Below are 230,686 nucleotides of genomic sequence, written 5' to 3' on the forward strand. Positions count from 1 at the left end.
CGGGGTGAGGAAGCCACCGACCGCGATGAGCGAGCCGAACAGGTACAGCCAGTAGGCGAACATGTTCAGCCGCGGGAACGCCACGTCCGGCGCGCCGATCTGCAGCGGCATGATCCAGTTCGCGAAGCCGGCGAACAGCGGCGTCGCGAACATCAGCAGCATGATCGTGCCGTGCATCGTGAACGCCTGGTTGAACTGCTCGTTCGACATGATCTGCAGACCGGGCCGGGCGAGCTCGGCGCGCATGAACAGCGCCATCACACCGCCGATGCAGAAGAACGCGAACGACGTGACCAGATAGAGCGTGCCGATCGTCTTGTGATCCGTGGTGGTCAGCCACTGGACCGCCTTGATGTCATTGATCCTCTTCACGCCCCGCCTGTGTCCGCGCGGCCTCCGGACGTCACACTCTGAGGAGGCGACAAGAATCACGGAAACGGGTGTGACGATCCGGCGAGTGCCGGACACGAACGGAACATGAGCAACGACGAGATCTTCGCCGCTGCCTATCGCGAGCACTACTGGGCGGTCAGCCGCTACGTCGCGCGGCGACTGGACGGGCGTACGAGTGAGGTCGAGGAAGTGGTGGCGGAGGTGTTCACCGTCGCCTGGCGGCGTCGGGACGACCTCCCGGCCACCCCGCTGCCCTGGCTGTACGGCGTGGCACGCAACTGCCTGGCGAACGCGGTGCGCGGCTTCGGACGCCGTCGGAGGCTGGTCGACCGCATGGGCAACGACGACGCCGCGCACGGCCGGCACATCGTGGAAAGCCCGGACGCGGAGGCGCCCGGATCCTGGGTGCACGAGGCACTGTCCCGGCTCTCCCCGGCCGACCAGGAGGTGCTGCGGCTGACGGCCTGGGAGGAACTCGGCGTCGAGGAACTGGCCATCGCACTCGGCTGCGGCACACGGGCCGCGTCGATGCGGCTGCACCGCGCCCGGCGCCGACTGAGAGCCGAGATCGACCGAGTGTGTCCCGCGACCGCACCCAAGGAACGAAACCATGGCTGACGAACTCGAACTGCTGCGCCGGGCCAACCCGGTACCGGTCGACGGCCCCCACTTCGGCGAGGGCCCGCTGGACCACAACGCCGAGCGCCACCTCGACCGGCTGATGCGGCAGCGGACGCCGCGCCGCCCGCGGCCGGCCTGGGGCCTGGCCGCCACGGCCGTCGTCGCCGCGCTCGTGTCGGCTCTGCTGTTCACCGGCCAGACGACCGCCCCGGCGGTGGCCGCGCCCCGCCCGCTGCTCGTGCAGGCCGACTCCACCCCCGTATCCCTGAAAACCCTGGCCGAACGGGCGCAGGCGGCCGCGGCCGACGGTTCGCCGAAGCTGCGCAAGGGCACGCACGTGCAGTCGTGGAGCATCGGCATGAGCGACAACAAGCCGCCGATCACGGTTCCCGAGGAGCGCATCGTGCGCTGGAACGCCGACGACAGTCACACGGAGATCGTCGTGGCGACCGACCCGCTCCACCCGGGCCGGCCGGTCCTCGGCGAGGAAGGGAAACTCGTGGAGGACGGCCATGTCCTCAGCGAGCAGACCTACCCGCCCAGTTGGAGTGACGCCCCGCCGCAGTCGCCGCCTCCGACCGACGTCGCGCGCCTGCGCGCCTACCTTCAGGAGGCCGCGTACAGCAAGACTCCGCTGAACACCCGCGAGCTCCTCGACGCCGTCGAGTCCCTGCTCGGCACCTGGACCCTCGGCGCCCGCGAGTCGGCGACGGTGGCGCGGCTCCTTGCGGAGACGGAGGGGCTTCGGCCGCTCGGGCAGGTCACGGACCGGCTCGGACGGCGTGGACTGGCGTACATGTACGACCGGCCCGGTGCCCGCAAGATGCTGATCATGGACCCGGCCACCGGCGCCGTACTCGGGCTGGAGACCACCTTCTCGAAGGCGGACCCGCAGTACGGCGTCAAGGCCGGCGACGTGATGTCGTACAGCGCCTGGATGCGCTGATCACGCCCCGAGCTGCCGGGCGGCGGTGCCCACGGTCTGCTCCAGCAGCGTGGCGATCGTCATCGGACCGACGCCGCCCGGCACCGGCGTGATGAGCGAGGCCCGCTCGACGGCCGAGCCGAAGTCGACGTCGCCGACGTTTCCGGGGTGGTACCCGGCGTCGATCACCACGGCGCCGGGCTTGAGGTCCTGCCCCTTGATCAGCCGAGGCCGCCCCACGGCCGCGACGACGATGCCCGCCTCCCGCACGGCCGCCGGCAGATCCGCTGTACGGGAGTGGCAGTACGTCACCGTCGCGTCCCGTGCGAGCAGCAGCATGCCGGCCGGCTTGCCGAGGATCGCGCTGCGGCCGGCGACCACGGCACGCCGGCCCGCCGGGTCGACGTCGTACTCGTCGAGCAGCCGCACGATCCCGCCGGGCGTGCAGGACACGAATCCCGGGAGCCCGAAGCTCATCGTGGCGTGGGATCGGCCGACAAGTCACCCAGGGTGCCGACCAGTTGCCCGGAGGTGGTGTCGGCGGGCAGCGGCACATGGCGGGACGTGATCCCGGCCTTGCGGCACCGGTTCTGCTTCATCCGGACGTACGTGACGGACGCGGGATCCTCGCCGACCAGTACGGTCGCGAGACAGGGTGCGGTCCGGTGCGTTCGGTGAGGTCGGCCGCGCGTTCGGCGGTCTCCTCGACGATGCGCCACCTCAGCGCCAGCCATCGCCCATGGCCACCCTGACCGAGGTTGTTCGAGTCGACGGAGACGGTTCGGGGCTCGGCCCCGGAGAAATCCGGGCGACGGTCCCGGGTGCCCCCTGTTACCGTCGCTTGCATGAAGGTCATCAGGCATACCCACGCCGCAGCCGCGCGAGCGACCAGCTCCCCGGCTGCCGACGCCTGATCCCACTCCTCCCGGCGGCCGGAAACGGACCGTCGGTGTGTGCCTTCCCTTCGTGGCTGAAGCTGTCCCGCGGTTCTTTCCGGTCCCCACGACCCGAAGGAACCCCGCGATGAACACCGAGCAGATCGTCCGCACCTTCACCGACTTCTTCCGTGAACGCGGACACGAGCAGGTCACCGGCAGCACCCTCCTGCCGCCGCCCTCCGACCCGGTGCTGTTCACCACCTCGGGCATGCACCCGCTCACCCCCTACCTGGAAGGCCGCCGCCCGCATCCACAGGGGCGGCGCCTGGTCAACGTCCAGCGCTGTCTGCGCACCAGTGACCTCGACGAGGTCGGCGATCCGACCCATCTGACGATGTTCGAGATGCTCGGCTCCTGGTCCTTGGGCGACTACGGCCATTCACAGAGCCTGCGTTGGGGCTACGAGCTGCTGCGCGACGGCTTCGGTGTCCCGCCGGAGCGGATGCACGTCACCGTCTTCGGGGGCGACGACGAGGTCGGCCCCGACACCGAATCGCTCGACACCTGGCGGGAGTTGGGGCTGCCCGTCGAGCCGACCCGGGACGAGAACTGGTGGTCCCACGGACCCGTCGGCCTCTGCGGCCCCGATTCGGAGATCTTCCTGTGGACCGGCGACCCGGGCACCCCACCGCAGGGCACCCCCACCACCGACCCCAGGTGGGTCGAGGTCTGGAACCACGTGAGCATGCGCTACCGGCGGCTCGACGACGGCGGCCTCCAGCCCCTCCAACAGCCCAGTGTCGACACGGGTATGGGACTGGAGCGACTCGTGACGGTTCTGCAGGGCCACGACTCCGTGTACGACAGCGACCTGTTCGAGCCCTGGACGAGGCTGCTTCCGCCGCTGTGGAATCTGGACGGACCGTCGACCCGCCTCGTCTGTGACCACCTGCGGTCCGGCATCGTCGTCATCGGCGACGGCGTACGGCCCTCCAACACCGGACGCGGCTACGTCCTGCGTCGGCTGATCCGCCGTGCCCTCACCACTCTGTGGCGCGACGACCCCTCGCGCACCCTCTCCGACCTGCCCGAGGAGGTCCTGAGCCACACGCTGGACCACTTCCGCCAGTCCTGCGGAACAGGTCCGGTGCGCGAGGTACTGCTGGACGAGGAACGGCGGTTCGGCAGGCTCCTGGAGCGAGGGCGTCGGGTGCTCGGCAGGCCGGAGTTCGAGGGCCCGTTGAGCGACGACGACTACCGCTACCTCCATGACACCCACGGACTGCCGCGCGACCTCGTCACGACGCTGAGGACTCCCTGACCATGGAGAAGGTCCAGGTCGGCCGACAGCTGATCTGGACCTTCGACCGGCTCCCTTCCCGCTCGTGCCGTACCTCGACTACTCGTCCCACGCCTCGATCAAGATCTGGCGGGAAATCTTGCCGTCGCGCAGCGTGATCATCGACTCGGACAGGACACGCACCCCGTCCGCGTACTCGCAGGACTCGCTGTAGGCGGCGCGGTCCCCCTGGATGACGCATCCCTCCAGCTTGTGCGTCATGTCGCGGCTGTAGACGTCGCCGAGCATCGCGGCGATCTCGTTACGGCCGTGCAGCACCTTGGGGTGGCTGGGCTGGGCGTTGCGGTTCACGACGCGCAGCTCCGCGTCGTCCGCGTACAGGGAAAGAAGAGTGTCCGGGGTCTGTCCTTCTATGCCCCGGCGCAGTGTTTCGGTATCGAACGTGGGGAATGCTGCGGTGCCCATGGTGACCTCCTCCGAGGCCCGCGGCATGACGAGGGACGGCTGCGAGGGCCTCTCCTCCGAGACTCCTCCGCCCCGCCGGACTCGGCAAGCGCGCCCGGAGCGCGCTGGGCCTGACGGGTGAGCCCCGGGGGGCGGCCGTGTCCGGCGGCGGGCCGCCCGCGTTGCTGAAAGCATGATCTCAACACGACGTATCGCAGCCGCCGTTGGTCTGGCCGTCGGCATCACCGGGCTCGCCGCTCCGCTCGCGAACGCGCACCCCGTGGACACCCGCAACGCCGGCACCCCGCTGAACCCGATCACCACGCTCGACTCGCTCGCCACGACCGGCATCCCCGCCCAGCACCAGAACCGCGTCCCGCGGGTCTCCCAGCAGCTGGGCCACCTCGACCGCATCAACGCCCTGAACCCCGCGCAACTGGGCCACCTCCGCTAGGTCGCCGACACACTGAAAGGGCCGCCCGGATCGTGCCGGGCGGCCCTTCGTGTGTGCCGAGAGTGAGGTGACCGCTACTCGGCGGTGTCGGCCGGTGCCGACAGGAAGTGGAAGCCCGGCCTGGGATGCATCAGGAAGTCGTGGTGGGAGATGTTCCACGCATAGGCACCCGCCATTGAGAACAGCACCCGGTCGCCGGCCCGGAGCCCGGCCGCGGGCACCCTGCGGGCCAGCACGTCCTTCGGTGTGCACAGCTGACCGGCCAGCGTGATCCGGTCGCCGTCCGCCGCGGGCCGTGGCCAGGGGTGGGGCCAGGCGTCGACCGGCAGCACGGAACAGGGCTGGTCGTGGCCCTTCGTCGCCGGGGTTCGCAGATGGTGTGTGCCGCCCCGCACGACGGCGAACTCCTCGCCGTGGCTGTGCTTCACGTCCAGTACCTCGGTGGCGTACCAGCCGCAGTACGCCGTGAGCGCCCGGCCCGGCTCGATGCGCAGGGTCAGCCCCGGGTGCGCCTCGGTCAGGCGGGCGAGCCCGCGGCCGTACGCGCCCCAGTCGAAGCGGCGCTGCGGTTCGCCGTAGTCGACGTGCATACCGCCGCCGACGTTCACCTCGGCGAGGGGGACACCCAGGCCATTGGCCCAGGACACGATCGACTCCGCCACCGCGACCTGCTCGGCCGCCTCCAACCCGCTGGCCAAGTGGGCGTGGATGCCGCGCAGTTCGAGCTGCGGATACGTCCCGTCCGTGAGGGCGCGCACGAGCTCTACGGCCTGTGCCGGATCCGTCCCGAACGGCGTCGGACGACCCCCCATCGCCAGCGAGCTGCCCGCCAACGACCCGTCGGCCACCGGCAGGTTGACCCGCGGCAGCACCGCCACCCGCCGACCGGGCGCGTGCGCACGCGCCAACTCGGCCAGCATGCGCAGCTCGTACGCGCTCTCCACGTGGAAGCGTTCGACCCCCGTCTCCAGCGCGGCCGTCACCTCGTCCGGCGTCTTGCCGGGACCGCCGAAGGCGAGCGGGCGGCCCGGCACCGCCTTGGCGACGTGGGCGAGTTCGCCGCCCGAGGAGACCTCGTACCCGTCGACGTACGGGCCCAGCGCCGCGAGGATCTCCGGCTCCGGGTTGGCCTTCGCGGCGTAGTACAACTCGACCCGCTCGGGCAACGCGTCCCGCACGGCGGCGGCGTGGCCCTGCAGGGCGGCCAAGTCGTAGAGGTACGCGGGGAGGTCGGTGGCCGGCAGGGACAGAGCCCGGTCGCGGACCACGGGTGTCGGCTCGGTCATCGGGTACCCCCGGTCGTGTCACGCGGGGCGGTGGCCCTCGTCGCGTCGCCCAGGACGTCCTCGGCGAGCGGGGACGGCAGCCGGACGTAGCCGGCCTCGCGGTCGGCCTTGCGCTCCCAGCGGGTGAGCAGGTTGGCCTTGGCGGGCAGCGGCACGCCGGCCAGCAGGGCCGCCATGCGCGGCGGGCAGCCGAACTTCTCGGCGTACGCGTCGAGCGTGGCCCGCACCCGTGCCCAGAGCGCGGCCTCCGCCCCCGGGTGCAGGTCGGCGAGGGCGGCGAGCAGCTCGGCGACATGGTTGACCAGCAGGCAGTAGATGACGCGGTCCCAGCCGCGCTGGGCGTCGTACGTCATCGGGGCGGCGACCTCGGGCGGCAGCGCGGCGAGCGTGTCCGCGTGGTGGTCGGGGACCAGCTTGGTGCCCTCCAGGTCGCGGAAGAGGACCTGGGCGGGCCGGCCGTCGCCGTCGACGCAGATCAGGACGTTCTGGAGATGGGGTTCGAGCACCAGGCCGTGGTCGAAGTACGCGGCGAGGACGGGTGGCAGGAGGAGGTCGAGATACGCCGACCACCAGTCGAGGGCCGCCCGCTCGTCGGCGCCGTCGAGGAGTCGTGAGATGTGCGCGGCGCCGGTGGGGTACTCGTCGGCTACTGAGGCAGCCAGCAGGGGAGTGGTGCCCGGCGCGAGTCGCTGCGGCAGGCCCTCGCGGACGATGACGCCGAAGCCCTCGAACAGTGCGCGGTCCGGCGTCCCGTCCGGGCCGGGGAGCGCGAGGGTGCGGTAGGCGGGCTCGCGGAGGACCGCGCTGCCGGGGAAGCGGTCGGCCAGGTCGGCGAGGGCCGGGGCCAGGACGCGGGTGAGGGCGACGGCTCCCGAGAGCTCGTAACTGCTGTTCTTGCGCAGGCAGTTGGTGATCCGCACATTCAGGCTGAACTTCAGGAAGCTCTCGCCGTCGTACAGGGTGCGTACCGACGCGGTCGCGGCGAAGGGCTGCCCGCCGGGGCCGAGGTCGACCACGTCGCCGCGGTCGAGGGCGGCGCGGAGCAATGGGTGCCCGCTCAGCGTCTCGTACTGCCAGGGGTGGGCGGGCAGCAGGCGGTAGCCCTCCGGGACGTCCGTGCGCTGCCGGTCCAGCGGGGCGACGGCCGAGGCGTCGGCGTACTCCTCGGCGATCAGGTCGGCGCGCACGGCGAGGTGCCGCAGCGGGAAGGAGGCCCCGACCTCCGGGGCGTAGGCGGACCAGGCGCGCGGATCGCCGGTGCGGGCCTTGGGCGTGGGGTGGAAGCGGTGGCCGAAGAGGAGGGACTGCTCGGAGGCGAGGTAGGCGGAGAGCCGGTTGTCAGAGGAGGAGTACGAGGCGGAGGCCGAGGGACCTCGCGTGGTGGCCAGCGTGGTCGCCACGGCCTCGTGGCTGGAAGCGATCTGCTCCAGGAACTCCTCGTTGCGCACGCCCGTACGCAGCGCCAGCTCGTCGTGCGTGTACTCCGCGAGGCGCCGCCAGTCCACCTCGGTCCAGTCGCCGTCGCGCTGTTCGCTCACCGGGCCGGTGAACCGGTGCGCGCCGAGCAGTGAGGTACGGCGCAGGGCGACCCGCAGCAGCACCCCGCGGCGGGGCAGGCGCAGCAGCAGACGGCCGTCGGTGACCACGGTCTGGTGCTCGGGGCCGGACACCTCGCGCAGCAGACAGTTGAGGAGGGTGTGGGCCACTGCCTCGTCGGCGGTGGGCAGGTGGGTGCGGGCGACAGGGTTACCGCCCTGCTCAAGCGGAGTCGAGAGCTTGGGGGCGCTGCCGAGCGAGTCGGTCAGGGAGGGCATCAGCTGCTCCGGCGGGTGCGGTGGTTCGGTGAGGGGAGGAGACGGGGGAGAAGCGTGGCGAGGACGGTGAGGGCGGCAGCGGCGCCGCCGATCAGCACGGGTGCGGCCGGTCCGAAGCGGGCAGTGCCCGCCGCGGCGGCCAGACCGGCGGCGACCGCGCCGGCCTTGGAGAAGAACTCGAGCGCTCCGAACATGCCGCCCGGCGCACGGCCCTTGGCGCAGTCGGCCGCCAGCACCGACAGACTCACCAGACCGAGGGTGAGCCCCGCGCCCAGCAGCAGTCGTACGGCGATCAGCGAGGTCAGCGAACCGGCGACCCCGTGCCCGGCGAGCCCGAGCGCGATACAGGCGAAGCCGAGCGCGATCCCGGCCAGCGGACGGTCCCGGAACACGGCGTGCACCGCCAGCGCCGACACCAGATAGACCAGGTGGGGCAGGGCGAAGAGCACACCGGACAGCCCCGGTGAGGTCCCCGGTATTCGGTCCTCGACGAGCGCGATCAGGTAGGGGAAGGAGATGACCGTGGAGAAGACGAAGGCGAACTCCAGGGCGTACAGCGCCTTCAGCGAGACCAGCGGAGCCGCCTCGTCCACCGTCTCCGGCCTGCTCTGCGTCTGCTCGACGGGCTCCGGCTCGGGCAGCGCGGCGAGCAGCAGGGCGGCCGTCAACGGCAGTACGGCGAGCAGCGCGTACTGCCGGTGCGGGGACAGCCAGCCCGACAGCGAACCGACCACGATCGGGGCGACGACCAGGGCCGCCCGCGCGCTCCCCTGCATCAGGGTGAGCGCCTTGGAGAGCGCGGGGCCCTCCAGCGCGGCGCCCAGGTAGCCGTTGGACGCGGCGAACGTGCCGCCCAGGATGCCCTGCAGCACCAGAGCCACCGTGAAGGTCGCCATCGAGTCCGCCCAGCCCGCGAGCAGGAAGGACACCGCGAGCCCCAACTGGGCGCGCAGCAGCAGCCGTTTACGGCCGAACCGGTCCGCGAGCCGCCCCCACAGCGGGGCGCCGAGCGCGCCGAACACGGTCGGCACGATGTAGAGCACGCCCGCCCAGCGGGCCTGGTGGTCGCCCAGCTCCGGCAGGATCTGGGTGAGATACGGCGGCAGCCCGAGCGCCGCGAACGACGCCACGAAGTAGCAGCCGGCCACCGCCTGCACATGTCCGCGCCCGAAGCCGGATCGCGGCAGGCGCAGAGCCTGCGCGCTCATGCCGGACCACCGCCGGGCAGCAGATAGTTGGGGCCGGTCGTGTAGTGCTTGTTGATGTCGGCGGCGCCCGAGCGCTCCTTGGACAGCAGCGTCCCGGCCGTCACCATCGCCTTCACCGGCAGCGACGGCGCGTCCAGTACGCGGGCGCGCAGGACGGCACCGGCGTCGCCGCCGAGCCGGTCCACGGCCTCCGTCAGCCGGGTGCGTACGAGATCCAGCAGCGCCTCGCGATGCTGGGGCAGCCCGAACGCGTAGGACCCCGCACACAGATGGACGGTGATGGTCGCGAACACGTCGGCCACGGGCGCGTCGTCCGTACCGAAGATCCGCGCGTCGTCGAAGTCCCAGGGCCCGGGGAGTACGGCGTTCAGCCGCTCGGAGTTGATGCGCGGCCCGTCGTTGTCCTTGAACAGCAGCCGCAACCCGCCGCCCGGCCGCAGCACCACCGAGACGTTCTGCTGGTGCGACTCCAGCGCGATGCCGTACCCGAACAGCGTGGTCTGCCAGTCGAACAGCAGCGTCAGGAGGGCGTCCAGCAGGGCGAGCGGATCGCCGCCGTAGAAGCGGTCGGCGAGGTGATCGACGACCGGCCGTCCGTCGGGTGCCTCCGCGAGGAGGGCCGCCAGCGGAACCACCGTCGAGTCGTCGAGCCCGGCAGGGTAGCGGCGGCACAGGACCGCCAGCAGCTCATGACCGGCATGTGCGTACGTCGTCTCGTCCGCGTGCAGGATCGTGTCCCGGAAACGGGGCTCACGGGCGATCACCGCCTCCAGCAGCCGCTGCCCCACCGCGCCGTCGACCAGCGTGCCGGGCTTGACGGTCCGCTTGTTGCGCAGGCCCAACGTGGCTGTCGCCAGCGGGAGTTTGAGGTGCAGCGACGGATCCGCGACCGTGGCGACGGTGCGCATCGACAGGGTCGGGACGACATCGAGGTGGGCACGGTCGGCGAGCACCGCGCCGTCCGGGAGGCGCGCGTCCGACAGGGCTTCGACGGTCAACGGGTGTACGGGCAGGGCGAAATGAGTCTCCTGCACCTCGGGCAGACCGAGCGTCGTCGGCGTGGGCCAGCTGCCGGGGAGCGCGCCGGTCTGGGTGACCGCCTCCCGGGGGAGGGCGATCCACCGCAGCGCGAAACGAGGGTGGAACTCCGGGGCATACGCGCGCAGTTGCTCCTCCGACAGCCCGGAGCGCCCGCGCGCGGTCGGGTAGACGGGATGGTCGAGGCGGGCGGCGAGCGTGTCGTACACCAGACTTCCGCCGACGCCGGCCCCGGGTTCGAGCCGCGCCAGCACCTCCGTCCGCGTCGCCGCGTGCAGCCGTGTCGTGGCCAGCGTCTGCCGGCACTCCTCGGCGAAGGCGTCGAAGCCGCCCCGGTCGACGGGCTCGGCGAGTTCACGCAGGGCGCCGAGCACGGCGTCGTACGACGTCAGCTCGGCGCCGTCCGCCTCGCGCATCAGGAGCGGCAGCCGGGCGGCGTACGCGCACTGGTAGCCGTCCTCCTCGACGGGCAGCAGCAGGGCGTCGCCCTCGGGTGTGGGAAGCCTCAGCCAGTCACCGTCCGCCCAGTGCAGGAGTGCGCCGCGCGTGCGCAGCCCGACCACGTCCTCGCGCAGCAGGGCGCTCAGCACGCGGGTGAGCAGTTCCGCCTCACAGGTGTCCGGCGTGGTCGGGGCGGTCGCGGCGGTCACGGCTGGATCTCCCAGTGCCGCTCGGCCAGGAAGTCCGCCACCGCCCGGTCGACCGTCGGCTGATCCGTGCCGGTGGCCCGCAGGACGCCGAGGTAGTCCCGGTTGGTCATGTACAGCTCGTGCCGCTCGCCGACCGAGCGCAGCGGACGGTACGTCAGACGCACACCGTCTACGTCGAGGTCTGTGGCCTCGGGGGCGCCCACCAGGACACCGGCCCGGTCGGCGCACGGGTACTCCAGGCGGGCCGCGCCGTCGCGGCGGGCGCCCAGGCCGGCCGGGAGCGGCTCGCCGAGGTGGGTGCGCAGGATGTGCTCGAAGAGCGGGATGCCGAGCAGCCGGGCCAGCAGCAGGTCGCACTGGTCCCCGATGGCCCGGTAGTTGACCTCGATGACACGCGCCCGCCCCTCGTGCACCACGAACTCGGTGTGACAGGCACCGAACCCGACACCCAGCGCGTCCAGTTGCGCCAGGACCTGCGCGACGACCGGCTCGGGGTGGGCGGGGACGAAGGTGAGGCGTTCCTCGATGAAGTACGGCGGTGGCGACAGCTCGGTGTGGAAGCCGCCCAGCACATGGCGGGTGTGCCCGTCGCCGAGGGTCTCCAGGGTGAACAGGTCGCCGGGGAGGTACTCCTCGACGACCAGGACGGTGCCCGGGCGGCGGTCGAGGATCGCCTTGGTGTGCGTCACCAACTCCTCCGGGCCGTGGACGAGGACGACGTCCTCGCTGGCCACGCCCTCGCGCGGCTTGACCACACAGGGGTACGGCGTGTCGTCGGGAGCGACCGGTTCGGTCAGCTCTGCCGACCGGACCGTGTCGAGGCCGGCCGAGGCGAGGCGGCGGCGCATCTCGGCCTTGTCCTTGCAGCGCAGGGTGGCCCGCCAGTCCTTGCCGGGGAGGTCGAAGTAGGCGGCGGCCAGGGCGGCCTGGGTCTGGAGGTGGTCGCTGTTGGTGAAGACGGCGTCGGGGCGGTGGTGCGTGGAGATCCGGGTGATCACGGCCCGGTGGTCACGGACGTCGCACTCCAGGACCTCGATCTCCGGGTAGGCGCGGCGGTGGGCGTCGGGCTGGTCGGTGAGGACGGTGACGTCCAGGCCGAGACGGGCGGCGGCGGGCAGAAAGCCCTCGGTGACGGAGTCGGTCGGGTTGAGGGCGAGCAGGTACAGGCGCATGGCAGAGCAACAACTTCCGCTAGCGGGTGGGGGGTTGGGGCGGGCCACGCGTCGAAGAGGCGTGGCCCGCCCCGGAACAGCGGTGGTTACTTCGCCGGGAGCCCGACGCCGGTTGCCTTCGCCACGTCCTTGAGCATCTCCTCGGCGGCCTGAACGCCGATGCCGGACATCCAGGTCTCGTCCGGGACCTCGAAGACCTTGCCGTCCTTGACGGCCGGGAGGCTCTTCCACACCGGGTTGGAGACGACCTGCGCCTTCTGCGTCTTGTCCTCGGCGTCGGCGGCGGTCACGAAGATCAGGTCGGCGTCGGCTTGGTCGATCTCCTCGGGGCTGACGTCCTTCATCGTGACCTCGGGGTCGCTGGAGACCTGCGACTTCGGGCGCTGGAATCCGATGTCGTCCAGGACGACACCGCTGTAGGAGTTGGACTGGTACAGACGGGTCGGACCGGCGATGAAGCGGACCACGGACGCGGTCGGCATGGTGCCGCCGTCCTTCTTCTTGATGGCCGCGCCGAGCGCCTTGGCCTGCGTCTCGTAATCCTTCAGCTTGGCCGCGGCCTCCTTCTCCAGGCCCAGCGCCTCGGCGTGGACCTTGAGGTTCTCCTTCCAGACACCGCCGGTGGTCTCGGTGAACACGGTCGGGGCGATCGCGCTGAGCTTGTCGTAGACCTTCTCGTGGCGGACCTTGGAGGACAGGATCAGGTCGGGCTTGAGAGAGGCGATCTTCTCCAGGTTCGGCTCCAGGAGCGGGCCGACGTCGACGGTGTCCTTCAACTCACCGTCCAGGTACGTCGGGAACCCGCCCGAAGTCTTGAAGTGCGGGGCGACCGCGCCGACCGGGTCGATGCCGAGCAGGGTGACGTCGTCCAGCTCACCGGTGTCGAGGACGACGACCCGCTTCGGCTGGGACGGGATCTTGACGTCGCCCATCACGGTCTTCAGGGTGCGGGGGAAGGCGGCCGACGAGGCGCCGGAGGCCTTCGCCGTGTCGGCCTCGTCGGAGGAGCTGTCGCTGCCGCAGGCGGCCAGCACGGCCGTACCGAGCAGGACGGAGAGCAGCACGGCGAGGAGCCGGCCGATTCCGCGCAGGGGAGAGCGCATGAGCATGGGGACTTTCTGTTAGTGGTTGATCAGCCGGACACGGCCGAGTGCCGTACCGCGCTGCTCTTGGGGACGACCAGCGGGGTGCCGGTCTCGGGGTCGGGAATCACCCGGCAGTCCACGTCGAACACGGACTTGACCAGCTCCGCGTCGAGGACGTCGGCCGGGGCGCCGGCGGCGGCGAGGCGGCCGTCCTTGAGGACCACCATGTGGTCCGCGTAGCGGGCGGCCTGTCCGAGGTCGTGCAGGACCATCACCACGGTGCGGCCCGCCTCGGCGTGCAGGGCGGCGACCAGGTCGAGGACGTCGAGCTGGTGCCGGAGGTCGAGGAAGGTGGTGGGCTCGTCGAGCAGCAGCAACTCGGTGTCCTGCGCCAACGCCAGCGCGATCCAGGCCCGTTGCCGCTGCCCGCCGGAGAGCCGGTCCACGGGTTGGTCGCGCAGGGCCGTCGTGCCGGTGCGCTCCAGGGCCTCCTCGACGGCCTTCTGGTCGGCGGCGGACCAGGGGCTCAGCAGCCGCTGATGCGGGTACCGCCCGAGACGGACGAGCGCTTCGACGGTGATCGCCTCCGGGGTGACCGGCTGCTGCGGCAGCAGGCCCATGCGCAGGGCCAGCGTCCGCGCGGACATCCGGTGGATGTCGGAGCCGTCGAGCGTGACGGTGCCGGCGGCCGGGGCGAGCAGTCGGCTCAGGCCTCGCAACAGGGTCGACTTCCCACAGGCGTTGGGGCCGACGATGGCGGTGACGGCACCGCCGGGCAGCGTCAGATCGAGGCCGCCGACCACCAGTCGGTCGCCGTAGCGCAGGTCGAGGCCCTGGGTGGAGAGCTGGTTGGCGGTGGCGGGCATCTGCGGCTCCTGGGGGCCGGTGGGGGACAGGTGCGAGGCCTGGGGGCCGGTGGTGGGGCGGTGGGGTTCCTGTAGGCCGGCGGTGCGCTCGTCCGGGGCGCCTGTCATGTGCGGCTCCTCTGGACGGGCGAGCTCTGGCGGAGCATCAGCACCAGCAGCCAGGGCGCTCCGAGCGTGGCGGTGACCGCGCCGACCGGCAGGCCCTCGATCGGCAGCAGGTGCTGTACGACCAGGTCGGAGGCGAGCAGTAGGACGGCACCGGTGAGTCCGGCGAGGGCCAGGGAGGCGGCGGTCGGCGGCCCGGTGACGAACCGCACGATGTGCGGCACGGCGAGCGCGACGAACGTCACCGGGCCGGCCAGCGCGGCGGCCAGCGACGCCAGCCCGACGGCGACGACGAGCAGTTGGAGGCGTGCGCGGGAGGTGCGCAGACCGAGCGCGCCCGCCGAGTCGTCCCCGAGGTCGAGGACGGCCAACTGACGGTTCATCACCAGTGCGGCGGCGAGCACCAGCACCATGGCGCCGCCCGCACCCCACACCTCCGCCCAGGTCCGCCCGTACACCGAGCCGGTGACCCACTGGAGCGCGGAGCCGGCGAGCTCGGCCGGGAAGCGCACGATCATCAGATTCACCGCGGCGGCGAGAGCGGCCTGCACGGCGAGCCCGGTGAGCACCAGCCGGGTGACCGCGAGGCCCGAGCCCCAGGCGAACACGCCCAGCAGCAGCGCCGCGAGCAGCCCGCCGCCGAGGGCACCGACCGGGATCAGCGACTGCGACGCCCCGGCGGCGATCAAGGCCACCGCGCCCAGCGAGGCGCCGCCCGTGATGCCCATGACGTCCGGGGAGGCCAGCGGATTGCGGAACAGCCGCTGCAGCACACAGCCGGCCGCGCCGAGCCCGGCACCGGCGACGATCGCCGCCACCGACCGCGGCGCCCGGAACTGCTGCACCACCAGCACGTCCCCGGGATCCCCGAAGCCGACCAGCGCGCGCAGGGCGTTGCCGGCGGGCATCGGGATCTCACCCGTCGTCAGGGAGACGGTGAGCAGGGCGAAGAGGGCGAGGAGACCGGCGACGGCGAACACCAGCACACGGCGCCGGACCCGGGCACGGGCCATGGACTTCGACCAGACGGGGACGGTCGTGACGCTCGTCGAACCACCCTTGGCGGTGCTCATCGAGCCACCTTTCGTGGTGCTGTTCATCGGGCCGCCCTTCGCGCCAGCAGCGCCAGCAGCGGCGCGCCGAGGAACGCGGTGACGATGCCGACCTCCAGCTCCGAGGGGCGGATGACCATCCGGCCGAGCACGTCGGCCGCGAGCAGCAGCAGCGGACCCGCGATCAGGCAGCCGGGCACCAGCAGCCGGTGGTCGCCGCCCAGCAGCGGCCGTACGAGATGGGGTGCGGCGAGCCCGATGAAGGCGACCGGACCGGCCACCGCCACCGCCGACCCGGCGAGCAGGACGACCGCGATGCCGCCGGCCAGCCGGATCCGGGCCACCGGAACACCGAGCGCCTGGGCCGAATCGTCGCCCAGGGCAAGGGCGTTGAGGGCGGGGGAGACGGCCAGCGCGACCACCAGGCCGAGCAGCAGGGTCGGCAGCACCGGCCACAGGACGTCGAGGGTGCGGCCGGAGAGCGACCCGGCCAGCCAGAAGCGGGCCTCGTCCAGGGTGCGCTGGTTCATCAGCATCACCGCCGACGTCCAGGACAGCAGCACCAGTTGGAGGACGGTGCCGCCCAACGCCAGTCGTACGGCGTCGATGTCCCCGGCGCGACGGGCCAGGGCCTGTGCGAACAGGGCGGCGCCGGCCGCCCCGGCGAACGCGAACCACACGTACTGGGCGGGGCTGTTGAGCTTCAGCGCGAAGATGGCGACGACGACCGCGAACCCCGCGCCCGCGTTGATGCCGAGCGTTGTCGGTGAGGCGAGCGGATTGCGGGTGATGCCCTGCGCGACGGCCCCGGCGACCCCGAGCGCGGCCCCGACCGCCAGGCCGATGACGGTACGCGGCAGCCGCAGCCCGGTCACCACGAGCGCGTCCCGTCCGTGGGCGTCGCCGAACAGGGCGTCGGCCACCGTGGACAGGGGCACCGAACGGGCGCCGAGGGCGAGGCTCAGGGCGGTGCAGAGGGCGAGGGCGGTGATGCCGGTGAGGAAGAGCGGAATGTGCCTCAGGGCACGGAAGGGCACACCTGTGGGGGGTGCGCCCTGTTGGGTCGCAGTCACAAGCCGTGAGATTAGGTTAGCCTTGCTTTAGATTTCAACTGCTGTGTGATCTCTGTGACGTTCGCAATAGAAGATCGCGTTCGGGGTGTGATCATGCAGTTGTGCAGCGGTGACGTGTGTAAGGTAAGCCTTACCTCACTGGTATTTGCAAATCCCGCACTGGAGCACCGATGTCCCTGGCCCTGACGCCCCCGCCGACCGGTGCCCTGCCGCAGCGCACGCTCGGTGACGGCTACCGCCGGCTGGCCGACCTCTGTGACGTCCTGTCCGTACGGGTCGCGGAGCCGGGATCGGACGCCGGGCGGACGGGCGTGACGGCGGCCGAGTTGGCGTCCGAACCGGCCGTCCTGGAGGCGTTCGTCGATGCCGAGGCGGCCCGCATCCAGGATCGCTACACGGTCGCCCCGCGCCGCGACGTGGCCGCCTCGCGCGCCCTGCACGACTACGCGTGGTCGGTCGCCCTGCTCATGAGTGGACCCTGGTACCTGGAGCAGCGGGTGCCGCGTATCCGGCCCGAGGATCTACGCCTGGACCTCGCCTCGGCCATGTTCACCCTCACCCCCGGGACCGACTTCGCCTGCCTCCCCGACGACTCGACGGCCGAACTTCCCGGCGCACTGACGGTCCCTCACGAAGAGGCGTTGCGCACAGAGTTGAGGAGGGCGGTCGCCGACCACATGGCGCCGCTCCTGGCAGCCATCGGCCCTCTCGTACGGCGTGGCCCCCGCGCCCTGTGGGGCATGGTCTCCGACGACCTCGTCTCCGGCATCTGGTACCTGGGCCGGATCCTCGGCCGCGAGGGCGACGCGGTAAGGGCGGCCACCGAACTGCTGCCGAGTGGCGTCGCCCCGTACCCCGGCGGCGCCGACTTCCGCTACCTGACAACCCGTGACGGACGACAGCACCCGACCCGCACCCGCGCGGGCTGCTGCATGTACTACACGATCCGCCCGGACGAGGCGTGCGCCACCTGCCCCCGTACCTGCGACGCGGAGCGGCTGCGCAGGCTGGAGGGCTGAGCCGCCTCCGGTACGGGAGTTGACGTCACCCGGCGGTCGCCAGGAACTGCGTCGCCGCCAGCTCCGCGTAGAGCGGGTCCTCCGCGACGAGTTCGCGATGCGTGCCCACCGCGCGCACCCGGCCGGCGTCCATCACCACGATCCGATCGGCCATCGTCACCGTCGACAGCCGGTGCGCGACGACCAGCACCGTGGTCGTACGTGCGACATCGGCGACGGTGTCGCGCAGCGCCGCCTCGTTCACCGCGTCCAACTGCGAGGTCGCCTCGTCGAGCAGCAGCAGCCGGGGTCGGCGCAGCAGGGCGCGGGCGATGGCGACGCGCTGCCGCTCCCCGCCGGACAGCTTGGTGCCGCGGTGTCCGACGAGCGTGTCGAGGCCGCCGGGCAGCCGGGAGACCAGGCCGTCGAGGCGGGTGGTCTTCAGTACGCGTGTGAGGGCGTCGTCGTCCGCGTCGGGATTGCCGAGCAGCAGGTTGTCCCGCAGCGAACCCGACAGGACCGGGGCGTCCTGCTCCACATAGCCGATGGCGGACCGCAGTTGGGGCAACTCCCAGTCCGCCAGATCCCGCCCGTCGACGGTGATGGTCCCGGCCTCGGGGTCGTAGAACCGCTCGATGAGCGAGAAGACGGTGGTCTTGCCCGCGCCGGACGGGCCGACGAACGCCGTCATGCCCTGCGCGGGCACCGCGAATGTCACCCCGTGGTGGACGTACGGCAGGTCGTCGGCGTAGCGGAAGCGGACGTCCTCGAAGGCCAGTGCCGCGGGTTCCGCCTCGGCGGCGGGCAACGGCGCGGGCGCTGCGGGCGGTTCGGCGGGCAGCCGCAGCGCCTCCTGGATCCGGGCGAGCGCCGCCGAACCCGTCTGGTACTGGGTGATCGCGCCGACGACCTGCTGGATCGGCGACATCAGATAGAAGACGTACAGCAGAAAGGCGACCAGGGTGCCGACGTCCGTCGCCCCGGTCGCCACCCGCGCCCCGCCCACGGCGAGCACCGTGATGAACGCGATCTGCATGGCGAGCCCGGCCGTGTTGCCCGCCGCGGCCGACCACTTGGCGGCCCGCACGCTCTGCCGCCACGACTCCTCGGCGGCCTCGTGCAGGGTCCGTTCCTCCCGGTGCTCGGCCCCGGACGCCTTCACCGTGCGCAGCGCGCCGAGTATCCGCTCCAGCGAGGCCCCCATCACACCGACCGCGTCCTGAGCCTGCCGGCTGGCCCGGTTGATGCGCGGCACGATCACGCCGAGGATCGTGCCGGCGCCCAGGATCACGGCGAGCGTGACCAGCAGCAGCACCGGGTCCACCAGACCCATCATCGCCACGGTCGCCACCAGCGTGAGCCCGCCCGTGCCGAGTCCGACGAGGGAGTCGGTGGTGACCTCGCGCAGCAACGTCGTGTCCGAGGTGATGCGGGCCATCAGATCGCCCGGCTCACTGCGGTCCACGGCGGTGATGCGCAGCCGCAGCAGATACGACGACAGGGCGCGCCGCGCGCCGAGCACCACCGACTCGGCGGTGCGCCGCAGCACGTACGAGCCCAGCGCGCCCAGCGCCGCGTTGGCCACGACCAGCCCGGACATGATCAGCAACGCCCCGGTGATGGCCCGGTCGTGGGACAGGTCGTCGATCAACTCCCGTGCCACCAGCGGAAGGAGAAGCCCCGTGGCCCCCGTGACCAGGGACAGTACGGCGCCCACCAGCAGGGCCCATCGGTGCGGCCGTACATAGCTGAGGAGCAGCCGCCACGTGGGCTGGTCGGTCGCTGTCCGGTCGGTGCTCACGGCGCTCCTTCGGAGTGGGACGGAGCGTTCAGGCTACGTCGGCACCACCCCGCGGGGCTCCTCGGTTTCCCTGCCTGCCAACCGGGCCGGTACCTCATCCGCCGACGCGCAGACGAGCAGCCGCTCCAGATCACCGGGACGCAGGAAGCCCTCGTCGCGCGCGTGCGTCAGGAAGGACAGCAGCGGACGGTAGAAACCGGAGGGGTCGAGGAGCAGACACGGCTTGCGGTGAAGGCCCAACTGCGCCCACGACAGCACCTCGAACAGTTCCTCGGCCGTGCCCAGACCGCCCGGCAGCGCCACGAAGGCGTTGCCCAGCTCGGCCATCCGCGCCTTCCGCTCGTGCATGTCCGCGACGACTTCCAGCTCGGTGAGCCCGGCGTGGGTGATCTCGTACGGCAGCAGCACCCGTGGTACGACCCCGGTCACCGCGCCCCCGGCCGCCAGCGCCGCGTCCGCGACCGCGCCCATGAGACCGGTGCGGGCACCGCCGTAGACGAGTCGAAGGCCCGCGCCGGCCAGGGCCCGCCCGAGTGCGGCGGCGGTGCGCAGATGGCCGGGGAGGCGGCCGGGCGAGGCGCCGCAGAAGACCGTCACGGCCGCCACGGTGGTGGCAGCAGTGCCCGTGGTCACGCCCACAGCCCGTACCCCCTGGTCAGGATGTGGTGCGGGTCGTACCGGTCCTTGGCGCGGACGAGTTCGGGCCAGTCCGAGCCGAAGTGGGAGCGCCAGTCGGAGGGCGTCATCGGCAGCGCGGCGACCGGGTGGAGGACCCCGCCGACGGTCCTGGCCCGCTCGTACAGCGCCCGGTTGGCCGCCACCAGGCGACGTACGACGTCCGGCCGGTCGGGTGGTGCCGTGCGCATCAGGGAGAGCAGGCACAGGAGTTCGCCGGCGGGCCTGCGCAGCAGCGGGGCGTGCAGGGTCCGGCCGGTCAAGGGGCGGAGTTGGACCGTGCCGCAGGTGCGCAGGCCGCGCTGGGCGTCCTCGCCCAGCAGGGCCGGGACGAAGGAGGCCACGGCCTCCTCGGGGAGCAGCAGCGTGAGCCACGGGTGCGGGCGGTCCCACTCGCCTGTGGCGCGCAGGAGACGCTCGTCGCGGTCGAGGCGGTGCAGGTACTCCGCGTACGACAGGTCGGCGATCTCCTCGGTGTCGCGGTCGTGGTCCAGGTCGCCGATCAACAGCTCGTCGTCGGCAGGCGGTTGACGGAAGCACGGTTGGTCGGCGTACGGCGCCACCGCCTCGATCATGTACTGCCAGCCGCCGCCGAGCGCCGGACGCGCCTGCCCCGTGACATGGCTGAAGCGGGCGTCGCGGGCCAGTCGCCGCTGGTCGGTGACGTAGGTGCCGGGGGAATCGTGGTAAAGGCGGTAACGGCGCACATGGGTCGGGGCGGGCACCAGGGCGAGGGTGGCGCCGACGATGAGCGCGCACTGGCCGAGCCCCGCCGGGACGGCACGGAACAGTTCCGGATGCCGGTCGGGCGAGCAGGTCAGATGCTCGCCGGAGCCCGTGACGACCTCCACCTCCCGCACCTGGTCGGCGACCAGACCGTGCCGGTGGCTGGAGCCGCCGAAGCCGCCGGTGCTCAGCACCCCGCCGACACTGCCGCCGAGGTGGTCGGGCAGCACCGGGGGCGTGAGTCCCTCGGCGAGCGCGGACCGTACGACATCGCGCCACGACGCGCCGGCCCCGGCGGTCAGCGTCCGCTCCCGCGGTGCGCAGCGCACCTCGTTCAGTGCGGCCGTGTCGACGACGTAGCCGCCGTGCGCCTGCCCCTGTCCGTACAGCGCCTGTCCGCCGCCGCGGGCGGCGACTGGCAACCCGTGCGGACCGGCGAAGCAGAGGAGTTCCTGTACGGCGGCGGCGGACGGCGCGGTGACGACGCCGAGCGGACGCGAGTCGACGATGTGGCCGAAATCGACGGCCGCCTCCTTCACATCCGGAGTTGCATTCATGCTGCACGCTCCAGCACGCCGAGGCCGAAATCCGATTCCGTCAGCAGGCCTTCGAAGATTTCTCCGAACACCCGATACTGGAGGGAACCGTGCTCCGCGTGCCGTTCGGCGATGAGCTCGGCGATACGGTTCAGGACACGCTCGGGGATGTCCTGTTCGCCGATGCTCTCCACGTCGAGTGAGTATTTCGCGCAGCATTCGAGGACGGCCTCGAATCCGTTCACGGAGGCCGCGAGCAACCGTCGGCGGGGATCGCACCAGAGCGTGGCCAGTTCCTGGAGGAGGCCGGGGCCGCAGGCGCCGGGCGTGAGCATCTCGTGGGCCCGGCGGGTCAGGTTGGCGAGGTACTCGTCGCGGGCCGGCAGGGGGAGGAGACGGACCGTCAGCCGCCAGGTCAGGTCCGCCCGGCGCTCGCACAGCTCCCGCAGCAGCGAGATCGAGCCACCCTCGACGATCACGAGCGGGTGCCCGGAGGCGAGCCGCTCCACCAGCGCGATCAGCGCGTCCGTCGCCTCGGCCGCGGGCAGGTCGCCGTCGGCGAAGGTCCGGTCGCCGAGCCAGTGCCGGGACACGCCCGGTACGTCGGCCCCGGCGCGGGCGCTGGTGGTCGCCAGGTCGGTGAAGCACTGCAGACGGTCCGCGACGACGATCGGGGCGCCGGTCGCCCGGGCCAGCCCGGTGGCCGCCGCGCTCTTGCCGACCCCGGTCGGCCCCGCGATCAGATGGACGGACGGCCGATCCACGGGAGGTGTTTCCTTTTCGGCCATGGCGGGACTCCCCTTCCGCTCGGTGTGCCGGAAAGAACGACTTTCAAGCTACGCACCCGAGCCGCACGTGCTCACCCAGAGGTGCGCCCGGATCAGGCAAAGAGACGACCATATTCCTGTGGTCCTGTTAAAGCTTCAATCATGTGGCGATGGAGCGGGTAACTCCGGGCAATCAATGCCCTTGTGAGGGAGCGTCAGAAGGTTTCTTGACGAATTCCTGACGTGCCGTAATGAACCCGCTCCCAGGAGGATCCCCGATGAACGCCGACATGCTGCTGGCCGCAGCCGAAGCCCTTCCCGACCCCCGTGGTCACGCGCCCGCGGCACCCGGCGCCGTCCTCGTCGGGTACGGCGCGGTCGAGGAGCTGGCCCGGTTCGCCACCGACCCCGGCTGGACCGTGCACGCCCCCGGCCACCCCGTCGAGGTGCGCCGCGCGATCGAGCACGCCGTACGCCGCGGCGAACGGGCGTATGTGCACCTGTCCGGCATGTCCAACGCCGAACCGCGCGGCGTGACCGAGGGCTTCGAGCTGGTCCGTGAAGGGCTCGACGGAGTCGTCGCCGCGGTCGGCGCCACCCTCGACCCCGTCCTGCGTGCCACGGCCGGGCTCGACCTGACCGTGCTCTACGCGGTCACCGTCCGGCCCTTCGACGAGGTCGGTCTGCGTACGGCCGTCCTGGCCGCCGACCATGCCGACGTGGTGCTCGTCGAGCCCGGGCAACCGGGTCTGTCGGCCCGGTACGTCGCCGAGACGCTCGTCCACGTACCGCACCGGCTGCTCGCCCTGGGCGGCGCGGACGGTCTGGACGAGGCCGCCCTCGCCCGGGCAATCCGGGGCTTCCTCAGGTGACCGCGGGCCGCCCCCGCTGAGCCAGGGCGGCGAGGGTCGCCTCCAGGTCGGCGGGGCGCGGGCGGTTGTACGGCAGTTTCGACAGCAGTGCGGCCATGCCGCAGGTGTCGGTGACGGCCGAGAACACCAGGCCGCCCGCGACCCCTGCGGAGAGCAACTGCCAGGCCGGGTGCAGGAGTCCGAGGGCGAGACCGGCCAGGACGACCGTGCCCGCGGTGAAGCGGACCTGGCGCTCCATGGCCCACGTGGCGCGGGTGCCCGACGCCGGCCGGCGCAGTTCGTGCCCGCGCCCGGCCCAGCCCTGGGTGCCGCCCGTCAGGGTCAGCGCCCGTATGCCGTGCCCGGCGAGGACGCGGCACGCGTTCTCCGAGCGGGCGCCGGACGCGCAGACGACCAGCAGCTCGCCGGGAAGGCGCCGGAGCGCGGGCAGGGCTGCGTCGAGCCGGTCCAAGGGGAGGTTGAGGGCCTCGGGCAGATGCCCGGCGGCGTACTCGCCCGGCGTGCGCACGTCGATGACGGTCAGGTCGGGCAGTCGGGTGCGGGCCTCGTCGGGCGTGATGGTGAGGGGGTTGAGCTGCGGGTTCACGGGAAGTGAGATCCTTTCGGGGGAGGAGGTAACATACCCCCAAGGGTATGTAGAGGAGTGATCGTGGAGCTGCAGTTCGAGGGCGATGACCTCAAGTCGGTGCTGAACCGGCTGCGCCGGGCACAGGGGCAGATCTCCGGAGTGATCAAGATGATCGAGGAGGGCCGCGACTGTGAGGACGTCGTCACTCAGCTCGCCGCCGCCTCCCGGGCCCTGGACCGGGCCGGCTTCGCGATCATCGCGACCGGGTTGCAGCAGTGCCTCACCGACGCCGCCAAGGGCGAGCAGGGCGGCGAGACGACGGAGCAGATGAAGGCGCGGCTGGAGAAACTGTTCCTGTCGCTGGCGTAGCCGTCACGGGCACAGGCGTCATACGACGGCGTCGGCCAGCATGAACAGGGCCACCGCCAGCAGCACGTAGGCGAAGATCCGCCGCAGTGTGCCTCCGGAGACCTTCCCGGCGAGCCGCTTGCCGTCCCAGGCGCCGAGCACCGCGGCCGCGGCGAACGGCGCGACGGCGGCCCAGTCGACGGGTTCGGCCGATCCCGCCCGGGCCGCCAGCGCGACCAGTGAGTTGACGGTGATCACCAGCAGGCTCGTGCCCACGGCGGCCCGCATGCGCAGCCCCACCACGTTCACCAGCGCCGGTACGGCGAGGAAGCCGCCGCCCACCCCGAGCACCCCGGTCACCGCACCGAGCCCCGCGCCGGCCTGAGCGACCCGGCCGGCACGCACCGGCACGTCGTCGTGCCGTACCGCGGTCGACGGCCGGAGCATGCGCAGCGCGGCGACAGCGGCGACCAGCGCGAACGCCCCGGTGAGCAGCCCGCCGGGCAGCCGCCCGGAGACCGCCCCGCCGACCGCCGCGGGCACCAGGCCCGCCGCAGCGAAGAGCGCCCCGGCACGCCAGCGCACGGTGCCGTCGCGGGCATGCGTGCCCAGCGCGGTGACGGAGGTGACGGCGACGACGACCAGACTCGCGGTGGCCGCCGCGGCCGGAGTGAAGCCCAGCAGATACATCAACGCGGGCACGGCCAGCACACTGCCCCCACCTCCCAACGCCCCGAGCGCGAGCCCGGTGACGGCACCGGCGAGCAGACCGAGAACCAGGACGCTCACCGGGTCCGGCCGCAGTTGCCCGTCCCCGGCTCGGCCACCACGGGAAGCCCTGCCTCGACCCAGGCCCCCATGCCACCGATGACGTCCACGGCATCGGTGCCGCGCGCCGCGAGCAGCGCCGTGGCCTCCCGGGAGCGCTTCCCCGAGCGGCAGATCGCGACGACCGGGCGGCCCTGCGCGGCGGGCGGAAGCAGCTCACCGGAGGTCAGGGCCGACAGCGGCGCGAGGACCGCGCCCGGCGCATGTCCCGTGGCCCATTCGTCGGGCTCGCGCACATCCACGAGGACGGCGTCCGCGCCCGCCCGCTCAAGAGCCTCGTCCGGGGTGATGCGGGCCATGGGGAGCCCGGCGCCGCGCGCCGCCGCGAACCCGTCGTCGACGGCGACGACGTCGCGTCCCGCCGCGTCGAGCAGCGAGGCGGCGATGGCGGCGCGCATACCGCCGGCGCAGTGCACCCACACCGTGCCGTCGGGTATCTCAGTGAAACGGTCGCGCAGCCGGTGCAGCGGAATGTGCACCGAGCCCCTGATGTGACCGGCCTCGCGCTCGGCATCGCGCCGTACGTCCAGGACCACCACGTCGTCCTGCGTGGCCAGGTCGGCGAAGGAGCCGCGAGCGAAGGAGCGCGGCCGCTCGCCCTGCCGGGTCCAGTCGGCGGGGGAGCCGGTCGCCGCGGAGGTCGGCCGGTCGATGCCGACCCGGACGAGTTCCCGCTGGGCATCGGCCAGTTGGGCCGGGCTCTCGGCGAGCAGCGTGACCGGCTTGCCCCACGGCAGCAGCCAGGCCAGATACGTGGCGAGCTGCCCCTCCGCCTCGAAGTTGAGCGACCCGGCGACATGCCCCTCGGCGAACGCGACCCGGTTGCGCAGATCCACCACCCACTCCCCGGCGGCCAGCCGCGCCGCGATCTCCTCGGCGTCGGCCGTGCGCGGCGGGGTCAGGTCCACCGGCGCCGGACCGGCCGCGTTCGCCGGACCCATGTGCGCGTAGTACGCCGGGACGTCGTCCAGCCCGGCGAGCAGGTCCGCGACGAACGCGTCCACGTCCTTCACCAGGGCGTCGTTGACGGCACGCTCCCGCCCGATGGTCGTCGCGGTCCCGTCGGCCCCCTGCGCGGCGGAGCAGAAGCTGCCGAAGCCGTGCGTCGGCAGCACCGCCGTCTCGTCCGGCAACTCGGCGGCCAGCCGGTGCGCGGAGTCGTACTGCGCCCGCGCCAGCCGCCCCGTCAGCCGCGGCTCGACGAGGTCGGGCCGTCCCACCGTGCCGATCAGCAGCGAACCGCCGGTGAAGACGGCCACCGCGCGCCCGGACTCCTCCAGCACGTACGAGGTGTGGTGCGGGGTGTGCCCGGGAGTGGCCAGGGCGCGCAGCACCAGGCCGTCCGCGATGTCCGTACGGTCCCCGTCGGCGACCGGCACCCGGTCGTACCCGACCCGCGCCGCGGCCGGCACCAGGTACGCGGCGCCGGTGATCCGGGCCAGCTCCAGTCCGCCGGTCACGTAGTCGTTGTGGACATGGGTCTCGGCGACATGGGTGATACGCACGCCCCGCCGAGCGGCGGCCGCGATCACCCGGTCGATGTCCCTGGGCGGATCGACCACCACGGCGCAGTGCGCACCGCCCGCCAGATAGCTGCGGTTGCCGAGTCCCGGCACCTCGATGGTGTCGACGAAGTACACGGCAGTACTCCTCTCCTCGCGAAACCCCGGATGGATTACCCCCGGGGGTATGCGACCACGATAGCAAAGGTACCCCCGGGGGTATTTTTCGACGTGGCTGGAAGCTGACCTGAAGGGCTTCCCCGCGTGCCTTTACCGATCAGTCACAACTAGGGTCGACAGTGGACGGAGAGCCGCTTAGGGAAGGTGAAGCACCATGGCGCAGGAAGTACGCGGCGTGATCGCGGCCGGCAAGGACGAGCCGGTGCGGGTGGAGGCGATCGTGGTGCCCGATCCGGGTCCGGGCGAGGCCGTCGTACGGATCCAGGCCTGCGGGGTCTGTCACACCGACCTGCACTACAAGCAGGGCGGCATCAGCGACGACTTCCCCTTCCTGCTGGGGCACGAGGCGGCCGGCGTGGTGGAGTCGGTCGGCGACGGCGTCACGGACGTCGAACCCGGTGACTTCGTGATCCTCAACTGGCGTGCGGTGTGCGGGAACTGTCGCGCCTGTCTGCGCGGTCGCCCCTGGTACTGCTTCAACACGCACAACGCCACACAGAAGATGACCCTCGCCGCCACCGGCCAGGAGCTCTCCCCGGCGCTCGGCATCGGCGCCTTCGCCGAGAAGACGCTCGTCGCGGCGGGACAGTGCACCAAGGTCGACCCCTCGGTCGCCCCGGCGGTGGCCGGACTGCTGGGCTGCGGGGTGATGGCCGGGATCGGCGCCGCCATCAACACCGGCAACGTGGGCCGCGGCGACTCGGTCGCCGTCATCGGCTGCGGCGGGGTCGGCGACGCGGCGATCGCCGGGTCGAACCTGGCCGGCGCCGCGAAGATCATCGCCGTGGACATCGACGACCGGAAGCTGGAGAAGGCTCGCTCGATGGGCGCCACCCACACGGTCAACTCCCGTGACGCCGACCCGGTCGAGGCCATCCGCGAGCTGACCGGCGGTTTCGGCGCCGACATCGTGATCGAGGCGGTCGGCCGCCCCGAGACGTACAAGCAGGCATTCTACGCCCGCGACCTGGCCGGCACGGTCGTCCTGGTCGGCGTACCGACCCCGGAGATGAAACTCGAACTGCCCCTGCTGGACGTCTTCGGCCGCGGCGGCGCGCTGAAGTCCTCCTGGTACGGCGACTGCCTGCCCTCCCGTGACTTCCCCATGCTGATCGATCTGCATCTGCAAGGCCGCCTGGACCTGGGGGCGTTCGTCACCGAGACGATCGAACTCACCGACGTGGAGAAGGCCTTCGAGCGCATGCACCACGGCGACGTCCTGCGCTCGGTGGTGATGCTCTGATGGCCGCCCGCATCGAACGCCTCGTCACCTCGGGCCAGTTCAGCCTCGACGGCGGCACCTGGGACGTCGACAACAACGTGTGGCTCGTCGGCGACGACGACGAGGTGATCGTCATCGACGCCGCCCACGACGCCGACGCCATCGCCGAGGCCGTCGGCGACCGGCGCCTCACCGCGATCGTGTGCACCCACGCCCACAATGACCACATCGGTGCCGCGCCCGCCCTGGCCGACCGCACCGGCGCCACGATCTGGCTCCACCCCGACGACCTGCCGCTGTGGAAGCAGACCCATCCGGACCGCGACCCCGACTCCCATCTCCTGGACGGGCAGATCATCGAGGCCGCCGGCGCCGACCTGACCGTCCTGCACACCCCGGGCCACGCGCCGGGCGCGGTGTGCCTGCACGACCCGGGCCTGGGCGTCGTCTTCACCGGAGACACCCTCTTCCAGGGCGGCCCCGGCGCCACCGGCCGCTCCTACTCCCACTTCCCGACGATCGTCGACTCGATCCGCACCCGCCTGCTCACGCTCCCGCCCGAGACCAAGGTGCTCACGGGCCATGGCGACGCGACCACGATTGGCGCGGAGGCGCCGCACCTCCAGGAGTGGCTTGACCGGGGCCACTGAGGCCCGAGAACGCATGGGTGGAGGCGGTACGCGACCCATGACGCCCTCGACGCGAAGCTGCGCCCGGCCGGGTGACCCTGCCGCAAAAGCCGACACCCGTCCGTAAAAGACGACAGAAGATGTCCGGCTTACCCGGCACCCTCAAGAGCGACAGCGCTCGCAGAGGGTCGGGAGGCCGGACATGTCACAGCCGTTGAAGGACAAGGTCGCACTGGTCGCCGGGGCGACACGGGGAGCCGGACGCGGCATCGCCGTGGAGCTCGGGGCCGCCGGCGCCATCGTCTACGTGACCGGACGCAGCACACGCGGCCGGCGCTCGGAGTACGACCGCCCCGAGACGATCGAGGACACCGCCGACCTGGTCACAGAAGCGGGCGGCACCGGCATCGCCGTACCCACCGACCACCTCGACCCGACGCAGGTCCGCGCCCTCGTGGACCGCATCGCGGACGAGCAGGGCCGCCTCGACGTCCTGGTCAACGACGTCTGGGGCGGCGAGAAGCTCTTCGCCTGGGACAGCCCGGTCTGGGAGCACGACCTCGACAAGGGGCTCAGGTTGCTCCGGCTCGCCGTCGAGACGCACGCGATCACCAGCCACCACGCCCTGCCCCTCCTCCTGCGCCACCCCGGCGGACTGGTCGTCGAGATGACCGACGGCACCGCGGAGTACAACCGCGACCACTACCGGAGCTCCTTCTTCTACGACCTGGCCAAGGCGTCCGTCCTGCGCATGGCCTTCTCCCTCGGCCATGAACTCGGACCACGCGGCGCCACCGCCGTCGCGCTGACCCCGGGCTGGCTGCGCTCGGAGATGATGCTCGACGCCTTCGGAGTGCGGGAGGACAACTGGCGCGACGCCCTCGACCGCGTCCCGCACTTCGCCATCTCCGAGACCCCGCGCTATGTCGGCCGTGCCGTCGCCGCCCTCGCCGCCGACCCCGACGTGGCCCGCTGGAACGGCGAGTCCCTCTCGGGCGGGCAGCTCGCCCAGGTCTACGGCTTCACCGACCTCGACGGCAGCCGCCCCGACGCCTGGCGGTACCTGGTCGAGGTCCAGGACGCGGGGAAGCCGGCGGACACGACCGGTTACCGCTGAGGCGACACCGGGTCCGCTTCGAGGATCGGCCAGCGCGCGGAGTGGCCCGGCGGGAGGCCGAGGTCCTCCCGCACCGCCGTGTAGTAGCCCTCCCGCCCGGCGCGCTGCCGCTCCAGCAGCGCCTGCCAGGCCTCCCGGTCCCGACCGCCGTCGCGGAGGAACCGTTCCATCTCCATCGCCGTCGTGACCCACGCCCGCGCCTTCTCCACCACGGCGACGCTACCCAGCATGATCAGCGCCTCACCTGACGGGTCCCGCTCGTCGTTCGCCTCGGCCAGCAACGGCTGGGCCGCATCGAGGGTGAGGGGATGAGGGTGCGTTCCGATGCGGCGTTCGGCGGCGACCCGGTAAGCGACCGTGACCGCCTTCTTCACCGACCGCGCGTAGTCGCCGTACACGGCGAGCCGCCGCTCCTCCCAACGCGCCGCCTGCTCCCGCCGGAACCTCGCCTGGTCGCCCCGCACGACCACGACATACGAACCGAGCGCGCCGATCACGACGCCTATGAGCGCGGGGAGTTGCTGAATGAACACGGACATGGGCGCACGCTACCTGCCCGGATGATCGTTCCGGCACTACGGTGCGGTCCATGACGGACACAACGACGGACACAACGCGCTTCGCCGGGTACGGAGTTCTGATCACCGGAGCGGCCCGCGGCATCGGCGCCGCCACCGCTCGCCGGTTCGCCCAGGAAGGGGCGCGCGTCCTGGTGACCGACCGGGACGGACCCGAGGCCGAGGCAACCGCGTCGAAGCTGCGGAACCCGGGCCTCACGGTGGAGGCGCTGGCCTGCGACGTCGCCGACCGAGCCTCCGTCGAGGCGGCCGTCGCCCACGCGGTCGAGGCCTTCGGCTCGCTCGACGTCCTCGTCAACAGCGCGGCCTCCTGCACGCCCGACACCCCGCTCTTCGAGGACGGCCCGGACGAGGCCTGGGCCCGCGACCTCGACATCACCCTGACCGGCCCCTACCGCTGCTGCCGCGCAGCCCTCCCCCACCTCGCCGCCACCGGCCGCGGGGCCGTCGTGAACATCGGCTCCGTCAACGGCCTCCAGGACTTCGGCAACCACGGCTACAGCGCCGCCAAGGCCGGCCTCGGCTCCCTCACCCGCACCCTCGCCGGCCACGCGGCCGCCCGCGGAGTCCGCGTCAACCTGGTCGTGCCGGGCACGGTGCGCACCTCCGCCTGGGAGGGACGGGACGCGGACCTCGACGCGGTCCGCGCGCTGTACCCCCTGGGCCGGGTCGGCGAACCCGAGGACATCGCCGCGGCGGTCGCCTTCCTGGCGTCCCGCGACGCGGCCTGGATCACCGGCACCACCCTCACCGTCGACGGCGGTCTCACCGCGGTCAACACCGGGTTCCAGGCAGCGGTCCGGCGCCGGGACGACACCTGAGGCGCTCGGATCACCCGGCCCGCTGAGTGAGCCACGCCACATCCCGTGCGCTCCCGCCTGGCGAGTTCCGCGTCCTTGCGCCTGGCCAAATTTCACCGTTTGGTCACAGCCCGGCCCGGACCACAACCGACACCCCCGCACGCGGGTCTACCAGGCAGAAGTCCACAGGAACACGCAAGGGAGAGGCCCGGCCATGGGGGACATACGCAGACGGCGCGCCATCGCACTCGGCATCACCGGCGGACTCGTCGCACCGCTCACGCTCACGCTCGCCGCCGCTCCGGCGCAGGCGGCCCCGAGCTGCACGACCCAGACCGGCCCGTATCAGAAGCAGGTCGAGAAGTTCCTCGGCCGGCCGGTCGACGGCAAGCAGTCCGCCACCGACTGCAAGGCCATCCAGGCCTTCCAGACCAAGCACGGCATCTCCCCGAACGCCGGCTACGCGGGTCCTGTCACCTGGGGCGTGATGGACCTCATGAACAAGCAGAAGGCCGTCGGCAACAAGCCCAACAAGGACGGCAAGTGCCCCGTCAACAAGGGCCGCATCGCCTGCGTGAACCTCACGCTCCAGCTGAGCTGGATCCAGGACGGTGACAAACTGGTCTACGGCCCCGTACCGGTCCGCACCGGCCGCAACGGCTACGAGACACGCACCGGTCTGAAGAAGATCTACTGGCGCAACATCGACCACGTGTCGAGCATCTACAACGTGCCCATGCCCTACGCCCAGTTCTTCGACGGCGGCCAGGCCTTCCACTCGGTCGGCGTCAGCATGTGGAACCCGCCCGGCTCGCACGGCTGCGTCAACATGACCAAGACCAACGCCAAGAAGTACTGGTCGCTGCTGAAGAACGGCGACGACGTCTATGTGTACGGCCGCAAGCCGGGCACCTGAGTCAGGACAGGCACCCGGCTCGCGAGTCGAGGTCGGGGAAACGTCACGCCTCGGGCGCGTCCCCGAAGTCCGGGATCTCCAGCCTGATCCCGCCCTGTCGCGCCGACTCGTGCGCGACGATGCCCGGCAGGGTGTAGCGGGCCGCCACCCACGCGTTCACGGACGGCAGGGTGCGGGTGTTGACCGCGGTCACGAAGTCGTCGACCAGGAAGTGGTGGCTGCCCTCGTGACCGTTGTGCAGGTTGTCGAACTCCCGCGGCAGCCGCGCCCGGTCGTGCACCGGCGCCGAACCCGAGGTGAAGGCGGCCCGCAGATCCGGCGCGATGTGCTGGAGTGACGGATCGTCAGGGGCCATGGTGGGCTTGGGCTCCAGCAGCTCGCTGATGTCCTTGACGCCCTTCTTGTCCTGCCACAGGGCCACGGTGGCGAGCTGCTCCATGCTCGCCTCGGTGCCGAAGAAACGGAAACGCGACTCCCGTATGTGGGACGGGTATCCGACCCGCCGGAACTCGTTCGTACGGAACGAGCCGCCGCCCGCGACCTCGAACAGCGCGGTCGCGTTGGACACGTCGTTGCCGAACTGGCTGACGTCCTTGTCGAAGACGCCGTCGCCCCGGTCGTCCACCACTCCGATCGCCGACACGCTCACCGCGTGCGTCTGCCAGGCCCCCAGCACGCCGCCCACGGCGTGCGTCGGGTAGAGCAGTGGGGGATAGCTGGCGGTGGCCTTCCAGTTCTCGCCGCCGCTGTACTGGTACGCCTCGTAGAACCCCAGGTCCATGTCGTGGACGTAGTCGCCCTCGGCGTAGAAGATCCGCCCGAAGGCGCCCTGGGCGATCTGGTTGCGGGCGTGCACCGTCGCCGGGTTGTACTGACTGGTCTCGCCCATCATGTACGTCAGGCCGGTCGCCTTGACCGCGTCGATGATCGCCGCGATCTCCTCCGCGGTGATCGCCATGGGCACCGCGGAGTAGACGTGCTTGCCGGCGTTCAGGCCCTGGAGCACCAGCGGGCCGTGCGTCCAGCGCTGGGTGAAGAGGGCGACCGCGTCGACGGCCTTTGACTCCAGCATGGCCTCGTACGAGGGGAAGGTGCCGGTCAGCCCTTCGGCGGCGGCGAGTTGCCCGGCTCGTTCGGGGAGGAGGTCGGTGACGTAGACGTCGGTGACGCCGGGATGGGCCAGGAACAGTTTCGCGAACTGGCCCGAGAACTGCCCGGCGCCGACGATGCCGAGGGAGAACGTCATGGAGTGGATGCCTTTCACTGGCCGAGGATGAGGTTGATCTGGTCGTTGGTGCTGGTCAGGCCGCTCACCGGGGCGTCGTTGGCGAAGACGTCCTGCATCGCGGGGCGCATCAGGGAGTACACGTCCGCCGCGTAGTCGGTGATCGGGAAGGAGAAGGTGGCGGAGTCTTTCTTGTCGGTGACGGGCTCGGTGAAGGCAGACACGTCGATGCCCTTCTTCTGGTACGCCGCCACCGCCGCCTGGGTGCCGTCCGGGGTGGCGGGGAAGACGATGCCGTAGCCGCCGACGGTCTTCTGGCACTCGTCGGAGGCCAGGTACCGCACCCATTTCTTCGCGCCCTCCTTGTTGCGGGCGTTCTTGGTGACGGAGTCGGCGAGGCCGTTCATCATGGTGGCCCGCTTGCCGGTCGGGCCGATCGGCGTGGGTGCGGTGCCGACATCGAGGCCCTTGGTGCCGTAGTACGTGGAGATCATCCAGGCGCCGTCGAAGGCGGTCGCCGCCTTGCCGGAGGCGAGCTGGGCGCTGGCCGGGTTGGCGCCGTCGGTGTAGTCGGTGAAGGGCGCGAGGTAGCCCTTCTTCGCCAGGCCGAAGTACCAGTCGACCACCGACTGGAAGGTCTCGCTGTCGTACTGGTACTCGGTGCCCCAGCGTGCCTTGTCCGTGTAGTGCCAGCCCGCCGAGCCGGTGAACGGGCTCCACGTGGTCTGGCCGTCGCCGTCACCGGCGCCGGCGGTGGCCAGCCCGTAGACCTTGACGTTGTTCCTGTCGAAGCCCTTCTCGTCGCCGCGCGTGCCGTTCTTGTCGACGGTCAGGTGCGCGATGGTCTTCTCGAAGGTGCCGCCGTCCTTCGGGTTCCAGGAGAGGCCGCCGAGTTCGTCGGCGGTGAGCCCGGCCTCCTTGACCAGCTTCTGGTTGTAGAAGAGGGCGACGGTGTCCCAGTCCTTGGGCGCTCCGTAGCGGTGGCCGTCCTGGCCCTTCCAGTTGGCGGCCAGCCCTGCCTGGTAGGCGGAGTCGTCGAGGCCCAGGTCGTCCAGCGGCTCCAGCACGTTCAGGTCGGCGAACTGCCCGAACCTCTGGATGTGGTCGGTGAAGACGTCCGGCTCGGTGCCCGCGATGAAGCTCGCGGTGAGCTTGGTCCAGTAGTCGGCCCAGCCCATCTGGCTGATCTTCACCTTCAAGCCCGGGTTCTCCTTCTCGAAGCCCTTCGCACAGGCCTGGTACGCGGGCAGCTGGTTGGCGTCCCACAGCCAGTACGTCACGGTGTTCTTGCCCGCTGACACGGAGTCGCCCTGAGCGCAGCCGGTCACCAGGGACAGCGCGAGGGCCCCGGCCAGTGCGGCGACCGTACGCATGTGAATTCGCATCCCTGTCCCCTTACTTGATCCCGGTGAAGCTGATGGAACTGACGATGCGGCGTGCGAAGACGGCGAAGAGCGCGAGCATCGGGAGAGCGGCGATGAGTGTGGCCGCCATCAGGCCGGACCAGTCGTAGCCGGACTGCGGGGTCTGTGCCCGGAACATGGCCAGCGCCACGGTGAGCACCCGCGAACTGTCGCTGTACGACACCATCAACGGCCAGAAGTAGTCGTTCCAGGAGGTGATGTACGTCAGCACGCCCAGGGTGATCACGGGAGTCGACGCCATCGGCAGCATCACCCGGAAGAAGACGCGGATCTTCCCGGCGCCGTCCAGCAGGGCCGCCTCCTCGACCTCCCGGGGCACGTTCATGAAGAACTGCCTCAGGAAGAACACCGCGAACGGCGTCATGAACATCGTGGGCAGGGCGATGCCCAACAGGTTGTCGATGAGGCCGAGTTGCTTGATGAGCACGAAGTTCGGCAGCAACGTGAAGATCGTGGGCACCATCAGACCGGCCAGGAACAGCCCGAACACCTTGTCCCGGCCGCGCCACCGCAGCCGGGCGAAGGCGTAGGCGGCCATGGCGGAGAAGAAGATCTGGCAGCCGGTGATCAGGGTCGACACGACGACCGAATTGATCAGGTAGCGCCAGAACTTGAGCCCGCCGCCCGCACCTCCCTGGGCGATCGCCTCCTCGGTGGACTGCAGGCCCAGCGCCCGCTCGAAGCCACCGCTGGTCAGGTCGACGGGCAGCGGGTCGCCGGGGTGGGCCGCCAGCGCGGTGTTGGTGGACAGCGCGGTGCGCAGGATCCAGTAGAACGGCAGCAGGGTGACGAGCACGATCGCGGCCATCACCGCCCAGGCCACGATCCGCCCCAGGGAAGGGCGGCGCCTGACGGGTCGTACGCGGGTCTGTGTCGTCGGAGCGGTCACAGTAGCCATGCCGGGGTCTCCCTTCTTCTCAGCCGAGGTCGGTCTGGCCGGCCCGGGTGATCCGGTACTGGATGACGGTGATGGCGCTGAGCACCACCAGCAGGGCGACGGACATGGCGGACGCGTAGCCGAACTGGAAGCGGCCGAAGGCGGCGCCGTAGATGTAGTACTGCAGGACGTTGGTGGCGTTCGCGGGACCGCCCGCGGTCGTCACGGCGACCGTGTCGAACACCTGGAACGAACCGATCACCGTCATGATCAGAACGACCGCCAGGACAGGCCGCAGCAACGGCATGGTGATCCGCCAGAACATCCGCCACTCGCTCGCGCCGTCCACCTTCGCGGCTTCGTACATGTCGTTCGGGATCGCCTGGAGGCCCGCGAACAGCAGCAACGCGGTGTATCCCACGTGGCGCCACACGTTGATCAGGGCGATCGTCGGGATCGCCCAGGTCTCGTCGGCCAGGAACGGTATGCGGTCGACCCCGACCGCCGCGATGATCTCGTTGCCGATGCCGAGCTGGGTGTCCAGGATCCAGAGCCAGACGATGCCGGCGACGACGTTCGACATCAGATACGGCGTGAGCACGATCCCGCGCAGCACCGCCGACTGTGTCAGCCGCTGCAGCAGCACCGCGATGGCGAGAGCCGCCGTCGTCTGCACCCCGATGTTGATGACCACGTACTCGACGGTGACCGTCAGCGAGTCCCAGAAGATCGGGTCGTTGACCATCCGCACGTAGTTGTCCAGGCCCACCCACTCCGCCGGTGTGAGCAGGTTGAAGCGGGTGAAGCTCAGGTAGACGCCCCGCAGCGTCGGCCAGAGCAGGAAGACGGCGAAGCCCAGCAGTGCCGGGGCGAGGAACACCGCGGCGAGCCGCCCGTCACCCTGGTTCTCGCGGGACCCTGCCCGCCGTGTCCTCGACTTGGTCCCCGCCCCCGCGGCGTCGGCCAGTGGCAGACGCGACGGTGGACTGCTTGAGGCGATGGTCATCGGGAGACTCCCTCGTCTACGGCGGCTCGTCCTCGGCCATTTACTTTTGTCGCGGAAGAATCCAGCCGTCAAGGTGTGCGCGAACATCTTTTCCCGGACGCGATGGCCGCCCTAGACTGGCCTGGTTGCTTTTGCTGAGAAAAAAATCATGAGGGAAAGAATCCTGTGGGAGCCTGACGACCATGACCGCAGTAGCCGCCAGCTGGCTTCCTCTCAGTCCCGGTGAGCGCTCGGTGGCCATCGAGGTGCTCCTGGGCGGCCCCGTGTCGCGCACCGAACTCGCCAGGCGGCTCAACCTGTCCGCGGGCAGCCTCACCCGGCTGACCAAACCGCTGATCGAGTCGGGCCTCCTCGTCGAAGTCCCCGAGGCGGGCGCCCCCGCGGAGGTGCGTCAGGGCCGCCCGTCCCAGCCGCTGGACGTCGTCGCCGAATCCCGCTCCTTCATCGGCTTCAAGATCACCGAGGACATGGTCTACGGCGTAGTGACCACCCTCCGGAGCGAGATCGTCGCCCGCTACGACCGCCCGCTCGCCACCCACGACCCCGCCGAAGTCGTGGACCTGCTGGGGGAGATGACCGAGGAACTCGCCGGCAGCCACCCCCGGCTCGCGGGTATCGGCATCGGCGTGGGCGGTCTCGTCGAGGACCGTGCCGTGGTCGGGGAGTCCCCCTTCCTGAACTGGAGCGACGTCCCGCTCGCCGAGCTGGTCGAGGAGCGTACGGGGCTGCCGGTCGTCGTGGAGAACGACGTGGCCGCCCTCGTCGAGGCCGAGACCTGGTTCGGGGCCGGGCGTGGCCTGGACCGCTTCGTCGTTCTGACCATCGGTGCCGGCATCGGCTACGGCCTGGTCCTGGGCGGCAAGCGGGTGCCGTACGCCGAGGAGGACCGCGGTTTCGGGCGGCACTGGATCGTGCACCCCAACGGCCCGCTCACGCCGGACGGCGCGCGGGGCAGCGCGGTCTCACTGCTGACCATCCCCAACATCCGCTACCAGGTACAGGCCGCCACCGGCCGTGACCGGACGTACGAGGAGATCCTGGAGCTCGCCGCGGCGGGTGAGGCGATGCCCGCCCGGGTCATCGAAGAGGCGGCCCGTGCGCTCGGCACGCTGGTCGCCCAGATCGGCAACTTCGTGCTGCCGCAGAAGATCCTGCTCGCCGGAGAGGGGGTGGGGCTCATGGATGTCGCAGGCAAGACTGTGACGGAGACCATTCGCGCCCAGCGGCATCCGCTCGCGGCACCGATCGACCTGGAGACGAAGGTGTCCGACTTTCACGACTGGGCGCGGGGCGCCGCCGTACTGGCGATCCAGGTGCTGGTGCTGGGGGCTGCGGACGCCTGAACTCGGCGATGTGCGTGGACAGATGCGCGTGATCAGTAACACGGTCCGTTATGTCCGCATTGTGCGAGCTTGCTCACAGCGCCTTCACCTCTCGAGCCGTATGCTTCACAGCATGTCCACCACTGTTGAAATCGCCTCCGATCGATCGGCTGACGAGGTCAACGAGGAGATCCGGGCGCTGTGGCGCCGGTCGGGCGGGACACTGAGCGTCGAGCAGCGCGAGGAGTATCAGCGCCTGGTCCTGGAGTGGGCCGCAGCGGCCCCGCCGTCGGAGAAGGCGGCCTGAGCACTCGCCTCAGCCCAGCCCGAGCACCCTCCTCGACACGCCTCGGCACTCATCGCGGCACCCTCACCGGGCACCCCTGACACCAGGGGTGCCTTTCTCGTGCCGCCGATGTCAGCCCCACGTCGCCGAGTAGTAGCGCCGGTACCTCTTGCGGTCCTGTTCCGCCCGGATGAACCGGGTCGCCACCAGCGCGACCAGGCTGCCCGCGACGACCAGCAGACCGGGACCGACGTTCTTCGGGTCCGCGAGGCGGGACAGCAGGGTCGAGGCGTCCGTCCCGTTCACCGAGGCCGAGGAGCCGGGCGACGCGTCACCGGGCGAGATCGCACTCTGCGTCGCCGAAGCGGACGGCGCCGGTGAGGCACCCTGCCCCGACCCGTTCTGCGCCGCCACAAGCAGCTTGACGTTGAGCGCGGCCAGCGCCTTGGTCACCGGCTGGAAGAACGTCGTCCCGCCCGCGTTGCAGTCGCCGCTGCCGCCCGACGTCACGCCCAGCGCGACCCCCTCGGAGAACATCGGCCCGCCGCTGTCCCCGGGTTCGGCGCACACGTTCGTCTCGATCAGCCCCGTGACCGTCCCCTCGGGGTAGTTGACCGTGGCGTTGAGCGCCGTCACCTCGCCGTCGCGCAACCCGCTCGTGCTGCCGCTGCGGAACACCCGCTGTCCGACGGCGGGATCGGCCGCGCCGGTGATCCGCACCCCCTTGCCGTCACCGATGGACACGACATCGGCCCCGGACCCCGCGTCCCCGCCGGTGTACTCCACCAGGGAGAAGTCACCACCGGGGAAGTTCTGCTGGACCGTCTCCCCGATCTGCTGACTGCCCCGGTTGTCCGCGAACCACACCGAACCGTTCGGCCCGCAGTGCCCGGCCGTGAGGATGAAGTCGCGCTGTCCGTCGGTGACATTGAAGCCGGCCGAGCAGCGCCCGGCGGTCGACAACAGCGGCAGCGCGCCGTTGAGCCGCGCCGTGAAGGTGCCCTCGGTGCGCTCCATGCGGACGAAGCCCCCGATGTCCTCGGCGACCTGAGTCATCCGGGACCAGTCGGTGGCGGAGACGGTGCTGTCGCCCCGTACGACCACCTGGTTGGAGCGGTAGTCCATGACCCACGCCGTGCCGGTCACGCGGGGAGCCGAACGCAACGTCGACGTCGCCGATTTCAGCTCGTCCATGCTGCGGTCGACCATCTTCGCCTCGGCACCGGCCTTGCGTACCTCGGCGGCCGCCTCCTCGTCGGTGACCGCGACGACCGGCTTCCCGTCGGCACCGAGCCAACTGCCCGCCGTACGGGACGTGCCCAGCCGTGAGACGAGATCGCTGCCGGTGCCGGCGGCCGAAGCCGCGTATGTGCGGGGGACGGCGGAGGCGTCCGGTGGTTCGCTCGCCACGGCGCGTGTGACCATCGTTCCTCCGAGGAGGAGTCCGCCGACCGCCGCCAGCCGTGTCACTCGCCGGACGAGACGTCGTCGTGCGTGCCTCATGCAGGGCTCCCGAACCAGTACAGCGCGGCGTCAACGCCGCGGGGCCCTCCCGTAGTTGAGCACCCTCTCTCCATACGTGGCCCGGCCCGCCCGTGTTCACCGCACGGGTGATCGTTCTTGTGCCCGCGTCCGCCCGAGCAGTTCCCAGCTGCGCTCATCGCCCCATATGGACGCCGGATCCACGTACGGGCGCAGCAGCGCGGTGAGCTCCGGATCGCCGTGTCCGTTCAGCTCGTCGGAGGCGATCTTGCGGGCGATCCCCGCGAGGAAGTCGGCGAGTTGCACCCGCGGATCGAGCACCGAGTGCACCAGCCGCAGCCCGCCGAACCCGACACCGGCCCGCCGGGCCGTTTCCTCGATCCAGGCGATGCGTTCGGGCGTCAGCATGTTCTGCCGGTCGTGGACGAGCCGCACCGACCGGCCACCGGCACTCCAGAGCGCGGCCGTATTCACGATGGCGGGCAGCAGGGGATTGAGGACGGGAATGAGGGTCGGTCCGTCGAGCAGCCGCGCCCGATAGGAATCGGCGCTTGGCCGGGACGCCGCGAGTCGGTCCAGTGTTTCGGCCATGTCCGTACGGCAGTCCGCGCGCCGCAGCGCCTGCACCGTGCGGAAGAAGACATCGACGGGCTCTTGGGGCTCACCGTCGTTCCTGACCCGCAGCAACTGATTGGCCGCCGTCAGGAATTCCCGCCAGAGCTCCTCGCCGAAATCCCGTCGGCCCGCCCGGTACAGGCCGAGCGCCTCGGTGCCGTCGCCGAGCAGCAGGTCGACGGCCCGGTCCACGACGAAGTACGCCTTCTCGATCAGGTGCACCTGGGCGTTCCCATGGATGGGCCCCGCGGGCGCGAGCAGCCATTCCAGTACCGCCCGGTGTTTCTCCCGCAGCAGATGGTTCGCCTTGTACTCCGACGCGGGCGAGCGAATCCGGTCCCGGACCTCCTGCACATATGCGGCGGCGGAATCCACGGGCAGCCGCACACTGCCGTGCGCGAACACATCGGTGTTCCCGCCGGTGAGATTCTCACCGTCCGACCCCGACTCGTCGCAGGCCACTTCGAGGAATCCGCGGGCCGTCACCGCCCACGCCCCGTTCTCGCCGTTCCCGGCCACCGCACAGCCCCCTATCTTGTGCCCCATGACCAGGATCCCGCACGAGACCTCCGGAGAACCAAATCCTTTTCGCGCCCTGACCCTCGATCGCCTCCGATGTCGTACGAGCATGAAGTGGCGGACCTACCCCGACGACGTGCTGCCGCTGTGGGTGGCCGAGATGGACGTGCCGCTCGCCGAACCGATCGTCCGCGCGGTCACCGACGCCCTCGCCCTCGGCGACACCGGGTATCCGGCGGGCACCGGCTACGCCGAGGCGCTCGCCGCCTTCGCGGACAAGCGGTGGGGCTGGGACGGGCTCGCCGTGGAGCGGACGGCGATCGTGCCCGACGTGATGCTCGGCGTGGTGGAAATGCTCAAGCTGGTCACCGGGCCGGGCGATCCGGTCGTGGTGAACTCACCCGTGTATCCGCCGTTCTACCAGTTCGTCGAGCACATGGACCGGCAGGTGGTGGAGGCCCCGCTGGGCGCGGACCTGCGCATCGATCTCGACACGCTGGACGAGACGTTCCGGCGGGCGGTCACGGGCACCCGGCGCGCCGCCTTCCTCCTCTGCAGCCCCCACAACCCGACCGGCACCGTGCACACCGCGGAGGAACTGTCCGCCGTGGCCGCCCTCGCCGACCGCCACGGCGTGCGTGTCGTCGCCGACGAGATCCACGCCCCGCTCACCGCCGAGGGCGTCGAGTTCGTGCCGTACCTCAGCGTCCCGGGCGGCGAGGACGGGCTGTCGCTGATGTCGGCGTCGAAGGCCTGGAACCTCGCCGGGCTCAAGGCGGCCCTGGCCATCGCCGGCCCCGCTGCCGCCGCCGACCTGGCCCGCCTCCCCGAGGAGGTCAGCCATGGCCCGAGCCACCTCGGCGTCATCGCCCACACCGCCGCCCTGCGCGACGGCACGGCCTGGCTCGACGCGCTCCTGACCGGCCTCGACGACAACCGACGCCTGCTCGCGAACCTCCTGGCCGAACACCTCCCGACGATCACCTACCGCCCCGGTGAGGCCACCTACCTCGCCTGGCTCGACTGCCACGCCCTCGACGAGGACCCGGCGGACGTCTTCCTGCGCCGCGGCCGGGTCGCCCTGAACTCCGGGCTCCCCTTCGGCACCGGCGGAGCCGGGCACGTACGGCTCAATCTGGCGACGTCGCCCGAGCTGATCGCGGAGGGGGTACGGCGGATGGCGGCGGCGCTCGGCTGACAGGGCGGGGATCGGGGAGGCGCGGGTGGGCGGCGATCGGCACGGCGTGCGTGGGCCCGTGACCGACACGGCCCGGGTGCCGCAGCGGCCGGCGTCGCCGCGGAGGGGCGACGGTCGGAGCGGCCCACCCGCTGCCTACACTTCCGGCCATGGACGACACGTCGCTGGAGCAGCTCGGAGCGGGCAAGTACCTGCTCATCACCAGCTACCGCAAGAACGGCACCGGTGTGCCCACGCCGGTCTGGGTGGTTCGGGACGGGGACGCGCTGGGCGTGTGGACGGTCGCCGACTCCTGGAAGGTCAAGCGCATCCGGGCCCGCGCCGATGTGCTCGTCGGTCCCTGTGACCTGCGCGGCAGGCCCACCGGTGAGTCGGTCCCGGCCACCGCCGAGATCTGCGACGAGGCGACCGTCGCCCGGTACCGCAAGCTCATCGCCCGCAAGTACGGGATCACCGGCCGCCTGACGCTCCTCGGCAGCCGACTGCGCCGTGGTGCGCACGGCACAGTCGGCGTGAGGATCACGCTGACGCCCTGACCGGGTAAGTCGTGGGCGTCAGGTGGCCGGTCAGGCGGCGTCCACGACCGTGCCCGTCAGCACCGGCGCGCCGGGCAGCGGTTCGCCGGAGTCGTCGGCCATCTGGAAGCGCACCGACTCGGCCTGCTCGGCCACTCCGTCCTTCAGTGTCGGCACCAACAGCTCCGTGGTCTTTTCCCCCGCGTCGACGGACGCCCACAGAGAGAGCCCCACCTTGGACAACGGGCGTTCCGGATCGGGGGACTCACCGGAGTTCTCCAGGAGCCAGCGCGGGTCGACGTCCTTCGTCGACAGCTCCTGACCGTCGGTGACCGGCAGCAGGGCGAACGACCCGCCGATCTCCACGTCGGCCACCGCGGACAGGGACACCCGCCACTTCAGCGCCTGCCCCTCGGCCACCCGGTCCGCGACCGGGGTCACGGAGATCGAGGGCATCGGGTCGTCGTTCTCCGCGGTCACCCCGCCCCGGTGGGCGCCCACCACGGAGGTGCGGACCGCCTTCACGAACACGTCGTGCGCCAGCTCGTAGCCGTAGCGGGTGTTGCCCTCGACCTTCACCGGTACGTCGATGTCGTGCGCACCGGGCCGGAGCGTCACCAGCCGGTCGGTGACCTTGCCCGTGACCGGGTCGGCGACGAACAGCCGTACCTGCCCGCTGCCCTGCCCCGAGACCCGCACCGGCACCCGATAGGTCCGGACGCCCGAGTCCCCTTCCTTGACGGTCAGTCGTCCGATGTCGACCCGGGGCAGCAGGGCCTCCCGCACGACCGGCGTGCCCGGCTGCCAGGCCCAGGCGTCCATCAGCCAGGCCCGTCCGGACCTCGTGCGCGGCGTCAGCTCCAAGGACTTGATGTGCTTGAGGTCGAGCGCCGCCGCGTCGTCGGCCCCGAGCGGCACGCGCACCTCACGCGCCCAGTACGAGGATGTCCGGTCCGACCCCGGCAGCCCGTCGACCTTGACCCGGCCGAGGGTCCGGTGCCGTCCGGCGGTGTCGGTGACGGATACGTCGAGCTGCGTGCCGGTGGTGTTGGGCGGCACGATCACGCGCAGCGCGAGCGCCTTGGCGCCCGCGAGGGACACCGGACGCTCGGGTCGGATCCGCGCGGCGGACCCCGCAGCCGACCAGTTCAGCGCGACCGCGCGGCGGCCGGGCTCACGGTCGGTCTCCCACCGCGCGAAGTGCGGTGAGCCCCCGGCCGTCTCCGACGAGAGGCAGGCCTTGGCCGCGGCGGGATCCACCGCCGAGCACAGCCGGGCACCGCTCACGGTGAGCTTGCCGTCCGGCAGGAAGCCGGCGCCGCGCTTCGCGCCCACCGCGTGGGTGAGGACGTGCGCGGGACCGGCCGAGGGGGCGCGTCGGCCCGAACCGTCGAGCAGCGGGCGTACCCGGTCGTCCCCGGCGACGAACAGCCGTGCCGCCGCCGCGATGTAGGTCGCGCCGGCCTTGTGCTGCTGGTCGGCGGTCAGCCGGGTGCGGGTGCCGGGGGAGCAGACCGGGTCGGGCTGCTCCTCGTCGTGCCAGAAGTCGTCGTCGGCGGGCGCCACGGCCTGCCCCGGCGTCCACTCGCTGTTGAAGTAGTTGTGGTTGGCGCCCACCATGTACACGGCACTGTGCAGCGCGCTGCCACGGCTCACCCCGCGGGTGCCGTCGACGTACACCTCGCCCTGCAGGTCGGACACATCGCCGTCACAGCCCGGCAGGATCGTCATCGACGGCACGTCCGGGACCGGGTTCTGGCCGAAGATCGTCGGGCCGATGAGCACGGTGCCGCGAATGCGCCAGCGCACCTGGCCGTGATAGCCGTCCTGGGCCGCCGGCGGCGGGTAAAGGCTGTCCATCGCGGCCCGGTTGACGCCCTCGCCGCCGCGCGAGTGCCCCACGAGCAGCACTCGGGACAGATCGGCCCTGGGCGTCTTGCGTACGGCCGCGGGTGCTGTGGTCGGGTGGGCGGACCAGTCGGCCCAGCGGGCGAGATGCTGCCGTACGAGCGAGGAGCGGGCCTGCGCGCCGCCGTCCTCGGCCTGCCAGTCCTGGCCGTTGATGCCGTTGGCGGAGATCGATACGGTCACGTAGCCCTGGGAGGCGAGGAGGCGCTGGTCGCGCAGATATCCCCGGTGGCTCGGCACCGGCTTGGAGCCGGCGGCGCAGGGCCAGTCGCCGGTGATGTCGCCCTGCGGTGTGTAGCAGGTGAAGTGGCGTCCGTGCAGGAACAGCGCGAGCGGACGGCGGCCGTCCGCGTTCTTCGGCGCCACGACCACGGCCCGCATCTCGACCGGCTCGGCGAATCCCGGCAGCCGTACCGGGGCGAGGTCGTACTCGCCCGTGACGGTCCGGTAGGCGCCCGGCTTGCCGGGATCGACCTGGTTCGCCGGCAGCTGCTTCGGGACGGTCACCGCCGAGCGTGCGCCGGAGGTGGTGTCGGGTGCGTCCAACCGGCGTCCGGCGGCGCGTACTTCAAGGTCCCGCACGGAGTCCAGGCGGACCCCGTCGAGGCCGAGCCGGAACGTGCGCCCGTCCTTCCCGGGGGCGGGACGGCCGAGCAGTCGGTCGCCGGCGTAGAACTCGACCCGGGCGTCCCCCATGGGTACGCGTTCGTCGGACCGCCACACCAGCTTCCGCGCGGTGCCCTCGCCGGTGATGCTCCAGTCGGCCGGCAAGCCGTCACCGTCGTCCGCCGAGTGCGCAGGCGGCCGTACGGCGGACGCCGGTTGAGCCTGAGCCCACCCTGGCGACGCCCCCACCACCGCGAGTAACGCCACCGCAGTGACCCCTATTCGCCGGGCACGGATCACGTGCCCCTCCTTCCGCTCGCCCCGGGACTGCCCCGGTGCCCTCACTCGGAGAGGACGGCGGAAGGTGCTTGTGCGTTGCCTGTGAAGGGAGTTGGCGGAGTGGGGAGTTGGCTCCAGGAGGTCGGCCGGCGGCCGGGGACCTCAGGCGGTCCGGAACGGGCGGCTCAGGTCCAGGCCCGGTACGGCTCGTCGACCAACTGGAACACCGGCTCGCCCCGGACCGGGTCCTTCGCCGTGGACAGCCGGACGCGGTCCCCGCTGTGGATGCCGATGGGCGGGCCCATGACCCGGCCGCGTACGACGAACCCCTCGGCCATCTCGACGAGCGACACATTGCGCGCGGCGGGGGTGTTGCGGTGCACCACGGTGGAGTGGCGGACCGTCCCCACCCCCTCGCTGCGCTCCGTACGCAGGTCACTGCCCTGACAGACCGGGCACAGCAGCCGGTGGTACATGGCGGTGCCGCACCAGGTGCAGCGCTGGAAGAGCACGGCCTCCGTGTCCGGGGCCGCGGGTTCGAGGAGGCCGGCTCCGAAGCCGACGGTCTGACGAGCAACGCTGCCTGAGTGGTGGTACACGCTGGTCAACTCCCTGCGCTCGGCCGGAATCCCACGTGCGCGGGTCATCCGTGCACGCACGTGCCCGGCTCACCGTGCCACCGTGCACAGCCGCAGCGTATGGCACTGAGTGCCAGACGTAAAGGCACTGCGTACCCTGAATCTGGGCCGGGACCTGGATCAGTCGCGTCCGAGCGTGGTCTCGATCTCCTGCACGACCCGCCACAGGGGGGCGCCGCGCCGGGACACCACGACCACCACGTCGTCGGGCTGCTCGTCGACGGCGGGGCCCGGGGCGGGGGTGACGCCGAACGCGGACTGCACATAACCCAGCGCGTGGTCCACTGCGGCGCTAGAGTCGCCCTGCCCGTCCGACCGCAGCCACGAGCGCAGCGCGTTGTTGTGTGCCGCGACGACGGCGGCGGCGATCACGTCGGCCTGCAGGGTCCCGTCGCGCCGGACGGCGAAGCGCTCGCGCAGATACTGGGCCAGAGCGCGCTCGTAGCGCCACACCACGGACAGCTCGTACGCGCGCAGCCCCGGCACCTTCTTGGTCAGCCGGTAGCGCTGCACCGAGAAGGCCGGGTTCTCCGCGTACATGCGCAGTACCAGCCGGGCCGCGTCGCACACCCGCCGCACCGGCTCGTGCTCCTCGCCGCTGGTGGCGAGGAAGGCGGTCATGTCGGCCAGGCACCGCTCGTGGTCGGGGAAGACCACGTCCTCCTTGGACGGGAAGTACCGGAAGAACGAGCGCCGCCCGACGCCGGCCAGCGCCACGATGTCGTCGACCGTCGTCTGCTCGTAGCCCCGCTCCGTGAACAGCTGGAACGCCGCCGCGACCAGGGCCTCCCGCATCGGGGGCTTCGTTGCCGCGGCCTCCGCCTTCTCGCCGCGGCCGGGCGCCGCGCTGCTGGAGCTCATGGACGGGAACGTAGCACCCGAGCAGCGCCGATGGCACTCAGTGCTGTGCAGGCAGGGAACTGAGTGCTCCCGCATGGCGGGCGCGGTCCGGAATCTTCCGACGTTTGTTCGGCGAGCGGCGGTCTGCCTACGATCGCCTGCCGCCGTCGCCGAGGAGTCCCGCATGCCGTCCGCCCGACCCCGTCTCCTGTACGTCACCGACCTGGCCTACCAGGCACGCGGGCGCCGCTACTGCGACGAGGACATCTTCCTCACCTCGCGTCTGCGGGAGGACTTCGACCTCGCCCTCTGCCACCCCCGGGACGCGCTCTCGCTCATGGATGCCTTCGACGGGGTCGTCGTCCGCAACAGTGGTCCGGTGCTGAGCTACCAGGACGCCTACGACGAGTTCCGCCGACGCGCGGTCGCCGACGGGACGCGGGTGTACAACCCGCTCTCCGGGCTTGCGGACATGGCGGGCAAGCAGTACCTGCTCGACCTGACCACCGCGGGATACCCGGTCATCCCCACCGTGGACCGCGCCGAGGACCTGCGCTCGCTGCCCGAGGCCGATCGGTACGTCGTCAAGCCCAAACTCGGCGCCGACTCCATAGGGTTGCGGATCGTGCCCGCCGAGGGGCTGCGCGATCTGCTCGCCGGCGACGTACGGGACGTCCTGGTCCAGCCGTGCGTCGACTTCGCCTACGAGGTCTCCTTCTACTTCGTCGACCACGACTTCCAGTACGCCCTGTACGCGCCGCACGCCGACCGGCGCTGGCAGCTGGAGCGCTACGAACCCACCGACGCGGACCTGGAGTTCGCCCGGCGCTTCATCGAGTGGAACGTCATCGACCACGGCATTCAGCGAGTCGACGCCTGTCGTGCGCCGGGCGGCGAGCTCCTGCTGGTCGAACTGGAGGACCTCAACCCCTATCTGTCCCTGGACGCCTTGGACGACAGGGGGCGGGACGCCTTCGTCGCCGCGGTGAAGGCCTCCCTGGACCGTTTCCTCGCCGCGCCCGCCTGACCGGGCCAGGGTGCTCACCGAGCGCGCTGAACCGGCGGGACGCCAACCCCGTATCACTCCCCGGGGATTGGCGTAGCCCCGTGCTGACGGGGACGGAAGGAGAGCGGCGTGCCCACACGGCCCGACCCCGAGGAGCCGGACGACGGTCCGGCCCTGGAACCGATCCACGTCCTGCGCCCACGCCGCACCGACGCCCTCGCGGAGTTGTTCAGGGAGTGGGAGGAGGACAACAGGCGCTACGAGTCCGTGGCCGTGCCCGGCTCCCTGCCCGGTACCGAGGACGCGACACAGGAGCTGCCGGCCGTCGCCGAGGACACGCGCATCGCACCGCGCGGTGGCGCCCACCCCGGCAATGCCTCCGGCCCCGGGTTTCGCCGCACCGCCGTCGCGGTCGCCGTCACCGCTGCCGCGGTCATCGGATTCGGCGGTGCTCTCCTGCTTCCCGGCGATGGTGACGGCGACGGCGACGACACGGCGGCCCGGAATCCGGCTCCGTCCGCGACAGCCTCCGCCTCCGCCTCCGCCGAGCCCACTGCGCCCGCGCTGGGCGGTCCCGGCGCGGGCGAGGCCGGTGACCCCGACTGCACCGCGTCCTTCCGGACCGTCAACAGCTGGCAGGGCGGCTTCCAGGGCGAGGTGACGGTGACCAACGCGCCCGCCTCCTCGGCCTCCGGCTGGACCGCGACGCTCGTACCGCCCGACGGCACCCGTCTGACCCAGGTCTGGGACGGCACGCTCGCCACGACCCAGGACGGCAGGGTGACGGTCACCAACGCGTCCTGGAACGGCGCCCTGGCGCCCGGCGCGAGCGTCACCTTCGGCTTCGTCGCCGCCGCCTCGGACACCACCGGCCAGCCGTCGGCGACGGTCACCTGCGCGGCGACGGCCGACGGCTCCTGACGCGGTGTCGGGTGTGCACGACGGCTCAGCGCCCGTGGTCGATCAGGGCCTGGGACACCGCGCGCACACTGCGGGCGATGTGCTGCAGCTGCATGACCTCCGCCGCGTACATCTTGATGGTGTGCTCGATGACCGACTCGGGCATGCCGAGCGCGGGGAGGTCGGCCCGTGCGGTCTGCAGGGCGGTGCGCGCGACCCGGATCTCGTTCTGGACCTGGATCTGCGCATGCCGGGCGAGCAGCACGGGATGGCGGATCAGCGCCGGATAGCTGGCGTAGCGGGCCGGCACCAGCTCGCGCAGCCACTTGGCCGCGGAGCGCTCCCAGTCGTAGGAACCGGGGGTCTTGACCTGGCACGGCCAGTCAGAGCTGATGCGCGTGGTCGTCAGGGGCATGGTCATCGCTTCCGGGTGTGCGGGCGTCGTATGGGGTGTCACCGACGGGGTCGGGGCGGCCCCGGCCTAGGGGATGACCGGGGCCGCCGCCACGGGCGCTCGCGCAGGCGATGCCCGACCGAACAGCCCGGGCGCCGACGCGGGTAGGAGACGGCGGCTTCGGCTGTTCGTGGAGGAGCCCGGAAGGCAGCCGGCATGCGCACGACGGATGGGGTGACGTGCGCATGAGCGGACCGGCTGCTTTCGGCGGGCGGATGGTGCGTGTGAAGTATTTATATATGCCGTCTGCTTTGCAAGGAGTATGAAAACATTCATGCGTGATTTGAAATGGATGAGCCCACTGTGTTCCGGTTTGCCCGGGGGGATCAGTCCCGCAGGAAGAACTGGTGCTCGTCCGAGATGTGCTCGTACTCCTCCAGCCGTGCCTGCGTCCGCTCCGGGTCGGCGTCGGTCATGGCCTGCAGCAGCGCGGCGGCCATCACGCCGGGCGCGGCGTAGGAGTCGAAGACCAGGCGGGAGCCGGTGCCGGTGGCGAAGACGATGTCGGCCGTGTCGGCCACCGGCCCGAGCGCCAGGTCGGTGACCAGGGCGACCTTGAGCCCGGCGCTGCGCGCGACCCGGACGGCGGTGAGCGTCTCCTGGGCGTGCCGCGGCATGGAGAACGCCAGCACCCAGGTGCCGCCGGCCTCGCGCGACTGGAGCAGCGCGTCGTAGGCGACGCTGCCGCCCCGCGTCACCAGTCGCACATCCGGGTGGATACGGCGCGCGGCGTAGGCGAAGTACTCGGCGAGAGACGCCGAGATGCGCAGCCCGAGGATGGTCAGCGGGGTCGACCGCGACAGCTTGCGGCCGATGTCGATCACCTCGTCGGGGTCGGCGAAGTCGCGCCGCAGGTTCTCCAGGTTCTCGATCTCGGCGTCCACCGCGGCCTGCAGTTCGTTGGCGCCGTTCTCCTCGGCCGCCGCCGGGCCCCCGGCGAGAGTGCCCAGCGCGATCGACTGGAGCTTCTCCCGTAGCGCGGGGTAACCGCTGAAGCCGACCGCCGCGGCGAACCGCGTCACCGAGGGCTGGCTCACGCCGACCCGCTCCGCCAGATCGGTGATCGAAAGGAACGCCGCCTCGGTGATGTGCTCGATCAGATACTGGGCGATGCGCCGCTGCCCGGGCGACAGCCTCGGCTGGTCGAAAAGCGTCCTGAGCTGGGAAGTCGGGGATGCCTCGACCTCCGGAGCCGTCCTTCCCGAGGTGATCGCGGATGCCTGCGCGCGTGCCTGCTGGGACGATGGCACCGGTGCGTGTCCTTTGTCTCCCACAGTGCCTCAACATAGCTCACACAATGTGGCGACCCTGGGCGCTGGAGAGGCGCGACGCTCACCGGCGATAGATCGTGATCGAATGGCCGACCGTGTCGATCGGGCGACTGCTGTCGATCAGTTCGGCCAGCCGCCCCGTCGCCTTGGCCACCGAGGAGTCCGACACGACCAGCAGCCCGCGCACTTCACCGGCCGGCACCTTGCGCGGATCGGCGGCGCGGATGCCGTAGGCGGACGGCACCCCACTGCCCTTGTACACGAGCCAGATCCGCTCGTCCCGGTACCGCTCGCGCAGCCGGTCGGCCAGCCGGCCGAGGTCCTGGCCCCAGTCCACGTTGGAGTCGTGCAACCGCAGATGGGTCTTCGCCGGACCGCCGAACGCCTCGTTGGAGTACGGCAGATAGTAGGGGTACGTCCGCAGCGAGCTGACCGCGACGAACAGCACCAGCACCCCCACCGCGACCGGCACCCACCGCCGTCGCACCGCGAGCACACAGCCTCCCGCCACCGCCAGGAACATCGGCACGAACACGGCGTACCGCGTGCCGAAGTCCCGCGACCCGAGCATCGCCGCGGCCAACAGCACGGCCGTGGGCGCCAGCAGATACGGAGCCACCGGCCGCAGCCGCCGTACCGCCACCGACGCGACCGCCCCGGCCGCCCACAGGGCGAGCAGGCCGAGCGGTGTCTTCACCAGGAGCGCGGCCGGCAGGTAGTACCAGAGGGAGCCCGTGTAGAGCCGGCCGAACAGAAAGCCCTGCCACGGGTAGTTCTCGAAGGCGAACTGGACCCGCATCCCGTCCCGGTACGCCTCCGGGAACGGCAGCAACTCGACCGCCGCCGACCGCAGTCCGTGCACGACGGGTATCGGCTGCTCCGGCGCCCAGCGCAGCCGCGGATCGACGACGAGATACGAGGCCCATACGACGGCGACGGCGGCCAGCGCCACGACACCGGCGCCCGCGACCGCGTGCACCAGCGCCCTGCGGCGGGGCTCGGCCGGCGGCCTCGCACACCACACGGACAGGGCCGTGAGGGCCAGCAGCACCGGGACCGCCGCCAGCATGCTCATCTTCGTCGCCAGCGCCGCCCCGAGCGCCACGCCGGCCAGCGGCACATGGAGCCGGGGCCGGCGACGGGCCCGCCACAGCAGCCAGACCGACGTCAGCACGAACCCGGCCGCCGGAACGTCCAGCGTGGCGAGCGAGCCGTGCGCGATGACGTCGGGGGAGAAGGCGTACAGCCCGAGGGCCGCCAAACCCCCCACCGAACCGGCGAGTTCACAGGTGAAGGCGAAGACGACCAACCCGAACAGAAGCGTCAGAACGATCACCGGGACGCGGGCGAACAGCATCAGCCGCCCCGGGTCGTTCCCGGACTCGTACAGCAGATGTCGCCCCAACTGGCCCTGATCGCCGGTGAAGGAGCGATCGACATGCGGATCGGCCAGTGCCACTCCGACGCCGATGACCAGCTTTCCCAGCGGCGGATGCTCGGGATTGTGGCGCAGCCGCTGCTCGTGCAGATACTCGGCCGCCGTGCCCACGTACACGGGCTCGTCGATCGTCGGTGTCTGCTGCACGGCCGTCGTCAGCATCGCGACGGCCATCTGGCCGAGCAGCACGACCACGAGGAGGGGCACGAGCCGGCGCTTGCCCCACTTCCGGCGAGGCCGGGCGTCGGGCGCGCCGGATGCGTCGGGCACGTCGTCGCGTGCCGGCTGTGCCGGGGCCGAGTGCTGTTCGAGCGCCATCATCCGCTCCGCGGCGCCGCCGACCCCGCGGCGGCGGGTGCTGAGGGAGAGCCGGCTCATGGGCCTACTCTGCATCAGCACCCGCCGGGGGAGGGCGTTACCGCTTGAGGAGTCGTACCGACAGACCTTCCGTCGTGTAGACGGGTACGGCCCGCAGCGTGTCGGAGTTCAGCTCCACACGGTCGAACTGGCCGCGCAGGCGCTGCGCCTCGATGACCGGGACAGTGGTCCCGGCGACCGGCGGGCGCTCCGCGTCGAGGCGCAGCGACAGCACGCTGCCCCGGCCCAGCACCACCCGGCCGGACACCTCCAGCGCCGGACCGTGGTTCTTGCGCAGCAGCAGCTCAAGGGTCGCGTCGCCCTCCTGGACGTACGCACCGCGCACCCGCAGCACCTTGTCCGCACGGAGCGTGCCGCCCACCACCCGCACATCGCCCTGCCCGAGAGCGTTGGCCGACCCGGCGACCAGCACGCCGCCCTCGACCACCGTGCCGCCGTGGTAGCGGTTGTGCCCCGTCAGCGTGAGCGTGCCGGTGCCGCGCTTGGTCAGACCGCCGTCGCCGTCGATGTCGTTGCGCCAGGCGTCCGCCGCGCCGAAGCCCCCGGCCGCCGCGTCCAGCGTGACCGTCACGTCGGAGTCGAAGGCGCCGTAACCGTCCGCCGCGGTGAACAGGTCGAGCCGCCCCCACTGCTCGAACCCGTCCAGCAGGACGTACCCGGCGGGCAGCGCGGTCGTGCGCAGCACCTCACGGCGCTGGGCCGCGGTCAGGTACGGCTGCCGCGTCTCCAGCAGCACCTCCGCGCCCTTCGGCACGGCCAGGGCCTCGTCGCGACCGCGCCGGGTGAGCACGTACGTCAGCTTGGGCTTGACCGTGCGGGCGTTGGCGTCCCGGTCGGCGTACGGGTCGGTGTCGGCGGAGGCCGAGTGGGCGTAGGCGTACAGCGTGTCGGCCGTCGTGCCGGTCCGCTCCTCGAAGTATGCAAGGGCCTGGGCGCGGGCAGCGGCCTTGAGTTCGGCGTTCGCCGGGTCGGTGAGGGCGGCGGCGGCCAGGGCCGTAGCCATGATGCGACCGCCGAGGACGTCGACGGTGGAGTGCATGCCCGCCACGATGCGGGTGTGGCTGAGCTCGAAGGCGCGGGTCACCAGCTCCTGGAACCGCTCGGGCACGGCGTAGGCGTACGCCAGTGCGGCCAGGTGCAGGGCGTTGGTGTGCCCGCTGGGGAAGCCGCCGTCCTCGGCCGGGGTCTCGCCGCGCTGGCGGAGCAGCTGCGGGGCGACGACCACCTCCGACTCGTAGACGGGGAAGCCGAACTCGTCCTTCTTGCCGGTGTCGACGACCTCGCTGTCCTCGTTCATCCGCCACGGACGCGGGTACTGGAAGGCGAACTTGGCCGGGTTGCCGGAGGCGAAGGGGCCGCGCACGGTGTCGACCAGCTTGGCCACCTTGCCCAGCTCCGAGTCGTACGAACCGGCGCCGATCGCGGAACCGGTCGGCGCGTCGGCGGGCAGGGCGTCGCTGATCTTCCCGGCGGGGGTGCCGTCCGGCGCGCTGGTGATCGAAGTGACCGCCTTGGCGCCCGACTTGTACAGGTCGGCCAGCGGACCCAGTCCGGCGATCACCGAGTAGCTCTGGTGCTGCCGGTCGATGATGAACGATTCCTTCGCCTGGGCGTCCGTGCGCGCGGCGGTGATCCGAACGCTGTAGCGCACGTTGGCGCGCAGCACCTCGGGCATGAGCGGCGTGCCGGTGTTCCAGGCGCCGCCGGTCTTCCACACCTTCGCGAAGCCGCCGAGGACGCGGATCACCGCGTTGGTCTCGGGCGTCAGGTTCGTCAGGACGTTGGTCTTGTAGTCGTCCACGAACGCGGCGGCGGCCGCGGCGGCCTTCGCGTCCGCCGCGGCCAGCCAGCTGACGAGGGTGGGCGCGGCCATGACGCCGGCGGTGGCTCCCAGGGAGGTCTTGAGGAACCCCCTTCGCCGCATGGTGCGTTCGGTGAGCGGTGCGGGGGAGTACTGCCCAGCGGATGACGGCATGGGTGTGGCCTCTCTTGAGTTCTGCGGCCGTGCGGCCGGGAGGTCGTACGAGCGAAGATCTACGGGCGAGTCATGGCGGAGCGGAGGAGAGTCGGCGACCGGAACGTGTCACAGAAGTGAACGGGCCATCGCCACCGCGCCCTCGACCGGCGGTGCCCGCAGGGGTCGCGGCCGGGCCGTCGGCACACTCTCCTCCAGCGCCGACACGAAGGCGTCGTACAGCGAGGACTGGGCGAGGACGGTACTGCCCGCGACCACGACGTCGTCGACCACCACCCCACGGGTGGCGAGGCGTTCGACGAGCGCGGCCAGGGCGCGGCCCGCGTCGGCGATCACGGTGCGGGCGAGCGGGGAGCCGGCCTCGGCGGCGGCGAACACGGCCGGGGCGTGCCGGCCCCACTCGGCGGAGGCCGCAGTGACAGACTCCAACGCGGCGCCGAGCGCGGGTACTTCGGGGACGTCGAAGGCGGCCAGCAGACCGAGCGCCAGCGCGTCGGGCTCCTCGCCGCGGTCGTGCGCGGCCCAGACGGCACGGACGGCCTCGCGGACGAGACCGGCGGCGCCGCCCTCGTCGCCGAGCAGCGCGCCCCAGCCGCCGACCTGGACCGGTGTGCCGTCGGGGAAGCGGCCCACGGCGACGGAGCCGGTGCCGGCGACCAGGCCGACACCCTTGTCCAGGCCCGCTGCGGGCACGAGCAGTTCGGCGTCGCCCACGACCAGCGCGGGCGCGTCGAAGTGCAGTTGGAGTGCGGTACGGATCTGTGCGCACTGACGCGCGGTCTCGCAGGCGTGCCCGCCGACGGCCAGCGCGGACGGGCGCGTGCCCTTGGGAAGGGCCTCAGCGAGCAGTGTGGCCAGCCAGCCCGCGGCGGCCACCGGATCGTACGGCCGCCAGCCGCTGCTGGGACGGACGTGATCGGCCATGACGGTGTCGCCGGTGAGCGCGCGGAGATGCGTCTTGGTGCCGCCCACGTCGATGCCGACCATCAGAGGGCCAGACAAAGGGGTGACCTGCACGGATCCTCTTTCGTCGGTGCGCTGTGTGCTGCGACGGCGGGCGAACCGTGCCGGAGGGCAAGACAGGTGAAGAGCCGGAGAAGCCCCGGGACGGGCCTCTGGACGGACCACGGCAGGCGAGTACCGTGACGTTCGTTAGGAAGTTAACTAACGAAGTACAGTGCGTGTCAATAGGCGTCGCGCAGCCGGCTTCCCGGGCCTTTCGCCCGGGGTGGGAACGCGTGCCGCCAGGGCAACCCATCGCCGCCTTCCGCCGAGTCGATCGGCCCGGGAGAGCAGCCTGTCACCTGGGGGAACTGTGGAACACGACGTGGTAAGAGCCCCCCGTCTGACCGAGAGCGCGAGCCATGTATTCGCCGTGCTGGCACAGGCCGGCACCGCGACCCGGCCGCAGCTCGCCAGCCTTGCGCGGCTGTCCAAACCGACGGTCTCCTCCGCCGTCGCCGAACTGGAGGGCGTCCAGCTGGCCGCCCACTCCGGCACCGCCTCCAGCGGCACGGGCCGCAACGCGGCCGTCTACCGCCTCGGCCCGGCCGCCGGTGCCGTGCTCGCCGTCGACCTCGGTCCCGCGCTCACCCGGGTCCGCGGCTGCGCCCTGGACGGCACCCTGCTCGCCGAGGCCACCGGACCCCGGGCCGAGGCGGCCGACGTGGTGCGCGACGCGCTCGGCGCGCTGCCCGCCGACGCCCCGCTGCGCACCATCGTCGTGGCCGTCGGTGACGTCACCGCCCGGGCCGAGGAGGGCTCCGGCATGCGCCCGGCGACCGCCAAGGCGGGGCCCGTCTTCGACGCGGTGGCCGTCGCGCTGCCGCCCGGAGTCCCCGTCCATCTGGAGAACAACGTCAACTGCGCCGCGCTCGCGGAACTGCACGAGGGCGCGGCGCGCGGCCGTCACACCTTCGGCTATCTGCGGATCGGCGTCGGTATCGGTCTCGGCATCGTCGTAGGAGGCCAGGTGCTGGCCGGTGCGAACGGAGCCGCCGGAGAGCTCGCCCGGCTGCCCTACCCCTGGGACGACGACCTGGAGCCCCGCCACGAGGCCCTGGAGGAGTACATCGGGGCCCGTTCCCTGCTGCGCCGGGCCGCCGAGGCATGGCCGGATGGCGACGGCGTCGGCCCCCGTACGGCAGAGCGGCTCTTCGCGCTGGCCGCACAGGGCAGTGCCCCGGCCCGTGCCGTCGTCGCCCGGCATGCCGTGGACGTGGGCCGGCTGGCCGCCGCCGTGACCGCCGTACTGGACCCCGGACTGCTCGTGCTGGGCGGCAGCACCGGGGCGTTTCCGCAGCTCCTGCCCGGTGTGCGGGCCGAGCTGGAGCGGCTCAGCTGGCCGACCGAGGTGGTCAGCAGCCAGGTCGGTGATCTCGGCACCGTGGTCGGCGCGGCCCGCCTCGCGGTCGCCAGAGGAGTCCAAACCGTGACCGAGGCGGCGCGGACGAAGGATTGACGGTTTCGGACTCGGTCTGCCAATGTCCGGACAAGCGCTTTCTAAGTCGGCCGGGACGCCGGCTTGGGGCGAACATCCCGCCCGTACTCGACGTACGGCAACCGCACGAGGGCGTGCCCGTGCGGTGACGGCCAGGACGGCCGGGGATCTCGCCCCGCGTGGACGACGCGGCCGGGCGAGGCCGCCCCTTCCGGAAAGCGAATTTTCCTGCAAAATGCACCCGTGCCGCGTCGGTCGGCGCCGTGCTCCGTCCCCTGCGACGAAAAAGGGATCGAAGATGACCAATGTAGGTGTGCGGCGCTCCCGCCGACTCGGCCGCGGCGCCATAGGCCGCCTGGTTCCCCTCGCTGCCGTGGCCACGGCAGGTGCCCTACTGCTCTCCGCCTGCGGAGGAGGGTCCGAATCGGGCGGGACCTCCAAGTCGCTGACGTTCTGGATCTCCACGGTGCCGGGGCAGGACGCGGGCTGGAAGAAGATGGTGGCGCAGTACGAGAAGGAAACCGGCGTCAAGGTCAAGCTCGTCAACATCCCCTACGACGGCTACACGACGAAGCTGCGCAACTCGGCGCAGGCGAACTCGCTGCCCGACGTGGCGGCCGTGCCGGCGCTGGACCCGATCTGGTCGAACAAGCTGATCGACCTCAGCGACATCGCCAACAACAAGACGAACAAGATCAACGCCAACTTCGTCGCCAAGGACTCGTCCGGGAAGGTGCTGTCCATCCCCTCGGACGTCACCGCGTCCGGCATGTTCATCAACAAGTCGCTCTTCGAGAAGGCCGGCGTCGACTACCCGACCTCGCCCGACAAGACCTGGACCTGGACCGAGTTCATCAAGGCGGCCGACAAGGTCCGGGAGAAGACCGACGCCAAGTACTCCCTGACCTTCGACCAGTCGCCGTCCCGGCTGCGCGCCATGGTGTACGAGATGGGCGGGAAGTACGTCCACGCCGACGACTCCGGCAAGTTCTCGGTGGACGCGGCGACCAAGAAGGCCGTGAAGTACTTCGTCGGACTGAACGACGACAAGACCATGCCGAAGTCGGTGTGGACCAGCGGCGCCGACCCGTCGGCCATGTTCCAGAGCGGTGACGTCGTCGCCTACTGGTCCGGCGTGTGGCAGGTTGCCGCCTACGCGGAGAGCATCACGAAGTTCGAGTGGGCGAGCGTCCCGACTCCCGCCCAGCCGGTGCAGGCCAGCGACGTCAACAGCGGCGGCATGACGGTGGGCTTCAACAACAACGCCGACGCGGCCACCGCAGCGAAGAAGTTCCTGTCCTGGCTGTACGAGCCGGCCCACTACCAGGCGCTGTGTGAGGCGTCCGGGTTCCTGCCGGTCGAGACCGGTCTGACCCCGAAGTATCCGTTCAAGTCCGAGGCGGCGCAGGCGGCGTTCAAGCTGTACAACGAGTCGATCCCGCTCTACGACCCGATCTCCGGCTACTTCAACAGCGCGCAGACGAACTGGGTGCTGAAGGGCAAGAGCCTCGCCGACGACCCGACCAAGGCGGAGCTCGGCAAGGCGATCAACGGCGAGCAGTCGGCCGACAAGGCCCTGCAGAACATTGTGGACGGCTACAACCAGCAGGTCGGCGGCTGAGCGTAGGCCGGGGCCAGGGCGGCGAGGTCGAGACACCGCCGCCCTGGCCCCGGACCCCACGTGATGCCGGGCTCATGGCCTGAGCCCACAGGAACCCAATCCACCAGCACGGAGTCAGGAAGATGACAAAACGAGCCTCGGACGTGTCCGTGAGCCCGCCCAGGAGACGAAGCAAGTACACCGTCGCGCCGCTCGTCCTCATCGCGGCCAATGTCGTGCTCTTCGCGCTGTTCTTCCTCTGGCCGGCGGTGATCGGGCTCGTCTACTCCTTCACGAACTACACGGGCGTGGGCGCGTTCCAGTTCGTCGGACTGGACAACTACAGCAACCTGTTCGGGGACTCCGCCTTCTACGACGCGATGACCCGCACGCTGCTGTACACCGTGCTCTTCGTACCGCTGAACTTCGTGCTCTCGCTGCTCATCGCCAACGTGCTGGTGAGCAAGCACGCCAAGGGCGTGTCGGTCGCCCGCATCTTCTTCTTCATCCCGTGGCTGCTGTCGCCCATCGTCGTGGGTGTCCTGTGGCGGTGGCTGTTCGGTGAGAACTTCGGGCTGGTCAACTACCTCATCGAGAAGTTCGGCGGAAGCGCCGTTCCCTGGCAGTCGAACGCGGACCTGTCGCTGATCGTGGTGGTGGTGGCGGCGTCCTGGGCCTGGACGGGCTTCTCGATGCTGCTGTTCATCGCGGCGATCAAGAACGTACCGACGTCGTACTACGAGGCGGCCGCGCTCGACGGCGCCGGTCCGTGGCGCCAGTTCATCAGCATCACCCTGCCGAGCATCGCGCCGACTTCCTTCATCGTCATCCTGCTCAACACGATCCACGGCATGAAGGAGTATCCGCTGTTCGCCTCCCTCAACAACGGCGGACCCGGAACGTCGAACAACCTGCTCGTCCAGTACATCTACCAGACCGGCTTCAAATCGGGCCAGATCGGCTACGCGAGCGCCGCGTCGTTCGTGCTCATGCTCATCCTGATGGTCGTCGCGATCATCCAGATGATGGTCAACCGGCGGGTGGAGAACCGATGACAACCACAGACATGCCACGCAAGGTCGACGCCGAGCCCGGACGGGCTGTTCCCAAGAAGAGGCGCAGCAGCGCGGCCAGTGGTGGGTTTCGGCGCGCGGTGCCCGCGACGACACTCCTGTGGGTCCTGGCGGCCCTCTACGGGGTGCCGGTGCTGTGGTTCGTCCTCAGCTCCTTCAAACCGGCGGGAGACCTGTTCTCCCTTCCGTTGACGCTGTTCCCGCACAACCCCACCGTGTCGGGTTACGAGGCGGCGTGGGACAGCGCCAACTTCTCCCAGTACTTCATCAACACGACCATCGTGTGTGTGATCGCGACGATCCTCACGGTGGGAGTCAGCTGCTGCACGGGGTACGCGCTGGCCAAGTACGACAACAAGTGGCTCAAGGTCTTCTTCGTCGGCATTCTGGCCACCACGATGCTGCCGTCCGAGGTCATGCTCGCCCCGCAGTTCCTGGTGGTCCGCGACCTCGGCCTCTACAACTCGCTCGCCGGCATCATCCTCCCGGCCGTGCTCACCGCGACCGGATGCTTCATGTTCCGCCAGTTCTTCCTGACGGTCCCCGACGAGCTCATCGAGGCCGCCCGCATCGACGGCGCGCGTGAGCTGTCGATCTTCCTGCGGATCATGGTGCCGATCTCCCGGCCCATCATGCTGACGCTCGCCATCCTGTCGTTCCAGTGGCGGTGGAACGACTACATCTGGCCGCTGCTGATGCTCAACGACCCCGAGAAGTTCACCGTGCAGATCGGCATCCAGAGCCTCGTCGGGGCGCAGAACATCAACTGGTCGGTGCTGCTCGGGGGATCGGTCATCTCCATGGTTCCACTGATCGTCGTCTTCCTGGTGTTCCAGCGTTACGTCATGAACGCCGACATCAATGCCGGACTGAAGGACTGACCTTGCCCCACCCGCTCGACCACGAGTTCGTCCGCTCGGCGGCGCGCGCCGCCGACCTGACGGCCGCCCCCCTGGCGGCCGACCCGGACGTGGAACCCGCCGGCGTGCCGCACCGTGGTCTGGCGCGGCGGGTGAAAACCCTGACAGCCGCATACCGTTCCCCGGACTCGGCACTGCACGGCAGCGGACAGGCGGTCGCCGCCGCGATGACCCACCTCCGCGCCCTGCGGGCCGTGCAGACGCCCTCCGGTCTCTTCGCGGGCGGAGACAACGTCCAGTCACCGCCCGACTCCGCGTTCACCGTCAACGACGTGTGCGACGCGTACGTCCTCGCCGCCGACGCGGGACCGGAACTGGGCGAGGTGACGGCCGTGCTCGCCGAGATCGCCGGCGCCGCCACCGCCAGTCTCCTGACCGGCGGGGTGCACACCCCGAACCACCGCTGGGAGCTGAGCGCGGCGCTCGCCCGTCTGCACCGGTCGTTCCCCGACGACCGGCTGCTCGACCGCGTCGAGGAGTGGCTCGCCGAGGGCGTCGACATCGACACGGAGGGCCTGTACTCGGAACGCAGTGCCGTCTACGCGTCCCTCGTGACCAACCCGTCGCTGCTGTTGCTGGCCGAGGTGCTCGGGCGTACCGACCTGCTGGACGCCGTCGAACGCAACCTCGCCACGACACTGGACCTGATCAGGCCGGACGGCACGGTGGAGACCCTCCACTCGCGCCGCCAGGACCAGAAGCTTTCGTTCCCGCTGTGGCCCTACCTGCCGCACTACCGGCTGCTCGCGATCCGCACCGGCCGGGGCGACTTCGCCCGCGCGGCCCGCCTGGCGGCCGCCGACGGCATCGACGACCCCGACCTGCTCGCCCAGACCCTCCTCACCCCGGATCTGTGCCGCGCCCTGCCGGCCCCGGACGCGGAGAAGCTCCCGCGCGACCGGTACCTCCCCACCGCACGCCTCGCCGCACACGTCTCGGCCACCGCGCACACCGTGGTGTACGGCGGCTCCGACGTGCCCGAGCACCGGCGCATCCGCTCGGGCCTCGCCTGCAACCCCACCTTCCTGCGCCTGTTCGCCGGTGCCGCCGTCCTCGACGCGGTCCGCCTCTCGCGGGTGTTCTTCGACCTGGGCCCGTTCCGTGCCGCCGGCATGGAACAGCTCGCCGACAACCGGTACCGGCTCACCCAAACCCTCACAACCGCCTACTACCAGCCGCTCCCGAAGGACCGGAGGCGCGACGACGGCGCCTACCGCCTGGTGGACGAGGGCCGCTTCTCCGCGGCGATGGCCTTCCCCGACCGCCCTCAGGACGAGGTCTCCCACACGACCCGGGTCGAGGTCGACCTGCGGGAGGACGGGGCCGACCTGCGGATCGACATCAGCGGCCCGTCGGTGCCCTGGGCCCTCGAACTGACCTTCCGGCCGGGCGGCGAGCCGCAGGGCGCCGTACCGCTCGGCGACGGACGCTGGTGCCTGACGACCGAGCCGATGACCTACCGCGCCGGCGACGACGAGATCCGCGTCGAGGCCGGCGTCGAGACGGGCGAACCGCTCGCCGGACCGGACCGGAGCGACGTACTGCGCTACGACCCGGGGCAGGACCACACCGTGGCCGGCGGCACCGACGCGACGACCGGGAACCGCGTCTACCTCGGTGGGCACGGACCGCAGACACTGACCCTCACACTGCGCGCCACATCTCAGGCATGAAGGGCTGATCTCCCTTGCACCTCCCACGCCAGCTCGGGCCGCTGCACGACCTGCCGGACACTCCGGAGGCGTACGACGCCGTGCTCGCCGACGTCACCGAGCAGGCCCTCGCGCGCCTCACGCCCGAGGGCAACCTAGAACACCCCGACTGCGTCGACGACATCGGCGACACCTCGCTCGGCATCACCTCCCTGCTCGCGCTCAACTGGCAGCGCGGCAAGGACCCGAGGCTGCCGGAGGCGGTGAACCGCAGCCTCGCCTTCCATCTGCGGGAGCGGGTCTACACCGAGGACAACCCCGGCTACCCGAACCTGAGGGTGCGCAACTCCGGCCTTCCGTACGCCCGTTACACCCTGGCGGCGGGCGCCCACCCCATTGGCGACTGGCCGAGCACGGTGTGGGCGCTGCTCCAGGCGGTCAACGTGCTGGACCTGGCTGACGGCCTCGTCGAGGACGGGGCGCGGGACCGGCTCCTCGACGTGGCACGCGGATACTGGCGCTGGCTGACCGAGGCGACCTTCTTCAATCCGCAGGAGGCGGGCAATCAGGCGATCGGCTGTGTGGTCGGCGGTCTGATGCTGGCGAACCATCTGCCCGCAGCCGAGCGGGAGTCGGTCCGCGAGCGGGCGCTGGAACTGTACGTCGACGAGATCCGCGCCCACCGGGTCCGTGACCGCGGCGCCCTGCTGCCCCCCGAGCACGGCGGCGCCTACGACAACAACTACGGCCCGATCTCCCTCTCCTTCCTCGCCCAGGCCCACCGGGTCAGCGGCGCGGAGATCTTCGCCGAGGACGGCGAGGCGCTCGCCCGCTACATCGACGCCCGGCTGACGAACGGCGGCTTCGACAACGGCGGCCCCCGCTACAGCGAGCAGCACTCCGCCTTCGAGTCCGTCCTGGGCCTGCGCTACTTCGGCGCCCGGATCGGCTCCGACCTGGGCCGCTACCGGGGCGACAGCCGCTGGGCCCGGCATGCGGTGAAGGTGGACGGCGAGGTCGACGGGCACTTCGCGTGGATGCTGGTCTGGCAGATCCAGGACACGACGCGCTGGCACCGCGAGCCGTCCACGGCCGCCGCCCGGCACCAACTGCGCTCCGGCACCGTCTCGGTGGCCTTCGACGGCCACCTGACCCCGGCGGTCATCGAGGCGGGCGGCACGTACTACCTGCCCGCCGCCGTCAACCGCCAGCACGGCCACGGCCCGGTCGTCGACGGCTTCCTGTTCTGCCGTCCCATGGGCGAGGTCCGGGTCCGGGACGTCCGCGCCGAGGGCCTGACCGCCAAGCTGGTCACCAAGCCGGTCGTCGGCCGCGACCACGTCCTGCGCCATGTGCGGTCCCTGTACGTCACCGACGGCACCCACCTCTGGACGACCGTCGCGGTGGAACGGCTCCCCGGAACGCCGTACCTGCTCGCGGGCCTGCCGTACGCCACCGACGACGGCGACCGGGTGCGCAGGACCGCTGAGGGCCAGGTCACGTCGGCGGGCGCGCTCCGCCTCACCCACCCGGAGTCGGACGGCGTGGACTACTTCGACGCCCGCGCCGAACGGACCCAGGAAGAGGCGGCCTTCGCCCTGGCTGCCGACCCCCGCGGCTACGGCAACCCTGACGAGGGCTGGCGGCACCTGGTCAGCTCGACGGCCCTGGAGGCCGGACCGGCCCCCGGCGCTCCGGAGGACCTGCACATCTTCGCCGTACGGTACGGACCGACGGGCCCGTTCGCGCCCACCTTCACCTACGACGACGGTTCAGGGCTGACGGTTCACACGGAAGCGTTCACCGCCGTGATCGGCGAGGCGGCGGGCGACGCGCACGGGGAGCCGGAGCTGACCCTGCGGGCTGAGTAGGCCGCCGGGTTCCGCCGATCGTCGCGCTCACCACGGCAGGCCGAGCAGCCCCCACCCCCGCTGCTCGGCCTCGCCCACCACGGTCGCCCACTCGCGGAGCAGTACGGCGAACGCGTCGAAGTCCTCGATCCACCCGCCGGGACGCGCGGCGTGGACGGCGTACGCCTCACGCAGGCCCTCCAGCAGAGGTTCGGCGGTGGCCCACAGCGCGGCCAGCTCCGCCACAGCCTGCGGCGGGCACGCGACGAGCAGGCCCGGCCGCCAGGGGTCGGGATCGCCGTGGAGGAGGCCGTCCAGTGGCGGTGGCACGGAATCGTCGTGCCAGAACAGGCCCCGCAGGAACCCGTCGAGGCTCTCCCGGAGCTCGGGATCGGCGAAGTCCCGTACGTCCTCCCAGGCCTCCCCGGCCCAGAAGTGCGGCTTGTACGAGCCGCTGGTGCAGTGGAAGTCGTACCGACCGCACCAGGGCGGATCCGGCACCGTCGGCCATACCCATCCCGCATCCGGCGCCGCGTCCCAGTCGAGGTCGACGTCGGGAAACGCGGCGTCCTCCAGCAGGGGAAGCCGCTCACGCACCGGCGTCGCCTTCAGCCGCTCCCAGTCCACGGCCAGAACCGTGATGTCCAGCCCCATGCGGTCAGGCCCTCGCGCGGGCCGCCGGCGACTCCCGCCGGACGGGCAGCGCCGTGCCCGGCACCACCAGGTCGGCCCTGTCGCGGGTCTCGGCGATCAGCTCGGCGTTGCGCTGGTCCGAGCCCAGCACCCAGGCCACCGCCTGTTCGTGCGGCTTGCCGAACTCCTCGTGGCGGGCGATCAGTCGCCGGATGCGCTCGGGTTCGTCGAGCTCGCAGAACCACACCTCGTCCAGCTGCGAGCGCACCCGCGTCCACGCGTCCGTGCCCAGCAGCAGGTAGTTGCCCTCGGTCACCACCAGCCGGGCCGTCGGTTCCACCGGAACGGCGCCCGCGATCGGCTGCTCCAGGACCCGCTCGAAGCCGGGCGCGTAGACGGTGTCACCGCCGACCTCCTCATGCAGCCGCCGCAGCAGCGCCGCGTACCCGGCCGCGTCGAAGGTGTCCGGCGCGCCTTTGCGGTCCCGGCGGCCGAGTCGGTCCAGTTCGACGTCGGCGAGGTGGAAGCCGTCCATGGGCACATGCGCGACCCAGGGATCCCCGGCGCCGTTGAGCTCCCGCACCAGGTGCTCGGCGAGCGTCGACTTGCCCGCGCCGGGGCTGCCGGAGATGCCGAGGACGGCGCGGCGGCCGTCCCGGGGGAGGGAACGGGCTCGGGCGAGGAGGTCGGCGAAGGTCAGGGTCACACCGCAGAGTGTGTCACCCGCACGCGTCATGCACCTGGCCGAACTCCGCACGGCATGGAGATCCCCTACGGGTTAGTTTGTCCCTGTTTCGGACCTGCAGGGATAGGGGTGGACGATGACCCACGGCACGAAGCCCATGCTCGTGAGCATGGAGCGGCGCTACGGGGCGACCGTGCCCGGCGGGTTCTGGCGAGCGCGCGGCGACGGCCTGCTCGCGGCGGTGGCCGGCGCGTTCACCCTCGCCCAACTGCTCCTCGCGCGGCCCTCGATGGGCCTCGGCTGGGACGAGGTGGTGTATGTCAGCCAGGTCGGCACCGAGGCTCCGGCCGCCTTCTTCAGCGCGCCACGCGCGCGTGGCGTATCACTGCTGGTGTGGCCCATCGCCTCCTGGTCGTCGTCCACCATCCTGCTGCGCGTCTATCTCGCTCTGCTGTCCGGACTCGTCCTGTACCTGGTCCTGCGCGCCTGGCGCGGACTGTTCCCGCCCCGCGTCCTGGCCGGTGCGGGCGCCCTGTTCGCCACCCTGTGGGTGACCCTCTTCTACGGCCCGCAGGCCATGCCCAACCTCTGGGTCGCGTTCGGCGCCCTGCTCTGCGTCGGCTGCTTCCTGCGCGCCCGCACGGACCGCTCCGACGGACGGGCCCTGTGGGGGGTACTGGTCGGTGCCGCCGTGATGGCGTGGATGCGGCCCACGGACGCCGTATGGGTCGTGCTCCCCCTGGTCGTCCTTTCGGTGGTGCTACGGCACCGGCGGCTCGGGTTCGCCCTGGTGGCCGGCCTCGTGGCCGGGGGCGTCGAGTGGGTGGTCGAGGCGTTCGTCAGCTACGGCGGTCTGCGGGAGCGGCTGAACGAGGCCTCCCGGATCCAGGGCGACCTGGGCTGGAACCTCGCCGTCGACGACCAGCTGCGCAGCCTCGTCGGCAGCACCCTGTGCCGGCCCTGCGACGGAGAGATGCCCGACCCGGTCGTGTACGCCTGGTGGTTCGCCCTGCCCCTGCTCGCCGCCTACGGTCTGACGATCGCGTTCCTCGCCGGACGCACCACCCGCACCCTGGTCCCGCTGCTCTGCGCGGCGACGGCCGCCTTCCCGTACCTGTTCATGATCGGATACGCGGCGCCCCGCTTCCTCCTGCCCGCCTACGCACTGCTCGCCATTCCGGTCGCGGACGCGCTGCTCCACCTGGCCACCAAGCCGAACGGCCGGTGGCGCCCGGCGGTAGGGGCCGTGCTCGCCGTCGGGCTGGCCGGGCATCTGGCCGTGCAGTACGCCGTGTTGGACCGCACCGTGGACCGCAGCACCGCGGGCCGCCGGGACTGGGCCCGCTCCGCCGCCGAACTCCACCGCCTCGGCGTACGCCCGCCCTGTCTGCTCACCGGGCACGATGCCATCCCCGTCGCCTACTACACGGGCTGCGCGTCCGGCGCGACCCGCGGCCACAACGCCACCACCACGACGGCCGGGATCCTGCGGGCCACCCGCCGGGTCCCCGTCGGCGCCCTCACCGCCCCCGGCGGCAAACCACCCCGGTACGCCCGCCACTGGGAGCGGTACCGCCTCGACGGCCTGGAAGTCCGCATCGCCCCGGCGCTGGGCCCGGGCGGACCGCCATGACGCCGGATCAGCTCCTCGTCAGGCACCGGCGTGGACGTGCCTACTGGCACACCGCCCTCACGCTGACCGTCCTCGCGGCCGTGTTCTGGCTGGCCGAACACCACTGGCCGGCCATCGAATCCGGCGCGATCCGACTCGCCGTCGCCGACACCGGCTGGCTGCTGGTGGCCGCCGCGGCGACCCTGGCGACCTGGCCCTGCTCGGCGCTCGCCCTGCAGGGCGCGGTACCCGGTCCGCTGCCCCCGGCGCGGCTCGTCGCGGCGCAGTTCGCCGCCTCCGCCGCCAACCAAGTGCTGCCCGCAGGCCTCGGCGCGGGCGCGGTGAACCTGCGCTTCCTGATGCGCTGCGGCATCCCGGTCGCCGGTGCGGCCACCGCCGTCGCGGTCAAGGGCACGGCCGGCGTGATCGTGCGCGGCGCCCTGATCGCCGTACTCTGCGCGGCCGGCCCCGGTGTGCTGCACCTCCCGCAGGTCAGCGGGGGATACCTGGTCGCCGTGTGTGCCGTGGCCGTCGGTGCGGCCACTGTGCTGGCCGGCCCGCTGCGGGCCCGGTGCCGGCGGGCCCTGACAGCGGTGCGGGCGTACATCGCGGCCGTGCACGCGCGGCCGGCGAGGGCGGCGGCCCTGTGGGGCGGTTCGCTGGCCTTCGTGACGCTGCACTGCGGTGTGCTCGTCGCCGTCACCCGGGCGGTCGCCCTGCCCCTCGCGCCCGCCCGAGTGGCGCTGCTCTACCTCGCCGCCAGTACCGCCGCCGCCCTGTTGCCCACGCCCGGCGGACTCGGCTCCCTCGACGCGGTGCTCGTCCTCGCCCTCACCGCCGTAGGCGCCCCGGCCGCGGTGGCCGCCTCCGCCGTGCTCGGCTATCGGCTGCTGACGGTATGCCTGCCGCTCCTGCCCGGGCTGGTGGTGCTCGCGGTGCTCGTCCGGCGCCGGGCCCTGTGAGCGCCAACGGCGTTTCCCGGTAGGCCGGTTCAGGTAGGAGTCCGATTGTCGGCCCATGCTGGAGGGGGAGTGCCATGGCGAGCAGTGAGCATGAAGGGCGCTTGGGGGAGGAGTTCTTCACTCCGGGGACCTCGTCGTTCACGGAGTTCCTGGCGGCCCACCGACCGGCCCTGTTACCCATGCGTCGCCCCTTGGCCGACGGCGTCCGCGCCGCACCCGACCGCGTCCCGCACGGCACCACGGTGCTGGCCCTCACCTACCGCGACGGCGTGCTGATCGCCGGCGACCGCAGGGCCACCATGGGCAACCTCATCGCCCAGCGCGACCTGGAGAAGGTCCACCCGGCGGACGACCACACCGCCGTCGCCTTCGCGGGCACCGTCGGGCTAGCCCTGGACATGGTGAAGCTCTACCAGGTCGAGCTGAAGCACTTCGAGAAGATCGAGGGCATTCCCATGTCCCTCCAGGCGAAGGCGTCCCGCCTGGCCGCCATGATCCGGCAGAACCTCGGCCAGGCCATGCAGGGCCTCGCCGTCGTGCCGCTCCTCGCCGGGTACGACGTCAAGGCGCCCGAGGGCGGGCGAGGACGCATCTTCGACTTCGAGGTGACCGGCGGACCGTACGAGAAGTACGACTTCCACGCCGAGGGCTCCGGATCGCCGTACGCCCGAGGGGCGTTGAAGAAGCTGTTCCGCGTGGGCATGTCCCGGCACGAGGCGGCCCTGGCCGCGCTGCACGCGCTGTACGACGCGGCCGACGACGACTCCGCGACCGGCGGCCCGGACATCAACCGGCGGATCTTCCCCAGCGTCTCGGTGATCACGGAGGGCGGCTTCGAGCGGCTTGCCGAGACGGAGACGGAGGAACTGAGCCGGGAGATGGTGGAGCAGCGCCGCAGCCGTCCGGACGGTCCGAACGCCGCTCCCTGACCGGGGGCGTCCGCGTCACCGGCGCAGGCCCACCTCCCCCCGCCACTTCACGAACTGCTTCTCCGGATCGCCGGTGTAGCTCCACGGAGCACGCGTGGCCCGTCGCCCCAGCATCCGGAACAGGGACGCGGCGATGTCGTGGACCCCGGCCTGACAGGCCGCGTGCGCCAGGTAGTTGAGGTCGCGCAGCTCGCCGGGGGCCACCTCGGCGGAGGCGCGGTGGGAGATCCAGCGCTCCCAGGTCCGGCGTACGTCGCTGACGGCGCCGTCGTGCCTCCAGTGCTGGCCGAGCCCCATGGCGGCATGCTGCCCCTTGGCCGCGTCCAGGGCGTAGCGGAACTCCTCGACCCGGGCGTACTGCACGAGCACCGGGAGCGGGCAGCCGGGCGGTGCGACTCCGGCGGCGTCGCGGGCGAAGTCGTACATCAGGCCATGGGTGCCGTGCCAGCGCGCGGAGTAGTAGTGCAGCACCTGAAGGTGCCCCTCCACGCTGTACGGGTCGCGTTGGTGCAACTCGTCCCACCAGCGCCCCAGTTCCTGCCGCCGTACGCCCGACGCGTACAGCCGGGCGACGGAGATCAGCGAGATCCACGGCGTCGGGTCGTCCGGGTAGGAGTCGGCGGCCTTGAGGCACGACAGCACCGCGGTGTCGATGCGCTGCTCGTCGATCGCCACGCCCCGCCCCGCGGTGATCGCCAGATTGAACGCCCGGGTCGTCTCCGTGGCCGCCCGCAGCACCAGCGCGTCGGAGCTGTGCGGTTCGGCGGCCAGCCACGACTCCACCGTCGAACTGCCCGCACAGGCCTGCGCGAGCAACCGGACCCGGTGGCCCCGCACCAGCCAGTCGGGACCGGTGGCACGCAGCAGCTCCCGCAGCCCCTGCCAGCGGCCGATGACGATGTCCTGGCGGGCGCAGGTGAGCGGCGCGTCCCCGCAGTCGGGATCGAAGTCGGGAGCGAAGCGGTCTCTCGCCATCGAGGGCTCCCTCAGAAGTCGGTGGAAAGACCCTCGTGGACAAGGGAGTCGGTGTCGCCGCGGCCGGCGGGAACATAGTCCGCCTCGACGGTCCGCGCGGCGTCCAGCTTGGCCGGCCGGTAGTAGTCGCTGCCCTGCCGCCAGTACCAGAACATCGGGATCAGCCCGGCCGCCAGGCCGCCGATGCCGATCGCGAGCGCGGAAGGGCTCAGCTCGCCCAGCGACTCGACGAAGATCCAGAACATGAACAGCGCCCCGAACAGCGGCCACAGACCGCCGAACACGAAGTTGCCCACCGACTTCAGCAGCATCCTGCGATAGGCGACGACCACCGCGAGCCCCGTCAGCCCGTAGTAGACGGCGATCTGCAGCCCGATCGCCGAGATGGCGTCGGAGAGGATGTCGCCCACCGTGCCCAGGGCGTTGGAGGCGATGAACATCGCCAGCGCCACCACGCCGACCACCGCGATGGCCACCCACGGCGTGTTCCACCGGCGGTGCACCTTGCCGAGCGCGGACGGCATCGTACGGTCCCGGCCCATCGCGAACAGCGAGCGCGTGACCTGGATGAGCGTGGTCTCCAGGGTGGCGATGGTGGACAGCATCACCGCCACGATCAGCAACTTGCCGCCCCAGCCCGGCCAGATCTCCTCACCGAGCACGGCCAGCACATTGGCGTCGTTCTCCTGGATCTGCGTCGAGGAGAGGATGACGTTCACCGCGATCGTGAACACCTCGAACAGCAGGAACACGATGCCCACCCCGATGAGCCCCGCGAGGCCCGTCGTACGGCGGCTGTTGCGCGTCTCCTCGCTGAGGTTGCTGGTGACGTCCCAGCCCCAGTAGTAGAACGCGGCGATCAGCGCCCCCGAGGCGAACCCCGTCACCCCGTCGAAGTGGCCGAAGCCGAGCCAGGACCAGTCGAACGCCCGGGCACTTCCCGAGTGGAAGAGGGCGAGGACGGCGAACAGGGCCAGTATGGCCAGCTCGACACCGGACATCACGAGCTGCGCCCGGACGGTGAGACGGGCGCCGCCCAGCACCACGAACAGCATGATCAGGAACCAGCCGGCGCCGACCAGCGTCGACAGCGCGGTGTTCTCCGCGAGTTCCTCGTCGAAGAGGGCCAGCGTCATCGACCCGGCGGGCAGGGAACCGGCCACCATGAAGATGGTCGCCGAGATCACCAGCGCCCAGCCGCTGATGAACCCGAGGAACGGGTGCAGCGTCCGCCCGACCCACGAGTAGCTGGCGCCCGCGTTCACGTCGATCCGGCTGAGATAGCTGAAGGCCAGGGCGATGCCCAGCATGGGTATCGCGCAGTACAGCAGTGCGGCCGGACTGGCCAGCCCCACCGCCGAGACGAGGACCGCCGTGGTCGCGGCGAGCGAGTAGGCCGGGGCGCTGCCCGCGACCGCCATCACCACCGTGTCGAACGTACCGAGGACATTGGCCTGCAGCCCTCTGCCCCTGTTGTTGCTCATGGATGCGCTGCTCTCCGTCTTGCACGGCGCGAGGGCGACCAGGCCCCGACGCGTTGGGGGGGTGGGGTGGTACAACGCCACGAACCGGAGAGGGTTGACCTCGGGCAGGGGCGGCAAAGAAGGGTGGCGGACACTGTACGCCGTTGCGTCGCCGTGCAGTCACGCCGTGTGTGCGAGTGATGATAGCCACATTCTTGAGGCTTCAAGAGCGCACGTCGGAGACTTCGCGAGCGTGCACCGGGTGGCGATGTGGGCCACCGGGGGAGCCCGGTCGGGGCTCAGTCCCCGATCCGGTCGATCTGCCGCAGCCGGTTGGTGGCGTCCAGGGCCGCGACCTTGTACGACTCCGCGAGCGTCGGGTAGTTGAACACCGCGTCGACCAGATAGTCGACCGTTCCGCCGCACCCCATCACCGACTGCCCGATGTGAATGAGCTCCGTCGCCCCCGTACCGAAGCAGTGCACTCCGAGCAGCGTGCGGTCCTCGGGCGAGACCAGCAGCTTCAGCATGCCGTGGGAGTCACCGATGATCTGCCCCCGGGCCAGTTCGCGGTAGCGCGAGATGCCCACCTCGAACGGCACCCGCTCCTCGGTGAGCTGGTCCTCGGTCCGCCCCACGAAGCTGATCTCGGGGATGGTGTAGATGCCGATCGGCTGCAGGTTGTGCATCCGGCCGACGGGCTCCCCGCAGGCGTGGTACGCCGCCGACCGGCCCTGCTCCATCGAGGTCGCGGCCAGTGCCGGGAAGCCGATGACGTCGCCGACGGCGTAGATGTGCGGCACCTCGGTGCGGTAGTGCTCGTCGACCGTGATCCGACCGCGCGGGTCCGCGGTCAGCCCGGCCTTGTCCAGGTCGAGTTCGTCGGTGAGGCCCTGCCGGCCCGCCGAGTACATCACCGCGTCGGCGGGGATCTTCTTGCCGCTCTCCAGGATGGTCAGCGTCCCGCGCGGATGCCGCTCGACCGCGGCGACGGTCTCCCCGAAGCGGAACGTCACGGCGAGGTCCCGCAGGTGGTACTTGAGCGACTCGATCACCTCGATGTCGCACATGTCGAGCATCCCGGCGCGCTTCTCCACCACGGTGATCTTGCTGCCGAGCGCGGCGAACATGCTGGCGTACTCCATGCCGATCACGCCGGCACCCACGATGACCATGGAACGCGGTACCCGCTCCAGCGCCAGGACGTTGTCCGAGTCCATGATCGTCCGCCCGTCGAACTCCACACTGCTCGGCCGCGCGGGCCGGGTGCCGGTGGCGATGACGATGTGCTCGGCGGTCAGCAGCCGCTCATGGCCGGTGACCTCGCGCAGGGCGACGGTGTGCGGGTCGACGAAGTGGCCCGTCCCGGCGTACAGGGAGACGTGGTTGCGGGACAGCTGGCTGCGAATGACGTCCACCTCACGGCCGACCACGTGCTGGGTGCGGGCGGTCAGGTCGGCGACGGTGATGTCCTCCTTGAGCCGGTAGCTCTGCCCGTACAGATCGCGCTGGGTGAGACCGGTCAGGTACAGCACCGCCTCGCGCAGCGTCTTGGAGGGGATGGTCCCGGTGTGGATGGAGACGCCGCCGACCATGTCGGGGCGATCGACGACGGCGACCCGGCGGCCCAGCTTGGCCGCGGCGATGGCGGCCTTCTGGCCACCCGGTCCGGATCCGATGACGAGCATGTCGAAGTCGGGCACCCTCCGGAGTCTGACAGCCGGAGGACCCCTTACGAAAGGGTGAGCCGGAAACCATTGCCGGTGTGAAATGTCCGGGGTGGAACGGAGTTTGCGTCAGCTCGCCGCCGAGACAGGCCCGTGCGGTTGCGGCGAACCGGCGCGATTGCGCGGGTCAGGGTCGATAATTGCGGGTATGGGTCATCGACTCGCCGACGCGAGCGCACCGGCCCGGCTGGCCGCCCCGGACGAGGGCATCGGCCGGGACGAACTCGCGCTCGCGACCCGCAACCACGGCCTGCCGCTCGAAGCACTGCGCTACGACGTCACCCCGCCGGGCCTGCACTACGTCCTGACCCACTACGACATCCCGTACGTCCCCGACGACACCCCCTGGCACCTGACCCTCGCCGGCCGGGTCCGCCGCCCGCTGCGTCTCGACCTGGCCGACCTGCGGACGTTCCCGCAGGTCACCACCCGGGTCACGCTGGAGTGCGCGGGCAACGGCCGCGCCCTGCTGACCCCGCGACCGGTGAGCCAGCCCTGGCTCGTCGAGGCGGTCGGCACCGCCGAGTGGACGGGCGTACCGCTGCGTCTGCTGCTGGCGGAGGCCGGAGTCGACCCCGACGCCGTCGAGGTGGTCTTCACCGGCGCCGACCACGGAGTCGAGCGCGGAGTCGAGCAGGACTACCAGCGCGCCCTCCCGCTGGACGTGGCCATCGGCAGCGAGCCCGAGGTGCTGGTCGCGTACGCGATGAACGGCGCCCCGCTGCCCCCGCAGCACGGCCGTCCGCTACGACTGGTCGTGCCCGGCTGGTACGGCATGGCGCACGTGAAGTGGCTGCGCGAGGTCACCGCCGTCGATGAGCCGTTCACGGGATTCCAGCAGGCCGTGGCCTACCGGCTGCGGCAGCACCGTGAGGACGAGGGCGAGCCGGTCACCCGCATCGCCCCTCGCGCCCTGCTCGTCCCACCCGGCTTCCCCGACTTCATGTCCCGGGCGCGGGTGGTCCGGCCCGGCCCGGTCGCTCTGGAGGGGCGTGCCTGGTCCGGGCGGGCGCCGGTGACGCGCGTCGAGGTCAGCACGGACGCGGGGCGTACCTGGCGGGAGGCCGAGCCGGCGCCGGACGCCGGTCACCGGTGGGCCTGGCGCCGCTGGCGGTACGAGTGGACGGCGGCCCCGGGCGACCATGTGCTGAGCGCACGGGCCACCGACGCCGACGGGCACACACAGCCACTGGAGCAGCCCTGGAACCGCGGGGGCTTCGCCAACAACCTCGTGCAGCGGGTGCCGGTGCTGTGTGCGGACGAGGAGTGAGTCCGCGGCCAGGGCGCGGCGAGCGCGAAGGGCCGCCCCGGGTGTCGGCTCGTACCCGGGGGCGGCCCGCGCGGATCGTGGCAGGCCCTAGGGCAGCAGCTTGTCGAGGGCGGACGGACCCTCGGCCTCCAGCTTCCGCTTGGCCCATTCCAGGTTGCGAGGGGTGATGTCCTTGCCTGAGGCAAGCACGATGTCCTCGGGTGACACTTCGGTGCCGGTGCGGGCGTGGAGCAGGGCGTCCGGGGTGGTGCGGTCCTCGGACGGCCCGGATGTTTCGGGCTGGGACGTCGGCATCATCTCTGCTCCTCAAAGGATCCGGATGACTTCTTCGGGCCCGGTGCGGTCATCGGGTCTGCTATCACCATTCAACGCCTGAGCGGACCCTGCATCCGGAGGCGCCGAAACCCCGCCCCGTCCCGCACCGCGTCAGCCCTCGAAGGACGTGAGCGTGAGCGTGATCCCCGTCGGCGCCGTGTCCTGGATGTACGACGCGAAGTCGGCCACGTCGTCGAAGGCGAAGCCGTACGCCTTGCCGTCCTCGGTGACCGTGTGCATCGCCTTGGCGTAGTGGTTGGTCAGGTCGGTCCGGTAGAAGGTGGCGGGGTCGGTCGTGGGCTGGGCGGGATGGCTGAGCAGCGTCGAGCGGTTGAATCCGGCGCCCAGCACGGCGGCGACGGGGCCGGTGGTGCCGTCGTTGGGGGCGGCGAGAGTGCCGTCACAGAACAGCACGTCCCGGGTCGACGGCTTGGCGAAGGACACCTGGGCGGGCCCGTCGAAGGTGAACCGGTCACCGCGCACCCGGCCCGTGAACGTACCCGCGTTGGTGGTGACCGTGAGGTCCCGCCCGGTGTACGTGCCCCACACCTCGTCGATGTACGGGGCGAGGTAGTCCTTGGCGAACAGACCGGCGTCCAGGCCGTGCCCCGGGGCGATGACACGCGTGTCGTCCACGACGAGCGGCGCGAACTCCTCCACCTGCCGGACCGCGGCGAACGCGGCCGCGCGCCCGCCCGCCCGCAGCGTGCCCGTCGTCTGGTCCTTGGCGCCGGTCAGCCGGATGCTCAGGGGCACGCTGAACATGTCGACCATGGTGGTGTTGCAGAACATGCCGGCGGCGTTGAAGGTGAACTCGGCACAGTCGTGCACCACCGGGTGGTTGGGGTCCGACGTCACCCAGCCCGCCGGGTACTGGAGCGCCGCGTTGCCGTTGCCGTCCGCGACGGCCTTGAACTTGAGCTTCTGGCCGAGCGCCACATAGATCCGGCCGGACATCTGGGGGAGGGACAGCCGGGTCTCGCCGCTGCCGGCCAGGCTGATGGCGTAGTCGGTGAAGCCGTCGGGGCCGTTGTCCGCCAGGGCGATCGGCGCGAGGGCGCCGTCGGGCGTGACGCGTACCTGCCTGCCGTCCTGGTTGCCGACGATGTAGACGTGGACGTTCGCGTTGCCGAAGGAGCCACTGTTGTTGACGATCGTCAGGGGCAGTGACGCCGCCGCGGCACGAGTGTCGCCGTCAGTGGGGGTGCCCGCGAGGGCGTACGGCGCCACGACGGCAGCGGTGGGAACGGCCACGGCCGCGCCGCCGAGAGCGAAGAGAAGCCTGCGTCGACCGAGTGGGCGCTGATGACGGGATGTCATGTGGGGGGTCTCCCGGAGTGCTTGTGCGGGTGCTTGGGCCTCGGTGGGGAGGCGAAGGGCGAGCGAGCCGCCTGGTGTGAGAGCGCTCTCACACCACCCGTCACCGCCACCGATGGGCCCCGATGCTACGCACAGTCCCCGTGGGGGCCAACGGTTGTCGCTACGCCTCAAATGCCCCTGAGCTGCGGGAACTTGAAAGCCCACAGAATGGGCACGACTGCTTAACCCTCGTCTAAGGCTCACTTAAGTCCGGAAGGCTCCTGAGAGCGCTCCCTGATGCCAAGGCGGGCTGTTCTTCAAGCGCCGAGAAAATCCGTGGACGTGTCCTGGAAAGATCACGTACGGTGTGGCTCCACGCCTTGAGACGGACGGAAGGAGGCGAGTGCCGTGCAGTTCACACCTTTCCAGCGCTCCCTCTCCCGTTGCCCCGGCGTGGTCCGTGAGATCTGACCGGGAGCGCTCCAAGCAGCCTGCTTCCCGGAGGAATCCGTGACCGATCTGGTCATTCGCGCGCTCTCTGCGAGCGACGCCCATCTCTTCGACGCACACCCCGACCCGCTCGGCGCCCGTGAGGGGCACCGGCGGACCCGGTTCCGCCCCGAGTGGCAGCGGGTGGCCCTGCGCGACGGCACGGTCGTCGCTCGCGGCGCCTGGTGGGGCGGCCCCGACGACGCGGAGCCCGTCAACATCAACTGGTTCGACGTGGCCGAGGGCGAGGAGGAGGCCGGCGCCGAACTCCTGCGCTCCGCCCCCTGGCAGGTCGAACTCGAGCTCAACCTGCCCAGCGGCTGGCGGGACGATCCCGATCTGAAGGCCGCCGCCGAGGCCCGCTTCGGCGCCGCGCGGGCCGCGGGCTACGAACTCCTCGTGGAACGCTTCCTGTACCGCTGGACCCCGGAGCTCGGCCTGCCCGAGCGCCCAGGACGCCTGCGCTTCCGCGCCGAACCGGACGACGCGGTCTTCTTCGACGCGCTGCGCCGTATCCACTCCGCCACCTTCGACGCCCACGCACTGCGGGCAGTCCAAGAGGGCGGCCTCGACCAAGCCGCCCAGGAGGAACTCGACTTCTTCCACTGGTGCCCGTCCCCACGGGAGTGGTGGCAGCTCGCGCACACCCCGGACGGCGAACTCGCCGGCATCCACATCCCGGCGCACAACCCCTCCGGTCCGACGATCGGCTTCATCGGCGTCGTCCCGGAACAGCGCGGGCACGGCTACGCCTACGACCTCCTCGCGGAGTGCGCCCACTTCCTCGTCCAGCAGGGTGCGGAGTTCATCAGCGGAAGCACGGACCGGGGCAACTTCCCCATGGCCGCGAACTTCGCCAAAGCGGGCTTCCCCGTTGTCAAGGAACGCATCAACTTCCATGTGGCGGGCCGGGTGTAGCGAGGCGTAGAGGCGGTCGAGCTCGGCCCTGAGGGGCGGTGGACGACAGACGGTCCGGTCCGAGAGCTGGTCCGGGCCGTTTGTCAGTGCCGGGTGGCATGCTGGCGGACGGTGTGATCGACAGCCTGCGAGGGAGGCGAGCATGGGGTCCGGCGGCGAGGTCTGGCAGGTGCGCGGCGGCGACGTGCCGGTCGGGGAGATCCTGATCGACGAGGCCGACTTCCCCTGGCTGTCGGGCCATTTCACGCCCGGCCCGGGGTACGCCGCGATCCGTGACCTGTTCACCCGTGAACTCGCCCTGCTGGAGCGGGACCTGGAGGAGCACCGGGAGGAATGGGAGGCGGCCTACGACGAGATCCGAAGACGCGTCTCCCTGTCCTCACCGGAGGGCCCTGTCGCCGAGTTCCTGCTGCACATCGAGGGTGACCGGGCCTGGTTCCGGTGGAGCGACGAGCCGTTCGAGGACTAGTCGTTCGAGGACTGGCTCAAGGGAGGACACCCGCGGGCGTGCGCACGGCATCGCGCAGGCGGACGGCGTCCTGGCTGGGCGCCGCGCCGAACTGGCGGCGGTACTCCCGGCTGAACTGGGACGGGTTGTCATAGCCGACGCGTCGGCCGACCCCGGTCACGTCGCCCGGGTGGGTGGCGAGCAGCAGCCGGGCCTCCTGGAGCCTGATCTGTTTCTGGAACTGGATGGGGCTCATCGCGGTCACCGCCTGGAAGTTGCGATAGAAGGCGGAGGCGCTCATGCCGGACATCCGTGCCACGTCTTCGACCCGGAAGGGCTGCGCGTAGTGCTCGCGGATCCAGCGCACGGCTCGGGAGACGTGGGTGAGGCCGCTGTCGGCGAGGCCGAGCTGGCGAACCGTCGCCCCCTGCTCACCGGAGATGACACGCCACAGGATCTCGCGTTTGACCAGCGGGGCGAGTACGGCCCGGTCGCGGGGCTCGTCGAGCAGGCGCAGCAGCCGCACCACCGCGTCGAGTAGCGCGTCGGGAGCGTCGCTGACGGCGATCCCGGACGGTGCGGCCCCACCGGTGCGCGGGGTGTCTCCGGGCCCGGCCCGGAGCAGCAACTCGGCGACGGCGGACGGGTCCAGGGTGAGGCCGAAGCCCAGTGCGGGGTGCTCGGAGTCGGCGTGGAGGAACTGACCGGTGACCGGGAGGTCGACCGAGGCCACCAGATACTGCCCGGGGCCGTACTCGAAGACCCGGTCGCCCAGAGCGAGCCGTTTGGCGCCCTGGGCGATGACGGCCAGCACCGTGCCGGACATCGAGGGCGCCGGGGGATCGGGCCGGTCGACCTTCGAGATGAGGACGCCGTCGATCGCGGTGGTCCAGTCGGGGCGGGCGTGCCGGGCCAGCAGCACACGGAGCTCTTCCAGTGGCATACGGCCATTGCAGCACGCTTTGTGCGGTGGCCCCCGGAGGCGGGAGGATCGTGCAAGTACCGGCGACCATCGTTCTAACGTTTCCGCAGGTCACGTGGGTTGAATGGAGTCACAACACCGCTTCCGTTCACTCATAGGAGAGACCATGAAGATCGCCGTTGTCACCGGCGCCAGCTCCGGCATCGGGCAGAGTGCCGCCGTCGAGATCGCCAAGCGCGGGGTCGGAGTGATCCTGACCTACGGGAACAACGCGCGTGGCGGGAAGGAGACGGTTGCCGCCATCGAGCGGGCGGGCGGCACCGCCGTGGCGCTGCCGCTGGACGTCGGTGCGAGCGACACGTTCGACGCCTTCCGCGACACCGTGGCCGGCGTGCTGCGGAACACCTGGGGGCGCGACACCTTCGACTACCTGGTCAACAACGCGGGAATCGCGCAGACGGCCTTGATCGAGGACATGACCGAGGAGATGTTCGACCGGCTGACCCGGGTCCTGCTCAAGGGGCCGTACTTCCTGACTCAGAAGCTGCTGCCGCTGATGGCGGACGGCGGCGCCGTCGTCAACACGAGCAGCAACTCGGCAGCGACCACCACCGGCCTGGAGCCCGGCTACTCGGCCTACGCGACCATGAAGGGCGGCCTGGACGTACTCACCCGCTACATGGCCAAGGAGTTCAGCGGCCGCGGCATCCGGGTCAACGCGGTCTCGCCCGGCGCGACCCGCACCCGCCTCGCCGACGACGCCTTCACCCGGTTCCCGGAGGTCGTCCCGGCCCTCGCCGCGAAGACCGCGTTCGGCCGGGTCGGGGAACCCGACGACATCGGGGCGATGATCGCCACGCTGGTCTCCGACGAGAGCCGCTGGGTCACCGCCCAGAACATCGAGGTGTCGGGCGGCTACAACCTCTAGGCCCCCGTCCGCCGTCGCCGGTCAGGCGTCTCCGTCCAGGAGCGCCTCGGCCTCGACCAGGATCTCGGTGACCCGCAGCCCGAACGCCGTGTCGCACAGGTGCGGTTGCCCCGTGCGGGACGCGTCCAGCAGGGCGTCCGCTGCGCGGTGCAGGGCGGACACGGCGCTCTCGGTGCTCTCCGGGAGGAGCGTCACGCCGGCCGCGCCCCGCAGCTCCACCGTGGCCCCGGCCGCCGCGGGCGGTGCCGTGAGGCTCAGGGCCAGCGTGCTCGACGCGCCGCCGACGTGCTCGACGACCAGATGGACCGTGTCGCCGGGGCCGTGCGCGGCGGCCGTCACGCGCCTCGCGTCACCCAGGACCGGCAGCAGCACGGACAGCGCATGGGGCCCCACGTCCCACAGCGCGCCCTTCTCCCGCCGCCACGGCGAGTCCGCGAACGGGCTGCCGTCACCGCTGAACACCGAGCCGAGCCACTCCGCCCGACCCGTGAACCAGCCCTCCACAGCGGCCTGTTCGGCGATCCACGCCTCGGTCTCCGGCTGGAAACGGGTGGTGAAGAAGACGACCGAGGCCACACCGGCCTCCTCGGCGGCCTCGACGACCGCCCGTCCCTCCGCCACCGTCAGTGCGAGCGGCTTGTCCAGCAGCAGATGCCGACCCGCCCGGGCCGCCCGCACCGCCAAGTCGGCCTGGACGGCCGGGGGCAGGGCCACGGCGACGGCGTCCACGTCGGCGAGCAGCGCGTCGACGTCGTCGTAGGCACGCACGCCGTAGCTGTCGGCCAGCTCCTTGGCGGCGGCCGTACGTCGGCCCCACACGCCCGCGAAGTCCAGTTCGCCGTGCCGGCTCAGGGCGGGAGCGTAGGCCATCTGGGCCCACGGGCCGGTGCCGAGCAGTCCGATGCGCATGCCGTCGCCTCTCACTGGGCCGAAACGTCCCCGACCGCGGTCGGTCGAGGGCGAGCGTGTCACACCGACCTGGAGGCCGCGCAAGCGGCTGGAGGACAGGCCCGTCACCTGGCATCACGGATTCAGCGCCGCCGTCGCTGAATGCATTCACTTTCTTCTATTGGACCTCTCGCGGCCGGACGGCGAGGCTGGTGTCGGTCCGGTACACCCCCCGCTCCACAACCGGTCGCCGGACGTCAACGCCCCTTGCGCGACAGTCGAAAGAGGTCACGAACCCATGCACACTCGCCGCATCGGTGACGTCGAGGTCAGCGCGATCGGTCTGGGCGCGATGCCCATGTCGATCGAGGGGCGCCCGGACGAGGCGCGTTCCCTCGCCACGATCCACGCGGCGCTCGACGCCGGCGTGACCCTGATCGACACCGCTGACGCCTATCACCGGGACGCGCACGAGGTCGGTCACAACGAGACCCTGATCGCCAAGGCCCTCGCCTCCCACGACCTCGGCAAGGACGTCCTCGTCGCCACCAAGGGCGGCCATCTGCGCCCCGGCGACGGCAGCTGGACGCTGGACGGCAGCCCCCGGTACCTCAAGGAGGCCTGCGAGGCGTCCCTGCGCCGGCTCGGTGTGGAGGCCATCGGGCTCTACCAGTTCCACCGGCCCGACCCGAGGGTGCCGTACGCCGAGTCGGTCGGTGCCGTACGCGACCTGCTCGACGAGGGCAAGATCCGCCTGGCCGGGATCTCCAACGCCAACCCCGAGCAGATCAAGCAGGCCAACGACATCCTCGGCGGCAGGCTGGTCTCCGTGCAGAACCAGTTTTCCCCGGCGTTCCGCTCCAGCGAGCCCGAGCTGCGCCTGTGCGACGAGCTCGGCATCGCCTTCCTGCCCTGGAGCCCGCTCGGCGGCATCTCCCGCGCCCGTGAACTGGGCTCCGCCTACGCCGCGTTCGCCCGGGTCGCCGAGGCCCACGGGGTGAGCCCGCAGCGGGTGTGTCTGGCCTGGATGCTCGCCAAGTCGGCGGTCGTCGTCCCGATCCCGGGCGCGAGCAGGCCGGAGACGATCCTGGACTCGCTCGCCGCGCGGGACCTCGTGCTCAGTGACGGGGAAATCGCGGAGCTGGATGCCGTCTGAGGTCCTCCCGTGATGGGATGGGAAAGCGCTTGCTATGCCAGCTGAGCCTGTGCTCGCTCTTCATCCAGCACCCTGGGAAGGACAACGCCGATGGCGTCGTCACACGAGAGACCGCTCGACCACCGCTACCGCGGCGAACACCCCGTACGCACCCTCGCCTATCTGTTCCGCGCCGACCGCCACCGCCTCGCGGCGGCGGTCGGCGTCTTCACGGTCAAGCACAGCCCCGTCTGGCTGCTGCCGCTGATCACCGCGTCCATCATCGACACCGTCGTCCAGCACCAGCCGATCAGCCGACTCTGGTTGAGCACCGGCGTCATCATGCTCATCCTGTTGGTCAACTACCCGTTGCACGTGCTGTACGTACGTCTGCTGTACGGCAGTGTCCGCCGGATGGGCACCGGCCTGCGCTCGGCGCTGTGCACACGTATGCAGCAGCTCTCCATCGGCTACCACTCGCGGGTCAGCGCCGGTGTGCTCCAGGCCAAGGTCGTGCGCGACGTGGAGACCGTCGAGCAGATGGTGCAGCAGACGGCGGAGACGGGCCTCGGCGCGGGCACCGTACTCATCGGCGGTCTCGTCATCATCGCCATCCGGACACCGGAGTTCGTGCCCGTCTTCCTCGTGATCGTGCCCGCCGCCGCAGTGGTCGTCGCGCGTCTGCGGGCCCGACTGCGCACCCACAACGAGCACTTCCGCCACGAGGTCGAGACCCTGTCCTCCCGCGTGACGGAGATGACCCGCCTCATCCCGGTCACCCGCGCCCACGGCCTGGAGGGCAAGGCACTGCGCCGCATGGACGGCACCCTGCACCGGCTGCTGACCTCCGGGATGCGCCTCGACCTCGTCAACGGCCGCTTCGGGTCGCTGGCCTGGGTGGTGCTGAACGTGGTGGGCGTGCTCGTTCTCGCGGGCGCCTCGCTGATCTCGTACTACGACGTCTGGGGCGTGACCGCCGGCGACGTCGTCATGTTGAGCGCCTTCCTGACCACCCTCACCAACTCCACGACAACGTTGGCAGGCCTGGCCCCGGTCATCACCAAGGGCCTGGAGTCCGTCCGTTCCGTCGGCGAGGTCCTCCAGGCCCCTGAACTGGAGGACAACGAGGGCAAGGCCGAACTCGCCTCGCTGCGCGGCGCCGTGACCTTCGACAACGTCGGATACGCCTACGAGGACAACGGCCGCCCCGCGGTACGGGACTTCACCCTCTCCGTCGTGCCGGGGGAGACCATCGCCCTCGTCGGCGCGTCCGGTGCGGGCAAGTCCACCGTGCTGAACCTGGTCATCGGCTTCATCCGCCCGACCTCAGGCCGGCTGTCGCTCGACGGCACGGACATGAACACCCTCGACCTGCGCACCTACCGCCGCTTCGTGTCGGTCGTGCCGCAGGAGTCGATCCTCTTCGACGGCACGATCCGGGAGAACGTGGCGTACGGCATGGACGACGCCGACGAGGAGACGGTGCGCGCGGCGCTGCGCGACGCCAACGCGCTGGAGTTCGTCGACCGGCTGCCGCAGGGTCTCGACACCCTGGTCGGGGAGCGCGGGGCACGGCTGTCCGGCGGGCAGCGGCAGCGGCTGGCCATCGCGCGGGCGCTGATCCGGGACCCGAGGGTGCTCGTCCTCGACGAGGCGACCTCGGCCCTGGACACCCGGTCGGAGGCACTCGTCCAGCAGGCACTCGCCTGGCTCCTGCACGGCCGCACCACCTTCGTCGTGGCACACCGGCTGTCCACGGTGCGGGGCGCCGACCGGATCGTGGTGATGGGAGACGGCCGGATCGAGGAGATCGGCACCCACGAGGAACTCCTGCGCCGGAACGGGGCGTACGCGGCCCTGCACAGCGGGCAGGTCGCCTGACACGCGGGTCGAAGCCGACCGGCGGCTCATCATGTGCCCATCGCGTTGGGCCGCCGCGGTGCCCTCACTCGATCTTGAGGAGAGTGACCTTCATGGACGGCCGGTAGATCGCCGCGTCGTCCATGCGCTCGTGAAGGACGGTTTGGACGCGGTGATCGTCGCTGAACTCCACGGTGGAACGCGTGGTGTCGCCTTGGTACGTCCACGTGTCGCCGCGCGCGGTCAGGCTGCTGACGGTCACGTTGCCCCGGCTGTCGAAGAAGTGCGACGTGTAGTGCCCCCTGCTCTCGTCCCACCCGATGACCTCCGTGCCACCGACGTCGAACTCCCCGATGCGCCCATATGCTGAGTGGACGATGAAGAACCCACCTGGCGCCCACGCGTACACGTCGGAGGTCGTGATCGTCGCCCCGGCGTTCCCGTCGTCGTCGATCATGTGGCCGGTGTTGATCCAACGCCCCACCCACGCCTCCAGGGCATCGTGCTGGGGCCGTCGTCCGGGTCCCTGACCGGCGGCTTGCTCGGTGCCTCGATTGACGGCCACCACGCGTGGTGTCGGCTCCTCCGTCATGGGTGCTCCTGTCAGCATCGTTGCGAAATCGCCAATTCCGGGCCGGAAGTCGTCTGGACCATATCCGGAGTCTTGAACCCGCCTGTCCGGTTCTGCTTGGGTGACGGACCAATGGCCGTCGTCCGGCGGCCCGTAGGGGGAATGGTTTCTGTGCTGGGCCGGCAGCGGGGGCATGAACACGCCGTGCGACAGCGGTGCGCACCGACGCGTCGAGAGCGGTCGGGGCCGGTCATCGGGCATCGCCGCATTCCGTCCCGCCGCTGAGCCGGCGGACCGGGCATCCCGGCCTCACACATCGCACACCCTTCCACACCCTTCATGCAGACCAGAGGAAGGTGCATGAGGTACTTCCGGCTGCTCGTCCTGGGCAACGGCATCTCGGCGTACGGCAGTTACCTGAACATGGTGGCGCTGAACGTCTTCATCTACGACGCCACCGGCAGCGCGCTGGCCGCCGGCCTCTTCATGGCCGTACGCCTCGCGACCAATGTCGTGTCGGGCTGGGTGAGCGGCCGACTCGTCTCGGCGTACGACCGCAAGCGCCTGATGGTCGGCGCCGACCTGTGCCAGGCGGTGGCGCTGCTGACCCTGCTGCTCGCCCCGGACGGCGTGCGTCCCGGACTGTTGTACGCCCTGGCCGTGGTCACGGGCGGCTGCTCGACGCTCTCCCAGGTGGCCCTGCGCAGCAGCGTCCCGGAGATCGTCGGCGCCGAACACCGCGTCAGGGCCAACGGGCTGCTGGTGACCGGGCGTTCGCTCGCCATGATCGCCGGGTTCGCCTCGTCGGGCGTGGTCGTGGCGGAACTCGGCTACTCCGCGGCGTTCGCGCTGGACGCCGCGACCTTCCTGGTCTCCGCGACGGTGCTGTTCCTGTTGCCCGTACGCACCAGGGCGGCCAAGGGGGAGGAGGGCGCGAGCGCCGACTCCTCCGACGCCGCGCGCTGGACGGCCCGGATGCTGCTGGGCACCGCCCCGGTACTGATGGCGATGATCGCCATCAGGGCGGTGGACGGGCTGGGCTCCTCGTCCCACAACGTTGCCCTGCCCCTCTACTCCAGTAGTCTGGATCCGGACCATCCGGCCACGTTCATCAGCCAGTTCTGGGCCACCTGGGCCATCGGCAACATCCTCGCCCAGCAGGTGATCGGCCGGGTCACCAAGAAGAGCGGGCGGACGCCTGGGGAGCGGGCGTTCGCGTTGGGCGCGTGTGTCATGTCGGCCGGGTTCATCCTGGTCTTCAGCGGGTTGCCGACCGTGCCCGCCGTCATCGCCGCGCTCGTCGCCGGAGCCGCCGACGGGTTCACCGAGATCGTCTACGTGTCGAGGCTGCAGAGCGCCCCCGACGACCGTCGTGGCCGTCTCTTCGGGCTCTCCGCCTCGGCCGAGAACACTGGCTTCGGACTCGGCATGCTGGTCAGCGGCGCGCTCCTGGAGACGTACTCACCGCTGCGGGTGGTGGCCGCCTTCCACGGCCTCGCCATCGCCCTGTGCCTGGCCCTGCTGCTGTTGTTGGTCATCCGGGGCAGAACCGTCGCCCCGTCTGCGGAGGAACCTGTGGCCGGTACTGAGAGACCGACGGTGTCGGAAGGACGGGGCCGATGACCAGGAGCACACCGGACCCGTGGACGGCCGTCGATCCCGACCCGCGCATGGCCGTCATCGGCATGGCCTTCCGGCTGCCCGGCGCCGACACCCCCGAGGAGTTCTGGCGCGTCATCCGGGACGGCACCGACTGCATCACCCGGTTCACCGACGAGGAGCTGGCCGCAGCGGGTGTCCCCGCCGAGGAGTACCGGGCGGCGGACTTCGTCGGCGCCTCCGGTGTGCTGGACGACATCGCCGGCTTCGACGCCCAGCACTTCGCGATGAGCGCCCGCGAGGCCCGGATCACCGACCCCCAGCACCGCATGCTGCTGGAATGCGCCCAGCACGCCCTGGAGAACGCCGGCTACCCGGACGAACGTGATGGCACCCGCATCGGCGTCTACGCCAGCACGGGCTACCACCTCTACGCCCTGCAGAACTACCTCCTGAACAACGTCCTGCCCAGCCAGGCCGCCACCGACTGGATGGCCGGTATGCAGATGACCTCCGGCAACTACGCCGACTTCACGGCCACCCGAGTCGCCTACAAGCTGGGCCTGACCGGACCCGCCGTCAACATCCAGACGGGCTGCTCCAGTTCCCTGGTCGGCGTGCAGTCGGCCGCGCAGTCGCTGCTCATGGGCGACTGCGACATCGCCCTCGTCGGGGCCACCGCCGTCCATGTTCCGCAGGTCCTGGGCTACCGCTACGTCAAGGGCTCCATCCTCTCCAAGTCCGGCCGTGTGCGGGCCTTCGACGCCTCGGCCGACGGCACCGTGGGAGGCACGGGCGTCCTGGCCGTCGTACTGAAACGGCTGGCCCGGGCCGTCACCGACGGCGACACGATCCACGGGGTCGTCCGCGGCTGGGGCATCAGCAACGACGGCGCCGGCAAGACGGCGTTCACCGCGCCGAGCGCACAGGGCCAGCGCGCCGCCATCCGCCAGGCCTTACGGCGGGCCGGCGTCGGCGCGGACACCATCGGCTACCTGGAGGCCCACGGCACCGGCACGCTCAAGGGCGACCCGATCGAGTTCGACGGCGCGGCCGGCGCCTACCGCGAGGACACCGACCGCGACGGCATGTGCGCCCTCGGCTCGACCAAGGCCAACATCGGCCACCTCGACGCGGCCTCCGGACTGGCCGGACTCGTCAAGACCCTGCTGGTCCTGCAGCACGGCGTGATCCCGCCGATGGCGAACTTCAGCGAGCCCAACCCCCTCCTCGACCTGGACCACAGCCCTTTCTACATCCCCCGGACCGCCCGGCCCTGGCCGGACAGTGACGTGCCGCGCCGGGCGGGCCTCACCTCACTCGGCGTCGGCGGCACCAACGTCCATCTGATCCTGGAACAGGCCCCGGAACCCGCGCCCCGGACCGACACCGCCTCCGCCGCCTCCCCTCCGGACGTGCTGCTGCTCTCCGGAAGCACCCCGGAGGCCCTCGCGGACAACGCCCGCGCCTTCCGCGACCGGCTGCGTCGGCCACCCGCACCGCACCCGGCGGACCTCGTCACCGCCGCCGCCCTCGGCCGCACCCACGGCCGCCACCGGCTCGCGGCACACGGCTCCACGCCGGAGGCCCTCACCGATGCCCTCGACGCGTGGCTCGCCGGAACCGCCGGAGCGGCCGTGACCACGGGGACGATTTCCGGGGAGGGCCCCGCGCGCGTGGCGTTCCAGTTCACCGGGCAGGGCAGCCAGTACGCAGGGATGGCCGACGCCCTCCACCAGCGCTTTCCCGCCGCCCGCGAGGTGCTCGACGCCTGTGAGCACCACTACCGGGACCTCACCGGCGACGTACCGGTGGAGGGCATGCTCGGCGACACGGACACCGCGCAACCCGAACTGTTCGCGTTGCAGTGTGCCCTCGTCCGGCTGTGGCAGGACGCCGGCATCGAACCGGCCGCCGTCACCGGGCACAGCGTCGGGGAGTACGCCGCCCTGTACGCGGCCGGAGCCCTCTCGCTCGACGACGGGCTGCGCCTCACCACCGCACGCGGTCGGTTGATGCAACAGCGCTGTGCGCCGGGCGCGATGGTCGCGGCACCGCTCGACCGGAAGGCCGCCCTCGCCCTGGCGGCCGAGATCCCCGGCCTGGAGCCGGCCGTGGCCAATGGAGAGCGTGCCCAGGTGCTCGCCGGGCCGGCGGCGGCCGTGGACCGGGCGTGCGCCCTGCTGGACGACCGCGGCACACCGGGTCACCGGCTGCCCGTGACCCGCGCCTTCCACACCGCCCTGATGGAACCGATGCTGGAGGAGTTCCGCAAGCTCCTCGTCGACGTGGACTTCCGGCCCGTACGCATCCCGTTCGTCAGCGCGGTGGACGGTGCGGCCCGCCCGCCCGGCTGGACCCCGGACGCCGACTACTTCGTACGGCACACCCGTGAGCCCGTCCGTTTCGACGAGGCGTTGCGCGGCATCGCCGCCCAGCGGCCCGACGTACTGCTCGAAATCGGGCCGCACACCACCCTCAGCGGCCTCGCCCGCCGGGCGCTGCCCGAGGTGCGGTCGCTGCCGTCCCTGCGGCGCGGTGCCGGGCTCGGCGCCCTGTGGAGCGCGGCTGCGGGACTGCACTGCACGGGGGCGGAGGTCCGCTGGCGGATTCTCCTGGCCGGCAGCGGGGGCAGGCGCGTGCCGCTGCCCGGCTACCGGTTCCAGCACAAGGACCACTGGACGGGGCCGGAGTTGACGGCCTTGAGCACGCGAACATCAGTGAGAGAGGAAGCCGAAGTGGCTCAGCAAGAGGCAGCGGTCGGGCCCGTACTCCACAGCATCGTCGAGGCGACCGCCCGGCACCTCGGCGAGGATCCGTCGGCGATCGTCGGCGACGCGTCCTTCTTCGACCTCGGCGCCGACTCGCTGCAGATGATCAGTGTGCTGCGGGAGCTGGAGCAGGAGCATCAGGTCAAGGTGACGATGCGGCAGCTGTTCGAGGAGACCGGTACGCCACGTAGGCTCGCGGAGTTCATCGTCGCCCGTATCCCGGCGCCGTCCCGGCAGGACGTCCCGCAGCCGCCCGCCCTGCCCCTGCCCGAGCCCACGGTCGCCGCACCCCCTCCCGCACCCATGGCCGTCGCCCCCGCATCCGTAGCTGCCCCCGCTCCGGAGTACGCGACCCGCGAAGAGCTGGAGGACCTCGCCCACAAGCTCCACCAGATGTCCCAGATACAGCTGCAGATGATGTCCCAGCTCTCCCAACTGCTCGCCCTCCAGACCGCCTCCACCGCGGACCGCCTCAACGGCAAGGTGGCCCCGTGACCGGGCTGAACGGCATATCCGCCGCCCTGGACCAGGACCTCGCGGCGATGTGCGAGCTCTCGCAGCGCATCGCCGAGCAGATACGGATGGGCGATGCCGCCGCCCCCGCCACGGAGCCGCAGACCGCGGAACCGTCGGGCGTCCATGGTCCCCGGGTGACCGTCGCGAGAACCTCGGGCATGGTGCGGGACGCCTCTCCGCACTCCCAGCAGAAGCACCTGGACGACCTCGTACGCCGCTACACCGCCAGGACGCCGACCTCCAAGCGGATCGCTCAGCGCTACCGTCGCGTCCTGGCCGACAGCCGTGCCGTCGTCGGCTTCCGCAGCGGTACCAAGGAGATGCTGTACCCGATCGCGGGCCATCGGGCGAGCGGGGCACGGCTCCAGGACGTCGACGGCAACGAGTACGTCGACATCACGATGGGCTTCGGCGTCCTCCTCTTCGGCCACGAGCCGGAGTTCGTCACCGAGGCTGTCCGCGAGCATCTCTCCCGAGGCATCCAGCTCGGCCCGCGCACCATCGAGACCGGCGAGGCGGCGGAACTCCTCGCCGAACTCACCGGTCTGGAACGGGTGGCCTTCGCCAACTCCGGCACGGAGGCCAACGCGGCGGCCATCCGCCTCGCCCGCGCCGCCACCGGCCGAGACAAGATCGTCACTTTCCGGGGCGCTTACCACGGCCACGCCGACAACGTCCTCGGCCGCACGGCGGGCAGCGGCGCCGACCAGATCACCGTGCCGGTCTCCCGAGGCATTCCGCAGGCCGCCGTCTCCGATCTGCTGGTCCTCGAATACGGCAGCGACACCGCCCTGGAGACGATCGCCCGGCACGCCGACGACATCGCCGCGATTGTCGTGGAGCCGGTGCAGAGCAGACATCCGTCGCTCCAACCCGTCGCATTCGTACGGAAGTTGCGGGAGCTGACCCGCCGCCACGGCATCGTGCTGCTCTTCGACGAGATGCTCACCGGCTTCCGCCCCGCCCTTCGCGGCGCGCAGGAGCTGTACGGCGTCACCCCGGACCTCGCCACCTACGGAAAACTGCTCGGCGGCGGCTTCCCCATCGGCGCCATCGCGGGCCGCGCCGACATCATGGACGGCGTCGACGGCGGCCACTGGTCGTACGGCGACGACAGCTACCCGCCGGCCGACACCACCTTCTTCGGCGGTACGTACATCCAGCACCCGGTGTCGATGGTCGCCGCGCGCGCCGTACTGACCCACCTCAAGGAGCACAGCCCCCGCCTGCAGGAGCGGCTCAACGCCCGCACCGCCGAACTCGCCGCGACGCTGAACGGCTTCTTCGAGGCCGAGGAGTACCCGCTGCGGATGAGCCACTTCGGCTCCCAGTTCCGCTTCGAGCACCGCGCCGACCTGGAGCTGCTCTACCACCACCTGATGCTGCGCGGCGTGCACGTCTGGGAGTGGCGCAACTTCTTCCTGTCCACCGCCCACTCGGACGGCGACATCGAGTTCGTGGCGGACGCCGTACGGGATTCGCTGCGCGAGCTGCGGGCGGCGGCGTTCTTCCCGGGCGGGCGGCCCACCTCCGATCCCACCCCTCTTCCCACCCCTGCGCCGACGCCCGCCCCGGTGGCCTCCATGGCCTGGAACGCCGCAGCCGTCACCGGATCCCGCACGGCACCACCACCCGTGGCCGAAGTCGCCCCCCGCACCCCCGACTTCAGCGTCTACTTCTTCGGCGACTACCCGCAGGACACCTCGGCACCCCGCAACGGCGGCCAGTACGAACTCCTCATGGACGTCGCCCGGTTCGCCGACCGGCACGGCTTTCACGCGCTGTGGATGCCCGAGCGCCACTTCCACTCCTTCGGCGGCCTCTTCCCCAATCCGGCGGTCCTCGCGGCAGCGCTGTCCCGCGAGACCGAGCGCATCCGCCTCAACGCGGGCTCCGTCGTCCTGCCGCTCCACGACCCGATCCGGGTCGCCGAGGAGTGGTCGATGGTCGACAACCTCTCCGGCGGGCGCGTCGGTATCGGCGTCGCCAGCGGCTGGAGCGCCAAGGACTTCGCCTTCTTCCCCGACCGGTTCGGGCGGCACAAGGAGGTGATGTACGAACAGCTGGAGGAGGTACGGAAGTTCTGGCGCGGGGACGCGGTGCGCCGGACCACCGGTGACGGCGAGGCAGAGCTGAGGCTCTTCCCACGACCGGTCCAGGAGACTCCGCCGCTGTACACCGCGGTCGTCGGCAACCCGGCCTCCTACGAACTCGCCGCCCGCCACGACCTGGGCATCGTCACCAACCTCATGACCCAGACCGTCGAACAGCTCCGGGAGAACATCGCCCGCTACCGGAGCACCCGGGCCCGGCACGGCCTGGACCCCGACGCCGGGCGGGTGGCCGTCCTGCTGCACACCTATCTCGCGGAAGACCACGACACCGCGCGGACCGAGGCGTACGAACCGCTGTCCCGCTATATGCGCGCGTCCCTGTCCGTGTTCAGCGGCGTCACGAACAGCCTCGGCCACAGCATCGACCTCGCCGCGCTGAGCGAGGACGACCTGGAGGCGGTGTTCCGCCGTGCCTACGGCCGCTACTGCGACCAGCGTGCCCTGATCGGCACGGTGGACAGCGTCCGTCCGGTGGTGGACGCGGTGACCGAGGCGGGTGCCGACGAGATCGTCGCGCTGGTCGACTTCGGTGTCGCGGCGGACGAGCTGCGCGCGGGCCTGCCACGCCTGGACGCCCTGCGCCGCAGTTACCGGAGGACGGCCGCATCGCCTCCCGGTGACGCCCCCTTGTCGCCCGGCCAGGAACGGATCTGGTTCCTGGAGCGCCTCCTTCCGGGACGCACCGCCTACAACGAGGTCAAGGCGATCCGCCTCGACGGCCCTCTCGACGTCCCCGCTCTGCACGCGGCACTGCGCGGCCTCGTGGCCCGGCACGAGGGGCTGCGTACCGTCTTCCGCGAGACCGGGGGCGAGCCCCGGCAGGTCGTGCGGGCGTCGGCCGAGCCCGACTTCGAGGTCGTGGACGGCGCGCTCCAGGAGGTCCTGTCCGCGGAGAGCGCACGACGCTTCGACCTGGCGGACGGCCCTCTGTTCGTCACCCGGCTGGTCAGGCTCGCCGAGACGGAGCATGTGCTGGTCCTGTCCCTCCACCACATCGTCGTCGACGCGGCCTCCGCCACCGTCCTCACCCGCGACCTCTCCGCCCTCTACCGAGGCGAACGCGACGGCACCGCCCCCGACCTCCCCGAGCTCACCTGGTCCTACGCCGAGCACGCGAGGGAACTGGCGGCATCCGCGCACGGCCCCGAGGCCGACGAGGACCTGGCCCACTGGCGCCGCACCCTCGGCGGCGACCTCCCCGTGCTCGCCCTGCCCACCGACCGCCCGCGCCCGGCGACGATGACCTCCAACGGCCGGGCGGTGTTCCACACCCTCGACCCCGAACTCTCCCGACGGCTGCGGGAGTTGAGCCGGTCGCGCCGCGGCACCCTGTTCATGACGCTGCTCGCCGGGTACGCGGCGATGCTCCACCGGGTCACCGGACAGACGGACCTCGTCGTCGGCACCCCGATCTCGGACCGGCCCGAGCGGGCCGAGCACCTGCTCGGGTTCTTCGTGAACACGCTCGCCCTGCGCTTCGACCTCTCCGGCGACCCCGGGTTCGGCACCTTGCTGGACCGGGTCCGCACGGTCGCCCTCGACGCGTACGACCACGCGCGCGTGCCCTTCGAGACGGTGGTGCGCGAACTCGCCCCGCCCAGGGCGGTCGACCGGACCCCGGTGTTCCAGGCGTTCGCCGAGTTCCAGCGCGCCGAGCCGTTCCGCTTCGACCTGCCCGGCATCGAGGCCACACCGCTGGACGCCGGCCCGGACAAGTCCCTGACGGACCTCACCGTCTACTTCACCGACCAGCCGCACGGCATCCGCTGCCATCTGGAGTACAACACCGACCTGTTCGACCAGGACACCGTCGAGCGGTTCTTCGCCATCTTCCGGGACCTGCTCGCGGCGGCGGTCGACTCACCCGAGGCGCCCCTGTCCCGGCTCGCTCCGGCAGCCGTCGACGGGGAGCCCGTGCCGCTGTCCCGGCAACACGGCCCGTCCCGCCCGCTCGCGAACGCCACCGTCCACGACCTGGTGGCACGGCAGGCGGCGGCGCTGCCGGACCGCACGGCCGTGATCAGCGGCGACAGCAGCCTGACGTACCGCGAACTGGACGACCGCGCCGAGCAGTTGGCCGCCGCCCTCCGGGAACAGCACCCCACAGGCACGGGTGAGGTGGCCCTGTGGCTGCCCCGCTCCGCCGACCTCGTCATCGCCATGCTCGCCGTGCTCAAGACGGGCCGCGCCTATGTGCCGCTCGACCCGTCCCTCGGCCGGGCACGCGCCGAGCAGGTCGTCGCCGAGTGCGGAGCCCGAATCGTGGTGTCGACGCGCGACGAGGCGGCGGCCCTGAAGCTGCCCGCAGGCGTGGCTGTCGTATCGCCGGACGCCACCGCACACCACGCGCCGCGCGTGACATCCGCGACCAGCCACCGGTCCAGCCCTCAATCCCCGTGCTGTGTCCTCTACACCTCGGGCAGCACCGGCACGCCCAAGGGCGTCGTGGTGGCGCACCGGGGAGTCGTCGACCTGTGCGCATGGCAGCACCGGCGCTTCACCTTCACCTCGGCCGACCGCAGCGCCGTCGTGTGCAGCCAGAGTTTCGACGCCTCGCTCCTGGAGATCTGGCCCGCGCTGACCGCGGGAGCGTCGGTCACGATCGCCGACGAGTCCCTGCGCCGGGATCCGCTCACGCTGGCGCGCTGGTACGCCGAGCAGGGCGTCACCTTCTCCATCCTCCCCACCGCCCTGGGCGAACAGCTGCTGCGGCTGCCGGCGCCGGACCAGCCGCCCCTGCGCCATTTGCTGCTCGGCGGCGACGTGCTGCGCACCCGCCCGCGGCCCGAGGCCACGTACGAGACGGTGAACGTGTACGGGCCCACCGAGGTCACCGTGCTGTGCACCACGGAATCCGTGTCCCCGCAGGGCGAGGAGCCCGCCCGGCCCATCGCGATCGGCCGCCCGGTCGACAACGTCCGACTGAGCCTGCTCGACGCGTCCGGCAGCCCGGTGCCCGTCGGCACGGTGGGGGAGTTGTACGTCGGCGGCCCGGGCGTGGCCCTCGGCTATCTGCACCGCCCCGAACTCACCGAGGAGCGCTTCCTGCCGGACCCGGACGGTGGGCCGGACGCCCGCAGGTACCGCACGGGCGATCTGGTCCGCTGGACGGCGGACGGGACGCTGGAGTTCTGCGGCCGGGTCGACGACCAGGTGAAGATCCGTGGCTTCCGGGTCGAGCCGGAAGAGGTCTCCCGCGTGCTCAACGCCCTGGACGGCGTGCGCGAGGCGGCCGTGCTGGCCCGGCGCAACGATCGGGGAGAGGCCTACCTCGCGGCGTATGCCGTACCCGCCGACCCGATCGGCACGGCGGCGGCCGACGACCGGCAGGCCTTCGCCGACCTCCTGGCCGAGGACTTGGCGTCCCGGCTGCCGGAGTACCTCGTACCGCGCGCCTGGCGGATCCTGCCCGCCCTGCCCGTGACCGGCAACGGCAAGCTGGACCGATCCGCGCTGCCGGCGCCCGATCTCGCCACCACGGCACCGAGCCGCACACCGGCCGGCGTCGGCGGGCAACCGGCGGCCGGTCTCCGCACCGACGCCGAGCGGCGCGTACGGGAACTGTGGGCGGCCGAGTTCGGGGTCGACGCCGACGGCATCGCGGCGGACGCCTCGTTCTTCGACCTGGGCGGCCACTCCATCACCGCGATGCGGCTGGTCAACCGAGTCCGGGAGGAGTTCGGCACCGAGTACCCGATGCTGCGCTTCTACGAGGAGCCGACCCTAGGCGCCATGGTGGCTCAACTGGCCCCGACGGTGGGCGAGATGACGGCCGCGGACGGGAAGTCCGACGCCGACGACGGACCCGGCACCGTGGAGCGCAGGGCACCCGCCACCGTGCAACAGGCCCGCTTCGCCACGGTGCACGCCGCCCATCTCCTCCCGCAGGTCTTCAACGTCGCCCTGCGGATCACCCTCTCCGGAGACCTGGACGTGGCGGCCCTGCGCACCGCCTTCACCCGGCTCGTCGAGCGCCACGAGGGCCTGCGGACCCGCCTGGCCCGCAGCGGGGACGGCTGGGAGCAGCAGGTCCTGCGGCCCGGACCGATGGAGCTGCCGATCGAGGACGTCACCGCGCGACCGGCGCGGGAGCGGTCGGCCGCCCTGGAACGGGCCAGTGCCGAGGCCGCCGAGACACCGCTCGATCCCACCGACGGGACCCCGATGGCGCTGCGCCTCGTGCGCACCGGCGACAGCTCCTGGGTCCTGCTCCTCGTCCTGCACCATTCCGCCTGCGACGGATGGTCCGTCAGCCTGCTGCTGAAGGAACTGGCCGCGCTCTACGGCTCCGCCGCCACGGGCGAACCCCACACCCTGCCGCCCGTGCGGTGCCAGCCCGTGACCTACGCGCGCTGGCAGGGGGAGCAGGCCGACGAGGCCGCCGACGCACGGAAGCTGAAGTTCTGGGTGCGTGAACTCGACGGAGTGCCGTTCACCGTCGATCTGCCCCTGGACCGGCCCCGGCCCGAGAAGGCGAGCGGCCGGGGCGGCGCCGTGATGTTCACCGTGCCGGCCGATCTGCGGTCCGGCGTCGAGCGACTGGCCCGACAGCGGGGTACGACGCCGTTCGTGGTCACGGCGGCCGTCCTCGGGCGGATGCTCGCGCGGAAGTCCGGGCAAAGCGACGTCGTGTTCAACATCTCCTACGCCAACCGGGAACGCCGGGAGTTCGAGTCCCTGCTGGCCTGCACGATCACCGGCTTCGCGCTGCCGGTGCGGGACGGGGCGGACGGTTCCTTCGCCGACCTGACGGACCGGGTCGCCCGTACGACCGTGGAGTGCATGGACCGGTCGATGCCGGTGCGCCGGATCGCCCCCGCGCTGCGGGAGCACAACGGCGTCGAGGTTCCGGACCGGCTGGACGTCGGATTCGCGTACCAGAGCTCCCTGGACGCCGAGATCGAACTGCCCGGGCTGGCCACGGCGGTCGAGGACCTCGCCCCCGCCGCGTCCCGCACGGAGCTCACCTTCGGGCTGGTCCCGGCGGGGGACGAGCTCAAGGGCTTCGTGGAGTACTCCTCGGACCTGTGGGACCGGGCCACGATCGAGGGCTGGACCCGCGATTACGTCGACCTCCTGCGGCAGGAGGTCGACCGGGCTCTCGGCCACTGACCCGGGCACGCTCAGGCGGCGCTGCTGCTGTGCGGCATCCCGTGCCGGCACGTGACGTCGTGCGCACTGCCGAGGCTCGTCCACCAGCGCTCGCAGCACGCCGAGTCGAGCTCTGCCTGGACGATCGCCTCGGCGGCATCGCCGGCGCGCCCGGCCCGCGCGATCAACTCCAGGAGCCAGCGCCGCTGATCGCAGATCACTGTCTCCCGTACGACGGCGATGAGCGGCACGAGACTGGCGGCGGCGAACAGACACGCGCCCCACACGGGGCCGTACCGGAACGCGAGGACCGTGGTCCAGGCGAGCCCCGCGCTCGTGGCGATGTAGAGGGCACAGAGGAGGCGGCTGGAGTAGTTCATGGGAGTACACCGTCCTTGGGGAGGATCGATACCCCTTGTCCAACTGTGCATGGCCCGTATGGGACTCGGGTGATTTTTCCCACCGTGACCGATCAGGGTGGGTCACCGGTTATGACTGGACGCCTACCGCGCTCCTCCCCTGGAACGCGGAGCGATAGGCATGCGGGGTCGTGCCGACCACCCGGCGGAAGCGATCGCGGAACGCCGTCGGCGATCCGAACCCCGCCTGCCGTGCGATCCGTTCGATCGGGTGGTCGCTGTTCTCCAGCAGGTACTGGGCCCGCCGCACCCGCACCCGCAGCAGCCACTGCAAGGGAGTGGTGCCGGTCTGCTCACGGAACCGGCGGCTGAGGGTGCGCTCGCTCATGCCCGAGCGCTCCGCCATCTGCGCCAGGGTGACCTCCTGCGCCAAGTTGTCCTCGATCCACTCCAGGAGGGGTTCGAGCGCCGAGCCGCGCGGGACAGGCGGGTGCTCGTGCACGATGAACTGCGCCTGTCCGCCCTCCCGTTCCAGCGGTACGACGGCCATGCGGGCGGTGTGCGCGGCGACCGCCGACCCCAGGTCCCGGCGGATCATGTGCAGGCACATGTCCAGACCCGCGGCGGCCCCGGCGGAGGTGAGGACCCGCCCGTTGTCGACGTACAGCACGTCCGGCTCCACCTCCACGCGCGGGAAGCGCCGGGCCAGCTCGTCGGTGGCCATCCAGTGGGTGGTGGCGCGCAGCCCGTCCAGCAGTCCCGCCTCCGCCAGGACGAAGGCGCCCACGCACACCGACGCGATCCGGGTGCCGGACCGAGCCGCCTCCCGCAGGGCCGCGACCACGGCGGGGGAGGGCGGTCCGGTCTCGTCGCATCCCGGCACGATGATCGTGTCCGCGTCCGCCAGCCCGTCGAGCCCCCGGTCGATCCGCAGGGCGAAGCCCTCCGTGGGCACCTCCGGCGACTCGGCGCACAGCCGGACCCGGTAGGGGCGGCGGCCGTCCGGCAGCCGCGTCCAGCCGAACATCTGGAAGGGCGTCGCCATGTCGAACGGCACCACGTTGTCGAGAACCAGGATCGCCACGGTGTGCATGAGCGCCACCATAGGCAGATTCCCGCCAGGGATATAAGGCCAGGTCGAGGAAGAGAGCGATGGGGACGTGTCGGACAGGGCACAGTACACAGGCATTGGCGAGAATCCGTTGGAAGCTGTCATTTCAGCCGCTGTGCGATCACCCGGAAGATCCCTAACGTGGGCCGGGTGACCAAGATCCTGCTCATCCTTCACGTCCTGGCCGCCATCGTCGCCGTCGGCCCCGTCACCGTCGCGGCCAGCATGTTCCCGCCTGCGGCGCGCCGCGTCCCGGCGGCGGACGGTGCCGTGGCGGTGGGCACCGTCCGGCTCCTGCACCGCATCTGCCGCGTCTACGCGGGCATCGGGGTCTCGGTCCCCGTCCTCGGCCTGGCCACCGCCCTGGCGATGGGCGTCCTGGGCAGTGGCTGGCTCATCACGTCCATCGCCCTGACCGCCGCGGCGGCCGGCATCCTGGTCGCGTTCGTCCTGCCCCGCCAGGAGGAACTCGTGGAGCAACTGAACGCCGAGAAGCCCGTCGAGCACTCGGCCACCGTGCAACTCGCCATGTTCACCGGCATCTTCAACCTGCTGTGGGCCACCGTCACCATCCTGATGATCGTCCGGCCGGGCTCGACGACAGGGGCCTGACCCGGACGGAAGCGCCCGTTCATCGCTCGTCAAGCACTCTGGCAGAATTCATACTTCAGGGTGCGTCGGCGCCTAGACTCGACAGCCGTGCCCAAATGCACACAGGGCCACGACAGGAAAGGCGCGTTGACGGGTGTTCCAGGATTCTCCCATTTACGACCGGCTCATCGCGGAGCGCGGCGACATTCCCACCCAGGTGCGTCGCGAGGCCGAACGCGTCAGCAGGGAAGTCGAGTTCGCCATGCAGCCGCTGCTGTCCGGCGGCATCGCGTCCGCTCCCCTACGACCCACACCCCCGGCACCGACGTGGCAGCGCAGCGCCCTGCCGCCGGGCCCCCAGCAGCTCTGAGCCCGGTCAGGTGACCTTCGCGCTCGCCCCGTTGACGTGTGCCTCCTCCTCGGAGGCCGGCTGGGCGAGCCACTCGGCGATGGTGCGGGCGATCGGCTGGCCCGTGTCCACCTCGACGAACCCGAACTGGCCCGACTGGTTGCACTCCAGGAACCACCACGTCCCGTCGGCGTCCTCGACGAAGTCGAAGGCGCCGTAAGCCAGTTCGGCGTCCCTCAGATACGCGCGGACGGCCTCGGCGACACGGGGTGCCACCTCGACGGGACGCCACGGCGCCTCGGACTCGGCGAAGCGGACGTCCACCTCGGCTTCGGCACCGGTCGCCTTGCGGGCGGCCAGCAGTCGCTCGCCCACCGCGGTGAGACGTATGTCGGCACGCTTGGCGACGCGCCGTTGCAGCAGCGTGGGGCCGAACGCGACGGCGGAGAAGTCCGCGTCCGGGGCCACCCTGCTGGTCGGCACCGCCCGGGGCGGATCCTGCGGATGCGCGCCGGACACCGGCTTGACCACCAGGTCCGGATACCGTGCGGCGAACTCGCGGGCGGCCTGCGGGAACGTCGTGATCAAGGTGGCCGGTACGGGCAGTCCGCAGCCCTGGGCCACCCGCAACTGCCAGGGTTTGAAACGGGCCCGGCGGGCCGCGTCGGGTTGGTTCATCCAGCGGGCGTCACAGCTGCGCAGCATGCCGTACAGCGCCTGACCGGCCTCCTCCGCCAGCCACGCGGACGGCGCGGCAGCCCGGGCGGCCGGGGTCCCCGGCCTGCGCATCCAGACGGACCGCAGCCCGCCGATGCTCACCAGTCGGCCCGCGGCCGACAGGTGCCCGCGGAAGGCACCGTGCACATACTCGCCCGACAGGGCGACCCCGCCGGTCAGGTCGGCGGGATCGAGGCGGACCACCGGGACGCCGGACGCGTTCAGGTGCACGACCACCATGTCCGCCGTCACGTCTTCTTCGTTGGTCAGAATCAAGACGGTCATCGTCGCCGGCCTGCGTTCAGTCGTCGAAGTGGGTCTTCGAGCCCGCCGTGGACGTGGTGGTCCCGAGCTCCCGCAGCAACGCATGATCACTGGCGGCTATCCGCCCGTCACGGAGCACGTTCAACTGCAGCCCGGAGTCGTAGACGTACGGAGCGGTGAACTCCAACTCCGCTGCCGGCCGTGCATAGTTGAGCGCGAACGGTTGCATCGTCTCTCCCTCACAGGTGCTGCTCCGAACGAGCTTGGTCACCCGGCGCCGCCCCTCGGTCCGTCGACGCCCTTTGGTTTCCACTTACTTAAACGAATCGAACGAGTGGTTGGTTTCCTTACTTTCCGTAGTCAACGGGGTCGGGACGCCCGGCATCGGGGGAACGGCGCAGGGTACGCAGTGCCAGCAGGAGCACGCCGATGTCGTCCAGATACACCGGATCGGGCACCAGATCGGCCGGCAGCACGAAATAGAGGAGGGCGCCCCAGAACACCCACCGCGGACCGGTCGGCAGCCCGGCGCGCCGCAGTGTGCGCCGTGTGCGCACGAGCCGCACCAGCACCGCGACGGCCACGGCGAGCAGGACGGCCGCGAGGGCGACGGCGACGGCGATCAGTGTGGTGGTCGACTCCACGGACCCTCCTTCAGCCCTCGGTGCGCACCACACGCACTGCTGGACGGATTCCCGATTGCGGCGGGTGCATTGCATGACGGCGGTCACCTGGCGCAGCCCTTCACCCGTCAGGACGTAAGACGCACAATGGGGCCGGACACCTGCCTGGTCAGGAATGCGGACCGGCCACCCACGCACCGGAGCGAACCCGCTCGACGCAGTACACGCCCCGTACGAGTCCTTCGCAGCCGTCGTACGCAGCCGCGCGCACGGGGCCGACCGCAGTCGGCTCCCGTGCTTCTCATGCCCCCGCTAGCGGTCCGATGAGCGGGTCGACCCCCTGAGGCGTTCGAAGGTGCGGGTCAGCTGGTGCAGTGGGGACGTCGACGGACCGGAGGGTGGCTGGGGTCGCGTGTCGGCCATGGCGTCGGCGGACTCCCGGTAGGCGGCCAGCGCCGCGTGCGCCTGCTCGGCGGCCTCCCGGTACAGATCGCGCGACTTCGTCATCGCCTCCAGGGCGTCGGCGTACATCGCCACCAGCCTGCGCTCGCGGGCGAGCTCCTCCTCCAGCGTCAGCAACCGCCAGTCCTCGCGCAGGGCGGTGAGGGCCTTCTCGGCACCGTCCGGCAACGGCCTGGGCAGCGCGGCGAAGCGCGTCACGGCGTGGATGAGCTCGGCGGGCTCCGTGCCGTCGAGGAAGACGCTGCGTACGGCGAAGTCGTCCGCGGCGTAGCCGGACGGCGCCGGAGTCCCGGGCAGCACCACGGCACCCCCGCGCGGAACCTCCACGCCGACGTCCCGCAGCGCCCAGTTCACGATGCGCAGCAGGCTCGGCGCCGCCCGGTGCTCGACCACCCGGTGCCGCAGGCCCGGCGGCAGCATCCCGGCCAGCGGCACACGGCCGCGCTTGTCCGTGGTCATGGCCTCGTGGACGACGACATGGATGCTCCAGCCGTCGCGCACGGAGTCCCGCAGCACACGCCGTACGTCCTTGTCGTCCGAGGGCAGTGGGTTGATGTCCCGCAGACGCAGGCCCGTCACGGTGTCGTGGTCCCAGGTCGCGTCCGGCTCCTGCGGCCAGAACAGGGCCGCCGGCGAGGGCCATCGCGGGTCCCACGGGGCCTCCGCCTCCGCGACCAGCATCCACTGCTGCCCGTCGCCGGAGTCGTGCTCGACGGTCAGCCGGGCCCGTACGGTCACCGCCTCCGCGACCCGCCATCGGGCCTCGAAGACGTGCTCCTGGGCGCCCTCGGTCTCGGGCACCTCCAGAAAGTCGTCTATGCCCCCGCTGTCCTTGAGCTGCGGCAGGGTGAGCCGGAGGACGTCCTGTGCGGCGGGTCCGAGGTGGCGGCCACGGGCCAACCACACCGAGGGCGGGATCGTGGGGCGGGCGCTGGAGGAACTGGGCATGAGTCCATCTGTGGGCGAGGGTGCGTGTTCGTACCAGTATGGTCGCCGCGGGTGGATGCCGGTCGAGCGGGGTCCGCACACGGGGTGTGTGCCGTCCGCACAGCCCAACTGCCGCTCACCCGTGGCCCGCACCGCATCCGGTCAAGACAATGGCCCGGTGAGCAGGACCCGCCCACCATCCGCATTGGGGCGGGTCCTGCTCACGCCACACCGTCGGCTCAGCCGTGGTAGGTGATGTAGCCGTTGCGGTCCGGGTCGCTCCCGCTCTTGGTGTAGGAGTGCGAGTCCGCTCCGGCGCCCGAGGGCTTGTAGAAGTAGATCGAGTCCTTGTCGTTGTTCCACATGAAGTTGCAGTTGTCGCGGTAGACGACGTTGCCCGCGTCGGAGTCGGTGCCGTTGCCGCCCCGGAGCTTCACGTAGTCGCCGGGCTCCAGGTAGTGGTTGGCGGGGAAGGTGAAGCGGTTGCCCGCCTTGTCCTTCACGACGTAGCCCTTGAGGTTGACCTTCGTGCCCGACGAGTAGTTCTTGATCGTCAGGTACTCCGCTTTGGTGTTGCCGGTCCGGCAGTTGTTGGAGTCGCTGCCGGGCGCGTCGTACTGGATGCCCTTGATCTTCAGCGCGGACGAGTACTCGGTGGCCTGGGCCGGTGCGGCGGACAGCGCGGCGAGCGTGCCGGCGGCGATGGCGGTTGTGGTGAAAAGGCGTATGCGCATGGAGAAACATCCCCCTGTATGGAGCTTCTGTGAAGATCAGGAGTGTATATAGGCCAGCCGCACGCTGTACCGACTTCTCCGAAATGCGAGACGGGGGTGGATCCGTGGGGGAAAAGCGGGGAGGGCCGGGGGAACGAATCCCCCGGCCCTCCCGGTACGCGTCGGCGACTTACGCGCCGCTCTCCCGCAGCATGCCCTCGCGCTCGACGATCTTCACGCGCTCACGGCCCTGCGGCTCGCCCAGCGCCTTCTCGGCGGCGTCGAGCTTGTACCAGCCCTCCCACGTGGTGAAGCGGATCTCGCGCTCGGCGAGGAACGCCTCCACGGCCTCCGGCTCCGGCGAAACGGGCGTCTGCAGACGGCCGTTCGCGAAGTCGTCCAGGAGGTTCGACACGGTCTCGTTGGCGTCGCCCTTGGTGTGGCCGATCAGGCCGACCGGGCCACGGCGGATCCAGCCGGTGACGTACGTGGACTGCAGGTGCTCGCCGGACTCCTGGATGACCCGGCCGCCCTCGTCCGGGACCGTGCCCGAGTCGATGTCCCAGGGCAGCTTGGGAAGTTTGTCGGAGAGGTAGCCGACCGCTCGGTAGATCGCGGTGACGTCCCAGTCCTTGAACTCGCCGGTGCCCTTGACGTTGCCGGTGCCGTCGAGGGCGGTGCGCTCGGTGCGCAGCCCGACGACCTTGCCGTCCTCGCCGAGGATCTCGGAGGGCGACTCGAAGAAGTGCAGGAACAGCTTGTGCGGCCGGTCGCCGACGTCGCGGATCGCCCAGTTCTCCAGGGTCTTGGCGACCATGTCGGCCTGCTTGTTGCCGCGCCGGGTCTCGATCGAGCCCTCGTCGTAGTCGATGTCCTCGGGGTCGACGATGACCTCGATGTTGGGCGAGTGGTCCAGCTCGCGCAGCTCCATCGGGGAGAACTTCGCCTGCGCCGGGCCACGGCGGCCGAACACGTGGACTTCCAGCGCCTTGTTGGCCTTGAGGCCCTCGTGGACGTTCGGCGGGATCTCCGTCGGCAGCAGCTCGTCCGCCGTCTTGGCCAGGATGCGGGCCACGTCCAGGGCGACATTGCCGACGCCGAGCACGGCGACCTTCTCCGCCTCCAGGGGCCAGGTGCGCGGCACGTCCGGGTGGCCGTCGTACCAGGAGACGAAGTCGGCCGCGCCGTAGGAGCCGTCGAGGTCGATGCCGGGTATGCGCAGCTCGCGGTCGGCCGTCGCGCCCGTCGAGAAGATCACGGCGTCGTAGAGCGCGCGCAGGTCGTCCAGGCTGATGTCGTTCGGGTAGTCGACGTTGCCGAAGAGGCGGATCTGCGGCTTGTCGAGAACCTGGTGGAGGGCCGTGATGATGCCCTTGATGCGGGGGTGGTCGGGGGCGACGCCGTACCGGATCAGTCCGAACGGCGCCGGCATGCGCTCGAAGAGGTCGATGGACACACCCGGATCGGCGGCCACGTCGGACTTGAGCAGGGCGTCGGCGGCGTAGATCCCGGCGGGGCCGGCTCCGACGATGGCTACCCGCAGGGGGCGGGGCATGATCAGGTTCCCTTCGAGTGGCGACAAAGCGATCTCGTCGGGAAGCCTAAACTAAGGCAAGCCTAAGTCGGTACGCGGGTCCGGCCTATGAGCTCATAAATCCATTCTATGGGCAGTGCCGGGCCGTCGTGGGCGGCCCGGCAACCACCGGGTTCCGGTCAGTCGAGGTGGTAACTGTCCCCGTACACCTTCCAGTCGAGCGGCGGGTCGAGGTCGAGGTTGCCCTCGCGCAGGAAGACGCGCTGGGCCGTGTCGACGCGGCTGGTGTCGCTGTGGGCCTCCTCCTGCTTCATGGCCCACACCCGCGCGTCGAGGAAGGCGTGCAGGTAGGTCACCTCGTCGCCGCCCTGGGCCGGCGGCCGGGCCTGGTTCAGGGCGCGCCCGCGGATGTTGCGGAAGCTGGTGGGGTCGTCGCCGTCGCCGTGCATGACGATGGCGTCGTAGTACGCGAACTGGCCGAGCACCCGCAGCCCGTCCGTCTTGCCCTGGCGCACCGCCGGGTTGAAGTACACGCGGTCGCGCTCGTCGTCCTGGGCCTGCCGGAACGCCTGGTCCTGCGCCGCCTGGGCCCAGTCGCGGGGATAGTTCGGGTCGAGTCCGTCGTGCGAGTCGGTGCCGTTCACCCGGCGCAGCGCCGGCAGGTACGGGGCGAGGGCGTTGCCGGGGCGGCGGTCGGCGTACAGCTCGACGAGGTCGAGCATGTCGCCCGTGCCGGAGCAGAAGCCGATGATGCCGGCGGTGTAGCCGCGGCCGTCGCCGATGTCCTCGATGTACTTGTACTGGGCCTTCCAGTCGAGCGAGGAGTTCTCCGCGCTCGACACCAGCTTCATGGCGATCTCCTTCTTCGCCGGATCGTCGAGTCCCACCGCGGCGCAGAGCGCGGCGGCACGGGGGGAGCCGATGAGGGGGACCGATGCCAGGGACGCGCCGACCAGGGCGAGGAGTGTGCGGCGCGACGTGTGCGTGGGGTGCTTCACGGCGGCTCCAAGGGGTGGTGGGGGGTGGAGAGTTGGCCGTTGCCGGATACTGATAGGAAGGTTTCCTATCAGAGGCGGCTCATGAAGGACACCGGTCGCGTCAAAGGTTCGTACCTATCTACAAACAGGCACGGCTACGGCAGCGGCTGCTCCGCCCAGATGACCTTGCCGCCGGGCAGGTACCGCGTGCCCCAGCGCTCGGTGAGCTGTGCGACCAGGAACAGGCCGCGTCCGCCCTCGTCGGTCATGGCCGCGTAGCGCAGGTGCGGCGAGGTGTTGCTGCTGTCGAAGACCTCGCAGATCAGGGTGCGGTCGCGCAGCATGCGCACGCGGATGGGGTCGCCGCCGTACCGGATCGCGTTGGTCGCCAGCTCGCTGAGGATCAGCTCCGTGGTGAACGACAGCTCCTCCAGTCCCCACTCGTCCAGCGTCCGCGTCACGGCGGAGCGCACCCGGGCGACCGCGGCCGGGTCGGCCGGCACGTCCCACTCGGCGACCTGGGCGGGCCCGAGCGCCCGTGTGCGGGCCACGAGCAGCGCGATGTCGTCGCTCGGCCGGGCCGGCGGCCGGGCCTCCAGTACCTCCTGGCAGGTCTCCTCCGGGGACGGTCCGGCCCTGGTCAGCGCGGCGCGCAGCAGGTCCAGGCCCTCGTCGATGTCGTGCTCCCGGTCCTCCACCAGCCCGTCCGTGTAGAGCACGAGACGGCTGTCCTCCGCGAGCTCCAGCTCGGCCGTCTCGAACGGCAGCCCGCCCAGGCCCAGCGGGGGACCGGCGGGCACGTCGGGGAACTCGACGGTGCCGTCCGGCCGGATCAGCGCCGGCGGCGGATGACCGGCCCGGGCGATCGTGCACCGCCGGGCCACCGGGTCGTAGATCGCGTACAGACAGGTCGCGCCGGTCACCGGGGCGCTGTCGCCCTCCGCCGCCTCGTCCTGGTCGATACGGGCGACCAGCTCGTCGAGGAGCGCGAGCAGTTCGTCGGGCGGCAGATCCAGGGCGGAGAAGTTGTGCACGGCCGTACGCAGCCGGCCCATCGTGGCCGCCGCAAGCAGCCCGTGGCCCACCACGTCGCCCACCACCAGCGCGACCCGGGCGCCGGACAGCGGCAGCACATCGAACCAGTCGCCGCCCACACCGGCCTGCGCCGGCAGATACCGGTAGGCGATGTCCAGGGCGTTCTGCTCGGGCAGGCTGCGGGGTAGCAGGCTGCGCTGCAGGGTCACCGCCATGCTGTGCTCGCGGGTGTACCGGCGCGCGTTGTCGATGGACACCGCGGCCCGCGCGACCAGCTCCTCGGCGAGCGCGACCTCGTCGGCGTCGAACGCCTCGGCCTTGCGCGACCGCCAGAAGCTGACCACACCGAGCACCAGGGAGCCCGCCCTGAGCGGCACGGCGATCAGCGAGTGGATGCCGAAATCCACGACCTGCGCCGACCGCTCCGGATCCTGGGCCCGCCAGCCCGGCGCCGCCTCCAGCCTGGGCTCGATCACGGCATGCCCGTCGCTGAGCGCGCGGGCCTGCGGCGAGGAGTCGACGAAACGGATCTGCTCGCCCACCGGATACAGCGGCACGTCCTTGCGCACCCCACTGCACGCGGTGCGCCGCAGCAGGGTCACCGCCTCCGGCTGCCCGCCCCCGAGCACGACGTCGAACAGGTCGACGGTGGCGAAGTCCGCGAACCGGGGCACCGCCAGCTCCGCCAGTTCCTCGGCGGTGCGGGTGACGTCCAGGCTGGTGCCGATGCCCACTCCGGCGTCGTACAGCATGTTCAGGCGCTCGCGGGCCTCCTCGGCCCGGCCGGACAGGGCCCGCAGCTCCGTCGAGTCGCGCAGCGTGGCGACACTGCCGGTCAGCCGGCCCCTGAGGTGGGTGGGGCGCTGGTTGACCGCCAGCAGCCGGTCCGCCACCAGGTGCACCTCGTCCGTGGCCATCCGGCCGGAGTCCAGCAGCTCGGCGGTGTCGGGCGCCAGACCGAGGTCGAGCACCCGGCGCCCCTCGGCGTCCTCGGGCAGATCGAGGAGGCGCTGCGCCTCGTCGTTGGCGAGCAGCAGCTTGCCCTCGCCGCCGACGATGATCACGCCCTCCCGGACGGCGTGCAGAACGGCGTCGTGGTGCTCGTACATACGGGTCATCTCGTGCGGGCCCAGGCCGTGCGTCTGCCGCAGCAGCCGCTTGCTGACCAGCGCCGTTCCCGCTGTGGACAGGGCGAGTGCCACCGCCGCGGCGATCAGCACGAGCGGCAGCTGCCGGTCGGCGGTGCCGCCCACGGTGTCCGTCGTGATCCCGGCCGACACCAGGCCCACGACCTTCCCGTCGGGATCCTTGATCGGGACCACCGCCTGCACGAGCGGCCCGATGGTCCCCGTGATCTCCTCGACCACGACCTTCCCGGCCAGCGCCGGTTCCAGGGTCCCGACGAACTGCTTCCCGATACGGTCCGGCTTGGGGTGGGTGTAGCGGATCCCGTCGGTGTTCATGACGACGATGAAGTCCACGCCCGTCGCCTCGCGTGCCGCCTCGGCCCGCGGTTGCAGTACGGCGGTGGGGTCCGGGTCGTCGAGCGCCTCCCGGGTGCCCGGCGCGTTGGCGAACGCCTCGGCTACGGCCACCGAACGGTTGCGGGCCTCCTGCCTGGTGTCGTACCGCACCTGCAGCACCAGGGCCACGACCGCGGCGACCACCAGCAGCAGCACGATGACCACCTGGAGCAGGAAGACCTGCCCGGCGACACTGAGCCCGCCCACCGCCGACCGCACCCTGGAGAACGGCCCCTTGCGCCGCTCCTCGCCGAGCGCGTCGGGCGGCGTTTCCCGTTCGGGCACACCAAAGGCGCGGTCGGGCGCAGGGCGTGCGCGCAGACCGCTGGGACGACGGGCCGACCGGGCCCCTGATCGACCCGATAGTCGGACCATGTGCCCATGTCTACACTGCCGCGCCCCAGGAGGCGAGACACGTCACGGACCGTGACAGGACCCGCTCCCTCGCACACAGGACGATCACGGGAGTGATGCACCGAATCCGGGCAACTCCCGTCCCCACAGCAGGGATACGCGGACACGGGCACCGCCGGAGCACGGCTGCGGGCGCGGTCCGCGCGCCCTCAGGACCGGCGCAGCGGGGCGCTGCGCCGCGTGGCGAGCAGGAGTGCGATGTCGTCGGGGCGGTCCGCCGTGTGCCGGGCCTTCGCGGTGAGCCGGTCGGCCACGGCCGCCAGCGAGGGCGCGCCCGCGCGGGCGGCCGGGGCACCGGCCCTGGCCAGCGCGACCCGCAGCGCGCCGATGCCGTCGTCGATGTCGTAGCCGGGCCGCTCGACCAGCCCGTCCGTGTACAGCGCCAGGACGGCACCGGGTTCCAGCCGAAGTTCCGTCACCGGATACTGCGCCAGCGGGTCCACACCGAGCACCACACCGCCGGGCAGGTCGAGGACATGCGTGCGGCCGTCCGGGCGGCGCAGCACCGGAGGCGGGTGCCCGGCCACGGCCGCCTGCGCGACACCGGTCACGGGATCCAGCCGGATGTAGCAGCAGCTCGCGAAGAGACCCGAATCGAGGTCGATGAGCAGGCGATTGGTGCCGCTCATGACCTCGTCGGGCGGCCGGTCGCCGACCGCGAAGGCCCGGACGGCGGTGCGCAGCTGGCCCATGGTCGCCGCGGCCTGCACACCGTGCCCCTGCACATCGCCGATCACCAGCGCCATCCCGTCCCCCGCGGCGACCACGTCGTACCAGTCCCCGCCCACCTCCATGCCCTGGGTACCGGGCAGATAGCGTCCCGCGGTCTCCACGAGCGGGTGCTCCAACAGCCGCCGGGGGAGCAGTGCCTGCTGCAGCCCGCGGGCGAGCGCCGCCTCGCTCTCGTAGCGCTGCGCCTTCTCCATGGCGTGCGCGATCAGCCCGGCCAGCGCGGTCAGCACCGCACGTTCCTCGGTGCTGAAGCTGCGCGGCCGGTCGAAGCCGAGGATGCAGGAGCCGACGGCCCGCCCGGAGGCGATCAGGGGCAGGAAGGCGCGGGCGCCCTCCGTCGCGTCCAGCGCGATGCCCGGATAGGCCTCGGCGAGCTGCTCCATGGAGTCGAAGAACAGCGGGCGCCCACTGGTCAGCGTCTCGACCCCGGGCAGCCGCTCGTCCAGACCCACACCGTCGAACGGGGCCAGGAACCCCTTGGGGAAGCCCGACTCCCAGGCCAGGAACAGATGCCGTTCCTGCAGCAGGTAGATGGCCAGCCGACGGCCGCCGAACGCGGGCAGCAGCTCCCGCATCACCACGGCGGACACCTGGCGTGCCGTGACCGCCTCCGTCAGCGCGATGGCGAGGACGATGGGGCGGTACAGGGGAGCGAGCGACGGCGCGCCGGCGGTCTCCGGCGCGGCCTGCGCCTCCGGCAGACCGGACGGGCTGTCGGCCATCCGGTGCCCCGGGCGGAGCGTGCAGGTCAGCAGGTCCGGCCCGGGATAGACGGACAGGGCGAGCGAGTCGCCGCCGAACGGGCGGGCAGCGGTCTCACGACCGTGGGCCGACGGTCTTCGGACGTGGAAGTGCACCGGATCCGGAGACAACAGCGCCCCGCGCAGATGGTCTTCGACCGCGGGCTGATTCAGCCACGGCACGCCCTCCCACAGCGGCCGGCCCAGCAGCTCGGTGCGCGGTCGGCGCAGCAGCGCCGCCGCCCGCGGGTTGGCGTAGACGACCGTCCCCACCCGGTCCAGGCAGAACACCCCGTCCGGCAGCAGATCGGCCGCCGCGTCCGCCACCGTGCCCGGCCCCGGATCGAGGACGACACCCCGCACGGTTCGCACCCCGGAGCGCGCCGGGTCGTCGTACGGCCCCCAGACCTCGATCAGCCGCAGCGCACCGTCCGCGGATCGCGCGTACAGCGGCAGCGCCGGTGGCCGGCCCCCGGCGGCCTCCCGCAGCGCCGCCAGGATCCGCTCCGCGTCATGGGGCGCGACGGCCCGCGCGAACTCCTCCGCGGAGCCGTCGGCTTCCTCCGCCGCCCGACCCAGTACGAGGTTCAGCCGCTCGTCCGCCGTCACGGTGCCCGTCACCGGATCCCAGGCGAACCGTCCCAGGCGCCCCGAGGGCGAGCGGCCGGACGGCGGGCGGACACACACCGGCCCACCGTCCCAGGACACCGCCGACGTTTCCTCGTCCTCGAGCTTCGCCAGCGCAACCCCCAGCTCCTCGGCCAGCTGCGCCATGCGCTCGCGCACGGGCAGCAGCTCCGTGGCGTCCGTCGCCGAGGGTCGCAGCACGGTCAGCACTCCGAAGACGGTCGAGCCGTCCGTGACGGGGACGTACAGGGATCCGAACTGGAACGGCAGGCCGGCCGCGAACTGCGGATAGCGGCGCATCGTCTCCGCCGCGTTCGGCAGCACCACCTCGACGCCGAGCCGGTAGGCGTCCGCGACGGGGAACGGCCGGTCCGCGTGCAGCCGCCACCACGGCCGGAACAGTGGCCCAGGCAGCCCCTCCAGGACTGCCAGCCGCAGCAGTCCGGGCGTGCTCGATCGCAGATAGACCCCACCCGCATAGCCGCCGGTCGCGCTGATCGCCTCCGCCGAGGCATCGATCAGCAGCGCCGCCAGCCTGCCGGGCGTCCGCTCTGCGCCTTCGGCGCTCCCAGTCATCGGCCCTACCTCGTCCGTACGCCCTCACGCGTGCGACACAGCAAGAATGCGCCACGACGCACCTTGCCCGCACCTGGGCGGCTTGACCAGGGGTGTGCGGGACCCGAGTGAAACCGGTGCCCCCGCCGAGGCCCGGGTGCCGCCCCGGCCACCCCGCGGACCTCGACCGGATGTGCCGGAACCCGAAACCGCGCGGCAGCCCTCCCCGTTGTCGGTGCGGTGTCCGCACACCCCGATCCGGCGCCCCAGGGGTCGGCAAGGCGGACGCCTCTCGGGAAGACTCGGAATCGCAACCGGCCGATGCGGCTCAGGCAGGGAGACAGCCCCATGGAGTACTACGACCTCGGCACCCACACCCGCTCCGTGACCACGTCCTCCGCCCAGGCACAGCTCTGGTTCGACCGAGGGCTGGCATGGACGTACGCCTTCCACCACGAGGAAGCCGTGGCCTGCTTCCAGGCCGCCGCCGCGGCCGACCCCGACTGCGCCATGGCCCACTGGGGCATCGCGTACGCGCTCGGCCCGAACTACAACAAGCCCTGGGAGTTCTTCGACGACAAGGACCTGGCCCGCACCGTGGACCGCACCCACGCCGCCGTGGAGCTGGCCCACGAGAAGGCGTCGGCCGCCTCCCCCGTCGAGCAGGCGCTGATCGGCGCGCTGCGCGCCCGCTACCCGCAGGCGAAGGCCGTGGAGGACTGCTCGATCTGGAACGCCCCGTACGCCGACAGCATGCGCGCGGTCTACGAGCTCGCGCCCGACGACCCGGACGTCGCCACCCTGTACGCCGACGCCCTGATGAACCTCACGCCCTGGCAGTTGTGGGACCTCAGGACGGGCGAACCGGCCGAGGGCGCGCGCACGCCGGAGGCCAAGGTCGTCCTCGACCGGGCCCTCGCCACCGCCGAGGGCCGCGACCATCCGGGCGTGGTGCACCTGTACATCCACCTGATGGAGATGTCCCCGACACCCGAGGTGGCGCTGCCGGTCGCGGACCGGCTGCGCGGGCTCGTCCCGGACGCCGGGCATCTGCACCACATGCCCTCGCACCTGGAGGTGCTCTGCGGCGACTACCGGCGGGTGGTCTCGGACAACAGCAAGGCGATCGAGGTCGACGAGAAGTACCACTCCCGAGCCGGGGCGATGAACTTCTACACCCTGTACCGCTCGCACAACTACCACTTCAAGATCTACGGCGCGATGTTCCTCGGCCAGTCCCAGGTCGCCCTGGAGACCGCGGCGCAGCTGGAGGCGTCCATCCCGGAGGACCTGCTGCGCGTGCCCAGCCCGCCCATGGCCGACTGGCTGGAGAGCTTCCTCGCCATGCGGGTCCACGCCCTGATCCGCTTCGGCCGCTGGGACGACATCCTGGACATGGCGCTGCCCGCCGACCCCGAGCTGTACTGCGTGACGACCGCGATGATCCACTACGCCCGCGGCGTCGCCCTCTCCTCGACCCACCGCGTCCCGGAGGCGGAGGCGGAGCGCCGGCTCTTCCGGGAGGCGGTCGCCCGGGTCCCCGAGACCCGCATGCTCTTCAACAACACCTGCGCCGACATCCTCGCGATCGCCTCGGCGATGCTCGACGGCGAACTGGAGTACCGCAAGGGCCACTACGACGCCGCCTTCGCCGCGCTGGAACGCTCCATCGAGCTGGACGACAACCTCCCCTACGACGAGCCGTGGGGCTGGATGCAGCCCACCCGGCACGCCTACGGCGCGCTGCTCCTGGAACAGGGACGGGTCGAGGAGGCCGAGGCGGTCTACCGCGCCGACCTCGGCCTCGACGGCACGCTTCCGCGCGCCCTGCAGCATCCCGGCAACGTCTGGTCCCTGCACGGCCTCCACGAGTGCCTGATGCGTCTGGGCAGGTTCGGGGAGGCGCAGATGGTGGCCCAGCAACTGCGTCTCGCCGCCGCGCTGGCGGACGTTCCGATCGAGGCGTCCTGCTTCTGCCGACTCGAGACCCACCAGGGCGGCGCCCCCGAGGACGGTTGCTGCGCCGACTGACGGGGACGAGGGGGCAGGTGTCATCACGGCGGGAGCCGGTATATGTTCGTCGAGTGAAATCATCTTCACAGCTATCCGTGAGTCTCCCGAGGAGTCGTCGATGAGCAGTGCCGAGTTCCCGGAAGCCGGAACAAAGACCGGTGCGGTCCGTGGTCGCCTGGAAGATGGCCTCGCGGTGTTCCGCGGCATCCCGTACGCGCAGCCCCCCGTGGGCGCGGCACGCTTCGCCGCGCCGCGACCCGCGGAGCGCTGGGACGGCGTACGGGAGGCGTTCGCGTTCGGTCCGCCGCCTCCGCAGGAGCCCTTCGGCCCCGAAGGCGCTCCGCCCGGCCCCGTCCCGACCGGCGACGACTGGCTGACCGTCAACGTCTGGACGCCCGAGGTGGACCCGGCGGCCCGTCGCCCCGTGATGGTGTGGTTCTACGGCGGCGCCTACAAGTTCGGCTCCGCCGACGACCCCGCCTACGACGGCGGCCGGCTCGCCCGCGACGGCGAGCTGGTCGTCGTCACCTTCAACTACCGCGTGGGTGTCGAGGGGTTCCTGCGGATCGAGGGCGCTCCCGCCAACCGCGGACTGCTCGACCAGGTCGCCGCCCTGGAGTGGGTGCGCGAGAACATCACCGCGTTCGGCGGAGACCCCGACCAGGTGACCGTCTTCGGCGAGTCGGCCGGCGCCGGTTCCATCGCCGCGCTGATGGCCATGCCGAGCGCCCGGGGCCTGATCCACCGCGCCATCGCGCAGAGCGTGCCCGGCACCTTCTTCTCGGACGCGCTGGCCGCCGACATCGCCGAGGTCGTGGCCGGCGAGCTCGGGCTGCGTCCGACGGTCGAGGACCTGTCCGGCGTGGACCCGCGCAAGCTGCCCGGAGCGGGTGCCGCGCTGAGCACCCGGATGCGCGAGTACGTCCACCGGTGGGGCGCGGTCGCCCTCACCCCGACGCCGTACTCCCCGGTCGTCGACGGCGAGGTACTGCCCGCGACACCGTGGGCGGCCCTCGCGGACGGCGCCGCCCGCGAGGTCGAGCTGATCGCCGGGCACAACCGGGACGAGTACCGCCTCTTCGTGCTGCTAGGCGGGCTGCTCGGCCGGGTGGACGAGGGGCTGGCGTCCTCGACGCTGGGTCTGTTCGGGCCGGCTGCGGACGCCGAGCAGGCCTATCGCGCGGCGTTCCCGGACGCCTCGGCGGAGTACCTCTTCGAGCTGGTGCAGTCCGACTGGCTGTTCCGGATGCCCTCGCTGCGGCTGGCTGAGGCCCAGGTGGCCGGCGGCGGCCCGGCCCACCTGTACGAGCTCACCTGGCCCGCCCCGGCGAACGGCGGCCTCCTCGGCGCTTGCCACGGCCTCGACGTGCCCCTGACCTTCGGCGTGTACGGCGGACTCGGCGCCATGCTGATCGGGCCCGAGCCCACGCCGGAGACCGAGACGCTCTCGGCCCACATCCGCGCCGCCTGGACCGCGTTCGCCCGCACCGGCGACCCGGGCTGGCCCGGCTACGACACCGAGCACCGTCTCGTCCGGCTCCTCGACGTCGAACCCACGGTGGCGCCGTACCCGGAGGAGGCTTCGCGCCGTCTCTGGGAGCGGCACACCTTCGAGGCGCTGGCGCTGACGACGGAATGACGGTGAGACCGGCCGGGAGGCGAGCGGACTTCGCGCTCATCTCCGGCGGCCGGTCTCCCACGACCCTCCGGGGTGCCGCCCACCCTCACGCCCGCCCGTGCGCCTCCTGCGAGCGTCGTGCCAGTGCGTCGATGACCACGGCGGCGAAGAGCACCCCGCCCGTGATCATGAACTGGACGGCGGTCGGGGTGTCCGTGATCACCATGCCCGACGCGATCGACTGGATGACCAGCATGCCGAGCACCGCCGACCAGGTCGTACCGCGTCCCCCGAACAGACTGGTGCCGCCGATGACGGCCGCCGCGATGGCGTTGAGCAGCAGCAGACCCGAGCCCGCTCCCTGACTCACCGAGGTGATGCGCGAGGCCAGGAACAGGCCGCCGAGTGCGGCCATGGTGCCGGAGACGGCGAGCACGGCGGTCTGCACGCCGGTCACGTTGAGGCTGGCGCGTCGGGCCGCCTCGATGCTGCCGCCGAGCGCGTAGACCTGGCGCCCGTAGTGCGTGCGGCGCAGCAGGATGTCGAGTACGGCCACCACCACGAGGAAGATCAGCAGGGCGAGCGGCAGCCCCTGGAACCGGTTGAGCAGATACGCGGCGGTGAACGCCACCGCCGCGAGCATCGCCGTACGCACGACGACGCCCTGCAGTGAGCGGTGTGGCATGCCCACCGCCATGCGCCGTCGCCGGTCCTGGTGGGACACGAGGAAGACCAGGCCCGTGCCGACCGCCGCCAGGCCGTAGGCGGCGGCGTCGTGGGTGAAGTAGTAGCTCGTCAGGTGGGCGACGAGCCCGTTCTCGTCGAGGTTGACGGTGCCGCTGGTCCCGAGGATGTAGAGCATGAGGCCGTTGAAGGTCAGCAGCCCGGCGAGGGTGATGACGAAGGCCGGCACCCGGGTCTTGGCGACGGAGTAGCCCTGGAGGGTGCCCGCCAGGGTGCCCGCGAGCACCGCGCTGACGAAGGCGAGCCATTCCGGCACGCCGTTGTTCACGTTCAGGACGGCGAAGACGGCGGCGGCGAGCCCGCTGATCGAGCCGACCGACAGGTCCAGCTCGCCGATCAGCAGGACGAAGACGATGCCGACGGCGATCAGGCCCGTACCGACGATGTCCACGCTGAGATTGGACAGGTTCCGGGGTGACAGGAAGCTGTCGTTGAGGGACTGGAAGGTGATCCAGACGGCGGCGAGGACCAGGACGACCGGGAGCGAGCCCAGTTCACCGGCGCTCAGCTTGCGCCGCAGGACCGCGATCCCGCTGTCGAGGAGCTGAACGAGGGCCGCAGCGCGGGGCGGCCGGCCGGCCTTGGCGATGGGCGCGGAAGGCGCGGACGCCTCCGTCCCGCTGTGCATCCCTTTCACCACCCTGCCTCCCGATGGGCCATCCGGCGCGGCACGTTCTCCGTGGCGCCGGTGATGGAGGCGATGATCTGTTCCTGGGACGCGGTGTTCACGTCGAAGAAGCCGTTGTTACGGCCGAGCCGCAGCACGGCGGCCCGGTCCGCCAGAGCCTTGACATCGCCCATGTTGTGGCTGATGAGCAGCACCCCGAGACCCCGGTCGCGCAGCTGGTCCACCAGGTCCAGGACCTCGCTGGTCTGCTCGAACCCGAGCGCCGCGGTCGGCTCGTCCAGGAGGAGGACGCGCGGGTCGCCGAGGAGCGAGCGGGCGATGGCGACCGTCTGCCGCTGCCCGCTGGACAGGGAGACGACGGGGGCGCGCAGATCGGGAACCCCCCTGGTCAGCTGCTCCAGCAGCCCACTGGTGCGCCGCTCCATCTCCACCTCGTCGAGAAACCCGTACCTGCGGACCTCTCGGCCGAGGAAGAGATTGCCCACCACGTCGAGGTTCCCGCACAGCGCGAGATCCTGGTAGACGGTGGCGATACCCAGGTCCCGGGCGTCGTGCGGGCGTCTGATCTGGACCGGACGGCCCTCCCACTCGATGACCCCCTTGTCCGCCGGGGTCACTCCGGAGATCACCTTGACCAGGGTCGACTTGCCGGCCCCGTTGTCACCCAGCAGCGCGACGACCTGACCCGCGCGGATCTCCAGCTCGATATCGGAGAGAACCTCGACAACCCCGAAGCGCTTGCACACGCCGCGCAGCGCCAGCAAGGGGGGACTCGGCACGAACACCATCTCCTTCCCCAGACCGGTCCGGCGCCGGAGCCGGCCGGTCAGGTGAGTCCGGCCCTCGCGCAGGCGGCCTTGAGTTGCGGGGTGCAGATCTGTTGGATCGTGTACACACCGTCCTTCACCACGGTGTCCTCGATGGTCCCGACGGTCACGGACACCGGCATGAGCAGGACGGCCGGAACCGTGCTCCCCGTGCTGGTCCGCACCGTGTCCTGGGCGACCCGGTCCAGGCTTTCGCCGCGGGCCGCGGCCACGGCCAGCGCGGCGCCGGCGGAGGCCTCGGGCGCGAAGGGCTTGTAGACGGTCATGTACTGCTCGCCGGCCACGATCCGCCGCAGGGCTCCGAGCTCCGCGTCCTGCCCGGTGACGGGCGGCAGCGGGTCGACCTTGTTGGCCTTGAGAGCGGCGATGCTGCCGGCCGCGAGGCCGTCGTTGGCGGCGTAGACCCCGTCGATGTTGCCGGCGCCGAGGGCGGAGATGGCGCCGGACATGTTCATGTGGGCGGCCTCCGTACGCCACTGACGGGTCTCGTACTCCTTGGAGATCTCGACCTTGCCCTCGAGCTCGGACAGGGCGCCCTTCTTGAACAGCACCGCGTTGGGGTCGCTGGGATCGCCGTTCATCATGACGATCCGGTCGCCGGCCGCCCCGTCGCCCATGGCCTGCAGCAGCGCCCTGCCCTGGAGCCTGCCGACCTCCTCGCCGTCGAAGGAGGCGTAGGCGGCGATGGGGCCCTCGGCCAGGCGGTCGTAGGCGATGACGGGGATGCCGGCCTCGTCCGCCTTCGTGACCGTGGGGCGCAACGACCGGGCGTCGACGGCCACGAGGAGGATGGCGTCGACCCCTTCGGTGATCATCGATTCCATCTGGGCCTGCTGGATGGCCACATCGTTCTTGGCGTTGGCGTGCTCGACCTCGCAGTCCGGGCACAGTTCCTTGATCTGCCGGTCGAGCAGTGGCCGGTCGTTGGTCTCCCAGCGTGCCGTGGTGGCGTCCGGCAGAAGCACGCCGATGCGCGGCTGGTTCCCCCCACCGGAGTCGATGCTGCCGCTCTCCCCGCAGGCCGCGAGCGCGGCGGCCGAAGCAGCCGCGGTCACCGCGACGACCGCCCCCCGTACGCAGGCCTTCATGCGAGAGACCTCCCTTTCCTTCACCTCGCGGGGTGAGGAAGGCGTGAAGGACGGACAGCCGCGACGCCGGCGCCGGGGATGGCCCGGACCGTACTGCGGGAGATAGGGGGACATGCTGTATCAAATGGGATAGATCGGCTATGTCGTAAGTGTGGCACCGGCCGCGATGAACTGCGAACGCGGTCACGTGGAGTCCGGGCGGCGCCCGGATGGTGCCCGGACGATAGGTGAATCATGCTGATCTGTCTGCTTCGCCCCTATGTGAGAGGCTGGTAGCGGAGCGCCCCCGATCTCACCTGTCGGCACCTGTGGCCTTGAGGCGGGAGGAAGGTGCGGACATGCCTCATGACGGTCGTGCCCGGACCGGCGTCTCGCAGCTGCGGGCATCGGAGCGCGGGGCCGCGGGCACCGGAACACCGCCTCCGGAGCGCGAGGCCGCCCCGGGGGAGCGGGCCCTGACGTTCGCCGGAGCCGCGCTGGCGGCTGTCTACGTCCCCGGCGCCGGCGACGCGGAGCTCCGGCTGGTGGAGACGGCCGGAGACGGTGCGGCCCAGTACGACCTGCCCAAGCTGCTGTCCCTGGCCGTTGACTCACCCGCCGCGCGGGCCCTGCGCACCGACCGGCCGCTCTGGCTGGACCCCGCGGCCCTCGCCGCCTACGACGACGAAGGAGTGCCGACACCGCCGCGCGGCCGGACGTCACTGGGTGCGCTGCCCCTCAGGGCGGAGGGCGGACGGCGGGGCTGCCTCGTCGTCGTGGGCACATCGGCCGACGGATTCGACCGCGACCAACGGCGCTTCCTGGAGCGGTACGCCGACGCCGTCGCCGATCTGTTCCGGGCCGCCGCCGACGGCCCCGGACCGCTCTCGCTGCTGAGGCCCGCCCTGCGTGCGCTGCGCGTCGGCTCCTTCGTCCTGGTCCCGGACACCGGCGTGATCGACGCGGACGAGACGCTGCTCGGGCTGGTCGGCATCACCCCGGCCGACTTCGACGGCAAGGCGGACACCCTGCTCGCGAACGCCCTCCCGGAGGACATGCACGCGCTGATGTCGGTCCTGGAGCCGTCCACCCCCGAGTCCGCCCGGCGCGAGCTGGAGTTCCGGGTCCGCCTCCCCACGGGCGAGGTGCGCTGGCTGAGTCTGCGGTGCCGGGTGGCGGCGAGCCCCGACGACCGGCCCCAGCAGCTGCTGGGTGTGGTGACGGCGACCTCCGTGCAGCGCCGCAGCGCCGACGACGTGTCCCGGATCCAGTGGCTGACCGCCGCACTCGACGACGCCGTGACGGTCCAGGACGTCGGCCGCGTGGTGGTCACCGCACTGCGCGAACCGCTGGCCGCCGATCGGGTGGCGCTCGCCGAGCTGCGGGAGGACCGGCTGGCGGTGATCGTGCTCGACCCGCCGCAGCCCCGCGCCTGGCCGGAGACCTGGCGTGCCCAGTGGCGCTCGGAGTGGCCCGACGCCCCCGTGCGAGCCCTGCCCACCCTCCAACTGGCGCTGCGGGACGGGCGGATGGATCTGTGGCCCGCCGGCACGGCCCTCGAAGTGGGACTCGCCGGCATCGGCGCCGGAGGCCTGGCCGTCATGCCGCTGCCCGTCAAGGGAGGGGTCGTCGGTGTCTGCCTGGTCGGCTGGGACCAGCCCCACGAGTTCGCCCCCGAGGAGCGGTCCGTGCTGACCGCTTCCGCCGCACTGATCGGACAGGCCCTCGAACGGGCGCACGCCTACGACGCCGAGCAGGAGCTCGCCACGATGCTCCAGCGCAGCCTGCTGCCCCGGCGGCTGCCCGAACTGCCCGGGGGCACGGCCGTCGCCCGCTATCTGCCGGCCCGGCGCGGGCTCCAGGTCGGTGGTGACTGGTACGACGTCATCGTCATCTCCGAGGACCGGGTGGCCCTGGTCATCGGCGATGTCCAGGGGCACAGCGCCGGAGCCGCGACGATCATGGGCCAGATGCGCACCGCGGTACGGGCGTACGCGGTGGAGGGCCACCCCCCGGACGTGGTCGTCTCCCACGCCAACCGGCTGCTCGTCGGCATGGAGACCGACCTCTTCGCCACCTGCTGCTATGTCGAACTGGACATGGAGGAGGGCAACGCGCTGTTCGTGCGTGCCGGGCACCTCTCCCCGCTGGTCCGTCACCCCGACGGCACCACCGAGGAGGTGCAGGTCGAGGGAGGGCTCCCGCTGGGCGTGCTCGCCGAGGCGGAGTTCCCCATGACCGCGGTGGCTCTGACCCCGGGCACGGTGCTCGCCCTGGTCACCGACGGCCTGGTCGAGGCCGCCGACCTTCCCCTGGACGAGGGGATGGACCGGACACGCGTCGCGCTCGCCGCGGCCGACCCGGCCGACCCCGGGCGGTTGGCGGACGACCTGCTCGGCGACGAGGGCCGCCGAGAGGACGACGTCGCGCTGTTGGTCCTGCGCTACGAGGGCATGGGGGCCCGGCCGATCCGGGCCGGCTGGGAGGTGTGGCGGCTGCCGGACGCCGTCATGCACGCCCGCCGTTTCACGGCACGCACCCTGCGCCGGTGGAAGGTCGCGGAAGCCGCCGACGGGGTGCTGCTCGTCGTGTCCGAACTGGTCACCAACGCTCTGGTGCACACGCAGGGATCGGTACGCCTCGACCTGATCCTCCGCGGCGACCTGGTGCGCGTGAGCGTGACCGATGCCTCGCCGCGGGCCCCCGCCAAACCGGTGATCGTGGACTGGGAGTCGACCGGCGGCCGGGGCCTGCTCCTCGTCGAAGCGATGTCGGACACTTTCGGATCCGTGCCCGTGGCCGGCGGCAAGCAGGTGTGGAGCGAGATCCGCGTGCCACGCCCCGAGCCGGCCCTCGCGGACGCGGTGCCGTCAGGGAACCCAGGGGGCCTGCCATGAAGACCCGTACTCGTACCCGTTCCGGTAACCGCAGCCGTATCCGTACGCGGCAGGTCGTCGCGGCGCTCGTCGCCGGACTCCTGACGATGTCCCTGGCCGCCTGCGGGGGAGAGGACGAGGCCGACACGGACAGCTTCACCATCGGCCTGCTGTTCCCGAACCGGGTGACCCCCCGCTGGGAGAGGTGGGACAAGCCGCTGATCGAGCGGAAGTTGAAGGAGTCGTGCCCTCGTTGCACCGTGGTGTACGCCAACGCCGGGGGCGACGTGGCGACGCAACGCCAACAGATGATCTCCATGATCACCAAGGGCGCCAGGGTCCTGATACTCGACCCTGCCGACAGCAAGGCGATGCGCTCCTCGGTCCAGGAGGCACGTAGGGCGGGCGCCTCGGTCATCGCCTATGACCGGCTCGTCGAAGGACCGATCTCGGGCTATGTCAGTTTCAACGGCGCGCAGGTCGGCAGGCTCCAGGGCGAGGCGCTCCTGGAGGCCATGGGGGGCGGCGGGAACATCGTCATGATGAACGGCGACCCGACCAGCGCCAACGCGGCGTGGTTCCGCAAGGGCGCGCTGTCCGTCATCACGGGCAAGCTGAACATCGCCAGGTCGTACGACACCGCGGCCTGGAGCACCGACAACGCCCACGCCAACATGTCCGCCGCCATCGGGGCCCTGGGCTCGGACCGGATCGGCGGCGTCCTGGCCGCCAACGACTCCATCGCCGCAGGAGTCATCTCCGCTTTCAAGACGGCCGGTGTCAGGAGGCTTCCCCCCGTTACCGGCCAGGATGCCGACCTGGACGCCGTGCAGCGCATCATCAAGGGCGAGCAGTACATGACGGTGTACAAACCGTTCATGGACGAAGCGACTGCAGCCGCCGACATGGCCGTCGCCCTGGGGCGTGGCGAGGACATCGGGGACATGGCCACGACGACGCTGGACAGCGCCACCACCGAGGACATCCCGGCCGTACTGCTCACTCCGCGAGCGGTGACGGTCGAGAACATCAAGGAGACACTCGTCAAGGACGGCGTGTACAGCGTCGAGCAGATCTGCACCCGCAAGATCCGGCCCGCCTGCACCCAGGCCGGACTCTCCCCGTGAGGACTTCGCGCCCCCGATACCCGGCAGACGGGCGACGGAACGCGTCCGCCGCCCGCCCCGGGCAGTCTCCGGCTCAGGGCAACTCGGCCCGCGCCGGGCTTTCGTCGAGGAAGCCGCCCGACTGGTGCTGCCACAGCTTGGCGTAGGCGCCCTCCGCCGTGAGCAGTTCGTCGTGGGTGCCCTGCTCGACGATCTGTCCGCGGTCGAGGACGACGAGCCGGTCCATGCCGGCGACCGTGCTCAGCCGGTGTGCCACCACCAGCGCGGTCCGCCCGTCCATGAGCCGCCACAGCGCCTCCTGGACGAGGATCTCGCTCTCCGAGTCCAGCGCGCTGGTCGCCTCGTCGAGCAGCAGGATCGGCGCGTCCCGCAGGATCGCCCGAGCGAGAGCCACCCGCTGGCGCTGGCCGCCGGACAGCTTGACGCCCCGCTCGCCCACCAAGGTGTCGAAGCCGTACGGCAGCGCGTCGGCGAACTCCGTGACATGCGCCGCCTCCGCCGCCCGGTGGATCTCGGCGTCGGTGGCGTCCGGCCGGGCGAACGCGATGTTGTCCCGCAGCGTGCGGTGGAACATCGCCGGGTCCTGCGGCACATAGGCCATCAGACCGCGCAGGTCGGCCTGGCGCAGCCGGCTGATGTCCTGACCGCCGATCAGGATCCGGCCGGAGTCGATGTCCGTCATCCTTAACAGCAGCCGGGTGAGCGTGGTCTTGCCGCCACCGGACCGGCCGACGAGGCCGATCTTCGACCCGGCGGGCACATCCAGGTCGAGGCCCTCGAACAGCGGCCGGCCACCGGCGTGGGCGAAGTCCACCCGCTCGAAGCGGACATCGGCGGCCCCGCACACCAGCGGCTCCGGCGACGGCGGGTCGAGCACCGTCGGCGGCGCCAACAGCAGTTCGGTGAACTGTGCCGCCTCCGTCATCGAGCTCTCCAGCCGACGGTAGATCTGGTTGAACTCGAACATGATCCGGGTCGCGTTGCTGTAGTAGGTGAAGGCCACCACGATCGCCTCCACGCCGTGCGCGCCCCCGCCGAGGGTGACCGCGAGCAGCAGCCCCAGCGCGTTGGTCAGCGCCGCCATCGGCGCGACCAGGGTGTCGATGCGCAGATTGCCGTAGTCCCACGACCGCAGCGTGAGCCGCCGGGATGCCGCGACGCGGGCGCGGTGCTCGGCCGCCTCCCGCCCCTCGGCGGCGAACGCCCGCACCGTGTCCATGTTCATCAGGCTGTCGGCGACATGGCCCGACACCCGGGCGATCGCCTCCTCACGCTCGTCGACGAGCGCCTGGCGGCGCCGGATCAGCGGTACCACGCACACGGCCGTCACGGCGATCATCACCAACAGCCCGACCACGAGCAGCGGTTCGTACCGCCACAGCACCACCGCCCCGAACGCCAGCGGCACGAAGCTGCCCACGATCTGGAACGTCAGCGTGTCGACGAACTGCTCGAAACGCGAGGCGAAGCTCAGGACGCGTTTGGTCAGCGACCCGGCGAAGTTGTCGTGGAAGAACGCGGCGTCCTTGGCGAACAGCTCGTCCATCCCGATCACGTACAGGTGCTCGATGCCCAGGGCGTCGAGGCGGTTCAGACAGTGCAGGGCGATGCGCCACAGCCCCTCCGAGAGCAGCAGCACACCGACGAAGCCGAGGACGTACGGCAGCGCCGAGCCGACCGTGATGTCCTTGTCCTCGGCGATGTCACCCACGAGCTTGGCGACGATCAGCGGCGCGATGTAGTTGATTCCGATGTTGCCCAGCGCCGAGAGCAGCATCGTGGGTGCGGTCAGCCGGCGGAGCCTGGCCAACTCCCGTCCGTAGTAGCGAAGTGCGAGTAGTACCGAGCGTTTGCCCGGTTGGACCTTGCGTGATTGAGGCGGTTCCATCCCAACCCTGTGTTGTTCTGCGGCAGCCTGCCTCGCGTCACCGCGGGCAGGGGTCATCGCCGGCGACGGCCGTGTGAGTTCGGGTTCGAGTGCGGAAGTGTCCCGCGACGGCGACCGCGCAGTCCAAGTGTTTTCCGGTCGGGAAACGGCCCTCGGGAGCAGGTCGGCACGGTGTGGGCCACCGGTCTCGGACCCCTGTCTTCACCGCATCGGACCCGCACGGTATGCAGGGACACCACAGCCCCAACTCCCCAGGCCCACGGAGGACTTCGTGCGACTCCTGCCCCGCTCCACGTCCGGCTGGACCATGGCCGTGTTCGGTGTCCTCGCCGCCGCGACGGGCGTCGTCGGGCTCATCGCCCCGGACGCCCTCCTCACCGTCATGGGCTTCACCCGTGCAGGGGACGCCCGGCGTGCGGAGGGGGATCACACACTGGTCTTCCTGACCGCGTCATCGATGGCGGCACTCAACATGGGCGTGTACTACGTACTGGCCGCCCTCTCCGACTGGCGGGCGTTCTTCCGCTGGACCGTCCCGTTCCGCCTGCTGACCTGCACGGTCTTCACCCTGGCGGTACTCGGCGGCCGTGCCCCGTCCGGCTTCCTCGGCGTGGGCCTGTGGGAGGGGCTCGGCGCGCTGGCCACGGCCGCGGCCCTCCGCCACGAGAAGCAGCGCAAGGCGCTCCCCGACGCCGAAGGGCCGGCTGCCGCCTGAGCCCGGGCGAGGTCTCATGGGAACGGCGGCGGCGGGAGGTTGGACCGACTCATCCGTACGGCGGTGAGGGCGGCCGGCGCGGCGGCGCTGCCGGAGACCGCTACCTGCGCCTATTGATCCCCGCCGCCCGCCGCCCGCCGCCTCGCCCACTGACCCCGGCCGGCCCTCGTCGACATCGGCGCTCACTTCAGGACCGCCTCCCAGGTGTCGACGGCGAAGTGGACGGTCAGCCCGTGCCGGGCGTAAAGGGCGGGAGCCCCCGTGGCGTTGGCGGTGTCCACGCCGAGCCCGACCGTCTCCCGTCCGCGCGCGGCGAAGGTCCCGAAGGCGTGCCGCAGCAGCAGCCCACCGAGACCTTGGCCACGGGCTTCGCGCAGCACTCCGATGCTGGGGATCCAGCCCATCGCCTCCCGGTCGTCGCGGGCAATGAGAAACCCGGCGTCTCCCAGCTCCTCGGTGCCGACGATCCACACCAGCGACCAGTCGAGCACGTCGGCGTCGACGTCCTCCTGCCACTGGTCGTAGGTACGCGACTGGAAGTCGAAGTGCTGGGCGAAGCTCGACTGGTACAGCGCATGCACCCGCGCACGATCCGCCTCGTCGACACATGCGCGCAGCCGTACGCCGGGCGGAACCTCCGGCACGACGTCCTCGGCCACGTCGAGGGGCCGGTGCAGCACGTGATAGCGCCGTACGGCGTACCAGCCCCGCTGCTCGATCAGCCTCGTGTCGAGCGTGGGCTCCGTGTTGAGGTGCAGATGCACCACCGCCCTCGCGGCACCGTTCGCCCGGGCCTTGTCCAAGGCCCGGGCCTCCATCGCGTCCAGCAGCAGTTCCCCCGCCTGCTGGTGCTCGGGCAGCACATAGTGGTCGATGTCGACGCGCTCGCCCCCCGACTCGTCCCACAGCAGCCCGTAGGCCACCAGCCGGTCGCCGTCGAAGGCCAGCCAGGAGTCGCGATCCAGCACGATGTCGGACCGCTTCAGATCGGCCTCGACGGTGTGCAGGTCGGTCTCGGGCCGGCCGATCTCCAACCGGTCGATGTCGTTGAGCAGGTCGGTGACGGCGGCCGCGTCGGTGAGGCCGGCGGGGCGAAGGACGTAGGTCATGGGCTCAGGGTCCGGGGGAGGGGAGGACGCCTGCAACGGGTTTTCGACGGTCGCCGTACTCGTTGGGGTACTGACGAACCGCGCAGGCCACAGGGCCGTCCTTCAAGGCATCATGCTCACCACCATCAACACCGGCCCCCTGGCCTCCTCGGTTCGTCACCTGCTCGACTTCGCCTGGACGCAGACCCGGTCCTGCGCCTTCGCCATCGCCCTGCTCTCCGGCGTGGCCGCGTCCACCCTGCTGCCCGGCCTCCCCGTGGCCCGCTACGACCTGCTCGTCGCCTACGGCGTGCTGCTCAGCCTGCTGTTCTGGCTGCGCGGCTGGGAGAACGGCCGGGACATCGCCGTGATCGCCCTCTGCCATGTCATCGGCCTGGCCTTCGAGCTGGTGAAGGTGTCCCTCGGTTCGTGGAGCTACCCGGAACCCGCCGTGCTGAAGTTCGCGGGCGTCCCGCTGTACGGAGGGTTCCTCTACGCGGCCGTCGGCAGCTACGTCTGCCGTGCCTGGCGCCTGTTCGACCTGGAGCTGGTCCGCTACCGGCCGCGTACGACGGCGGTCGTGGCCGCGGCGATCTACGTCAACTTCTTCAGCCACCACTGGCTGCCCGACATGCGCTGGCTCCTGGCCGGCCTGCTCCTGGCCGTCACCGCGGGCACCTCGGTGCGCTACACGGTCCGCGGGGTCCGCCGCCGGATGCCGCTGGCGCTGTCGTTCGTCCTGATCGGCTTCTTCCTCTGGGTCGCGGAGAACCTCGCCACCTACCTGGGCGCCTGGCGCTACCCCTACCAGCTGCACGGCTGGGAGCCCGTGGGAGTGGAGAAGTTCGGCGCCTGGTCCCTGCTGATCAGCGTCACCTTCGTCCTGGCAGCGGTGACCCGTCAGCGCCGCCACCCTGACGCCGACCGGCCGGGGGCACCGTAGGCACCCCCGGCCGGTAACCGCTACTTGCTCGTCGGCGCCGCCTGCTGCACGACCTCGAAGGACCACAGCGTGGACCCGCTGGCCGCCGGCTTGGGGCGTTCGGCGTTCTCCGCGCCGCCGCCCTGGTGGGCCGCCTTCATCGGTCCCTCCATCCAGGCCTGGAAGGACTCCTCGTCACGCCAGCGCGTGTAGACGAGGTACTGGTCGGTGCCGTCGACCGGCCGCAGGAGTTCGAACCACTCGAACCCGTCGGAGCTCTCCACGGCGTGCGCACGCGAGGCGAACCGCTTCTCGAGCGTCTCGCGCTGCTCGGCGGGGACGGTCAGTACGTTGATCTTGACTACGCTCATGGTCCTCATCCTGCCGCACGCCTTCGGGCAGCCGGACAGCGACTCGGCCCGCACGGGTCCGATGCCGCGCCGCGAGTGGCGCCCCCGTCGCCGGGGGCGCCGCCCGATCAGGCCGTGTGCAGGGTCAGCCCGTAGCGGTTGAGGATCTCGTTGATCGGCTGGAACCAGGTCTCCCCGCCGCCGGAGCAGTTGCCCCAGCCGCCCGAGGTGACCCCCTGTGCCTGGTCACCGCTGATGAAGGAGCCGCCGGAGTCGCCGGGTTCGGCGCAGACGCTGGTCTTGGTCATCTGGTGCACCGCGCCCTGGCTGTAGTTGACCGTCTCGTTCTTGGCCAGCACCCTTCCGCAGTGCCAGTGCGTAGTGGAGCCGGAGCGGCATATGGAGCTGCCGACGGGCGCCTCGCCCGAGCCGCGCACGAGCTGGTCCGGGACCGTGCCCCAGCCGAGGACCACCGGCACGGTCCACCAGCCGCTGCCGACACTCACCCAGGCGTAGTCGTCGCCCGGGAACGAGGAGCCCTGGAACGAACCGACGTAGCTGCCGTCCCAGCCCCTGACCCCGGCGCCCGCCTGGCCGCAGTGGCCCGCCGTGACGAACCCGCCGTGCACGGAGAAGCCTATGGAACAGCGGACGTTGCCCGTGTAGTACGGGTCGCCGCCGACCGTTCCGGCAGCGAAGGTGCGCGGAGCCGCGGCGACCGTCTCGACGGTGACCGGCCCGGCTGCCAGGGCGCGGGAGACGAACCGCCGGACATCGTTGTCGGCCTGCCGGTCGCGTACGACGTTCACGACGACCGTGTTGGCCATCGGATCGACATGCCAGCTGCTGACGCCCGAAGGCGCCGAGATGCGGTCGATACGGGCCTTGGCCGCGTCGAGTTCGCGCGCGCTGTGCGCGACGGTGCGCACCGTCGCTCCGGTGGCCCGGACCTTCCGCACGGTCGCGGGCGGGGCGTCCGAGGTGACGGCCACGGTCAGCCGCTCGCTCTCCGGGTCGAACCAGGCGCCGCCGTAGGCGGACCCGGCGGCCTTTCGTGCCTTCGGGGTGCGGTCCATGGCGGTGCGTTCCGCGGCGAGTCGCGCCTCGGCCTGCCGCTTCGACAGGCCGAGGTCGCGCTGCATCGCCTTCAGCAGTCCGGCGGAGGCGGGTTCGGTGTCGGCCGCCGAGACGGAGTCGTTCGTCGAGGCGGAGTCGTTGGCCGAGGCGGCTCCGGTGCCGCTCGCGGTCCAGCCTCCGAACATGAGGAGTACGGCCAGTCCTGCGTGCGTGAGTCTGATGCGTCTCAAAGGAGTTGCCCTTCGTCGTTCCAGCAAGGTGGGGTGGAACAACCGCAAGCTGAGAGCGCTCTCATTCAGGGTCGGGCAGAGCCTAGCGATGGCGGCGTGTCAGGTCCATACCAATGCAGGCCGGAATTCCGATATGGCCGCCCGCTGTGACCGCCCACGCCTCAGTCGAGGTTGCCGGTCCGGGCGTCCCGCCACAGTTCGACTCCGCCGTCGGTGGCGTACTTGTCGATCTCGGCCAGCTCCTCGTCGCCGAAGTCGAGGTTCTCCAACGCGGCGACGCTCTGCTCGAGTTGCCCGGTCCGGGAGGCGCCGATCACCAGCGAGGTCACACGCCGGTCGCGCAGGGCCCAGGCGGGCGCCATCTGGGCGAGGGTCTGGCCGCGCCGGGCCGCGATGTCGTTGAGCGCGCGCAGCCTGCGCAGCATGTCGTCCGACAGCCACGCCTCGTCGAACGACTTGCCCTGCGTGGCCCGCGAGTCCGCGGGGACGCCGTCGAGGTAGCGCCCGGTCGGCAGCCCCTGCGCGAGTGCCGTGAAGCCGATGACCCCGAAGCCCTCCTGCTCGGCGGTGTCGAGCAGTCCCTCGTTCTCGATCCAGCGGTTGAGCATGCTGTACGACGGCTGGTGGATGAGCAGGGGCGTGCCCGGCTCGCGGAGGATCGCGGCCGCCTGCCGGGTGCGCTCCGTGTCGTAGGAGGAGATGCCGACGTTCAGGGCCTTGCCCCGGCGGACGGCCGTGTCGAGCGCGCCCATCGTCTCCTCCAGCAGGGTGCCGGCGTCGAGCCGGTGGGAGTAGAAGATGTCCACGTACTCCAGCCCGGTCCGCCGCAGCGACTGGTCGAGCGAGGCGAGCACGTACTTGCGGGAACCGCCGCCCTGGCCGTACGGGCCGGGCCACATGTCCCAGCCGGCCTTGGTGGAGACCACCAGTTCGTCCCGGTACGGCGCGAGGTCCTGCTTCATCAGGCGGCCGAAATTGATCTCCGCGGAGCCGTAGGGCGGACCGTAGTTGTTGGCGAGGTCGTGGTGGGTGATGCCCAGGTCGAAGGCGCGCAGAGCGATCTCGCGCTGGCTCTCGAAGGGGCGGTCGTCACCCTCTGAGGCCCAGCGCATCGTTCCCTTCCGTGCGACCGCGCCGTGGCAGGGAAGCAGGGGCCGGCGAGCCCATGTTTCTTTAAATTAGTAATTAATATTGACAGGATTCCGGCCGCGCGCCACAGTCGTCGCCGTGACCGACGGCCCCGCCCCGAGCGGCCCGCGTCATCTCCTGATGCTTCCCAACCTCCGGGAGAGGCACGTGACTTCACTCGTCCTAGCCACCGCGATCTCCGTGGTCCTGACCGCGTCCACCGCCCCTGCCGCCACCGCGGACACCACCGTGGACCAGGGCGCGCCCGCCTACTACGACAGCGGTCTCGCGCCGACGCCGTACATGGGCTGGAACACCTACTACGGGCTCGGCGCGCCCACCGAGAAGGAGGTCCGCGCGGTCGCCGACAAGCTCGTGAGCAGTGGTCTGCGCGACAGCGGATACGACATCGTGTGGCTGGACGGCGGCTGGCAGGCCGACAACCCCCGTGACGCGCAAGGGCGGCTGACGGCCCACCCCGACCGCTTCCCGTCCGGCATCCCGGCCCTGGTCTCCTACCTCCACCGACGCGGACTGAAGGCAGGCATCTACACGGACGCCGGCACCTACGACGGCGGCAAGACCTGTGGGCTCGGCAGCCGCGGCCACTACGACCAGGACGCACGGCAGTTCGCCGACTGGAAGGTCGACGCGATCAAGGTCGACTTCCTGTGCGGCATCGGCGCGAAGCTCGATCCGGGGCCCGCGTTCAAGGAGTTCAGCGACGCCGTCGCCAAGTCCGGACGCAGGATGCTGCTCAATCTGTGCAACCCGCTCACCGACGACTGGGGCCTGCCGCACACGCCGGAGCAGGACGCGCACAACACCTACGCCTACGCCCCGACGATCGCGGACTCCTGGCGCACCGGCACGGACATCGCCTGGGGCACCCCGAGCCCCGGCCAGTGGCCCAACGTGCTGCGCAACATGGACGCCAACGCCTGGCATCCCGAGGCGCAGGGGCCCGGTCGCTACAACGACCCCGACTACCTCATCCCCATGCGCCGCATGGCCGACGGGTCGTACGAGCTGACGCAGGAGGAGTCCACCACCCAGTTCGTGATGTGGGCCGAGATGGGCTCCCCGCTGGTCCTCGGCTCCGACCCGCGCACACTGTCCGAGTCGATGATCAAGACCCTGCGCAACCCCGAGATCATCGGCGTCAACCAGGACCGGCTCGCCGTCCAGGGTGTCCGCGTGGCCACGGACTCCGTCGGCGACGTCTACAGCAAGGTCCTCTCGGGGCACGGCCGCCGCGCGGTCGTCCTGCTCAACCGCTCCGACCGACCGGCCCTGCGCACCGTGAACTTCGCCGACGCGGCGCTGGGCGGGTCGGTCGAGGTGCGCGACCTGCGGGCCCGTGCCGATCGCGGCACGCACACCGGGTCGTACACCGTCGAGGTCCCCGCCCACGGCACCGCCTTCCTGAAGCTGACCGGCGAGGACGCCCTGCCGGGCACGAGCCTGGGCGAGAAGGCCAGCGCGAGCCCGGCCGTGGTGCGCGACGGAGACACGCTCACGACCTTCTACCGCGGACCGCGCGGAAACCTCGTCCAGCACTCGGCGGGCGCGGACGGCAGCGGAACGCCGCGTACGAGGGACCTCGGAGGTCCGACCGGGGGAGGGATCCTCGGCCAACCGGCCGCCTACGCCTCCGCCGGAGGCCGTATCGACGTGTTCGTGCGCGGCGCCGACTCCCGCATGTACCGGCGGGTGTTCGCCGACGGAGGCTGGGGCGGCTGGCAGAGCCTCGGCGGGCAGGTGACCGACGCCCCGTCCGTGGCCTTCACCGACCCCACCCACTGGACCCTCGTCGCGCGCGGGGCGGACGGGCGGATCGTGCAGCGCGGGCCCTCGTCCGACTGGTCGTCGCTGGGGGCGCCGGGAGACCGGCCGACGTACGGCAGACCGGCCGCCGCCGTCGACGCCCAGGGTCGCGTTCATGTCGCCGTGCGCACCTCGGCGGACGACGTGTGGACGCGGTCGCGGGACGCCTCGGGGGAGTGGTCGGGGTGGACCTCGCTCGGCGGGACCGTGAGCGGCAGTCCGACGCTCGTCGCCGTGGGCGACGCCGTGGTGCTGTACGCGCGGGCGGGCGACTACACGCTCTGGCAGCAGCGCCACGAAGGCGGCGCCTGGCAGGGCTGGACGAAGCGGCAGGAGTTCCCCAGCGCCGCGTTCGAGGGCGCGCTCGGGGCGGTCGCGGGGGCTGACGGTGCGGTCGACGCCGTGTTCCGCGGGGTCGACGGGGTCGTCCACCGGACCCAGTTCAAGCAGATCAGCAAGTGATGACCTGGCGGGAGCCCTCCATGACGAACCTTCAACCCAGCCGACGGCGCTTCCTCGCCGGACTCGGCGCCGCCGGGACGACAGCGCTGCTCAGCGGCTGCGTCACCTCGACCTCGTCCTCGAAGTCCTCCTCCGAGGGCGCGGTCACCCTCCAGTCCAACCTGTCCGCACCGCAGGCCAAGGCGGCGATGGAGGACGTCGTCGCCGCCTACGGAAAGAAGGGCGCCGAAGGCGTCAGCCTCAACACGGTCGCCGCGGAGACCTTCCGCACCCAGCTGCCGACGTACCTGACGTCCGCCAACCCGCCGGACGTCTACACCTGGTACCCCGGCTCGGTCGCGGACGCCTACGCCAAGAAGGACCTGCTGCTCGACCTCGACGGGCTGTGGGACGGCCCCGACCTCAAGCGCTACTCCAAGGCGCTGCACACGCTGTGCACCGCGAGCTCCGGCAAGAAGGTCTTCGTCCCCTCCACCTACTACTGGTGGGGCATGTTCTACCGGAAGTCCCACTTCGCCAAGTGGGGCGTGAGCGAGCCCAAGAGCTGGGACGACTTCCTCGACCTGTGCGACAAGCTCAAGAGCAAGGGCGTCGCCCCGATCGGGCTGGGCGCCGGCGGCAACACCGCCTGGGTGGCCTCCGCCTGGTTCGACTACCTCGACATCCGCATCAACGGCGCCCAGTACCACCGCCGACTCCTCGCCGGACAGCACCGGTTCGACGACCCCGAGGTCCGCAAGGTCTTCGACCGCTGGCAGGAGGTGCTGCCGTACTTCGACCCGAACGGCACCGCGGGCGCCTTCCAGGACGCGACGACCGCCCTGCTCAACGGCCGCAGCGGCATGATGCTGATCGGCACCTTCTTCGCCGACGCGGCACCCAAGGACGCCCTCGACGACATCGACTTCTTCCGCTTCCCGGTCATCGACCCGAAGGTCCCGCTCGCCGAGGAGGCCCCCACCGACGGCTACTTCGCCAGCGCCCGCACCGGACGCCGCGACGGAGTCCTCGACCTTCTGGGCCACCTCGCCACCGCCGAGGCGCAGGAGACGTACATCAAGGGATCGTCCGGCACCGTCCTGCCCTGCCACCCCGACGCCAAGGACTCCGGCACCCCGCTGGTGAAGAAGGGCCGTGCACACATCGAGGAGGCGGCCGAGATCACCCAGTTCTTCAACCGCGACTCCAGCGATGCCCTGCAGCCCACCGCGGACAACGCACTGACCAAGTTCCTCGCCAGGCCCAAGGAGATCGGGAGCATCCTCACCGACTGGCAGCGCGAGGCCGAGAAGATCTGGAAGGCCTGACATGGCCGTCCTGACCGCCCCCCACCGCAAACTCCCGGTCCCGGCGCCGTCCCGTGGCGGCCGGGGCCGGGGCCCTCGGCGCACACCCCCGCTGGTCCTCGCCTTCGTCCTCGTCCCGCTGCTCGCCGAGGCGGTGTGGGTGTTCTGGCCCGCGCTCCAGGGCTTCTACCTCGCGCTGACCAGCTGGGACGGCGTGTCGGCACCGAGGTTCGTCGGCCTGGACAACTTCCGGGAGATGGCGGGCGACGACGTCTTCCGCGGCGCGGCAGGCAACACGGCGCTCTGGCTGGTGCTGTTCGGCGGCCTGTCCGCCCTGCTGGGCCTCGCGGCCGCCCTGCTCCTCCAGCAGGAGCGGCGCGGCGTCGGCTTCTACCGGGCCGCCCTCTTCCTGCCCGTCGTCTTCTCCCTGGTCGCCACCGCCCTGGTCTGGCAGGCCATCTACCAGCCCGACGGCGTCCTCAACCAACTCCTGGAATCCGTCGGCCTCGGCAGCCTCCGGCACGCCTGGCTCGCCGACCAGGACACCGCCCTGTACGCGGTCATCGTGCCCGCGCTGTGGCGGCAGATCGGCTACGTGATGGTCCTGTACCTCGCGGGGTTGAAGGGCATCGACCCGGCCCTGTACGAGGCCGCCAAGGTCGACGGCGCGAGCGCCTGGCAGCGCTTCCGGCATGTCACCCTGCCCCAACTGCGCAGCGTCAACGCGGTCGTTCTGTCGGTCATCGTCATCGACTCGCTGCGCTCCTTCGACGTCGTGTGGTCGCTGACCCGCGGCGGCCCCTACCACTCGTCCGAACTGCTGAGCACCTACATGTACTCGACCGCCTTCCAGTCCCTGCGGCTCGGCTACGGCTCCGCCCTCGCCGTCGTCATCTTCGTGCTGGCCTTCGGCGTCATCGCCTCCTATCTCGTCCGCGCGTTCCGGGAGGCCGACTGATGTCCGCCGACTCCACGGCGGTGCGTCGCAAGCGGGCCGCGACCGCCGGATTCCATCTGAGCGCCGGCGCCCTGGCCGTCCTGTGGCTGCTGCCCATCGCCCTGGTCGTCGTCACCAGCCTGCGCTCCTTCGACGACATCGCCGCCAACGGACTGGGCAGCCTGCCCCGCTCCTTCACCCTCGACAACTTCCGCCTGGCCTGGGTCGACGGCGGCCAGGGGCGCGCCCTGGTCAACAGCCTGATCGTCACCGTCCCCTGCGTCCTGGTGACACTGGCACTGGCGGCCATGGCCGCGTTCGCCCTCAGCCGCTACGAACTGCCCCTGCGCCGCTCCCTGTTGCTGCTGATGCTCGGCGGCAACCTGCTCCCGCCGCAGATCCTGCTCATCCCCGTCTCCAAGCTGAGCGAGATGATGGGCGTGTACGACACCCTGCCCGCCCTGATCGGCGTGCAGATCGGTTTCGGCGTCGGCTTCTACGTCTTCGTCCTGCACGGCTTCATGCGGGCCATCCCCGTCGAGATCCAGCAGGCGGCCGTCGTCGACGGGGCCGGCCCCTGGCAGATCTTCTGGCGGATCATCCTGCCGCTGACCCGCCCCGCGCTCGCCGCGCTCAGCGCCCTGTCGTTCACCTGGATCTTCAACGACCTGCTGTGGGCGATCACCGTGCTGCGCAGCGACATCAAGATGCCGATCACCGCGGCCCTCATCGGTCTCCAGGGCCAGTACGTGTCCATGTGGAACGTGATCGCCGCCGGATCCGTCATCGCCGCCGCCCCCACCGTCGCCGTATTCCTGCGCTTCCAGCGCCACTTCGTGGCCGGCCTGAACCTCGGAGCAGTCAAGTGACGCCGTCCCAGCGCTGGACCCTGCGCACCGAACACACCGGCTACACCGTCCGGCTGTCCCCGGACGGACCCTGGGCCGAACTGGACGCCTGGGGCCCGCACGGCGTCGAGACCGGACCGTCGGCCCTCGACTGGTCCCACCGCACCCATTTCATCACGCCCGCCGACGCCGCCCCGGCCGAGTATCTGCCGTACGGGCTACGGCCGTTCAACGGCGCCGACCTCGTCGCGAGCCGCCCCGGCCACGAGCGCGGCACGTGGTGGACCTTCACCGGAGCCGAGGCGTCCCCGGACGAGCACAGCCTCCGCCTCACCTTCACCGACGACGTCCTCGGCCTGCGCACCACCCTGTGCTACGCCACCGTCCCGGACACCGACGTCCTGCACCGCTGGACCGAACTCACCTGCACGGGACCCGAGGAACTGCGCCTGGAACGCCTCGACTCGGCCGCCGTGAACATCCCCGTCACCGCTGGTGCCCGCCTCACCTACCTCACCGGACAGTGGTCGCAGGAGTTCCAGCGCACCCGACTCGACATCAGCAGAGGCGTGTTCACCATGGGCAGCACCCAGGGCGTGCCCGGCCACGCCTACGCGCCCTGGCTCGCGGTGCAGGACCGGACCACCGACGACGCCCCCGCTTACGGTGTCGCCCTGGAGTGGCCCGGCAACTGGCACATCACCGCCGAGGCCGAACCCGGCGGCGCGGTCCGGGTACGGGCCGGGCGGGTGCCCCACGAAGGAGCCGTCGTCCTGGCCCCCGGCGCCACCCTGACCACACCTCGCCTCGCCTGCGCGATGAGCCCGGACGGCCTGGACGGTCTGTCCCGTGTCTGGCACCGCTACGACCGCCGGCTCGCCGGCGACCGCCTGCGGCGCCCCCGCAAGGTCCTCTACAACTCCTGGGAGGCCACCGGCTTCGACGTCGACGCGGCCGGCCAGCTCGAACTCGCCAAAGTCGCGGCCGACATCGGAGCGGAGCTGTTCGTCGTCGACGACGGGTGGTTCACCGGCCGCGGCGACGACACAGTCGGACTCGGCGACTGGTATCCGGACCCGGTCGCCTTCCCGCAGGGCTTCGACCGGTTCGTCGACGACGTGCGCGGCCTGGGCCTGGACTTCGGTCTGTGGGTCGAGCCCGAGGCGGTGAGTCCTGCCAGCCGTCTTAACGCCGAACACCCCGACTGGGTCTATCGCATCGACGACCGGCCCGCCCGCCTGATCCGCAACCAGCTCCTGCTCGACCTCGGCCGTACCGACGTCCAGGAATTCGTGATCGGCACCCTGGACCGGCTCCTCGGTACCTACGCCATCGGCTACCTCAAGTGGGACATGAACCGCCCGCCCACCGAACGCGGCCGACCCGGCGCCGGGCACGTCGACCTCGACGCCGAGCACGTCGCCGGATACCTGCGCGTCCTGGACCACCTGCGCACCGCCCACCCCGACGTCACCGTCGAGGGCTGCGCGGGCGGCGGCGGCCGTGTCGACCACGCGACGCTGGCCCGCACCGACATCGTCTGGCCCAGCGACAACACCGCCCCGCTGGACCGGCTGACCGTCCAGCACGGCTTCCTGCACGCCCACGCACCGCACGTCATGAGCTCGTGGGTCACCGACGCACCGGGCATCTTCGACCCGCGCCCGCGCAGCCTCGCCTTCCGCTTCGTGAACGCCATGTGCGGAGTGCTGGGCATCGGGGCCGACCTGCGTGAGTGGACCCCGGAGCAGCGGGCCGAGGCCGCGCGGTGGGTCGCCCGCTACAAGGAGGTGCGGGACGTCATCCACCACGGAGAGACCCGGCTGCTCGGCTCCCCGGCGGACACGACCTGCGGGGTGCAGTACGACGCCGGTGACCGCACGGTCGTCGCCGCGCTGAGCACCGGGCGCCTCGACGGCGCCCCGCTCGTGCCCGGACGGCCCGACCGGCTCCGGCTGCGGGGGCTGGACCCGGCGGCCCGCTATCGGGACACGGCGACGGGGACGACGTACGGCGGAGCCCATCTGCTGCACTACGGGCTGCCCTTCGCCTGGAGTGCCGATCATGATGCCGACCTGGTGGTACTGACACGGCAGTGAGCCGCATATGTTTCCCGCACGGCCCGTACTCGCTCAGCGAGCTCACGAAGGCACGAAGGACATGAAGGACACGAAAGGAGTCGACCCCACGATGGATCAGTCCCCTCGCAGGCCCGGCGGCCGCTTCGCCGGCCGCACGGCCGTGGTCACCGGCGCGGCCTCCGGCATCGGAGCCGCCACCGCCGAACGCCTGGCCGAGGAGGGAGCCGCCGTCGTGCTCGCCGACGTGGCGGAGGAGGGCGGCGCGGCGGTGGCCGAACGGATCGCGAGGGACGGTGGCCGGGCCCGGTTCGTGCGGGCCGATGTGGCGGCGGAGGACGATTGGCGCCGGCTCGTGGCAGCCGCCCACGCCTTCGGGCCCGTGGACGTCCTCGTCAGCAACGCCTTCACCGTCGACGTGGCCCCGGCGCACGAACTGACCCTGGAGTCGTGGCAGCGGCAGCTCGCCGTCAACGTGACCGCGAGCTTCCTCGGCTTCCGGGCGGTGCTTCCCGATCTGCGGGCCCGGCGGGGAGCGGCGGTGCTGACCTCGTCCGTCCACGCGCGCATGGGCATCCCCGGTCACCCTGCCTACGCCGCGTCCAAGGGCGCCCTGCTGTCCCTGTGCGGCCAGCTCGCCGTCGAGTACGGGCCCGAGGTCCGGGTCAACGCCGTCGTGCCGGGGCCGATCCTGACGGCGGCCTGGGACCGGGTGCCGCCCGAGGAACGCGAGCGCAGCGTCGCCGAGACGGCGGCCCGTCGCTTCGGCACCCCGGATGAAGTGGCCGCGGCCATCGCCTTCCTCAGCGCCGGCGAAGCCTCCTTCATCACCGGGACGAGCCTCGTCGTAGACGGGGGCTGGAGCGTCGTGAAGGCCTCGGCATGACCACCGCAGTCCCCACTCACCGGCAGAAAGGCTGTACGACATGACGCCCTACGCCCGCCGCGGCGTGCACGGCCAGACCGTGGAGGCCCTCGCCCGCCGCATCCTGGGCGGACAGATCCCCGAGGGAGCCACGCTCGACCTGGTGGCGCTGCAGAGCGAGTTGGACGTCAGTCTCACCGCCCTGCGCGAGTCCCTGAAGGTGCTGGCCGCCAAGGGCATGGTCGACGCCCGCCAGAAACGCGGCACGTTCGTCAGGGCCCGCGCCGACTGGAACCTGCTCGACGCCGACGTACTGCGCTGGCAGTTCGAGGGCGCCGACCACGCCACCGACGCCGACCGGACGCTGCTGCGCAACCTCTCCGAGGTGCGTGCCATCGTCGAACCGGCCGCGGTACGCCTGGCCGCCGAGCGCCGCACCGACGCCGACCTGACCGCCCTGGAGGCGGCGTTGGAGGCGATGGGGGAGCGAGGCGCCGACCCGGGGCAGGCCGTGGACGCCGACCTCGCCTTCCACCGCGCCCTGCTCGCCGCCACCCACAACGAGCTGCTCGAACGCATGGAGATGGTCATCGAGCCGGGCCTCGCCCACCGCGACCGCATCGTGCACAGCCACCCGCACAGCGAGGACCCCGTACCGGCCCACCGCGCCGTCCTGGACGCCGTACGCGACCAGGACCCGCGGGCGGCCGAGGCGGCGATGCGGGCCCTGCTCGCCCAGGCCGGACGCGACCTGGACCGGATCGACGGCCCCGACGACACGATCCCGGGCGACGCGATTCCCGACGACACGAAAGGCGCCGGCGGCAAGTGAAGATCACTCGAATAGAAACCTTCCTGGTCCCGCCGCGCTGGCTGTTCTGCCGGATCGAGACCGACGACGGCGTGGTCGGCTGGGGCGAACCCGTCGTCGAGGGCCGCGCCGAGGTGGTACGCGCCGCCGTGGACGTGCTCGCCGAGTACCTCGTCGGCCAGGACCCGCTGCGCATCCAGGACCACTGGCAGGTCCTCACCAAGGGCGGCTTCTACCGCGGCGGCCCCGTCCTCTCCAGCGCCGTCGCCGGCCTCGACCAGGCCCTCTGGGACATCGCGGGCAAGACCTACGGCGCCCCCGTGCACGCCCTGCTGGGCGGTCCCGTGCGTGAACGTGTCCGCGTCTACGCCTGGGTCGGCGGCGACGAACCCGCCGAGCTCGCCGAACAAATAGCCGCCCAGGTGGACGCCGGTTTCACCGCGGTCAAGATGAACGCCGCGGGCGCCACCGCGCCGATCGCCACCGCGGCCGAGACGGCTGCCGTCGTCGCCCGGGTGGCCGCCGCCCGTGACGCCCTCGGCCCCGACCGCGACGTCGCCGTCGACTTCCACGGCCGCTTCACCGCCGCGAGCGCCCGCCGCGTCCTGGCCGAACTCGCCCCGCTGCACCCGCTGTTCGTGGAGGAACCCGTACTCCCCGAACACGGTCACCTGCTGCCCGGCCTGGTCGCCGCGACCCCGATCCCCCTCGCCACCGGCGAACGCCTCTACTCGCGCGCCGAGTTCCTGCCCGCCCTCACCGCGGGCATCGCCGTCGCCCAGCCCGACCTGTCCCACGCCGGCGGCATCTCCGAGGTCCACCGCATCGCCTCCCTCGCCGACACCTACGGCGCCCAGCTCGCCCCGCACTGCCCCCTCGGCCCGATCGCGCTCGCCGCCAGCCTCCAAGTCGCGTTCGCCACCCCGAACTTCCTGATCCAGGAACAGAGCCGAGGCATCCACTACAACAAGGACGCCGACCTGCTCTCCTACCTGGCCGACCCCGCCCCGTTCCGCTTCGTGGACGGACACGCACCCCGCAACACCGCGCCCGGCCTGGGCATCACCATCGACGAGGTGGCCGTACGCGCCGCGGACCGCACCGGACACGCCTGGCGCAACCCGGTCTGGCGGCACTCCGACGACTCCTTCGCCGAGTGGTGACGTCGGTGCTGGAGATCACCACCGACCCCGCGCACGGCGGCCGATGGACGTCCCTGCGCTCACCCGGCCGCGAATGGCTCTGGCACCGCACGGCACCGGAACGCGACAAGGCCGTCCCGGGCGACGCCTTCGTGGACGCGGGCGGGCTGGAGGAGTGCGTCCCCACGGTCCGCGGCCTGCCCGACCACGGAGACGTCTGGTCGCGCCCGTGGACCCGGACCGGCGACACCGAACACGTCCAGGCCGAGTCCTTCACCCTCGCCCGGACCGTCCGCGCCACGGCCGACGGGGCCCAGGTCGACTACACCCTCACCGCGCGGCCCGGCTTCCGCTTCGTGTGGGCCGCGCACGCGCTGCTGGACCTCTCCCGGGACGCCACCCTGCACATGTCCTCCGACGCCACCACCCGTCTGTTCCCCGAGGCCGCCCCACTCGTGGGCGACAACTGGCCCACCGGAGCACCCTGGATCACCGGCCGCTGGCCCACACCACATGGACTGCCCCTCCACCGACTCGGACCCGACGACGGCACCGCGGTCGGAGCCGTGGTCGACACGGCGCTGTGCTGTGTGCACGACGGCGGCGACCGACTGGCCCTGGAACTGCGGGCGGACGGACAACCCGTGTCGATCGCCCTGTGGCGCAACCTCGCCGGCTACCCCCAGCCGCACCCCTACCGGAGCACGGGCGTGGAACCCATGCTCGGCCGGGTCTTCGACCTCGCCGACGCGGGACCCGACGACGCGGCCCGCGTACCGGCGTCGGGCGAGATCCGCTGGCGACTTGCGCTGACCGCTGCCTGCCGATGCGCCTCGCCCACCCCCCAGAAGGAGCACCGTCCGTGGACCTGACAGCCGCGCTGGCCACTCACCGTCTGGTCGCCATCGTGCGGGGCGACGACCCCGACGCCGCGTTGCACACCGTGCTGGCCCTGGTCGAGGAGGGCGTCGACCTGGTCGAGGTCTCGCTCTCCGGCAAGGACGCCCTCTCCGTCATCGAACGCGCCCGGCACGCCCTCGGCCCCGACCGCCCCCTCGGCGTGGGCACCGTCCTGACCGCCGAGGACGCCCGCGCCGCACACAGCGCCGGAGCCGACTTCGCGGTCACCCCGGGGCTCGGCGACGGCATCGGTGCCGCACGGGAGCTGGGCATGCCCGTCCTCGCCGGTGTGCTGACCCCGACCGAGATCATCGCCGCGCAGGCCATGGGAGTGGCCGCGCTGAAGATCTTCCCGATCGCGCAGTCCGGGGGAGCTGCCTATCTGAAGGCGCTGCGCGGCCCGTTCCCGGACACTCCGTTCGTCCCGGTGGGCGGGGTCGACGAGGCCGTCGCCCGCGCCTGTCTCGCGGCCGGTGCCCTCGCGGTCGGCGTCGGCTCACCCCTCGTCGGCGACGCCGCCGAGGGCGGCAGCATCACCGCACTCAGGGAACGCGCCCGCCTGTTCCGCACCCTCGTGGCGGAGGCGACGCCATGACCGCCGACCTGCGCCCCGACCGCCCCGACCGCCTGGAACTGGGCGAGGGCATCCGCTGGACCGGCACCGACGTCGTCCTCGTCGACATCCTCGCCGGCCGCCTGCTGTCCGCTCCGCACGACCCGACGGCGCCCCTGCGCACCATGGCCCAACTCCCCGTCCCCCTGGGCGCCGTGGCCCCCGTCGCCGGTCGGTACGGCACCTGGATCGCCGCCGCGGGCACCGGCATCTGCCTGCTCCGCCCCGACAGCACGGTCGACTGGCTGGCACGGCCGGAGGAGAACGCCGGGACGCGTATGCGCATGAACGACGCCGTCGCCGACCCGTTCGGCCGGTTCTGGGCGGGAAGCATGGCGTACGACGCCGAGGAGGGCGCCGGTTCGCTGTACCGGGTCGACCGGGACGGCACGGTCGTACGGGTGCTGGAGGGCATCACCGTGCCCAACGGACCGGCGTTCACTCCCGACGGCAGCCTCATGTACCTCGCCGACAGCGCTCGGGGCGTCATCCGGCGCTACCCCGTGGACCCCGTGACGGCCGACCTCGGCACGCCGGAGGAGTTCCTGACGATCCGTGAGGGCAGCCCCGACGGCATGGTGGTCGACGTCGAAGGCGCCGTGTGGATCGCCGTCTGGGGCACCGGCACCGTCCGCCGTCATCTGCCGGACGGCACGCTCGACCGCACGCTGTGGCTGTCGGCACGGCAGCCGGCCGGTGTGTGCCTCGTCCAGGACGTCCTGCACATCACGACGGCCCACGTGGGCCTGGCCGACCCGGGTGACGACGACGGCGCCCTGTTCACCGCCCGCGTGGCCGTGCCCGGCACCCCGACACCCGCCTGCCGGCTCGACACCGCCCGGCTTCCTTCGCTCACCGGGGGGCCGGCGTGACCGCGGTTCGTCGGGGATCCGGTGTGACGGCCCCTCTTCGGGGATCCGCCATGACGCCGCTCGTCCGGGACCCGGCGTGACCGCCGCGCACCGGGACCCCGGCATGCCCGACCCGTGGCGCCCCGCCCCCGGCCCGGTCGTCTGCGTCGGCGAGACCATGGCGGCGTTGGCCCCCGACCCGCCGAGCCCTCTGCTGGACGCGGCACACCTGCGGTTGTCCGTGGCGGGGGCCGAGTCGAACGTTGCCATGTATCTGGCCGACCACGGCATCCCCGTCGCCTGGCTCTCGGCGCTCGGTGACGATCCCCTGGGACACCGGGTGCGCGCCACCGTTGCCGCCGCCGGCGTCGATGTGTCGCAGGTGCGCACCGACCCCCACCGCCCGACCGGCCTGCTGGTCAAGGACCCGGCCCCGGACGGGACACGCGTGCACTACTACCGGCGCGGCTCGGCCGCCTCCGCCCTCGGCCCCGAGGCACTGGACGGCCCGCCCGTGCGCACCGCGTCTCTGGTGCACCTGACCGGCATCACCCCGGCCCTGTCCGCTTCGTGCCGTCAACTGGTGACCCGGGCCCTGGCCGACGAGCCCGGCGCACGCCCCTACGCGGTGAGCTTCGACGTCAACCACCGAGCCGCCCTCTGGCCGGACGGGTCGGCCCCGGCCGTGCTGCGCGAACTGGCCGACCGGGCCGACATCGTCTTCGTCGGCCTGGACGAGGCGCAGGCCCTGTGGGGCGAGCGGCTGACCTCGGCGGACGTACGGGCGCTCCTGCCCCGTCCCCACATCCTCGTCGTCAAGGACGGTGCCAACGACGCGACCGCGTTCACCGGCGAGGGCGTCCACACCGTGCCGACGCCGCGCGTGACGGTGGTCGAGGCCGTCGGTGCCGGTGACGCGTTCGCGGCCGGTTTCCTCGCGGGCCTGCTGCGGGGCACGACCACGACCCGGGCCCTGCGGCTGGGCCATCTCACCGCCGCCTCCGCCCTCCGGGTCACGGGAGACCACGGCCCCCTGCCCGACCCGCAGGAGATGGAGGCGCTGCTCGCGCTCTCGGTACGGGAGTGGGCCGAGCAGGGGCGGTAGGCCGGTCCTCATTCCAATACATCGGATGCATCGGGCTCCGGGCGATCGGTGCTGATGGGTGCGTGGGCTCCAACTCAGCCAACCGATCGGTAGTTTCCTTCACTTACCGAGTCGTTGACAGGTGCACGCAAGCTGCCTACGTTCCCCAGATACACCCGATGTATCAGACGCATCCGATGTATCGACGACCCATCAGGTCTGGAGGACAACGATGACCTCTCAGCCGGACAAACGCTCGCCGATGCCCCGCAGAGCCGTACTCGGCACCGCCCTGGGCGGCGCGGCAGCGGCAGCCCTGCCCGGGACCGCCCACGCCGAAGAGCCGTTACGAACGGTGCCGTCCGTCGCCGAAGGCTCGGTGGCAGGGGGCGCCGCACGCCCCTGGAGACTGCGCGACACCATGACGACCGACGGCGCCTGGGCGAGGTTCCTGCGCGGCCAGGATCTGCTGTGGAGCAGGCTGCCGACCCGCTGGTACGAGGGCCCGTTCCTCGGTGACGGACTGCTCGGCAGCATGGTCTACCAGGAGCCGGGCGCCAACCGGATCCGCTTCACGGTCCAGCACGGCCGAGTCCAGGATCACCGGCCGGAGTTCGGCAGTGGCTGGGGCACCTGCCGTCTCCCGGTCGGGCACCTCACGCTCGACCCGGTCGGCCACATCGTCTCCGTCGACTGGCGGCTGAGCCTGTGGGACGCCGAGCTCACCGGCACCGTCACCACCACCGCCGGCGAACTCACCCTCTCCGCCCTCATCCATGAAGAGGTCCTGGCCGTCCACGCGACGGCCGACGGCGACGAACGCGTCGTCTGGACGTTCCACCCCGAGGAGGCCATCAGCCCCCGCAAGATCAGCGAGGCCCCGCCCGCGGGCTACACCGCCAACCCGCCCTGGACCACCAGGACCACCCCCGACGGCACCGAGCAGGTGCTCCAACCCCTCACCGGCGGCGGCCAAACAGCCACCGCGTATCGCCGCACCGGCGACGACCTGTTGCTGAGCGTCGGACACAGCTTCCCCTCGGACACCGCCGCCGAGGCCGACTCGCTGCGCAGCCTCCGGCGCGCGACGTCGTACGGCGCCCTCAGACGACGGCACACCAACTGGTGGCACGCGTTCTACCAGAAGAGCTTCGTCTCGTTCCCCGACCAGCGGTTGCAGAGTTTCCACTGGATCCAGCTCTACAAGGTCGCCTCCGCCAGCCGCGCCGGCGGCCCCGTGATGGCCACCTGCGGGCCCTGGCTGGAGCCCACACCCTGGCCCGCGGTCTGGTGGAACCTCAACATCCAACTGGAGTACTGGCTCATCCACGGCTCCAACCACCTGGAACTGGACGCCCTGGCCACCACCCTGCGCCAGAACCAGGAACAGCTCATCGCCAACGTGCCCGTCGCCTACCGCTCGGACAGCTCCGGCGTCGGCCGCAGCTCCGACATGTTCGCCAACCGGAGCGTGGGCCGACCCGGCACCGGAGCCGAGACCGGCGACCTCACCTGGGCGCTGCACAACGCCTGGCTGTCCTACCGGCACTCCATGGACAAGGCCCTGCTCCGCGACACCATCTACCCGGTGCTGCGCCGCGCGATCAACTACTACCTGCACTTCCTCACCCCGGGCAGCGACGGCAGGCTCCACCTGCCGAGCACCCTCTCGCCCGAGTACCCCGTCGTGCCGCCGCAGGACACCAACTACGACCTGGCCCTGATCCGCTGGGGCTGCCGGACGCTCATCGAGTCGGCCGAACTCCTCGGCCTCGACGATGAGTTGATCCCGCGCTGGCAGGAGGTCCTGGCCAGACTCACTCCGTACCCGGTCGACGACAACGGCTTCATGATCGGCGCCGACACCCCGTACGCACAGTCCCACCGCCACTACTCCCACCTGCTGATGGTGTACCCGCTGTACCTGGTCAACTGGGACCAGCCGGAGAACCGCGACCTCATCACGAAGTCCGTCACCCACTGGCACGCACTGACCGGCGCCCACCGGGGCTACAGCTACACCGGGGCCGCGTCCATCCACGCGATGACCGGCGACGGCGACACCGCGATCACCTACCTGCGGAAGTTCTTCGACACCGGCACCCGCTACCCGTGCCAGGCCAACACGCACTACACCGAAGCCGGTCCGGTCATCGAGACACCCCTGTCCGCCTCGCAGTCCCTGCACGACATGTTCTGCCAGAGCTGGGGCGGTGTGATCCGGGTCTTCCCGGCCGTTGCGTCCGACTGGGCCGACGTCACCCTGCACAACTTCCGCACCCAGGGCGCCTTCCTGATCAGTGCCGTCCGCGAGGCGGGGGAGACGCGGTTCATCCGGGTCAGGAGCCTGGCGGGCGAGCCGCTCAAGCTCCGCCACGGCCTCGGCGGCGCCCTCACCGTACTCCTGGACGACGGCACCCCGGCCCGCACCGACGACCTGGGCGACGGCACCCTCGCCATCGACCTGCCCCGAGGCCGCGAGGTCCTCGTCCACTCCGGTTCCCGCCCCGACCTGGTCATCGCGCCCGTAGCGGTCAGCGAACCGGGCGCGGCCTGGGGACTGCCGTAAAAGGCCACACCTCAGACCACTCCCCAGGCCACACATCTCGGAGGGTTCTCATGGCTGTTCCGACCAGAACCGCGGTCGCCGCGCTCTGCGCCGGCCTGACCGCCGCACTCCTCACGACGGCCCCCGCACGGGCCGAACAGCACGACCAGATCTGGACCGTCTCCGAGGCGCCGCACGCACCCCGCGCCCGGATATCCCTGGACGACGCCACCGGCACGCTCAGCCTCTCGGTGTCACGCGACGGCCGTACGGTCATCGAACCGTCGCCCGTCGGCGTCGTCACCGAACGGGCCGACCTGTCCAAGGGGTTGCGCTTCCTGCACCGCAAGGACCGCACGATCGACGAGCGGTACCGGACGAAGTCCGGGAAACGGCTCGACCGCCGGGTGCGCATGAACGAGACCCGGCTGACCTTCGCCACGGCCGCCGGCGCCCGCCTCGACCTCGTCGTCCGTGCCTCCGCCGACGGGGTGGCCTATCGATACGTCCTGCCCGCGGGCGGCGGCGACGTGCTCGGCGAGACCTCCGCGTTCAACCTGCAGCCGGACGCGGGTGCATGGCTCAGCACCTACCGGGTCGACAACGAGGGCCAGTTCACCCAGTACACGGCGGCGACCGCGCCCACCGGCGAGTACTCCGACCAGGCGCTCTTCGCGACCGACGGCGGCTACACCCTGCTCGCCGAGTCCGACCTCACCGGCGCCTACTCCGGCGCCCGCCTCGCCCACGACCAGGGCACCGGCACCTACCGGATCAAGCTCGCCGACGACCGCATCCGCACCGACGGCGCCCTCACCACCCCCTGGCGGGCCATGGTCACCGGCGACCTCGCCACCGTCACCCGCTCCACCTTCACCGACGACCTCGCGCCCTCCTCCAAGGTCGCCGACACCTCCTGGATCCGGCCCGGCACGGTGCTGTGGACCTGGCTCGCCGGTGGCCGACCGGCCGGGCAGAGCCTCGCGGCGCAGAAGGCCTACGTCGACTACGCCGCCGAGCGGAACTGGCCCTACGAGGCCGTCGACGCCGGCTGGTACTTCAAGGCCGACGCGTGGGACACCACCGACCCGAACTGGCAGACCAACAGCTGGCTCCCGGAACTCGTCGAGTACGGGCGTGCCAAGGGCGTCGGCATCATCGTCTGGATCCACCAGCGCGACCTCGACACCCCCGAGGAGCGCGCCCAATGGCTGCCCACCCTGGAGCGGTGGGGCGTCAAGGGCGTCAAGATCGACTTCATGGACTCCGAGGCGCAGCCCATGCTCCAGTGGTACGACGCCGTCCTCGCGGAGACCGCCGCCCACCACCTCATGATCGACTTCCATGGCTCCACGATCCCCAAGGGCATCCAGCGCACCTGGCCGCACGTCATGACCCTGGAGGGCGTCGCCGGAGAGGAGAAGCGGACCAACACCGCCGCCCACCTCGCCACCCTGCCCCTTAACCCGCAACGTCATCGGCTCCATGGACTTCACACCCGGCGCCTTCCAGCGCGTCGGCCTGCGCCCCAACACCGACGCGGCCGAGGTCGGGCTCACCGTCGCCTACGAGTCGGGCCTGCAGATGTTCGCGGGCACACCCGAGTCGTACGACGCCCGCCCGCTCGCCCGCGCCTACTTCGACCAGGTCCCCGCCGCCTGGGACGACACCCGCCTGCTCGCCGGACAGCCCGGACAGGAAGCGGTGCTCGCCCGCCGCAGCGGCGACCGCTGGTTCCTGGGCGGGGTGTACGCAGGGGCCGCGCGCACGGCCGAGGTGCCACTGGCGATCGGGTCCGGACGATGGCTGGTCGAGACCGTCCGGGACGGCGCCGACGGGCTCGTGCAGGACCGGCGGGTGCTGCGCGGCGGCGACACGCTGGTCGTCGATGTCCTCGCCAACGGAGGCTTCGCCGGGATCGCCTGTCCGTGGAAACCGGGCGTCACCACCTGCTATCGCTGAACGCCCCCACATCCACAATGTTCACATGCATGAACATTACTCACGTGGGTGTACATCGATGCGCCGGACATGCAAGGCTCGGTCAACTCCTTTCCCCCGATGACCAGTTGGAGGGATCAGCATGAGTGTTTCCCGGCGTACTGTGCTGGCTTCGGCGGCCGGTGTCGCTGCGGTGACCGCCGCGTCGACACCGGCCGTGGCGGCGGACGCGACCACCGCAAGGACACCGGCACCGACCCTGCGAAAGCTCCGCGCGGCGGCCGACTACGCCGTCGACAAGGTCCGCACCGTCGCACCGACCGTGACCGCCTTCCCCGTCGGCACGAAGTTCGAGAAGTGGGTCTACTCGCAGAACGGCGACTGGGTCGGCGGGTTCTGGCCGGGCACGCTGTGGATGGCATGGCTCTACAGCAAGGAAGACGCCTTCCGCGGCTGGGCACTTGCGTCGGCCGAGAAGCTGGCCCCGCGCCAGTACGACACCGGCACCCACGACCTCGGGTTCCTCTTCTACCCGTCCTGGGTCACGGCCTGGCGACTGACGGGCGACCAGGCCTGGCGGGCCGGGGCCCTGCGGGCGGCCGACTCGTTGATCCAGCGCTACAACCCGCGCGGGCGCTTCATCAGGGCGTGGGGTGCGCTGAACGACGAGCGGAACGCCGGCCGGGTCATCATCGACACGATGATGAACCTCGACCTGCTGGCGTTCGCGAGCGGTCAGACCGGTGACGACAAGTACCTGAACATCGCCGTGGAGCACGCGAAGACGGCCCAGCGGGTCTTCCTGCGACCCGACGGATCGACCCCGCACGTGTACGACTTCGACCCGGCCGGCGGTGCCCCGATCGGACCGAACACCGTCCAGGGATACAGCCCCACGTCCTGCTGGTCGCGCGGGCAGGCGTGGGGCCTGTACGGGTTCACCACCATGTACCGACGCACCGGAAACCCCGAGTTCCTGGCCACCGCCCGCAGACTCGCGGACTTCGCGGTGGGCGCGCTCACCGCGGACCACGTCCCCGTGTGGGACTACCGTGCGCCGCAACAGCCGTACGACATCAAGGACGCCTCGGCCGGCGCGATCATGGCGTGCGGCCTGCTCGACCTGTCCGCTGCCACTGGTCGGCAGGCCTACCGCGAGGTGGCGCTACGGCTGCTCACCGCGCTGTCGGAGACCTGCCTGACGCAGAACTCGACCCGCGCCGAGGCGGTCGTGGCCCGCTGCACCCGCAACCGGCCCAGCGAGGACGGGGTCGAGATCTCTCTCCCGTACGCCGACTACTACCTGCTGGAGGGCATCCTGCGCGTGCTCCAGCCGCAGGACGTCGACCGGGCGATCGACCTGTCCACGGTCTGACCGGCTGAGGTACCGGTCAGCCCGCGATCGAGTCCAACTGCTCCGCCGCCGGGCGCAGGGCCCACAGGTCCCCGCCCGGCGGCTCCTCCAGCAGTGGGACGGCCCGTTGCGCCCGCCTGTCCCCGGCGTCGGCGGCCGCGTGGACGACGTCGGTCGCCGCGTACCGGTGGAATTCGAGCTCCGGATGCGGCCAGGCGGCGGCTCCCGTCGCGGCCGGCAGCAGATAGTCCACCGCCTTGAACAGGCTCTGTCCCTCCGGTCCCTGATACGCCCACAGATCCACCCCGACGTGCCGGCCGATGGCGGCGAGCCGGGTGTAGGCGACCAGGTCGAACGTCGAGTAGTGCCAACTCCTGGTCCGGGTCAGCTCCTGGGGCTGGCTGCCGTCGGGCGCGATCTGCGGGGCGATGCGCCCCCGCCGGGCGTCCAGGACGGTGCGGCGGGCCGGCTCCTCGTCGCCGGTCGCGTAGGCGAGCCCGGCGAGCAGCATGTCGTAGAAGGTGCCGTGGTTGTTGCCGGCGGCGGCCTCCTGCTTGCCGAAGTCGCTGTTCCGCAGCCAGTCGAGGAAGTCGGAGTTCCACTTCGCCATGCCGACGCGGTCCTTCGCGGTCCAGCCCGGGGCGCCGGTGTCCAGCAGGGCGAGCGCGTCGAGGACGCTGGTGTACGACTGCGAGAAGTCGATGATGCCGATGGCGCGGCCGTCGTACTTGCACGGGATGAACTGGGCGTGGTTCAGGTTCGGGTTCATCCTGGTGGCCGGATCGAGGAACCAGGTGCGCAGTATCTGCCCGGCCTTCTCGGCGTACCGCCGGTCGCCCGTGTAGTACCAGGCGAGGGAGAGGTCGTAGGAGGAGTCGAAGGTCCTCTCGACGTCCTGGCGGTCGGTACCGGAGTCGACCTCGGGATTGCGCTCGCCGTCGCGCTGCACATACGGGCATCCCCACGGGTTCTCCGGGGTCGGGGCCTGGGTGGGCCACCAGTACGGAGCCTGACTGAGGTAGTCGTGGATATCGCCGCCGGGCGCCGGCCTCGGCTTGTCGACGACGGTCCAGGGCCCCTGCCCGAGCCATCTGTCGGCACGCGCCCTCAACGCCTCGACGGTCCGGCGGAGTTGCGGATCTCCGTGCTCCAGCCGGACCTTCGTCCGGTGCAGACGGGCGCCGTCCAGGACGGCGGTGTGCGGGACGCGAGGCGCGTGCTGCGCCTCCGTCCGGGCCGACGCGACGGGGGAGGCCCCCGTGGTCAACGCGGCCATGGCCAGCAGCAGGACGACCAGTCGGGATCTCACACGCATGGAACACCACTCCAGTCATGCTCATGACATTGATGAATCATGTATATGAACGGAATTCAGGTGTGCGTCTTGCGGTGAGCATGCCACGGCGTTCGTGGCAGCGAAAGGGGTCGTGCAACCGATCAGACGACTGCGGGCTTCAAGGTCGCGAGCGCGGGTCCGGCCGGTCGGACGGTGATGCCGTACTGCGCCTTGGCGGGGGTGGAGGAGAACGTCACGGTGTGGGCCGGCAGCAGGTGTTCGAGCAGGACGGTCGATTCGCGGAGCGCGAACTGGAGACCCAGGCAGGCTCGGGGGCCGATGCCGAAGGGGAGGTATGCGCCCGGGTGGGTGGGACGGCCGCCCGGAGTGAGGAAGCGCTGCGGGTCGAAGCGCTCCGGGTCCGGCCACAGCTGCGGATCGCGGTGCGTGAGATACGGGCAGACCAGGATGTCGGTGCCTGCCTCGACGGTGTGGCCGACGAGGGTGTCGTCCTCGGCGGCGTGGCGCGGCAGGAGCCAGGCGGACGGGTAGAGCCGGAGCGTCTCGTGGACCAAGGCCTGGATGGCCCGACGGCGTTCCTCCGAGCCTTCCTCGCCGGCGGCCAGTGCCTCCTCGCGGGCGTCGGGGTACTGATCGAGCAGGAGATAGAGCCAGGTCAGGGTGGTGGCGGTGGTCTCGTGCCCGGCCGCGAGCAACGTGACCAGCTCGTCGCGGATCAGCTGGTCGGTGTACTCGGGGCGCTCGGCGCCGGCGTCGGTCAAGAGATGCAGCAGGCCCGGGCCGTCGGGCCCGACAGCCCCGCTGCGGGCGGCCTCGATGGCGCGCCCGGCGACCGCGTCGATCCGCGCGAGATCGGCCGCGACGGCATCCCGGGCCTTGTCGGCGTCCGCGGGAAGCGTCGGCAGGGCGGCCCCCACTGCTTCCACGGCCTCCAGCTCGTGCGCGGTCTCGTCGTCAAGGGGGTGCCCGGTGAGGGAGCGCCAGATGGTGTCCAGGGCGAAGCGGTGCATCTCCTTCCCCACATCGAGGCCCTGTCCGGCGCGGGCGTACGCCTCCCAGCGCCCGGCGGTGGTCCGGGCCGCCTGGGTGATCCGATGTTCGTAGCGGCGCATCCCGGTTCCGGTGAACTGGGACTGAAGCAAACGGCGTTGCCGCTTCCACGCCTCACCTGTGGCGGCCAGGAGACCGTCACCGATCAGCAGACGGGCGCGGTGGGAGCGCTTGACGTACCGGTCCGGCCGGAGGGCCAGCACATGCTGGATCGCCTGCGGGTCGGTGACGAGTACGGTGAGGCCCGGCCCGAGCCGGAACCCGGCGACACCGCCGGTCTGCTCGCGCACCTGGGCCAGCAGCTCGACCAGCTCGCCCCCCGCGGAACCCCACCGCTTCACGAGTTCGGGATCGGCGGTGGGGACCGGTCGCTGGGTTCCGGGCACGTGCGGGAGCGAATCGAGGCTGGCTTCGGCGTCCATGCCGCGAACTGTACGGGAGCAGGCGCCAGTTGGTGGCCGTCCGCTCGGCCGCTGTCACTCTCCGGAGTGGACGGCGGCTACTCACCCGACGGCGCGGTCAGCGGGACGCCCAATGCCACCGGCGTACCGAAGTTCGGCGTGCCGTCGGCGTTCCACGTGAACTTCTGCGCCCGGGCTGAGCGGTTCATGTCGCAGCCGCCGCTCGCCGAGCTGTTGGCGTGGTAGACCATCCAGTCCTCGGTCCCGTCCGGCGACTTGAAGAAGCCGTTGTGGCCGGGGCCGTACACGACGTTCGCGTTGGACCGCTGGAAGACCGGGTTCGGGACTGGGACTGTAAATCGTTCGGTGTAACTCCCGATCATGGAAGATGCATCGATGACCAGTGAGAACGTGTCTGAGCAGGAGACTGTCGAGTCGGCGGCGGCTGTGTCGGCGAAGGCCGTGGACGACCAGCTGATCGACGAGTTGGTGAGCCGTGCCCAGGCCGAGGGTCTGCAGTTGACCGGTGAGGGCGGGCTGCTGCAGCAGTTGACGAAGCGGCTGCTGGAGTCCGCCCTGGAGGGCGAGATCAGCGATCACCTCGACTATGACAAGCACGATCCGGCAGGCAAGGACGGCGGCAACTCCCGTAACGGCAAACGCTCCAAGACCGTGCTGACCGACGTGGGACCGGTGGAGATATCCGTGCCCCGCGACCGGGACGGCTCCTTCGAACCGAAGATCGTCAAGAAGCGGCAGAAGCGCCTGACCGGCGTCGACGAGATGGTCATCTCGCTGGCCGCGAAGGGCCTGACCACCGGCGAGGTCCAGGCCCACCTGGCGGAGGTCTATGGCGCCGAGGTCTCCCGGCAGACCATCTCCACGATCACCGACAGGGTCCTCGAGAGCATGGCCGAATGGCAGAGCCGACCTCTCGACGCCGTCTATCCGGTGGTCTTCATCGACGCCATCCACGTAAAGATCCGCGACGGCGCGGTCGCCAACCGGCCCATCTACGTGGTCCTGGCCGTCACCGTCGACGGCCGGCGCGAGATCCTGGGCCTGTGGGCGGGCGACGGCGGCGAGGGTGCCAAGAACTGGCTGCACATCCTCACCGAGATCAAGAACCGCGGCGTCCATGACATGCTGATGCTGGTCTGCGACGGGCTCAAGGGCCTGCCGGAGGCGGTGGAAACGGTTTGGCCGAGGACAATCGTGCAGACCTGCGTGGTGCACCTGCTGCGGAACTCTTTCCGCTATGCCGCCCGCCAGGACTGGGACAAGATCGCCAAGCTTCTCAAGCCTGTCTACACAGCGCCGACCGAGGAGGCCGCGCTGGAGCGGTTCGCGGAGTTCGCCGACGCCTGGGGCCGGAAGTATCCGGCGATCGTGAAACTGTGGGAGAACGCGTGGGAGGAGTTCACCCCGTTCCTGCGGTTCGACACCGAGATCCGCCGCATCGTCTGCACCACCAACGCGATCGAGTCGGTCAACGCGCGCATCCGCCGGGCGGTCAAGGCCCGCGGACACTTCCCGAATGAGCAGGCCGCGTTGAAGTGCGTCTACATGGCCATCATGTCGCTTGATCCCACCGGCAAAGGCCAGGCCCGCTGGACCATGCGGTGGAAGACCGCGCTCAACGCCTTCGACATCACCGTCGACGGCCGGCTCTCAGCCGCCCGCCAGTAACCAACCACCCTGGTTACACCGTTCATTTGACAGACCCCGACGGATGGCTGTCCGAGGGCCGCTTCACCCAGTCGGAGTGCGACCGCGTCGTCGCCGCGGCGGTCGGTGCGGATCTGAGGCGCTGAGAGGCAGGGAAAAGGAGTTGAGCGAGACGGAGCCCCGTTGCTACGTTCGTGCCGGACCGTGAAGTCGACGTATGGAGGTGAGCCCCCGTGAACACAGTTACCCGTGGGTGCTCCCTCAACCCGTCACGGTCCGGCGGCTGACGTTCGGTGTCGCCAGGAGCGCCTGAGATCGAGGCACTCCTGGAGGAGACTCCGATGAACACGAAGCCTTTCACATCCGGCCTGAGCGAGAACGCGGTGATGATCACGCGCGTCGCGGGCAGGCAATGGCATGCGCTGGATGACGACCTGGTGGTCGGCCGCGGGCATGCGCAGCACCGGCCCGACGGACGCTTGTTCGTCAGCATCGACGCCTGGCACGACGCCACCTTCGACCGGCTCGCCGAGGCGATGCTCGCGGAACTGCCGGCGCCGCTGTACACGGTGGTCGACGAAGCCGACGTCGAGCTGACGGCCGGCTGGCACCGGGCCGGTTTCACGATCCGGCGCCGCGAGTGGGAGTACGTCGTGCCGACCGACCCACGGGTCACAGGGCTCGACGAACTCCTGCCGCCTTCGGGCATCACCATCGTGCCCGCCGGGCAGGCGGACGAGGGCCTGCTGCGGGCGGTGGACCGCGCGATCCGTGACGAAGTCGAGGCGGCCGTCGGGTGGTGGCAGTCGATGCCCGCAGAGGTGATTCCCCGCGCCGAAGACGACACCATCGTCGACCCGTCGACATACGCGGTGGCCGCGGCGCCGGACCGCTACCTGGGTCTGATCCGCGTGGTGACGGCGATCCGGCCGCGCATCGGACTGGTCGCGGTCCGGGCCGGCGAGCAGCGCCGCGGCATCGCGCGGGCGCTGCTGGCCCACGCCCTGGGGACGCTGCACCGCTCCGGGTTCGCCGAGGCCTGGACCGAGGTCCAGGAGTCCAACAGAGCAGCCTCGGCGCTGTTCGAGGGCATCGGCGCCCGGCCGATGAGCAGCAACCTGGAGCTGGTGCGATGACGAAGAACAAGAACGTCATCGAAGTCGAGGGCAAGGTCGTCGAGTGCCTGCGCAGCGCCATGTTCACCGTGGAGCTCGAGAACGGCCACCAGGTGCTCGCGCACATCAGCGGGAAGATCCGCAAGAACTACATCAAGATCGTGCTGGAGGACCGGGTGCTGGTGGAACTCCCGCCGTACGACCTGACGCGTGGCCGGATCGTGTTCCGGTACCGGAACTAGCGGCGGTCGACACCTTCCGCGGTAGGTGATCCTGGGGCCCCGGTCATGGCGTTTCCGTGACCGGGGAGTCCGCGTTCGCAGCCTGGTTGTCAGTGGTCAATGTGATCATTGCGTCTCCGGTCCCCCCGTATGCACCGGGACCGGGACCGCGGGACAACGGAGACCACCGAGGAAGGCGTCATGACCGATTTGTACGGCGTACGGGTGTTGGCGGTCGATCTGCCGAGCCGCCGCATTCGACTGCGCTCCACCGTCGTCTACTACGACACCGGCTCGCACGCCCCGTTGACCGACGATGCCAGCTTTTTCCTCCGCGTCTTCGGCGATTCCGCGGACGATGCGCCGCTGGGTGACGTGATGACACGGGATCAGCGCCTTGACGAGGCCTGGGTGGACGCCAACACCCGGTGGTTCATCGAGAGTGTGGAGCGAATCGCGACGCGTAACTACCCCCTCACGGATGAGGAGGTCGATGAGCTGCTGGATGATGAGGATCGCGTCAGCTTTCCCTGGGAGGAAGAGCCCCGGTTCGACGAGTTGCCCCCGGAGGTCGCCGCCGAACTCGTCCTCAGCGAGGAGACAAATGTTGGGGCCGACTACGACGTAGTGGTCACCGACCCCCGGTGGATCGAGCACCTGACGGTCGGCGACTGGTGGCGAACCACCGCTTACCCCACTCACGCCGACCGGCTGCTCCCCGGCGAGGCCACCGCGATACCCGACCTGCGCCACCCCGTGGCCGTCCTGAAGCCCTTCAGCAGGGAAGACGAGCCTCGCCATCTGGCGTTCTCCGACGACGGCCGCTTCCTCGCCGTCAACAGCGAGGGAGGGGAGCTGGTGGTGTACGACGCCACCAGCTGGCGTGAATGCTTCCGTGCTCGCGCCGACAACTCCTTCTCGTCTTGGCTGATGTGGGTGCCCGGCGAGCCGGTGATCACACTCCGTCATCACGAGGAACCCCGCCCACAGTTGGCATACGACGTGGTGCGAGGCACTCCGGTCGAGGCACCCCCACAGTCGGGCAGGTCGCGCTCAGTGATTGACCCGGCGGACGGTCGCACCCTGGAGGTGATCGAGAACGACGACATCAAGATCCGCTCCTTGAAGGTGAGCCCCGGCGGCGACTATCTGGCAATCTCGGGAGAGTCACCGGGGAAACTGGAGGTGATCATCCAACGGGTCAGTGACCACCAGGTCGTCACCCGTCACGCGATCGGCCGGGGCTGGTACCCGTTGCAGACCTATGAAATGGCGTGGTCACCCGACGGCCAGTGGCTGGCCGCCCACCTGACCGTGGTGGAAGTGAACAGTGGCTGGGAGCCGATGGGCGGTGAGACCCACATCTTCCGCGTGGGTCTCCCCACTGAACCGGCGGTCCCCGGGCCGGAGTGACAGACCCGTCAGTATTCGCTTTGTGCCCCGCGAAAGATGTCCTACCGTGCCCCCGTGACGACTCAGGTGATCATCCTCAACGGCGGCTCCAGCTCGGGGAAGTCCGGGATCGTACGGTGTCTGCAGGAGGTACTGCCGGATCCGTGGCTGGCGTTCGGGTGTGACTCGCTGGTCGACGCCATGCCCGCGAAGATGCAGGCGTCGGACGCGGGGATCGTGTTCGCGGCGGACGGGACGGTGAACGTCGGGCCCGACTTCATGGCCCTGCAGGCGGCCTGGGTGGAGGGCGTCGTCGCGATGGCACAAGCCGGAGCCAGGATCATCATCGACGACGTCTTCCTGGGTGGAGCGGGGTCGCAGCAGCGGTGGCAGAAGGCCCTGGGCGGTCTGACCGTGCTGTGGGTCGGCGTCCGATGCGACAGTGCGGTCGCCGCGGGCCGCGAGATCGCACGGGGCGATCGGGTCCAGGGGATGGCAGCGTCGCAGGCGGAGGTCGTGCACGAGGGAGTGTCCTACGACCTGGAGGTGGACACCACCCACACCGAGTCCCTGGTCTGCGCCCGAACCATTTCCGCACACGTCGACTGACCTGTTCCGCCTCCGGATCAACCGGACGCACCCGGTACGACGACGGCGGAGCCGGTCCCCTCATGGTGCCGCCCCATCGGCACCACCATCGGCGTCCCGCTCACCGGATCCTCGCCGACCACGCACCGCAGCCCGAAGACCTCCTCCACCGTCGCCGCGGTGACGACCTCGGTCGGAGTACCCTCCGCCACGACGCGGCCCGCCTTCATGGCGACGACGTGATCGGCGTACCGGCAGGCCTGGTTGAGATCGTGCAGGACCATCACTACGGTGCGGCCCTGCTGCCGGTTCAGGTCGGTGATCAGGTCGAGGACGTCGATCTGATGGGCGAGGTCGAGATACGTCGTCGGCTCGTCCAGCAGCATCACCGGCGTACCCTGCGCCACCGCCATGGCGATCCAGGCGCGCTGCCGCTGCCCACCGGAGAGTTCGTCGACGGCCCGATGGGCGAGGTCGGTCATCGCGGTGGCGCTGAGCGCCTCGTGCACGGCCTGCTCGTCGGCGGCGGACCACTGCCGCCACCACGTCTGGTGGGGTGAGCGGCCACGTCCGACCAGGTCGATGACGGTCAGCCCCTCGGGAGCCACCGGCGACTGCGGCAGGATGCCGATCCGCTGTGCCAGGGCCCGGGTCGGGATGGAGTGGATGGAGCGTCCGTCCAGGTGGACGGCACCGCCCTTGGGGGCCAGCAACCGGGCCAGCGCCCGCAGCAGGGTGGACTTGCCGCACGCGTTCGCGCCGACGATCACCGTGATGCGGCCGGCGGGCACGGCCAGGTCGAGGCCGTCGACGACGACCCGGTCGTCGTACGCCAGCCGCAGGCCCTCGGCGCGCAGATCGGGGGCGTCGCCGGCACCGCCGTATGCCGTCTCGTCCTTCGACGACTCGGACTTCGACCACGGGGACTTCGATGACACTTCTTCAGCCTCCTGAACCGGCGCGGTTCGCGCGGACGAGCAGCCACAGCAGCACGGGCGCGCCGAGCACACCCGTCACGATCCCGACCGGAAGCTCGGTGTCCGGGATGAGTCTGCGCGCCACCAGATCGGACACGAGCACCATCACGGCGCCGGTCAGCCCGGCGGCCACGGGCGGCGGGAAGGAGAGCCCGGCGAGGCGCTGGGCGACCTGGGGCGCGGCCAGCGCCACGAACGCCACCGGCCCCGCCGTCGCCGTCCCGAACGCCACGAGCCCGACGGCGACGACCAGCACGGCCACCCGGACGGTCTGCACGCGCGTCCCCAGGCCCCGGGCGACGTCGTCACCGAGCTCCAGGGTCCGCATCAGTCGGCCGAGCAGCAACGCCACCGGTACGAGCACCGCCATGGTCACCGCGAGCGGCCCGATCTGCTGCCAGGTACGGCCGTTGAGGTTGCCGACCAGCCAGCCCAGCGCCGCCTGCGCCTGGAAGCGCCGGCCTCGGGCCATGAGGTAGTCGGTCACACTGGTGCAGATCCAGGCGATGCCCACGCCGACGAGGACGATGCGGTAACCGGTCGTTCCCCGCTTCCACGCCAGGGCGTACACGAGCAGGGCCGCCGTCAGCGCGCCGAGCAGTCCGAGCGCCTGGGTGCTCAGCCCGCCGTCCCAGCCGAGCACGATGCCGGCGACCACGGCCGTACCGGCGCCCTGCGTGATGCCCATCATGTCGGGGCTGGCCAGTGGATTGTGCGTCATGGCCTGGAGCAGGGCACCCGAGACGCCGAACGCGATGCCGACCAGCAGCCCGGCGAGGGAACGCGGCAGGCGCAGCTCGTGGACGATGAGTTCGGTGCCGGGGTCGCCCGCACCGACCAGGGACCGCATCACGTCGGTGAGCGGGAGGGAGATGTCCCCGACGGCGGTCTCCACACAGAACGCCAGGAAGGCGACCGCGGCGAGGACCAGGCACACGGCCGCCGACCGAGGCCGCAACACCCCGGAGACGGGCGGCACGGCGAGCCGGAAGGCGATCCGACCGGCGGAACGGCGCGATGTCGGCCGGTCCGCGGGGTCCTTCCGGCCCGGAACGGGGGCGAGTTCGGCGGTCATGGGCTCATATCTCCGCGGGAGGGAGGGCGTTGGTCATCGCTCACAGCTCCGCAAGTCGGCGTCGGCGGACCAGTGCGATGAAGAACGGGCCCCCGATGAAGGCGACCAGGATGCCGGCCTGGATCTCCACCGGGCGGGCGATGAGCCGCCCGGCGATGTCGGCCGCCAGGAGCAGACAGGGGGCCAGTACGGCCGACAGGGGCAGCAGCCAGCGGTGGTCCGGGCCGATGCCGGCCGACTGGGCGAGGACGCGGGCGATGTGCGGTACGACCAGGCCGACGAAGACGACGGGCCCGATGACGGCCACGGCCCCGCCGGTCAGCAGCGTGACGGCCACCACGCCCTGCACACGCACCGGGCCGAGCCTGAGCCCCAGCGACTTCGCGACGTCGTCGCCGAGCGCCAGGCTGTTCAGGGCGGGGGCGCAGGCGAGCGCGAGCAGGGCGCCGACGGCGAGGAACGGCAGGACCCGCAGCACCACTTCGTCGTTCTGATCGGCCAGCGAGCCCGCGGACCAGAACCGGTACCGGTTGAGGGCATCGGGGTCGGTCAGGGCGACCGCGCTGGTGAGTGAGAAGAGCAGAGAGGTCACGGCGACGCCGGCCAGGGCCAGTTTGACCGGCGTCGTGCCCGACCGTCCGAGCCCGCCCAGGAAGTAGACGAGGATGCTCGCGGCCAGCGCTCCGGCGAAGGCGAACCAGATATAGCCGTACACGGAGCCGACGCCGAGCACACCCACCGAGAGGACGACGGCGAAGGCCGCGCCCGCGCTGACGCCCAGGATGCCCGGATCCGCGAGCGGGTTGCGGGTCAGCGCCTGCATCAGCGCCCCCGACAGGCCCAGCGCGGCCCCGGTGGCGAGGCCGAGAACGGTGCGGGGCAGCCGTACGGACCAGATCACGTTGTCGACACGGGAGTTGGGCGGGTCGCCGAGCAGGGTGTGCCAGACCTGGTCGAGCGGGACCCCGAGCGCACCGAACGCCATCGACAGGGCGCACAGCGCGACAAGCGCCGCACCACAGAGGGCGAGCAGAAGAACCGGGCGGGGACCTTTCGCCGCCCGGACCGCCGAGGTCCCCACGTCAACTTCCTCAACTTCCTTGGCCGGCCATGCCTTGCTTCCCGTCATCGTCAGGACGCGGGCTGCTCCACCTTCGTGGCCGTCTTCCCGTCGACGGCCGCCGTCAGCTGCGGGACCAGCCGCTCGATCACATAGGGCAGGCTGAGCGCGGAGACGAAGGACGTCGCGTTGCCGTAATCGCTCGTCTCGTTGACGAACACCTCGCGGCCTTCCTTCACCACGGTCAGGTCCTTGTACGAGGCGTCCTTGTGCAGCTTGTCGGTGTCCTTCGTGACGTCACCGACGATCCAGACGACGGCGTCCTGGTCGAGCAGGTCGGTGCGCTCCTCGCTGATGTTCGCGCCGAACCGGTCCCCGATGGCCTTGTCGAGATCCTTGGGGAGGGTGAAGCCGAGCTCGGTGAGGAGACGCGAGCGCGGGTCCTGGCTGCCGAAGACGAACATGCCCTCGTACGGTGTGGCCATCACCGCGCTCGCCCCCTTGAACTCGGGGTGCTCCGCCGCCGCGGCCTCGATCTTGCCCTCGGTGTCCTGGACGACCTTCGCGGCCTCCTCCGGCTTGCCGAGCGCCTGGCCGACCTTCTCGGTCAACTCCTGCCAGGGGATGCCGTAGTCGTTGTACTCCTTGGGCTGGGCGACCACGGGCGCGAACTTGGACAGCGACTCGTACTGCTCCTTGGTGAGCCCGCCGTACAGCGCGAGGATCAGGTCCGGCCGGAGCGCGGCGATCCGCTCCACCTGCGGACCGGTGCCGGTGTCCTTGAGCACGGTCGGCACCTCGTCCCCGCTTGGCCTGTCCTCGGCCCACGGGCCGATGGCCCCCTTGTATCCGCCCAGCCACTCGGTGGTGCCGACCGGGACCTTGCCGAGTGCGAGGACCGCGTCCTGGTCGGTCAGGCCGACGGTGACGATCCGCTTCGGCTCCGACTCGATCGTCGTACGGCCGTACTTGTGGGCGATGGTGACCGGGAAGGCGGCCCCCGCGGACGCGCTCGTCTCGGCGTCGGCTCCCGAAGCGCCGGAGTCCGAGTCCTCACCACCGCAGGCCGTGGCGGCGGTGAGGAACAGGAGGGCGGAGGCGAGCGCGGCGGCGAGCCGCGGCACTCTGCGGGAGCGGGACATCCGTGGTCCTTCGGTTCGGTTTCCTGTGAAGCCGGGCGGTGAGGTACTCACAGAACGCGAACACCACGCACACGAACTTAGGTAAGCCTAATTACAACGTCCCCGGTCGGCCAGCCCCTTGAGCCCCGCAGATCGATCAAGGGTCCACATGGATCTTGGGGCCGGGTCCGGCACCCTCCGGACGTTCACCCGCGAGGACCGCCCCGACCTCGTCGAGGCGCACGGTGGCCGCGACGAGGGGCCTGGGGTCGACCGCGCCGGACGCGTAGGCCCGGATGGTGGCGTCCAGGCCGGGAGAGGCGGACAGGATGCCCACCGCCGTCACGTCCTTCAGTACGAGCGCACGCGTGTCGATGCTGCTGGGCTCGCCGGCGAGTCCGATGTACACCAATCGGCCCCCCGGCTCGACCAACTCCAGTGCCCTGCACGGCAGATGGGCGGCGTTCGAAGCATCGACGACCGCGTCGAAGGGCAGCTCCGGAAGGGAGTCCTCGTCCCATACGTGCGCGAAGCCCAGAGTGTGGGCGAACGCGGGCGAGTTGCCTGCGCGGTCCAGCAGATGAACCTCGGCGCCAGCCGCCCGCAGGAACATCGCGACCAGGAGCCCGATCGTCCCTGGCCCCAGGACGAGAGCACGGTCCCCGGCGCCGAGGGCCGTCGCCCGCGCCGCGCGCAGGGCATTGCCGCCCGGCTCCACGAGCGCGCCGAGTTCGGCGTCGACCGAGTGGGGCAGGGCATGCAACGAGGACGCCGGCACGGCGAGTTGCTCCGCCAGCGCCCCCGCCCGCGCGCCGCGGATACCGACCTCCTGGCGCTTCTCGCACACGTGCTGACGGCCTCGGACACACCGGCGACAGCCGCCGCAGCCCAGCATCGTGTCACCCATCACGCGGCGACCGACCCAGCCCGGATCGACACCACCGCCGACCGCCGCAACGCGCCCCGCCCACTCGTGACCGGGCCGCATCGGATAGGCGGAGTGCCCTTGATGGAGATAGGCCATGGCACCGGTGAAGAACTCCACGTCGGTGCCGCACACACCGACCCGCTCGACATCGACGACGACCTCACCGGGTGCGGCCACCGGCGCGGGGAGGTCCTGGACCTCGTACGCCCGGGGGGCGGTCAGCACGAACGCGCGCATCAGTGGCGCGGTTCGGTGAGCGGGCCGATGAGGGCGCGGATCTCGTCGAGGGCGTCGACGAGGGACGCCAGAGGGGTCCGATAGGCCAGCGCGCTCACGCTCACCGCCCCGGAGGGAACAGTGGGGGAGTTCGGACAGACGGGCAGGGCGAGGCAGTTGACCCCCGTCTCGTTCTCCTGGTCGTCGACGCCGTATCCCCTCTCCCGCGTGGCCGTCAGCTCCTGGTGCAGGGCGGCGGCCGTACACAGGGAACGGTCCGTACGACGAGCCGCAGGCGAGCCGCCGATCCACGCCTCGACCTCCTCCACGGTTCCCAACCTCCGAGCGAGCAGGACCTTTCCGACGGCGGTGGTGTGGGCGGGGTTGCGTCCGCCGATCGTCGACGTCAGCCGGACGGCACCGGTGGGCGGGTCGACCTTGGCGCGGTAGACGACCTCGCGGCCGTCGAGCACCGCGTAGTGCGCGGTCTCGCCGAACCGGTGCGCCAGCGCATCGAGCACGGGCCGGATACGGACGGCCTCCGGTCGGGCCTCGTGATGGGCGAACGCCATCCGCAGGAACTCGTCCCCGAGCACATAGCGGCCACGGGCGTCCTGGTCGGCCAGCCCGGCCCGGCGCAGCGCACCGAGCGCCCGATGGACGGTCGGCTTGGGACTGGCGACGACCCGGGTCAGCTCCTCCAGCCCCACACCGTCGGGATACCGGGCCAGCTCCTTGAGGACGGCGAGCACCCGGTCCGATCCCACAACTCGACTGCTGTCAGCGGCAGTTGGGCGGTTGCCGACGGGGTCTGTCGATCCGGCGTACGTCTGCGTATGCTCCATGGCGTTCCGGACTGTAGACCACCGTACCGACTGCTGGAAGAGGTCCAGGGTGAGGCTGCGCAGCGCACAGTGGTACGAGGGACAGGACCGCAATGCCTACATCCACCGGGCGTGGATGCGCAGAGGCGTTCCGGGCGACGCCTTCACCGGGCGGCCGCAGATCGCCATCGCCAACACCGCATCCGACCTGACCCCGTGCAACGCGCATCTCGACGAGGTGGCCGCCTCGGTGCGGGACGGCGTGTACGAGGCGGGCGGCATCCCGCTGGACCTGCCCGTGGTGTCGCTCGGCGAGACGAACGTACGGCCCACCGCCATGCTGTGGCGCAACATGGCCGCGATGGCCACCGAGGAGATGCTCCGGGCCAACCCCATCGACGGCGTCATCCTGTTGGGCGGCTGCGACAAGACGATCCCCTCGCTGCTGATGGCCGCCGCGTCCGTCGACCTGCCCGCCGTGGTCGTGCCAGGCGGCCCGATGCTCACCGGCACCTTCCGGGGCAAGCCGCTGGGCTGCGGCACCGATGTGTGGCGGTTGTCGGAGGAGGTCCGCGCGGGCACGCTGTCGCAGGAACAGTTCACCCGCTCCGAGTCGGCGATGATCCGCAGCCGCGGTCACTGCAACACCATGGGCACCGCCTCCACGATGGCGCTGGTCGCCGAGGCGCTGGGCACGGTCGTCCCCGGTGTGGCGGGAACCCCCGCGCCCGACAGCCGTCTGCTGGAGGCCGCGCACCACACCGGCCGGCTGGCCGTGGACATGGTCGGCGCCGACCGTCGGCCGGGCACCTTCCTCACCAAGGCGTCCTTCCACAACGCGATCGTCGCGCTCGCCGCCATCGGCGGCTCGACCAACGCCGTCGTGCACCTCCTGGCCATCGCGGGCCGCCTCGGCATCGACCTCACCCTCGACGACTTCGACCGCATCGGCTCCCGTGTCCCCGTCCTGGTGGACCTCCAGCCGGCCGGCCGGTTCCTCATGGAGGACTTCCACCGCGCCGGAGGCCTCCTCGCCGTCCTGCGCGAGGTCCGCGACCTGCTCGACCCGGACGCCCTGACCGTCACCGGCAAGCCGTTGGTCGACACGCTCGACGACGCGGAGATCTGGGACGGCGAGGTCATCCGCACCCGCTCCGAACCCCTTGTTGCCGAGGGCGGCATCGCGGTCCTGCGGGGCAACCTCGCGCCGGACGGAGCGCTCGTCAAACCGGCCGCGGCCTCACCGCACCTGCTGCGCCACCGCGGCAGGGCCGTCGTCTTCGACTCCATCGAGGACTTCCACGCCCGGATCGACGACCCTGGACTCGATGTCGACGCCGACTCCGTTCTCGTCCTGCGTGGCTGCGGGCCCAGGGGCTATCCGGGCATGCCCGAGGTCTCGAACATGCCCCTGCCGAGGAAGCTGCTCGAACAAGGCGTACGCGACATGGTCCGGGTCTGCGACGGCCGGATGAGCGGCACGGCGTACGGCACGGTCGTCCTGCACGTGGCACCCGAGGCGGCGGCCGGCGGCCCCTTGGCGCTCGTCCGGACCGGGGACTTCATCACCCTGGACGTCGAGGCCCGCCGCATCGATGTCGACGTACCCGCCGACGAACTCGCCCACAGGCAGCCCAGCGAGGCCACGCTCACCGGATTCGCCAACCCCCGGCGCGGCTGGGAGCGCCTCTACGTCGACCACGTCCGCCAGGCCGACACCGGCGCCGACCTGGACTTCCTCGTCGGCTCCAGCGGCTCCGAGGTGAGCCGCGAATCGCACTGACGGACGGCGTCACCGTCGGGGCGACACTCCGAGCTCGATGAGATATCGCTTCGTCACCCGGCCGCCGTACCGCCTGTCGATCAGGCCCGCGATGCACGCGAACAATCCGTTCCGGGCAGCTTCCGGAAGAGCCCGGTGGCCGGAGTAGGTCCGCAAGACGTCGAGATAGTCCGCCGTGGTGTACGTGAGGTCCTGCTCGTAGCGGCGGAAGACCGTCGGGCCGAACCGCCCGCTGCGCGCCACTTCCCCCGCATGGTCCGATGAGTCGACGTCGGCGGCCACGGGAGGCCGCAGCCCGGGCGGCGTATCGGGGTCGAAGCGTTCGTAGCAGCGCTGGACCTCGACGAAGAACTCCTCGGTGCCGCCCCACACATGCTGGGTGCGCACCACCGCGAGCCACCCACCCGGACGCAGCGCGTCGGCGGCCTTGACCATCCGCACCGCAGGGTCGATCCAGTGGAAGGCCGTCGCCGAGACCAGCGCGTCGAAAGGCTCCACCGGCAGCGGCCAGCCCTCGAACTCCGCCGTCACCACCTCCACCGCCGCAGCCCCGGCCAGATTGCGCCGGGCGACCTCGGCCATGCGCGGCCCCGCCTCGACGGCCGTGATCCGACAGCCCCGCGCGGCCAGGGGCACTGTCGCCTGCCCCGTCCCGCAGCCCACCTCCAGGACCCGACTGCCGGGGCCGGTACCCGCGAGTTCCTCCAGGTCGTCGAAGAGTTCCGGCGGATATCCGGGGCGGGCACGGTCGTACAACTCCGCGTCCTCGTCGAAGATCCGACTCAGACGCGCCCGCCGGGACTCCTCGGGCCTGTCGTCGCGTGCCGCCTGCGTACGGTGGTGGTCGGGCATGCGGAGCAGGCTAGCGAGGTCCGACAGGCTGGGCATTCGCTATGTGCAGGGGGCCGGGTACGAGCTTTCCGCCGTCGCGTACGGCAGACAGACACCGTCCTCGGGCGCGTACCGCAGGAGGTGGGCGCGGACCGCGTCCGTGTACGGACGCACCCGTACCGGAATGCCGTTCTCCTTCTGCACGACCCAGGTGGCGGTCCGGTAGGCCGCGGCCAGATTGAGGACGGGATCGCCCGCCACCCCCTCCAACTGCGGCGCCGGCGTGCACAGCATGAGACCGAGCGCCGCGATGGAGACCTCCGGGTCCAGCGGGGGCCGGGGCACGCGGCCCTGCTGCCCTTCCGGGAGGTAGTACCGCAGCACACGGGGGGTCCAGCGGGCGATCCCGTATTCGTCGTCGGCGGGGTCGCTCAGGTGCGGGTCGAAGCCGCTCTCGGTCTTGAGCATGGCCGCGACGAGGGCGGGGGAGACCTGCGGCGCGGCGCATGCGGTACCGGCCGCGACGATCGCGGGACGGTAGCGGGCGGGGATGTCGGCGTCGCGGCTGAACCAGGTCTCGTCCGGGTGCCCTACGGCGCCGTGGGGTGCCGACGCGGCTCCGGTGGTCGCGAGCAGTAGGACGGCACCGACGATGCCGACGGCTCGGCGCAGGACGAGGTGGCGGGGGGTGGGGTTTGGGGACGGCGGGGCGTGGATGGCGTTCGGAGGCGGGGCCTCCACCAAGGTCTGCGGAGGGGAAGCCTGTGGGGGACGTCCGGGCGACGGGGCTTCTACGGGTCGCTCGCGCGACGAAGTCCCCGGAGGGCGTTCGGACAGCAGGGCTTCCAAGGGGCGTTCGCGTGACGGGCCTTCCGTCGGGTGGCGGCCCTACTGGGTTCCGGCAGCGACAAAGGCCGAATGGAGCACCAGCAGGAAGGCCACCGTGCCCGGTGCGACGGTCAGCGCGGCGCGCATCATCGCGGCGGCGGCATCCGCGCCGGTCGAACGGTGCGTCGAGGGCGCCATCACGGCCAGCAGCACCGGGAGCGCGGCGAGGATGCCGCCGGTGAAGGAGCCGAGCGCGTCCGCGGCGAACATCGCGAGCAGGACCGTCGTGGCCGACACCGCCATCCGCACCGGTATCTCCCAGCCCCGGGCGCGGGCCGGAGTCGGGTCCGTGCGCACCGGGGCGGGCCAGGTCCGCAGACCCACGCAGGTGACGGCCACGGTAAGGGCCGCGGTGAGCCAGACGCTCGCACACACTGCCGCGACCACACCGGCGCCGGCCGCGCAGGCCAGGGCCGCCGTCAATGTCCGCGCCGGATGGAGGGCGGGCGCGAGTCGCCCGTAGGCGAGGCAGAAGGACACGACGGCCAGTTGCGCCGCGATGTTGCCGTGCGCGGCACGCGCCGCCGGTGCGTTCCCGCCGTCCAGCCACATGAGCGCCAGAAACGGCCCCGACGTGGTCGGCGCGCCCAGCAGCAACCCGCCCAGACGCGGGCCCGAACGCCTGGCGACGACGGAGACGAGAAGGATGAGGGAGGGGGCCAGGGCGGACCGCAGGAGCAGGATTTCCATACCTGAGAGCCTGGCACCGAGAACGCCGATTTTGGCTCGGACATCTCGGCGTAGAGGGCGCTTCCGTCGCGGAAAACTCGGCGATTCCCGCTACGGGCCGCGTATTTGTAGTATGGGTGCCATGGACCGCATCGATCGGCAGATCCTCACGATCCTCCTCGCCGACGGCCGGGCGACCTACCAGGAGCTGGGCCGTCAGGTCCGGTTGTCGGCCAACACCGTCGCCGACCGCGTACGCAGGCTCCAGTCGTCCGGAATCGTCCGCGGCTACCGGGCGGAGCTGAACCTCGCCTCGTTCGGGCGCGGGCTGGAGCTGCTCAGCGACGTCCGCCTGCGGGAGGGCGTGGACCGCCAGGCGTTCGAGGCGCAGCTGCATGAAGTGCCGCAGGTCGTCGGCGCGATGCGACTGACCGGGGACTACGACTACCAGTTGCGCATGGCCTGCACCGACGCCCGCGAGTTCGAAACGGTCATCGACCGCCTCAAGGCCGACCACGGGGTGCGGGAACTGCGCAGTCGGCTGCTGCTGCACGAGGTTCCGCTGGGGCCGGACCGCGTCCTGGAGCGCTGACAGAGCCCAGGCCCTCAGCCCCGTATCCGTACAACCTCCGCCCCGCCCGCCGGTCTGACTCATCGGGGTGTTCATGGGAGCGGACCAACAGATCGCCTTCTTCCTGCGGGAGTTGAAGGTCGGCGACACCTGGCGGCGTGCGGCCGCCGCCAAGGGGCTGGGCAGGGTCGGACGGGACGAGCACGCGTGGGTGCTCGCCGGATCGGCGGATGACCCCGCGCCCGAGGTACGCGAGGCCGTGGCCGCGGGGCTCGGTCGGCTCGGGGGCACCGAGGCGGGCCGTACGGTGCTGCTCGCCCTGATGGGCGACGAGGACCCGTGGGTACGGCGCCGGGCCTCGCGAGCCGCGATCCGGCTCGGGCTCGACGGCCCACCGCTCGTGGCCGCCTTCGCCCGCCTGCTCCGGGATCCGGACCATCACCTTCGGATCAACGCCCTGGAGGGCTTGGCGGCCCTGGGCACGCCGGGTGATGCCGCCGGACTCGTGGCGCTCCTGGGCGACCCGGAAGGCGCCGTCTGGGGACGGGCCTGGAGCCTGGCGTACCGCTTCCGGGACGACCCGGCGGTCAGCGCCGAGGTGGTCCGTACGGCCGAGCAGGGCGCGGGAGACGCTCGTGTGCGGGCTCTCGAACTGCTTCCCGGGCACTGGACCGAACGGCTTCTCGACTCCCTGCTGACAGGGCTCCGCGACGGGTCCGCCCAGGTACGGATCGCGGTGGCGGGCCGGCTGCGCGACGCGGAGGACGCGCGGACGCAGGACGCCTTGGCAGCAGCTCTGGAGGACGAACGGGACCCGAACGTCGCGGCCTCGCTGCTGCGTCGGCTGGGGCTTCGCGGCGAGGAACGCGTGACCGGGCCGGCGATGCGCTGGCTCGGCGACGCCCTCGCGGGCCCGTCGGCCGCGTACGCGCTGGGAGCCGCGGGGACGCGGGCCGCCACCGGGGTGCTGCGTACGGCGGTGACCGACTCCGCGTTGCCCGGCCGTACGCGTGCCGCCGCCGCGAAGGCCATCGGACAGGCAGGGCGATGGGACGCCGTCTGGCTGCTGCTCCCGCTCCTGGACGACCCCGACGGCGACGTGCGCGCGGGCGCGGTGGACGGCCTGGACACGCTGGTGGACGAGGGGCTGCGCCTCTGGGAACGCCGTCCTGTGGCCCGGGCGTTGGTGGCCCACCTCGCCGCCGACCCGAACACCGTCTGGCAGACGCACAACGCGCTCATCGGCCTGGCGGAGGCACTGCCCGACCTACGGCGGACAGCGGACCGGACACCTTCGCCCGAAGTGCGGGCCGCCGCGCTCTCCCTCCTCGACACGGACAACGCCACCGACGAGAACACCGCCCAGGACCTGCCCCGCTTCGTCCGCGCCCTCGACGACCCGGACGAGACGGTCCGCCACCACGCCACGGAGGGCCTCGCCCACTGGCTGGCCACCACCGGGAGGCGACCGCGGGACGAGGAGCGACTGCGTGCCCGGCTCACCGTCATCGCCTCGGATGTCGTGGACGTCTCGGGGGAGAGAACTCGCGCGGCGGCCGAGGAGGCGCTTCGCGCGTTGGACGGGTTGGCATAGGCATAGGCATAGGCATCGGTACCGGTATCGGTTCGCTACACCGTCTGACGTGATTCAGGCGGAGTCGTCGGCGCGGGCTCCCATTCGGCCGCGGATGGCTCGCGCGTTTGGCCGGACCGCGGTGTTGTTGACACGGATGCGTGCCGACGTCCGGCGCATGGGCGCGTTGCGCGCAGTCGTGGAAGGACAGGACATGCACATATCCGGACCGATAGCAGGCCGTCGGAGTTGCGCCGCGGTCGTTGCCGCGGTGGTGGCCTGCTCGACGGTGTCCGTCGGACCGAACCCCGCCGTCGCCGACGGTACTCCGACACCTTCGGTGCCCGCCCCGAAGCTGGACTGGAGACCCTGCGTCCAGGGCAGCCCGTTCGACTGCGCGACCGCGAAGGTGCCGCTGGACTACCGCACCCCCCGCGGCCGCACCATCGAACTGGCAGTCGTCAAGCGGAAGGCAACCGGTCCCGGACGGCGCATGGGCACCCTGTTCTTCAACCCCGGCGGCCCCGGCGGGCCCGGAACAGTGCAGATGCCGCAGAACTACGAGTCCTTCCCGCGGGAGGTACGGGAGCGGTTCGACATCGTCAGCTGGGACCCCCGCGGGATCGGCAACAGCACCGCGGTGAACTGCTTCGCGAGTGCCGAGGAAGCCGCCGCCTGGAATGCGAGCAAACCGGCAGGCTTCCCGGTGGGCGAACAGGAGCGGACGGCCTACGCCGCTGCGTACAAGGATCTGGGCCGGCGCTGTCAGCAGCGTGACCCCGAGCTCCTGCGCTATGTGTCGACCGCCGACAACGCTCGCGACCTCGACCAGCTCCGGCATGCGGTGGGTGACCCACAGCTCACCTACTACGGGATCTCCTACGGCACGTTCCTGGGCGCCACCTACGCCAACCTCTTCCCCGGCAACGTCCGCGCCATGGTCCTCGACAGCGACTGGGATCCGCAGGCCTGGACGAACCATGGGTCCAACGAGGCCCCCCGGTCCACGGCAATGCTGCGCCTGGGTTCGGACCGCGCCGCGGCAGAAACCCTGGACCAGTTCCTCACCCTGTGCGGGTCCACTACCGCCGACCGCTGCGCCTTCTCCGCCGGCAGCCCGAAAGCGACCCGGGACAAGTACCACCAGCTGATGAAGCGCCTCCGGGAGCATCCCGTGGGCGAGTGGACCTATGCCCGTACGGTCAGTGACCTGGTGAGCGGCTTCTACATCGTCCACCCCGGATGGACGGACCGCGCCGGCGGACTGCAGAGCCTGTGGCAGGGCCGCGCCCCGGAGCCGTCCCCGCTCCCACCCGCCCCAGCGGTCCCGGATCCGAGTCCGTACCTGGGCGAAGAGCAGGCCAGTGCGGTGTTCTGCGGCGACAGCCCCAACCCGCGTGACCCCGCCGCCTACCACGCCCTGGAGGAGGCCAGCGCCGCCCGTGCGGGCGACACCGGACGCCACTGGACCTGGGCCGCCGTGGTGTGCGCCGACTGGCCGGGAGTCGCCGCCAACCCCTATCGCGGACCGTGGAACAAGCCGACAGCGCATCCCATCCTGGTGGTCGGCACCACCTACGACCCCTCCACTCCCTACTCGGGCGCGAAGGCCATGACCCGAGAACTGGCCGACGCCCGCCTGCTCACCAACAGCGGGCACGGGCACACGGCACTGCTCAACCCCAGCAGGTGCATCAAAGCGCACGAGAGCCGCTACCTCATCGACGGCACCCTCCCGCCGGCCGGAACAACGTGCCGACAGGACATGCCCCCCTTCACCGCACCCAAGCCGCGCGGCGGCGTCACCACAGGCGGGGGCGGGATGGCCGACATCATCCAGGGCCGATAACTTGCAGCCTCGGGCGGCTTCGTGTGCATGGGCGGCCAGCCGGCCCGTGCCGGGCAGATGCCGGTGCATCAGGAGTCAGCACCGTCGCTGCGGCGATATTTGGTTAGGGTGGCTGATGGCTCATGGCTGCCCATCGGTCGGATGAAGGGCCGCACCCTCACCCTGCCTCAAGGAGTCAAGATCCGGAACACCATCCACCGATCACGGCAGAGCACCACAGGTCGACCGGACGCGGTGGGCGTGTGACCGGACGGTCGGCGCCCGCGGTGCTGCCCCCATCGCTGCGCGCGCGGCTCGGGGCGATTGCGGCCCTCGCCGCGCTGGTGGTCTTCGTGCTCGGAGTCCTGTATGCCGACGACAGTCGGGCCGGCATGGTGGACGCGCGGATCTGGGCGGCGGTGGACGGTGCGGGGTCGTCGTGGCGGCAAGTCGCTCTGGCCACGGACTTCTTGGGGGAGCCCGTGGGAGCGGCGACACTGGTCGTGGCCACCGTCATGGGCTGCCTGCTGCTGCGGCGTCCTCGTGCAGCGGTGCTCATCGTTGCCGGCGCCGGCCTGACAGTGGGGACGACGACGCTGCTCAAGTCCCTGGTGGGACGCACCATCCACGGCGCCGACAACCTGTCGTACCCGAGCGGGCACACCGCCTTCCTCACCGCGCTCGCCCTCGTGGTGGCGCTGCTCGCGAGCGACCGGCTCGGCCTCGGCAGGACGCCCGGCATGTCACTCGTGCTCGCCGCGGCGCTGCTTGCCGGCGCCGCCATGGGCTGGGCGCAGGTCGCCCTGGGCGCGCACTACCCGACCGACGTCCTCGGCGGCTGGTGCACCGCGCTGGCGGTGGTACCGGCGACCGCGTGGCTGGTCGACCGGACGGCCGACCGGATCGTCGATCGGACGGCCGACGCCGGTCGGCGGGAGCTTCGCTGACGTCACGCACGCCACGTCATGCAAAGCGGCGGAATACCGGTTTCACCGGTCGCCCGCCCAGCCATGGGGTGGGGTCTGCGGCGTCAAGTGCCTTGCGGTACACCGCACATGCCTGGGCCACCACTTCGACGGTGTGATCGATGTCGGCGTCGTCGAGCGCGCTGCTCACCACGAACGACGGGGCCAGCACCCCGCCCGCGAGGAGTTGGCGAAGGAACAGCGTGCGGTACGGCTGCGACGGCTGCCGGTTCTCGTCGAGGGTGGCGAAGACCAGGTTGCTGGCCCGCCCCCGGACGACGACGTGGTCGCCGACGCCCATGGCGGCCGCGGCGTCGCGGACACCGGCGGCCAACCGCGTGCCGAGGGCGTGCAGTTGCGCGGTGACGCCCTCCTCGACGTACGTGCTCTGCACGGCCATCGCGGCTGCCAGTGAGTGCGTCTCCGCACCGTGAGTGGTGGACAGCAGGAACACCCGGTCGCCGGAGTGCCGCAGCCCGCCCCGCTCCATCAGTTCGCGGCGCCCGGCCAGCGCGGAGACGGCGAACCCGTTGCCCAGCGCCTTCCCGAACGTGGAGAGGTCGGGGACGACGCCGTACAGGCCCTGGGCGCCCGCCTCGGACCAGCGGAAGCCGGTGATCATCTCGTCGAAGACCAGTACGCAGCCGTGCCGGTCGGCCAGTTCGCGCAGTCCTGCGAGGTAGCCGGGCGGCGGCTCGGTGTGGCCGGCGGGTTCGAGGATCAGGCAGGCGATCTCGTCCTGGTACCGGGTGAGCAGTTCCTCGGTGGCGGCCAGGTCCCCGTACGGGAACGCCACGGTGAGCTCGGTGGTCGCCTCCGGGATGCCGGCGGACATCGGTGTGGTGCCGATGAACCAGTCGTCGACGGAGAAGAACGGATGGTCGCCGCAGATCGCCACCCGTGGGCGGCCGGTCACGGCGCGGGCGAGGCGGACCGCCGCGGTGGTGGCGTCGGAGCCGTTCTTCGCGAACTTCACCATCTCGGCGGTCGGCACCGTGGCCAGGAAGAGTTCCGCGGCCTCGACCTCCACGATGGACGGCCGGACGAAGTTGCTGCCGCGGTCGATCTCCCGGCGTACCGCCTCATTCACACGCGGGTGGGCGTGGCCGAGGCTGACCGAGCGCAGGCCGGAGCCGTACTCGATGTACCGGTTGCCGTCGACGTCCCACACGTGGGCGCCGAGGCCGTGGCTGATGACCGGGGCCAGGTTCTCGGGGTACTGGTCGTCGCCCTTGGCGTAGGTGTGCGCACCCCCGGGGATCATGGTGTGCAGCCGCTCGTTCGCCGCCCGCGACCGGGGCAGGAAGAACTCCTCAGTGTCCACGCTGACTTCAGCTCTCTCTCTGCTTCAGGACCTCGGCGAGGCTCGGCGCCTCCCGGTCCCGCTGGGACATCGATGTGGCCGGCAGCGGCCAGCGGATCGCGAGTTCCGGGTCGTCGAAGGCGATCGTCACGTCCTCGGCCGGATCGTGCGGGCGGTCGATCCGGTACGAGGTGTCGGCGGTCCCGGTCAGCGCCTGGAAGCCGTGCGCGCATCCCGCCGGGATGTACAGGGTCGTCTGCGTCTCGCCGGACAGCTCGAAGGAGGCCACGTTGCGGTAGGTCGGTGAGTCGGGCCGCAGGTCCACGACGACGTCGAAGATCTGCCCGTACGAGCACCGCACCAGCTTGGCCTCGCCGGCGCCGGAGCGCAGGTGCAGGCCGCGCAGCACGCCCCGGACCGAGCGGGACACGCTGTCCTGGACGAAGGCGTCGGGGTCGATGCCCACCGAGCGGACCACGTCGGCGTCGAAGGTGCGGCAGAAGAAGCCGCGTTCGTCGGCGTACGGAGTCGGCTCGAAGAGGTACGCGCCGGCGATCGCCGGGACTTCGATGGCCTTCATGGAGTCTCCTGCCGGGTGCGGGCCTGCGCGTGGTCGGTTGTCGGGAACAGGGCGGCGGTCAGGGCGGTGAACTGGTCCTGGAGCTGCCGGGCGGCGACCAGGTTCCGCTCGGCGAGAGTCCGCCGCAGCTGCGCCGATCGCTTCTCCAGCGCCCGGAACTGCTCCAGCAGCCGGTCGGCGTCCACCTCGCGAGCCGGATGGCAGTACGCGGCAAGGCCCATCCGGTCCATGAGCGCGTCGCTCTTCGCCGCGTAGCTCAGTGCGAGCGTCGGGGTGCCGGCCTTCAGCGCGCAGATCAGGTTGTGGTACCGGGTCGCCACCACGGTGTCGGCAGCCGCGGTCTCCTTCATCAGGTCGGCCAGCGAGTTCGCTTCGGCGGCGGTGACCAGCGGCGAGCCCACCGCGTCGAGGATCGCGGCGACCACGGACCGGTCGCACTCGTCGCCGGTGAGCAGCCGGACGGGCCTGCCGTCCTCGACCAGCGCGCGGACGAACCGGGTCGTCCCGTCGAGGTAGCGCCGGTGGATCTCCTCCGCCCGGGCGCGGTCGTCGTCGCCGCCGTGGAAGTCCATGACGCCGACGCAGACCGGGCCCGGCGGGCCCGAGGGTGCGCCGGCCCGTGGTGTCGGCAGGGCGAACGCGAGGTCCGGGTAGACCTCGTCGCGCGCGGTGTCCACGCCCATCTCCCGTAGCGCGTCGCGGGATTGGGCGTCCCGGTACGACCGGTAGGCGGCCAGCCGCGCCGACCGGCGCACCAGGGTTCGGGTCAGCCGGTTGCCGATGGGGGCGGCGCCGACGCCGACCAGCGCGACCCTGGTGCCGAACAGCCGGCCGGACGCGCAGAGCAGGAACAGCGCGTACGGGAAGCCCCACGGCCGCAGCGGCAGCGTGGCCTCCAGGACGCCCATGCCCGGCACGATCACCACGTCGTGCCGGCGCACCCAGGCGGCGGTGCGGACGACGTCGACGAGTTTGCCCAGCCCCTTGCCCACGATCGCGCCCGCACGTGACGCGGTCCGGTACTCCCCGCGGTACCAGTGCAGCCGCGTCGCGGGGATCCCGTACCGGGCCGTGACGACCTCGGGTCCGCCGCACCGCGCGTCCACCGACGCTTCCGGGTGCTCGGCGCGGAGGTACCCGAGCACGGCCTCCAGCGATCCGTCGTTGCCGAGGTTGCCGGAGCCGAGCAGGCCGAACACCCCGACGCGTACGGGGGGTCTCATGTCTGCCGTCCCTCGCGTCCTGCGACGACGTCGTCGACGGAGACGGTGAGCCGGGCCGGGTCGACCGGGGCGCGGTCCTCGACCCGCTCGCCGGCACCCGGCCGGACCCGGCTCGTCATCCACTCGCCCAGGTGGCGGTAGCACGCGCGCCGGTCGGCCGCGGTCAACGGCGCCCGCCGGATCGCCGAGACGAAGCCCAGGACGTACTCGGCGAGCAGCCGGGGCGTCGGGTGCAGAGGGCCCGCCCGGCGCGGGTCCAGATTGACGCACCGGGAACGCTTGCTCGGGTTCGCCCGCTCGGCGCGGGTGGGGTGGTCACGGCGGAAGTAGAGCAGCTCCGGCACCTGATGGAAGGGCCCCTGGAGGACGATCTGGGCGACGAACGTGCGGTCCGCGTGGTGGTAGCTGTCGTGCGGCCGTACCCGGCGCAGCATGTCGGCGCGCATCACCCCGTAGAAGTCGTCGCCACCGGGCTCGAACAGGAAACTGCGGAAGCGCTCCGGCGCGTGCGGTGAGGCGGTGGCGAGCCCGTAATCGTAGGGGACCTTCACCTGTCCGTCGCCGTCGATGACCGCCTGGTCGGAGTGCGCGAGGACGACGTCCGGACGCTCGTCCAGCGCCTCCACACAGCGGCGCAGCAGGTCCCGGGCGTAGAGGTCGTCGTGCGAGGCCCACTTGAACAACTCGCCGCGGCACTGGGTGAACACGTAGTTGTGGTTCGGCGCGGCGCCGACGTTCCGGGGCAGCCGCAGGTAGCGGATGCGCGAGTCCTGCGCGACGTACTTGCGGCAGATCTCCTCGGTCCCGTCGGTCGAGGCATTGTCGGAGATGACCAGCTCGAAGTCCTCGTAGGTCTGGCCGAGGAGGGCGTCGAGCGACTCGGCGAGGTACTCCTCGCCGTTGTACACGGGCAGGCCGATGCTCAGCCTGGGTCGGGCGGTCATGGCGTCCTCACTTCGGGAATGGAGTCCTGGTGGTGCTCGCGCAGGGCGGAGCGCAGCTGGAGCCACCACACGGCGGAGGCGGCGAGGGTCGCGGTGGCGACGCCCCAGGCCGAGCCGACCGTGCCGGCCAGGGCCGCGCCGCCGAGCCCGCCCGCCACATAGCAGGCGGACGCGAACAGCTGGCAGCGCAGGCTGCGCCGGGCCGCGGCGAGCGCGCGCAGCCCGGCCGCCGCGCCGGTGCCGAGGCCGGCGCCCGCGACGCCGAGGGTGACCGGCACGATGAGCTGTGCGGCGGAGTGCCAGACGTCGCCGAGCACGAGCTCGCCGAGCCGGTCCGGCATCAGGAGCAGCGCCCCGCCCCAGCACAGCGCGGCGACGGCCTGCCCGCCTCCCAGCAGGAGGCAGAACTTGCCCAGGCGGTGCGGGGCCCGCCGCAGCACCCGTGCCGCCTCCGCGACGGTGACCAGCGAGAGGCCCATCAGCACGGCGAGGAACGGGCCGAGCAGGAGCTCGGCGCCCCGGACCGCACCGACCGCGCCGACCCCGACGATCGCGCCGAGCCCGTACGCGCGCAGCTGGCTCGCGCCGCTGAGGCTGACGTTCTCGACGAGGTACCGGTAGCCGAGGTCGCGCTGCTCGCGGAGCCATGCGCGTGCCTGGGCCGTGCGGGGCAGGATGCCGGACTGGACGTAGCCGTACCCGGCGGCCACCGTGGCGGACGCGCCCCAGGCGAGCACGAAAGCGGCCACGCTGCCCACCCGGGCCGCCACGACCATGGCCGGGACGAGCGCGACGCCCCACACGAGGTCGTTGACGAACGCCTTCTTCCCCGTGCCGGCGGCGAAGAACGAGTACCGCCAGGCGTCCTGGAGCAGCAGCCCCGGCAGCATGACGCCGAGGCAGGCGAACGCGGGCCCCACCTGGCCGCCGAGAGCGAGGCCGACCACCAGACACGCCGCACCGATGGCCGTGCCTACGCCGAGCGCGGTACCCGACGACCGGGCCACCGCCCCGCGCCAGGCCGTGTCCGACACGCCGCTGAAGCGCACCACGAGCGGGTCGGTGGCCAGGCCGCGGGAGACGTTGAGCACCACGCCGTAGGTCACCCAGGCGAGGCTGAACACGCCGAACGCGGTCACCCCCAGCGAGCGGGCCACGTAGATTCCCACCGCGAAGTTGCTGATGCTGGAGGCCGCCTGGTCGGCCAGCCCCCAGGACAGCCGGCCGGCGAAGGCCCGCCGGGTGGATCCCGCCGGTGCCGTCGCCTTCTCCTCCTCGGTGGTCATCCGCGTCATGCCTTGATCAGACCGGCGCCGTGCAGGGCGTCGGCCGCGGTGGCGACGGTGTCGAACGGCAGCCCGGACCGCTCGGTGACGTCCAGCAGACTGTGCTCGCCGTCGGAGAGGCTGAGCACCCAGAGCATGGCCATCTGGGCCTGCTTGGTGTCGCTGCGGCCGCCGAGCGCGTCGTACAACCCGCGTCGGCCCAGCTGTGGTTCGCCGTAGGGGCTGAGGTTGACGTACCTCCGGTTGCGGTCGAGGACGCCGAACGCCTCGCGGCAGACGGCGAGGGTGTCCGCCATCGCCTGCGGGGAGACGAAGTCCAGGTTGTCCGCCGAGGTGTGGTACTCGGGGTAGCCGGCGTACGGGGTCCGGCTGAGCGAGCCCACGCTGAGATTGAAGCCGGGCGAGCAGTACTGCCGCTCGTCGTAGCCGTACGGAGTGAACTCGTTGACCTGGTGCGGGCGTTCGGATGCGGCCAGCACGTGCCCCATCACCCGGTCGATCTCCGCGTCGCCGCGCCTGCTCCGTTTGTACGTCAGCGAGCCCGAGTCACCGGCGCAGGCCAGTACGAGCCCGTGCTTGACCCGGTCCACCCGCTCGGCGTTGCGGGCCAGCCAGGTGATCGCCCCGATGGTGCCGGGCGCGTAGATGAACCGGTAGGTGTAGTACGGCGTCTCCTGCGCCAGCTCCCGGGCCAGGAACGTCGCCACCGCGATGCCGGCGAGGTTGTCGTTGGCCAGCGACGGGTGGCAGACATGGCAGGAGACGATCACCTCGTCGGGGACCTGCCCGGGGACCACGTACTCGGCGTAGGTGAGGTGGCCATCGGCCAGGGTGGAGTCGATACGCACCTCGTAGTCGCCGTCCGGCATCGCGTCCAAGGTCTCCTGGGCCAGGCAGAACCCCCACTCCGGCTTGTAGTAGCTGGTGCGGTACGGCACCCAGGCCGGGTGGTCCGGAAGCGTGTGCAGGTGCGCGCGCAGCTCGGACAGCGGCATGGTCGCCGACACCGGCACGCTGTAGCCGAGCACGTGCAGGCTGGACTCGGCGAAGTCGACGACCCGGTTGCCGGCGGCGTCGGCGATGTACGCGTCCCGGATGTTCCACTCCTGCGGCACCGTCCAGTCCAGCACCTGGGTCCCGGTCGGCACCTCGTACGTCTGGAGCGGGATGTACTCGCCGACGATGTCCAGGGTGGCGCGCACACCGTCGCCGGTGATGCTCCGGCACAGCGGGTACAGCCGCTCCACCAGCTCGTACATCTCTTCGCCTGCGTCGGTCATCGGCGCCACCGCAGGGTGTCGTCGACGGCGCCGGCGTCGGACGCCGCGCGCAGCACGGCCAGGCGGGTGAAGCGGCGCTCGAAGTCCTCCCGGGTCAGGCCGTGCTTCCGGTAGGCGTCGGCGAGTTCGAGCGCGCCCTGCTTCACCGACCACTCGCAGTCGAAGCCGGGTATCGCCGTGCGGAACCGGGAGAAGTCCACCCGGTACGACCGCGGATCGGCGCCGGTCTCCCCGGTGATCCGCACCTTCGACCCGGACACCGCCTCGGCGACCTGCTCGGCGATCTCGGCGACCGTGACGTTGTTGATCTCGCTGCCGATGTTGAACGCCCGGTCGTGCACCGCCTCGCGCGGCGCGGTCAGCGCGGCCGTGAAGGCCCGGGCGATGTCGGCGGCGTGCACCAGCGGACGCCAGGGGGTGCCGTCGGAGAGCACCAGCACCTCGCCGGACAGGAGCGCGTGGCCCACGAGGTTGTTCAGCACGATGTCGGCGCGCAGCCTGGGGGAGTAGCCGAAGGCGGTGGCGTTGCGCATGTACACCGGGCTGAAGTCGCCGTCGGCGAGCTCGTGCAGGTCGTCCTCCACCCGCACCTTGGACTCCGCGTATGGCGTCACCGGGCGCAGCGGGGCGTCCTCGGCCACCAGGTCGTCGCCGCCGGCGGCGCCGTACACCGAGCAGGTCGACGCGTACAGGAACCGCCGCACCCCGGCGTCCCGGGCCAGCCGGGCGAGGCGTACGGACGCGTGGTGGTTGATGTCGTAGGTGAGCTCCGGCGCCAGCGATCCCAACGGGTCGTTGGACAGGGCGGCCAGGTGGATCACGGCGTCGACCCCGGCCACGTGTTCGGCCGTGATGTCGCGCAGGTCCACCCGGTGCCCCGACGGGTCGGCCGGTGTCGGGCCGAGGACACAGTCGGCGAACAGTCCGGCGTCGAGGCCGACGACCTCGTGTCCGGCGGCCGTGAGCACCGGGGCCATGACGGTGCCCAGGTAGCCCTGATGTCCGGTCAGCAGTACGCGCAAGGTTCAATCCCCCAGGTCGAGAGTGAGTTTGGTGACGGCGAACGCCTCGGCGTAGCGCGCGTGGCATTCGATGCCGCGGATCCGGGCCAGGCCGAGGAAGGCCTCCCGGTCGTACCAGGGCCGGTGCCGCTGCGAGGGGTAGTGCTCCTGGAGCAACCGCACCTTCTGTTCGGCGGTCTCCGGCGACAGCGGCTGGTACGCCGACGGACGGCCGAGGTCGCCGTCCCACTTGACGATCTCGTAGCCCAGCACGAGATGGTCGCGGAACGCGGTGGGTATCAGCTGCGCCAGACCGCGGTGATCCTGGTGCGCGTCATCGGTGCGCGGCGCCAGCACGAGATCCGGCTCGGTCCCCGCGCGCAGCTCCTCGACGGCGGCCTTGGCCTCCTCCCAGTGCGCCGGCATCCGCCCGTCCGGCAGCTTGAGCACGGTCAGCCGCAGGTCGGCGCCGGGGCAGAAGGCGGCCAGCGCGGCCCGCTCCTCCTGCTCCCGGTCGCTGCCGCCGCCGGACAGCACCAGGGCGTCGACGTGGATGCCCGGCCGCGCGAGGCACATCGTCAGCAGCGTGCCGCCGGCGCCGATGGCGATGTCGTCGCAGTGCGCGCCGACGGCGACGATCCGGTCCAGGCGCCCGGCGCCCAGCCGGATCACGTGCGTGCTCCGGCGCTGTCCCGCTCCCACACGGCCCACGGGCGCTCGCCCCGTGCGTAGGCGGCGTCGAGCGCGGCCCGCTCCTTGACGGTGTCGGTCGGCTTCCAGAAGCCGCGGTGCTGGTGCGCCACCAGCCGTCCGCGCTTGGCCAGTTGGGCGCAGCCGTCGGCGACCAGGTCCCCGTTCTCCGGTATGTGGTCGAAGACCTCCTGGCGGAGCACGAAGTAGCCGCCGTTCTCCCACAGCGGCAGTTCGCTCACCGCGGTGATGCCCCCCACCAGGCCGTCCTCGCCCAGCTCCACGCAGTGGAAGGACGACTGCGGCGGCACCACCATCATCGACGCTCCCGCGTCGCGCCGGGAGAACCGGTCGATCATCTCGTCCAGCGGGGCGTCGGTGAGCACGTCGGCGTAGTTGGCGAGGAACATCTCGTCGCCGTCCAGGTGGTGCCGCACCCGGCGCAGCCGCTCCCCGATGGGCGACTCGATGCCGGTCTGCGCGAACGTGATCGTCCAGTCCGAGATGTCGGTGGACAGCAGCTCGGTCCGCCCGCCGCGCAGCACGAAGTCGTTGGACGTCGTCTCCTCGTAGCTGAGGAAGAAGTCCTTGATGTGGTGCGCGCCGTAGCCGAGGCACAGGATGAACTCCGTGTGCCCGAAGTGCGCGTAGTAGCGCATGACGTGCCAGATCAGCGGCCTGGGGCCCACCATCGCCATCGGCTTGGGCACGTCGTCCGCGGCGCCGCTGCGCATCCGCATCCCGTAACCGCCGCAGAACAGGACGACCTTCATCGCTTTACCTCGACAATGCTCAGTTCCGGGATGGGAAAGACCAGCCGGCCGCCCCAGTCGCCCACGAAGGACAGTTGCTCGACCAGCTCCGCCCGCAGGTTCCACGGGAGGACCAGGACGTAGTCCGGCCGGTCGGCGGCTATCTGATCGGGCGCCAGGATCGGGATGCGGGTGCCCGGGGTGTACCTGCCGTGCTTGTAGGGGTTGCGGTCGACCGTGTACGGGAGCAGGTCGGGCCGGATGCCGCAGTGGTTGAGCAGGGTGTTGCCCTTGCCGGGGGCGCCGTAGCCGACGACCGTCTCGCCGCGCTCCGCCGCCTCGATGAGGAACTTCAGGAGGTCCCGGCGCACCTTGGCCACCCGGGCGGCGAACTCGGCGTACCCGGACAGCTCCTGCAGCCCGGCGGCCTTTTCCCGGGCCAGCACGTCGGCCACCTGCTGCGTCGGCTCGCCGGCGACCTCGGTGGGCCGGGCCCACAGCCGGATGGAGCCGCCGTGCGTGGGCAGCAACTCGACGTCCACGAGGGCGAGTCCGCCGCTGGCGAGGGCCCGGATCGCGGAGGCGACCGTGTAGTACTGGAAGTGCTCGTGGTAGATCGTGTCGTACTGGTTGTCCTCGATCAGGGTCAGCAGGTGCTGCACCTCGATGGAGACCCAGCCGTCGTCGGCGACCAGGGCGCGCAGCCCCTGGGTGAACCCCACCACGTCGGGGATGTGCGCGTACACGTTGTTGGCCACGACCAGGTCCGCCGGGCCGTGCTCGGCGCGGACGGCCGAGCCGGTGTCGGGGGACAGGAACTCCGTGAGGGTGGGCACACCCGCGTCCCGCGCCGCGGCGCCGACGTTCACCGACGGCTCGATGCCCAGGCAGCGGATCCCGCGGTCCACCACGTGCTTCAGCAGGTACCCGTCGTTGCTCGCGACCTCGACCACGAAGGCGTCGGTGCCGAGACCCAACCGCCGCACGGCGTCGGCGACGTACGTACGCGCGTGCTCCACCCAGGAGGTCGAGAAGGAGGAGAAGTACGCGTACTCGCTGAACGTCTCCTCCGGCGTGATCAGCGGAGGTATCTGCGCCAGCCAGCAGTCGGTGCAGACCCGCAGGTGCAGCGGGTACGCCGGCTCCGGCTGGTCCAGTTGGTCCGCGGCGAGGAAGCTCTCACATGGTGGCGTCGCCCCGAGGTCGACGACGCTCGCCATCGCTTCCGAGCCGCAGAGTCGGCATCGTGTCATCTACTGTCCCCATCCCCCCTGTTCGCGCGGGTGTCCCCGCCGCGAGCCAGCGCTGACCGTCCCGCGATCGCGGTGCGGTACTCCTCCACCAGGCGTTCGAGGCCGACGGCCGGGCTGAAGCCCTGCTCGTATCGGCGCCGGGCCGCCCGGCCCATCTCCCGGTTGCGGTCCGGTCCGGCCGCGATCCGGCGTATGCAGGACGCGAGCGAGCCGGGCTCGCCCGGCCGGTGCAGCAGCCCGGTCACGCCGTCCTCGACGAGTTCGACGAAGGCGCCGTGACCGGCGGCGACGACCGGGACCCCGGCCGCCATGGCCTCTACGACCACCAGGCCGAACGCCTCCAACCACGTCGAGGGGGCCACCACGGCGACCGACCGCGCGATGGCCTTCTGGCACTCCGCCGTGTCGTACAGGCCGACGTACCGCACGTCGTCACGGCCCGCCGCCCAGGCGGTCACCTCCTGCTCCAGCGGTCCCGTGCCGGCGATCACGAGCGGCACGCCCACCCCGCCGGCCGCGGCCAGCTCGTCCCACGCGGTCATGAGCAGCCGTACGCCCTTGGCCTCCGCGAGCCGGCCCAGGTAGAGCACGTGCTCGCCGGCGCCCGAGCGGCGGGCATCCGGGTCGGGCACGAAGTTGTGCTTCACCGCCAGCCGTTCGGCCGGCATGCCGGCCCGCACCAGGACGTCGCGCTGCGCCGCGGAGATGCACAGGAACCGCTCCACGCCGGACCACCACCGCCGCCGGTTCACGGACAGGCTGACCGCGAGCGGCACCGTCGCGAGGCGGGAGTTGCGGTAGCAGCCGTGCCGGACGGCGGGCAGCGGCGCCGCCGACCCGACGCACTCGGTGCACGGCCGGCCGTCCCGCTGGAGCGTGCCGGGCGGGCAGACCTGGGTGTAGTTGTGCAGCGTGGCGACGGCGGGCACGCCGGCGTCGGCGCAGGCGGCCAGCACCGCGGGCGACAGGAGCGGGAAGACGTTGTGGACGTGGACCACGTCCGGCCGCTCGGTACGCAGCCGGGCGGCGAGCTCCGTGCGCACCGCCGGGTTCCACGGCACGAGGAGCGGTACCGCGACCTTGCCCAGCAGGGACCGGTCGGCGATGGTGTCGCTGCGCCGCTCGAACACCTCGACCCGGTGGCCGGCCGCGCGCAGCAGCTCCACTTCCTGGTCGACGACCTTGTTCTCCCCGCTCGGCTGCGCCGAGGCGTAGCGGTTGTGCACCACGAGGACGTGCATGCTCAGGTCACCTCCGATTTCCGGGCCCATCGCGGTATGCGTCGTTGAGGGACATCGGGCGTCGAGAGTCGGGAGACTTCGGGCGTCGGCAGGGGAGTGGCCGCGGCAGGTGCCGCGAGCAGCGAGGCGGCCACGGCCAGATGCAGCAGATACGGTGAGGCGTCGCCCAGCCCGGCCTCGGTGTACGACGCGATCGCGCAGTAGCTGATCAGGAAGATCGCGCAGGCCCTCTGCAGGGACGGTGGCCGCAACAAGGCGACGCCGCCCAGCACGATGAAGATCGCCGCGACGATGGTGACGCCGATCAGACCCTGCTCCTGGTAAACGGCCAGCCAGCTGTTGTCGATGGGCAGCCCGCCGAACGACTTGTCGCCCAGGCCTGCGCCGAACAGCTGCTCCGGCGTCGTCCTTGGGGCTGCCAGCAGGGCGTTCCAGACCTTGGCCCGCCCGGTGAGATTGGAGAAGTTCTCCTGGCTCTGTCCGCGCAGGAACCACGCCTGGAGCGCGGAGCTGAACGCCACCGAGGCCACCGTGGCGCACAGCACCGCCCAGGCGAAGAACCGGCGGGCTGCGGCGCTGGTCAGGAGGAGCGAGCCGATCGCCAACACCAGCCCGATGAGCAGGCCGAGCGTGGCCGTCCGGGTATGGGTCAGTGCGAGCAGGACGAGTGACGGCACGATGACCACCGCCGCGCTGGTCCTGTCGGTCCGGCGGCCCAGAACGAGCAGCACGGTGAGCCCGATGATCACCGCGGCGTACTGTCCGATCTGCGGCGGGGTGAGCGGCCACAACGCGCCGACCAGCCGCCCGCCGTAGAGTTCGGGCATGGCGGCGCCCGGTGAGATGACCAGCCCCGCGGCCACCGACCCGAGGACCACGAAGTACAGCCGGATGTGGTGCCGGACGAACGTCAGGCCGCCGTCCCACCAGCGGCTGAGCAGCCACAGCGTGCCGACGAAGAGAGCCAGCCGGGCGCAGCGGAACACCGCGCCGAACCCGGACTCCAGGTTGGCGCTGGAGATCACGCTCGGTACCAGCAGCAGGGTGAGCAGGAACACGAAGGCGCCGGCTCGGATGCGCAGCCGGGGATTGACCGCGAGCGCCAGCGCGAACGCGGCGACCAGCGCGCCCATGGTGGCCATCTGGATGAGGGAACGGGGCAGCGGGACGATGGTCTTCGCCCCGGCGGAGCCGAGCGTGTTGAGGATCAGCAGTCCCCAGGCCGTCCCGACGATCTTCGACGTGTGGTCCGCGACCATCTCAACCACCGTCCCGTGCGCGGAAGGTGCTGCCCGCGTCCTGCTGGTACGGCGTGCCCTGCCACTGCCCGAAGTCGAGCACCCGGCTCGGGTCGTGGGCCACGAACTTCCACGGTCCGAGGTAGACGTTGTCGCGCCAGCGGTTGTGCTGCTTGCGGGTGATCGCCTCAGCCACCCGCTCGCCCTTGTAGGGCGACCACTCCGGATAGGTGCCGTAGTTGGCAAGGACCGCCATGCGATCGCACTTCGCCGTGCACTTGACGACGGACGTGTCCAGCGTGAAGCGGTTGTCGTGGATGTCCACCCGCTGGGTCTTCCACCGGCAGTCGGCGTAGAGCGGTGCGCTGGCGATCGCCGGCCGCGCGCAGCGGTCGGTTTTCTTCACCAGCAACGTGCAGTCACCGGAGGAGGTGTTGGCCGGGCTGTTGCAGAACCGGTCGGCGTTTTCCCACAGGGTGATCCCGGACCAGTTGTCCTCCAGTACGTTCCGGTAGATCTCGATCTTGTCCGTGCGGGCCCGGATCCGTGGTTCGCCGCCGGACTCGGACAGGTAGACGGTCGCGAACGGGAAGTTGTCGCCGCCGTCGGCTGCCTTGCGGCCCTCGACCCAGTTGTTCCGCCGGATCGTGTTCTTCCGGATGACCGCGTTGTAGCTGGTCTCGTAGATCAGTGCGGCGCCGTCGTTGCCCTCGATGACGTTGTTCTCGATGCGGAAGTCGTTGTTGTTGGTGTCCGCCCACAACCCGGTTCCGCGGTTGTCGTGCACCCAATTGCCGCGTACGTCGGCGCCGTTGACCGCCCAGAACTTGATGCCTCCGGTGCAGCCGCAGCCCTCCCGCCGCCGCTCCCAGTCGTCGGTGTTGTTGCCCACGATCTCGTTGCCCTCGACCACCAGGCCCTTGATGGTGTCGCCGGCCTTGTACGCGTTCAAGCCGTACTGACCGTTGTCGCGCAGGCAGCTGGCGCGGACCTGCTGGCGGGCACCGGCCATCAGCCCGGCGCCGGAGTTGTTCTGGATCGTCGCGTGCTCGATCACCCACCCGTCGGCCGAGTCATGGTTGACCACACCCTCGTTGTGCGGCGGGACGAAACCCTGCACCGTCAGGTAGCGGATGGTGACGTTGCCGGCGGTACCGCTGAACGCGTACTGGTTCTTCTTCCGGCCGTCGAGCACCGCGCCCGGCGCACCGAGGTAGCGGTTGCCCTTCTTGGGGATGACCTGGGCGTAGCGGTCCGGGTCGAGCCTGTGCTTCCCAGGTCGAAGCCAGAACGTGGTGTTCGGGGGGCTGCTCTTGGTCTTCGCAGCCAGGTCACCGACCACCGCGGGGTCGACCGCCACCGCGCCCGCCGGCGCTTTCGCCGGCCTGGCCGCGGGCTTGGCGCACACCCGGGCCACGGACGTGGACGGCGCCCCGGACGTGGAGGGCGCACCGGTCGGCTCCTCCCGGGCCTCCGACGTGCTCGTACACCCGGTCGCCGCCAGCAGGGCCAGCGCCAGAGGTGCCGCCGCCAACGCCCAGTTCCGCCTCTTGATCCCCACGCGCCCCCCTAGCCGCGGAACCTGAGCACGGTGGTGAACTCTTCCGTGCCGTCGGCGAAGCCGGTGCCGACCAGCGTGGTGGTGGATTCCTTGCGCCCGAAGCCGGGGGAGTACCAACCCAGCGGCGGGTGGGTCTCGCCGCGATGAGCCCGCCAGGTCAGCTGCCCGGGCAGGTCGAGCACCGCGGAGCGGTCCTCGCCGTCCCGGGTCCAGGTGAGTACTGCCCGGTTCCCCACCAGGTCCGCGACGATCGCCGGGCCGAGGTGGAATGCGAGGCGTGCGGCCCGGCGTGGCCCGCGCACCTCGTCGACCACCCTCAACTCCTGGCTCGCAGCGGCCAGTTCCACCCGGCGGCGGTGCACGGAGCCCTGGTAGCCGTCGTGCTCGGCGCTCCAGCGGGCCGTCCCCCCTTCGGAGGCGTCGGAGGTGTCCACGGCCAGGACGCGGCTGCGGGCCTGCCGGGTCCACAGGAACGGGCCGCCGGAGACGGACTGGTCAGCGCCGTCCAGTTGCAGGGTGTTGTGGCCGAGGGTCGACCGGAAGTACTGCCGCCACTCGGGCTGCCCGTGGTAGCAGTACGTCCCCGGGTCGGCGAGCACGTCGACCCCGTCGTGCCGGACCTCCACGGACAGCGCGTCCGCGTGGGCATGCGCGGCGATGGACAGGAAACCGTGCGGACCGCCGTCGCAGCGGCACCAGATCTCTCCCGAACCTTCCGGACCACGCAGGATGGTCATGCCCGCGTCGGCGAAATGGGCCGGTCGGCCTGCCGGGCGGGACACGGCCGGTGCCGTTTCATTCTTCGAGTACGGCCGGATGAGCGCGGTCAGAAGCGGGGTGCGCACATCGGTGCCGGTCACCGCCGGCCACCAGTCGAGCCGGCCGAACACGGCGTCCCCGGTGGCCAGCAGTGAAGCCCAGCGGTCGGTGCCCGCGCCGTCCACGACCAGACCGTGCCCGTCGTCCGCGTCCCCCTGGCGCGGCGGTCGTAACCGGCCGTCCACGATGGCCGCGAGCGCATCGGTCATCCGCAGCAGCACCAGCCGGATCGACGCGGGGACCGGCACGGCGGCGGCATCCGCCTCGGCCACCGCCGCCAGGCCGAGCTCCAGCACAAGCCCGTGATATTCGGTGGCCAGCTCGCGGTTGAGGCCGGAGCCGAAGGTGTTGCTGCGCAGCTGCCGCTCCAGCGACCGCAGCGCGTCGGCTCGCCAGCGCGCCGAGGAGGGGAACCACCCGAACGCGCAGGCTGCGGCGAACTGCCCGGCGGCCTCGGCGATGATGTGGTTGTTCGCCGAGGATCCCCGGCTGGGGAAGGCGGCCAGCCAGCGCTGGTGGTGCCAGATCTGTTTCAGCGCCACCGGGTTGCCCTCGAACAGCCCGGCCGCGCCCGGCCAGCCGTCGAGCAGCCGGCGGATCCACACCCAGGACAGCAGCCGGATGCCCAGCTCGATGCCGCTGATCCAGTGCACGCCGCGCAGCGGTGGGTTGGCCGCCCACCACGACCGCAGGTGCTCGGCCACGCGCTCGGCGTACCGCTCGTTCCCGGTGATCGCGTAGGCGGCGGCGAGCACGGTGAGGTACTGATGCCGGGACAGCTCCCAGATCTGCTTGATGTCCCCGACCGCGTCCTCGTTCCGGTACGGCACGTCGAAGGCGTAGCCCCACGGAGCCCGGCGCCCGGTCTTCGGGTCGCTCCACCAGTCGGGGTCGGTCAGGTCGTCGCGGACCACCCCGAAGTACTCGGCGTGCCCGTACATCAGCCGGTCCGCCTCGGCGATGAGACGTTTCGCGGCGTCCGGAGGTATCGCGGCGATCGTCCCGGCGGGCAGTACCGCGGTGAACCGGGCGCCGGTCACCGTCGGGCAGTTGGGCCGCGCCGACCGCCACCGCCGTCTGCGCACCGCGTCGCCCATCCGGCCGCCGACCTCCCGCGGGCCCATCCGGGACAGCCGCCGCAGGTACCAGCCCGCGCTCATGGTCATCGCGCCCGCTCCAACGTCACCGGCGCACCGCCGGCCAGTCCGGCCTGCACGGCGAGGGTGGCCGCCGTGGTGGCGACCAGCGACTCCAGCGGCACCGGCATCGGCCCGCCGGTCCGCACGGCCTTGATGAACGCGGCGAGCTCGGCGTTCTGCCCCTTGTCCCGGGCCTTGGGCAGCCGCGAACTGACCCACTTCTTGCGCCCGTACACCGAGGCACGGACGAAGTCGTCGAGCCGCAGCACCTTGCCGTCCGCGACCAGGTCCAGCGTCTCCTTGGGGAAGCCGGGCGCGCCGGTGGTGACGTAGCTGATGGTGGCGGTGGACCCGTCCGGGTAGCGCAGCACGACCTGCAGGTCCTCGTTGCCGGACGCGGCGACCGCGTACACCGAGACCGGGTCGGCATCGAGCAGCCAGCTCGCCGTATCGATGAAGTGCCCACCCTCGCCGGCGAAACGCGAGCCCTCGGTGCCCTGTTGGAGGTACCAGCTGCCGTGCTGGAGCCGGCCCGCGTTGACCAGGTAGCGCAGGCTCGCGGGACCGGTCCGGGTGCCGAACCGCTTCTTGGCCTCGGTCAGCAGCGGCGCGAACCGGCGGTTGAAGCCCACCTGCAGCCGGTCGTTGCCGGACTCCTCCACCGCCGCGAGCACGCCGGCCAGCTCGTCCTCGGTGAGTGCCAGCGGCTTCTCCACGAACACCGCCTTGCCGGCCAGCAGCGCCCTCCGGGTCAGGTCGGCGTGCGAGCTGTGCCGGGTGACCACGAACACCGCGTCGATGGACTTGTCGCCGAGCACGGCGTCGAGATCGGTGGTCGCCTCGGCGAAGCCGAACTTCCGCTTCGCGTTGGCCGCGGACAGCGCCGTCGTGGTGACGACTGTCGACAACTCGACGCCGTCGCGTTGTGCCAGGTGCGGCAGCAGCATCGACGTCGCGTAGTTTCCCGCGCCGACGAACGCGAGGCGCACCGGCGTCCTGGCAGCACGGGCCGGACTCCGCGTCACGTTGACCGGGGGAACGGCCACCGCCGGAGCCTCGGCTTCCACCGCCTGTTCGGGGTACCGGAACAGCACGGCCACGGCCTTCAACTCGCCGTCCTTCAGGCGCTGGTACGTCTCCACGGCGTCGTCGAAGTCGGCGATGTGGGAGACCAAGGGCTCCACGTCGACGCTGCCGCGGGCGACGAGGTCGAGGAAGCAGGCCAGGTTGCGGCGCTCGGTCCAGCGCACGTAGCCGATCGGGTAGTCCCGGCCCTCCAGCTCGTACTCCGGGTCGTAGCGCCCGGGGCCGTAGGACCGCGAGAACCGGACGTCGAGTTCCTTCTCGTAGTACGCGTTCCACGGCAGGTCCAGGCGGCACTTGCCGATGTCGACGACCCGGCCGCGGTCCCGGCAGAGCTGGGCGGCCAGCTCGACGGGTTGGTTGCTGCCGCCGCCGGCGGCCAGGTACACCTGGTCCACTCCGTGACCGCCGGTGAGCTCGGCGACGGCGGCTTGCACGGCCGCGGACGCGGGATCGCCGCAGGCCGCGGCGCCCAGGCGCTCGGCGAGCTGGCAGCGCACCGGGTCGGGGTCGGCCCCGACGACGCGCACTCCCGAGGCGGCGAGGAGCTGCACGACCAGTTGCCCGATCAGCCCGAGGCCGATGACCAGTGCCACTTCGCCGAGCTGGGGCTCACCTTGGCGGACACCCTGCATGGCGATCGACCCGACGGTGCCGAAGGCCGCTTGCCGCGGGGCGAGGCCGTCCGGCACCGGGGTGTACAGGTTCTTCGGCACCCAGTTCAACTCGGCGTGCAGCGCGTGCTCGTTGCCGGCGCAGGCCACAAGGTCGCCGACCTTCACGTCGTCGACCCCGGTGCCGACCTGCTCGACCACCCCGCACAGCGAGTAGCCCAGCGGCGTGTAGGAGTCCAGCTTGCCCATCACCTTGCGGTAGGTGGCGGGCACCCCGTTGGTGGCCACGCTCTGCATGACCTTGGCCACCTGGTCCGGCCGGGAGCGGGCCTTGCCCAGCATCGACATGCCGGCCTCGGACACCTTCATGAGCTCGGTCCCGGTGGATATCAGCGAGTAGGCGGTGCGGACCAGCACACCGCCCGGCTTGCACCCCGGCACCGGCACGTCGAGCACCGCCAGCTCGCCGCTCTTGTAGTTCTGTACAACCTGCTTCACCCGAACTCCTCTGATTCCTAAGCCGATAACCGAGTGCTCTGGCCGGACCCAGAGGTCGCGTCGCGATACCAGTACTCGAGGGTCAGCACATGCCACAGATGCTTGGAGAAGTCCCGCTGCCCGGCGGCGTCCTCGGCGACCATGCGCGCCAGTGCGTCGCGGCGCAGGAGCCCGGAGCTGACGAGCACGCCGTCGTTCACCACCTCGCGTACCAGCGGTGCCAGATCCCGGCTCATCCAGGCGCGCAGCGGCGCGCTGAACAGGCCCTTGGGCCGGTAGACGATCTCGCGGGGCAGGATCGAGGTGGCCGCCTCCTTGAGGACGGCCTTGCCCTGCCGTCCGACGATCTTGCGATCGCCGGGCACGGCGAACGCCGCCTTGACCACCTCGACGTCCACGTACGGCACCCGCACCTCGGTCGACGCGGCCATGCTCGACCGGTCCGTGTACGTGAGGTTCAGACCCGGCAGGAACATCCGGGCGTCGCCCAGGCACATGCGGTTGACGAAGTCGTCGAGGTCGTTGTCCCGGTAGATGTCCGCGTGTTCGGTCAGCACGTCGTCGACCGTCCCGGCCAGGTCCGGATCGACCAGGGCGAGCAGTTCGTCCTGGTCGTACATGGTGTAGCTGCGCCGGAACGCGGTCTCCTCCGGCAGATCGGCGAAGGAGAGGAACCGCTTCGCGAAGCGCACCGACCGATAGCCCCGGCGGGCCGTGGCGACCGGCAGCCGGGCCACGGCCCTGGACACCCCGCGCCGCAGGGGCCGTGGGACGCGCTGGTAACGCAGCGCGAGCAGGTTGGCCAGGTGCTTGCGGTACCCGGCGAACAGCTCGTCGGCACCCATCCCCGAGAGCATCACCTTGACCCCGGCCTCCCGGGCGGCCGAGCAGATCAGGAAGGTGTTGATCGCGGCGGGGTCGCCGATCGGCTCGTCCAGGTGGTACGTCATCTGCGGCAGCAGGTCGAGCACGTTCGGGGCGATCTCGATCTCGTGCAGGTCGACGCCGAAACGCTCGGCCACCTGCCGGGCATAGCGCAGGTCGTCCGGCATCGCCTCGAACCTGGCGTCCTCGGCGCGGAACCCGATCGTGTAGGCGGAGATCCCGGGTCGGTGGCGGGCCGCCAGCGCGGTCAGCCAGCTGGAGTCGAGACCGCCGGAGAGGAAGGTCGCGACGGGTACGTCGGAGAGCAGGTGCTGCCGGGTCGACTCCTCGACGATGGCGGCCAGGTCCGGCCGCTCGCCCCTGCGGGCCCGCTCCTGGCCCTCGGCGGCGACGTCCCTCAGGTGCCAGTACCGGCCGCGCTCCACCCGGCCGTCGGGCCGGCACCTCAGCCAGCTCCCCGGCGGCAGCTTCTCCGCTTCGCGGAACGCGCACCGCGAGTCCGGCACCCAGTAGTAGAGGAGCGAGGCCACCAGCGCCGCATGGTCCACTTCCAGCGATCCGCCGGTCGCGGCGGCGAGCGCCTTGAGCTCTGAGGCGAACACCAGGCCCTCGCCGCGCCGGAGCAGGAACAGCGGCTTGATGCCCAACTGGTCGCGGGCCAGCACCAGTTCACCGGTTCGCTCGTCGAAGATCCCGAACGCGAACATGCCGCGCAGCCGGGGCAGGCAGTCCGTGCCCCAGCGCCGCCAGGCCTCAAGGAGCACCTCGGTGTCGGAGGTGCCGCGGAAGCGCACGCCGGCGGCTGCCAACTCGGCACGCAGCTCGGGCGCGTTGTACAGCTCGCCGTTGTACGTCAGGGCGAGGCCGTCCGAGACCATCGGCTGGGCGCCGGTCTCGGACAGGTCGATGATGGCCAGCCGACGGTGCCCGAGATGCACTTCGCCGTCACCGGCGGGGTGGCTGTACCGGCCCGCCCCGTCCGGCCCGCGGTGGGCGAGGGTATCGGTGAGCCGGTCGGTCACGACCTTCCCGTCCGGCCATCGGTAGGTGCCTGCTATGCCACACACGTCTTACCGCGCCTCCTGGTCGGTGTCCGGGACTCGTACGGCCCACGACGGCTGCTCCGTCCGCGGCAGGCCCGTCCCGTTCTGCCGGGCCGGCCGCTCGCTCCGGCCGCGCAGCGCGGTGTGCAGCCCGTCCCACAGCGTGCCGTCGGTCCGGTCACGCGGATCGGGGTCGATCAGCACCACACCGATCACTGGAATGCGCTGGTCCGCGAGCTGCCTTGCCACGGTGTGCAGCCATGCGGCGCTGCCGTGCCCGGCCCGCACGACGAGCACGGTCTGGGTGCCGAGGTACTGGAGGTCGGTCCACGCCGCGCCGGGCGCCACCGAGCCGACGCCGATCCGGTGCTCCTCATGCGACACGGCCGCGGCAAGCTCGCCGCTGACCACGGTCGGGTCTCCAGGCTTCGGGCGGCGGTTGGCGAGCTGCGGGCCGGGCAGGCCATCGATGATGACCACTGGTCCGTCCGCCGTCAGTGCCCGGGCGAGGTCCAGGGCGATCACACTTGCGCTGCGCGCACAGCCCAGTTCCAGGAGCGACACCGGTTCCGCGGAGCCGCGCACGGTGCGGGCCAGGGACGTGGTGAGCCTTGCCCGTGCCGCCCGGGTCCGTCGGCGCTGCCACAGCCTGGCCGACCAACGGGGCGTGCGGCGCAGCTCCGCGATGACCGAGGCGCCCAGGTTCGCCGCGATCTCCCGGCGCAGCACGGGGCGGTCCGCCACCACCGTGCCGACCGCGGCCACCGCGAGCCCGAGGACGAGCCCGAGGACGAGCCCGATCGCGGTGTTGGTGGCAGCGGTCCTGGGCAGGGAATGACGCACCGCGCGCGGTGCGTCCACGATTTGTGTGCCGGTGATGAGCCGGGGCGTGCCGGTGCGCGCCTCTGCGGCTCGCTGATCGAAATCGGCTATCCGCGAGGTGAGTTCGGCCCGGCGGGCGAAGAGCGACTCGAGGTTCGCCGAGCCTTCCGGGCTGCTCTGCGGCGATCCGGCTTCGATCGCCTTGTTGACCTCGGCGAGTTCGTTCCGCATGCGGTCACGCTGGCCGAGCAGGGTCTTGGCCTCGGCGTCCGCGGCTTCCTGGATCCGCCTCACATGGTCCGCGACGAACGCGTCGGCCAGCGCCTTGGCTCGGGCCACCGCTTCCGCGTCGCTGTCACCTGTCGCATTGATCTGCAGCAGGTTGTTGGTCAAGCCGGTACCCCCGTAGTCCTCCATGAAGTCCTCCGGTTTTTCCGGGGACTTGAGAGCCCGCAGGGCCTTGTCGGCGATCCGCGTGGTCTGCAGCAGCGCGACGTCGGTGCGGATCAGCGTTCCGGGGTCGTTCGGCTGGTCCTCCTGGTGCGCCACCAGCACCTTGGTCACCGCGGTCGGCGGTGGCGGCATCAGGACCGCCAGTGCCGCGCCGACGAGCAGCCCCAGCAGTGCCATGGAACACCAGAGGCGGCGGCGCCTGCGCACCGCGACCACCAGCGCCTGCAGGTCAAGGAGCGGAGCGGCGGCCGAAGACTCCGAAGTCGTACTCGTCGTCACCCTGAACCGCCCCTCGTGTCGACGCCGACGGCGATCGGCGGCGCGGCGCCATCCGGAGCATGGCCGGCAGACCTCGTCGGACGGGCCTGGACCGGGCCGGCGACGACAGTGCCGACGACCTCGTGCCCCGCGTCCGCACACGCCTCGGCGATGCCGGCGAGCTCCTCTGCGGTCCAGCTGCCCGCGCTGACCACGACCAGGACACCGGACTCGTTGTCGCGGTCCGGCACCATCGGCTGGGACACCGAAACCTCCACCACCCGCAGCAGCGGATCGCTCTCAGCCTCCGCGGCGAGCTGCTCGGCGGCTCGGCGGGCGATCCCGTCACCGTCCGGGACGACGGCCAACAGCAGCCGGGGCGCCGACAGTTGGTCCCGGATGCGGGCGCACACCCGTCGGTAGCGGATCTGCCTGCCGGCCACGTCGCCGGAGGCCTGCGGGGTCGGTACGTCCCACCGGATGTCGACGCCCAACAGCAGGCGGAGCCGGGCCCGCGGGCCGTGGTCTTCCGGCCGGTGCGCGGGACGTTCACCAGGTACGTCGACGGTACCCAGCAGCGCCGAGCCCAGTGCCGCGGCGATCTCCGGTTCGGTGCGCAGTCGGCGGCTCGCCCGCGCGGCGGCGAGATGACCGATGACCGAGAGCAGGAAGAACAGCAGCGCCCCGCCGACGATGAGCTGCGTCCTCGTCGGCGGTGCCTCCCCGGTCGGCCGGGCCGCCGGCCCCATGACGACCAAGTTGGCCTGGCTGGCCGCCGGGTCGGCCTGGTCCAGCTTGTCCATGGCCTCCTGCAGCGTGGTGCGCAGCTTCGCGAGCTCGGCGCGGCCCTGCACGCTCTCCACGGTCTGCCCCGGATCGGCCGCATCGGCCAGGTCGGTGATGCGGCGGCTGGTCTCCTCCACCGTCTTCCGCAGCGCCTCGGGCCCCGTCGCCGCTTCGGGGTCGGAGCTGTCGCCCGCAATCCGCGCGGCGAATGCGACGAACTGCTGGGCCACCTGGTCGGAGAGTTGCTGTGCACGTTTGGGGGTGTCGGCGGTACCCGAGATCTTGATGATGTTCCCGTCGGCGGCCTCGGCGCTCACCCGATCCCGCAGCTCGCTGCCGCTGACCCCGGTCCAGCCGAGCGTGGCGGCCGCGCGGTCGACCACCACCGAACTGGTCGCGATCTCCGCCTGAGTCAGCAGCTCGCGCTCCTCCCACGCCCCCGGCAACAGGACCGATGCCGACGTCGTGTAGCGCGGCGGAAACACCAAAGAGGTGCCGTAGCCGACGAGCGCACCCACCAAGGCGAGGATGGTGAGAAGCCGTCGGCGCCGACGGATAATCAGGCCGATCGTGACCAGCCGTATCGTGTCATCGCTCAACGGCGCGGTCTCCTCCCTGCCCGGTTCGGGTCGCCCGCCGACACCGGAGCGCGGTCACGGCAGGCGGCGGCGTAGGCGGCGAGCAACGACGCCTGCGAGTTCCGCCAGGAGAGCGGCCCGCTGATCCGCTCCTGGCCGATCTTGCCCATCCGGGCCCGCTCCTCCGGATCGTCCAGTAACAGCGCGACGAGCCTGGCGAATTCGGCCTCGTTGTTGGCGGGCGCGTAGACGGCGGCGTCCCCGGCGGAGACTCGCGCCTCCCGGAGGTCGAACGAGACGATCGGCCGGCCCATCACCATGTACTCCAGGACCTTGTTCATGGTGGACACGTCGTTGAGCGGATTGTGCGGGTCGGGGGAGAGGCATACGTCCGCGGTGGACAGGTAGCGCGCCAGGTCGGCGTCCGGAATGCGCCCGGTGAACTGCACCTGCTCCGAGAGCCCGAGCCGCCGGGAAAGCTCCACCATCGCGTCGAAGGCGTCGCCGGAGCCGATGAACACCGCATGCCAGTCGGTGCGCCCGAGCTCGTCGCGCAGCTTCGCCAAGGACCGCAATGCGTAGTCGACGCCGTCCTGCGGGCCCATGACGCCGAGGTAGCACAGCAGATGAGGCTTGCCGCGCTTCAACTCGGGCTCGGGCGGCACCGGATGGAAGCGGTCGATGTCGGGCGCGCTGCGCACCACGAAGACGTCCGCGGGCCGCCGTCCGCCACGGCGCAGTGCGACGTCCCGGTAGCTCTCGTTCGTGGCGAGCACGACGTCCGCGGCCCGGTAGGTCCGCCGTTCCAGCGCGCACACGGCGCGGTAGAGCAGATCCTTGCCACGGTCGAACCGGGAGAGGTACAGCTCGGGCACCAGGTCGTGCTGGTCGAAGACGAACCGCGCGCCACGCCGCTTCATCCACAGTGCGGGCAGGAACAGCAGGTCGGGCGGATTGCAGGCGTGGACCACGTCGACCGGGCCGACCGTCCGGGCCAGCCGGACCGTATGCCACAACGCAGATCCGTACTCCCGCAGGTAGCCGGCCGGCCCTCCGGTGGCCGCGCGCAACGGGTAGCGGTGGATCCGCACCCCGTCGATCTCCGCCTCCAACTCCGTGTCCCGCTTTTCCCCCCGGGGGCAGATGACGTGCACCTCCCACCCCGCGTCGCGCAGCGTCGTGCACTCCTGCCACACCCGACGGTCGAACGGCACCGACAGGTTCTCCACCAGAATCAGCGCGCGACGGGCCGGCCCGTCGTCGCCGGCTATGTCACCAAGCAAGGCCCACGTACCCCGGTTCGGCCCGGCGCGCATCGGCGTCGGGAAGGTGGATGAGGTCGACGATCACCGGGCCGTCGCCATGAGGCAGCGCCGACAGCACGGCAGGATCCATGGTCCCGACCAGGCACACCTCGGCGTGCTCGAGCACCTCGTCGACGGAGTCCGCGAGCAGCTGCGCCAGGTGCGGCAGCCGGGTCTCGATGTACTCGCGGTTCGCGCCCATCAGCCGGGAGAGGCTTACGTTGGCGTCGTAGATCCGCAGGTCGTACCCCTTGCCGAAGAGCCTCTCCGCCAGCTCGACGAGCGGGCTCTCGCGGAGGTCGTCGGTGCCGGGTTTGAAGGACAGCCCGAACATTCCCACCCGGCGCTTGCCGGTGCGCTCGACCAGCTCCACCGCGCGCTGCAGATGGTCGGAGTTGGAGGGCAGAACGTGGGACAGGATGGGCACCGAGACGTCGGCCCGCTGTGCCGCATAGACCAGGCTGCGCAGGTCCTTGGGCAGGCAGGAGCCGCCGAAGGCGAAGCCGGGCCGCAGGTAGGCGGGGCTGATGTTCAGCTTGCGGTCGGCCAGGAACACGTCGATCACCTGGTGCGAGTCCACCCCGAGCGCCTGGCACACCGCGCCCAGCTCGTTCGCGAAGCCGATCTTGAGGCCGTGGAACGCGTTGTCCGCGTACTTGATCGCCTCGGCCGTCGGGACCGGCACCCGGAACACCTCGCCGGGCAGGCCGTCGTACAGCGCCGCCACCACGTCGCCGCTTGCCGGGTCGAGCTCGCCGATGACGGTCTTGGGCGGGTCGAAGAAGTCCCGCACGCTCGTGCCCTCGCGCAGGAACTCCGGGTTGACCGCGACCCCGATGTCCACCCCGGCCGTGCCGCCGACGTACTTCTCCAGGATCGGTACCAGCAGGTTCAGGCAGGTGCCCGGGAGCATGGTGCTGCGGAACACGACGGTGTGCCGGCCCCCCTGCTTGGCCCCCTCGGCCAGCGCGGCGCCGATCTCCTCGGTGACCCGCTCCAAGTACGTGGTGCACAGGCTGCCGTTGGGCTCCGACGGCGTGCCCACGCAGATCAACGAGACCTCGCTGCCCATGATCGCCTCGCGGACGTCGTCGGTGGCGCGTAATGCTCCGCTCCGCACGACGTCGGCTATGAGCTCGCCGATCCGCTCCTCGACCACCGGGGCCTTGCCGTCGTTGACCAGGTCGACCTTCACCTGGTTCACGTCCACCCCGATGACCTCGTGACCCATGCCGGCCAGGCACGCGGCCGACACGCAGCCCACGTAGCCGAGCCCGAAAACGCTCACTCTCATGATCCGTTCCTCCCCCCAGACAGGCCCTTTTGGCCTGCGGTCCGCGCACCGGCGGGACCGTTGAGTTGCAGCCCCCCGCACATCAGTAGGCCCCCTGCCCGTAGAGCACCGCACGCAGCGTCTTCCACAAGATCACTGTGTCCAGGGCGAGCGACCAGTCCTCCACGTACCGCAGGTCCAGCCGGACCGCCTCCTCCCACGACAGGTCGCTGCGTCCGCTGATCTGCCACAGGCCGGTGAGTCCGGGCTTGACCAGCAGCCGGCGCCGGATGTCCGGGCCGTACGCGGCGGACTCCTCCGGCAACGGAGGCCGCGGACCGACGAGCGACATCGATCCGGTGAGCACGTTGAAAAGCTGCGGGAGTTCGTCGATCGAGTACCGGCGCAGCACTGCTCCCACCCGGGTCACCCGCGGGTCCCGGCGGAGCTTGAACAGCAGGCCGGCGCCCTCGTTGCGGTCGGCCAGCCCGGCACGTGCCCCGTGAGCCCCGGCGACCATGGTGCGGAACTTGAGAATGGTGAATTCGCGGCCGTCCTTGCCGACCCTGCGCTGGCGGTAGAACGCCCCACCCCGGCTGTCCATCAGCACGAGCAGCCCGACGAGCACCATCAGCGGAGCGAACAGCATCAGCAGGATCGCTGCGCCCATCCGGTCGACGACCCCTTTGACCGCCCGGCGGCCCCCGGTGAAGGTCGGCATGCTGACCCGCAGCAGCGGGATCCCGAGCACCGCGTCGATGTGCAGCCGCGGGCCGGCCACCTCCATCAGCACCGGGGCCACGACCATCTCGGCGTCACTGCCTTCGAGGTTCCACGCCAGCCGTTGCAGCCGGTCCGGTGACCAGTGCGGGTCCGGTGTGACCGCGACGACACGGTAGCCGTCGTGGCGGACGTGCTTGGCGACGTCCTCCAGTCGGCCGACGACCGGCACTCCGTCCAGTTGGTCACCGTCGACCCCGCGACCGTCCGTCGTGCACACCCCATCCACCCGCCAGCCGAGGTGCGGGAACTTGCGGGTCCGGGTGATCAGGTCCTGCAAGGTGTCCGGGCTCCCGGCAGCCAACACCGGTCTGAGGCACCGTCCTTCCTTGCGCTGTTTGTGCAGCCCGAGGCGGAGCAGATACCGCTCGGTCATGGTGACGAGCGCGATCGCGGGGATCGCGACGAAGATCCAGAGCTTGATGTTGCGCGAGGTGAGGGCGATCCCGCCGAGCGCCAGTACGACGGTCGCCGCGAACAGTGAGCGTCCGAGCCGGCGGAATTCCTCGGCGCCCTGGCCGAGCACGGCCGGAGCCCACGACCGGCTCACCGCGAGCGCCCCCAGCACCAGCAGCTCGGTACAGAAGGCGAGAATCACCCACTTCTCGTGCCAGTTGGCCGCGTCCCGGGCCCCGAAGAAGTTGCCGATCGCCGCCACCACGGAGGCGGTGGCCACGGTGTCGCTGATGATCACGGTACGGCGGTACCGCTGCTCCCACTCGATCGCAGGCCGGCTGATCGTCCCGTTCGCCAGACGCCCGCGCTCCGACGGAAACGGGCTGACTAATCCCCCTTGCCGCACAGAACCCCCCAGGTCCCAGTGGTTCGACGTGTTCGCCCAACCCTGTTCCTCCGCCCGGGAGGCCCCCGCCTCCCAGGCCGCGCTGTTCCTCCCCGTGGGGCTCCGGCCCCCCGCATGACTTCCCGGCTATTTCAGAGCTACTTGAACAATCCGCCTTGGCGGCAACAGACGCGCATGTCCTGCCTGACTCTCGACGTGCGCGGGAACCGTCGAAACCTCGGGTGCTCCCCACACCCAAGGCCCCTCTCTCGGGCTCCGAGAATTGACCACCAGTGGTCGCCTCGTGATCGAACAGCTGAAGCACGGTCAATCTAGACCATTGGGGCCAGTGTGTAGAGAGGGTGTGTGTAATTTGTGCGCAAGCTTTGAGACTGAATCCACCGATCAGTCACGGCCAACATCAACTTCCCGCCCTTCATGCGCTACGGCGCCCTGCTGAGGGTGCCCGAGGCGGCCTGCGCTCCCGGGGCCTGCCGGCCTTCGTCCTGGTCGCCGGGAGGCCAGGTGGCAGATCGGTGCCACCCCCTGACGAAATGATCTTGTGAGGTGACTCGGCCGGGGGAGGGAACCCGCGAGCCGCGATGAGTTCTGCGGCGTCCGGCGGTCGTACCGTCGAACCCGTCACCGAGGAGGACTTCTGATGCGCAGCGTGACCTATTCGATGGGCGTCTCACTGGACGGCTACATCGTCGGGCCGGACGGCGGCTTCGACTGGACGGTGCCCGACAAGGAGGTCTTTCGCTTCTGGATCGACGAGATTCAACAGGTCGGCGTCCACCTGTTGGGGCGACGGCTGTACGAGACGATGCTGTACTGGGAGACCGCCGACCAGGATCCCTCACTCGACGCCCCCGAGCTCGAGTGGGCCGCGCTCTGGAATCCGCTCCCGAAGGTGGTGTTCTCCACCACGCTGTCGGCGGTGCAGGGCAATGCCCGCCTGGCCTCCGGCGGCCCGGCGGAGGAGATCGAGCGGTTGCGAGCCGAGCCCGGGGAGGGCGAGATCGCGATCGGCGGCGCGACTCTCGCCGCCGAGGCGGCCGCATCGGGTCTGATCGACGAGTACCGGACCATGGTCTACCCGGTGCTGGTCGGCGGCGGCACTCCGTTCTTTCCCCAGCACGAGCGCCGGGTGGATCTCGAACTCGTCGAGACCCGCACCTTCAGCTCGGGAGTGGTTTACCTCCGCTACCGCGTGGTGCGTTAGCCGACTGAAATCGGGGGCCAGATGGGCTTGATCGGCGGATTGATCGGCAGTTTGATCGGCGGTTCTGGAGGCGTCGGCTATCAGTTGTGGCGTTGAAGTTGACAGCGATTCGAGGCGACCCCAGCATCGAAAGCAGGGGTTGATTGGCTGATTCCGTCAGCGTTTCTGGATTTCGGTATTCCAGTGGTCGGGTGGTTCTCACCGCACGACTGAAAATGCACCGATGGAGATGGGCATGAACGAAGCGTCCGAAAGTGCGCAGCCTCCACTCCGAAACGGGAACACCGGGGGTGACGAACCCGCGGTGCGTTTCGACGCCACGGTCCAGCCCGGCCCGACGATCCGCGATCTCGAGGGCGTCGCCGATCTGGATCTGGACCGGATCCCTGATCCGGAGGGCGAGGTCCGGGTGCTGGTGACCCCGGACGAGTGCCGGCGACTCCTTGAGAGCGGCTACGAAGTCCGGTTGCACGCCGTTGTGCCGGTGCGGCCCCTTCCTGCGGAGCTGGTGGCACGGGACGACGCGGTCATGGCCTGGCTGGAGGAGCACGTCCAAGGCATCGAGCGAGCGGGGGGTGCGTGATGTACCGGACAATCGCCCAGCTCGATTCGGTGACCTCGGCGCTGGCCGCATGGTTCCCGCAGCTGTGCACCAGGACCCAGTTGCCCGAGCCCTCCGTCCAGGGCCGTCCGGTGTTCGCGCTGCGGCTGCGGGCGGGCGGCGGGGCGAATCGCCGTGGCGTCCTGTTCGTGGGCGGCACCCACGCGCGCGAGTTGATGAACCCCGACGCTCTGGTGGAACTCGCCGTCGACCTCGTCGTCAGCTATTTCAACGGCACCAATGTCGTGTACGGCGGGCGTACTTGGACCGCGCAGGAAGTCAAACTCGTACTGGAGAGCCTCGACTTGTGGTTCGTGCCCTGCGTAAATCCCGACGGCCGCCACCACGTGATGACCGTTGACGGCATGTGGCGCAAGAACCTCCGTGACAACCCGGGGACCGCGTGCGACGGGGTGGACCTCAACCGCAACGCGGCCATCCTCTGGGGGGTGACGGAGGGGCAGACCTCGTGCAGTCCGTGCAGCGAGGTCTTCGTCGGGTCAGGCGCGTTCTCCGAGCCGGAGACCCGCAACGTCAAGCACCTGTTGGACACGCAGAACATCCACACCTTCGCGGACGTGCACTCGTTCTCGGAACTCGTCCTGTATCCGTGGGGCCACGCGTTCAACCAGACCAGCAATCCCTCGCAGCGGTTCACGGGACTGCCCACCGGCACCTGCAGGCCCATCGGCATCCCCGGCTACCAGGAACACATCACTCCCCAGGACCTGCTGCGCTTCACGACGGTCGCCCAACGGGTCGTGAACGCGATCGCGGCGGTACGCGGACGCGCGTACACCCCCCAGACGGGGCGGGCGCTGTACGCGACCACCGGTACCCAGAGCGACTACGCCTACAGCCGGCACATCGCGAATCCGGCGCTCTGTAAGACATACGGCTTCACCTTCGAGACCGGACCGCGGGTCGCAAGCCTGGAGGACTCCTTCCATCCACCGGACCCCACGCTCATCAAGCGGGACGCCAAAGCGGGCCTGCTCGCCCTCGCCCAGCAGAGCATCTGCGCCTTCGATCTGATCGGGCTGCGGCTGCTCAAACGCCAGACCGAGGTGGACGCACTGCGTCGGGTCCGTGACGGACTGCTCGGGAGCACCGAGGCGGGCCGCGAGTGGATCACTCTCATCGAACGACTCGACCTGCCCGTCGCCTCCATGCTGCTCGCCGACGAGCGTCTGGCGGGCCAGGCTGCCTCCCTGATCGAACGAGCGGGGAAGCTGGTGGAGGACGAGAAGTCCGTCGTAGGGGATGAAGACGTCGACCTGGGACTCACGGTGCTGAAGGAACTCGTCGAACGGACCGGAGAACGGGACAGCCAGGTGCACGCCGATCTGAAAGCCCTTGGGGCGGCGCTGGAGCGTGCAAGGCGGGTGCCGTCGTTTGAGGTACTGGAGCAGCTGACGAGCCGAGGGCCCGCTGTGCAAATGAACCATTCCGGGGTCGGCGGAGGCTCAGACCTGTCCTGAGCGACACCTGAGCGGCAAGCTCCGGCCCGATGCGTCACGGGCATGCCACTGCGGCTCTTCGCGGCTCTTCCCGGGCAGGCAACGCCCACCCGGGGGGAATCCGGGCCGAGCGGTCGGCCCGGTCCGGGTCCCCGGATGTTACCGACGCGCCGACGGGGGCGGCTGCACTAGCGGGCGTGCGCCCCGTTCTGGGCGTCGGACGCGGAGTGCCATGCCTGCATGCCCGCTCGGGACGCCTCCTTGGCCTGCCGCCACTTCATTGCGGCCTGTTGGGACGGGGGTACGTCCATGTCGCGGATCATGCGCCGACCTGCTGTGAACACGGCGGAGGCCGCGACGGCGACGCCGGCGCTCGCCACCAACACACCGGCCGCCATGAGCGTGACACCGGTCGTGACGAGCCGCCTGTTGATCTGGATCGTCTGCTGGGACTGGTGGTGATGGTTCATGACTCCACCATCCAATGGGGAGAACCACACCGCATCCCGGCCAGGGTCTCTCACGACGCAGGAGTCTCCTCAAGGAGATCTTCCGACCAAGCGCTCCGCGAGTGCGCCGCGCACCAGAGCGAGGGTCCCCCTGGACAGCGCTGGCGCGCAGGGCCTCGTCCGCAAGCACCTCAGCCGTACCCGCAGGATCCTGTTCTCACCGCCCGACGGGTGACACGGTCGGCGTCGGTCACGGGGACTCGGCCTGTCGGGCGCTCTCGTAGATCGCCGAGGCCAGGACCAGGTCCTGCCAGCCGACGCCGACCGACTTGAACAGCCGTGGCGCGGTTCGGTCCACGGTGACCTTCCCTCCCACGAGGGAGGCGAGGTCGCAGAGCCGGTCCTCGTCGATGTGGCCGCCGCGGACGGCCTGGACGATGTCGCCGGCTTCCCGCAGTGCGACGCCTTTGTCCTCCACGACGATCGTGCCGCAGCGGCCCACGGCCTCCCCGCTCAACTCCTGGGCCTCGGCATCGTGACTGCCGACCGCGACGACGCACTGCGCGTCGAGCAGCGAGGCGGGGAAGAGCGGCCGCCGTGACGTGGTGCAGCAGGCGATCAGGTCGGCGGCGCGCAGATGTTCCGGCGTGCCCACACCCACTTCGATGCCCAGGTCATACGAGTCGGCGAAGCGCGCCGCGGACTGCGGCGACGACCCCCACACATGCACGGAGGCGAGGTCGACGACGCTCCCGAGGGCTTCGATGTGCGACACGGCCTGCTTGCCCGTGCCGAACACGGCGAGCCTGACACCGTCGGTGTCGGGACCGAGCAACCGCGTGACGGCGAGTGCGGACACCGCCGCCGTCCTGATCTCCGTGAGCGCCGCCCCGTCGAGCAGACACAGCACCTGATGGGTGTCGCCGTCGAACAGGACATAGGTTCCCTCGACCCGGGGGCGCCCTCTGCGGGGGTTGTCGGGCGACACGCTGATGATCTTCGCGCCCCAGTAGGAGGGCGAGGCCGCGGGCATCAGCAGGACCGACCACTGCTCGCTCATGTGCGAGACGGTCCTGGGCGGGGTGACGATGGTGCCGGCTCCGTCGGCCAGCGCGCCGTCCCCGAGCACCTCGACGGCGCGTGGGTACGACAGCAGCTCGCGGATCCGGGAGGCGGAAAGGCTGAGGGGGGCAACGAAGTTCACTTCTCACTCCTCATGTTCCCTGGGCGCTGACGCATCTCGGGCATGACGTACCGTGCCATGTTGTCCATGCGGCGCCGACTGCCGGCGACCACGCGGGTCGCCTCCGCGAGGATCGCGCGGTCGACCGGGGTGAGGTGTTCCGGACGGACCACATCGGTCGGAGCCCGGCCGGCCGTCGCCTGCTCCATCTGCCAGGCGAGTCTGATGCCCTGAGCGGCGTCGAAGGCGTTGCCGAAGGATGCCGCCGCGTCGAGGTCCGAACGAGTACCAGCCCGGCGCCGGGAAGAAGGAGAAGAAGTCGCGCAGGGTGCACACCAGGAGTCCGAATTTCGGCGTGCCGTACTTGTTGATCTGCTGCGCTCATCGCCGACACCGACACCGACACCGACACCGACACCGACACCGACACCGCCGCCGTCAGCGTCGCCCTGGAGACGCTCGCCGGGCGGGCCGGTGGCCGACGACCCCGACGGCTCCCGAAGAGCAACGCTGGAGAGCGCGTGGGCGGAGTACCGCGGCGCGCACGGCTCGCAGGACGCCGTTCGCCCTCCACCAGGCGCATGTGGCGCTGCACCGCGCGATGACCTGCACATTCGCCGACAATCGGTGGGTACGCCCCCGGAATGATCGGTGAGGACAGATGAGCTCTCGTTCCGCCCAGGTCCCGGATCCTGCGCCGGCCGAGGACGGCAACGGTCCTGCCGTATCCCGTCGGGAGTTCGACGCACTCTTCGAAGCGGTTCGTACATGGGGGCAGTGGGCCCCGGCCGACCGTGGTGCCTGGAACCGGGTGACCGCGGACCATGCGCGGCGGGCCACGGCCACGGTGCGGTCCGGGACCGTCGTCCCGATGGCGCTGCCCTGGAACACCCGGCCCGGCCCCGACAACCGCAAACCGGCCCTGCACCACATGACCGATCTGGGTGAAGTCGAAGCCCCCGAACCCAGCACCCGCAAGGATTTCATCGCTGTCGACTACCACGGCAAAGGTGTCACCCATCTCGACGCCCTGAGCCACATCGCCTACCGGGGGCAGCTCTACGACGGCCGGGCGGCGCACGAGGTCGTCGACTCCGCGGGCGCCCGCTTCGGCGCGGTGTCGACGCTCGGCCCGCTCGTCACGAAGGGTGTGCTCCTCGACCTTCCTGCCGTCCTGGGGATTTGCTGGCTGGAGCCGGGGCGAGCGGTCCACGTGAAGGACATCATCGCTGCGGAGAAGGCGCTCGATGTGACGATCGGCGAGGGCGACGCGGTGCTGCTGCGCTCCGGACACGTCCGTCGCCGCGCGGAACTCGGTGCCTGGGACCCCGACACGGCGAGCGCGGGCTTCCACGTGGACGCCGTACCCCTGCTGGCCGAGCGCGGTATCGCGCTGCTGGGCGGAGACGGCGACAGTGATGTGCGGCCCTCGCCGGTGGACGGCGTGCACTCGCCGGTCCACGCCCTGGCCGTGGCGGCGATGGGGGTGCCGCTGCTGGACAACCTCGACCTGGAGGCGCTCTCCGCCGCGACGGCCGAGGAGGGGCGGTATGAATTCATGCTCGTCGTGGCTCCGTTGAACATTCCGGGTGGGACCGGCTCACCCGTCACCCCGGTCGCGATCCTGTGACGGCGACTCCCTCCGGTTACTGTGCGTGAGGACCTTGCGAATCGTGCCTCTCGCCCGTTATGTCCCGTATTCTCGTCAATGCCAGATATTTCCGAAGAGCCGGTTATTGAAGGCGTGAGTGAGGCGCAGCGTGGTTCTGCCCGGTGGGGAGTCGATGCCGACGGGGCCTGCGACAGACGGCACAGGGCCCGCCCGTTCCCGTGAGCGGTTTCTGCAGGGTGAGCCGGTCGAGGCGGGCGTACGGGCGTCGATCTTGAGTTCGTGGCAGCGCTGCGGGGTCCTGGGGCTCTCGCCGGACCAGGACGACCTTCCCTTCCGGGATGATTTCGATCCGGACGGCCCGATCGTGCGCGCGGCCGTGCCCGTCCTCGATCGGTTGCAGACCCGGTTCGCCGGCAGCGCGATGAACATCTCCGTCGCGGACGCGAACGGCACGGTCCTCCTGCGCCGATTCGGAGAGGCGTCCCTGGCCAGAGTTCTCCCGGCGATCCAGCGCGTCCCTGGCTTCGTGTTCGCCGAGCGGGTCGCCGGTACCAACGGCATCGGTCTCGCCCTCGCGGAGCGCCGACTCATCCGGGTCTACGGCGCCGAGCACTTCGCCGAGCGTTCCCAGGGAAGCGCCTGCCGCGCACTCCCCGTCCGGGACCCGCTCAGCGGCCGTATCGAGGGTGTCCTCTGCTTCGGGTATCCGCGCGGCGTCGAGAACCCGGCGCTCGACACCGTGATACGCAAGGCGGCGGAGGCCATCGAGCGGCGGCTGCTGGGGCAGAGTTCCGCGCGAGAGCGCGCCCTGCTGCGGGCATACCTGGACGCGGGAGCCCGCACCGCGGCCGGTCTCCACCGCGGAATCGGGGTGGACGAACTGGCCCTCGAACTGCACCCCCGAGACCAGTCCGTCCTCATGGGGACGGCCGCCGAGCTGATCTCCCGAGGGGATCGGGCCGCCGTCGACGTGCACCTGTCCGACGGCCGGAGGGTCACGCTCGTGAGCCGTCCGGTGACGACTGCCTCTGGCGTGGCAGGTATCGCCGTCGAGGCCGTCCTCCCCGCCCTCTCGCCTGCAATGTCCCTAGCCGTCCCACGTCAGGCCGACGAGCCGCTGGGTGCCCCCGCCGAGCTTGCCGGCGTCCTCGGCGGCTCGCTGTCCGGGGCTGCTCATGCCACTCCGGCGCCCGGGCATCTCTCCGTCACCGTGTCGTCCAGGCACCTGCCCGTTGCCGAATTCGGCCAGGGCGCCACGACCACCGACGCCGACGGCGCGACGGATCATCACCCCGACCCGCCGCCCCCGGAGAGAGGGCTCGTGCTGGTGGGGGAGCCGCACGTGGGGACGTACGCCCTGGCCGCGCGACGCCGCCTGGAACTGCTCTCCGAGGCCGGCACCCGCATCGGCACCACCTTGGACATACGCCGCACCGCTGAGGAACTCGCCGAGACGGCGGTCCCGCGACTGGCCGACTTCGTCACCATCGACCTGCCCGAGGCCGTACTGCGCGGCGAGGAGTCCGCCGATCCCGGCAGCGACCTGCGTCGCACGGTGGTCCACGGCATTCGCGACGACCTTCCCTTCTGGCCGGTCGGAAAGCGGGTCGACTACGGTCCGACGACGCCCCAACTGCGGTGCCTGACCGACGGGCAGGCAGTGCTGGAACCGGACCTGAAGGCCGCCGCCGGATGGCTCGCGCAGGACCCCGAGCACACCGAGCAACTGCTGAGCCACATCCACTCCCTCATCACGGTGCCCTTGGTCGCCCGCGGTGTCGTGCTGGGCATCGTCGGCTTCTACCGAGGGCAGGACCCGGCACCCTTCGGTGACGACGACCGGTCGCTGGCCCAGGAACTGGCCACCCGAGCCGCCCTGTCCATCGACAACGCGCGGCGCTACACGCGCGAACGCACCATGGCCCTGGCCCTGCAGCGCAGCCTGCTCCCGCACGGGATGCCCGATCAGGACGCCGTCGACGTCGCGCATCGCTATCTGCCCGCCGAATCCGACGTCGGCGGAGACTGGTACGACGTCGTGCCCCTCTCGGGAACCCGGATCGGCCTCTTCGTCGGCGACGTCGTCGGACACGGCATGCTCTCCGCGGCCACCATGGGCCGACTGCGCACCGCCGCACGCAGCTTCGCCGAACTGGACTTCCCTCCGGACGACGTCCTCACGCACCTCGACAACCTCGTGGGACGTCTGGACCGGGAGGACCCCGCCTCCGACGGCGGCGGCATCATCGGCGCCACCTGCCTGTACGCGATCTACGACCCGACCTCGCAGCAGTGCACCATGGCCCGCGCAGGCCATCCTCCACCCGCGGTGGTTCACCCCGACGGCACGGTGTCCTACCCCGATCTGCCCGCCGGGCCGCCTCTCGGTCTCGGCGGCCTGCCCTTCGAGGCCACCGAGATCCACCTCCCCGAGGACAGCCGGCTCGTCCTCTACACGGACGGACTCATAGAGGACCGGCAACGCGACGTCGACGTGGTCCTCGACCAGCTGCGAGAAGTCCTGGCCCAGTCGGACCGCACACCCGAGGACACCTGTCAGGCCGTCCTGGACACCGTGGCGCCCGCCCATCCGTGCGACGATATCGCCCTGCTCGTCGCCCGCACCCACGCCCTGGACCCCGGCCGGATCGCCACCTGGGACCTGCCCGCCGACCCGGCCCTGGTCAGCGAAATCCGTGCCTCCGCAGTCCGGCAGCTGGCCGACTGGGGACTCGACGAGGCCGCGTTCGCGGCGGAACTCATGCTCAGTGAGCTGGTCACCAACGCCATCCGCCACGGTGCCGGGCCCATCCGGGTACGGCTGCTCCACGGCCGCACCCTGATCTGCGAGGTCTCCGACGCCAGCAACACCGCCCCGCACCTGCGCCGGGCGGCCGGCACCGACGAGGGCGGTCGTGGCCTGTTCCTCGTCGCGCAGCTGTCACGGAGCTGGGGTACGCGCTACCTCCCGCAGGGGAAGGTCATCTGGGCCGAGTGCGGGCTCGCCGGTGTTTGACGGCAATGCCTCCTATGCAATGCCTGAAATGTCATGATCTGTTCCGCTGGTGTCTCTCATGAAAGTCGGGAAGAACGTGACGATCCGGCCCTCTGGAGCGGAGCCTCTGGTCCGCATCCGCGGGCTCCGTAAAAGGTTCGGTGGCACCATCGCGCTGGCCGGGGTCGACGTCGACGTCCACGCCGGCAGCGTCCTCGCCCTCCTGGGCCCCAACGGTGCCGGAAAGTCCACGCTCATCAAGGTGCTCTCCGGCGTCCACCACGCCGACGCGGGGCAGATCACCGTGGACGGGCACCCACTCGGAAGTCATGCCGCATCGCACAGCATGTCCTTCATCCACCAGGACCTCGGTCTCGTGGAGTGGATGACGGTCGCCGAGAACATCGCCCTGAACACCGGGTACGCGCGCCGCGCCGGACTGATCTCCTGGCGTCGGACCCGCGAGCACAGCGCCGACGCCCTGAGGATCGTCGCCGCACATCTCGACCCCGACGCACCGATCGCCCACCTCGCCCCCACCGAACGCTCCCTGGTCGCCATCGCCCGAGCCCTGGCGGCACGGGCGAAGCTCATCGTCCTCGACGAGCCGACCGCCCGCCTCCCCGCCGCGGACTGCGCCCGGCTCTTCCGCGTCCTGCACGCCCTGCGCGACCGGGGGCACGGCATCCTCTACGTCAGCCACCGTCTGGACGAGGTGTACCAGGTGGCCGACACCTTCGCGGTTCTGCGCGACGGGCGCCTCGTCAGCCACGGCCCGCTCGCGGGCCACAGCCCCGCCCGCCTGGTCCACGACATCGTCGGCGAGGAACTGACGGACCGCCACCCCGCCCGCATCCCTGCCGACGGCCCCGCCGTCCTGACGCTCGACGGCGTACGGACCGCCGGCGCGGGACCGGTCAGTCTGCAACTCAAGGCCGGCGAAGCCCTGGGCCTGGTCGGCCTCTCGGGCGCCGGACACATGGACCTGGGCCGGGCCCTCGCCGGCGCCCGGCCCATCGTCGACGGGACGGTGCTCCTGGGCGGCCGGCCGTACCGCCCTCGCACGGTCACGGACGCCGTGGACCTCGGTGTCGGCCTGGTGCCGGGGGACCGGCAGCGGGAGGGCTGCCTCGCCGAACTGACCGTACGGGAGAACCTCCTGGCCAACCCCCGTGCGGGCAGCCCGCCTGCCCGCCGGTGGATCAGCCCCCGCCGCGAACGCGCCGAGGCCACCACCCTCATCGAACGGTTCTCGGTGCGGCCCCGCGACAGCGAGGCCCCCATCGCCACCCTGTCCGGCGGCAACCAGCAGAAGGTGATGCTCAGCCGCTGGCTCCGGGTGGGCCTGCGCCTGCTGATCCTGGAGGAGCCGACCGCGAGCGTGGACGTGGGAGCCAAGGCCGCGATCCACCGGCTGCTCGACGAGGCGCTGGCCGCCGGCCTCGCGGTCCTGCTCATTTCCACCGACTTCGAGGAGGTCGCCGACGCGTGCCGGCGCGCCCTCGTCTTCGTCGGCGGGTCCGTGACGGCCGAACTGAGCGGCCCGGCCCTCACCGTCGCCGGGCTCACCCGGTCGGCTTCGGCCATGCCACCCTCCGGAACCGCGACGAACCCATGACCCCCTCGCTGCGCGGCCCGGGCGGGCACCTCATCGGCGCGTACGGCCTGCCGGCCCTCACCGGCCTGCTCTTCCTGATCTTCTCCCTCACCCTGCCGCGTACGTTTCCCACCCTGGACACCGTCGACTCGATCCTGTCCAACCAGTCCATCCCGGCGGTCCTCGCGCTCGCCGCCATGGTCCCCATCGTCACCGGCGCCTTCGATCTCTCGATCGGCTACGGCCTCGGCCTCGCCCACGTCATGGTGCTCCAGCTCATCGTCAACGACCGGTGGCCCTGGCCGCTCGCCTGCCTCGCGGTGATCATCGGCGGGGCGGTCGTCGGCATCCTCAACGGTGTCATCGTCGTGTTCGGCCGGATCGACTCCTTCATCGCCACCCTCGGGACCGGCAGCATGCTGTACGCCGTCACCGGATGGGTCACCGACGGCGGCCGGATCGTCCCCGGGCCGCAAGGCCTCCCGGCCGCCTTCACCGACCTCTACGACTCCACGTTCCTGGGCCTGCCGGTCCCCGCGTTCTACGTGCTCGCGCTCGCGGCCGCCCTCTGGCTGGTGCTGGAACGGCTGCCGCTCGGCCGGTACCTGTACGTCATCGGGTCCAACCCGCGCGCCGCCGACCTGATCGGCATCCCCACCCGCAGATACACCGTCTACACGTTCACCGCGTCAGGACTGATCGTCGGCTTCGCCGGTGTGCTGCTCGCGGCCCAGCAGCAGATCGGCAACCCCAGCGTCGGCCTCGACTACCTGCTGCCCGCCTTCACCGGCGCGCTGCTCGGCGCCACCGCGATCAAACCCGGCCGGCCCAACGCCCTGGGCACCGTCGTCGCCGTCGCGGTCCTGGCCGTCGGTCTCACCGGCATCGGCCAAATGGGCGCCGACTTCTGGACGGTTCCGCTGTTCCACGGCGGCACCCTGCTTCTCGCCGTAGGCCTGGCCGGCTACGCCGCCCGCCGCCGACTGCGTACCGGCGCCGTATCCGCCCGCGACTCACCCGCCGAGCCGCCGGAGCCACCGTCCACCCCGACGCAGGACGGCGGCCCCACCGGCACCGCTCCCTGACCCACGCCACGGGCACCCCCCGCCCGGTGGCGTCCTCCCGCCCCTGACTCCGTGAGGAGCTCTCGTGCACCGCAACGGCAGCCGCAAGGCCACCACCGGCGTCCACCAGGTTCGGCTCACCGCCTGCGCCCTGCTCGCGACGGCAACCGTCCTCGCCGGCTGCGAACGCGGCTCGGAGAGCGGGCCGGACGAGTCCACCGGGGGCCCGAGCGGCTGCCCCGCGGCCCACACCCGGGCCCAGGCCGCTGTCAGCCGCGCGGAGGAGACCGACGTCTCCTGGAACGGGCCGACCACCGGCCCTACGGCCGAGCCCGGCAAGACCATCGCCTACGTCGCCCAGACCATGACCAACCCCGGAGTCGCCGGCGCCGCGAAGGGGGTGCGGGAAGCGGCGCGGGTCATCGGCTGGAACGTCCGGGTGATCGACGGCGGGGGTACCCCGGCCGGCATCCAGGCGGCCATGAGCCAGGCCGTGGCCGTCAGGCCCTCGGGCATCGTCATCGGGGGCTTCGACCCCAACTCGACCTCGCAGCAGGTCTCGAGGGCCGACGCGGCAGGCATCCCCCTCATCGGCTGGCACGCCGTCCCGGCCCCCGGGCCCAGCCGGCGGCCCGAGCTCTTCACCAACGTCACCACCCGGGTCGAGGACGTCGCCGCCATCAGCGCCCAATGGATCATCGCCGACTCGGGCGGCCGGGCCGGCGCCGTGCTCATCACCGACGCCTCGATCCCCTTCGCCAAGAACAAGTCCGAACTGATCAGGAAAGGGCTCGCCACCTGCCCGGGCGTGAAGCTGCTGGCATACGAGAACATCCCGATCCCGGACGCGAGCAGCCGCACCCCCCAGGTGATCGCCTCTCTCCTCTCCCGCTTCCAGAACCGGTGGACCCACTCCGTCGCCATCAACGACCTCTACTTCGCCGACGCGGCACCCGCGTTCCGCGCGGCCGGGGAGAAAGGCTCCGGCCCACCGTTCAACATCGGCGCCGGCGACGGAGACCCCTCCGCCTTCCAGCGCATCAACAGCAGGCAGTACCAGGCCGCCACCGTGCCCGAGCCGCTGTCCCAGCAGGGCTGGCAGATCGTCGACGAGTTCAACCGCGCCTTCGCCGACCGGCCCGCCAGCGGATACGTGGCCCCCGTCCACATCACCACGGCCGACAACAGCGAGGGGGCAACGACCTGGGATCCATCGGGCTACCGGGAGGGATACCGGAAGATCTGGGGCAAGTAGAAGGGCATCCGCTGGGTCGGCAGAGGGCTCAGACACGAGTGAGAGGAACAGCACCCGTGAGTGAATGGCAGCTGTCCGAGACGTTCCGCAGTACGTCGGGCGGTGTCCGCTGGGGCAGCCTCGGCCAACCCGGCCAGGATCCGGTCGTGCTCCTGCACGGCACACCCTTCTCCTCGTATGTCTGGCGTGCTGTCGCCCGCGCGCTCGCCCGCCGCTACCAGGTGTTCGTGTGGGACATGCCCGGATACGGGGCATCGGAGAAGTCCGCCGGCCAGGATGTCTCCCTGGCCGCCCAGGGCAGGGTCTTCACCGAGTTGCTGGCGCACTGGGGCCTTGAGGAACCGCTGGTGGTCGCCCACGACTTCGGTGGTGCCGTGTCCTTGCGGGCGCATCTGCTGCACGGGGCCCGCTACCGTGCCCTCGCGCTGGTCGACACGATCGCGTTGGCCCCGTGGGGCTCCCCGTTCTTCCGGCTCGTCGGCGAACACTCCGCGGTCTTCGAGCAGTTGCCGCCCGCACTGCACCGCGCTCTGGTGCGCGAGTACATCAGTTCGGCCAGCAGCCCCGGTCTGCACCCGACCGTCCTCGACCGGCTCGTCCAGCCCTGGCTCGGCGACCTCGGCCAACCGGCCTTCTACCGGCAGATCGCCCAGGCCGACCAGCTCTACACCGACGAAGTGCAGGATCGCTACGGCGAGATCGGCTTCCCGACGCTGGTGTGCTGGGGCCAGGACGACACCTGGATCCCCATGGCCAGAGGACAGGAACTCGCCGCACGCATCCCAGGCGCGCGGCTCGAGCCGATCGCCGGTGCGGGCCACCTCGTCCAAGAGGACGCACCTGCCGAACTCACGGCAGCTCTAATGACCTTCCTCCAGCAATCGCACGGGGGCGGTTAGGATCAGGCGCCCGCCCCCGTCAGAGCTGGGATCTCCGTGACGGCTGGACCACACCTCCCCGAGTGCCACCGACCGGCTGGAGAGCTTCGCGGACAACGCTGCGGCCAACTCGTTCTATGTGGCGTGCGGATGGCGGCGCGGGGATCGGCTTGAGAGCGAGGGGCCGACCAAGGTCGAGTATGTCAAGAAGTGCGCCGCATGAGCGTCACTCGGGCAGGCCGAGGGCGGCGAGCCAGTCGGTCAGTAGGCGGTTGATCTCCTCGGGGCGTTCCTGCTGGATCCAGTGGCCGCAGCCGTCGAGGAGGTGGGAGGAGATCAGGCCCGGCAGTGTGACCGGGTATGCCGTGATCGCGTCGGCCAGCCATGTCGTTGATGCGTCGAGTGTGCCGCCGATGAACAGGGACGGCTGGGTGACGGGGGCGCCGTCGAAGGCGGCGAGATCCTCCCAGTCGCGGTCCATGTTCCGGTACCGGTTGAGCGCTCCGGTCAGGCCGGTCCGTTCGAACTCCCCGGCGTAGACGTCGAGGTCCTCGTCGCTGAGCCAGGCGGGCGTTCGGCCGGTGGGGAAGCGGTCGCGCAGCGTCCCGCCCCGGCTGACGAAGTGCGGATCGGGAGCGCCGGGTGCGGGCATGGTGTCGGCGGACAGGGCCGCGTAGAAGCCCGTGAGCCAGCCGCGCACATCGGGTTCGATCTCGGCCTCGGCACGGCCGGGCTCCTGGAAGTAGGAGACGTAGAACTCCTCGTCGCCGCCCAGCCGGGCGAAGGCCTCCGTGGGGCGGGGGCCGCCGCGCGGTGTGTAGGGAACGCTGAGCAGCCCCACCGCGCGGAAGACCTCCGGCCTGAGCAGGGCGGAGTTCGCGGCGATGGCCGCGCCCCAGTCGTGGCCGACGACCACCGCCGACTCCTCGCCGAGGGCATGCACCACCGCGACGTTGTCCGCCACCAGGTCGAGCATCCGGTACGCCGCCGTGTCGGCCGGCTTGGAGGAGCGGCCGTAGCCGCGGACATCGATGGCGACCGCGCGGTATCCCGCCGCCGCGAGCACGGGCAGTTGGTGGCGCCAGGAATACCAGGATTCCGGGAAGCCGTGGACGAGCAGCACCAGCGGCCCGCGCCCCTGCTCCACCACGTGAATCCGACCGGCCGGCGATGGAACCGACCGATGTGTGAGTTCCGCGACGTGCTGCTGCGACATGCGCCCTCCTCCGGGACCCTGTGCTCTGCTCCGCTGTGCGCGCTGACGGCCCCTTGCCGTCGTTCCGATGCCTCAACGCCGATCATGCGGAGGACCGTGCCGGGAAGACGAACGCGTTTGCCGATTCGGCAACTCTCCGGAACCGTCGGGCTGCGGTCCGAACGGCGTCGGCCGACAATGGGCAGTGGATCGCATGTCCGGCCGGCCACGACGCCGCGTCGGCGCGTCGGCCCGAGAGGAACGTGCTCATGCGCGCTGAGTCTTCGTCGGCCGCGCGGACCGGAGCCTTCATCGCGGTGGCGGTCGTCCTGTTCTGCATCCAGCTCGACTTCTTCGCGCTGAACCTGGCCGTCCCCGGAATCGCCGACGAATTCGGCGTCACCGCGTCGGCCGCCCAGTGGACGCTGTCCGCGTACATGCTCTCCATCGGCTGCTGCTTCATCGTGGGCGGCCGGGTCGGCGACGTCTTCGGACGCCGGGGCGCCCTGCTCGCCGGTACGGCGCTGTTCGCGGCCGGGTCGGTCGGCTGCGCGCTGGCGCCGGGGCTCTGGCTGCTCGTCGGGGCACGGATCGTGCAGGGCATCGGGGCGGGCTTCGTCTTCCCCGTGTCGGTCTCCGTGATCAGCAACGCCTTCCCGGACACGAGCCGGGCCCGTGCGCTGGGCGCGGTGTTCGGGATCGCCAACGTGGGCACGGCGCTGGGGCCGTTCGTCGGCGGAGGCTTCACCGAGGGGCCCGGCTGGCGCTGGATCTTCTGGCTCCTCGCGCCGTTGAGCGTGCTGGCACTGATCGTGGCGTACGTGTACGTCCCCGACTCCCGCGATCCGACGGCCCCACGCCAGCTCGACCTGGCCGGCTGCCTGACCATCGTGTGCGGCTTGGCGGCGCTCACGCTGGCCGTCGAACGGGGCAGCGCCTGGGGCTGGGACCACGCCCGCACGCTGATCCTGCTGACGATCGCCGCCGTGGCGGGCGCGCTGTTCCTGCGACGGGAGCGGCGCACTCCGCATCCGCTCGTCGACCTGCGGCTCTTTCGCAACACGCCGTACGTCCTGGTGACCGGTACCGGAACCGTCACCAACATGGGCTACGCCGTCACCGTCTTCGTCTCGACGCTGTACCTCCAGCAGGTACGGGGGCTGTCACCGCTCGACGCGGGCCTGGTCTTCCTGGCGCCCGCCGTGCTCGTGGCGCTCAGCGGGCCGCTCGGCGCCAGGCTGTCCGGGCACATGCGGCCGACGTCGGTGATGGCGCTGGCCGGGGCGGTCGCCGGCACGGGCATGATCGCGCTCAGCACCGTGACGGCCTGGTGGCTGTACGTCCCGGTGTTCGCCTGGTGCGGACTGGGCCTCGGCCTGGGCTGGACCTTCGCCAGCGCGGCCACCCAGCAGGTCGTGGCGCCCGAACGGGCCGGCGAGGCCTCGGGCGTGCTGCTGACGTTCCTGGTCACGCTGGGCGGCGTCGCGCTGGCGGGTGCCGCGGCCGCGATCACGGCGATGGTGCCGGAGCGCACCCCGGAGGCCGCGTACGACGCGATCCTGCGCTTCGGAGGCGGGGTGATCCTGGCGGCTTCCGTCGTCGTCATGGCCGTACGCCATCGGCTGGTGGTCCTCGGCAGGGTCCCGCCGCTCGGCTCGGGGACGCCACGTGGCGGGCGCCTGCCGTGACGGGCGGAGCGGAGCGCACACGGATCCTGCACCGGGCGGTGCGGGTGACGCTCGCCGCGTCCGCGGGCTTCTACACCTTCGTGTACGGGCTCGACGAACCGGTGCTGGCGCTGTACTCCCTGTTCGCGCCGATCTCCCTCGGTCTGCTGTCCCCGATCCCCGGGTCCGGACGGCAGCGGGCCGAGGTGATGCTGAAGGCGCTGCCCGTGGGCCTTCTGCTGGTGGCGCTGGGGACCGTGCTGGCGGTGCGGACGTGGGCGGCGGTGCTCGGCATGCTCGTCGTGGGATTCCTCCTCGCCTTCGCGGCGATCGCGGGCCCACGACCGGCCGGGGCGGCGCCGGGACTCCAGCTCTTCTACATCCTGGCCTGCTTCCCGCCGTACGAGCCCCAGACCCTGTGGCTGCGGCTGGCGGGGCTCACCTTCGGAGTGGTGGTGCTGGCGCTGTGCGAACTGCTCCTGTTGCCACAGCCGCCGACGACGACGTACCGGACGATCCTCGCCGACGCCCTGGCGACGGCGGGCGACACCATCGCCGGGCGCGGCGACCGCTCCCCGCAGGCCCTGCGGGAGACCGGTGCGCGGCTGCGGCTGTCGAACATCCCGCCCGCGGAGCGCCCCGCGGGCCCGGGCCGCGCGGCCCGCGGCCTCGCCCAGGCGGGGTCCGCCGCTCGTCGGCTCCTCGAGCAACTGGCCCATCTGACCGAGACCGGCGAATTCCGTGAACTGGTCCGGTACGGCGCCGGGGGAGGGGAAGGGGACGGGGAACGCGGCAGGGGGCGCAACGACATGGGCCGTCCCGACACGGCGTCCGGGTCTCTGCTGCCGCAGGTCGTGTCCCTGTGTGACGCGACCGTCGCGTCCCTGCGCACGGGCCGGGCCGTTCCCGGCCCGCAGCGGATGGACAAGGCCATCGACCACTTCCAGCAGATCCGCCTGCGGCAGGCGACCGGGGCCGCGGGGGAGGTACCGCCGGTGGCGGTACTGCGTCGGCAGGCGGCGCTGCTGGCCGTCGCCGAGTCGGCGCGCATCCTGGAGATCTCCGTACGGGTCGGCCTCGGCGGGCGGCGCACCCCGCCGATCGAGCCACGGGAGCTCTTCTGGTACACGGGGGCCGCCACGCCCCGGCTGTGGGTGCGCCGGATCACCGGCAACATGACGCTGCGCTCGGTCCAGTTCCAGAACGCCGTACGGATCGCCGTGGCCCTGGCCGCCGCCCGCCTCGTGGCCGGTTCGCTCGACCTGACCCACGGCTTCTGGGTGCTGCTGGCGGTGCTGACACTGAGCCGGACCACGGTCGTGGAGACCTGGAAGGCCATCCGCTGGGCCGTCACCGGCAACCTCGTGGGCGCGGTCGCGGCGGGCGCCCTGCTCATCGGCCTCGGCCGGCACACCGAGGCGTACGCGGCGATCCTGGCACCGGCCATGCTGATCGCCTTCGCGCTCGGGCCGCTGCTCGGGCTCGCCTGGGCGCAGGGACTGTTCACGCTCGTCGTGGCCACGGCGTTCGCCCAGATCGCCCCGGCGTCCTGGAGGCTGGCCGAGGCGCGGATCGTGGACGTGGTGACCGGCAGCGCCATCGGTCTGCTGTGCGCGATGCTGGCCTGGCCGGCCGGCGCCCGCACGGAGGTACGCAGAACCATGGCGGGGCTGCTGCGGGAGTGCGGCCCGCTGATCAAGGGCACGGTCGAGATGCTGGCCGCCGTGCCGCCCGGCTCGGCCCCCGCCCCGCCGACGCTGCCCGCTCTGCACCGGCTGCGCTTGGCGGAGTCCGCCTACGCCCAGTTCCGCAGCGAACCGGGGAGCAGCGCGACGGCGCGCGCCGACTGGCACGCCGTGCTGATCACGGCCCACCACGTCCTGCTCGGCGCCCAGTGGCTGCCACGCTTCGACCTGCCCACGACCGCCCTGCCCCCCGAGGACACCGAGCGGGCACGTGCAGGCGCCAACACCCTTGTCGAGACCACCGACCGGCTGGCCGCCCTGTGCGGCGGCGACCGTCCGCAGCGGCCCGGAACAGAGCAGGTGTCCTCGCAACCGCGGCCGGGGACAGGGGCGATGTCCCCGGAGCCGACCGGGCGGGCACTGCCCGCGCTGGTCGACCTCGACCTGTGGCTGCGCAGCCTCGCTTGCCAGCTCGCCCGTATCGAGGCGGGGCTTCCCGAGGCGCTCCGAGGGGCGGTACGCGGTACGCCGGCCACCGGCACCGCAGGCTCGGTGTCCGGCCCCGCAGACCCGGGAAGGTAGGGCGCGCCGTGTCCGATCGGAACCCACGCTCCGAGCTTCGACCTCCCTCCGCGCGAGGGTGGGTGTGGTGGCTGCCGTTGGCGGCGGTGCTCGTCGATGTGGCGGCCGAACTGATCGTCAGAGGCCGCGAACCGGTGAGCTTCATGCTGATCGCGGTACCGCCGCTCGCCGCAGCGACCCGCGGCCCGCGCGGCACCGCGATGTCGACGGTGGTCTGTCTGGGGTTGCAGATGTGGATGGCGGCCCGACGTCCGGGGCATTTCGACGAGCAGCACCATGTCGCGATGTATGTCGCCACGGCCCTGATCGGTATCGCGAGTGTCGCGCTGGCGTCGCAGCGGGAGCGGACCCGGCAGCATCTGATCCGGGCCAACTCGGTCGCCGAGGCCATGCAGCGGACCCTGCTGCGCCCCGTACCGCGCAAGCTCGGCCCCGTACGCGCCGCCGGGTTCTACGAGGCCGGGGAGGGCGGCACGCTCGTCGGCGGGGATCTGTACGACGTGTGCGAGACCCCCTTCGGGGTGCGGGCGATCATCGGCGACGTCCGCGGCAAAGGGCTGGACGCGGTGCAGACGGTCGCGGCGGTGCTGGGCAGTTTCCGGGTGTCGGCCCACGAGTGGCAGAGCCTGAGCGCGCTGGCCGGGCGACTGGAGCTCAGCATCGCCCACAACAGCCCGGCCGGCGACGACGGCGACCCCGAGCTGTTCGTGACCGCGCTGGTACTGGAGTTCCCGCCGCACGGCGGCGAGGTCCGGATCGTCGACCGCGGCCACCCCACGCCGCTGGTGGTAGGCCCGCAGGGCAGCCGGCTGCTGGTCACGGCGCCCGGCCTGCCCCTGGGGCTCGGCACCCTGGCGCCGGACGGGGAGGACACGACGGTGCACCGGCTCGATCCGTCGGAGGTGCTGGTCGTGCACACGGACGGGGTGAGCGAGGCACGGGACGCGGACGGTGTCTTCTATCCGGTCCTGGAGCGGCTCGGTGAACGCTTCTGCGGCGCATGCGCCCCCGACCCGGAGACGGTCGTGTCCTTCGTGCGGACCGACTCGGAACGCTGGTCCACGCAGTCCGACGAGGACGACCGGGCCGTCCTCGCGCTTGCCGTGGACACCGTGTCACCCGGCCGGAAACGGCTGGCGTCGGGTCAGCGTTGACCCAACGGAGGTTCGAACGTGATGCCCAGGTGCCGGCGAAGACCCTCCCGCTGCTCGGAGGAGGCAAGGACCATGATGTCGTCGTCGAGTTGTGGGCCCTCCTGCGCGACGCAGCGGAATTCCCAGGGGTCGTCGTGGTGGCTGAGCGCTTCGATCGCCTGCCGTGCTGATCCCATGTCGAGGTAGTCGTTCGACTCCTGCTCGACGCCGAACGAGAGCGGCTTGCCGTTGCATTCGAAGTGCATCGTCCCCAGGCCGCAGTCCTCGTCGTCCGGGTTGCTTTTCGCGAAGCGGTAGTTGGAGACGGTGACTCTGCCTCCGGTGAGGGCCGCGGCCTCGTTCAGGAGCCATTCGTAGTGCGCGTCGGCGAAGTCGACGTCATCGGAGTGGATGGAAACAGCCACCTCGAAGGACTCGAGGGCACCGGCGACTTCATGGCCTCGCTCGATCGGCTCGTTCGCGTACTCGGCGAACTCGTCCAGGACCCGCCCAGCCATCTCCTCGGAAATCATCCCGAGGCCCGTGAGAACTTCGGCAATCCGCGCGTAGGTTATCGATCGGCTGTTCGTCATGGGGGGCATCCTGTCAGTCGGCTGTGGCCGTCCGCACAACGACACGGGCGGCAACAGCCGATGGCGGCCCAAGAAACGAACTCGTATTCCCTGCGCTTCGCTGCCTACGGCGCAAGGGCGAGGCGCGGGATGAGGTGTTCGGCGTTGCCGCGGTTGATGGCGTGCAACTGGCCGGGATTCCAGGAGGGATAGGTGTCGAGTGCCGTGTCGAAGCCGGTGCTCCAGTCCTCGGGCAGCATGGGGTAGTCGCTGCCGTACAGGATGTGGCCGGGGGCGGCGAAGGCGAGCAGACAGGGGAGGGTGGCGAGGCCGGGGGAGATGGCGGTGTCGAAGTAGAAGCGGCGCAGATCGGCGACGAAGTCCTCGGGGGTCGCGGGAACTTGAGGGACTGTGTCCGGGGTGTGAGGGAGAAGCGCCGCGAGGGCGAAGCGGGAGGCGGCGTACGGCAGGAAGCCGCCCGCGTGGGGAAGGATCACCTTAACCCGGGGGTACCGGCGCAGTACGCCGCGCACGGTCATGTGCAGGGCGGCGCGGGTGGTGTCATAGGGGAAGTCCGCCAGCGGAGGGGGGACTTGCGGCAAGGGAGCGCCCGGGGGCGCCGTCGGGTGGACGAGGACGACGGCGGAGCGGGCATCGAGTTCGGCCCACAACGGCTCGAACGCCTCCTCGCCCGGGTAGCGGCCGTGGGCGTTGGACAGGATCATGACTCCGTCGGCGTTCAATTCGTCCAGGGAGTGTGCTGCCTCGGCGAGCGCGCCGTCGACGTCGGGCAGCGGGAGGGCGGCGAAGTGGCCGAATCGGTCGGGCCGGTTCTTGACCAGCTCGGCCGTGTACTCGTTGACGCTGCGGGCCGTCTCGCGTGCTGCGGCGGGGTCGTCCGGGCCGGCGAGCGGCGCGGCGTAGGACAGCACCGCGGTGTCGATCGAACGCCGGTCCATCATGGCGATCGCGCTCTGCTCGTCCCACGCCGGTGCGGGCCAGCTGACAGCCGCGGCACGGGCGGCGATGGCGCGGCTGTGGGCGGGCGGGATGACGTGCTGGTGGACGTCGATACGCTGCGTGTCGGGCCGTACGGAATGTGTACGTTGCGGGTCTGCCATGCCGGTCAGGCCTCCTCGCATGCCGCATCTCGACATCTCGGCACAATTGGATGCTATCCGGGCATGTCCATTCCCTCTATCGGAGGGGCGGCGGGCCCTCTTTGCGGACGGTGCCGGAGCCGGGGTCCGTAGGGCCCATACGGCCGTACGGACCCCGGCTGAATCGCTGAATCCCCACTCCCGTTGTCAGGCGCTCTGTTGCAGCCTGCGCAACGACGCGACGAGCTGGTCCACCTCCTCGAACGTGTTGTAGAGCGCGAGTGAGGCGCGCGCCGCCGACTCCAACCCGTAGTGGGCGAGGGCTGGTTGGGCGCAGTGGTGACCGGCGCGGATCTCGATGCCCTCGCGGTCGAGCCAGTCGGCGACGGTGGCAGGGTCCTGCCCCGCGAGCGTGAAGGTGAGCACCGCGATCCGGTGGGGTGACGAGCCGATCAGCTCAAGCCCGGGCACCGTGGCCAGGACCTGGACCGCATACGACATCAGCCCTTCCTCGTATGCAGCGACCGCCTCGCGATCGAGGGACGTCAGCCAGTTCACGGCGGCGAGCAGTCCGATGACTCCGGAGATGTGTCCGGTACCGGCCTCCAGTCTGTGCGGGGCGGCAGCGAAGGTGGTCCTGGCGAAGTCCACGGACTCGATCATGTTGCCGCCGCCCTGCCACGGAGCCATGTCGGCGAGGAGGTCCGGCTTCGTGTACAGGACGCCGATGCCGGTCGGTGCGAACAGCTTGTGGCCCGAGAACGCGTAGAAGTCCGCGTTCAAGTCCTGTACGTCGACCGGGAAATGAGCGACGGCCTGGGCGCCGTCCACCAGGACCCTGGCGCCGTAGCGGTGGGCGAGTGCCGTCATCTCCTTGACGGGTGGGACGGTGCCCAGGACGTTCGAGGCGTGGCTGATCGCGACGAGCTGGGTGCGCGCGGAGAGCAGATCGGCGTACGCGTCCTGGTCGATCTCCCCGGCCGGCGTGAGCGGGACCGGTACGAGCCTGGCCCGGGTCTCCTTGGCGATCATCTGCCACGGCACGATGTCCGAGTGATGTTCGAGGACGGGCACCAGGATGTCGTCCCCGGGCCCGAGGTTGGCCCTGCCCCACGTCTGCGCCACGAGGTTGACGGCCTCCGTGGTGCCGCGCACGAAGACGACGCCGTCCGGGCTCGGGGCGCCGAGGAAGTCGGCGACGGCCGCCCGCCCCTCCTCGTACGCCTCGGTTGCCTCCCGGGCCATGGTGTGGGCTCCGCGGTGGATGTTGGAGTTGGCGGCGCCGTAGTACGCGGTGAGCGCTTCGATGACCTGACGCGGCTTCTGCGTGGTGGCGGCGTTGTCGAGCCAGACGAGGGGGTGGCCGTTGACGGTCCGGTGCAGGATCGGGAAGTCCTTGCGCACCGACTCGGCGGTGAACCCGCCCGGTTGGCGCAGCTGCACGGAGGGATCGGCCGGTGGCACCGCTGTCGGCGTCGACCACGCCGTGACGTCAGGCGTAGTCATGGTACTTGGACACCTCGACGTTCTGGAGTACGGCGATGGCGTCGTCGACCAGCACGGCGGTGTTGAAGTAGGCCGTCATCAGGTGGGACGTGATGCCCTTCTGGTCCATGCCCATGTTCCGCATGGACAGGCCGGGTTCGACCTCGTCCGGCACGGCCGCGGGGCGCAGCCCCACCACGCCCTGCTCGGCCTCGCCGATCCGCATCAGCAGGATCTCGGTGGTGCCGACGGCATCGCCCGAGCCACCCGGGCAGGGCACCTTGTCGGAGGGCAGGAGCGGCACGCCCCGCCAGGTCAGCAGCGGGCTGCCGAACCTGCTGTCCGTCACCGGGGGCACCCCCCGCCGCGTACATTCGCGCCCGAACGCGGCGATCGCCCTGGGGTGGGCGATGAAGTAGGCCGGCTGCTTCCACACCTTCGTGAGCAGCTCGTCCAGGTCGTCGGGGGTGGGAGCGCCGGTGCGCGCCTGCACGCGCTGACCGGCCGGGACGTTGTGGAAGAGCCCGAAGTCGGGGTGGTTGAGCATCAGGTTCTCCTGCCGTTCGCGCAGGGCCTGGATGGTCAGGTTGGCCTGGGTCCGGGTCTGGTCCATCGGCCCGTTGTAGAGGTCGGCGACGCGGGAGTGCACCATCATCCGGGTCTGGGCGAGCGTCATGTGGTACTCGCGAGGCGCGTCCTCGTAGTCGACGTAGGTGCCCGGCAGGTCGACCTCGCCCACATGACCGCCGCTCAGATCGATGGGCGCCTCGCTGCCGGGTGCCGGCATGTCGCCCGCCGCGTACGACTCGACCGCCCCGCGCAGCGCCTCGTCGCGCTCCATGAGCCCGGCCAGGGCGGAACGATCGGCTCGCAGGGCGACACCGGCGGTGACGGCTTTGACGGCGTACGGCATGGGCTCGCGCCTGGTCCACGCGTCCAGGTCGAAGTACTGCCCGTCGCCGATGACCTGGATCAGCGCCTCGTCGCCGTATCGCCCGGCGGCCCGCTTCTCGGCGCGCCCCCGGACGATCACCCAGAGATGCTCGGCGGTGTCGCCCTCCTGAACGAGGACCTGCCCGGCCTCGAAGCTCATCTCGCTGAAGGCGTCGGCCAGTTGGTCGACTGTCGCGTCGTCGGACTCGCGCAGATACGAGATCTCGCGTAAGTCGCCGGGGATGACGCGAGGACTTCCCGTGTCGGTGTGGGTGCTGATGCGGTCGTCGCCCAGGACGTAGGTGCGGCGTCGGTTGACGCGGTAGACACCCGATTCGACATCGACCCAAGGAAGGGCGCGCAGGAGATAGCGCGGGGTGATACCGCGCATCTGGGGTGTCGTCTTGGTGGTCGTCGCGAGTTGCCGGGCGGCCTCGGGGCTGAGGCTCATGCGATCGGTCGTCACAGGGGTCTCCTCGACTGGGTTGCTCCGGGATCGGTTCCCTACGAGCGAGGCCGATCGTGCAGGCGGCAACCGGCTCCCACAAGACGCGTAGGACACGTTCGGGCAGGGCCCGGGCCGGAAACGCTCGACGCGGGGCGGGGCGGGCGCGCCACACCGTGGACGTCGACAGGCCGTTCCAGCAAGGGCGAGGGCCGCCGGGACGGTGCTCCGGGCGGAGCGACGACGGGTGGACTGACGCTCCGTCAAATCGGCTGCAGACGACCAGATTTGGCCCCGTATCACAGCTTTTGGATTCTTAAAGGAGTGCTTATATGACCCCTCGTCGAGCCGTATTTATCTGAATCCGCAATTACTCGGACACTCGGACACTCGGATGCTCGGACAGTCGGATGCTCGGAGCCTTGGGGCAGCAGGCCGGGCCTGCGTCAGGGAGCGGCGTCGAGATCCACTTCGAGGTCCTCGGTCTCGGTCCAGAAGCTGTCGTCCGCGTCCCGGAGCCGAGCGGCGGCGTGTTTCATGTGGCGGCGCGCGGCGGCGTGTGCGGCTCGGGCGTCGCCGGCTTCGATGGCGTCGAGGATGGCGTGGTGTTCTTCCCGGACCGCTTCGATGAAGTCGTTCCGGCGTGCCTCGTTCGCGCGGGTGATGCGGATACCGCTGCGCAGCACGTCACCCAGGTACCGCACCGTTGAGACCATGACCGTGTTTCCGGTCGACTCGGCGATGGACCGGTGGAAGGCGAGGTCCTCGTCCACGCCGTCGCCGCCGGCCGCGACCGCCGAGTCGATCGCGTCCAGAGCCTGACGCATCCGCGCGATGTCGCGGGGCGTGGCCCGGGTGGCTGCGAGATAGGCCGCCTCGCCCTCCATGGCGCGGCGTACCTCCACGATCTGCAGCACCTTTGCCTTGGTGTCGGCGGCCTCGGCCTCGAGGTCGAGCGGGCGCGTACGCCGGGGCAGGACGAACACGCCGATACCTTGGCGCGGTTCGATCAGGCCCGCGTTGCGGAGCCTGGAGAGGGCCTCGCGCACCACCGTGCGACTGACACCCAGTTGCTTGACCAGCTCCACCTCGGTCGGCAGCCGGTCGCCCTCGGCCAGTCGCCCCGACTCGATCTCCTCCGAGAGCGTCGAGGCGACCTGATCCGCAAGCCGGACGGGACCGGGCACCTTGGAAAACATGGTCTTCAGTCTATAGACCCGTGTCCGGCTGTCCTGCTGCGAGCGGCGGCCCGGCCAGGACCGCCGCTGGGTGGTCGGCGAGGTAGTCCCGTACCACCGATTCGAAGCTCGGGTCGGACTCCAGCCCGAGTGCGGCGGCGCGTGTGTTGTCGAAGACGGAGGGCCACGAGCCCACGATGGCTTCGATGTCACGGTCGGGCGTGATCGTCACCAGATCGGCCACGGCGTCGCCCGCCACCTGGCGCAGCGTGGCCAGCATCTCGGCGACCGAGACCGTGAGTGCCGGCAGATTGACCGGCAGCCTGCCGTCGAGCCGTCCCCGCCCCGTGCCGCGTTCGACTTCCGCGATGCGCAGGATCGCCTCGACCGTGCGTCGTGGCGAGGCCAGGGCCACCCGTAGGTCGGGGCGTACGGGGCAGATCGCCGGGAGGCCCGCGAGCGGCTCGCGGATGATGCCGGACAGGAAGCCGGAGGCGGCCGCGTTCGGCTTGCCGGGTCGCACCGAGACGGTCATCAGACGGGCGACGCGTCCGTCGACGAAACCCCGGCGGGTGTAGTCCGCGACCAACTGCTCGCAGACGAGTTTCTGGATCCCGTAGCTCGATCGTGGCGTGGGCAGGGTCGACTCGCTGACCACGGACGGGAGGGGCAGCGCCGGGTCGGAACCGTAGACCGCCACGCTGCTGGAGAACACCACGCGCGGCGTCGGTCCACCGGCGGCCGACTGTGCCCGGGCGGCTTCGAGGAGGGCGCGGGTGGTGTCCAGGTTGGCGCTCATGCCGAGGTCGAAGTCGGCCTCGCACTCGGCCGAGACGGCGGCGGCGAGGTGGATCAGCACGTCCACCGGCTCCGCGAACACCTCGTCGAGGCGGTCGATCAGGTCGCCCTGCACGATCTCCACGAGCGGGTCGGACGCCGTCTGCGACTCGGCCGGGACGAACCGGTCGGCGAGCACCAGGCGGTCGATCGGCGCACCACGGAACGTCCGCGTCGCGAGCAGCGTGCCGGTGAGCTGTCGTCCCAGGAAGCCGAAGCCACCCGTGATGACGATCCTCATGCGTTGTCTCCTCGGTAGTCGTCCAGCCAGCCGAGACCCTCGCTCGTGCCGGCGCGGGGGTTGTACTCGCAGCCGATCCACCCGTCGAATCCCAGGTCGTCGACGACGCCGAACAGGTGGCCCACGCTGAGCTCGCCGCGGTCGGGCTCGTGGCGGTCGGGTACGCCCGCGATCTGCAGATGACCGACCCGGCCGGTCGGCAGGTCGCGCCGCAGGGTCGTGGTCAGGTCGCCCTCGACGATCTGGCAGTGGTAGAGGTCCAGCTGCACCTTGAGATTCGGGGCTCCCACGTCCCGCACCACCGTGTGGGCCTGCGCCTGCCGGGACAGGAAGTAGCCCGGCATATCGCGGCCGTTGATCGGCTCGACCAGAATGTCGACGCCCACCGCGACGGCTCGCTCGGCGGCCCAGGCGAGGTTGGCCAGGTAGGTGTCACGGTGCTCGGCCAGTTCCTTCGGCGTCACGTCCGGCCGTACGAGCCCGGCCATCACATGCACCCGCGGGCAGTCCAGCGCGGCGGCGTACTCCAGTGCCCGGGCGATCCCGGAGCGCGTCTCCGCCTCGCGGCCGGGCAGCGCAGCCGTCCCGCGTTCTCCGGACTCCCACGCCCCGGGAGGCGCGTTGAAGAGCACCTGCCCGAGGCCGTGGTCGTCGAGTCGTTGGCGCAGTTTGGTGGCGTCGTAGGCGTAGGGGAAGAGGTACTCGACGGCGGTGAAGCCGTCGGCCGAGGCCGCGGCGAAGCGGTCGAGGAAGTCGTGCTCGGTGTACATCATGGACAGGTTCGCTGCGAACCTCGGCATGCTGGCTCCTGGGTGGGGACCGGGAGGGCCCGGTCAGCGGTTGACGACCTGCTTGTTGGTGGTGAGCACCGCGGCGGCGCCCACGACGAGGCTGAGCGCCAGGACGTACATCGGCAGCGATGTCGAGCCGGTGGCGTCCTTCAGTGCGCCGATCATGTAGGGACTGACGAAGCCGGCGAGGTTGCCCACCGAGTTGATCGCGGCGAGACCGACCGCGGCGGCGGTGCCGCCGAGGAACGCGGTGGGCAGTGACCAGAACAGCGGCGCGCAGGTCAGCACCCCGGCCGCGGCGAAGGACAGCGCGGCCAGGGACAGCACGGTGGACCCGGCCCAGCCGGCCGCCAGCGAGAAGCCGACGGCGCCCATGAGACTGGGCACGACCAGGTGCCAGCGTCGCTCGCGGCGCTTGTCCGCCGAACGTCCGAACAGGTTCATCGTGACGAGCGCAGCCAGGAACGGCACGGCGCTGAGCACGCCGATCGCGAGGTTGCCCTCGATTCCGGTGGACTCGATGAACGTGGGCATCCAGAAGGTCAGGGCGTACTGGCCCATCACGAAGCAGAAGTAGATGAGGCACATCAGCCACACCTTGGGCTCACGGAAGGCGTCCCAGACCCGGCCGTGCACGGTCTGGTGCGCGGCGTCCTCGGCGATCGCCCGCTCGACAACGGCCTTCTCCTCGTCGGTGAGCCACTTCGCGGCGCGCACACTGTTGTCCAGGTAGAACAGGGTGGCCACACCGATGAGGACGGCGGGGATCGCCTCCAGCAGGAACATCCACTGCCAGCCCTGCCAGCCGCTCACACCCTGGAACCGGTCCATGATCCAGCCGGAGAGCGGATTGCCGAAGATGCCGGCCACCGGGATCGCCGACATGAAGAGTGCGATCACCCGGGCACGACGGTGGGACGGGAACCAGTAGGTGCAGTACAGGATCACCCCCGGGTAGAACCCCGCCTCCGCGGCGCCGAGGAGGAAGCGGAGGACGTAGAAGGTCACCTCGTTGCTGACGAACACGAACGACGCCGAGACCAGGCCCCAGCTGATCATGATCCGGGCGATCCAGGTGCGGGCCCCGATGCGCTGCAGCATCAGGTTCGAGGGGACCTCGAAGAGGAAGTAGCCGATGAAGAACAGGCCGGCGCCGAGGCCGTACGCCGCCTCGCTGAACCCGAGGTCGTCGGACATCTGCAGCTTCGCGAAGCCGACGTTGACCCGGTCCAGGTAGGACACGACGTAGCAGAGGACGAGGAAGGGGACGATACGTCTGACGACCTTGCGGAAGACGGCGTTCTCACGGGCGACGTCGGGGATTTCGGACGCCGATATGGGCATCGACATGGCGATCCTTTGTGCGGCTCAGGGGAATTCTCTGACAGGCGGGGAGCGGGTCACCACGCGGCGTTGAACGTGGACCTCAGTTCGTCGAGCGCGTGATGGGGGAGCGGCTCGGGGCGACGGTCGGTCAGGAGCCAGAGACGTGCCGTCTCCTCGAGTTCTTCGAGGACGGCGAGGGCGGTGGCCGCGTCCGGGCCCCAGACGACGGGGCCCAGCCGGTCGAGCAGTACGGCTCTGATGGGCGTACGGTTCGCCGCGCGGTCGGCGATCTTGGCGGTCACCAGGTCGGCCACGCGCGGGTCGCCGGGCCGGTGGTAGGGGATGAGCGGGACGTGGCCGACCTTCATCACGTAGTACGGCGTGATGGGCGGCAGCACGTCGTCGTCGCTCCACACGCCGGCCAGGCTGAGCCCGACCAGGTGCGTGGAGTGGGTGTGGACGACGAACCGGGCGGTGGGGTCGGCGGCACAGATACGTCGGTGGAGCGTCAGGGTCTTGCTGGCGCGGTCACCGGCGATCTGCTCCCCACGGGAGTCGACCAGCGCGAGGCGGCCGGGTTCGAGGAACCCCAGGGCGGCGTCGGTGGGAGTGATCAGATGGCTGTCGCCGACCTTGGCGCTGATGTTGCCGGCGCTGGCATGGACGTAGCCCCGGGCGAACAGGCTCGTGCCCACGCGGACGATCTCGTTGCGCGCCGCGTCGACGGCCACGTCGTGTACTGCCTCTGCCTCCGTGGCGTCCCGGTGCTGGGTCATCCGGCCTCCTCGTCCAGGAGGGCGAACGAGGACGTGAAGAAGTCGGGGCCGCCGAAGTTGCCGGACTTGAGCGTGATGTGAAGCGTCTCTCCGCCGGGAAGGGCCGCCGCGCACCATGGCACACCGGGATCGATCTGCGGCCCGATCCGGAGCCCGGTGATACCGAGCGCCTGGACGACCGCACCCGAGGTCTCACCGCCAGCTACGACCAGTCGGCGGACACCCCGTTCCACGAGTCCCTGTGCGACGCGGGCCAGCGTCCGCTCCACGAGCTCACCGGCTTCGGCGGCTCCGAGCCGGCCCTGGACGGTGCGAACGGTGTCGGCCGACTCGGTGGAGTAGACGAGGACCGGCCCGTCGTCCAGGTGCGACTCGGCGAAGGACAGGGCCTGCCCGACCACGTCCTCACCGGCCGCCACGCGCAACGGATCCACGCTGAACGCGGGTTGGGCACTGCGCAGGTACTGAAGGACCTGACGGTTGGTGGCCACGGAGACCGATCCCGAGACGATGGCCCGGTGGCCGCCTGGCGGCGGCAACTGCGCGGCGGCGGGGGAGGGCTTGAACCCCCAGTTCGCGGGCAGACCGATGGCCAGCCCCGAGCCGGCGGTCACCAGGGGCAGCCCCTTGACCGCCGCGCCCAGGCGCACGAGGTCGTCGTTGGAGAAGGCGTCGGCGACGGCGATCCCGACGCCGTCTTCGCGCAGGGCGTCGATGCGGGCCTTGATCGCCTCGGGCCCGCCGGCGACGACCGTGTGATCGACGAGGCCGACTGCTCGCGTGGTCTGCGCGCCGAGGACGGAGACCAGGTTGGAGTCGGTCATCGGGGTGAGCGGGTGGTGGCGCATGCCGCTGTCGCTGAGCAGCACGTCGCCGACGAAGAGGTGGCCCTTGAAGACCGTGCGCCCGTTGTCGGGGAACGCGGGCGTCGCGATCGTGAAGTCGGTGCCCAGAGCGTCCATCAGCGCCTCGGTCACCGGCCCGATGTTGCCGGCCGGTGTCGAATCGAAGGTGGAGCAGTACTTGAAGTAGATCTGCTCGACGCCCATGGAGCGCAACCAGGCGAGGGCCCGGAGGGACGCTTCGACGGCGTCGGCGGCCGGGACGGTCCGCGACTTGAGGGCGATGACCACCGCGTCCGCGTCCACCGCCTGTTCGGAGTCGGCCGACTGCTCGGAGTCGACCGACGGCACGTCGATCAGCTGGACCACGCGCATGCCCGCGCGTACGAGGTTGTTGGCGAGGTCGGTGGCGCCGGTGAAGTCGTCGGCGATGCACCCGAGACGGATTCCCATGTCAGGCCTCCGCCGGCTTGGGCAGATCGACGCCAGGGAAGATCTTGATGACCGCGCTGTCGTCCTCGGCCCCCAGCCCGGACGCCGATGCCTGGAGGAACATCTGGTGGGCGGTGGCGGCGAGAGGGAGCGGGAACCGTTCCGGCCTGGCGGAGTCCAGCACGAGTCCCAGGTCCTTGACGAAGATGTCGACGGCGGAAAGGGGTGTGTAGTCACCGGCGATCACGTGTGCCATGCGGTTCTCGAACATCCATGAGTTGCCGGCACTGTGCGTGATGACCTCGTAGAGCGCCTCGGCGGGAACGCCGGCCTTGATGCCGAGGGCCATCGCCTCGGCGGCGGCGGCGATGTGCACGCCCGCGAGCAGCTGGTTCACGATCTTGACCTTGGAGCCGATTCCGGCGCGGTCTCCCAAGCGGTAGACGGTGCTGCTCATGGCCTCCAGTACCGGGTCGGCCACGGCGTACGCCGCCTCAGAGCCCGACGTCATCATGGTGAGCTCACCGGCCGCCGCGCGAACGGCGCCGCCGGAGAGGGGGGCGTCCAGGTAGAGCACACCCTTCTCGGCCAGGCGTCCCTCAAGGTCGGCGGACCAGTTCGGGTCGACCGTGGAGCACATCACGAAGACAGCGCCCGGGCGGAGTCGCTCGGCCGCCCCATCCGCGCCGAACAGCACGGACTCGACCTGCGCCGCATTGACCACCACGCTGACCAGGACATCGACCGCGGCTGCCAGCTCCCCGCAGGAGGCGAACGCCGTGCCGCCGCCGTGCGCGAAGTCTGCGGCCACATCCGTTCGCAGGTCGTGGACCCCGACGTCGTAGCCCGCGGTGCGCAGGCTGTGGGCCATCCCGAGGCCCATGGCCCCCAGTCCGACCACGCCTACGCGCGGCCGTTCGGGCTTGTTCTGGTCGTCCATGCCCATCCTCGTCTGTGTTGTCCCGAGCGTCGGCTCAACTCTCTCGGAGAGATCAGGTCATATGATGACCTGAGGACGCGGATTGGCGTACTGTGATGTGCGTCACATTGTCGAGACTTCGGTCGCATCGCCGGCCCAGGGCGTGAGCCCGGGGCCAGGACGACGGGAGATGTGTTCGTCGAGGCCGGATGGGCCGTCGGCTAGGGGCGCACGTAGGGCCGCGTCATGATCTCCATGTTGTGGCCGTCCGGATCGTTGAAGTACGCGCCGCGACCGCCGAACAGGCGGTTGATCTGCTCGGGTTCGGTGTGTCCGGGGTCGGCGTAGTAGGTGACCGCGACCGCTTCGAGACGGCC

Annotated in this window: 190 protein-coding genes and 3 pseudogenes (1 of these 193 cut by a window edge); 81 read left to right on the forward strand and 112 right to left on the reverse strand. The window is 71.2% G+C overall.

Annotated elements, in window-relative coordinates; translation table 11 throughout:
- Nucleotides 1-372 (reverse strand): cbb3-type cytochrome c oxidase subunit I (locus BLU79_RS30090; RefSeq protein ID WP_177001235.1); only part of this gene is annotated, 372 nt, incomplete at its 3' end.
- A 105-nt stretch (nucleotides 373-477) separates the two neighbouring features.
- Here BLU79_RS30090 and BLU79_RS30095 point away from each other — a divergent pair.
- Nucleotides 478-1,011 (forward strand): RNA polymerase sigma factor, encoded by a 534-nt coding sequence (locus tag BLU79_RS30095; protein WP_093909099.1) that lies wholly within the window; start codon nucleotides 478-480, stop codon nucleotides 1,009-1,011.
- Entirely contained in the window at nucleotides 1,004-1,960 is a 957-nt protein-coding gene (locus BLU79_RS30100) for a CU044_5270 family protein (protein ID WP_093909100.1), read from the forward strand. Before BLU79_RS30095 ends, BLU79_RS30100 begins: the two co-directional genes overlap by 8 nt.
- Here BLU79_RS30100 and BLU79_RS30105 read toward each other — a convergent pair.
- Nucleotides 1,961-2,669, reverse strand: a pseudogene (locus tag BLU79_RS30105) (bifunctional 5,10-methylenetetrahydrofolate dehydrogenase/5,10-methenyltetrahydrofolate cyclohydrolase). It lies immediately after the preceding gene.
- Between the two features lie 293 nt (nucleotides 2,670-2,962).
- On the opposite strand from BLU79_RS30105, the gene BLU79_RS30110 reads away from it, so the two are divergent.
- Nucleotides 2,963-4,138 (forward strand): alanine--tRNA ligase-related protein, encoded by a 1,176-nt coding sequence (locus tag BLU79_RS30110; RefSeq protein WP_093909101.1) that lies wholly within the window; start codon nucleotides 2,963-2,965, stop codon nucleotides 4,136-4,138.
- Nucleotides 4,139-4,216: 78 nt separating this feature from the next.
- On the opposite strand, the gene BLU79_RS30115 is transcribed toward BLU79_RS30110, so the two are convergent.
- Nucleotides 4,217-4,582 (reverse strand): nuclear transport factor 2 family protein, encoded by a 366-nt coding sequence (locus tag BLU79_RS30115; protein WP_093909320.1) that lies wholly within the window; start codon nucleotides 4,580-4,582, stop codon nucleotides 4,217-4,219.
- A gap of 172 nt (nucleotides 4,583-4,754) precedes the next feature.
- On the opposite strand from BLU79_RS30115, the gene BLU79_RS30120 reads away from it, so the two are divergent.
- Nucleotides 4,755-5,015, forward strand: coding sequence for a hypothetical protein (locus tag BLU79_RS30120; protein ID WP_093909102.1), 261 nt, complete (start codon nucleotides 4,755-4,757; stop codon nucleotides 5,013-5,015).
- Nucleotides 5,016-5,089: 74 nt separating this feature from the next.
- Here BLU79_RS30120 and BLU79_RS30125 read toward each other — a convergent pair whose 3' ends face one another.
- From BLU79_RS30125 to BLU79_RS30165, 9 genes are all read right to left on the reverse strand, one after another.
- Nucleotides 5,090-6,301 carry a type III PLP-dependent enzyme gene (locus tag BLU79_RS30125; protein WP_093909103.1) on the reverse strand — a complete coding sequence of 404 codons (1,212 nt, stop codon included), beginning with the start codon at nucleotides 6,299-6,301 and terminating at the stop codon, nucleotides 5,090-5,092.
- Nucleotides 6,298-8,115, reverse strand: coding sequence for an IucA/IucC family protein (locus tag BLU79_RS30130; RefSeq protein WP_256333512.1), 1,818 nt, complete (start codon nucleotides 8,113-8,115; stop codon nucleotides 6,298-6,300). Before BLU79_RS30130 ends, BLU79_RS30125 begins: the two co-directional genes overlap by 4 nt.
- A complete protein-coding gene (locus BLU79_RS30135; RefSeq protein WP_093909104.1) occupies nucleotides 8,115-9,323 on the reverse strand; it encodes an MFS transporter in 1,209 nt (402 codons plus the stop codon). The genes BLU79_RS30130 and BLU79_RS30135 overlap by 1 nt, the downstream gene beginning before the upstream one ends.
- Nucleotides 9,320-11,011 carry an IucA/IucC family protein gene (locus BLU79_RS30140; RefSeq protein WP_093909105.1) on the reverse strand — a complete coding sequence of 564 codons (1,692 nt, stop codon included), beginning with the start codon at nucleotides 11,009-11,011 and terminating at the stop codon, nucleotides 9,320-9,322. Before BLU79_RS30140 ends, BLU79_RS30135 begins: the two co-directional genes overlap by 4 nt.
- Nucleotides 11,008-12,183: an ATP-grasp domain-containing protein gene (locus BLU79_RS30145; protein WP_093909106.1), complete on the reverse strand. Its 1,176-nt coding sequence runs from the start codon at nucleotides 12,181-12,183 to the stop codon at nucleotides 11,008-11,010. The genes BLU79_RS30140 and BLU79_RS30145 overlap by 4 nt, the downstream gene beginning before the upstream one ends.
- An 86-nt stretch (nucleotides 12,184-12,269) precedes the next feature.
- Nucleotides 12,270-13,292 (reverse strand): ABC transporter substrate-binding protein, encoded by a 1,023-nt coding sequence (locus BLU79_RS30150; protein WP_093909107.1) that lies wholly within the window; start codon nucleotides 13,290-13,292, stop codon nucleotides 12,270-12,272.
- Nucleotides 13,293-13,315: 23 nt separating this feature from the next.
- Nucleotides 13,316-14,134, reverse strand: a complete 819-nt coding sequence (locus BLU79_RS30155; protein ID WP_093909322.1) for an ABC transporter ATP-binding protein — start codon at nucleotides 14,132-14,134, stop codon at nucleotides 13,316-13,318.
- Between the two features lie 104 nt (nucleotides 14,135-14,238).
- Nucleotides 14,239-15,252, reverse strand: coding sequence for a FecCD family ABC transporter permease (locus BLU79_RS30160; protein ID WP_093909323.1), 1,014 nt, complete (start codon nucleotides 15,250-15,252; stop codon nucleotides 14,239-14,241).
- An 83-nt stretch (nucleotides 15,253-15,335) separates the two neighbouring features.
- Entirely contained in the window at nucleotides 15,336-16,364 is a 1,029-nt protein-coding gene (locus tag BLU79_RS30165) for a FecCD family ABC transporter permease (RefSeq protein ID WP_371131967.1), read from the reverse strand.
- A gap of 170 nt (nucleotides 16,365-16,534) precedes the next feature.
- Between BLU79_RS30165 and BLU79_RS30170 the strand changes: the two genes are divergently transcribed.
- Entirely contained in the window at nucleotides 16,535-17,383 is an 849-nt protein-coding gene (locus tag BLU79_RS30170) for a (2Fe-2S)-binding protein (RefSeq protein ID WP_093909109.1), read from the forward strand.
- 25 nt (nucleotides 17,384-17,408) lie between these two features.
- On the opposite strand, the gene BLU79_RS30175 is transcribed toward BLU79_RS30170, so the two are convergent.
- Genes BLU79_RS30175 through BLU79_RS30190 form a run of 4 tightly spaced genes read right to left on the reverse strand, consistent with a single transcriptional unit; the run spans nucleotide 17,409 to nucleotide 21,888 of the window.
- The gene (locus BLU79_RS30175; RefSeq protein ID WP_093909110.1) at nucleotides 17,409-19,163 is read right to left on the reverse strand and encodes an ABC transporter ATP-binding protein; all 1,755 of its coding nucleotides are present in this window, start codon (nucleotides 19,161-19,163) and stop codon (nucleotides 17,409-17,411) included.
- Nucleotides 19,164-19,196: 33 nt separating this feature from the next.
- Nucleotides 19,197-19,796 carry an LOG family protein gene (locus BLU79_RS30180; RefSeq protein WP_256333513.1) on the reverse strand — a complete coding sequence of 200 codons (600 nt, stop codon included), beginning with the start codon at nucleotides 19,794-19,796 and terminating at the stop codon, nucleotides 19,197-19,199.
- Nucleotides 19,793-21,121: an FAD-binding protein gene (locus tag BLU79_RS30185; RefSeq protein WP_177001236.1), complete on the reverse strand. Its 1,329-nt coding sequence runs from the start codon at nucleotides 21,119-21,121 to the stop codon at nucleotides 19,793-19,795. Before BLU79_RS30185 ends, BLU79_RS30180 begins: the two co-directional genes overlap by 4 nt.
- The gene (locus BLU79_RS30190) at nucleotides 21,118-21,888 is read right to left on the reverse strand and encodes an isopentenyl transferase family protein (RefSeq protein WP_093909112.1); all 771 of its coding nucleotides are present in this window, start codon (nucleotides 21,886-21,888) and stop codon (nucleotides 21,118-21,120) included. Before BLU79_RS30190 ends, BLU79_RS30185 begins: the two co-directional genes overlap by 4 nt.
- 257 nt (nucleotides 21,889-22,145) lie before the next feature.
- Here BLU79_RS30190 and BLU79_RS30195 point away from each other — a divergent pair, with 257 nt between their 5' ends.
- Nucleotides 22,146-22,739, forward strand: coding sequence for a transketolase (locus BLU79_RS30195; protein ID WP_093909113.1), 594 nt, complete (start codon nucleotides 22,146-22,148; stop codon nucleotides 22,737-22,739).
- Here the strand turns inward: BLU79_RS30195 and BLU79_RS30200 are convergent.
- Entirely contained in the window at nucleotides 22,732-23,325 is a 594-nt protein-coding gene (locus BLU79_RS30200; protein WP_177001237.1) for a rhodanese-like domain-containing protein, read from the reverse strand. The genes BLU79_RS30195 and BLU79_RS30200 overlap by 8 nt on opposite strands.
- A gap of 63 nt (nucleotides 23,326-23,388) precedes the next feature.
- On the opposite strand from BLU79_RS30200, the gene BLU79_RS30205 reads away from it, so the two are divergent.
- Nucleotides 23,389-23,676 (forward strand): metal-sensitive transcriptional regulator, encoded by a 288-nt coding sequence (locus BLU79_RS30205; protein ID WP_093909326.1) that lies wholly within the window; start codon nucleotides 23,389-23,391, stop codon nucleotides 23,674-23,676.
- A gap of 18 nt (nucleotides 23,677-23,694) precedes the next feature.
- On the opposite strand, the gene BLU79_RS30210 is transcribed toward BLU79_RS30205, so the two are convergent.
- Together BLU79_RS30210 and BLU79_RS30215 are read right to left on the reverse strand one after the other, a co-directional pair.
- Nucleotides 23,695-24,444 carry a sulfite exporter TauE/SafE family protein gene (locus BLU79_RS30210; RefSeq protein ID WP_093909114.1) on the reverse strand — a complete coding sequence of 250 codons (750 nt, stop codon included), beginning with the start codon at nucleotides 24,442-24,444 and terminating at the stop codon, nucleotides 23,695-23,697.
- On the reverse strand, nucleotides 24,441-26,123 hold the full coding sequence (locus tag BLU79_RS30215) for a rhodanese-like domain-containing protein (protein WP_093909115.1): 1,683 nt from the start codon (nucleotides 26,121-26,123) through the stop codon (nucleotides 24,441-24,443). Before BLU79_RS30215 ends, BLU79_RS30210 begins: the two co-directional genes overlap by 4 nt.
- Before the next feature lie 196 nt (nucleotides 26,124-26,319).
- On the opposite strand from BLU79_RS30215, the gene BLU79_RS30220 reads away from it, so the two are divergent.
- The 3 genes from BLU79_RS30220 to BLU79_RS30230 all read left to right on the forward strand — a co-directional run bounded on the left by BLU79_RS30220 (nucleotide 26,320) and on the right by BLU79_RS30230 (nucleotide 29,133).
- Nucleotides 26,320-27,408: an S-(hydroxymethyl)mycothiol dehydrogenase gene (locus BLU79_RS30220; RefSeq protein ID WP_093909116.1), complete on the forward strand. Its 1,089-nt coding sequence runs from the start codon at nucleotides 26,320-26,322 to the stop codon at nucleotides 27,406-27,408.
- Nucleotides 27,408-28,037, forward strand: coding sequence for an MBL fold metallo-hydrolase (locus BLU79_RS30225; RefSeq protein WP_093909117.1), 630 nt, complete (start codon nucleotides 27,408-27,410; stop codon nucleotides 28,035-28,037). The genes BLU79_RS30220 and BLU79_RS30225 overlap by 1 nt, the downstream gene beginning before the upstream one ends.
- 181 nt (nucleotides 28,038-28,218) lie before the next feature.
- The gene (locus tag BLU79_RS30230) at nucleotides 28,219-29,133 is read left to right on the forward strand and encodes an SDR family oxidoreductase (RefSeq protein WP_093909118.1); all 915 of its coding nucleotides are present in this window, start codon (nucleotides 28,219-28,221) and stop codon (nucleotides 29,131-29,133) included.
- Here BLU79_RS30230 and BLU79_RS30235 read toward each other — a convergent pair.
- Nucleotides 29,124-29,672 carry a hypothetical protein gene (locus BLU79_RS30235; RefSeq protein WP_093909119.1) on the reverse strand — a complete coding sequence of 183 codons (549 nt, stop codon included), beginning with the start codon at nucleotides 29,670-29,672 and terminating at the stop codon, nucleotides 29,124-29,126. The genes BLU79_RS30230 and BLU79_RS30235 overlap by 10 nt on opposite strands.
- A gap of 50 nt (nucleotides 29,673-29,722) precedes the next feature.
- Here BLU79_RS30235 and BLU79_RS30240 point away from each other — a divergent pair, with 50 nt between their 5' ends.
- Entirely contained in the window at nucleotides 29,723-30,532 is an 810-nt protein-coding gene (locus BLU79_RS30240) for an SDR family NAD(P)-dependent oxidoreductase (protein WP_093909120.1), read from the forward strand.
- A gap of 193 nt (nucleotides 30,533-30,725) precedes the next feature.
- Nucleotides 30,726-31,427, forward strand: a complete 702-nt coding sequence (locus BLU79_RS30245; protein ID WP_093909121.1) for a L,D-transpeptidase — start codon at nucleotides 30,726-30,728, stop codon at nucleotides 31,425-31,427.
- 43 nt (nucleotides 31,428-31,470) lie between these two features.
- Here the strand turns inward: BLU79_RS30245 and BLU79_RS30250 are convergent, their stop codons facing one another.
- Genes BLU79_RS30250 through BLU79_RS30265 form a run of 4 tightly spaced genes read right to left on the reverse strand, consistent with a single transcriptional unit; the run spans nucleotide 31,471 to nucleotide 35,959 of the window.
- Nucleotides 31,471-32,673: a Gfo/Idh/MocA family protein gene (locus tag BLU79_RS30250; RefSeq protein WP_093909122.1), complete on the reverse strand. Its 1,203-nt coding sequence runs from the start codon at nucleotides 32,671-32,673 to the stop codon at nucleotides 31,471-31,473.
- Between the two features lie 14 nt (nucleotides 32,674-32,687).
- On the reverse strand, nucleotides 32,688-34,037 hold the full coding sequence (locus BLU79_RS30255) for an ABC transporter substrate-binding protein (protein ID WP_177001238.1): 1,350 nt from the start codon (nucleotides 34,035-34,037) through the stop codon (nucleotides 32,688-32,690).
- 10 nt (nucleotides 34,038-34,047) lie between these two features.
- Entirely contained in the window at nucleotides 34,048-34,974 is a 927-nt protein-coding gene (locus tag BLU79_RS30260; RefSeq protein WP_093909124.1) for a carbohydrate ABC transporter permease, read from the reverse strand.
- 19 nt (nucleotides 34,975-34,993) lie between these two features.
- On the reverse strand, nucleotides 34,994-35,959 hold the full coding sequence (locus tag BLU79_RS30265; RefSeq protein ID WP_093909125.1) for a carbohydrate ABC transporter permease: 966 nt from the start codon (nucleotides 35,957-35,959) through the stop codon (nucleotides 34,994-34,996).
- 182 nt (nucleotides 35,960-36,141) lie between these two features.
- Here BLU79_RS30265 and BLU79_RS30270 point away from each other — a divergent pair, with 182 nt between their 5' ends.
- Together BLU79_RS30270 and BLU79_RS30275 are read left to right on the forward strand one after the other, a co-directional pair.
- Nucleotides 36,142-37,302, forward strand: coding sequence for an ROK family transcriptional regulator (locus BLU79_RS30270; protein ID WP_093909126.1), 1,161 nt, complete (start codon nucleotides 36,142-36,144; stop codon nucleotides 37,300-37,302).
- A 100-nt stretch (nucleotides 37,303-37,402) separates the two neighbouring features.
- Nucleotides 37,403-37,588 (forward strand): hypothetical protein, encoded by a 186-nt coding sequence (locus BLU79_RS30275; RefSeq protein WP_093909127.1) that lies wholly within the window; start codon nucleotides 37,403-37,405, stop codon nucleotides 37,586-37,588.
- Nucleotides 37,589-37,699: 111 nt separating this feature from the next.
- Here BLU79_RS30275 and BLU79_RS30280 read toward each other — a convergent pair whose 3' ends face one another.
- Both BLU79_RS30280 and BLU79_RS30285 read right to left on the reverse strand, forming a co-directional pair.
- Complete coding sequence (locus BLU79_RS30280) at nucleotides 37,700-39,070, reverse strand: S1 family peptidase (RefSeq protein ID WP_093909128.1); 1,371 nt, start codon at nucleotides 39,068-39,070, stop codon at nucleotides 37,700-37,702.
- Between the two features lie 96 nt (nucleotides 39,071-39,166).
- Entirely contained in the window at nucleotides 39,167-40,183 is a 1,017-nt protein-coding gene (locus BLU79_RS30285; RefSeq protein ID WP_093909129.1) for a hypothetical protein, read from the reverse strand.
- Between the two features lie 25 nt (nucleotides 40,184-40,208).
- Here BLU79_RS30285 and BLU79_RS30290 point away from each other — a divergent pair, with 25 nt between their 5' ends.
- Both BLU79_RS30290 and BLU79_RS30295 read left to right on the forward strand, forming a co-directional pair.
- Complete coding sequence (locus BLU79_RS30290) at nucleotides 40,209-41,381, forward strand: MalY/PatB family protein (RefSeq protein ID WP_093909130.1); 1,173 nt, start codon at nucleotides 40,209-40,211, stop codon at nucleotides 41,379-41,381.
- 149 nt (nucleotides 41,382-41,530) lie between these two features.
- Nucleotides 41,531-41,917 (forward strand): PPOX class F420-dependent oxidoreductase, encoded by a 387-nt coding sequence (locus BLU79_RS30295; protein WP_093909131.1) that lies wholly within the window; start codon nucleotides 41,531-41,533, stop codon nucleotides 41,915-41,917.
- 30 nt (nucleotides 41,918-41,947) lie between these two features.
- Here BLU79_RS30295 and BLU79_RS30300 read toward each other — a convergent pair whose 3' ends face one another.
- The 3 genes from BLU79_RS30300 to BLU79_RS30310 form a co-directional block, all read right to left on the reverse strand.
- Nucleotides 41,948-44,710 (reverse strand): S9 family peptidase, encoded by a 2,763-nt coding sequence (locus tag BLU79_RS30300; RefSeq protein WP_093909132.1) that lies wholly within the window; start codon nucleotides 44,708-44,710, stop codon nucleotides 41,948-41,950.
- Nucleotides 44,711-44,874: 164 nt separating this feature from the next.
- Nucleotides 44,875-45,288, reverse strand: a complete 414-nt coding sequence (locus tag BLU79_RS30305; RefSeq protein WP_093909133.1) for a Zn-ribbon domain-containing OB-fold protein — start codon at nucleotides 45,286-45,288, stop codon at nucleotides 44,875-44,877.
- 159 nt (nucleotides 45,289-45,447) lie between these two features.
- Complete coding sequence (locus BLU79_RS30310; RefSeq protein WP_093909134.1) at nucleotides 45,448-46,188, reverse strand: TetR family transcriptional regulator; 741 nt, start codon at nucleotides 46,186-46,188, stop codon at nucleotides 45,448-45,450.
- 163 nt (nucleotides 46,189-46,351) lie between these two features.
- On the opposite strand from BLU79_RS30310, the gene BLU79_RS30315 reads away from it, so the two are divergent.
- A complete protein-coding gene (locus BLU79_RS30315) occupies nucleotides 46,352-47,194 on the forward strand; it encodes an ATP-grasp domain-containing protein (RefSeq protein WP_093909135.1) in 843 nt (280 codons plus the stop codon).
- Between the two features lie 108 nt (nucleotides 47,195-47,302).
- A complete protein-coding gene (locus tag BLU79_RS30320; protein ID WP_093909136.1) occupies nucleotides 47,303-48,094 on the forward strand; it encodes a cellulose binding domain-containing protein in 792 nt (263 codons plus the stop codon).
- A 25-nt stretch (nucleotides 48,095-48,119) separates the two neighbouring features.
- Here BLU79_RS30320 and BLU79_RS30325 read toward each other — a convergent pair whose 3' ends face one another.
- The 5 genes from BLU79_RS30325 to BLU79_RS30345 form a co-directional block, all read right to left on the reverse strand.
- Complete coding sequence (locus BLU79_RS30325; protein ID WP_093909137.1) at nucleotides 48,120-48,494, reverse strand: hypothetical protein; 375 nt, start codon at nucleotides 48,492-48,494, stop codon at nucleotides 48,120-48,122.
- 359 nt (nucleotides 48,495-48,853) lie between these two features.
- Nucleotides 48,854-49,777, reverse strand: coding sequence for a MurR/RpiR family transcriptional regulator (locus tag BLU79_RS30330; RefSeq protein ID WP_177001239.1), 924 nt, complete (start codon nucleotides 49,775-49,777; stop codon nucleotides 48,854-48,856).
- Between the two features lie 82 nt (nucleotides 49,778-49,859).
- A complete protein-coding gene (locus BLU79_RS30335) occupies nucleotides 49,860-51,557 on the reverse strand; it encodes an ArnT family glycosyltransferase (RefSeq protein ID WP_371131974.1) in 1,698 nt (565 codons plus the stop codon).
- 94 nt (nucleotides 51,558-51,651) lie between these two features.
- Nucleotides 51,652-53,589 carry a phosphatase PAP2 family protein gene (locus tag BLU79_RS30340; RefSeq protein WP_093909139.1) on the reverse strand — a complete coding sequence of 646 codons (1,938 nt, stop codon included), beginning with the start codon at nucleotides 53,587-53,589 and terminating at the stop codon, nucleotides 51,652-51,654.
- A gap of 108 nt (nucleotides 53,590-53,697) precedes the next feature.
- A complete protein-coding gene (locus BLU79_RS30345; RefSeq protein WP_093909140.1) occupies nucleotides 53,698-54,576 on the reverse strand; it encodes an N-acetylglucosamine kinase in 879 nt (292 codons plus the stop codon).
- 340 nt (nucleotides 54,577-54,916) lie between these two features.
- Between BLU79_RS30345 and BLU79_RS30350 the strand changes: the two genes are divergently transcribed.
- The 6 genes from BLU79_RS30350 to BLU79_RS30375 all read left to right on the forward strand — a co-directional run bounded on the left by BLU79_RS30350 (nucleotide 54,917) and on the right by BLU79_RS30375 (nucleotide 63,145).
- Nucleotides 54,917-56,050, forward strand: a complete 1,134-nt coding sequence (locus tag BLU79_RS30350; protein ID WP_256333514.1) for an ROK family protein — start codon at nucleotides 54,917-54,919, stop codon at nucleotides 56,048-56,050.
- Nucleotides 56,051-56,327: 277 nt separating this feature from the next.
- A complete protein-coding gene (locus BLU79_RS30355; RefSeq protein WP_093909142.1) occupies nucleotides 56,328-57,650 on the forward strand; it encodes an ABC transporter substrate-binding protein in 1,323 nt (440 codons plus the stop codon).
- Nucleotides 57,651-57,772: 122 nt separating this feature from the next.
- On the forward strand, nucleotides 57,773-58,684 hold the full coding sequence (locus tag BLU79_RS30360) for a carbohydrate ABC transporter permease (protein WP_093909143.1): 912 nt from the start codon (nucleotides 57,773-57,775) through the stop codon (nucleotides 58,682-58,684).
- A complete protein-coding gene (locus BLU79_RS30365) occupies nucleotides 58,681-59,583 on the forward strand; it encodes a carbohydrate ABC transporter permease (RefSeq protein ID WP_093909144.1) in 903 nt (300 codons plus the stop codon). Before BLU79_RS30360 ends, BLU79_RS30365 begins: the two co-directional genes overlap by 4 nt.
- A gap of 2 nt (nucleotides 59,584-59,585) precedes the next feature.
- Nucleotides 59,586-61,295, forward strand: a complete 1,710-nt coding sequence (locus tag BLU79_RS30370) for a hypothetical protein (protein ID WP_093909145.1) — start codon at nucleotides 59,586-59,588, stop codon at nucleotides 61,293-61,295.
- A gap of 14 nt (nucleotides 61,296-61,309) precedes the next feature.
- A complete protein-coding gene (locus tag BLU79_RS30375; protein ID WP_093909146.1) occupies nucleotides 61,310-63,145 on the forward strand; it encodes a hypothetical protein in 1,836 nt (611 codons plus the stop codon).
- Nucleotides 63,146-63,172: 27 nt separating this feature from the next.
- On the opposite strand, the gene BLU79_RS30380 is transcribed toward BLU79_RS30375, so the two are convergent.
- Complete coding sequence (locus BLU79_RS30380; RefSeq protein WP_093909147.1) at nucleotides 63,173-63,778, reverse strand: hypothetical protein; 606 nt, start codon at nucleotides 63,776-63,778, stop codon at nucleotides 63,173-63,175.
- A gap of 4 nt (nucleotides 63,779-63,782) precedes the next feature.
- On the reverse strand, nucleotides 63,783-64,463 hold the full coding sequence (locus tag BLU79_RS30385) for a nucleoside/nucleotide kinase family protein (protein ID WP_093909328.1): 681 nt from the start codon (nucleotides 64,461-64,463) through the stop codon (nucleotides 63,783-63,785).
- A gap of 115 nt (nucleotides 64,464-64,578) precedes the next feature.
- Between BLU79_RS30385 and BLU79_RS30390 the strand changes: the two genes are divergently transcribed.
- From BLU79_RS30390 to prcB, 3 genes are all read left to right on the forward strand, one after another.
- Nucleotides 64,579-66,075, forward strand: coding sequence for a hypothetical protein (locus tag BLU79_RS30390; protein WP_256333515.1), 1,497 nt, complete (start codon nucleotides 64,579-64,581; stop codon nucleotides 66,073-66,075).
- Nucleotides 66,072-67,016: a lysylphosphatidylglycerol synthase domain-containing protein gene (locus BLU79_RS30395; protein ID WP_093909148.1), complete on the forward strand. Its 945-nt coding sequence runs from the start codon at nucleotides 66,072-66,074 to the stop codon at nucleotides 67,014-67,016. Before BLU79_RS30390 ends, BLU79_RS30395 begins: the two co-directional genes overlap by 4 nt.
- Before the next feature lie 74 nt (nucleotides 67,017-67,090).
- The gene (gene prcB, locus BLU79_RS30400) at nucleotides 67,091-67,945 is read left to right on the forward strand and encodes a proteasome subunit beta (protein ID WP_093909149.1); all 855 of its coding nucleotides are present in this window, start codon (nucleotides 67,091-67,093) and stop codon (nucleotides 67,943-67,945) included.
- Between the two features lie 15 nt (nucleotides 67,946-67,960).
- Here the strand turns inward: prcB and BLU79_RS30405 are convergent, their stop codons facing one another.
- The 3 genes from BLU79_RS30405 to sthA form a co-directional block, all read right to left on the reverse strand.
- A complete protein-coding gene (locus tag BLU79_RS30405; RefSeq protein WP_093909150.1) occupies nucleotides 67,961-68,920 on the reverse strand; it encodes a hypothetical protein in 960 nt (319 codons plus the stop codon).
- An 11-nt stretch (nucleotides 68,921-68,931) separates the two neighbouring features.
- Complete coding sequence (locus BLU79_RS30410; protein WP_093909151.1) at nucleotides 68,932-70,404, reverse strand: APC family permease; 1,473 nt, start codon at nucleotides 70,402-70,404, stop codon at nucleotides 68,932-68,934.
- A gap of 278 nt (nucleotides 70,405-70,682) precedes the next feature.
- Nucleotides 70,683-72,086: a Si-specific NAD(P)(+) transhydrogenase gene (sthA, locus tag BLU79_RS30415; RefSeq protein ID WP_093909152.1), complete on the reverse strand. Its 1,404-nt coding sequence runs from the start codon at nucleotides 72,084-72,086 to the stop codon at nucleotides 70,683-70,685.
- A gap of 172 nt (nucleotides 72,087-72,258) precedes the next feature.
- Between sthA and BLU79_RS30420 the strand changes: the two genes are divergently transcribed.
- On the forward strand, nucleotides 72,259-73,380 hold the full coding sequence (locus BLU79_RS30420) for a sulfite oxidase (protein WP_093909153.1): 1,122 nt from the start codon (nucleotides 72,259-72,261) through the stop codon (nucleotides 73,378-73,380).
- 87 nt (nucleotides 73,381-73,467) lie between these two features.
- On the opposite strand, the gene BLU79_RS30425 is transcribed toward BLU79_RS30420, so the two are convergent.
- Nucleotides 73,468-73,674 carry a hypothetical protein gene (locus BLU79_RS30425; protein WP_093909330.1) on the reverse strand — a complete coding sequence of 69 codons (207 nt, stop codon included), beginning with the start codon at nucleotides 73,672-73,674 and terminating at the stop codon, nucleotides 73,468-73,470.
- A gap of 132 nt (nucleotides 73,675-73,806) precedes the next feature.
- On the reverse strand, nucleotides 73,807-75,015 hold the full coding sequence (locus BLU79_RS30430; protein ID WP_093909154.1) for a beta-1,3-glucanase family protein: 1,209 nt from the start codon (nucleotides 75,013-75,015) through the stop codon (nucleotides 73,807-73,809).
- Nucleotides 75,016-75,504: 489 nt separating this feature from the next.
- Here BLU79_RS30430 and BLU79_RS30435 point away from each other — a divergent pair, with 489 nt between their 5' ends.
- Together BLU79_RS30435 and BLU79_RS30440 are read left to right on the forward strand one after the other, a co-directional pair.
- Nucleotides 75,505-76,401 (forward strand): GNAT family N-acetyltransferase, encoded by an 897-nt coding sequence (locus BLU79_RS30435; RefSeq protein WP_093909155.1) that lies wholly within the window; start codon nucleotides 75,505-75,507, stop codon nucleotides 76,399-76,401.
- 142 nt (nucleotides 76,402-76,543) lie between these two features.
- Nucleotides 76,544-76,870: a hypothetical protein gene (locus tag BLU79_RS30440; protein WP_093909156.1), complete on the forward strand. Its 327-nt coding sequence runs from the start codon at nucleotides 76,544-76,546 to the stop codon at nucleotides 76,868-76,870.
- A gap of 16 nt (nucleotides 76,871-76,886) precedes the next feature.
- Here the strand turns inward: BLU79_RS30440 and BLU79_RS30445 are convergent, their stop codons facing one another.
- Nucleotides 76,887-77,792, reverse strand: a complete 906-nt coding sequence (locus BLU79_RS30445) for an AraC family transcriptional regulator (protein ID WP_093909157.1) — start codon at nucleotides 77,790-77,792, stop codon at nucleotides 76,887-76,889.
- Nucleotides 77,793-77,937: 145 nt separating this feature from the next.
- Between BLU79_RS30445 and BLU79_RS30450 the strand changes: the two genes are divergently transcribed.
- Nucleotides 77,938-78,699 carry an SDR family NAD(P)-dependent oxidoreductase gene (locus BLU79_RS30450; protein ID WP_093909158.1) on the forward strand — a complete coding sequence of 254 codons (762 nt, stop codon included), beginning with the start codon at nucleotides 77,938-77,940 and terminating at the stop codon, nucleotides 78,697-78,699.
- A gap of 21 nt (nucleotides 78,700-78,720) precedes the next feature.
- Here BLU79_RS30450 and BLU79_RS30455 read toward each other — a convergent pair whose 3' ends face one another.
- Nucleotides 78,721-79,608 carry a Gfo/Idh/MocA family protein gene (locus BLU79_RS30455; RefSeq protein ID WP_093909159.1) on the reverse strand — a complete coding sequence of 296 codons (888 nt, stop codon included), beginning with the start codon at nucleotides 79,606-79,608 and terminating at the stop codon, nucleotides 78,721-78,723.
- Between the two features lie 277 nt (nucleotides 79,609-79,885).
- On the opposite strand from BLU79_RS30455, the gene BLU79_RS30460 reads away from it, so the two are divergent.
- Complete coding sequence (locus BLU79_RS30460) at nucleotides 79,886-80,743, forward strand: aldo/keto reductase (RefSeq protein WP_093909160.1); 858 nt, start codon at nucleotides 79,886-79,888, stop codon at nucleotides 80,741-80,743.
- Between the two features lie 90 nt (nucleotides 80,744-80,833).
- Nucleotides 80,834-82,603 (forward strand): ABC transporter ATP-binding protein, encoded by a 1,770-nt coding sequence (locus BLU79_RS30465; RefSeq protein WP_093909161.1) that lies wholly within the window; start codon nucleotides 80,834-80,836, stop codon nucleotides 82,601-82,603.
- A gap of 64 nt (nucleotides 82,604-82,667) precedes the next feature.
- Here the strand turns inward: BLU79_RS30465 and BLU79_RS30470 are convergent, their stop codons facing one another.
- Nucleotides 82,668-83,174, reverse strand: coding sequence for a DUF1579 family protein (locus BLU79_RS30470; protein WP_177001240.1), 507 nt, complete (start codon nucleotides 83,172-83,174; stop codon nucleotides 82,668-82,670).
- 339 nt (nucleotides 83,175-83,513) lie between these two features.
- Here BLU79_RS30470 and BLU79_RS30475 point away from each other — a divergent pair, with 339 nt between their 5' ends.
- The 3 genes from BLU79_RS30475 to BLU79_RS30485 are packed head-to-tail and all read left to right on the forward strand — an operon-like array spanning nucleotide 83,514 to nucleotide 95,265.
- Nucleotides 83,514-84,776, forward strand: a complete 1,263-nt coding sequence (locus BLU79_RS30475; RefSeq protein ID WP_093909163.1) for an MFS transporter — start codon at nucleotides 83,514-83,516, stop codon at nucleotides 84,774-84,776.
- Complete coding sequence (locus tag BLU79_RS30480; RefSeq protein ID WP_093909164.1) at nucleotides 84,773-88,018, forward strand: type I polyketide synthase; 3,246 nt, start codon at nucleotides 84,773-84,775, stop codon at nucleotides 88,016-88,018. The genes BLU79_RS30475 and BLU79_RS30480 overlap by 4 nt, the downstream gene beginning before the upstream one ends.
- Nucleotides 88,015-95,265, forward strand: a complete 7,251-nt coding sequence (locus BLU79_RS30485; protein ID WP_256333516.1) for a MupA/Atu3671 family FMN-dependent luciferase-like monooxygenase — start codon at nucleotides 88,015-88,017, stop codon at nucleotides 95,263-95,265. The genes BLU79_RS30480 and BLU79_RS30485 overlap by 4 nt, the downstream gene beginning before the upstream one ends.
- Before the next feature lie 11 nt (nucleotides 95,266-95,276).
- Here BLU79_RS30485 and BLU79_RS30490 read toward each other — a convergent pair whose 3' ends face one another.
- Nucleotides 95,277-95,624 (reverse strand): hypothetical protein, encoded by a 348-nt coding sequence (locus tag BLU79_RS30490; RefSeq protein WP_093909165.1) that lies wholly within the window; start codon nucleotides 95,622-95,624, stop codon nucleotides 95,277-95,279.
- 109 nt (nucleotides 95,625-95,733) lie between these two features.
- Nucleotides 95,734-96,696, reverse strand: coding sequence for a GlxA family transcriptional regulator (locus BLU79_RS30495; RefSeq protein WP_093909332.1), 963 nt, complete (start codon nucleotides 96,694-96,696; stop codon nucleotides 95,734-95,736).
- Between the two features lie 168 nt (nucleotides 96,697-96,864).
- Here BLU79_RS30495 and BLU79_RS30500 point away from each other — a divergent pair, with 168 nt between their 5' ends.
- Nucleotides 96,865-97,326, forward strand: a complete 462-nt coding sequence (locus BLU79_RS30500) for a DUF2269 family protein (protein ID WP_093909333.1) — start codon at nucleotides 96,865-96,867, stop codon at nucleotides 97,324-97,326.
- A gap of 133 nt (nucleotides 97,327-97,459) precedes the next feature.
- Nucleotides 97,460-97,675: a hypothetical protein gene (locus BLU79_RS30505; RefSeq protein ID WP_093909166.1), complete on the forward strand. Its 216-nt coding sequence runs from the start codon at nucleotides 97,460-97,462 to the stop codon at nucleotides 97,673-97,675.
- Nucleotides 97,676-97,681: 6 nt separating this feature from the next.
- Here BLU79_RS30505 and tgmB read toward each other — a convergent pair whose 3' ends face one another.
- The 9 genes from tgmB to BLU79_RS30550 all read right to left on the reverse strand — a co-directional run bounded on the left by tgmB (nucleotide 97,682) and on the right by BLU79_RS30550 (nucleotide 109,518).
- Nucleotides 97,682-98,656 carry an ATP-grasp ribosomal peptide maturase gene (gene tgmB / locus BLU79_RS30510; RefSeq protein WP_093909167.1) on the reverse strand — a complete coding sequence of 325 codons (975 nt, stop codon included), beginning with the start codon at nucleotides 98,654-98,656 and terminating at the stop codon, nucleotides 97,682-97,684.
- 16 nt (nucleotides 98,657-98,672) lie between these two features.
- Nucleotides 98,673-98,864, reverse strand: coding sequence for a putative ATP-grasp-modified RiPP (gene tgmA / locus BLU79_RS30515; RefSeq protein WP_093909168.1), 192 nt, complete (start codon nucleotides 98,862-98,864; stop codon nucleotides 98,673-98,675).
- A 118-nt stretch (nucleotides 98,865-98,982) separates the two neighbouring features.
- Nucleotides 98,983-99,279, reverse strand: a complete 297-nt coding sequence (locus BLU79_RS30520) for a DUF1232 domain-containing protein (RefSeq protein WP_177001241.1) — start codon at nucleotides 99,277-99,279, stop codon at nucleotides 98,983-98,985.
- 291 nt (nucleotides 99,280-99,570) lie between these two features.
- Complete coding sequence (locus tag BLU79_RS30525; RefSeq protein ID WP_177001242.1) at nucleotides 99,571-100,668, reverse strand: hypothetical protein; 1,098 nt, start codon at nucleotides 100,666-100,668, stop codon at nucleotides 99,571-99,573.
- 218 nt (nucleotides 100,669-100,886) lie between these two features.
- Nucleotides 100,887-101,381, reverse strand: coding sequence for a lamin tail domain-containing protein (locus BLU79_RS30530; RefSeq protein WP_093909169.1), 495 nt, complete (start codon nucleotides 101,379-101,381; stop codon nucleotides 100,887-100,889).
- A gap of 169 nt (nucleotides 101,382-101,550) precedes the next feature.
- Complete coding sequence (locus BLU79_RS30535) at nucleotides 101,551-102,915, reverse strand: FAD-dependent oxidoreductase (protein ID WP_093909170.1); 1,365 nt, start codon at nucleotides 102,913-102,915, stop codon at nucleotides 101,551-101,553.
- 158 nt (nucleotides 102,916-103,073) lie between these two features.
- Nucleotides 103,074-103,892 (reverse strand): chitosanase, encoded by an 819-nt coding sequence (locus BLU79_RS30540; RefSeq protein ID WP_093909171.1) that lies wholly within the window; start codon nucleotides 103,890-103,892, stop codon nucleotides 103,074-103,076.
- 134 nt (nucleotides 103,893-104,026) lie between these two features.
- Entirely contained in the window at nucleotides 104,027-106,804 is a 2,778-nt protein-coding gene (locus BLU79_RS30545; RefSeq protein ID WP_093909172.1) for a SpoIIE family protein phosphatase, read from the reverse strand.
- Nucleotides 106,805-106,992: 188 nt separating this feature from the next.
- Nucleotides 106,993-109,518 carry a SpoIIE family protein phosphatase gene (locus BLU79_RS30550; protein ID WP_093909173.1) on the reverse strand — a complete coding sequence of 842 codons (2,526 nt, stop codon included), beginning with the start codon at nucleotides 109,516-109,518 and terminating at the stop codon, nucleotides 106,993-106,995.
- A gap of 327 nt (nucleotides 109,519-109,845) precedes the next feature.
- On the opposite strand from BLU79_RS30550, the gene BLU79_RS30555 reads away from it, so the two are divergent.
- Both BLU79_RS30555 and BLU79_RS30560 read left to right on the forward strand, forming a co-directional pair.
- Nucleotides 109,846-111,528 (forward strand): tetratricopeptide repeat protein, encoded by a 1,683-nt coding sequence (locus BLU79_RS30555; protein ID WP_093909174.1) that lies wholly within the window; start codon nucleotides 109,846-109,848, stop codon nucleotides 111,526-111,528.
- Nucleotides 111,529-111,628: 100 nt separating this feature from the next.
- On the forward strand, nucleotides 111,629-113,149 hold the full coding sequence (locus BLU79_RS30560; protein ID WP_093909175.1) for a carboxylesterase/lipase family protein: 1,521 nt from the start codon (nucleotides 111,629-111,631) through the stop codon (nucleotides 113,147-113,149).
- Nucleotides 113,150-113,234: 85 nt separating this feature from the next.
- On the opposite strand, the gene BLU79_RS30565 is transcribed toward BLU79_RS30560, so the two are convergent.
- The 3 genes from BLU79_RS30565 to BLU79_RS30575 are packed head-to-tail and all read right to left on the reverse strand — an operon-like array spanning nucleotide 113,235 to nucleotide 116,415.
- Nucleotides 113,235-114,500, reverse strand: coding sequence for a sugar ABC transporter permease (locus BLU79_RS30565; protein ID WP_093909176.1), 1,266 nt, complete (start codon nucleotides 114,498-114,500; stop codon nucleotides 113,235-113,237).
- 5 nt (nucleotides 114,501-114,505) lie between these two features.
- Complete coding sequence (locus tag BLU79_RS30570; RefSeq protein ID WP_093909177.1) at nucleotides 114,506-115,288, reverse strand: ATP-binding cassette domain-containing protein; 783 nt, start codon at nucleotides 115,286-115,288, stop codon at nucleotides 114,506-114,508.
- Between the two features lie 38 nt (nucleotides 115,289-115,326).
- A complete protein-coding gene (locus BLU79_RS30575; RefSeq protein ID WP_093909178.1) occupies nucleotides 115,327-116,415 on the reverse strand; it encodes a substrate-binding domain-containing protein in 1,089 nt (362 codons plus the stop codon).
- Nucleotides 116,416-116,753: 338 nt separating this feature from the next.
- Between BLU79_RS30575 and BLU79_RS30580 the strand changes: the two genes are divergently transcribed.
- Together BLU79_RS30580 and BLU79_RS30585 are read left to right on the forward strand one after the other, a co-directional pair.
- Nucleotides 116,754-119,291: a SpoIIE family protein phosphatase gene (locus BLU79_RS30580; RefSeq protein ID WP_093909179.1), complete on the forward strand. Its 2,538-nt coding sequence runs from the start codon at nucleotides 116,754-116,756 to the stop codon at nucleotides 119,289-119,291.
- Nucleotides 119,288-120,397, forward strand: coding sequence for a sugar ABC transporter substrate-binding protein (locus BLU79_RS30585; protein ID WP_093909180.1), 1,110 nt, complete (start codon nucleotides 119,288-119,290; stop codon nucleotides 120,395-120,397). The genes BLU79_RS30580 and BLU79_RS30585 overlap by 4 nt, the downstream gene beginning before the upstream one ends.
- 73 nt (nucleotides 120,398-120,470) lie before the next feature.
- On the opposite strand, the gene BLU79_RS30590 is transcribed toward BLU79_RS30585, so the two are convergent.
- Nucleotides 120,471-122,285 (reverse strand): ABC transporter ATP-binding protein, encoded by a 1,815-nt coding sequence (locus BLU79_RS30590; protein WP_093909181.1) that lies wholly within the window; start codon nucleotides 122,283-122,285, stop codon nucleotides 120,471-120,473.
- A gap of 307 nt (nucleotides 122,286-122,592) precedes the next feature.
- On the opposite strand from BLU79_RS30590, the gene BLU79_RS30595 reads away from it, so the two are divergent.
- The gene (locus BLU79_RS30595) at nucleotides 122,593-123,000 is read left to right on the forward strand and encodes a hypothetical protein (RefSeq protein WP_177001249.1); all 408 of its coding nucleotides are present in this window, start codon (nucleotides 122,593-122,595) and stop codon (nucleotides 122,998-123,000) included.
- A gap of 182 nt (nucleotides 123,001-123,182) precedes the next feature.
- Here BLU79_RS30595 and BLU79_RS30600 read toward each other — a convergent pair whose 3' ends face one another.
- A complete protein-coding gene (locus tag BLU79_RS30600) occupies nucleotides 123,183-124,109 on the reverse strand; it encodes a GNAT family N-acetyltransferase (protein WP_093909183.1) in 927 nt (308 codons plus the stop codon).
- 112 nt (nucleotides 124,110-124,221) lie between these two features.
- Between BLU79_RS30600 and BLU79_RS30605 the strand changes: the two genes are divergently transcribed.
- Nucleotides 124,222-125,031, forward strand: a complete 810-nt coding sequence (locus tag BLU79_RS30605) for a DUF817 domain-containing protein (RefSeq protein WP_177001243.1) — start codon at nucleotides 124,222-124,224, stop codon at nucleotides 125,029-125,031.
- A 20-nt stretch (nucleotides 125,032-125,051) separates the two neighbouring features.
- Here the strand turns inward: BLU79_RS30605 and BLU79_RS30610 are convergent, their stop codons facing one another.
- The 3 genes from BLU79_RS30610 to BLU79_RS30620 all read right to left on the reverse strand — a co-directional run bounded on the left by BLU79_RS30610 (nucleotide 125,052) and on the right by BLU79_RS30620 (nucleotide 127,779).
- A complete protein-coding gene (locus BLU79_RS30610; RefSeq protein ID WP_093909184.1) occupies nucleotides 125,052-125,381 on the reverse strand; it encodes an antibiotic biosynthesis monooxygenase family protein in 330 nt (109 codons plus the stop codon).
- Nucleotides 125,382-125,488: 107 nt separating this feature from the next.
- Nucleotides 125,489-126,667: a S1 family peptidase gene (locus tag BLU79_RS30615; RefSeq protein WP_093909185.1), complete on the reverse strand. Its 1,179-nt coding sequence runs from the start codon at nucleotides 126,665-126,667 to the stop codon at nucleotides 125,489-125,491.
- A gap of 161 nt (nucleotides 126,668-126,828) precedes the next feature.
- On the reverse strand, nucleotides 126,829-127,779 hold the full coding sequence (locus tag BLU79_RS30620) for an aldo/keto reductase (protein WP_305657767.1): 951 nt from the start codon (nucleotides 127,777-127,779) through the stop codon (nucleotides 126,829-126,831).
- A 157-nt stretch (nucleotides 127,780-127,936) separates the two neighbouring features.
- Between BLU79_RS30620 and BLU79_RS30625 the strand changes: the two genes are divergently transcribed.
- The 15 genes and pseudogenes from BLU79_RS30625 (at nucleotide 127,937) to BLU79_RS30695 (ending at nucleotide 147,363) form a co-directional block, all read left to right on the forward strand.
- Nucleotides 127,937-130,084, forward strand: coding sequence for a DUF8189 domain-containing protein (locus tag BLU79_RS30625; protein ID WP_093909336.1), 2,148 nt, complete (start codon nucleotides 127,937-127,939; stop codon nucleotides 130,082-130,084).
- 20 nt (nucleotides 130,085-130,104) lie between these two features.
- Entirely contained in the window at nucleotides 130,105-131,391 is a 1,287-nt protein-coding gene (locus BLU79_RS30630; RefSeq protein ID WP_093909337.1) for an ABC transporter substrate-binding protein, read from the forward strand.
- A 1-nt stretch (nucleotide 131,392) separates the two neighbouring features.
- Nucleotides 131,393-132,328, forward strand: a complete 936-nt coding sequence (locus tag BLU79_RS30635) for a carbohydrate ABC transporter permease (protein WP_093909186.1) — start codon at nucleotides 131,393-131,395, stop codon at nucleotides 132,326-132,328.
- Nucleotides 132,328-133,176, forward strand: coding sequence for a carbohydrate ABC transporter permease (locus BLU79_RS30640; protein WP_093909187.1), 849 nt, complete (start codon nucleotides 132,328-132,330; stop codon nucleotides 133,174-133,176). Before BLU79_RS30635 ends, BLU79_RS30640 begins: the two co-directional genes overlap by 1 nt.
- Entirely contained in the window at nucleotides 133,173-135,254 is a 2,082-nt protein-coding gene (locus tag BLU79_RS30645) for an alpha-galactosidase (protein ID WP_093909188.1), read from the forward strand. The genes BLU79_RS30640 and BLU79_RS30645 overlap by 4 nt, the downstream gene beginning before the upstream one ends.
- Nucleotides 135,255-135,345: 91 nt before the next feature.
- A complete protein-coding gene (locus tag BLU79_RS30650) occupies nucleotides 135,346-136,119 on the forward strand; it encodes an SDR family NAD(P)-dependent oxidoreductase (RefSeq protein WP_093909338.1) in 774 nt (257 codons plus the stop codon).
- A gap of 40 nt (nucleotides 136,120-136,159) precedes the next feature.
- A complete protein-coding gene (locus BLU79_RS30655; RefSeq protein WP_093909189.1) occupies nucleotides 136,160-136,930 on the forward strand; it encodes a FadR/GntR family transcriptional regulator in 771 nt (256 codons plus the stop codon).
- Nucleotides 136,927-138,072, forward strand: a complete 1,146-nt coding sequence (dgoD, locus tag BLU79_RS30660; RefSeq protein ID WP_093909190.1) for a galactonate dehydratase — start codon at nucleotides 136,927-136,929, stop codon at nucleotides 138,070-138,072. The genes BLU79_RS30655 and dgoD overlap by 4 nt, the downstream gene beginning before the upstream one ends.
- A 5-nt stretch (nucleotides 138,073-138,077) precedes the next feature.
- Nucleotides 138,078-138,923 (forward strand): aldose epimerase family protein, encoded by an 846-nt coding sequence (locus BLU79_RS30665; protein ID WP_093909339.1) that lies wholly within the window; start codon nucleotides 138,078-138,080, stop codon nucleotides 138,921-138,923.
- A complete protein-coding gene (locus tag BLU79_RS30670) occupies nucleotides 138,914-139,546 on the forward strand; it encodes a bifunctional 4-hydroxy-2-oxoglutarate aldolase/2-dehydro-3-deoxy-phosphogluconate aldolase (RefSeq protein ID WP_093909191.1) in 633 nt (210 codons plus the stop codon). The genes BLU79_RS30665 and BLU79_RS30670 overlap by 10 nt, the downstream gene beginning before the upstream one ends.
- Complete coding sequence (locus BLU79_RS30675; RefSeq protein WP_093909192.1) at nucleotides 139,543-140,436, forward strand: SMP-30/gluconolactonase/LRE family protein; 894 nt, start codon at nucleotides 139,543-139,545, stop codon at nucleotides 140,434-140,436. The genes BLU79_RS30670 and BLU79_RS30675 overlap by 4 nt, the downstream gene beginning before the upstream one ends.
- Before the next feature lie 103 nt (nucleotides 140,437-140,539).
- Nucleotides 140,540-141,520, forward strand: a complete 981-nt coding sequence (locus tag BLU79_RS30680; RefSeq protein WP_093909340.1) for a sugar kinase — start codon at nucleotides 140,540-140,542, stop codon at nucleotides 141,518-141,520.
- Nucleotides 141,521-141,731: 211 nt separating this feature from the next.
- Nucleotides 141,732-144,068, forward strand: coding sequence for a glycosyl hydrolase family 95 catalytic domain-containing protein (locus BLU79_RS30685; RefSeq protein WP_177001244.1), 2,337 nt, complete (start codon nucleotides 141,732-141,734; stop codon nucleotides 144,066-144,068).
- Between the two features lie 50 nt (nucleotides 144,069-144,118).
- Nucleotides 144,119-146,009: pseudogene (locus BLU79_RS30690) on the forward strand (glycoside hydrolase family 97 catalytic domain-containing protein).
- A 121-nt stretch (nucleotides 146,010-146,130) separates the two neighbouring features.
- Nucleotides 146,131-147,363, forward strand: a complete 1,233-nt coding sequence (locus BLU79_RS30695; RefSeq protein WP_093909193.1) for a glycoside hydrolase family 88 protein — start codon at nucleotides 146,131-146,133, stop codon at nucleotides 147,361-147,363.
- Nucleotides 147,364-147,379: 16 nt separating this feature from the next.
- Here BLU79_RS30695 and BLU79_RS30700 read toward each other — a convergent pair whose 3' ends face one another.
- The 3 genes and pseudogenes from BLU79_RS30700 to BLU79_RS30710 all read right to left on the reverse strand — a co-directional run.
- Nucleotides 147,380-148,657, reverse strand: a complete 1,278-nt coding sequence (locus BLU79_RS30700) for an alginate lyase family protein (protein ID WP_093909194.1) — start codon at nucleotides 148,655-148,657, stop codon at nucleotides 147,380-147,382.
- Nucleotides 148,658-148,779: 122 nt separating this feature from the next.
- On the reverse strand, nucleotides 148,780-150,111 hold the full coding sequence (locus tag BLU79_RS30705) for a cytochrome P450 (protein ID WP_093909195.1): 1,332 nt from the start codon (nucleotides 150,109-150,111) through the stop codon (nucleotides 148,780-148,782).
- A 77-nt stretch (nucleotides 150,112-150,188) separates the two neighbouring features.
- A pseudogene (locus BLU79_RS30710) lies at nucleotides 150,189-150,443 on the reverse strand (family 43 glycosylhydrolase); the annotation flags it as partial.
- 43 nt (nucleotides 150,444-150,486) lie between these two features.
- On the opposite strand from BLU79_RS30710, the gene BLU79_RS30715 reads away from it, so the two are divergent.
- From BLU79_RS30715 to cpt, 5 genes are all read left to right on the forward strand, one after another.
- A complete protein-coding gene (locus BLU79_RS30715) occupies nucleotides 150,487-151,779 on the forward strand; it encodes an IS256 family transposase (RefSeq protein ID WP_093909196.1) in 1,293 nt (430 codons plus the stop codon).
- 320 nt (nucleotides 151,780-152,099) lie between these two features.
- The gene (locus BLU79_RS30720) at nucleotides 152,100-152,894 is read left to right on the forward strand and encodes a GNAT family N-acetyltransferase (RefSeq protein ID WP_093909197.1); all 795 of its coding nucleotides are present in this window, start codon (nucleotides 152,100-152,102) and stop codon (nucleotides 152,892-152,894) included.
- On the forward strand, nucleotides 152,891-153,115 hold the full coding sequence (gene infA / locus BLU79_RS30725; protein WP_093909198.1) for a translation initiation factor IF-1: 225 nt from the start codon (nucleotides 152,891-152,893) through the stop codon (nucleotides 153,113-153,115). Before BLU79_RS30720 ends, infA begins: the two co-directional genes overlap by 4 nt.
- A 204-nt stretch (nucleotides 153,116-153,319) precedes the next feature.
- Nucleotides 153,320-154,507 (forward strand): WD40 repeat domain-containing protein, encoded by a 1,188-nt coding sequence (locus tag BLU79_RS30730; protein ID WP_256333524.1) that lies wholly within the window; start codon nucleotides 153,320-153,322, stop codon nucleotides 154,505-154,507.
- Nucleotides 154,508-154,561: 54 nt separating this feature from the next.
- A complete protein-coding gene (cpt, locus tag BLU79_RS30735) occupies nucleotides 154,562-155,095 on the forward strand; it encodes a chloramphenicol phosphotransferase CPT (RefSeq protein ID WP_093909343.1) in 534 nt (177 codons plus the stop codon).
- A 17-nt stretch (nucleotides 155,096-155,112) separates the two neighbouring features.
- Here cpt and BLU79_RS30740 read toward each other — a convergent pair whose 3' ends face one another.
- The 6 genes from BLU79_RS30740 to BLU79_RS30765 all read right to left on the reverse strand — a co-directional run bounded on the left by BLU79_RS30740 (nucleotide 155,113) and on the right by BLU79_RS30765 (nucleotide 161,296).
- A complete protein-coding gene (locus BLU79_RS30740; RefSeq protein WP_093909344.1) occupies nucleotides 155,113-155,931 on the reverse strand; it encodes an ABC transporter ATP-binding protein in 819 nt (272 codons plus the stop codon).
- An 85-nt stretch (nucleotides 155,932-156,016) separates the two neighbouring features.
- Nucleotides 156,017-157,126 carry a FecCD family ABC transporter permease gene (locus BLU79_RS30745; RefSeq protein ID WP_093909199.1) on the reverse strand — a complete coding sequence of 370 codons (1,110 nt, stop codon included), beginning with the start codon at nucleotides 157,124-157,126 and terminating at the stop codon, nucleotides 156,017-156,019.
- 40 nt (nucleotides 157,127-157,166) lie between these two features.
- Nucleotides 157,167-158,207 (reverse strand): FecCD family ABC transporter permease, encoded by a 1,041-nt coding sequence (locus tag BLU79_RS30750; protein ID WP_093909200.1) that lies wholly within the window; start codon nucleotides 158,205-158,207, stop codon nucleotides 157,167-157,169.
- Nucleotides 158,208-158,257: 50 nt separating this feature from the next.
- Nucleotides 158,258-159,328, reverse strand: coding sequence for an iron-siderophore ABC transporter substrate-binding protein (locus BLU79_RS30755; RefSeq protein WP_093909201.1), 1,071 nt, complete (start codon nucleotides 159,326-159,328; stop codon nucleotides 158,258-158,260).
- A gap of 136 nt (nucleotides 159,329-159,464) precedes the next feature.
- Nucleotides 159,465-160,472 (reverse strand): zinc-dependent alcohol dehydrogenase, encoded by a 1,008-nt coding sequence (locus BLU79_RS30760; RefSeq protein WP_093909202.1) that lies wholly within the window; start codon nucleotides 160,470-160,472, stop codon nucleotides 159,465-159,467.
- On the reverse strand, nucleotides 160,472-161,296 hold the full coding sequence (locus BLU79_RS30765; RefSeq protein ID WP_093909203.1) for an IclR family transcriptional regulator: 825 nt from the start codon (nucleotides 161,294-161,296) through the stop codon (nucleotides 160,472-160,474). Before BLU79_RS30765 ends, BLU79_RS30760 begins: the two co-directional genes overlap by 1 nt.
- Before the next feature lie 49 nt (nucleotides 161,297-161,345).
- Between BLU79_RS30765 and BLU79_RS30770 the strand changes: the two genes are divergently transcribed.
- The gene (locus BLU79_RS30770) at nucleotides 161,346-163,058 is read left to right on the forward strand and encodes an IlvD/Edd family dehydratase (RefSeq protein ID WP_093909204.1); all 1,713 of its coding nucleotides are present in this window, start codon (nucleotides 161,346-161,348) and stop codon (nucleotides 163,056-163,058) included.
- 9 nt (nucleotides 163,059-163,067) lie between these two features.
- Here BLU79_RS30770 and BLU79_RS30775 read toward each other — a convergent pair whose 3' ends face one another.
- From BLU79_RS30775 to BLU79_RS30785, 3 genes are all read right to left on the reverse strand, one after another.
- Entirely contained in the window at nucleotides 163,068-163,910 is an 843-nt protein-coding gene (locus BLU79_RS30775; RefSeq protein ID WP_093909345.1) for a class I SAM-dependent methyltransferase, read from the reverse strand.
- Nucleotides 163,911-163,949: 39 nt separating this feature from the next.
- Nucleotides 163,950-164,630, reverse strand: coding sequence for a lysozyme family protein (locus BLU79_RS30780; protein WP_093909205.1), 681 nt, complete (start codon nucleotides 164,628-164,630; stop codon nucleotides 163,950-163,952).
- Between the two features lie 147 nt (nucleotides 164,631-164,777).
- Nucleotides 164,778-165,467 (reverse strand): hypothetical protein, encoded by a 690-nt coding sequence (locus BLU79_RS30785; RefSeq protein ID WP_093909206.1) that lies wholly within the window; start codon nucleotides 165,465-165,467, stop codon nucleotides 164,778-164,780.
- 121 nt (nucleotides 165,468-165,588) lie between these two features.
- Between BLU79_RS30785 and BLU79_RS30790 the strand changes: the two genes are divergently transcribed.
- The 4 genes from BLU79_RS30790 (at nucleotide 165,589) to BLU79_RS30805 (ending at nucleotide 170,365) form a co-directional block, all read left to right on the forward strand.
- On the forward strand, nucleotides 165,589-166,038 hold the full coding sequence (locus BLU79_RS30790) for an Lrp/AsnC family transcriptional regulator (RefSeq protein ID WP_093909207.1): 450 nt from the start codon (nucleotides 165,589-165,591) through the stop codon (nucleotides 166,036-166,038).
- A gap of 73 nt (nucleotides 166,039-166,111) precedes the next feature.
- The gene (locus tag BLU79_RS30795; protein WP_143052533.1) at nucleotides 166,112-167,611 is read left to right on the forward strand and encodes a HEAT repeat domain-containing protein; all 1,500 of its coding nucleotides are present in this window, start codon (nucleotides 166,112-166,114) and stop codon (nucleotides 167,609-167,611) included.
- A gap of 193 nt (nucleotides 167,612-167,804) precedes the next feature.
- Nucleotides 167,805-169,439, forward strand: a complete 1,635-nt coding sequence (locus BLU79_RS30800) for an alpha/beta hydrolase (protein ID WP_093909209.1) — start codon at nucleotides 167,805-167,807, stop codon at nucleotides 169,437-169,439.
- Nucleotides 169,440-169,681: 242 nt separating this feature from the next.
- Nucleotides 169,682-170,365 (forward strand): phosphatase PAP2 family protein, encoded by a 684-nt coding sequence (locus tag BLU79_RS30805; RefSeq protein WP_093909210.1) that lies wholly within the window; start codon nucleotides 169,682-169,684, stop codon nucleotides 170,363-170,365.
- A gap of 16 nt (nucleotides 170,366-170,381) precedes the next feature.
- On the opposite strand, the gene BLU79_RS30810 is transcribed toward BLU79_RS30805, so the two are convergent.
- The 21 genes from BLU79_RS30810 to BLU79_RS30910 all read right to left on the reverse strand — a co-directional run bounded on the left by BLU79_RS30810 (nucleotide 170,382) and on the right by BLU79_RS30910 (nucleotide 197,872).
- Complete coding sequence (locus BLU79_RS30810; protein ID WP_093909211.1) at nucleotides 170,382-171,707, reverse strand: glutamate-1-semialdehyde 2,1-aminomutase; 1,326 nt, start codon at nucleotides 171,705-171,707, stop codon at nucleotides 170,382-170,384.
- A 7-nt stretch (nucleotides 171,708-171,714) separates the two neighbouring features.
- On the reverse strand, nucleotides 171,715-172,266 hold the full coding sequence (gene rfbC / locus BLU79_RS30815; protein ID WP_093909212.1) for a dTDP-4-dehydrorhamnose 3,5-epimerase: 552 nt from the start codon (nucleotides 172,264-172,266) through the stop codon (nucleotides 171,715-171,717).
- Nucleotides 172,263-173,489: a polysaccharide pyruvyl transferase family protein gene (locus tag BLU79_RS30820; RefSeq protein WP_093909213.1), complete on the reverse strand. Its 1,227-nt coding sequence runs from the start codon at nucleotides 173,487-173,489 to the stop codon at nucleotides 172,263-172,265. Before BLU79_RS30820 ends, rfbC begins: the two co-directional genes overlap by 4 nt.
- Nucleotides 173,486-174,433 (reverse strand): glycosyltransferase family 2 protein, encoded by a 948-nt coding sequence (locus BLU79_RS30825; protein ID WP_093909214.1) that lies wholly within the window; start codon nucleotides 174,431-174,433, stop codon nucleotides 173,486-173,488. The genes BLU79_RS30820 and BLU79_RS30825 overlap by 4 nt, the downstream gene beginning before the upstream one ends.
- A complete protein-coding gene (locus BLU79_RS30830) occupies nucleotides 174,430-175,728 on the reverse strand; it encodes an MATE family efflux transporter (protein WP_177001245.1) in 1,299 nt (432 codons plus the stop codon). Before BLU79_RS30830 ends, BLU79_RS30825 begins: the two co-directional genes overlap by 4 nt.
- On the reverse strand, nucleotides 175,725-177,008 hold the full coding sequence (locus BLU79_RS30835; protein ID WP_093909216.1) for a DUF4910 domain-containing protein: 1,284 nt from the start codon (nucleotides 177,006-177,008) through the stop codon (nucleotides 175,725-175,727). Before BLU79_RS30835 ends, BLU79_RS30830 begins: the two co-directional genes overlap by 4 nt.
- Nucleotides 176,996-178,021 (reverse strand): NAD-dependent epimerase/dehydratase family protein, encoded by a 1,026-nt coding sequence (locus tag BLU79_RS30840; protein ID WP_093909217.1) that lies wholly within the window; start codon nucleotides 178,019-178,021, stop codon nucleotides 176,996-176,998. The genes BLU79_RS30835 and BLU79_RS30840 overlap by 13 nt, the downstream gene beginning before the upstream one ends.
- Before the next feature lie 3 nt (nucleotides 178,022-178,024).
- Nucleotides 178,025-178,672, reverse strand: a complete 648-nt coding sequence (locus BLU79_RS30845; RefSeq protein ID WP_093909218.1) for a PIG-L deacetylase family protein — start codon at nucleotides 178,670-178,672, stop codon at nucleotides 178,025-178,027.
- The gene (locus BLU79_RS30850; protein ID WP_093909219.1) at nucleotides 178,669-179,463 is read right to left on the reverse strand and encodes a glycosyltransferase family protein; all 795 of its coding nucleotides are present in this window, start codon (nucleotides 179,461-179,463) and stop codon (nucleotides 178,669-178,671) included. Before BLU79_RS30850 ends, BLU79_RS30845 begins: the two co-directional genes overlap by 4 nt.
- Nucleotides 179,460-180,695: a class I SAM-dependent methyltransferase gene (locus tag BLU79_RS30855; RefSeq protein ID WP_093909220.1), complete on the reverse strand. Its 1,236-nt coding sequence runs from the start codon at nucleotides 180,693-180,695 to the stop codon at nucleotides 179,460-179,462. Before BLU79_RS30855 ends, BLU79_RS30850 begins: the two co-directional genes overlap by 4 nt.
- Complete coding sequence (locus BLU79_RS30860) at nucleotides 180,692-181,936, reverse strand: glycosyltransferase (RefSeq protein ID WP_093909221.1); 1,245 nt, start codon at nucleotides 181,934-181,936, stop codon at nucleotides 180,692-180,694. The genes BLU79_RS30855 and BLU79_RS30860 overlap by 4 nt, the downstream gene beginning before the upstream one ends.
- Before the next feature lie 2 nt (nucleotides 181,937-181,938).
- Nucleotides 181,939-183,195, reverse strand: a complete 1,257-nt coding sequence (locus BLU79_RS30865) for a hypothetical protein (protein ID WP_093909222.1) — start codon at nucleotides 183,193-183,195, stop codon at nucleotides 181,939-181,941.
- Nucleotide 183,196: 1 nt separating this feature from the next.
- The gene (locus BLU79_RS30870; protein WP_093909223.1) at nucleotides 183,197-184,735 is read right to left on the reverse strand and encodes a right-handed parallel beta-helix repeat-containing protein; all 1,539 of its coding nucleotides are present in this window, start codon (nucleotides 184,733-184,735) and stop codon (nucleotides 183,197-183,199) included.
- A gap of 8 nt (nucleotides 184,736-184,743) precedes the next feature.
- Nucleotides 184,744-186,720 (reverse strand): alginate lyase family protein, encoded by a 1,977-nt coding sequence (locus tag BLU79_RS30875; protein ID WP_093909224.1) that lies wholly within the window; start codon nucleotides 186,718-186,720, stop codon nucleotides 184,744-184,746.
- Complete coding sequence (locus tag BLU79_RS30880) at nucleotides 186,717-188,888, reverse strand: bi-domain-containing oxidoreductase (protein WP_093909225.1); 2,172 nt, start codon at nucleotides 188,886-188,888, stop codon at nucleotides 186,717-186,719. Before BLU79_RS30880 ends, BLU79_RS30875 begins: the two co-directional genes overlap by 4 nt.
- Before the next feature lie 17 nt (nucleotides 188,889-188,905).
- Nucleotides 188,906-190,840: an asparagine synthase (glutamine-hydrolyzing) gene (gene asnB, locus BLU79_RS30885; RefSeq protein ID WP_093909226.1), complete on the reverse strand. Its 1,935-nt coding sequence runs from the start codon at nucleotides 190,838-190,840 to the stop codon at nucleotides 188,906-188,908.
- Between the two features lie 3 nt (nucleotides 190,841-190,843).
- Nucleotides 190,844-192,370: a Wzz/FepE/Etk N-terminal domain-containing protein gene (locus tag BLU79_RS30890; RefSeq protein ID WP_093909227.1), complete on the reverse strand. Its 1,527-nt coding sequence runs from the start codon at nucleotides 192,368-192,370 to the stop codon at nucleotides 190,844-190,846.
- Nucleotides 192,367-193,734 carry a Wzz/FepE/Etk N-terminal domain-containing protein gene (locus BLU79_RS30895; protein WP_093909228.1) on the reverse strand — a complete coding sequence of 456 codons (1,368 nt, stop codon included), beginning with the start codon at nucleotides 193,732-193,734 and terminating at the stop codon, nucleotides 192,367-192,369. The genes BLU79_RS30890 and BLU79_RS30895 overlap by 4 nt, the downstream gene beginning before the upstream one ends.
- Nucleotides 193,731-195,029 carry a glycosyltransferase family 4 protein gene (locus BLU79_RS30900; RefSeq protein ID WP_093909229.1) on the reverse strand — a complete coding sequence of 433 codons (1,299 nt, stop codon included), beginning with the start codon at nucleotides 195,027-195,029 and terminating at the stop codon, nucleotides 193,731-193,733. Before BLU79_RS30900 ends, BLU79_RS30895 begins: the two co-directional genes overlap by 4 nt.
- Nucleotides 194,986-196,311: a nucleotide sugar dehydrogenase gene (locus BLU79_RS30905; protein WP_093909230.1), complete on the reverse strand. Its 1,326-nt coding sequence runs from the start codon at nucleotides 196,309-196,311 to the stop codon at nucleotides 194,986-194,988. Before BLU79_RS30905 ends, BLU79_RS30900 begins: the two co-directional genes overlap by 44 nt.
- An 82-nt stretch (nucleotides 196,312-196,393) precedes the next feature.
- Nucleotides 196,394-197,872: a sugar transferase gene (locus BLU79_RS30910; RefSeq protein WP_093909231.1), complete on the reverse strand. Its 1,479-nt coding sequence runs from the start codon at nucleotides 197,870-197,872 to the stop codon at nucleotides 196,394-196,396.
- Nucleotides 197,873-198,512: 640 nt separating this feature from the next.
- Between BLU79_RS30910 and BLU79_RS30920 the strand changes: the two genes are divergently transcribed.
- The 3 genes from BLU79_RS30920 to BLU79_RS30930 all read left to right on the forward strand — a co-directional run bounded on the left by BLU79_RS30920 (nucleotide 198,513) and on the right by BLU79_RS30930 (nucleotide 201,158).
- Nucleotides 198,513-199,076 (forward strand): dihydrofolate reductase family protein, encoded by a 564-nt coding sequence (locus BLU79_RS30920; protein WP_093909233.1) that lies wholly within the window; start codon nucleotides 198,513-198,515, stop codon nucleotides 199,074-199,076.
- A 304-nt stretch (nucleotides 199,077-199,380) separates the two neighbouring features.
- Nucleotides 199,381-199,659, forward strand: coding sequence for a hypothetical protein (locus BLU79_RS30925; protein WP_143052534.1), 279 nt, complete (start codon nucleotides 199,381-199,383; stop codon nucleotides 199,657-199,659).
- Entirely contained in the window at nucleotides 199,659-201,158 is a 1,500-nt protein-coding gene (locus BLU79_RS30930; RefSeq protein ID WP_143052535.1) for a M14 family zinc carboxypeptidase, read from the forward strand. The genes BLU79_RS30925 and BLU79_RS30930 overlap by 1 nt, the downstream gene beginning before the upstream one ends.
- Nucleotides 201,159-201,325: 167 nt before the next feature.
- Here the strand turns inward: BLU79_RS30930 and BLU79_RS30935 are convergent, their stop codons facing one another.
- The 3 genes from BLU79_RS30935 to BLU79_RS30945 all read right to left on the reverse strand — a co-directional run bounded on the left by BLU79_RS30935 (nucleotide 201,326) and on the right by BLU79_RS30945 (nucleotide 203,539).
- Nucleotides 201,326-201,607: a hypothetical protein gene (locus BLU79_RS30935; protein ID WP_093909236.1), complete on the reverse strand. Its 282-nt coding sequence runs from the start codon at nucleotides 201,605-201,607 to the stop codon at nucleotides 201,326-201,328.
- A gap of 229 nt (nucleotides 201,608-201,836) precedes the next feature.
- Entirely contained in the window at nucleotides 201,837-202,790 is a 954-nt protein-coding gene (locus BLU79_RS30940) for an ornithine cyclodeaminase family protein (RefSeq protein WP_093909237.1), read from the reverse strand.
- A complete protein-coding gene (locus tag BLU79_RS30945) occupies nucleotides 202,787-203,539 on the reverse strand; it encodes a putative nucleotidyltransferase substrate binding domain-containing protein (protein ID WP_371131969.1) in 753 nt (250 codons plus the stop codon). The genes BLU79_RS30940 and BLU79_RS30945 overlap by 4 nt, the downstream gene beginning before the upstream one ends.
- On the opposite strand from BLU79_RS30945, the gene BLU79_RS30950 reads away from it, so the two are divergent.
- The 6 genes from BLU79_RS30950 to BLU79_RS30975 all read left to right on the forward strand — a co-directional run bounded on the left by BLU79_RS30950 (nucleotide 203,431) and on the right by BLU79_RS30975 (nucleotide 212,191).
- Nucleotides 203,431-204,399, forward strand: coding sequence for a cyclase family protein (locus BLU79_RS30950; RefSeq protein WP_093909239.1), 969 nt, complete (start codon nucleotides 203,431-203,433; stop codon nucleotides 204,397-204,399). The two genes, BLU79_RS30945 and BLU79_RS30950, sit on opposite strands and share 109 nt — an antisense overlap.
- A gap of 154 nt (nucleotides 204,400-204,553) precedes the next feature.
- Nucleotides 204,554-207,397, forward strand: a complete 2,844-nt coding sequence (locus tag BLU79_RS30955; RefSeq protein ID WP_093909240.1) for a SpoIIE family protein phosphatase — start codon at nucleotides 204,554-204,556, stop codon at nucleotides 207,395-207,397.
- Nucleotides 207,398-207,455: 58 nt separating this feature from the next.
- A complete protein-coding gene (locus BLU79_RS30960; RefSeq protein ID WP_093909241.1) occupies nucleotides 207,456-208,994 on the forward strand; it encodes a sugar ABC transporter ATP-binding protein in 1,539 nt (512 codons plus the stop codon).
- Entirely contained in the window at nucleotides 208,991-210,058 is a 1,068-nt protein-coding gene (locus BLU79_RS30965; RefSeq protein ID WP_093909242.1) for an ABC transporter permease, read from the forward strand. Before BLU79_RS30960 ends, BLU79_RS30965 begins: the two co-directional genes overlap by 4 nt.
- A gap of 64 nt (nucleotides 210,059-210,122) precedes the next feature.
- Nucleotides 210,123-211,292 (forward strand): substrate-binding domain-containing protein, encoded by a 1,170-nt coding sequence (locus tag BLU79_RS30970; RefSeq protein ID WP_093909243.1) that lies wholly within the window; start codon nucleotides 210,123-210,125, stop codon nucleotides 211,290-211,292.
- A gap of 56 nt (nucleotides 211,293-211,348) precedes the next feature.
- Nucleotides 211,349-212,191, forward strand: a complete 843-nt coding sequence (locus BLU79_RS30975) for an alpha/beta fold hydrolase (protein WP_093909244.1) — start codon at nucleotides 211,349-211,351, stop codon at nucleotides 212,189-212,191.
- A gap of 205 nt (nucleotides 212,192-212,396) precedes the next feature.
- Here the strand turns inward: BLU79_RS30975 and BLU79_RS30980 are convergent, their stop codons facing one another.
- Nucleotides 212,397-213,386 carry an alpha/beta fold hydrolase gene (locus BLU79_RS30980; protein WP_093909245.1) on the reverse strand — a complete coding sequence of 330 codons (990 nt, stop codon included), beginning with the start codon at nucleotides 213,384-213,386 and terminating at the stop codon, nucleotides 212,397-212,399.
- Nucleotides 213,387-213,634: 248 nt separating this feature from the next.
- Here BLU79_RS30980 and BLU79_RS30985 point away from each other — a divergent pair, with 248 nt between their 5' ends.
- The 3 genes from BLU79_RS30985 to BLU79_RS30995 are packed head-to-tail and all read left to right on the forward strand — an operon-like array spanning nucleotide 213,635 to nucleotide 218,453.
- The gene (locus tag BLU79_RS30985) at nucleotides 213,635-215,053 is read left to right on the forward strand and encodes an MFS transporter (protein ID WP_093909246.1); all 1,419 of its coding nucleotides are present in this window, start codon (nucleotides 213,635-213,637) and stop codon (nucleotides 215,051-215,053) included.
- Entirely contained in the window at nucleotides 215,050-217,299 is a 2,250-nt protein-coding gene (locus BLU79_RS30990; RefSeq protein WP_093909247.1) for an FUSC family protein, read from the forward strand. Before BLU79_RS30985 ends, BLU79_RS30990 begins: the two co-directional genes overlap by 4 nt.
- An 8-nt stretch (nucleotides 217,300-217,307) precedes the next feature.
- Nucleotides 217,308-218,453, forward strand: coding sequence for a PP2C family protein-serine/threonine phosphatase (locus tag BLU79_RS30995; RefSeq protein WP_093909248.1), 1,146 nt, complete (start codon nucleotides 217,308-217,310; stop codon nucleotides 218,451-218,453).
- Here BLU79_RS30995 and BLU79_RS31000 read toward each other — a convergent pair.
- From BLU79_RS31000 to BLU79_RS31055, 12 genes are all read right to left on the reverse strand, one after another.
- A complete protein-coding gene (locus tag BLU79_RS31000; protein ID WP_143052536.1) occupies nucleotides 218,444-219,025 on the reverse strand; it encodes a hypothetical protein in 582 nt (193 codons plus the stop codon). The genes BLU79_RS30995 and BLU79_RS31000 overlap by 10 nt on opposite strands.
- A 104-nt stretch (nucleotides 219,026-219,129) precedes the next feature.
- A complete protein-coding gene (locus BLU79_RS31005; protein WP_093909250.1) occupies nucleotides 219,130-220,125 on the reverse strand; it encodes an amidohydrolase family protein in 996 nt (331 codons plus the stop codon).
- A gap of 186 nt (nucleotides 220,126-220,311) precedes the next feature.
- Nucleotides 220,312-221,610: a cysteine desulfurase gene (locus tag BLU79_RS31010; protein WP_093909251.1), complete on the reverse strand. Its 1,299-nt coding sequence runs from the start codon at nucleotides 221,608-221,610 to the stop codon at nucleotides 220,312-220,314.
- Entirely contained in the window at nucleotides 221,597-222,973 is a 1,377-nt protein-coding gene (locus tag BLU79_RS31015) for a family 2B encapsulin nanocompartment shell protein (RefSeq protein WP_093909346.1), read from the reverse strand. Before BLU79_RS31015 ends, BLU79_RS31010 begins: the two co-directional genes overlap by 14 nt.
- Nucleotides 222,974-223,413: 440 nt before the next feature.
- Entirely contained in the window at nucleotides 223,414-224,166 is a 753-nt protein-coding gene (locus BLU79_RS31020; RefSeq protein ID WP_093909252.1) for a FadR/GntR family transcriptional regulator, read from the reverse strand.
- Between the two features lie 10 nt (nucleotides 224,167-224,176).
- Nucleotides 224,177-225,223, reverse strand: a complete 1,047-nt coding sequence (denD, locus tag BLU79_RS31025; protein ID WP_093909253.1) for a D-erythronate dehydrogenase — start codon at nucleotides 225,221-225,223, stop codon at nucleotides 224,177-224,179.
- Complete coding sequence (gene otnI / locus BLU79_RS31030) at nucleotides 225,220-226,023, reverse strand: 2-oxo-tetronate isomerase (RefSeq protein ID WP_093909254.1); 804 nt, start codon at nucleotides 226,021-226,023, stop codon at nucleotides 225,220-225,222. Before otnI ends, denD begins: the two co-directional genes overlap by 4 nt.
- 33 nt (nucleotides 226,024-226,056) lie before the next feature.
- A complete protein-coding gene (locus BLU79_RS31035; protein WP_093909255.1) occupies nucleotides 226,057-227,364 on the reverse strand; it encodes an MFS transporter in 1,308 nt (435 codons plus the stop codon).
- Nucleotides 227,365-227,414: 50 nt separating this feature from the next.
- Nucleotides 227,415-228,116: a class II aldolase/adducin family protein gene (locus tag BLU79_RS31040; RefSeq protein WP_177001246.1), complete on the reverse strand. Its 702-nt coding sequence runs from the start codon at nucleotides 228,114-228,116 to the stop codon at nucleotides 227,415-227,417.
- Entirely contained in the window at nucleotides 228,113-229,411 is a 1,299-nt protein-coding gene (gene otnK, locus BLU79_RS31045; RefSeq protein WP_093909256.1) for a 3-oxo-tetronate kinase, read from the reverse strand. Before otnK ends, BLU79_RS31040 begins: the two co-directional genes overlap by 4 nt.
- 1 nt (nucleotide 229,412) lies before the next feature.
- Nucleotides 229,413-230,330 (reverse strand): L-threonate dehydrogenase, encoded by a 918-nt coding sequence (ltnD, locus tag BLU79_RS31050; RefSeq protein WP_093909257.1) that lies wholly within the window; start codon nucleotides 230,328-230,330, stop codon nucleotides 229,413-229,415.
- 200 nt (nucleotides 230,331-230,530) lie between these two features.
- Nucleotides 230,531-230,686: the end of a VOC family protein gene (locus tag BLU79_RS31055; RefSeq protein WP_093909258.1), read on the reverse strand. Its footprint extends 273 nt past the window's final position; the window shows 156 of its 429 coding nt (coding positions 274-429); its start codon lies off the right edge, out of view; it ends in the stop codon at nucleotides 230,531-230,533.

Origin of the sequence: Streptomyces sp. cf386 (assembly GCF_900103585.1) — a bacterium.
Taxonomy (GTDB): Bacteria; Actinomycetota; Actinomycetes; order Streptomycetales; family Streptomycetaceae; genus Streptomyces.

What these genes read in the sequence shown, in the direction of transcription:
- BLU79_RS30125 (WP_093909103.1), bottom strand. Translation starts at nt 6,301, where the DNA reads ATGACCGAGCCGACACCCGTGGTCCGCGACCGGGCTCTGTCCCTGCCG.
- BLU79_RS30985 (WP_093909246.1), top strand. Translation starts at nt 213,635, where the DNA reads ATGCGCGCTGAGTCTTCGTCGGCCGCGCGGACCGGAGCCTTCATCGCG.
- BLU79_RS30560 (WP_093909175.1), top strand. Translation starts at nt 111,629, where the DNA reads ATGAGCAGTGCCGAGTTCCCGGAAGCCGGAACAAAGACCGGTGCGGTC.
- BLU79_RS30850 (WP_093909219.1), bottom strand. Translation starts at nt 179,463, where the DNA reads ATGAAGGTCGTCCTGTTCTGCGGCGGTTACGGGATGCGGATGCGCAGC.
- BLU79_RS30745 (WP_093909199.1), bottom strand. Translation starts at nt 157,126, where the DNA reads ATGACCGCCGAACTCGCCCCCGTTCCGGGCCGGAAGGACCCCGCGGAC.
- BLU79_RS30120 (WP_093909102.1), top strand. Translation starts at nt 4,755, where the DNA reads ATGATCTCAACACGACGTATCGCAGCCGCCGTTGGTCTGGCCGTCGGC.
- BLU79_RS30130 (WP_256333512.1), bottom strand. Translation starts at nt 8,115, where the DNA reads ATGCCCTCCCTGACCGACTCGCTCGGCAGCGCCCCCAAGCTCTCGACT.
- BLU79_RS30795 (WP_143052533.1), top strand. Translation starts at nt 166,112, where the DNA reads ATGGGAGCGGACCAACAGATCGCCTTCTTCCTGCGGGAGTTGAAGGTC.
- BLU79_RS30275 (WP_093909127.1), top strand. Translation starts at nt 37,403, where the DNA reads ATGCTTCACAGCATGTCCACCACTGTTGAAATCGCCTCCGATCGATCG.
- BLU79_RS30170 (WP_093909109.1), top strand. Translation starts at nt 16,535, where the DNA reads ATGTCCCTGGCCCTGACGCCCCCGCCGACCGGTGCCCTGCCGCAGCGC.
- BLU79_RS30565 (WP_093909176.1), bottom strand. Translation starts at nt 114,500, where the DNA reads ATGCACAGCGGGACGGAGGCGTCCGCGCCTTCCGCGCCCATCGCCAAG.
- BLU79_RS30790 (WP_093909207.1), top strand. Translation starts at nt 165,589, where the DNA reads ATGGACCGCATCGATCGGCAGATCCTCACGATCCTCCTCGCCGACGGC.
- BLU79_RS30535 (WP_093909170.1), bottom strand. Translation starts at nt 102,915, where the DNA reads ATGCCCCGCCCCCTGCGGGTAGCCATCGTCGGAGCCGGCCCCGCCGGG.
- BLU79_RS30475 (WP_093909163.1), top strand. Translation starts at nt 83,514, where the DNA reads ATGAGGTACTTCCGGCTGCTCGTCCTGGGCAACGGCATCTCGGCGTAC.
- BLU79_RS30100 (WP_093909100.1), top strand. Translation starts at nt 1,004, where the DNA reads ATGGCTGACGAACTCGAACTGCTGCGCCGGGCCAACCCGGTACCGGTC.
- BLU79_RS30405 (WP_093909150.1), bottom strand. Translation starts at nt 68,920, where the DNA reads ATGGCGAGAGACCGCTTCGCTCCCGACTTCGATCCCGACTGCGGGGAC.
- BLU79_RS30240 (WP_093909120.1), top strand. Translation starts at nt 29,723, where the DNA reads ATGACGGACACAACGACGGACACAACGCGCTTCGCCGGGTACGGAGTT.
- tgmA (WP_093909168.1), bottom strand. Translation starts at nt 98,864, where the DNA reads ATGCAACCGTTCGCGCTCAACTATGCACGGCCGGCAGCGGAGTTGGAG.
- BLU79_RS30110 (WP_093909101.1), top strand. Translation starts at nt 2,963, where the DNA reads ATGAACACCGAGCAGATCGTCCGCACCTTCACCGACTTCTTCCGTGAA.
- BLU79_RS30365 (WP_093909144.1), top strand. Translation starts at nt 58,681, where the DNA reads ATGACAACCACAGACATGCCACGCAAGGTCGACGCCGAGCCCGGACGG.
- BLU79_RS30570 (WP_093909177.1), bottom strand. Translation starts at nt 115,288, where the DNA reads ATGGTGTTCGTGCCGAGTCCCCCCTTGCTGGCGCTGCGCGGCGTGTGC.
- BLU79_RS30590 (WP_093909181.1), bottom strand. Translation starts at nt 122,285, where the DNA reads ATGGAACCGCCTCAATCACGCAAGGTCCAACCGGGCAAACGCTCGGTA.
- BLU79_RS30930 (WP_143052535.1), top strand. Translation starts at nt 199,659, where the DNA reads ATGTACCGGACAATCGCCCAGCTCGATTCGGTGACCTCGGCGCTGGCC.
- BLU79_RS30465 (WP_093909161.1), top strand. Translation starts at nt 80,834, where the DNA reads ATGGCGTCGTCACACGAGAGACCGCTCGACCACCGCTACCGCGGCGAA.
- prcB (WP_093909149.1), top strand. Translation starts at nt 67,091, where the DNA reads ATGGCGAGCAGTGAGCATGAAGGGCGCTTGGGGGAGGAGTTCTTCACT.
- BLU79_RS30860 (WP_093909221.1), bottom strand. Translation starts at nt 181,936, where the DNA reads ATGCACGTCCTCGTGGTGCACAACCGCTACGCCTCGGCGCAGCCGAGC.
- BLU79_RS30255 (WP_177001238.1), bottom strand. Translation starts at nt 34,037, where the DNA reads ATGCGAATTCACATGCGTACGGTCGCCGCACTGGCCGGGGCCCTCGCG.
- BLU79_RS30390 (WP_256333515.1), top strand. Translation starts at nt 64,579, where the DNA reads ATGACCCACGGCACGAAGCCCATGCTCGTGAGCATGGAGCGGCGCTAC.
- BLU79_RS30965 (WP_093909242.1), top strand. Translation starts at nt 208,991, where the DNA reads ATGACCCCCTCGCTGCGCGGCCCGGGCGGGCACCTCATCGGCGCGTAC.
- BLU79_RS30875 (WP_093909224.1), bottom strand. Translation starts at nt 186,720, where the DNA reads ATGACCATGAGCGCGGGCTGGTACCTGCGGCGGCTGTCCCGGATGGGC.
- BLU79_RS30445 (WP_093909157.1), bottom strand. Translation starts at nt 77,792, where the DNA reads ATGCCACTGGAAGAGCTCCGTGTGCTGCTGGCCCGGCACGCCCGCCCC.
- BLU79_RS30460 (WP_093909160.1), top strand. Translation starts at nt 79,886, where the DNA reads ATGCACACTCGCCGCATCGGTGACGTCGAGGTCAGCGCGATCGGTCTG.
- BLU79_RS30550 (WP_093909173.1), bottom strand. Translation starts at nt 109,518, where the DNA reads ATGACTGGGAGCGCCGAAGGCGCAGAGCGGACGCCCGGCAGGCTGGCG.
- BLU79_RS30945 (WP_371131969.1), bottom strand. Translation starts at nt 203,539, where the DNA reads ATGTACGAACCGCTTCGAAGAGTGCGTCGAACTCCCGACGGGATACGG.
- otnI (WP_093909254.1), bottom strand. Translation starts at nt 226,023, where the DNA reads ATGCCGAGGTTCGCAGCGAACCTGTCCATGATGTACACCGAGCACGAC.
- BLU79_RS31000 (WP_143052536.1), bottom strand. Translation starts at nt 219,025, where the DNA reads ATGACGAACAGCCGATCGATAACCTACGCGCGGATTGCCGAAGTTCTC.
- BLU79_RS30440 (WP_093909156.1), top strand. Translation starts at nt 76,544, where the DNA reads ATGGGGTCCGGCGGCGAGGTCTGGCAGGTGCGCGGCGGCGACGTGCCG.
- BLU79_RS31035 (WP_093909255.1), bottom strand. Translation starts at nt 227,364, where the DNA reads ATGTCGATGCCCATATCGGCGTCCGAAATCCCCGACGTCGCCCGTGAG.
- BLU79_RS30290 (WP_093909130.1), top strand. Translation starts at nt 40,209, where the DNA reads ATGACCAGGATCCCGCACGAGACCTCCGGAGAACCAAATCCTTTTCGC.
- BLU79_RS30150 (WP_093909107.1), bottom strand. Translation starts at nt 13,292, where the DNA reads ATGCTCATGCGCTCTCCCCTGCGCGGAATCGGCCGGCTCCTCGCCGTG.
- BLU79_RS30420 (WP_093909153.1), top strand. Translation starts at nt 72,259, where the DNA reads ATGGGTCATCGACTCGCCGACGCGAGCGCACCGGCCCGGCTGGCCGCC.
- BLU79_RS30655 (WP_093909189.1), top strand. Translation starts at nt 136,160, where the DNA reads ATGACGCCCTACGCCCGCCGCGGCGTGCACGGCCAGACCGTGGAGGCC.
- BLU79_RS30955 (WP_093909240.1), top strand. Translation starts at nt 204,554, where the DNA reads ATGCCGACGGGGCCTGCGACAGACGGCACAGGGCCCGCCCGTTCCCGT.
- BLU79_RS30620 (WP_305657767.1), bottom strand. Translation starts at nt 127,779, where the DNA reads ATGCGCTGGGCCTCAGAGGGTGACGACCGCCCCTTCGAGAGCCAGCGC.
- BLU79_RS30185 (WP_177001236.1), bottom strand. Translation starts at nt 21,121, where the DNA reads ATGAATGCAACTCCGGATGTGAAGGAGGCGGCCGTCGATTTCGGCCAC.
- BLU79_RS30700 (WP_093909194.1), bottom strand. Translation starts at nt 148,657, where the DNA reads ATGCGTGTGAGATCCCGACTGGTCGTCCTGCTGCTGGCCATGGCCGCG.
- BLU79_RS30325 (WP_093909137.1), bottom strand. Translation starts at nt 48,494, where the DNA reads ATGACCATGCCCCTGACGACCACGCGCATCAGCTCTGACTGGCCGTGC.
- BLU79_RS30340 (WP_093909139.1), bottom strand. Translation starts at nt 53,589, where the DNA reads ATGCCGTCATCCGCTGGGCAGTACTCCCCCGCACCGCTCACCGAACGC.
- BLU79_RS30720 (WP_093909197.1), top strand. Translation starts at nt 152,100, where the DNA reads ATGAACACGAAGCCTTTCACATCCGGCCTGAGCGAGAACGCGGTGATG.
- otnK (WP_093909256.1), bottom strand. Translation starts at nt 229,411, where the DNA reads ATGGGAATCCGTCTCGGGTGCATCGCCGACGACTTCACCGGCGCCACC.
- BLU79_RS30705 (WP_093909195.1), bottom strand. Translation starts at nt 150,111, where the DNA reads ATGGACGCCGAAGCCAGCCTCGATTCGCTCCCGCACGTGCCCGGAACC.
- BLU79_RS30135 (WP_093909104.1), bottom strand. Translation starts at nt 9,323, where the DNA reads ATGAGCGCGCAGGCTCTGCGCCTGCCGCGATCCGGCTTCGGGCGCGGA.
- BLU79_RS30220 (WP_093909116.1), top strand. Translation starts at nt 26,320, where the DNA reads ATGGCGCAGGAAGTACGCGGCGTGATCGCGGCCGGCAAGGACGAGCCG.
- BLU79_RS30605 (WP_177001243.1), top strand. Translation starts at nt 124,222, where the DNA reads ATGCTCACCACCATCAACACCGGCCCCCTGGCCTCCTCGGTTCGTCAC.
- BLU79_RS30190 (WP_093909112.1), bottom strand. Translation starts at nt 21,888, where the DNA reads ATGGCCGAAAAGGAAACACCTCCCGTGGATCGGCCGTCCGTCCATCTG.
- BLU79_RS30495 (WP_093909332.1), bottom strand. Translation starts at nt 96,696, where the DNA reads ATGCACACCGTGGCGATCCTGGTTCTCGACAACGTGGTGCCGTTCGAC.
- BLU79_RS30410 (WP_093909151.1), bottom strand. Translation starts at nt 70,404, where the DNA reads ATGAGCAACAACAGGGGCAGAGGGCTGCAGGCCAATGTCCTCGGTACG.
- BLU79_RS30900 (WP_093909229.1), bottom strand. Translation starts at nt 195,029, where the DNA reads ATGCGCGCCGGGCCGAACCGGGGTACGTGGGCCTTGCTTGGTGACATA.
- BLU79_RS30265 (WP_093909125.1), bottom strand. Translation starts at nt 35,959, where the DNA reads ATGACCATCGCCTCAAGCAGTCCACCGTCGCGTCTGCCACTGGCCGAC.
- BLU79_RS30315 (WP_093909135.1), top strand. Translation starts at nt 46,352, where the DNA reads ATGCCGTCCGCCCGACCCCGTCTCCTGTACGTCACCGACCTGGCCTAC.
- BLU79_RS30155 (WP_093909322.1), bottom strand. Translation starts at nt 14,134, where the DNA reads ATGCCCGCCACCGCCAACCAGCTCTCCACCCAGGGCCTCGACCTGCGC.
- BLU79_RS30195 (WP_093909113.1), top strand. Translation starts at nt 22,146, where the DNA reads ATGAACGCCGACATGCTGCTGGCCGCAGCCGAAGCCCTTCCCGACCCC.
- BLU79_RS30935 (WP_093909236.1), bottom strand. Translation starts at nt 201,607, where the DNA reads ATGAACCATCACCACCAGTCCCAGCAGACGATCCAGATCAACAGGCGG.
- BLU79_RS30650 (WP_093909338.1), top strand. Translation starts at nt 135,346, where the DNA reads ATGGATCAGTCCCCTCGCAGGCCCGGCGGCCGCTTCGCCGGCCGCACG.
- BLU79_RS30825 (WP_093909214.1), bottom strand. Translation starts at nt 174,433, where the DNA reads ATGACCGCCCGACCCAGGCTGAGCATCGGCCTGCCCGTGTACAACGGC.
- BLU79_RS30610 (WP_093909184.1), bottom strand. Translation starts at nt 125,381, where the DNA reads ATGAGCGTAGTCAAGATCAACGTACTGACCGTCCCCGCCGAGCAGCGC.
- tgmB (WP_093909167.1), bottom strand. Translation starts at nt 98,656, where the DNA reads ATGACCGTCTTGATTCTGACCAACGAAGAAGACGTGACGGCGGACATG.
- BLU79_RS30585 (WP_093909180.1), top strand. Translation starts at nt 119,288, where the DNA reads ATGAAGACCCGTACTCGTACCCGTTCCGGTAACCGCAGCCGTATCCGT.
- BLU79_RS30470 (WP_177001240.1), bottom strand. Translation starts at nt 83,174, where the DNA reads ATGACGGAGGAGCCGACACCACGCGTGGTGGCCGTCAATCGAGGCACC.
- BLU79_RS30865 (WP_093909222.1), bottom strand. Translation starts at nt 183,195, where the DNA reads ATGGTCGCGGACCACACGTCGAAGATCGTCGGGACGGCCTGGGGACTG.
- BLU79_RS30545 (WP_093909172.1), bottom strand. Translation starts at nt 106,804, where the DNA reads ATGGTCCGACTATCGGGTCGATCAGGGGCCCGGTCGGCCCGTCGTCCC.
- BLU79_RS30430 (WP_093909154.1), bottom strand. Translation starts at nt 75,015, where the DNA reads ATGACATCCCGTCATCAGCGCCCACTCGGTCGACGCAGGCTTCTCTTC.
- BLU79_RS30820 (WP_093909213.1), bottom strand. Translation starts at nt 173,489, where the DNA reads ATGAGACCCCCCGTACGCGTCGGGGTGTTCGGCCTGCTCGGCTCCGGC.
- BLU79_RS30680 (WP_093909340.1), top strand. Translation starts at nt 140,540, where the DNA reads ATGCCCGACCCGTGGCGCCCCGCCCCCGGCCCGGTCGTCTGCGTCGGC.
- BLU79_RS30160 (WP_093909323.1), bottom strand. Translation starts at nt 15,252, where the DNA reads ATGGCCCGTGCCCGGGTCCGGCGCCGTGTGCTGGTGTTCGCCGTCGCC.
- BLU79_RS30250 (WP_093909122.1), bottom strand. Translation starts at nt 32,673, where the DNA reads ATGACGTTCTCCCTCGGCATCGTCGGCGCCGGGCAGTTCTCGGGCCAG.
- BLU79_RS30480 (WP_093909164.1), top strand. Translation starts at nt 84,773, where the DNA reads ATGACCAGGAGCACACCGGACCCGTGGACGGCCGTCGATCCCGACCCG.
- BLU79_RS30245 (WP_093909121.1), top strand. Translation starts at nt 30,726, where the DNA reads ATGGGGGACATACGCAGACGGCGCGCCATCGCACTCGGCATCACCGGC.
- BLU79_RS30425 (WP_093909330.1), bottom strand. Translation starts at nt 73,674, where the DNA reads ATGCCGACGTCCCAGCCCGAAACATCCGGGCCGTCCGAGGACCGCACC.
- BLU79_RS30225 (WP_093909117.1), top strand. Translation starts at nt 27,408, where the DNA reads ATGGCCGCCCGCATCGAACGCCTCGTCACCTCGGGCCAGTTCAGCCTC.
- BLU79_RS31020 (WP_093909252.1), bottom strand. Translation starts at nt 224,166, where the DNA reads ATGTTTTCCAAGGTGCCCGGTCCCGTCCGGCTTGCGGATCAGGTCGCC.
- BLU79_RS30095 (WP_093909099.1), top strand. Translation starts at nt 478, where the DNA reads ATGAGCAACGACGAGATCTTCGCCGCTGCCTATCGCGAGCACTACTGG.
- BLU79_RS30295 (WP_093909131.1), top strand. Translation starts at nt 41,531, where the DNA reads ATGGACGACACGTCGCTGGAGCAGCTCGGAGCGGGCAAGTACCTGCTC.
- BLU79_RS30600 (WP_093909183.1), bottom strand. Translation starts at nt 124,109, where the DNA reads ATGACCTACGTCCTTCGCCCCGCCGGCCTCACCGACGCGGCCGCCGTC.
- BLU79_RS30360 (WP_093909143.1), top strand. Translation starts at nt 57,773, where the DNA reads ATGACAAAACGAGCCTCGGACGTGTCCGTGAGCCCGCCCAGGAGACGA.
- BLU79_RS30775 (WP_093909345.1), bottom strand. Translation starts at nt 163,910, where the DNA reads ATGCCCGACCACCACCGTACGCAGGCGGCACGCGACGACAGGCCCGAG.
- infA (WP_093909198.1), top strand. Translation starts at nt 152,891, where the DNA reads ATGACGAAGAACAAGAACGTCATCGAAGTCGAGGGCAAGGTCGTCGAG.
- BLU79_RS30395 (WP_093909148.1), top strand. Translation starts at nt 66,072, where the DNA reads ATGACGCCGGATCAGCTCCTCGTCAGGCACCGGCGTGGACGTGCCTAC.
- BLU79_RS31015 (WP_093909346.1), bottom strand. Translation starts at nt 222,973, where the DNA reads ATGAGCCTCAGCCCCGAGGCCGCCCGGCAACTCGCGACGACCACCAAG.
- BLU79_RS30960 (WP_093909241.1), top strand. Translation starts at nt 207,456, where the DNA reads ATGAAAGTCGGGAAGAACGTGACGATCCGGCCCTCTGGAGCGGAGCCT.
- BLU79_RS30755 (WP_093909201.1), bottom strand. Translation starts at nt 159,328, where the DNA reads ATGTCCCGCTCCCGCAGAGTGCCGCGGCTCGCCGCCGCGCTCGCCTCC.
- BLU79_RS30355 (WP_093909142.1), top strand. Translation starts at nt 56,328, where the DNA reads ATGACCAATGTAGGTGTGCGGCGCTCCCGCCGACTCGGCCGCGGCGCC.
- BLU79_RS30625 (WP_093909336.1), top strand. Translation starts at nt 127,937, where the DNA reads ATGCTTCCCAACCTCCGGGAGAGGCACGTGACTTCACTCGTCCTAGCC.
- BLU79_RS30235 (WP_093909119.1), bottom strand. Translation starts at nt 29,672, where the DNA reads ATGTCCGTGTTCATTCAGCAACTCCCCGCGCTCATAGGCGTCGTGATC.
- BLU79_RS30380 (WP_093909147.1), bottom strand. Translation starts at nt 63,778, where the DNA reads ATGGGGCTGGACATCACGGTTCTGGCCGTGGACTGGGAGCGGCTGAAG.
- BLU79_RS30580 (WP_093909179.1), top strand. Translation starts at nt 116,754, where the DNA reads ATGCCTCATGACGGTCGTGCCCGGACCGGCGTCTCGCAGCTGCGGGCA.
- BLU79_RS30280 (WP_093909128.1), bottom strand. Translation starts at nt 39,070, where the DNA reads ATGAGGCACGCACGACGACGTCTCGTCCGGCGAGTGACACGGCTGGCG.
- rfbC (WP_093909212.1), bottom strand. Translation starts at nt 172,266, where the DNA reads ATGAAGGCCATCGAAGTCCCGGCGATCGCCGGCGCGTACCTCTTCGAG.
- BLU79_RS30675 (WP_093909192.1), top strand. Translation starts at nt 139,543, where the DNA reads ATGACCGCCGACCTGCGCCCCGACCGCCCCGACCGCCTGGAACTGGGC.
- BLU79_RS30525 (WP_177001242.1), bottom strand. Translation starts at nt 100,668, where the DNA reads ATGCCCAGTTCCTCCAGCGCCCGCCCCACGATCCCGCCCTCGGTGTGG.
- BLU79_RS30920 (WP_093909233.1), top strand. Translation starts at nt 198,513, where the DNA reads ATGCGCAGCGTGACCTATTCGATGGGCGTCTCACTGGACGGCTACATC.
- BLU79_RS30115 (WP_093909320.1), bottom strand. Translation starts at nt 4,582, where the DNA reads ATGGGCACCGCAGCATTCCCCACGTTCGATACCGAAACACTGCGCCGG.
- BLU79_RS30830 (WP_177001245.1), bottom strand. Translation starts at nt 175,728, where the DNA reads ATGACGCGGATGACCACCGAGGAGGAGAAGGCGACGGCACCGGCGGGA.
- BLU79_RS31010 (WP_093909251.1), bottom strand. Translation starts at nt 221,610, where the DNA reads ATGACTACGCCTGACGTCACGGCGTGGTCGACGCCGACAGCGGTGCCA.
- BLU79_RS30685 (WP_177001244.1), top strand. Translation starts at nt 141,732, where the DNA reads ATGACCTCTCAGCCGGACAAACGCTCGCCGATGCCCCGCAGAGCCGTA.
- BLU79_RS30630 (WP_093909337.1), top strand. Translation starts at nt 130,105, where the DNA reads ATGACGAACCTTCAACCCAGCCGACGGCGCTTCCTCGCCGGACTCGGC.
- BLU79_RS30855 (WP_093909220.1), bottom strand. Translation starts at nt 180,695, where the DNA reads ATGACACGATGCCGACTCTGCGGCTCGGAAGCGATGGCGAGCGTCGTC.
- BLU79_RS30145 (WP_093909106.1), bottom strand. Translation starts at nt 12,183, where the DNA reads ATGCGCCTGTACCTGCTCGCCCTCAACCCGACCGACTCCGTCACCGAG.
- BLU79_RS30490 (WP_093909165.1), bottom strand. Translation starts at nt 95,624, where the DNA reads ATGAACTACTCCAGCCGCCTCCTCTGTGCCCTCTACATCGCCACGAGC.
- BLU79_RS30695 (WP_093909193.1), top strand. Translation starts at nt 146,131, where the DNA reads ATGAGTGTTTCCCGGCGTACTGTGCTGGCTTCGGCGGCCGGTGTCGCT.
- BLU79_RS30455 (WP_093909159.1), bottom strand. Translation starts at nt 79,608, where the DNA reads ATGCGCATCGGACTGCTCGGCACCGGCCCGTGGGCCCAGATGGCCTAC.
- BLU79_RS30760 (WP_093909202.1), bottom strand. Translation starts at nt 160,472, where the DNA reads ATGCGCGCGTTCGTGCTGACCGCCCCCCGGGCGTACGAGGTCCAGGAC.
- BLU79_RS30640 (WP_093909187.1), top strand. Translation starts at nt 132,328, where the DNA reads ATGTCCGCCGACTCCACGGCGGTGCGTCGCAAGCGGGCCGCGACCGCC.
- BLU79_RS30335 (WP_371131974.1), bottom strand. Translation starts at nt 51,557, where the DNA reads ATGATGGCGCTCGAACAGCACTCGGCCCCGGCACAGCCGGCACGCGAC.
- BLU79_RS30785 (WP_093909206.1), bottom strand. Translation starts at nt 165,467, where the DNA reads ATGGAAATCCTGCTCCTGCGGTCCGCCCTGGCCCCCTCCCTCATCCTT.
- BLU79_RS30270 (WP_093909126.1), top strand. Translation starts at nt 36,142, where the DNA reads ATGACCGCAGTAGCCGCCAGCTGGCTTCCTCTCAGTCCCGGTGAGCGC.
- BLU79_RS30980 (WP_093909245.1), bottom strand. Translation starts at nt 213,386, where the DNA reads ATGTCGCAGCAGCACGTCGCGGAACTCACACATCGGTCGGTTCCATCG.
- BLU79_RS30575 (WP_093909178.1), bottom strand. Translation starts at nt 116,415, where the DNA reads ATGAAGGCCTGCGTACGGGGGGCGGTCGTCGCGGTGACCGCGGCTGCT.
- denD (WP_093909253.1), bottom strand. Translation starts at nt 225,223, where the DNA reads ATGAGGATCGTCATCACGGGTGGCTTCGGCTTCCTGGGACGACAGCTC.
- BLU79_RS31005 (WP_093909250.1), bottom strand. Translation starts at nt 220,125, where the DNA reads ATGGCAGACCCGCAACGTACACATTCCGTACGGCCCGACACGCAGCGT.
- BLU79_RS30950 (WP_093909239.1), top strand. Translation starts at nt 203,431, where the DNA reads ATGAGCTCTCGTTCCGCCCAGGTCCCGGATCCTGCGCCGGCCGAGGAC.
- BLU79_RS30765 (WP_093909203.1), bottom strand. Translation starts at nt 161,296, where the DNA reads ATGGAGCATACGCAGACGTACGCCGGATCGACAGACCCCGTCGGCAAC.
- BLU79_RS30555 (WP_093909174.1), top strand. Translation starts at nt 109,846, where the DNA reads ATGGAGTACTACGACCTCGGCACCCACACCCGCTCCGTGACCACGTCC.
- BLU79_RS30260 (WP_093909124.1), bottom strand. Translation starts at nt 34,974, where the DNA reads ATGGCTACTGTGACCGCTCCGACGACACAGACCCGCGTACGACCCGTC.
- BLU79_RS30905 (WP_093909230.1), bottom strand. Translation starts at nt 196,311, where the DNA reads ATGAGAGTGAGCGTTTTCGGGCTCGGCTACGTGGGCTGCGTGTCGGCC.
- BLU79_RS30345 (WP_093909140.1), bottom strand. Translation starts at nt 54,576, where the DNA reads ATGGTCGGCATCGACGTGGGCGGCACCAAGACGCATCTCCGCGCGCTC.
- BLU79_RS30635 (WP_093909186.1), top strand. Translation starts at nt 131,393, where the DNA reads ATGGCCGTCCTGACCGCCCCCCACCGCAAACTCCCGGTCCCGGCGCCG.
- BLU79_RS30800 (WP_093909209.1), top strand. Translation starts at nt 167,805, where the DNA reads ATGCACATATCCGGACCGATAGCAGGCCGTCGGAGTTGCGCCGCGGTC.
- BLU79_RS30530 (WP_093909169.1), bottom strand. Translation starts at nt 101,381, where the DNA reads ATGCGCATACGCCTTTTCACCACAACCGCCATCGCCGCCGGCACGCTC.
- BLU79_RS30310 (WP_093909134.1), bottom strand. Translation starts at nt 46,188, where the DNA reads ATGAGCTCCAGCAGCGCGGCGCCCGGCCGCGGCGAGAAGGCGGAGGCC.
- BLU79_RS30230 (WP_093909118.1), top strand. Translation starts at nt 28,219, where the DNA reads ATGTCACAGCCGTTGAAGGACAAGGTCGCACTGGTCGCCGGGGCGACA.
- ltnD (WP_093909257.1), bottom strand. Translation starts at nt 230,330, where the DNA reads ATGGACGACCAGAACAAGCCCGAACGGCCGCGCGTAGGCGTGGTCGGA.
- BLU79_RS31040 (WP_177001246.1), bottom strand. Translation starts at nt 228,116, where the DNA reads ATGACCCAGCACCGGGACGCCACGGAGGCAGAGGCAGTACACGACGTG.
- BLU79_RS30595 (WP_177001249.1), top strand. Translation starts at nt 122,593, where the DNA reads ATGGCCGTGTTCGGTGTCCTCGCCGCCGCGACGGGCGTCGTCGGGCTC.
- BLU79_RS30450 (WP_093909158.1), top strand. Translation starts at nt 77,938, where the DNA reads ATGAAGATCGCCGTTGTCACCGGCGCCAGCTCCGGCATCGGGCAGAGT.
- BLU79_RS30715 (WP_093909196.1), top strand. Translation starts at nt 150,487, where the DNA reads ATGACCAGTGAGAACGTGTCTGAGCAGGAGACTGTCGAGTCGGCGGCG.